Here is a 230,686-nt window from a genome sequence, read left to right as displayed (position 1 = left end):
GCCACTCGGGTTCTGATCGAAAAGGGAAGAAAGAAATTCGGCTATATCGGTGGCCCCGAGGCTTTCTCCTCTTCTAGCGGTCGCCGGGCTGGGGTACTGGACAGTTTGGCTGAGGCTGGGCTTTCGCTGGTTGCCGAAACCGACGGCGACTTCACTGTCGACGCCGGCCACAGGGCGGCCACCCGCCTGCTGACCATGCATTCGCTGGATGCATTGATTTGTGCCAATGATGCAACCGCGATTGGGGCTTTGACAGCGGCCCGAGACTTGGGAGTATCAGTTCCAGAAACCCTGTCAGTTGTGGGGTTCGATGATATTGAGATGGCTGGCTGGCCAACATTCGATCTGTCAACGGTTTGCAATCCGATCGACGAAGCCGTCGAGCACGTCATCCAACTTTTGGAGAAACGGCTTAAGAACCCTTTGAAAGCCAGCGAAACAATTCTGATTAAACCTCACTTCGTGCCCCGCGGCACGCATTGAGATTTTCAGTAATCGGCCACCAGCAGGAAATCGGGCGCGGCATCTTCCTCGATCGTGGCAAAGCGCGGAATTGGGTCCTCGAACACATTGTCGGTTCGGTCATCGTTGACGGTTGAGACTTCGCCTATCAGGCAATCGCCTTTCTCCGCCCAAAAGGCATGCCAGATACCCGGCATCAATGTCACGCTTTCACCGGGCTTCAGACGCAACAGTTCACCGGGTTGGATCGTGACCGGGCAGTTGTCGCTTGGCACAATGACCGGGTTGTCGCGGTCGATGCCGCCATCCGTGTCCGAGGCATAGATCTCCATCACCAGATCACCGCCGCCCCGGTTGATGATGTCTTCGGCCTTCACGATATGGCGGTGCATTGGTGAGAGTTGTTTGTCCCGCGAGACCAGCAGTTTTTCCGCATAAAGCATACCGCGCCCTTTGCTCAGGTCAGTGACATCGCCGTTGCGCAGTGTAAACAAGAACAATCCAAGCTCATCAAATCGGCCCTGACCGTAATCGGTGATATCCCAGCCCAATCCCCGCGCGCGAATGCCATCGGCCCGAGCGCTGCGCATCTGTTCAGGCGACCATGTTGCGAAAGGAGGCAGAACCGCACCAAAGGAATGAATGAACGCCTCGGCTGCGGATTTGATCTCGTTGATTTCGGAACGTTTCATCGGTTTGGCCTTCGTGGTCAGAGTTCGTGTGCCCAGGGCGGATTCGCCCCGGCGCGGGATACGGTGACGGCGGCAACCTCGGCCCCTTTGCTTAGAGCGGATCGTATGGCACTGACGTCCACCGAGCGTAGACCGGATTTGGTCAACAGTCCGTCCGCGTCAAGCTGGGCCAGAACGCCCGCATTGAACGTGTCGCCCGCTCCGACTGTGTCGACCACCTGCACCTGTTTGACCGGCACCGAGACCTCGGACCCGTCGTGTAGATAGGCCGAGGCGCCCTCGCTGCCCTTGGTAATAATGACAACAGACGGTCCGGCTTCCAGCAGGGCAGGGACTTTCTCGGTCAGGGATTCAGGTCCGGGGACGATCCAATTCAAGTCTTCGTCAGATACTTTTACGATGTCGGCCTGTTCGATCATGCGGTTCAGGCGGGTGCGGTACCGGGTCTCATCCGCGATAAAGCCGGGGCGGATATTGGGGTCGAGCATCACAGCGCACGCGTCGGCATGTTGGTCCAACAAGGCCGCATACGCATCCGCACAAGGTTCGCAGGCCAGGCTGATACCACCGAAATAGAGCGCTGTGGTGCCGGGCAACTGCGCGGGCATATCCTCGGGCCGCAGCATCCGCCCGGCCGAGTTTTCATCTAGAAAGCTGTAGCTGGCCTGTCCGTCCTTCAACTGCACAAAGGCCAGTGTCGATGGACGGTCCGAGCGGATGACATGAGTCTGATCCACGTGGCTGTCGGTCAGCGCGTCGGACAGTTGTGCCCCGAACATGTCGCTGGACAAGCCAGTCAGCATCCCAACCGACGCGCCCAGACGACCAAGCGCTATGGCGGTGTTGAAGATCGCTCCGCCTGAATGGGGGACAAAGCCCTGTGCCCCGTCGGTGGTTGGGGTGGGGATCATGTCGATCAGCGCTTCACCGCAGCACAGGATCATGCCGGGACCTTTCCAGTTTGGCCGCGTCAGGCCATCCGACGCGCGAGCGCACTTTTGCAGAAATTGTTAGCGCCAACAATGCCAAATTCATCCTGTTCCGAGACATAGAGGTTCATCGACCGGCGTAGCTCACTGAACCGACCCCCGGCGTTGAAAGCGTCGCGGAAGGTGTCCTTGAACAGCCAACGGTTCTTTTCGGCCACGCCGCCCACCAGAAAAACACCGCCCGCTGGCATCATGGTCACAGCCATATCGCCCATGACAGCCCCCAGATGAGTGGTGAACATATGGGCCGCGCGTACCGCATGAGGGTCGGTTTGGGCCAGCGCGTCTTGCAGGATATCCTTTGCGGGACGGGTTTCCGCGTTGGTTTGACCGGCTGCGAGTTGGATGGCTTGGTAGAGGATGGGCAGGCCGGTGCCGCTCAGGAACATCTCGGCCTCAAGGGTCAGCGAGTCGTCAAAGAAACACTCGGTCGCGACCTCGCGGGCGGCGCGAAATACTTCAACCTCGTCAGCGTGGCGCGGGGACAGGCCTACATGGCCGCCTTCGCCAGATGCCGTATGGTAGTGCCCCTCGGAATAGAGCAGCGACCCAACCCCAAGCCCGGTGCCCGGCCCAACGACCAAGCGAGTGCCGACCGGCGGGGTTTCCGCACCTTGCAAAACCTCGACGTCACCGGCCCTGATTTCAGCCACAGACCACGCGGCTGCGGTGAAGTCATTGATCACAAAAGTATGTTGCGCGCCGGTCGCGCGTCCGATGTCGTCCTCGGACAAATCAAGCTGCGCGTTGGTCAGTCGGATCGTACCATCCCGCACAGGGCCCGCCCCAGCGGCGACAACCGCGCGGGGGTCGGTGCCAACCTCGTCGCGCAGGCTGTGAAACGCCTCAAGCAGTTGCGGCAGCTGTCCCGTTGGGTATTTGCGCAGATCGGTTAGTCTCCCGTTTGAGATAACCCCCAAACGGGTGTTGGTCCCGCCGATATCGGCCACCAGATTCCAGTGTTCATGCATGGCTCCGGCGGGTTGTGCTAAGGGGACAGAGACTTGTGCACCGGCGAGGGCAGTTTTCACCGCCTCAAAGGACGCTTTGGGCGTCCGCCCCATCGTGTCGAAATCCACATCAACCAGACCAAAGCGCTTCTCGTAGCCAAGGGCCCATTCGTAGTTGTCCAGCAGCGACCAGATAAAATAGCCTTTGACGGGCACATCCTGATCCAACGCGTCTTTCACAGCGGCCCAATGCTGGTTGAGGTAGTCGATCCGGTCCTCATCTTGCTGGCGCTCAGAGCTGGCCATGCCATTTTCGGTCACATAGATCGGCAGATCGCCGGTATATTCACGAGCGGCCCGGGTCAGGAAACGTGTCAGGGCGGAAGGCTCAATTTCCCACCCCATTTGCGTTTTGGGCAGGGGGCCAGGGACCTCTTGCAGGCTGGGCCAGGCGGTGTCGGCGGGCGCGATCAGTTTGCGGGTGTAGTAGTTCAGCCCGCACCAGTCCACGGGCGCGCCGATCGTGTCGAAATCATCCTGCCAGCCAGCGGGTAGATAGGGTTCCAACCCGTCCAGAACATTTTGCGGATAGGCTTTGTTGAATACGCCGCCCAGAAAGAACCGGTTGTAGATACCGTCATACAAGTCAGCGGCTTTGCGCGCCTCGGCGCTGTCATCGGCGGGTTCGGCCCATTCCAGATTGAACACCGCTCCCAAGTTGGACATGCCCAGACCACGCATCGCCTCGATCGCGCGGCCATGCGCCAGCAGAACATGATGCATCGCGCGAGCCGTCGCGCGGATATCGCGCAGGCCCGGGGCGTGGTGACCGTCGAAGTGGCTCAGCCAGCTTACGCACCAGGGTTCGTTGATGGGGGCAACACTGAACATCCGGTCGCCGATGCGGCCCATAATGACCTCAGTGAAGTCGGCGAACCACCCAGCGATATCCCGATTTCGCCAGCCGCCCAGATCCGCTAGCGGCGAGGGCAGTTCCCAATGATAGAGCGTCGCACAGGGGCGAATGCCGCGTTCCAGCAGCGCATCGGCCAGTCGGTCGTAATAGTCCAATCCGGCTTGGTTCACGGCCCCTCGTCCTTCGGGCAGAACCCGGGCCCAGCTGGTTGAAAAGCGATAGCAATCAAACCCGGCATCGCGCACCAGATCAAAGTCCTGATCGAAACGGTTGAGGTGATCGCAAGCGAGATCTCCGTTTTCGCCCCGCACCACATTGCCGGGCGTGCGGGCAAAGGTGTCCCAATGGGTCTGACCTGCGCCACCCTGCGCGTGGCCTTCGATCTGATAGGCAGATGTTGCGACACCAAAGAGGAAATCTTTGGGGAAATCAGCGCGGGTATATTTCATGTTCAGAACCTGTCAGGAGCGGGGCCGGTCGAGCCGCCAACTACCAGTTCGGCCTCCAGCAATCTAGTTTTAACCGGGTCGTCCGGTGATTTGATCCGGTCGATCAACATTTCGGCGGCGATTTCCCCAGCCTGCCGGACCGAGGATCGCGTTGCCGTAAAGATCGGCACATCCTGTCCATTCTTGAGATAGGACAGGTCGTCATCATGTGCGATGACCGATACATCGCGACCCATTTTCAGCCCTGCTTCATTCAAAGCGCGCCGCACCCCGATGGCAGAAATCATTGACGAGACCAATATGGCCGTCGGGGGGTTGTCCAGGTGCAGCATGTCGCGGGCTTCGTGATGGCCGTAAACCTCGGTCATCTCGGCACTGCGCATCAGAGCGGGTTCGGGCGTCAGATTGGCTTCTTGCAGAGCCTGCAGATATCCTTCGCGCCGACGTTGGGCGAAGTCCATATCCTCTAACCCATTGATCAGCGCGATACGTTTGTGCCCCAGATCAATCAGAAACCGGGTTGCCCTCAGGAATGAGCTTTTGTTGTTCACATCGACCCAGTCATACGGCACCTCAATCCCGGTCGAGCGGCCATGTACAATGAACGGAACCGCCATGCGGGTCAAAACCTCGATCCGGTGTTCGTTGACCTTGGGGCCTTGCAGAACGACCCCATCGACTGCGCCGCGTTGGAAGAGGTCCCGATAGGTGCGTTCGATCGAGGTATCGTCGGCATTGGTGAACATCATGTCATAGCCATGCGCGCCATAGGTTCGAGCGGCCCCGGCGACAAAATCCCCGAAGATCGGGTTGACCATTTCATGTTGCGAGGAACTGGGGATCACGTGCCCGATCACCATAGAACGCCCCGTGGCCAGTCCCTTAGCGCGGCTGTTCGGGCGATAGCCGTGTTTGGTCGCCGCAGCCTGAACCCGCTCTCGCGTGGCCTCGTTCACCTCGGGGTATCCGTTCAGCGCGCGACTGACCGTTGTTTGCGAAAGACCGAGGATTTCTGAGAGCTGCTTTAGGTTCATTTCGCTTCAAAGCGCCTTCAAATTGGTGGCAAAACTGTTGTGAGTGGGTTTTCCTATTGGGTCAACCTGTTTCTACTCACCGTGTGTTTTATTAATTTTTAGGCGAATTTCAAACCTAATATTGACAGAACTTGAATGTTAGCGGATAAAACCCGTCATTCAAAGCGCTTTGAAAACTGAGTCTCATGGGCGCAACAGAGTTGGGAGGAGAATTCATGAAACACTCGCTTTACGCAGGCGCGGCAACGTTCGCCCTGATGGCGGGCGCGGCGCATGCCGACAAGGTCACGGTGTTTGGCCCCTGGTTGGGACCGGATCAGGAAAATGTCGAAAAGGTGCTGGACGGCTTTGCTGCCGCGACCGGGCATGAGTACGCCTATGTCGGCTCGGATAGTTTCGAACAGCAGATCCGCATCGATGCGGAAGCAGGATCTGCCCCTAACGTTGCGGTGTTCCCGCAGCCCGGTCTGGCGGCGGATATGGCCAAATCCGGCTTTCTGACGCCTTTGGCAGATGGCACATCCGATTGGATTCGCGACAATTACGCTGCGGGTCAATCCTGGGTCGATCTGGGGACTTACGCAGGTCCGGACGGCGCAGACAATCTTTACGGATTTTTCTACAAGGTCGATGTGAAATCGCTGGTCTGGTATGTTCCCGAGAACTTCGAAGACGCCGGGTACGAAGTGCCGACCACGATGGAAGAACTCAAAGCTCTGACGGACCAGATCGTGGCGGACGGCGAGACGCCTTGGTGTATCGGTCTGGGGTCTGGCGGAGCGACCGGCTGGCCCGCGACCGACTGGGTCGAGGACATGATGCTGCGCACACAATCGCCCGCGGATTATGACGCCTGGGTCGCAAATGAGATGAAGTTCAATGACCCAAAGGTCATCGCGGCCATCGAAGAATTCGGAGCCTTCGCCCGCAATGACGACTATGTCGCTGGTGGGGCAGGGGCCGTAGCCACAACCGATTTCCGCGACAGTCCCAAAGGCATGTTCAGCTCTCCGCCGCAATGCTATCTGCACCGTCAGGCATCGTTCATTCCGGCTTTCTTCCCGGAAGGCACGGTCGTGGGTGAGGATGCGGATTTCTTCTATTTCCCAGCCTATGAAAGCAAAGACTTGGGCAGCCCGGTTCTGGGTGCCGGCACACTTTGGGCAATCACCAATGACAGCCCCGGCGCTCATGCTTTGATCGAGTATCTGCAAACCCCCGAAGCGCACGAGACATGGATGCAGCTAACCGGGTTCCTGACACCGCATAAGGGCGTTGATACCTCGCTGTTCTCGGACCCGACGTTGAAGAAGATGAACGACATCCTTCTGGGTGCGACCACTTTCCGGTTTGACGGGTCTGACCTAATGCCCGGCGGTGTTGGCGCAGGGACGTTCTGGACCGGCATGGTCGACTATGCTGGCGGGGCCTCGGCGGAAGAGGTTGCCAACGAAATCCAATCCTCCTGGGACGCGCTGGACTAAGCGTTCCTGATAGGGCAACCCGCCAGTTCGGGTTGCCTGCCACCGTCGCAAGGGAGACGCGGCATGCATCCGGCATTACAGGGCCTGCTGACCATCGCCATCGGCGTGTCAGGGTGTGTGGGCTATTTCTACCTCTCCAACCAATTTCTGGACAAAGTGCTGTTCCCGGCGCGCGGCCCGAATGTAGGGCGCAATATCAACCGCGCCAACATGATCCGTCCGTGGTTGTTTCTGTTCCCGGCGTTGGCGGCGTTGGGTCTGTATCTGGCTTATCCGGTGGTCGAAACGCTGCGCTTGTCCCTTACGGATCGGGTACCCGGTGGGGGCTATGAATGGGTGGGCCTGGAAAACTACATCCAGATGGCGAATGAGCCCAAATTCTGGGAAGCCATGCGCAACAACATGTTCTGGTTGATCATCGTGCCGGCGATGTCCACCGCTTTGGGTCTTTTGGTTGCGCAACTGACCGACCACATTCGTTGGGGCAATATCGCCAAGTCGCTGATCTTCATGCCGATGGCGATTTCTTTTGTGGGTGCATCGGTGATCTGGAAGCTGGTCTATGACACTCGCCCGGCCGAACAGGATCAGATCGGGATGCTGAACGCCCTTTATATCTTCTTTGGCGGGACCGAGCCGCAAACTTGGCTGACCATCCCGTTCTGGAACAGTTTCTTCCTGATGGTCGTGCTGATTTGGATTCAGACCGGCTTTGCCATGGTGATCCTGTCCGCGGCCTTGCGTGGCATCCCCGAGGAAACCATCGAGGCCGCCATTCTGGACGGCGCCAACCCGTTCCAGATTTTCTTCCGCATCAAGGTGCCGCAGATCAAGACCACAATTCTAGTCGTATGGACCACGATCACGATCACCGTGCTCAAGGTCTTTGACATCGTCTTTGCCATGACCAACGGCCAGTGGGAGACACAGGTTCTGGCCAACTACATGTATGACAAGCTGTTCCGCGCCAATGACTGGGGTGTGGGGTCGGCTTCAGCCATGGTGATTATGCTGCTGGTAACACCGATCTTGATCTGGAACGTGCGCAACGCGCGCAAAGAGATGGAGTGAGGCGATGAGCGATATTGCAGGAACCAAACCGGCGCTGCGCTGGGTCGTCCATGCCTCGGTCATATTTCTGGTCGTGCTTTGGGTGGTGCCAACACTGGGGCTGTTGATCTCGTCTTTTCGCACGGCCGATCAGATTGCCACAAGCGGCTGGTGGAAATCTCTCTTCCCGTCCGAACAGAATCTGACTTTGCGGTCTGCAGCGCCGGACACACAGGTTCTGGAAAACGGGGTTTACGTGATCGAAGGCAACCTGTTTGACGCGGGCACGACGGCTACGATCTCTCAATGGGGTGTCAGCTCTCGGGCCGTGGATGCGTTTGTTCCGGGTGATACTGCTGAGCTGCGTCGGGGGGGTACGATCACTGTGGACGCGCAGGGCAACTACAGGATGGAGAATTCGGAAGAATTTACCGGCAGCCGAGGTGCCCGTGTATTCGCGACCGCAGAATTGCCGCCCGAGTTTACGTTGGCCAATTACCACAAGGTTTTGTTGGCTGAAGATTCCTCTGACAGCATGGGGCGGGCGTTCTTCAATACTTTGACTGTGACCATCCCGGCGACAATCATTCCGATCTTGGTGGCCGCCTTTGCGGCCTATGCGTTGGCGTGGATGGATTTCCCCGGCCGCGCCTTGCTGATCGCCGCCGTTGTTGGGTTGTTGGTGGTTCCCCTACAGTTGGCGCTGATCCCATTGCTGAAATTCCACCTCAATATCGGGATCGGGAAAGGCTATCTTGGCGTTTGGATGGCCCATACCGGGTTCGGGATGCCGCTGGCAATCTACCTGCTGCGCAACTACATGGCTGGCCTTCCCCGAGACCTGATCGAAAACGCGCGGGTCGACGGAGCGACCGAGTTTCAGATCTTCACCAAACTGATCCTGCCGCTAAGTTTCCCGGCGCTGGCCTCTTTCGCGATCTTCCAGTTCCTTTGGACTTGGAATGATCTGCTGGTTGCCAAGGTCTTTTTGATCGACGCGTCTGGTCAGACCACCGTCATGACCAACCAGATTGTCGAACTGCTGGGCACGCGGGGCGGCAACTGGGAAATTCTGGCCACGGCGGCGTTCGTATCGATCGCCGTACCGCTGATCGTTTTCTTCGCAATGCAAAAATATCTGGTCCGGGGCTTGCTGGCCGGATCCGTCAAATAGAGGCTTCTGATGAACGTGCAGAACACTGTGGACACAACCAAGGTAACCCAAGCAGCGTCCGATTGGTGGCGCGGCGGTGTGATCTATCAGATCTATCCCCGCAGCTTTCAGGACAGCAACGGCGACGGAATTGGCGACCTGAAAGGGATTACTCAACGTCTGGGCTATATCGCCTCGCTTGGGGTCGATGCGATCTGGATATCGCCGTTCTTCAAATCTCCGATGAAGGACTTCGGATATGATGTCAGCGATTACCGCGATGTCGATCCGATGTTCGGAACGATGGCGGATTTCAAAGAGCTTCTGGATCAGGCGCATGGGCTTGGGCTGAAAGTGATGATCGATCTTGTGTTGTCGCATACCTCGGATCAGCACCCGTGGTTTAGCGAGAGCAGGTCCAACCGCGAAAACGAAAAGTCCGATTGGTATGTCTGGGCGGACCCGAAACCGGACGGAACGCCGCCAAACAACTGGTTGTCGATCTTCGGAGGCTCGGCCTGGCAGTGGGATTCGCGCCGGTTGCAGTATTATCTGCACAACTTCCTGACTTCGCAGCCCGACTTGAATTTTCATTGCCCGGCGGTTCAGGACGCCTTGCTGGATGTGGCCCGATTCTGGTTGGATTTGGGTGTCGACGGATTCCGGTTGGATACGATCAACTTCTACTTCCATGACAAGCAGCTGCGCGACAACCCCGGCCTGCCGATGGAGCAGCGCAACGCCTCAATCGCGCCCATGGTGAACCCGTATAACCATCAAGATCACCTTTTCTCCAAGAGCCAGCCTGAGAATATCGCCTTCCTCGAACGGTTGCGTGCGTTGACCGACGAATACGAAGGCCGCGCCTGTCTGGGTGAGGTCGGCGACGCGCAGCGCGGGCTTGAGATCATGGGCGAATACACCACCGGCGATAAGCGGATGCACATGTGCTATGCTTTCGAGTTTCTGGAAAAACGCGCGCTAACGGCGACTTATGCCAAACAGGTTTTCGATCAGTTAGAGGACAAGGCCGGTGATGCGTGGCCTTGCTGGGCCTTCTCGAACCATGACGTATCGCGACACGCGACGCGTTGGGGATTAAGCGACGAGGCCGTTCGACAGCATGCGGTTCTGATGATGTGCCTTCGCGGCTCTGCCTGCCTGTATCAGGGTGAGGAACTGGGTCTGCCCGAGGCCGATGTGGCGTTCGAAGATCTGCAAGATCCCTACGGCATCGAATTCTGGCCCGAATTCAAAGGACGCGACGGGTGCCGCACACCGATGGTCTGGGCCGCGCAGGACGAGCAATCGGGTTTTAGTGCTGGCCGACCGTGGCTGCCCGTCAGCCCGCTGCAAGCCGAACGCGCCGTCGACAGGTTGGAACAGGACCCCAATTCGATGTTGCATCACTATCGCCGCGCGATTGCGCTGCGACATGCGCATCCGGCACTGATGTCCGGGGAGCAGAAGCAGATGGCCCAGACCGGCCCTGTTCTGACTTTCCTGCGGGACGCCCCGACCGAGCAGGTTTTCTGTGCCTTCAATCTGGGCTCGGATCCGACCCAAATCACTCTGCCGGAGGGGAACTGGTATGTAATCGGGGAGGAGTTGGGCAGTGTCGACGGGGAAGGGGCATTGTCCCTCGACGCTGCGCAATTCTGTCTGCTGGCGCGGGACAAGGGGTAGGTTATGTCTGAACTCAAACTCACGGACGTGGCCAAGACATATGGTCATGTAGATGTTCTGAAGAACATCAATCTGGACATTGACCGGGGCGAGCTGATCGTGTTCGTCGGTCCTTCGGGCTGCGGTAAATCCACCTTGCTACGTATGATTGCAGGGTTGGAGAAGATCTCGGGCGGAACGCTTGAGATCGAAGGGCAGGTGATGAACGATGTGCCCCCGGCGCAGCGCGGCATTGCGATGGTGTTCCAAAGCTATGCGCTTTATCCCCACATGACCGTGCGCGAGAATATGGCCTTTGCTCTCAAGATCGCAAAGATGCCTGCGGCGGATGTGGATGCCGCTGTCGAACGTGCCGCGCGTATCCTTCAGCTTGAACCATTTCTGGATCGGCTCCCCAAGGCACTTTCGGGCGGACAACGTCAGCGGGTTGCCATTGGGCGGGCCATTGTCCGCGATCCCAAGGTCTATCTGTTCGACGAACCGCTCTCGAATCTCGACGCCGCCCTGCGAGTTGCCACCCGGATCGAAATCGCGCGCCTGAAAGAGGCGATGCCTGACAGCACCATGATCTACGTGACCCATGATCAGGTCGAGGCGATGACTTTGGCCAGTCGCATCGTGGTGCTTGCCAATAAGGGGATCGCGCAAGTTGGGACTCCACTGGAATTGTACGAGACGCCGGATAACGAATTTGTCGCGCAATTCATCGGCTCGCCCTCGATGAACCTGCTGCCCGGTATCATCACACAAACGGGCGAAACGACAGTTGTCACGCTAGAGGCCGGTGGAACGATCACGAGCGCTATCGCGACCCAGGCGGAGGACATGGGCAAACAAGTGAATGTCGGCATCCGGCCAGAAGATTTTGTTCCAGCTGACGCGGACGCGGCCTTTCAAGGGGTGGTGGACTTCACCGAGGCACTAGGCGAAGTCACACTGCTGTACTTTGAAAACCGCACCGGGGCTGAATCTGTGATTGCCAAGTTGCAAGGTATCCAGCGCAATATGCGGGGACAAACTGTTGGTGTCTCAGCCCGTCCTGAAAAGGTGCATTTGTTTCACGACGGAAAATCTATGCGCAGCAGGTCCTGACTTTTCTGCGAATTGGTGAAGTCCAATTTAATCATCAGCGTTGATCATTTCGATTGTACCTGTCGGCCACGCCGCCAGGTATTCCAAAGTGCCTTAATCGGATAATGGAACGTGTTTTTTAGCTTGTGAACGCACCGGTTGGTTAAATCTTCCGACACGTCGACCAGCGGTGTTACGCGGTCGCAAAGGCGTCAAGTCAATTCAAACTGGACTTATGGAAACTGCCAACTGTCACTTTTGGACTGACAGCTGGATCGCAAAGGTCTAACCTGTATCCACAAAAACAAAAAAACGGATTTACAACGGGAGATCTAACAATGACTAAACTAACAAACCTGTCCAGGCGGACGGTGCTGAAAAGCGCAGGCGCCGCGGCTCTGGCGGCCCCTCTTTACAGCAAAAGCGCACTGGCCTCTTCAGGTGAGATCAACATTCTGATGTGGTCGGATTATCTGCCACCCAGTTTCCTGCAAGAGTTTGAAACTCTGACCGGAATCAAGGTCAACTATACCGGCATCGGGTCGAACGAAGAGATCATCAACAAGATGAAGGCGACCAAGGGTCAGGGCTTTGACATCGTCTCGCCCACCAACAACCGGTCGTTGCAGTGGGAACCTCTGGAGCTGTTGCAGCCCTTCGACATGAACAAGGTGCCGATTGATCTGGTGAACCCGGCGATGGCCGCAATTGGCACAGATGCGTGGAACTTTGGCGATGCGGGCGTGCACTGGCTGCCGCATATCTGGGGCACCGAGGGCATTGCCTATCGCACCGATCTATGGCTGCCCGAGGGCGATGCGCCGTCTTATGGCGATGTTTGGTCCGAGGAGAACGCGGGCAAAACCATGGGCCGCGCGCATTCGATGATGCTGGGCGCAGGTCTTTACATGGAACGTTCGGGGGAGATGGAGCCGGGCTCGGTCTGGGCCGCTTATGGTGACGAAGACACCATGCGCAAGGTTTGGGGTCAGATCACCGACTGGTGCATCGAACGCAAGAACCGGATCAAACTGATCTGGAACGACGCGGATACTCAGAAAAACGGCCTGCTGAACGAAGGAGTTGTTGTCGGCCAGACCTGGGATGGTCCGCCGCTAGCGCTGAAATCGGCCGGCGAGCCGGTGCACTACCAAGCTCCTGTCGAAGGTGCGATGGCCTGGGTTGACGGTATGTCGATTCCGACCGGTGCGGCAAATATCGACCAGATCTACGCCTTCATCGACTTCGCTTATCAGGCGAAGCCGGCTGGTGTGGCGATTGATAGCCATGGCTATAACTCGCCGGTTCTGGGTGCCGATCAATACTCGGGCGACACCTATAAGAAGAACTTTGCCGAGGCCTATCCGGGCGACTCGCTGGCCAACCTCAACCCGTGGCCGGCCGAAGCACCGTGGTACGCTGAAACCCGGACCGAATTCGTCAACAAGTTCAAAAGCGCCTGATCGCTTTGAAACGACGCCCTCCGCGATGTCGCGGGGGGCCATCCATCCGTGCGCTTTGGCGTGACGGACCCTATATCGGTGTGGTCCCCATCCGCACCAGACGGAGATACCTAAAATGAGTGCAGGGGTCGGTGTAGATCTGGAAAACCTGTGGATTCGGTTCGGCGATTTCGTCGCCGTGCGGGATGCCAATGTGAACATCAACGGGGGCGATTTCTTTTCGTTCCTTGGCCCTTCGGGCTGTGGCAAGACCACGATCCTGCGTGCGGTTTCGGGCTTTCTGGACCCCAGCGAGGGCAAGGTTCTGATCGGCGGCAACGACATGCGCGGGATTGGACCGAACAAACGCCCTACAGCTCTGATCTTCCAGAACCTCGCGCTGTTTCCACTGATGAAAGTGTGGGAGAACATCACCTTTTCCATGGAGATCAAGGGCGCCAGCGCCAAGGAACGCCGCAAGCGCGCCGATGAGCTTTTGGACATGATCGCGCTGCCGGGGCAGGGCGACAAACTGCCCAGCGAACTGTCGGGTGGTCAGCGCCAGCGGGTCGCCATTGCCCGTGCGCTTTGTGCCGAACCCGATGTGCTGTTGTTGGATGAGCCCCTGTCGGCACTGGACCTGAAGCTGCGCCAGCATATGCGCACCGAGCTGCGCGAGATTCAGCAGCGTGTTGGCATCACCTTCATCTACATCACCCACGACCAGGGCGAGGCGTTGACCATGTCCGACAACATCGCCGTGATGCGTGCGGGCGTGATCGACCAGATCGCCGATGGCAAGACCATCTACAATGATCCCAACACAGCCTTCGCGGCCTCATTCGTTGGGGAAAACAATGTGTTCCGGGGCAAGATCAAGCAGGTCATGGGCAATGAGGCGATGATCGCGACCAATCGCTCTGGTGATCTAGTGGCGCGAATTTCCACCGCCAACCAAGGCAAGTTGAAAGAGGGGGATGACGCCATGATGTTCATCCGCCCCGAGGCGTTTGCCATCGCCCCCGATGGGGCGACGGGCGACCATTTCGTCACCGCCCGCGTTAACCACGAGGAATTCGAGGGGAACGTCTTCAACATCTTCACTGAGGGTGAGGGCGGGAAAGAGATCAAGGTCTCGATCCCGAACCATGGTCAATCCTTCCAGGATCACACCGGACAGAACATCACGCTGGAATATGAGGCGCAGAATGCGGTTCTGGTTCCGGCGGGTGAACTGGCCGCGGAATAGGGGGAACTGAAATGCCCCGCTTCCTGAGAGAGTTCTTTAACCGCAACGGTACCGGTATGGGGCTAGCGATTCTAGGTCTGGTGATCTTCTGGACCATCGGCCTGATCATCCTGCCGCAGCTGTCGATGCTGGATTTCTCATTCCGGCCTAACCTGCCTCCGCCTGAGATTGGCGGGCCCAAGGATGTCTACACGCTGGAGAATTACAAATATCTGATCTACGGCCCCGAAGGCGGCAGTCAGGATTACAACGCGGTCGATCTGCGCGTGTTCTTCCGCACTCTGGTTGCGGCGGTCTGCGTAACGATCTTCAACCTAATCCTCTGCTACCCAATCGCTTACTATCTGGGCCAGTCCAAGGGCAGTCATATTCGCATCTTTGCGATCATGCTGATCATCCCTTACTGGATCAACGAAATCCTGCGCGCCTTTGCCTTGCGCATCATCTTCGGTGAGACAGGCGTGCTGAATACCCTGTTCGTCGGCCTTGGCGTCTTTGACACGCCGTTCGACTTCATCCGCAACGACATCGCGCTCTATGCAGGGCTTGGCTACGCCTACATCCTGCTGATGATTTTCCCGATGTATAACGTGATTGAAAGCCTCGACGGCAACCAGATCGAGGCCGCACGGGATCTGGGTGCCCCGTGGTGGCGGATTCACTGGCGGGTTGTAATCCCCTATGCCAAGCCGGGGATCAGTTCGGGCTGTACGATGGTGTTCATGCTGTCGGCAGGTGCGCTGGCTGCGCCGCAAATTCTGGGCGGGCCGTCCAGCTTGTGGTTCACGCAGCTGATCTATCAGCAATTCAACGACAACAATGACTGGCCGCAGGGGGCCGCTTACGCGATCGTGCTGCTGGTGACCTGTATCCTGTTTGTGTTGGCCGTAATGCGCCTGTTCAAGGTGAATATGGGGGATATCGGCAAATGAACCTGTCCTTCCTTCGTGTAAGTATCTGGGTCTATCTGGCAATCTTCTTCCTGTATCTGTTGGGCCCGCTGGTGATCATGTCGGTCACGGCCTTCAACTCGTCTGCCTTCCCGCGGATGACCCCGTGGGAATGCCTGACCTTCCAGTGGTTCGGAGAGCTGTTTCAGGATCAGCGCATCCTGAACGGCATCAAGAACTCGCTGATTATCGGGGCCGGTACGGTGGTTCTGTCGGTGGCGATGGGGCTGGCGGGGGCGCTGATGTTGACCCAGATCTGGCCCAAGCTGCGCGCGACCTATTACACAATCATCATCGCGCCTATCCTGATCCCCGGGGTTGTTCTGGGGATTTCAACCCTGGTGTTCTGGGACCGGATCAACCGGATGCTGGGGCTGGGCGCGGATAGTGTCCTGTCGAACGGCATTTTCCTGACGGTGATTGGCCAGTCCACCTTTATCGCCAGCTATTGCATGTTGGTTCTGGTGGCGCGGCTGCAGCGGTATGACGTGGCCTTGACCGAGGCCGCACTGGACCTTGGCGCGACCCATGCGCAGGCGTTCCGCAAAATCCTGCTGCCGTTTATGCGGCCCGCGATTGCAAGCGCCGCAGTGCTGGCGTTCCTCGCGTCGTTCGAAAACTACAACACGACCACCTTCACCTTCGGCGAATACCCGACACTGACCATCGAACTGGCACAGAAAGTACGCTATGGCATAACGCCGTCGATCTCGGCCCTGGCCTTTATCATCGTGGCGCTGACGGTGTTTTTTGCCCTGTTGAACGAGGCGAAGTTGAAGCGACAGGAACTGGTCGCCGCCGCGCGCAAGAATGCCACGGTCGAAGAACTGGCGGGCAAGATCAAACTGCCCAGTTTCTTTGCAGGCAATGCCGCCGCCATGCTCGTGGTTATCTTCGCGGCCGCTACGATCACAGTTGTGGGCACGGCAACCGCCTACAGCCCGGACCAATGCATCGCCAACGTGAAAGAGCAAAAGCAGCTTGAAGCCGACCAGCGTATCCAAGAGCTGCGTAAGCAGCGCGAAGAACGCCGCAAACAGCGCGAAGCTGACGAGGCAGAACAAGGCGAGGCGCAATCCGCTCCGAAACCGTCGAACAATAGCGGGTTTGGCAATGTCTTCGCGCCAAATGCTTTGAGTGGTGACGAAGATGAATCCAACGCCGAGCCGCAACCTTCGACCAATGGCGGGTTCGGCGGAGCGTTTGACCCCAACAGTTTGAAAACGGACGAATAGCGCAATCTGCGCCCGCCGGGATTACCCCTCGGCGGGCGCGCCTTTTTCAAGAACAAGCGCATCACAGGCATCAATCACATGCCCGTTCCACGTGACCGGCGCGGCGTTGTAGTTGATCAGGAATGTATGTTCGCCTGTCTCACGACGTCTGAGGCCGCTCAACATGGGATACACACTCAACCCCGTATGCTGAGCGGCCATCCGAACGACACGATCCCAAAGAGTGTCGTCCGGGAAACTGGCCAGGTACCACATGAATTCGGTGCCCGTCAGTGCTGGCGTTCCGTCTTCATGGGTCAACAGTGTTGGGGCGGTCCCAGATAAACGCTCGACCCAGTGACAGGCAGCTCCTCCGCCTGAGACATCGCGTTTGGACGTGGGCGGCAGGGTTTCGACCAGGTCAACATGGCTGTCCACACCGACCAGGCCCGGTCGACCAGCCTGAGGAATCTGAAAATCGCGGGTAATCGCCCCGCTGCGCGGTCCCAGAATGGCCAGATCACAGCCGTTTGAAATACTCCGCTCCAAGTCCTTATCGATCGTGGCCAGACCAGGTGCCAGTATGATTTTGTAGCCATCCGCCGGAATGCTGTCGGTCGACAGGAAGTCCACCGACAAGCCCGCCCGTCGCAACGCGCGATAGGTCGAGAAGACCAGCCGGAAATAGTCAAACCCGGCCCCCTGCGGTTGCGTCGCCCACGCCCAGTCCGAGGCGTAGTCGAACAGAATGGCGACATCCGTCTTGCGCTGCGTCACAGAACCGATTTGGGCAAGGGTATCCGCTGTTTCTCGCGCCTCGGCCAAGGCTGGGGTAGGGCGATTATTTGGTGTCAGTAGCCCTGCATGCATCTGTTCTTGCGCGAAGGGTGCTTGCCGCCAGCGGAAATAGCTCACCACCTCGGCCCCGTGGGCAACAGCCTCAAGTGACCAGAGGCGCACCATACCCGGCAGAGGTGCCGGATTGTAGGGCGCCCAGTTCACCGGACCCGGTTGCTGCTCCATCACCCACCAGCGACCCCGCCCCACGGCGCGGTAGAGGTCGTGGTGGAACGCCTGCATGTCAGGATCACCCTGTTGCAAAAAGGCGGCTTTATGCGCCTCTTCCACCTCAAGCCGGTCAGACAAGAAGCCGATCGGATAGCTGTCCCACGTCGCGATATCCAGGTCAGCGCCGACCTTGAAATGGTCGAATTCCAATACTCGGCCCATGTAGTTGTGCAGCAGCGGCGCGTCGGTCAGCTTGCGCAGCACATCCACTTGCGCCTTGTTGAACATCACCACCTGATCCGAGCTGAACCGGCGGAAAGCCAGAACATGGGCGGGGTTGGGTTCAGTCACGGTCAGGTTGGGCAGGTCAATCTGGTCGAACCCATCATATTCCATCGACCAGAACACATTCCCCCAAGCCGTATTCAATGCATCAATCGAGCCGTATTGATCCTCAAGCCAATTCTGAAACGCGGCAAGGGCGACAGGGCTATAGCTGATGGTGGTATCGTGGCAGCCATATTCATTGTCGATCTGCCACGCTGCAATGTGGGGGTTCCTTCCATATCGCTTACCCATGATCTGCGTGATCCGGGCGCATTCCTCAATATAGCCCTGATGGCTAAAGCAGTAATGCCGGCGCGATCCGAATTTGCGTGGGTTCCCGTCCGCGTCAACTGCCAGCATGTCCGGGTATTTCTCAAGCATCCAGCGCGGTGGCGTGGCGGTTGGTGTCCCCAGAACCACTTTCAAACCCGCCGCGCCCAAAGTGTCGATGGCCCGGTCAAGCCAGTCGAATTGCAGATCACCCGGAGTTGGTTCCATCCGGCTCCAAGCGAATTCGCCGATGCGCACCCAGGACAGGCCGTTTTCGACCATGCGTGCGGCATCTTCGGCCCATATCACTTCTGGCCAATGTTCAGGATAATAGCAGACGCCAAGTTCCGGTTTCATAGGATAACTCTGTATTCTGGCTGACCTTTTCCCGCGCTGTGTGCCGCAAAGGTCATGCCGTTTGAAGGCTGTTTTGCAAGGATATCCGCATCCAGCCCCTGCCGGGCCGAAGTACAGAACAAGGTTGTCAGATCGGCCCCGCCAAAGCAGGGACATGAGGTATGTGCCGCATCGAATTCCACCGACTGCAGGAACTGACCGTCCGGCGAATAGGCTGCAACACGATTTGCGCCCCATTGGGCAATCCAAATGTTGCCTTGGGCATCCACCACTGCACCATCAGGGTTCAGATCATCTGCGCGCAAATCAAGAAAGACGGTGCTGTCGCCCTCGGGCCAGCCATCCGATGAATTCAAAGTCCAGCGCATCACCTGCTGGGTCGCTGTATCGCTGAAATAGGCGCAGGATCGGTCGGGCGCGAAACAGATCGCGTTCGAGATCGTGACGTCAGGCACCAAACGGCGCAGTTCCCCGCGCCAAAACCGATAAATCGCGCCTGCTCCACGCTCAGCATTTTTCCCCATCGTTCCGATCCAGAACCCGCCCCACGGATCAGCCCGGCCATCATTCGAGCGTGTGACAGAGTTTTCTGCCTCAAGCGCAGTGATCAGCGTCTTTTCGCGGCTTTCAAGATTGAAGTGCCACAACCCGGTTTCAGACGCGATCAGCAGCGTCTCAGTGTCGATCCACCCGGCGGCCGAGACATGTTCGTCGAACTGCCATTCAACGGGCGCGCTATCGACCTGCGTCATCAAACGTTTGCCAAGAATGTCGAACCAGAAAAGCTGCTTCCGTTGGGGATGCCACAGCGGCCCCTCGCCCAATGCGCAAGGGCGGTCGTCAAAGACGGTGCTCATCCGGCGGCCTCGTTGTAGGCCGCGACGATTCCGCGTGCACGTTCCGAGATCTCGGCTACTGAAAAGCCGGGCTTGAAAAGGGCCGATCCAATGCCGAAACCGTCCGCCCCCGCATTGATCCACACATCGAAATTATCGGGCCCAGCACCACCAACGGCGTAGACCTTTGCCCCTTCCGGCAATACTGGGCGCATAGCGGCCAATCCAGTCGGTCCCGCCATCACACCGGGAAACAACTTGAGCCCCGTTGCGCCTGCCTTGAGGGCGGCAAATGCCTCGGTTGGGGTGTAGACGCCGGGCCAGCTTTGCATGTTCAGCGCGACCGTGCGCTCGATGACATCCGTGTCGCAATTGGGCGAAACGATCAGCTTGCCGCCAACCTTGGCCACGGCATCCACTTGTTCCACGGTCAACACCGTGCCCGCACCAATCAACGCCGTGTCACCAAATTTTTCGGCCAGTATGCCGATGCTTTTCAACGGCTCGGGCGAGTTCAGCGGCACTTCGATCTGGTCGATACCGGCATCAATCAGAGCCTGGCCAACATCGGCCGCTTCGGTCGGGTGAAGACCTCTGAGGATTGCAATAATGGGACGGCTCATGCGGTCTGCCTCGTCAGGTTTCGGGCCTGATGCAGACCCGCCAGAGTGGTGTTCGTACTATCGGCGATTTCAAAAAAAGCGCCTTGCTGTTTCAGGGCGTGACCATAGACATCCGACAGCCCCTCAGCCCCGATGATCGCGATCTGCTGACCTAGCCAATAGGGTCGCGTGGCAGCCAGTTCTGCCCCGATTAGAAATCCTGACAGACGGGCGCGGGCAACAGAAGCATCCTGCCCATTCAGCAAATCAGCTGCGCGCAGTCCAAACAGGCGCGCCGCCATCTGTTCAGGTTTGGACAAAGCATCTGCCGCGGCTTCAGCAAAAGCCGCATCGTCCCATCCTTCTCCGACCGAGTGACGCAGCACCGAATGCCCGCTGAGGAGGCTGAACATCTCACCGGTCATGAAGGTGCGAAAGCTGACCACTTCGCCCGCGCTGACTTGCACCCACTTAGTATGGGTCCCCGGCAAGCAGATCACGCCGTCCCAATTCTTGTATCCTGCCAGATAGCCTGCGATCTGAGTTTCCTCACCCCGCATGACGTCTGGCGGGTTGGCCTGTTTCAAACCGGGCACCACAAAAGCGCGGAAGCGCGGGTCCGTGCCCGGCACCCTGATCGGAGCGCGTGGCACTGGCGCTGAAGGCACGGCAGAGTAAGGGGCCTCGACCCAGCCCTGACGCGCGCCTACCATACCACAGGCGATGACATCGACCGGCTCGGCACCAAGCCAACCCTCGATCAATTCCAGCAATGCATCCTGAAACGCGCCCCGGGTCAGACTTCCCATACCCTTATCCGAGTCCGCCTGATCCAGAACATGGCTGCCCTGCATTGCCCAAACTCGTAAATGGGATGTTCCCCAATCTGCTGCGATCCATTCGATACTCATGGTCTCATCCCGTCACCACGACACCGCCATCGACCGCCATGCACTGACCAGTCATCGCTCGGCTGGCCTGCGAGGCCAGAAAAAGCGTAGGCGCAATCATGTCTTCTGGGGTCAGATGTTCCTTCAGGCATTGCCGGTGCAGATGCGAGGCCAGATCTTCGGGCGTGGCCCACATGTCCAGTTGTTTCTGCGTCAGCACCCAGCCGGGGGCCAGCGCGTTGACACGGATATTCCTGGGGCCAAGTTCACGTGCTAATGAGCGGGTCATGCCGGTTATCCCTGCATTCGAAGTGGTGTAGACCGGATAGCCGGCATTGCCCATCATGTAACTGATCGAACTGAAATTGATGATCGCGCCGCCTTCAGTCATCTGACGTGCGGCTTCCTGTGAGGCAAAGAAATACGCCTTGAGGTTCACCTCGATCATCCAATCCCAGAATTCGGGCGTTGTTTCTTCGAGTGAGTGGCGCTTGTCATTGGCTGCGTTGTTGACCAACACGTTGAGCGGTCCGTGCGCCTCGGCCGCTGTGGTCATCGTGGCGCGTAGCAGTTCGGTATCCGTCATATCCCCTTGCAGGAACAGCGGCGCACGACCGTGTTTTTCGCGCATCTCTTCAACAAAAGCACTGGCATCAGACCGGCCGATGAACGCGACATTGGCCCCCTGCGCCATGAACCCGTCGGTTAGCGCAGCGCCAACGCCTGAGCCTCCACCGGTGATATAAACCGAGGCACCGTTTAGGTCGTGGAATGTGGCGGGTTGGCTCATCAGCGGCTCTTTCTGCTTACGGGGCGCGTAGTTTGGCCCGTTTGGAAAAATAATTTGTCGGGCCTCTCACGCGGCCCTGGCAGGCTGACACCAATCGGGCAGCCATTCGGAATGCGCGGTCAGGAGATCGGTGACCAGATTGCGAATTTGCCGCAAGTCCAGTTCCGCAGCTGTATGCGGGTCCATCATCGCGGCGTGATAGATATATTCAGGGTTTTGGTCGACAAGCGCACGCACGGTCAACTCCTGCACATTGATCTGGCTGCGCATCAGCGCGATCAGTTGCGGAGGGATATCTGTCACGACCGAGGGCTGTACCCCGTTACTATCCACCAGACAGGGCGTTTCAACCGCCGCGCCCAAAGGCAATTGCGGGATTTGGCCGGTGTTGGGCAAGTTGCCATAAGCCACATAAGGCGTGTCGGTTACGATAGCATTCATCAGATCGGCCGCAAATTCGTGGCTGCGCGTCACTGCGATGTCGCGCCCATCCGTCAGGGTCTTTGCCTGTTCTTTCCAACTGACGATTTGTTCCTCGCAGCGGGTGGGATATTCATCCAGCGGAATCGAAAACTGCTCGATCAGGTCCTCACGACCGTCCTTGATGAACCATGGAACATACTCGGCCAGATGCTCGGAACTCTCGGTGCAAAAATAGCCAAGGTGGTCCATCACCTCGTACCGCACTTTGTTGGGACAGCGGGGCATCAACAAAGGCGGCTTCGGGAACCTCCCACCGGCATAGCCCTGACGCAGCGCGGGATAAAGATCGTGTCCTTCATGCTCCAACCGCAGGAAAAAGGCGACGTGGTTTACGCCCGCTACCTTGTAGCGAATATCGCTTTTTGGAAGGTCCAGATCATGGGCCAGTTCTTCGACGGTGTTCTGGACCGAGTGACACAGCCCGACATGTTTGAGCGTCGGGAAACGTTCGGCCAGAGCCCAGGTGTTGATCGCCATGGGGTTGACGTATTGCAACATCGTTGCATTTGGACAAAGCTTCAGCATTTCATGCGCGATATCCCAAAGAACCGGAACCGTGCGCAGGCCCCGCATGATGCCGCCGACGCCCAATGTATCGGCGATGGTCTGGCGCAGCCCGTATTGCTTGGGGATATCGAAATCCGTGACCGTGCAGGGTTTGTAGCCCCCCACCTGAAACGCTGTTATCACGAAATCCGCCCCATCAAGCGCCGCGCGGCGGTCTGAATGGGTCGTGACGGTTGCGCCGGTCCCGACCGAGCGGATCATGGCGCGGGCAACGGTTTCACTTTCTGCCAAGCGGTTCGCGTCTATATCCATCAACGCGAAATGGCTGTCTGCAAGTGCAGGGGTCAGCAGGGCATCGCCGACGATATTCTGCATGAAGATCGTGGAGCCCGCTCCGACGAAGGCAATCTTTGTCATTTTGCAAACCTTTGGTTTGACGTTATTTTACGGCACCGAGGGTCAGACCCGCGATGAAGTGTTTCTGCATCAGGAAGAACATCGCCACGGGCGGCAGTGCCGCGACGATGGAACCGGCACTCATCAGTTGATAAGCGGCGCGGAATTGGGCGTTAAAGCTGGTGATCCCGGCGGTAACAGGCTGGCTTTCAGCCCCTTGGGTCAACACCACCGCCCAGAAATAGTCGTTCCAGATGAAGGTGAAGATCAGCACGCTCAACGCAGCGATGGCCGGCTTCATCAGCGGCAGAACGACGTACCAAAAGATACGCACCTCGCTAATACCTTCTACCCGCGCGGCCTCGATCAGCTCAAACGGAAGCGCCCGGATGAAGTTGCGCATGAAGAGGGTGCAGAACCCAGTCTGGAAGGCAATGTGAAACAACACCAGCCCGGTTTTGGTGTTGTAGAGGCCCAATTCCAGCGTGAGATCGCGCACCGGCACCATCAGGATTTGGAAAGGCACGAAGTTGCCGGCCACGAAGAGGAAGAAAATCCACAGGTTCGACCTGAACTTGTAGATACCAAGGGCAAATCCAGTCATGCAGCTGAGCGCAACGGCACCAATCACAGTAGGAATGGTGATTAAGAACGAGTTCAACAGATATCGCGGCATGTCCGAGTTGAAGAACACCTGCCCATAGTTGAATGCTCCTTCAAAACTGGACGGCATACCCCAGTAGTTGGCGTTGGTGAAATCCGCCGCGGGTTTGACCGAGAACAGCGCCACCGCCAGCAATGGTCCCAACCACAGCAGCAGGGCAACGGGTAGCATGGCCTGATAGGTGATCTGCGCCGCGCGGGGCTGTTTTTCGATAGGTTTGGGAAACATCTCAATGTCCCCTTTCTTCGCGGTACATCGACCACAGGAAGTAGGCGATGAAGCACAGCATGATGAGGAACAGGATAACCGCAATGGCGGCACCGTAGCCCATGCGGAATCCATATTCGGACAGGGCAACTTCGAACATGTAGTAGGCCAGCACGCGAGACGAACCGAAAGGACCGCCCTGGGTCATGATCGAAATCAAGTCAAAGCTGCGCAAGGCGCCGATGATTGTAACGACGAAAGCAATGAATGTGGCAGGGCGCAGTTGCGGCAGGATGATGTGCCACAGCATCCGCCAGCCCTTTGCGCCATCCAAGCGGCCGGCTTCAATCTGTTCCGGGTCCACGGCGTTCAAACCTGTCAGATACAGGATCATACAATAAGCGGTTTGCGGCCAGAGACCGGCAACGATGATGCCATAGGTGACGAAGCGCTCGTCGCCCAGCACGTTGAGCGGGCCAAGACCGAAGAAGGCAAGGAATTCGTTCAGCAATCCAAAGGTCGGGTCGTAAAACCATGTGAAAACAAGGCCCACAACAACCTGTGAGATCACGAACGGAAAGAAAAACAGCGACTTGTAGAGGCGAATACCCCAAACGGTCTGGTTCAGGAACAGCGCGATGAAAAGTCCTGCAGGGATCGCGGCCAGATAAAGTATAAGCCAGATCAGGTTATTCTTGAGTGAGATGAAAAAGGCATCCCGGTCGACCCACTCCCAATAGAGGTCCTCATAGTTGCGAAAGCCTACATATTCCGCAGCACCCAGCCCATCCCACTCATAAAGAGAGAGGTTAAAGGACTGAAAAACTGGAATGATGACGTAGACCATGAAGAACAGCAGGCCAGGGGCAAGGAACAGCCACGGGGCGATGCGCTGCTGGTTGCGTTGAAACCAGCTTTCCTGTTCAGGAGCTTCGGCGGCAATGGTCATGGGGACACTCGGATTGGATCAAAGGAGCAAGGCTGGCTTTACCCGCCTTGCGCAGGTCTTGGTACAAACCGGGCCAGAGGCCCGGTCTGCCCGGATCAGTTGTCGTAGATGCGCTGACGCGCGCGTTCCAGCTTGGCCAGGATGCGGTCGGCATTGTCAGGCTTGACCATGAATTCCTGGAAGCCTTCCATCGACACTTTGGCCATTTCTGCCGGTGCGTCGCGGTCCCAGAACTGGGCGACACCGCCGGGGCTGTTGGACGACAGCATCTCGAAGCCCTGGTTCAGGAATTTGTCGTCATCCACGGCCGATTTTGCGTTGACAGGAAGCTGGCCCAGGTTTTTGCCGTTGTTAATTTCGGTCTGTTCGTCAGGCGAGACGACAAAGCGCAGGAATTCACGCGCAGCTTCCTTGTTCGAGGCGTTCGACGGGATGTGGAATGTATCCGTTGGCGCGTCCTCGGCAAGTTCGACATCGGGGTTGATCGACACAAACTGATAGAAATCCAGCTGATCATCGCTCAGACCGGCTTCGCGCAGCGGGGCCACGGCGAAGTTGCCCATCAGATAGGCTGCAGCTTCGCCATTGACCATGAAGGGCAGGGCTTCTTGCCAGCTATAGGTCTGGTGGTTGTCGATGAACGCGCCCATGTCGATCAGCTGTTTCCAATTGGCGAACGTCTGCTTGACGCGGTCGTCTTCCCAGCTCACTTCGCCATTGGCCAACTGCTGGTGGAAGTCGAAGCCGTTGGTACGCATGTTCAGATAGTCAAACCAGCCGCCTGCGGTCCACAAGAATTTGGTGCCGATCGTATAGCAGGCGCGGCCGGAATCGACGATCTTCTGACAGTTGGCCAGCTCTTCTTCCCATGTGGTCGGCTCGGTCAGACCCAACTCATCGAAGATGTCTTTGCGATAGTAAACACCCCACTGGTAATAAGTATAGGGCACGCCCCATTGCTTTCCGTCGATGGTCATCGCGCCTTTGGTCGAAGCCAGATTGTCGCCAATCTCGGCTTCGGCCCAAAGGTCCGACACGTCTTCGAACAGGCCAGCCTCCACATAGGGCTTCATCCGGTTGGCAGCATACCAGGTGGCAACATCCGGAGTATCAGCAGTCAGAAAGTTGCGGATCTGAGTCTTGTAGGCCTCACGGTCGATCACAGTGGTCTCGATCTCCAGACCAGGGTGTTGCGCCGCAAACCGGTCGATCATCGCTTCCATCGTTGCGCGAGGCGCCGGGTTCGATGTGTCCAGGAAAATGCGCAGCTCGCCGGTCAGTTCAGCTGCTACAGGCGCTGCAAGTGCCACACTCGCCGCCAAAGCTGCCGCAGTGCGCTTGAAGATGGAATTCATGGTGTCCTCCCTTAGATTCCATTTTTTTGGTTATTTTGGTTCCAAATAATGAAACCTTGTTTTACATATTGAAAACTACACATCGAATCGGTTAATCTTGTCAAGACCCTCGTGACGAAGACGGTGGATCAATGGGAGGATGGAAGGCGCTCGTGGCTGGCGACGGTACTATAGGAAAAGCGTGCGACGTATTGGAACAGGTGGCAGCGTTTGCCCGCCCGGTCCGATTCGCGGAACTTTTGGAAAGCAGCGATTTTCCAAAGGCGACCCTGTATCGCTTTCTTCAAAGCCTGACAAACCAGGGCATGCTGTCTTATGACCCGGACCGGCAGACATACGCGCCCGGGCTGCGCCTTGTCCGTTTGGCGCATGCGGCGTGGACCCAAAGTTCGCTTGCCCCGATTGCACGACCTTTTCTGGACGCGCTCAGCCGCGAAACGGGCGAGACTGTACACCTTGCCCAACTGGATTCAGGTCAGGTTCTGTATGTCGACAAGCGCAACGCAACCCAACCGGTAGAAATGTATTCGCAAGCGGGTAAAGTTGGCCCAGCTTATTGCACAGGCGTGGGAAAGGCCATGATGGCGTATCTGGACGCTGACGCGCTGGATAAAGCTCTGTCGCAGCAAAGCTTTCATCGGTTTACCGACAAGACCTTGGCGTCAGAACAACTCTTGCGGGCGGATCTCGATGTCATCCGTGCGCGGGGATACGCCGTGGATGATGAAGAACACGAACCGGGCATTATCTGCGTAGCCTGTCCCGTCCTGACCGAAGGGGGGCGGATTTTGGGTGCGATTTCGATCACCGGATCGACGGAACGAATGAGCTTTGATCAGTTGCAGGCATGGGTACCCCGTGTACGCCGCGTGGCTGATCAAATTGGAATTGAAGCGCAAGCGTGGCGGTTTCCCGAAAGCCGTCCAAACGGATCTAAGGACAGGATGCAAGCGACATGACAGGCGTCACTCTGAACAGTGCGATCAAGCGATATGGTGAGACGCAGGTTATTCACGGAATCGATTTACAGATCGAGGATGGCGAGTTTTGCGTCTTTGTGGGTCCATCTGGGTGCGGCAAATCCACTTTGCTTCGGATGATCGCGGGGCTTGAGGAAACGACAGAGGGTGAGATCCGGATCGGGTCGCGCGATGTGACCCATTTGGACCCGGCCAAACGGGGGGTTGCAATGGTGTTCCAGACCTACGCGCTCTACCCGCATATGACAGTGGCCGAGAATATGGGTTTTGGTCTTCGTATGAACGGCGTCGCCAAGACCGAAATCGACAAGAAGGTACAAGAAGCGTCGAGCATTCTGAAACTCGATCAGTATCTGAAGCGCAAGCCCAAAGCTCTGTCCGGTGGCCAGCGGCAACGTGTTGCTATCGGTCGAGCCATCGTGCGCGGCCCCGAGGTGTTTCTGTTCGATGAGCCTCTGTCCAACTTGGATGCCGAGTTGCGCGTCGAAATGCGGGTCGAGATCGCGCGCCTGCACAATGAAATCGGCGCGACCATGATCTATGTGACCCATGATCAGGTCGAAGCGATGACCATGGCGGACAAGATCGTGGTTCTGCGCGATGGCCGGATCGAACAAGTGGGCGCGCCGATGGACCTTTATCGCGACCCGGACAACCGGTTCGTCGCGGGCTTCATCGGTTCGCCTGCGATGAACTTTTTGGAGTGCGACGTGACAGATGGCCATGTGACGCATCCCGCGTTCAGCCAGCCAGTGCCGGTGACGTCTTCGGTTCCTGCTAACGCAACGAAAGTGACGCTGGGCGTTCGCCCCGAACACCTTCAGGTGGACCGTTCTGGCGACAGTTGCACCGTGGACCTGACCGAAGCTTTGGGGGGAGTCAGTTACTCGTATCTGCTGACCGCGAATGGCGACAAGCTGATCGTGGAAGAGCGGGACGATGAGCGCAGCAGGCAAGGCGCACGTATTGGCGTCACCTTCTCGCCCAACCGTGCAATGATGTTCGACGCCGAAACGGGTGAACGGTTGCGGTAAACGCAGACCAGTCCATCGCAGAAGGGCGTTGGCCACGAGACACGGCGCCTTTTGAAGCGCAATTTTGTTGTGGATTTTGTATCCAATATCCGATATCGCGGTTGAAACGGCGCATCTCTTGCGCCGCAACCTCAGATTTGTCGAAGGATCGCCGTATGACGACCAATGTTTTCACCGGCACAATGCCAGCGCTCATGACCCCCTGCACAGCGGACCGTCAACCAGATTTCGACGCGTTGGTGCGCAAGGGGCGACAGATGATCGACGCAGGCATGTCTGCGGTTGTCTATTGCGGGTCGATGGGGGATTGGCCTTTGCTGACCGATGCCCAGCGTATGGAAGGGGTTGAACGTCTGGTGGCCGCGGGGCTGCCCGTTGTCGTGGGCACCGGGGCGATCAATACCAAATCCGCTGTGGCCCATGCAGCGCATGCGCAAAAGGTGGGTGCCGTTGGGTTGATGGTGATCCCACGTGTTCTGTCGCGTGGCAGCTCGCCGACCGCGCAGAAGAACCACTTCAAGGCAATCCTGACCGCAGCACCGGATGTGCCTGCGATCATCTATAACAGCCCCTACTACGGGTTCGCCACGAGGGCCGATTTGTTTTTTGCACTGCGAGCCGAGCATCCCAACCTGATCGGCTTCAAAGAGTTCGGCGGCAAAGAAGACCTGCGCTATGCAGCGGAAAATATCACCAGCCAGGACGATCAGGTCACGCTGATGGTTGGCGTTGATACCGAGGTTTATCATGGGTTCGTCAATTGCGGCGCAACCGGCTCGATTACAGGCATCGGCACCGCATTGCCGCGCGAGGCGCTGTTGCTGGCCGAACTGTCCAAGAGGGCAGCCAAAGGTGATGCCGAAGCCCGCCAGCGCGCGCAGGAACTAACCGAGGCGATTCACGTTCTGTCCAGCTTTGACGAAGGGCCGGATCTGGTGCTTTACTACAAGCATCTTCTGGTGCTGGACGGGGACGAGGAATACCGGTTGCACTTCAACGAAACGGACGAGCTGACTGACGCGCAGCGTAACTATTGCGAACAGCAATATGCCTTGTTCGGCGCGTGGTTCGCCAATTGGTCGAAACAGGGCGGAGTGATCGCTGAATGCATGTGATCGACAGCCATACCGGAGGCGAGCCCACGCGGGTTATTCTGGATGGTGCACCCGATCTGGGTACTGGGTTGCTGGCCGACCGCGCCCGCAGGCTGGCAACCGATCACGAAGAATTCTACCGCTCGATCATGCTGGAGCCACGCGGTCAACCCGCCATGGTCGGGGCGTTGCTGGTTGAACCGGTCGACGCAACATGCGTAACCGGCGTAATCTATTTCGACGTTGACGCAGTGCTGGGTATGTGTGGCCACGGCACCATCGGGCTGGCGGTGACGCTGGCGCATCTGGGACGTATCGGCATCGGGGAACATCGCATCGAAACCCCCGCTGGTGTGGTGACGGTCACTTTGCACGACGCAAACACAGTGACCGTCCAGAATATCGAAAGCCGCCGGGTGCATCGCGACGTGACACTGGACGTGCCGGGTCATGGCCAGGTGACCGGCGATGTTGCATATGGCGGAAACTGGTTCTTTATAGTAGATCCCAGCCCGATTGCCGTTGAATCTGCCAATATTCGCAAGCTCACCGATATGACGGTCGCTATTCGCGAGGCCTCGATTGCGCAGGGGATAGGCGGCGAACAGGGTGAGCCGATAGACCATGTGATCTTTCAGGGCGCGGCGGATGATCCAGCCATTCACAGCCGCAATTTTGTGCTGTGCCCGGACGATAACTATGACCGCTCGCCCTGCGGCACCGGCTGTTCGGCCCGGTTGGCCTGTTTGGCCGCCGATGGCGCGCTGGCCCCCGGCGATGAGATCACGCAGCAGAGCGTTATCGGCAGCACCTATCGCCTGTCTTATCAGCCCGGCCTGGATGGCGGCGTGATCCCCTCCATCACCGGGCAGGCTTATGTCATGGCGGAAACCACGCTGATCTTCCCGGAATCTGACCCGTTCAGAACAGGGATACAAGTTTGAGCGAGCAGGTCGTCATCATCGGGGCTGGGGTAATTGGCATCACGACCGCGCTGGAACTGCAGCGCCGAGGGCATTCGGTTCTGGTGTTGGACAGGGACGGGGTCGCCTCTCAAACCTCGGCGGGGAATGCAGGGGCATTTGCTTTCCCCGAGGTCGAGCCGCTGGCTACGCCCGGTATCATGCGCAAAGCGCCAAAATGGCTGCTGGACCCGCTGGGTCCTTTGTCTATCCCGCCCTCATACGCGCCGAAGATCGCACCGTGGATGTACCGCTTTTGGCGGGCAAGTCGGCCTTCGCGCTATGCGGATCTGCTGGACGCGCAGGCCCGACTGATGCAGGTCTCAAGCTCTGCGTTAGAGCGTTTGATACCGGCCGTCGAGGGCGAGACGATGATGCAGCGCGATGGACAGATGCAACTTTACGAATCCGAAGCTGAGTTCCGCATCAGTTTGCCCGCTTGGGACCAGCGGCGCGCGCATGGGATTGAATTCGAACTGCTTGAAACGCGCGAAGCGATAGCCGAGAAACAACCGGGCCTCAGCCCCCGCTTCACCCATGCAGGGTTTACGCCGAACTGGATGAATACAATCGATCCAAAGACGTGGGTCCAACATCTGGCCAAAGCATTCAGCGACCGCCAAGGGCGGATCGAGACGCGCGGCGTCCGGGCCCTGACCCCGCTGGAACATGGGACACGCATCACCCTTGAGGATGGAACGTTGGATGCGGCAAAGGTCGTCGTCGCGGCGGGCGCGTGGTCGCACCATCTGGCACAAACGCTGGGCGATCACATCCCCCTTGAGACCGAGCGCGGCTACAATACGACCCTGCCGCCGGGCGCCTTCGATCTGCGGATGCATCTGACGTTTTCCGGCCACGGCTTTGTAGCCAGTCGGATCAACGGCGGCGTGCGCATCGGTGGTGCGGTCGAATTGGGAGGGCTCTCCCTGCCACCCAATTTCAAACGCGCCGAGACTCTGCTGAACAAGGCCGCGCAGTTCATGCCTGGACTGAACACGCAAGGGGGCACACAGTGGATGGGCTTTCGACCATCGCTGCCAGATAGTATCCCGGTCATCGGGCCGTCCCCCAACGCGCCCGATGTGATCTATTCGTTCGGACATGGCCATCTGGGGCTGACGCAATCCGCAGGCACCGCCGAATTGGTTGGTGCGTTGCTGGACGGGACACAGCCGCCCATCTCGATGAACCCCTATTCCGCCACTCGGTTTTAGGGAGGTCAGATGCGCAGCGTGAAAACCATCCACATCATCTCCGCCCACGCAGAAGGCGAGGTGGGCGATGTCATCGTCGGGGGCGTTTTGCCTCCGCCCGGTGAGACCCTCTGGGATCAGCGGTCCTTCATCGCGCGGGACCAGACGCTGCGCAACTTCGTGCTCAATGAGCCGCGCGGCGGCGTGTTTCGGCATGTGAACCTTCTGGTGCCGCCCAAACACCCCGAGGCGGATGCAGCGTTTATCATCATGGAGCCCGAGGATACGCCGCCTATGTCCGGGTCGAATTCCATCTGCGTAGCGACCGTGCTGCTGGATAGCGGGATGATCCCCATGCAGGAACCCGTCACGCATCTGACGCTCGAGGCCCCCGGCGGGCTGGTCCGCGTGCGGGCCGACTGTCGCAATGGCACGGCCGAGCGCATCTATGTGCAGAACCTACACAGCTTCGCCGACCGGATTGCGGCATCGTTGGAGGTTCCGGGGCTCGGGCACCTGACAGTGGACACCGCCTATGGCGGCGATAGTTTCGTCGTGGTCGACGCGACGCAGCTTGGCTTTGACATCGTCGAATCTGAGGCACGTGAACTGGCGCGTGTTGGCGTTGCAATCACCAATGCTGCGAATGAACAACTCGGTTTCCGGCACCCCGAAAACCCAGACTGGACCCATATCTCGTTTTGCGCATTCTGTGGCCCGGTTGAGAAGACAGAAACCGGGCTGCGGGGCAAATCCGCCGTCGCTATTCAACCGGGCAAGATCGACCGCTCGCCCACAGGAACTGCTGTATCGGCGCGCATGGCCCTGATGGCCGCCAAGGGTGAACTGGCCGTTGGGCAGACGTTCGAGGCCGTCTCGATCATCGGCTCTCGCTTTACCGGCAAAATTCTGGACACCGCAACAGTCGGGTCACACCCCGCCATCATCCCCGAAATCAGCGGTCGCGGCTGGATCACCGGCACTCATCAACACATGCTGGACCCCAGCGATCCCTGGCCGGGCGGCTACAAGCTGAGCGACACCTGGGGCGTCTGAAAATTGAGCGCGACGGGGTGATTGACGCGATTTTCCGCAAACCGTGTCAAAATGCGCGGTCAGATGTGATTGATCCCAAGCCAAACGTGATTTAAGGGAGGCCCTGTCAAATCAGAGTCACCGTTGGGGCACCAGGATAGCCGTGCCCCGCCTATGCCACTCGAAAGTGGCCAACTCTTGGAACGCACGCCCCGAAAGGCTTTAAAAAAGGTAAAAGAATATGGCAGATAAATCAGACTTCGACATATTGTATACCATTGTAGACGAAGCGCCCGAGCTGGCCAGCGCCTCGTTCCTGCCCATCATCCGCAAGTTCGCATCCGCCGCAGGCGTAAGCGTTGGGACCAAGGATATCTCGCTGGCCGGACGTATTCTGGCGACCTTCCCCGAGAACCTGACTGACGCGCAGCGCATCACCGATGATCTGGCCGCCCTGGGTGCACTGGTGAAGACACCCGAAGCGAATGTGATCAAGCTGCCCAACATCTCGGCCTCGGTCCCGCAATTGGTGGCCGCAGTCGAAGAACTGCAATCGCAGCGTTACAACATTCCGAACTATCCCGAAGAACCCTCGAGTGACGAAGAAAAGGCTATTCGCGCGCGCTATGACGCCATCAAGGGCTCGGCCGTGAACCCGGTTCTGCGCGAAGGCAACAGCGACCGTCGCGCGGCAAAGGCCGTGAAGAACTACGCCCAGAAGAACCCGCATTCGATGGGCGAATGGGTCTCGGACAGCAAAACCAAAGTGTCGTCCATGCCCGGCAACGATTTCTATGCAAATGAGAAATCGGCCACCATCTCCGCAGACCAAGCAGGCGACGCAAGGATTGAATTCGTCGGCAAAGATGGCAGCACCACCGTTTTGAAAGACGGCTGGCCGTTGGCGGAAGGCACCGTGGCCGACGCGACATTCATGTCGGTCAAAGCTCTGTCCGCGTTTCTGGCCGAGGCCATCGAGGACACCAAAGCAGACGGCACGATGTTCTCGCTGCACATGAAAGCCACCATGATGAAGGTCTCGGACCCAATCATTTTTGGCTATGCGGTAAAGACGTGGCTGGCCCCGGTGTTTGACAAATTCGGCGCGGAACTGGATGCGCTGGGTGTGAACCCGAACTCAGGGCTCGGCGACCTGTTGGAGCGCGTTCAGGGTAATGCAGATATCATGGCCGCCATCGACGCGATCAAGGGCGACCGCCCGTCCATGTATATGGTGGACAGCGATAAAGGCATCACCAACCTGCACGTGCCCTCGGACGTGATCATCGACGCTTCGATGCCTGCCGTGATCCGCGCGGGTGGTAAGGGCTGGGACGAGACCGGTGCCAAGGGCGACACCAATTGCGTGATTCCTGACCGTTGCTATGCGTCCGTCTATGACGAAACGATTAGCTTCTTCAAAGCCAATGGCGCTCTGAACCCGGCCACAGCCGGCGCGGTAGCCAATGTGGGCCTGATGGCGCAGAAGGCCGAAGAATACGGCAGCCACCCGACGACGTTCCAGGCACCCGCCGACGGCACCATTCGCATCGTTCTGGCCAATGGTGACGTGCTACATTCGCACGACGTCGAAAAGGGTGACATCTGGCGTTCTTGCACCGTCAAGAAAGCCCCAATCGAGAACTGGATTCAGCTGGCCATGGACCGTCAGCGCCTGACCGGGTCCGAGGCGATCTTCTGGCTGGACGCAAACCGCGCACATGACGCTGAGTTGATCAAATACGTCAAACCGGCGCTTGAGGCCGCAGGCGTGGCTGACAAGTTCATGATCCTGGCCCCGCGCGAAGCGACCCGTCAATCGCTGGAGACGATCACGGCCGGCAACGACTCGATTGCGATTACCGGCAACGTGCTGCGCGACTATCTGACCGATCTGTTCCCGATTCTCGAACTGGGCACCTCGGCCAAGATGCTGTCCATCGTCAAGCTGATGAATGGCGGTGGCCTGTTCGAAACCGGCGCGGGTGGTTCCGCCCCGAAGCACGTGCAGCAGCTGGTCGAGGAAAGCCATCTGCGATGGGATTCGATGGGGGAATTCTGCGCGTTGGGCGAGTCGCTGAACTTCCTGGCCGACAGCAAAGGTAATGCCAAGGCGGGCGTTCTGGGCGCGGCAGCCGAGGCTGCGACGCAGGGCATTCTGGACAACAACCGCTCGCCCAGCCGCAAGGTCGGTCAGCCCGATAACCGCGACAGCCACTATTGGTTTGCGCGCTACTGGGCCGAGGCTTTGGCGGCGCAATCGGACGATGCCGACCTGGCCGCCGAGTTCGCGCCTTTGGCCAAAGCGCTGGCCGATAGCGAAGAAGCGATCCTGTCCGAGCTGGCCTCGGCGCAGGGTGGGGCGGCAGATCTGGGCGGCTATTACCACACTGATCCGGCCAAGACCGCCAAGGTTATGCGCCCCAGCGCCACGCTGAATGCGTTGATCGACGCATAAAACACCGCGTTCGCGCACAGTATCAAAAAAAAGGGCCGACCCCCAAAGTCGGCCCTTTTTTTAGAGTGAGTAGGAAAGAACTGCGCCTTCCCGATCGAGGTTCTTGGTCTGCAACGCCTGCTATGCGGCGTCGTCGCAAAAAAGGGGCCGATCGTGTGACCGGCCCCAGTCTCTTAGTTCGATGCTGCGTTCAGCTTTTCATTCTGCTCGCGCAGCGTGTCCGAAATGATCGCATACCATTCGCCACTTTCGCGCATCTCGTTCAGGCCCTTGTTCATCATGGCGATGTATTCGCGTGCGAACGGGTTGGTGCGGTGCGCCAGGAAACTCATGGACGACAGGGTCGAAACATAGGGGTTTTCCACGATGTCAGCCGACGTAAGGCCCATGTCTTTCTTCGTGGCCGCAAACAATTCAACTTCGAACGCTGCGACATCGGCGGTACCAGTCAGAACCGCATCCAAGCATTCGCGGGCCGAGTTGGGTTGAACCACGGTGGTGTTGCTGCGGTTCAGGCCAACCTCTTCCAGAACGACCATGCTCCAACCGGCCATCCGGCAGATGGTTGCGCCTTCGAAATCCGAGAAGGAGGTTGCGTCGACATATTCGCTCTCGGGCAGGGTGAAAAAGCCGCCTACGACGTCATAGACCGGAACCGAAGCCACAAATTGCGAGCAGCGTGCTTCGGTTTCTTCGGACCATTCATAGGTGCGGTTGGTGCAATCCGGAACTGTCCAGGCGATCGAGATATCGAACGCGCCAAGCGGCAGTAGCGTATCCAGGTGCGATGCCCAATCATCCACAAAGCTGACCGAATATTCACGCTGGTTTCCTGCACGCTGGAGGCTGGTGGTCGCCAGACGGGTCATGATACCGCCGCCGCCCAGACCTTCGCTGGTGAAAGGTTCCCAGCCATTGCCGGCAACCATCTTGATCGGCGGAGCGTAGACATTCGAACGTTTGACACTGGCGGCGCGCTGCTCTTCGGCGGCGATGATGTCCTGCGCGCTCTGGCCGTTCGGCAGGCTGCCATCGTCACAGGGCAGTGCCAGAACCAGACCGGGCTCCAGCGCGTTGGGGTTGGTGATGTCATTGCGGTTCGCGTTGAAGATCGGCTGATAGTTTGAGGTGCCATAGGCCGCGATGGCAATGGTCGCCATCGTGTCGCCATCCTGCACGGTGTAGTTGGTACACGCTTCCTGAGCCGCTGCCGCACCAGCGCTTAGGGCAGTTACAGCCGTGGCCGACAATGCCACCTTCTTCAGATTGAAATTAAACATGTCTCGTCCTCCAGACTTTTGTTGTTTTCAGGCCAGTTGGGGCCTTATCCATTTTCCATTTGATAGCGCAGAGCGGTTGAGACGATGTCCCGCCACTCTCCGGATTGCTGCATGATCGACAGACCCTGGTTGAGCGTCTCAAGGATCGCTTCCCCATCCGGATTATCTTTGTGGGTCATGATGTTAAGCGACTTGATCGCCGCAAGGTTGGGGTTTTCTACAATGCGATGTTCATAGCCAAGGCGCGCAATTGCTTCGACTGCCAGATGCGCTTCGACCGCGACGATATCGGCCGTGCCGTCCATCAAGGCGTGGAAGCAGTCGTCGGGCGACACCGGGCGTAGCATCGAAATCGCTGGCTCATACAGACCCACCGCATCCATATGCGACAGTGACCAGCCTTCGGGGCGGCAGATCGTGGTACCCGCGAAATCGGCATAGGTCAGGGTCTGCTCATAGCCCGAGCCTTCACGGGCAAAGAAGGTATCCACAACCTCGTAGAACGGGTTCGAGAAGTTGTAGGTCTCGCACCGGTTCCGGTCAGTTTCAGACAGGGCGGCGGGTTCTTCGCAATTCGGGCGCGACCAAGGGAAGGTTGCGTCAAAGGCCAGCGTCGGCATCAACAGGTCCAGATGCGAGGACCAGTCATTCACGAACTGGATCTTGTACCCTTGCTCGGGCGCGGCGCGCAGCATCGCGGTCTCAACCAGATTGGTGTAAAGGCCACGGTGGGGCAGGGCCTCATCGGTGAAAGGCGCATAATTGCCGCCTGTGATCAACAGCAGCTGACGATCCTGAAACTCGGGACGGCCGCTTGTATCGGCGTCGCGGATCAGCGCAGCGGCTTCGGCGCGGGCAGCTTCGATTTCTGTCTTGGCGGCAGCTTTGGCCTCAAGCACCGCGTCTTCGCTGGCCTGTTTGGCCTCGGCCTCAGCGGCGGCCACGCGGGCTTCGGCCTCAGCTATGGCTTTTGCGGCACGTTCCTCAGCGGCTTTGACCAGTTCAGACGCCATCTCGGCGGCCATGGCTTCGGCCTCGGTCGCAGGTGGTTCCGGCGCGCGGCCCACGTCTTCCAGACAGGGCATTGTCAGAACGTCGCCCACGCGAATGATGTTGGGATTGTTCCCGATCACATCGCGGTTGGCGTCAAAGATGATGCTGAAGTCTTCGGTCGAATAGACCTGAATGGCCAGCTCGCGCAGGCTGTCGCCGCGCTTGATTTCGTAGGTCGAGCACGCCTCTTGCGCCGAGGCGGCACCTGTTGCCGCCGCAAGAGCCAGGCTGGAGATGATCAGTTGAGGTCTCATGTGTCCTGTCGCTTTGCCTTCATTCGTTTCTTGTCAATTTCACGACCGCAATGGACGCGTTGTCCTGATCGGGGTCGCCTTTATCCCGAAGCGCCTGCCAAAGCGCGTCGGCTATATCCTGTGCCAAGTCACCCGATTGGGCCTGAACTATGGCCTCGATCTCAGCATCGCTGAGATATTGCAGCCCATCGCTGCCCGCGATCAGAACATCCGACGCAGTCAAAGCGACGGGGTGTTCGGGACAATCCACTTTTGGGATCGCCGCGCCCATGATGACCGAGGTCAGTTGGTTGCGATCCGGGTGCGTATGCGCTTCGTCCTGCGTCAGCTTGCCCTCGGCGCATTGCGCGTCGATGATCGGCGCCATCGAATGATCTTCGTTGATCTGGCGCAGCGCTCCGTCGCGGAACAGGTACAAAGGGCTGTCCCCGATCGATATCCAATAGACGTCCGACCCCATCAGAAGAGTACCCAACAGGGTCGAGCCCATGTTGAAACCATCACCCTGTTCTTCGGAATGCTGCGCGATCAGCGCATTTGCCTGCATTGCCGCCAAGGGCAGGGCGTCGATCAGGGCGGGCTTCGATGGCGCACCCGTTTCCAGTTCAGGGTCCAGCGCACCCCGCCAGGCTTTGATCACAAGCTCGGATGCGATGTCACCTGCCGCATGCCCGCCCATGCCATCAGCAACCACGATATACCCAGCATTCGCCACATCGAACATGCGCGCGGCGACCGCGTCTTCTTGCGTGTCGCGCCGACCCTGATCGAGGATCAGCGCAATGTCATATGCCGGGGTCGCCAGCATCTATCAGGCATCCCGCCAGTCGAAATTGTCACCGCAGAATTCTGCAAACCGGATCGAGGTTTCGCTGATGCGGATCAAATCGCCGCTGGCCAGCGCCACGGTGCTGAGAACGGGTTTACCGTTCAGACGTACCAGATTGGCCTTGCCACCGTGACCCAGATAGCATTTGCGATCTTCAGGGTCATAGGCAATCACAGCGTGGTTGCTGCGCGAAATGCCGGTGTCGCCAAAATCAAGCTGGATCGCCTGATCGTCGTTGCGACCAATCTGCATCAGCCCTTCGGTCAGAGTAATGCACGCGCCGCGACCGGGGCCACCTGTTACAACCAGCCAACCGACCGGAAAGGTCTGCTGTGCAGTCTCGGTTTTGGCGACGGGCTCGGCGGTTTCCATCAGGTCCTGAACATGGGTGTCGGCTCGCTCAAACCCCAGGAAGGTGGTTTTGACACGACCACGACGATCCGACTGGGCCGGTTGCGCGGCGGACGGTGTTTCCGCCATCTGCGCCGCCGGAGCATTGGGCAGTGGTTCAGGTTGCAGGTCCACAGCCTCCACGATCTCGGCCACCGACTCGGGCGCAGGATCTTCCGCGACGACTTCGATCACAGGATCGGCCGGCGTCGTATCAAACAGGTTACTGTTTTCTTCTTCGGCCTCGTCAACCTCTTCGTCCGATGCAACGTGCAACGTCACAATCGGGTCTTCTTCGGCAATCTCGTCCTCGGCGGCGGGCTCTTCGGTCGGCTCAAGGACGTCCACAACATCCGCAAGGATTGCCGCATCATCGGTTTCAGCGCTGTCTTCGGCATCGGCCTCGGAGAAGTCCGGCATCTCGGCTTCGGGGATCAGGTCCTCAGCCTCATCGTAGCTGTCCGACGCTGGCATGTTGTTTCCAGCAAGCGCCACGCGCAGTGCGTTGAAGTCTGCAATCGGCTCGGGCTTGTCTTCGCTGGTTTCAGCGATGTCTTCCGCCTCGGCTTCTTTCGGTTTGCCGGCACCTTCGAGAAGCCGGCTGAGAGGGCTTTTATATTTGAACATGGTGACGACACCTTTGTTTCTTGGCACGAGGCAATGCCCCGCTGGGCTTCTACTCACCCCTTCGCAGATCACGCAGAGGCACTGATGATGGAAAACAAACGTCACTGGTACTTTCCGCGACGGGCCGGTTCCCGTCGGGGTCACTCCACTGTCGTGACCCTCAGCAAACACACACTGGCGGATTACAAACGAACCGGTCCGATTACTCCTGCGTCAACTGCATAGTGGCATCTGCTTCGGTACCGTTCCGTAGAACGTTCAACTGGGCTTCAGCTTGTCCTTCGGACACAAGATCAGCCAGCATGGCATCCAGGCTTTCCGGCCCGTCGATGGTCAGCTCCGTCTGCGCCTCTGAGATCAGGATATCGCCCGCCTGCAGGCCACCAGCGGTTGCGGCGGGAACGCTTTTGACCACGGTTTGCCATCCGGTACCGCCACTGTTGCGAACTGTGAAGCCATAGCCGTTGTCCAGCCCCACCATGCGCATGGTGGGCAGAGCCAACAGGCCGTTCTGCGCGCGGGTCTGACCCAGCGGGCGATAGCGCGCGGTGATGCGGGTATAGCCGTCAGGATCCACGTTGAGATCATTGAGAACCTGAGCCGCAAAGCTGGTGTCGGCCTCGATCGGTTCGCCATTCAGGGTGTAGATCGCGGCCCCACGCTGCACCCAATCTCCGATCACGGACATGTCCAGCGCCGGATCAACACCAGTCACAGCAATGACGCTGCCGGTCGATGCGCGCCGTTTCGAGGTCTGGAACGGAATTTCAACGTCCCAATGGGAAAACGCCACCTGTTGTTCGGCCAAAGTGACCGGAGTTGCAGGCTCAACCGGGTCTTCCGCGACAGTTTCGGTCACATCTTCTGCGGGAAGGTCGGCTGCCGGGGCTTCTAGCCCTTCTGTGGCAGCCGTTTCGGCCAGGGTCTGCTCGACAGGTTCTGGCAATGCTTCCGCCTGCTTGGGTGACGTCGGTTCGCCAGTGTCAACCTCGGGTGAGGTCAGCTCTGGCGCGATGTCTTGCGGTTCGGTGGCCGCGGTCAACTCAACAGGGGCCGTGTCTTGCAGCACGGCCAGCTCGGGTGGTTCGACCGGTTCAATCTCGGCAGGAGTTTCGTCAAGGGCTAGGTCCTGAGTTGCAGGCGCGTCCTGACCCGACATCACGAAAAACCCACCTGCGGCTGCGGCCGCGATGACGACTACGGCAGCAGCAATCAGTTTTCCACTACCACCCGAGCCGCTTTTGACCACGGTATCAACGGCGACCGGGGGTTCCTCAGGCGCGGTGAATGTGGCCAGTTCCTCTTCTTTCTTGTCCTCATGACCCAGAACGATATCCGGGTTGCCTGCCAGCAGTGCGGTCACCACTGCCTCGGCGTTTTCGCTTTCTGCTTTGATCCGGGCTTTCTCGGCCTCTTCATCCTTGCGATCCATCCCGACAATGACCGAGATGGGACGGTGAGCGAAGGTATCGAACATTACGCCAGGCCCACGGAACATCCGCAGCCAGTCCAGCGCGCTTTGCAGACGATCGGTTGCGTGCACCTCCATCGCCTTGTCAATCGCCTCAAGGAACCCATCGGGGTATCCATCATACCGACCTGTCAGAGGCTGATAGGGATCATCCTGCCCGTTATTGAAGGCAGTCAGCCGCGTCTGACCATCAATGGGGCGTTCGCCACTGATGGCATGGTAAAGCGTTGCCGCCAGAACATAGAGGTCGCTGCTTGGGCCTTGCTCGGCCCCCCGCACATAGAATTCATGCGGCGAATACCCGTCCTTGATCACACGCAGGGTCAACAGCGCCGCCGATTGATTGGCCGCCTGATCCCGCGCCGCACCGAAGTCAATCAGTTCGGGCTCACCATGTTCGTTGATCAGAATGTTATCGGGCGAGATATCCCGGTGCAGCATCCCGCTTTGATGGATGAAGGACACGGCCGACAGCATCTTTTCGGTGACCTGCACGATGAAATCGGGACCGGCATCATTCTCGGGGTTTTCAACATAATCCAGCAGGTCGCAGCCTTTGATGAAATCCATCGCGATATAGGCTGTGTCATTGTCCTCAAACACCTGATGAACGTCGACAATGTTGGGGTGCACCAGCCGCGCATGGTTGCGGGCTTCCAAAATAAACAGGTCAATGATCGAGCGCAGGTCGTCCTTGTAGGAAGGATCGATTGGTTCGACCGTATCGCCGTTGCGATGACACAGGGCGCCGGGGAAGCATTCCTTGATAACCACGTCGCGTTCCAGACTGTCGCGCGCCAAATAGGTGATGCCAAAACCGCCATTGCTGAGAAACCGCAGGATTTCATACTGCCCGCGCAACAACTTTGCACCGGGTGCCAGGCCTTCAATTTTGGGTTCGTCATGCGTCGTATCGACAGCCTGATTGTGGCTCATTTCTTTCCGCCCGTTCTAAACATTTTGCGGTTCGTGTTCGGGTAAACTGCCCGTCAACTCACGACCAAACACAACCGCAGGACACTTAAGAACGTTAGACGTTTCAAATTTGACTTTATTGGGGCCGCCTCATGGCTTCACTGAGAACCAAAACTTCGCGAATCGCATATATTGTTTCCCGAACGACTAGCGGCACAATATATAGCCCGACACCCGCAAGAAATTGCGGACTGAACGCAGGATTTAGGATGATTGTTGCGCGATTCCGAAACAATAAGCGCGCGATTCTTGACAACTCGAATCGCGCCCTGCGGCGCGATTCAAATGCGATATGACCTCAGGTTCCGGTTTTTGTGTGAGCGGACTCGGCGCGACTTCCGGCCCAGGCAAGGCAGTCACTCAGCTGTGTGAGGATACTGACGGCATCCCTAAGCGGCCCGGCCCCGGTTTCGAATTGCAGCAACAACAGCAGGTCGGTCGCCTTTTCAAACTCGGCTGGAATCCAATCGGCTGACGGATCAATCTCACCACCCTGTTCCAGACGCTCGGCAAAATCTTCGACAATCTCCTGACAGCTGCTCAGAAAACTGCCGGGCTCCATATCCGAGGATTCACGTAAGTCCTCATAGATGCTGGCGATAGCAGCCAACCAATCTTCGAGGATCGGGTTTTCCAACGGAGGCAACGCAGCCTCAAGCGGGGCTTGAACCGAGGACGACGCGACAGGTGCAGGCTGGTCGAGGGTCAAACTGTCGAGGAAGGGCAGAAACTCGCGTTCCAGCGCATCCCGCGCGGCCTTCAGATCTCCCAGCCGCCGGTCTGAGGCGATTTGCAATACTTGCTCAGCAAGGTTCTGACCACCACAGCTCTGCCACAGGGCAAAATCGGGCTCGGGCTCTTGCGCCATGGCTTTGACGGCAACCGGCGTTCCAATAGGCACGACCGCCCGGAACATATCGCCTTTTTCCTTGTTCAATCGGGCCAGGACCCGATCCAGCGCGTCATGAACCGGCGGAAGGTCCGTATGTGTGATGGCCAGCAGGCTGTTTGCACGCAATTCGGGTGGGACTTTGGACCACAAATGCCGCTCTGACTCGCGCCAGGCGCTGGTGCCATTGGTGCACCAGATGGCGCAATCGACATATTGCAACAAATCCAGCGTAGTTTTCGACGCGTCATCAAGCGACCCCGTACCAGGCAGGTCAAACAGGGAAATTTCCTTCAAAGCGGGGGTATTTAGCCCAACCGAGATGAAATCAGGCTTGTCTGCCGCTGCCTTTTCCAAAGCGATGCCAGAATAGACCTTGGGTTCCTTGTCCCACCAGCCCACCGTAGTTTCCGGCTCATCCGCATAGGCCACGATCACCAAGGGCAATTTAAGATGCTGTGGTCCGGTTGGCAGGATATCGGCCCCTGCCAACATATTGGCGAGGCTCGACTTGCCAGCTCCAAACTCCCCAACAAACCCAATGTTGATCGCATTCGACAGCCGCTCGGCATGGCTCAGTGCACGCGCGCGCATGTCATCCACAGAATCGTCGGATGGTAGTTTTTCAGTCGCGGTCAGGAAACGCTCGAGTTGGCGTACTTCCTTTTCGGTCCCTAGAAATTCGATCATTCCGCAGCCTTTGGTATTTCAATTTCTGATTGGCCCGGTCCGTAGACAGCACCCAGTTCATCCGCAATCCGTTGCGCGGTGTTAAAGGCAGTTTGCGCCTCGGTCCGTTCGTTGGTCTCACCACTTCCAGCGCGACGCTCAAGGTGTCCTGCCAGAAGGGCCAGATAGTGGTCGAGCACTGTATTCAAACGCCCCAGCAGGTTTTCACGGGCCGTATCGACAAGATCGTCGCCAATCATTTCGAATTCCTGAACGATCATGCGTTCCGCCCGATTGACCACGCTTTTGCGCGAAATCAGTCGCGATAACCATGTCACGCGCAGTTCCACGGTGATGCCACGGGTCAAGGCCGTCGTATCAGGGCGGAACCAGCGAACCGCGCTGGTGTTCATCCGGTTGTCCCCGGAGTCCTGCCAGCCTGGCAGGGATCGCAACGCCGCATTGCTTTGCATGTCAACCGCATAAAGCTCGCTCAGCATACGCTGGCGGACAACTTGGGTTGCGCCTTGCACCAGCTCTCTCATCCGATCACGCAAGGGGCCAAAGTTCAGCTCTGTCTCGCCCCCTTTGGCCAACAGCGGAGAATCTCCGTTCGGGCCACGCACCACGTCCGATACGGCCTCGGCCACGGTATCGTCCATGACACCACGCAGGTTGGCCAAAACGTCATCCATATCCTTGACGATCATCTCGGTCTTGTCTTGGACCAGCGCGCGCAGGTCGGCCAGAGTCTTGTCGTTTTCGCTGGGGTCATCCGCCCCGTCTGCGCCCTGATCCTCAATCGCGCGCAGTTGCGCCTTGGTGCGGTCAAGCTCACCCTGCGCAAAGCTGTTGAGGTGTTGCCACGCCATTTGCATCTGCTCGTTGCGAGGCCCATCTGCCAGGGCGCGGGTCACATGGCGACGCAAATCCGGCAGGCCCGAGGCGATCATGGCCGCAAAACGCAGAACGCCCTCGCGGCTAATCGGGCCGGGGCCTTGCTTGATCTCTTCGACACCGTCCAGATATTGCTTCATCTGCTCGGGGTGGGCACGTAGCCAGGCCAGAACATCGTCATGGTTCACGCCGGTTTCATCGCCGGTCAATGCGTAGTGCGCCCATTGCGCACTGCCCATGAGAACGTCGATATCCGAATTCCCAAGCGCTTTTTCCAACCCGTCCATTACATCAGCGCGGACTTTGGTCGCGTCATCTGCACCCCCGCCCAACTCATCGACACGGTTGATGAAAACCACAATCTGGCCCAGTTCCAACGCCTGCATCAGGCGGAACAGCTTGAGGTCTGCCCGCGACAGCGCCTGATGCGCCGACAGGACAACTACGAAGAAATCGCTTTCCTTGAGATACTGGCGTGAGATTTCCTCGCGGATCAGCAGCGGGTCATTGACGCCCGGTGTGTCCGTGACGGTGATCGGGAACGGGAAATGGCCAATGTCGAAATAGACCTCGGCTTTGCGGGTGATGTCGCTGTAAAGCCCTCGATCGGAACCGGGATCAAGCGTGCCATCCTCGGACGGCTCATCACCGGCGCAGACATAGCGCGCCAGATCGTCAGATGTCAGATGATCCAGATCGTGATGCTGGCCCAGAAGCTGCGTATAGCTTTCGCCCAAACGCAGCTTGGCGCGGGTTTTCATCGCCTCGACCTGTTCTTCGATCATCTCGCGCTTATAGCTGTCCTCGTCATCGGGGAACATGTTGCGCAGCTCTTCACCCTCGGCGATCAGGGCTTGCCACTGGCGATTGTCGAAAAAGTGGAACTCGGCGCCCTCTGTCCGTCCCGAAGGATGGCCGAAATGCATGTCAGTGATCACGGTCGTCCACGGGTTGACGTCCGACGGCAGATACTCGGCCTGACCGGTGAAACCATTGATCAGGCGCGATTTCCCGGCCTTGATCTGACCCACAAAGGCGATCGAGGGCTTGAGGTTCGACAGATCTCCCACGATGCGCGAGATAAACTGACGTGTTTCGTCATTGCTGACCTCGTTCAGGTCTTCGGCGATGCGGATCAACTCGCGGCGATTACTCTCACTCATAACACTTACCCTGGTCACACTTGTTCACTGATGGGATTCTTGGAAAATTTGAATGGTTGGGGCGCGATCATTCGTCCGTCCCCTTTAACGCAGCCCATACTCCCACAACAGCACCCAGCCTGCGCGCCTCGTGGGTCACGACCGAGACCATTTCACCGTCATGCAGAACGGCCAGCCCGGTGCCTTTGCCGCCTGAGGGACGCATGACGATTAGCTGCGGATAATCCAGATCTGCGTGGGTATCCTTGTCCCAACCCGCCAGATCACGCGCGAAACTCTGCATCAGGTCCTGACTTACATGCACGGAACCGTCGGCAGCACAATCGCCCGCGGTGGACATGAGGGTCCCGTCCTTGGCCGAAGCCAACACGCGACCCAATCCGAACCGGTCAGACCCGTCATAGAACAGATCGGCCAAGCCCTGCGTTTCCTCTGCCTTTGGCGCATCTGGCACCAGCGACACCACTGGTTCAGCAGACAATTCAATCGCTTTGCAGCATTTGGAAATCTCGCTGAACGTGATCCCGACATCATCTGCATCCAGCGTTGTATCAGGTTGCAAGGACACAAGCTCCAGCGGGGCAGGGGCAGTGGCAATGTCACTGACAAGCTGCGCCAGGCGGTCAGCCAACTCTTCCCTCGATGTTGTTTCAAAATTAGGGGCAACCCCGTCGCTCACGCAGAAAACATCTGTGACGCGCGAGCTGTTGACCTCAATCGCGAGGCAGTCACCATTGGCTGCCGTAAACTCCAACCTGCGGGGCAAAACGGTTCCGCGAATAGTGCGCAAAACCTGATCACGCCGATCCTGAGCCGTTGTTCCTGTCAAGGTTACCGCTGGATTCACCCGCGCGACAACGCTGCGCCCGATATTCTCGAGCATGTCGAGTATGTTCGCGTCGATCATGCCGTGACCCCCTCTGGTCCCGCTTATACCGCAGCCGCAACCGGCCCGCGGGTTAGGTGTGATTTCGTTAGCGCAAGGCCCAGATTGGCGCTGCTGCGGCAGATGTAGCAGAGCACATGGTCCGGATAGGCCTTGGTACGCAGGAAGATGTTCAAACGGTCTTTCGAGAACACCGCAATTTCACCAAATCCAGTCGGTTCATTCGCATCCTCGCCGGCCTCGCGCAGCAGTGCTTCGAACCCCTTTACACCACGCCCCTGAAACAGGTTGGCAACCGCGATCGCGAGCGTATCCAGAATCTCTGCATCGTTTGGGTCCGGCGTGACCGAGCCCAACAACATCCCCGTCTCCATATCGACATACCCGGCTGCGATGCATTCGGGTATTGTGCTCATGGCGGCATTCAAAGCGGCTTCGATAGGCATCTGAACGTCTACTTTCTACCTGCCGGTCGGTTACAGAACATGCCACTCGGCCCCGCCGGATTTGTTGCTTTTGGCAAGCGAAGACATGTCCTGCTTAGATTTGCGGGCGCTGTGTTCTGCCGCGATCTGGTCAAACTCGACCAGGAAGGACTGGAACATAGCTTTCAGGCCGTCCGCATCCTGAGGCAGGTCCTCGTCCTCGGTAATGTCGCGCCACATCGCGGCCGCACTCAGCGGTGATCCGGCGGGCACATTCAGCAGATCTTCCAGCTTTTCGGGCTGCGCGTCGCTGTCGGTCGGTTTGGCACCGGTGAGAGGAACAACCTGAATGTCGATCAGGCTGTTGCTTTCGGGCTCAGGCTCGAACTCGTCCTCGGCGCTTTCGGGTTGTTCGGCCATCAACGCGGCAATGGACGAAACGGAACCTTCTGCGCTAATTTCCGGAGCCGAAGTATCCTCAACCTCGGGCTGTTCTGGAGTTGAAGCCAGTTTTTCCTCAAGCGCATCGACAAATGTTTCCTCGTCCGAGTCAACTGGAGCTTCGAATGCAGCAACTTCCTGTTCGAACGCATCAACCTCGGTGTCGTCGCTCTCTGCTCCAGCGGACATTTCGGTCAACGTCACTTCGGGCTCTTCGGCGTCCCGGAAGAAGGATCGCAGGTCTTCCTCCTGTGCGTCCTCGGGCGAGTTCGTCATCTCCGCACGCATCCGTTCCGCTTCGTCCGCGTCGATCCGAGGCGCGCGATCCGCGTCGTCCTTGCGAAGCTCCACTCGGGCGGGGCGAACCGGGAAGGATGTCACAATATCCTCTGCATCCGAGACATCAACCGGGTCTACCAGCTTCAGTGGTGCGCGCTCACCGTTGGCATCGGGGCGCAAAGCGTTCATGTCAGGCGCGCCGGTCAGGCTGTCATCAATCTGGTATCTGGCCAACTGATGGGCCCGGTTGTCCATGATCTGTTCGGTGATCTCAAGAAAACTGTCCACCATCTTGCCACCGCCACTGCGCGCCCATTGCTCGGCATCTCCGCTTTTGTCACGAGCCATAATCGCATCGCGGGCCGAGAACAGAATGGAACGGTTGAACAGATGCCCAGCCTCACGGTTGACCCGGCGCAAAACTTTCTGGCGGTCCTTTGCGTCCAAAACATCTGCCCGCGTGACCAGCAACAGTGAATTGTGCTGCAACCGCTCTGGCAAAGACACCCATGTCGCGCGTTCAGTCTCGCGCCAGGCTTGCGTTGCATGGGTACACCACAACACGCCATTCGCCTGACCCGCAGCACGCCGCCAGACATCGTCCGAGATCTTCGGATCCGAGATACCGGGCGTGTCGATCAGATCGACAGCTTCCAGAATATCCGATTGCAGGAAAATCCGAACGAACTGAGCGTCGTTGACCCCGACCGATTCAAGCTGATCCAATCCGATTGTGTCCCGGGACCCATCCGGTCGTTGGACATAGGCGGACTGCTTACCCCAGCTAAACCACACGGGCGGAAGTTGGGTGGCGGTGACCTGCGTCGGCAAAGCGTCCGAGCGCAGCAGGAAGTTCATCAGCGTCGATTTGCCTGCGCTGAACTCTCCCATTAGCGCGAAAACGGGTTTGCGCCGGGACCAGTTTTCAATGCGCTCCCAAGCCTTGGTTGAAACGAAGCGGGTTTGTGAATCTTTTGCCATGTCGCTACTTATGCTGCCTCGTTGCTTAGATCTTTCAGGATGTCGCCCAGGATATCGTCGCGCGATTTCTGCGGGGCCATGCCCGCCATCAGCGCATTCCGGGATGCGTCGGTTTCGGCGGTGGCCGATATGTTCAGCAATGTCTCTTTCTGCTCGCGCAGGAAGTCAGACAGAACAGCACGCACGTTTTCCAACACCGCCGCGATCTGGTTTTCTTCGATATCCTTCGTGATCGAGCTTGCCTCGGACGCAATCAGGCGGGTGTAGTCTGCGGCGTAAGCCTCGAACCCTTTGCGGCGTTGCCACCAGCGGCGCCACCACGTGCTTTGCAAATCCAGCGCAATCGTGCGCCCAATGCCCAACGGGGGCGGGACACGCGGCACAATTGGTGCTTCGATTGCGAACTCGCCAAGATGATTACCCAGCAGCTTATGATAGAGGGCTTCAACATCCGCCGCAGCAGCACTGTAAAGCGCACCAGCCTCTTTACGCATCGCGCGGGCAAAGCTGAAATAGGCCGCCTTTTGCAAGGTCCGCAGTCCGGCGGGATCGTATTGCCAAGTGCCTTCTTCGCCATTCTCTTCCAGATGCGCAATCAAGGAATCCGTCGCGCGTTTGACAAAGTTCTTTTCGGCCGAGTTCAGACGCTCCAGCACTTTTTCCCGCAGGGATGTGGTCAGCACAGCGGCCTTTTTGTCATATTCCGCAATAACGGTCGCAATGGCCTGCTCAGGAGAGACACCGTCGAGGTCACGCACCACACCATCACCATCTGACAGTTTCTTGGCTACGGCAGTTGCGCGGATTTGGCTGGCAATGTTGCGCGCTTTGTGGCGCACACGGTCCAACAGGCGGGCGCCTGCGCCTTCGGCGATCCGTTCGTTCATCGCCAACAGCAGATCGGGCAGGCCTGAAAGCGCCCAGATCTTGTCCAGCGAGGGGGCCTGATCGCCAAACCCTGCAGCCAAATAGAAGGTGTTCAGCGCCTGCCGCGATTCCTCGTTCATGATGTCAGGATTACCGGTCAGTGCGGCCTCGGCCCAAAGCGCGCTGCCAAACACGACGCTGGTATTGCCGTCAATATTGTTCTGTTTCAGCGTGTCCTGAATACGGTCGCGGATTTCGGGTACCTGATTGACCGGATCGGCCAGTTCATCAATTCGGTTCACGAACAGGATGATTTGGCGGTTCTCGAACTGCGCGATGATGCGCATCAGTGCCATATCCATCGTGGTCAGCGCCTGACTTGCCGCCAGTACGACCACGCAAACCTCGGACCCGCGCAGACTGCGCAAGGTGATTTGCTCCCGCACCATGAAGGTATCGTTGACGCCGGGCGTGTCACACAGTCTGAGCGAAATCGGGTATTGCGGGATGTCCATGAACAGTTCCGCAGACTTCGTCACATCGGCAAATCGCCCAGTCTTTGGATTGATATCCGGGTCATCCTGATCCCCGAGGCAAACATAGCGCTGGATCAGTTCTTCGTCGAAATAATCGTATTGGTGGCTCTGGCCCAGGATCAGGTCGAAATGCTTGCCCAGACGATCTTCCGACTTGGCCTTCATCTCGCCGATTTGGCGGCGGATATCGTCCATCTCGTCATCGGCCCCGGCGCGATTGGCCAATTCGCCCAGCCGGCCACCGCCGACCATCAGGTTGTCCCATTCTTCCTGTTCAAAGAAAGTAAACTTGGCCTTTTTGTCACCCTCGGTCCGGGTGTTGATGTTCAGCGTTGTCACCACCGAGGTCCACGGGTTCACATCCGACGGCAACAGGGCAGGGCGCCCGGCCAGGATATTCACGATCGAGGATTTCCCTGCCTTGACCTGCCCCACAAGCGTGACGCTGGCGGTGAAGTTCTCCATCCGCGTTTTCAGCGTCGCAAGACGCGCCGAGGAGCGCGCATCAGCCACCTCTGTCAGCTGGTCGATCTGCGTGGTCAAAGCCTTCATGGCCGAGGTCATCGGCGTCAGAGCTTCGTTGCCAACGGACAAAAGGTGATCGTTACGCGCCATGGTTAACCTCCGGTTCCTGTAGCGGCGATGGGGTGGTCGATCTGGTCGTGCTGCACGCTGGTCAGCGTGTCGATCCGCGCGATCAGGTTCAGTGCATTGCCCAGAATGGCAGCCTCGGCCGAGGGCGAAATCTGTTCATAAGCACCGGAATCGGCCAGCACTTCGATCGAGCTGAAACTGTCACTGTTTTCCAAACAGGCCAGACGACGGCCCGTGGGGAAACCTGCGGCTTTGGTTTCGGGCAGCGGCATGCGGGAATTTGCCAACAGATAATGGCCCCCCGAATGTGTGCGCAACGAAATGCCAAAACCCGTATTAGGATGATCCCGGTTCAGGGATTTCAGTTCGCCCAGAAAACTTTCCCGTGCAAGGCCAACGGCATCTTGCTCGGTCACAGCTGAATTCATCATGTTGGTCACGTTTTCGACCCTTTTTCTGGAGTTGAGCAAAAGCTCTTCAACAACGCCCGGAGGCAAAAAGACTCATCTGGTCCCAGCGCCCATCAACCATCTGCAAGGGGGTCTTAATTTGACGCGAATAAGATTTTTTGGCGTTTGAAATGTGGCGCAAATATGTTTCTTGTTTATATACAATACCTTAGCGATAATTTTTGTGCGACCGCAGGCGACAATAATGCACTCAACCACCAAGCTGTCCACGCGAGCAAGCGGCGAACGCTGCAGGCCCGTGATTACGACGTGATCCGACCAGCCGAATTTATTGACCTGAGTCGAAATTTCCCTCTCGCACTTGGGTTCAAGCTTTGCTATTTGGCCCTCAGTCTGGCACGAGATGCCACGATGCGGGTGTGGCGAAATTGGTAGACGCACCAGATTTAGGTTCTGGCGCCGCAAGGCGTGGGGGTTCAAGTCCCTCCACCCGCACCATATTGAAATTTAATGACAATTTACCAATATCTGCTGATTGGTGGCAAGGTATCGCTTTAGAGTTTCCCAGTTAGTTGTACAGTTTCACATTTCGTTTTTGTTCTGTTCCGAGAATCTAGCCGTGCCGGTCCTGCTCCAGTTTTGACGATCGTTTTTGGTTCGCTTGACTGCGGTACTTCCTGACCGTTTCGAGGGTCTAGTGACCGATTGAAGTTCATGAAATCTGCCTTGCGCCACGACTTAAAGCAAAAGAAACTCGCGTCCATGACCTCAAATAAACCCCGCCCATTTATGGATATTGCAGAGCGCCTTAAATGGCACCGCGAAACTATCGTCGGCAAAATCCAACAGGATTACGCCGAAAGCATCGGCGTAAAACGTAGCGCTTACTCTCTATGGGAGGCCGGAACTCAGCGGCTCTCGCTGGATGGGGCCTTGGCCATTCGGAAGAAATACGACTTGTCTCTGGACTTCTTGTATGAGGGCAACGACGCCGCGTTGCCTATAACCTTGCGCAACGCTTGGCGTGATAGGCCCTGAGTTAAGTCATTCAGAAAGTCGATAGTAAATCCGGTGGCAGAGTGAGAAAGTGGGGGAGTAGAGTTTCCTGGTTTCTAACTTTGTTCCCGCAATGTTTTGGGAAACAGTGACAATTTCAGCTCGCTCAAAGGATTTCGAGCCTGCCTTTCATATGCGGATGAAACTCGCAAAAATAGAACTGTTCCATCCCTTCCGTGACTTCAATTTCACCGCTTGCGTCTTTCACAAGCTCAAACGTGTCCCAACTGCGATCAACTGCGGTCGCTGTATGGGGTGCGATATCCAGATTGACCCACTTGATCCTATCCCCCGGACGAACCTGTATTTGATCGGGCTCGAACTTGAAGCGACGGATTTGGATTTCATGCGTCATTGGGGCATTCTCTGCACTTCCCCGCGATACCAAAGCGGCTGCCGAAGCAGCCGCTCCGATCACGACGAATCGACGTGACACAGGTTTGGACATCAGTTCAGAGACTCGACCATCATTTCCGCATGACCTTCATGCGCCTTGAAAATCTCAAGGCCCTGCTCGAACAGCGCCTTAACCTCGGCATTGTCGATATTGGGGATCATGGTGTTCTCAACCAGCTCGTTGACGGCCTGATGATACGCCAGTTCATTGGCCGCATAGGCCTTGTCGAACTCGGCACCACGCAGCTGCGACAGATTGTTGATGATCTCTTCCGCGTTGGAATTCAATGTCTGGCTGAATGCATTGTCCTGCGCCGATGCACCCAACTTGTCCATCAGTCCCAGCGCCGCTGCGTTAACGGCGGTATGATCCCGGATCATCGTATTGGCAAACTCGTGGATGTCGGGATTTTCCGACAGCGCCAAGGCCAGATGCGCATAGCGAATGTCAATGTTGTCAGCAGTATAGGCGATATGCGCGTATTCCAGGTCGCTCATATCAGCAACGTCCTGCGCCGAAGCAGCGGTTACGACAGCCAGCGAAATGGCGAAAGTGGCGAGGAATCTTTTCATGACGGATCTCCGTTGGATTGGACTGATGCGCCCAGTATCCCCAACGATGATCAAGACCACATACTCAGCCGTTCAAAATCCAGCACAGATCGTTCAGATTTCGGAACGCGCGCGCAAATGTGAACCAGGATTGGCAAGTCAGACCGTCCAAACCCACAGAAAAGGGACTAAAACGCGCGGCGCTGTTTGGGATCAGGCAGCGCCGCGCGAGGCAAGCAGATCAAGCGGCTGCAATCTGCTTTGCTTTTTCGACCATGACTTCGGCCTGCCGGATCGAAGCATAGTCAATCAGGCGACCATCCAGCGATACGGCCCCTTTGCCGGCAGTCTCGGCCTCGGCCATGGCGACCAGAATGCGCTGTGCTTTGGTGACTTCAGCATCGCTGGGCGACATGACTTCGTTGGCCAGCGCGATCTGGCTGGGGTGGATGGCCCATTTACCCTCGCAGCCCAGAACGGCTGCGCGTTTGGCAGCCGCCTTATAGCCTTCGGGGTCCTGGAAATCGCCGAACGGGCCGTCAATCGGGCGCAGGCCGTTGGCGCGCGCGGCCACGACCATACGCGCCAGCGCATAGTGCCACATGTCGCCCCAATGGGTTGCGCGGGATGCGTCACCATCGGGATCGGTCAGTACGGAATAGTCCGGGTTCACACCACCAATGATCGTGGTGCGCGCGCGGGTCGAGGCCGCATAGTCAGCCACACCGAAATGAAGGCTTTCGTTTCGTTTCGAGGCCGCCGCGATCTCGCTGACGTTCTGCATGCCCAACGCGGTCTCGATAATGTGCTCGAACCCGATGCGTTTCTTGTACCCCATCGCGTCTTCGATCTGAGTGACCATCATGTCGACCGCATAAACATCTGCTGCGGTGCCGACCTTGGGGATCATGATCAGGTCCAGACGTTCACCCGCCTGTTCGACCACATCGACCACGTCGCGGTACATATAGTGGGTATCCAGACCATTGATCCGCACGGACATGGTCTTGTTGCCCCAGTCGATGTCATTCAAAGCCTGAATGATGTTCTTGCGGGCCTGTTCCTTTTCGTCGGGCGCGACCGCGTCTTCCAGATCAAGGAAGATCACATCGACATCCGACTGGGCCGCTTTTTCGAACATACTGGGCTGGCTGCCCGGCACGGCGAGTTCGCTGCGGTTCAGGCGCGCGGGTGCCTGTTCGATGGCATAAAAGCTCATGGGTTTGGTCCTTTGAAAGAAGTGTGCGTTAGATCACGCGGTCTCGGGGTGAGCGGCCTGCAAAGAAGTCGCCCAGATTGTCCAACACGCGAAAGCCCATGGCCTCGCGCGATTCACGGGTGGCGCTGCCCAGATGCGGCAGCATCACCAGATTGTCGCATTGCAGCAGGTCCGGGCTAATGCGCGGCTCGCCATCGAACACATCCAGCGCGGCCCCGCCGATGGTTTCGAACATCAGCGACTGCACCAGAGCATGCTCGTCTACCACCTCACCGCGCGCAGTGTTGATCAGGAAGGCATCAGGCTTCATCAGATCCAGCCTGCGCCCGTTGATCAGGTGACGGTTCGCGGCCCCACCGGGGCAGTGCAGCGAGACGAAGTCGCATTGCGGCAGCAAATCGTCCAGCGTGTCGACCTGCGTGGCGTTGAATTGCTTCAGTACGTCGGGCGAGACCGTGCTGCGGTTTTGTACCAGAATGTTCATACCGAACCCTTGATGCGCCCGGCGGGCCATTTCCTGACCGATGCGGCCAAAACCGATAATGCCCAACGTCTTGCCGCTGACCTTGGTGCCCACAAGATGGGTCGGGCGCCAGCCGGTCCAGCCACCAGCGCGCAGCTCGCGCTCACCTTCACCGGCGCGACGGGCGGCCATCAGCAACAGCGTCATGGCCAGATCGGCGGTGCATTCGGACAGGACGTCCGGCGTGTTGGTCACGGTCATGCCCAGATCACGGGCGGCCGGTTCGTTGATATGACTGTAGCCAACGCCATAATTGGCGAGGATTTTGGTTTGCGCGGCGGGCACGTCCAGCGCCTCGGCGCTGAGCGTATCGGTCACAGTGGGCAGAACCGCGTCGTATTTTTTCAGCGCGTCGCGGATCTCGGCCGGGGACATCGGAATGTCCCCGGTATTCAGCACGGTGTTATAGCTTTCGGCCAGTTGCGCCTCGACGGCGGCAGGCCAGCGACGGGTGACAAGGACCGAAGGTTTGACCATCACGCAGCCTTTCCCATGACACGAGCGATGGTTTCACCGATCACCGCCGGGTTTTCGGCCACGGTCACGCCCGCCGCCGACAGGATTTCCACCTTCTCGCTGGCGCTTTCGCCAAAGGCAGAGATGATTGCACCTGCGTGGCCCATCGTCCGGCCCTTGGGCGCGGTCAGACCCGCGACATAGGCCACAACGGGCTTGGTGATGTGATCGCGGATATATTCCGCCGCTTCGGCTTCCTGAGGGCCGCCAATCTCGCCGATCATAGCAATAACCTCAGTGTCTTCATCCTGTTCGAAACGCTCAAGAATATCGCGGAAGGACGAGCCGTTGATCGGGTCGCCGCCGATGCCGACGCTGGTCGAAACACCGATGCCGCGCTCTTTCAACTGCGCTGCGGCTTCATAGCCCAACGTGCCCGAGCGTCCGATGATGCCCACATTGCCAGGCAGGTAGATATGGCCCGGCATGATCCCCAACAGCGCCTTACCGGGGCTGATGGTTCCAGCGCAGTTCGGGCCGGTCAGCACCATGCGTTTGTCCTTGGGATAGCGGTACATGTAGCGTTTGACGCGGATCATATCCTGCGCCGGGATACCGTCGGTGATGCAGACGCAATAACGGATACCGGCATCTGCGGCCTCCATGATCGAGTCCGCCGCAAACGGGGGCGGCACGAAGACAAGGCTGGCATCGGCGCCGGTGGCCTCGACCGCTTGTTTGACGGTGTCAAAGACGGGCACACCTTCAACGGTTTCGCCACCCTTACCCGGGACAACGCCACCGACGACATTGGTGCCGTACTGCACCATATCCTTAGTGTGTAGGCGTGCCATGCGTCCGGTGATGCCCTGAACGATCACGCGGCTATCACGGTCCAGTAGAATGCTCATTGCACGGCCCTCATCTTGGTGTTTTGGGTCAAATCGTTGCGCCATGCGCCTACGGCGCGCTCGGCGGCTTCCATCAGTGTCGTCGCGCGGATGATCGGCAGGCCCGACTTGGCCAGGATTTTCTGACCTTCTTCAACATTCGTGCCCGCAAGGCGCACGATAACTGGCAGGTCAATCTCAAGCTCGCGCAGCGCCTGCACGACACCTTCGGCCACCCAGTCGCACCGGTTGATGCCGGCGAAAATATTGACCAGAACCGCCTGAACATTGTCATCTGACAGAACCAGCCGGAAGGCCTTGGCCACCCGCTCGGGCGAGGCACCTCCACCGATATCCAGAAAGTTCGCAGGCTCGCCACCGGCCAACTTGATCGTGTCCATCGTGGCCATAGCCAGACCGGCGCCGTTCACGATGCAGCCGATATTGCCATCCAGCCCGACATAAGACAGGCCCCGATCCGCCGCGCGGCTTTCGCGCGGGTCTTCCTGACTTTTGTCGCGCAGTTCAGCGATCTGAGGGCGACGGAACAGAGCGTTGTCGTCAAAGCTCATCTTCGCGTCCAGTGCCAACACACGGTCGTCGCCAGTGATGACCAGCGGGTTGATCTCGACCATAGTTGCGTCCAGCTCGCTGAAAGCGGCATAGCAACCCTGCAAGGTGCGGACCATGTGTTGGGTCAGCTTCGGCTCAAGCCCCAATTTAAACGCGATCTCGCGGGCCTGGAATTCCTGCAGGCCCACCGCCGGTTCAACGATCGAGCGCACGATGCTGTCGGGACGCTCGGCTGAAATTTCCTCGATCTCCATCCCGCCTTCAGACGAGGCAACAATCATCACCCGCTGGCTGGACCGATCCAGCACAAAACCCAGATAGATCTCACGATCAATCGGCACCGCGGATTCCACATAGACGCGGTAGATGCCTTTGCCTTCGGGCCCGGTCTGATGCGTGACCAGCTTACGGCCGAACATGTCGTCACAGGCCGCATGGATTTCGCTTTCCGAGCTGCACAGCTTGACGCCACCGGCCTTGCCACGCCCACCGGCATGGACCTGCGCCTTGACGATCCACTTGTCACCGCCCAGTTCGCGCGCGCGATAAGCGGCCTGTTCGGGGCTGTAGGCCAAGGCCCCCGAAGGGGTCTCGACACCAAATTTCGACAGCAATTCTTTCGCTTGATATTCATGGATATCCATCTGCATTCCTCCCGTTCATGCAGCGCGGTCAGGCCGCGATCGACGTGCCGTAGCGGCTTTCCAGCAGGGCCTCGACCGCCTCAAGATCAACGGAGCCGCCCATGTCCTGCACCGCTTGGCCGAACAGGCGCACGATGTGGCTGATGGCCTGGTGGTTCAGCTGGTTCAGGATGCCAATCCGGACCTGAACAGGCGCGCTGAGCGTCGGCCAGATACCAAATCCCTGTGCCCGACAATTCTGCACCAGCTCCATCTCACGACCGGCCAGTTCCGGCGGCAGGTTCAACACCACAAGGCTGGGCATATCCGACGTCACCTGGCATCCCATCGCAGTCACGGCATCGCGCAGCACGGCCTCGTGCGTTTTGTAGGATTGGGCACGTTTGGCCAACCCCTCGATCAGGGTCAGGCGCAGGGATTCATGGAAGGCGGCCACGGCATAGCCCGAATGGGTGCGGTGGTAAGTGCCTTTCTCGACATCTTGTCCATCGACGATGCCCCAGTGGCGTGCCTCGAAGATCGGGTTGTGAACGTAGGAATAAGCGCCCGACGTCTTCAATACCTCGATATAAGCGTCGGTAAAGCTGACTGGTGCATAGGTCAGCGGCAGGCAGCACAGGCCTTTTTGCGGACACGACGCCCATCCTGCGACGCCAGGGAAATCGTCAATGCGGAAATCCGACACACCGAGAGACGACACAGCGTCGATCAGGCCCATCGCGCCATGACGTTCGCACGCGTCCGAAAAGCCCTGAATATCGTTCACACGGCCCGAACCGGTTTCCCAGTGCGCCATGAAGGCCCATTTCGGTTTATGCTGCGCCAAAACCTCGTCGACCATCTCGCCGGTGACGGGTTGGCCATGGGGCACCTCAATCACGGTGACGCTTGCAGCTTGCGGGTCCAGCGGGTTTGCTGCGTGCTCGGTCGGGGTGGCGGCTTTGATCCGCAGGGTCAGCGCATCGATGCCCGAGAAGGTGCCGTTGGTAAAGGCGACAACCTTGTCACCCGTCATCACGGCCGAGAACATGGTGTCCAGCCCGCTCCAACCGGTTCCGGCGACAGCGAAAGTATAGGTGTTCTCAGTCCCCCAGATCTGACGCAGCATGTGCTTGCATTCGATCATACCGCGCAGAACGTCGCCCTGCATATGGTCGGCAACACCGGCACTGGCGAATGCCTGCAAAACACGGGCATCCGTATTGCCGGGGCCAGGACCCGCAGCAAGTGTTTCAGGGATTTCGAGGGTAGGGTAGATTTGAAATGTCACGTTCGATCCTCCAAAACGACCGGGGTTGGGGGTGCCCGGCCAGACGTGTTCAGGGTGAGGAAAATCGAATCTTGCCTCGTCACGCAACGTAACTTACTACTGCCTTTGGATATCTGTTGGGGTGGGCAAGAAACTACCCATTCTGGTAAATATGCCGTTGTATACGGATTTTGAGCCTACCCATACGGGTAGTTTTTGTAATTTTTCGGGGAAAATCAATGTCCGATGCCGCCTCACGCCCCATTGATGTCATGCTGGCCAACAACAACCCGCTGGTTCTGTCGGCCATGTCTGAAATATTCGAGCGTGACCCCCGATTCTCTCTGGTCGCTACGTCAGCAACGGCCGAAGGGTTTCTGGGTGCCATCATGCGGGTGCCGGTCAAAATCTGCGTGATCTCGTGGAATTTGCCCGTTCTTGGTGCTGCAAAGCTGATCGAGGTCCTGCGCGAACAAGAGAACCCGCCGCGTTTTGTCGTCTATGGCGATGACGGCGGAGAAATCCCCCGATTGGCGATGCAGGCGGGGGCGGCCGGGTTCGCCTCGCGCTCGGGCGAGGTCGAGGGGCTGCTGGAAACCTGCATCGACGTTGCGCGCGGCAAGATGGTGTTCCCATTTATCGACGTGCGCAAAATGCAAAGGGACCCGCTGCAAAGCCTGTCGCGCAAGGAAATTGTAATCCTTGAAGCCTTGGCCAAAGGCTTATCCAACCGTGATCTATCGAAAGAGCTGCAAATTTCGGCCAACACGGTGAAGTTTCACCTGTCCAACATCTACGAAAAGCTCTCGGTCAAGAACCGGGCCCAGGCAATTGCGTTCTACTATTCGTCCAAGACGGCGTCGGACTAGCTCTGCTCTTTCACCGGTTCGATCTGGGTGAAAATGGCCGTGCAAATCTGATCCATCTCAAGCGCAAAGAAGTTTTTCGCGGCCGCTTCGTTGGGATGGTAGGGATCCTTGACCAGCCCTTTCTTGTTCAGCCGGAAATACTCTTTGTTGCCCTGATTGGCCGCAACGGTTTCCGGCGTCGCCCCCGGCACGAAAGAACAGCGCAGGCCAGAGGTCTCAAACGCCTTCATCAGGTTTTCCTGCGCGCGCAGACGCAGGTCCACGATCTTTTTCTTATAGGCCGGTGCCGTCGTCATGAAGATACAGGGCAAATCCGGCGGCAGCTGGCTTTTCAGGCGCTGCACATCGCGGATCGCGGCCTCGGGGCTGTTGGCCCAACGTTTGGCCGAATTGCCCAGAAATGACATCAGTATCAGCTTTGGGTCATAGTAATCCTCGCGCAGCATCTGCTCCAAAGGCGAGGTCCCCGGCGCGCAGAACTGGTATTCGCGCCCTTGCCCGATCTGGACGAATTTCTTGTCGGAATTGTTGACAAAACCATAGGCACCCGCGTTCACCCGCCATTTCGGATCGACCTTGCAGATCGTGTCCTTTCCGGCCCCCGATCGCGCCGTCCACGCGCTGATCGAGCTGGAACGAACACCAATGACACCCACGCGCATCTTCCCCAAACGTTTCAGATGGCTTTTTTGCTGGGCGTTTGGTTTGCAATGGCTTTTTATGTCGCTGAAAAACTCCAGAAATGCCGGGCCTGACCCGAAAGATATCTGGCTGTCACCGATAATCAAAATCTCGGGCGAGTCGAAAGGTTCCGCCTGCGCTGCAGGCACCATCATCAACGCGCCTATGACAAGGCTCAGTGCTTTTGTCAGAAACTGCATGTTTCCCCCTTTATGCGGTCTCTTTATTCAAGGGCCGAGAATATGGCGTCGCAAAACTCGGTCGTGTTGATCTTTAAAAATTGGCGAATGGCGGCGTTGCTGGGATGATGCGGGTCTTTGACGCGACCGGCATCGTTGCGGCGAAAAAACTTGGGCTTCCCTTCGATTGCCGCACGTGTTTTCGCGTTGAACCCCTCAACCGCAATACACTGCGCATCGGCGCGGTCGAACGCGCGGGCGATGGCGGTTTGCGCTTTCATCCGCTTGTCATTCGTCTTTTTCAGGTAAACCGGCGCGCTGGAGATATAGATACATGCCGTATCTTCAGGCACCTGAGCTAAAGTCCGCCGCACGTCCTCTTCGGCCGCGTCGGGTGAGTTTGCCCATCTGTCCGCAGAATTGCCCAGAAAGGTCAGGATCAGCAGGTCGGGGTCATAGTAGCCATCTGCAAACATCGACTCGAAGGCGGTCTGTTTCGGCTTGCAGAACTGATAGGACTTGCCTTTGCCGATCTGGATGAACACCCGGTCCGGGTTGCCGTCTATGCCGTAGGCGCCTGCATTCACGCCGTATTTCTTGTCTACGTCACAAATCGCACCACGCGTCGGGCCGCTGGTCGAGGTCCAAGATTGTAGCGATGTCGACCGCACCCCGATGGCCGCCGTCTGGCGCGGGCCCAGCTTTTCCAGCAGCTTGGTGCGCTTTTGCGTCATCTCGCAGCGGTTCGGCAATTCCGCAAAGAACCGAACATATTCCTTGCCCGCCCCGAACGAGATCTGGCTATCCCCAAGCACCAGAATATCTGGCTGTGCCAAGGCCGAGTGGCCGCCCAACATCAACACCGAAACCAGCGCTGCGCTTAGAAATGAAACTATCTTTGTCGTCACGCAGTCACCTTGATCGTGCGGTCAAATTTCAACCCGTTTTCTTACTGATCGGTAAAAGATGGCGTATTGGGCAATGAAATACCAATCAACACCAGGTTACAAAAAGGGTTCGTTGCGCTGTTGCATCGGTGAGCACGACGGAGTCGATCTCACATCGTCAGGTGATCCGTTGAAAGTTTGGGCAGTTCGGCCAACAAACCCGAAACACGTTGATGGCATAGCGCAAGCGGGCCGTCTGGACATAGTGAGATATGGGCCCAGCTTGACCCTCGCAGCGCAATTTTGCGCCAATGGTGCAGAAGCAGAAGGCGTATCGTGGCTTGGGGCAGGGCGGGCAGGGTCAGAAAATCCATGCGTCCCGCCAGATCATGAAGACGCTGCACATGCGTTATGGTCTGCGGTGCAACAATCTTGCCGGCGAACCACATGGGCACGGGCTCGGGTTCAAACCGCAGCCGTGTCTGATCGCTGCGCGTAGCCTCGGATACCGGCACCAGAAACAATGCCCGGTCCAGACGGATCATCGCGCCGGTCGGCTCACAATCCTGTCGAGTCAAAGCCACACACCAACCATCGGGAAATTTAACATCCTGACGGTACACGTCCTCATAGACCGCGCGGGTTTCGGTCAAACCATGGCTGGACAGGCTATAGGTCACTTCGCGGCCGATTTTGGTGGATACGATCCAGCCGTCCTTGCGCAGCCTGTGCAGGGCAACGCGCATGGCTTCGGTCTTAATCCCGACCCGGCCCAGAATTGCACCCAGCTGCTTGCCGGTGACGGGCTGACCATTCAGGTCACCAAACAGCGTCACGATCAGGGACCAGGTCTTGATCGGCTCCAGCGCGCTAAGGTCTTCAATCAATGTCTCGGCAGGAGTCAAATGTAGGTCTTTCCAAGGGGGTACACTCTGTTGCGCCCCTTTAAGTACCATGCCGACGGGTCACGTGGCTACGCTTATCCCGCAGGATCAGGCTGCGCATAGGCGTTCATAGTCAGCAACTCGTATTCGGCGGTCAGCTCGTCCTCTTGGTTGCGGATCGAGACATGCCAGCGTACCTCACCATAGTCCTGGTTGCGCGGGGTCTTTTGCATGACCGTCAGGTGCACGCGGATACTATCGCCCGCCTGCACCGGTTTCAGGAACCGCAGATTGTCGAGGCCGGTATTGGCCAGTACCGGGCCTTCGTCCGGCTGTACAAACAGCCCCGCCGCAAAACTCAGCAGCAGGTATCCGTGGGCAACCCGCCCCGGAAAGAACGGATTTCGACTTGCCGCTACCTCGTCCATATGCGCGTAGAACGTGTCGCCCGTGAAATGGGCGAAGGTTTCAATATCATCCAGCGATATCTCGCGAGGGTCAGTCACCAGCGTCTCACCGACCTCCAATTCGTGGAACGTGCGGGTGAAGGGATGGGCGCGGTCCCTGGCCTCGGTCGCCCCCGGCACCCATTTCTTGCCGATCCGCGTCAACAGGTCCGGGCTGCCTTGTACGGCAGTTCGCTGCATATAGTGCATCACACCGCGTATGCCGCCCAGCTCTTCGCCGCCGCCTGCGCGACCAGGGCCGCCATGAACCATGTGGGGCAGGGGGGACCCATGGCCGGTGCTTTCTTTCATCGAGTCACGGTTGTTGAGGTAGAGCCGCCCATGAAACGCCCCGGCACCAATCACAAACTGGCGCGCGACCTCGGGGTCATGTGTGATGACCGAAGCCACAAGGCTGCCCTCGCCCTTGTTGGCCAGTTCAATCGCGTGATCCAAATCCCGATAGGGCATCACTGTAGAAACAGGACCAAAGGCTTCGACCGCGTGCAGAGTTTGGGCCGCATCCGGCGTATTACAGCGGAACAGCATCGGCGGGACAAATGCCCCTTTGTCTGCGTCGGCGCCGTGGACAGTAAAATCATCGGGGTCGCCGAAAATACGCTCGGCCTCTTGCCCGATCAGAGCCGCCTTTTCCAACACATCACGGCGTTGCGCTTGCGAAACCAGCGCTCCCATCTGAGTCTTCTCATCCGCCGGATTCCCGATCACGACCGAGCTCAACCGATCCCGCAGGGCATCTGACACCGCGTCGATATGCGCCTCAGGCACCATGATGCGGCGGATGGCGGTGCATTTCTGCCCGGCTTTCGCGGTCATCTCACGCTGGACCTCCTTGATAAACAAGTCAAACTCGGGCGTTCCGGGCACTGCGTCCGGACCAAGGACTGACGCGTTCAGGCTGTCCTGCTCGGCCACAAAGCGGGTGGCGTTGTCCAGAATACCGGGCGCACTGCGCAGCTTGCGGGCCGTCGCCGCCGAGCCTGTGAAGCTGACGACATCCTGCCCGCCCAGATGATCCAGTATCGGGCCCAGATTGCCGCTGATCAGCTGCACGGCCCCTTCGGGCAGCAGACCACTGTCCAGCATGATCCGAACGCACAGCTCAGTCACATAGCAGGTCGCGGTGGCCGGTTTCACAATCGCGGGCATACCGGCCAGCAGGGTCGGAGCCAGCTTTTCCAGCATCCCCCAGACAGGGAAGTTGAACGCGTTGATGTGAACGGCCACACCGGCCAGCGAGGTGCAGACATGCTGGCCCAAAAACGTACCCTGCCGCGACAGACGTTCAGCCGGGCCGTCCAGATAGATCGTGTCATCGGGCATCTCGCGCCGACCCTTGCTGGCGATGACCAAAACCGTGCCGATCCCGCCATCGACATCAATCATGTGATCCCTTTGAGTCGCCCCTGTCGCGAAAGAGGCGTCATAAAGCGCCTGTTTATGCTGACCCAGATGCAGCGCCAGCGCCTTGAGCATTCTGGCCCGGTCGTGAAAGCTCATCTTGCGCAGGGCAGGGCCGCCTTTAGTCTGCGCGTATACCAGCATCGCGCCCACATCCAAGTGACTGGTTCCGGCGCGCGCGATCAGCTCACCGGTAACGGCCGAATGGATCTCGCGTGCGGTGCTGTCGCTGCCGATCCATTGCCCGCAAACATAGCTGTGCACGTCCTGAATATTCATCTGGCGATCCCCGCGATAAGGACCGGCAAGGCGTCACTGATTAATTGACCTACCGGTCGGTTTATGGAATGTTTAGATTTAGGACGGGCAAAGATCAAGGAGAATATCGTGCTGGATAACGCGCCTGACAGACGTCCAAAGGTGCCATCATGACCCCGAGAGAGCGCGCCGAACGTGCAGCCCGGGTCATGTGGGCCTCGGACAATGCCAGCCCCTGGGCAGGTATGCAGATTGATATGGTGGATGAGGGGCAGGCGCAGCTGTCCCTGACCGTCGCAGAACACCACGTCAACGGGCACGGGATTTGCCACGGTGGGCTGATCTTCATGCTGGCCGACAGCGCCTTTGCCTTTGCCTGCAACAGCCGCAATCAATCCACTGTCGCCCAACACAACACGATTTCTTACATCACGCCCGGCCGCTTGGGCGACCGCCTGACGGCCCGCGCGCGCGAGGTCGCTCTGACCGGGCGTAGCGGCATTTATGACGTGACCGTCACCAACCAAAGCGACGCTGTGATCGCTGAATTCCGCGGCGGCTCTCGGGCCGTGCCCGGACAGTTGTTCGAAGAATAGGGAGGCGCCCATGAAAGACCTGACACCGGCCCGAGACACGCTCGACCCGATCGAAATTGCGTCTCTGGATGAAATCAGAGCGCTTCAGCTACAGCGGCTCAGATGGTCACTGAAACACGCCTATGACAATGTGCGCATGTATCGACAACGGTTCGATGCAGCAGGGGTTCACCCGGATGACCTGACGGACCTGAGCGACCTGTCCAGATTCCCATTTACCTACAAAAATGACCTGCGCGACAATTATCCGTTTGGGCTTTTCGCCGTGCCGCAGGATCAGATCCTGCGCCTTCATGCCTCATCCGGGACCACCGGAAAGCCAACCGTGGTCGGGTATACGCGCACGGATATCGACAACTGGGCCCATCTGGTCGCCCGATCAATGCGCGCCAGCGGCACCAAACCCGGTGATACTGTGCAAGTCGCTTATGGCTATGGCCTGTTCACCGGCGGCTTGGGTGCACACTACGGTGCGGAAAAGCTGAACTGCACTGTCGTCCCGGTCTCGGGCGGTATGACCGAGCGGCAAGTGATGCTGATTCAAGACTTCAGCCCCAGCACGATCATGGTGACGCCGTCCTATATGCTCAACATCCTGGAACAATTCCACGCGGCGGGGATCGACCCGCGTGACACCTCTTTGGAGGTCGGCATTTTTGGCGCAGAGCCATGGACCAATGCCATGCGTGCCGAGGTCGAAGAGGCGTTCGACATGCATGCGGTCGATATCTACGGCCTGTCCGAGATCATGGGGCCGGGTGTGGCCAATGAATGTGTCGAAACCAAGGACGGGCTGCATATTTGGGAAGATCACTTCTTTCCCGAAATTATCGACCCTGAAACCGGTGAAGTTCTGCCGGATGGCGAAATGGGCGAGTTGGTTTTCACCACCCTCACCAAAGAGGGCCTGCCCATGATCCGCTACCGGACCCGTGATCTGACACGGCTGTTGCCGGGCACGGCGCGGTCAATGCGGCGGATGGAGAAGATCACCGGGCGCTCGGACGACATGATCATTCTACGCGGCGTGAATGTGTTTCCCACTCAGGTCGAGGAACTGGTTCTCGCAACTCCTGATCTGGCCCCTTATTTCCAGATCGAACTGACCCGCGACGGGCGCATGGACGCGATGACAGTGCATGTTGAGGCTGCGGCAAGCGAGGACTCCAGACAGGCCCTGTCCGGGGTCTTGGCAAAAAAGATCAGGGACACGATCGGCGTCGGCGCGACCGTATCTGTCGGCACCCCCGGCAGTGTTGAACGCAGTCAGGGCAAAGCCCGCCGCGTGATCGACAACAGACCCAAGGGCTAAACCAGTGGCCCGCACCATCGCAAAGGATCACGACCAGAAACGTCAAAGCATCCTGTCGGTCGCCGCCAGCGTGTTCGCACGCGAAGGCATTGCGCGCGCCTCGATGAACCAAGTGGCTAAGGCTGCGGGGATTTCGAAGGCCAACATCTACCACTATTACGACGGCAAAGAGGCCTTGTTGTTCGATATTCTGGACACTTACCTCTCTGAATTGAATAACCGCGTCACGGCTCTCAATTTGGACGACATGCCCCCAGCGGATCGATTGCATCTGGTTCTGCGGGAATACCTGTTGGCCTATGAAGGCATGGATTTCGAACACAAAATCCAAAGCGAAGGCGTGTCGCTGCTGCCGCAAAACATGCAGAAGGTTCTGAAGGCCTACCAAAAAGACATGGTCGCGCAGATGAGCGCTATTCTCAACGCGATCAGTGACGGCAAGCTGGGAGATAACCAGCAGCTTTTGCGCGAAGTGACAATGTCAGTCTTCGGAATGCTGAACTGGTACTATATGTGGCAACCCAAAGCCACGCGGGCCGATCGCGAAGGCTATGCCAGAACCATCGCGCGCCTAACCGTTGCCGGGTTGCCCGGAGTGCAGAACGCGGGCTAGTGCCCCGCCTCGTCATAGTCCCAGACCACCTTGTCGGACAGTGCAAAGCACTGACAAGTCAGAACGAACCCTGCCTCAACCTCATAGTCTTCCAGCGCATGGTTGGCGACCATCTCGACCTCGCCCTCCAACACTTTCGCCTTGCAGGTCGAGCACACGCCCGCCTTGCAGGCATGGGGCGCATCCAGGTTTTCAGCCAGCGCGGCCTCGAGCAGGCTGGTATCCTTGGGAATGGTGAACTGCCGCGTTTCGCCGCCCAATGTGACGCGCCCCTTGATGCCATTCTCAGCCACCGACCGCGAGACAGCGCGGGTTCTGGCACGTCCCGGTTGGGATGAAGCAAACAGCTCGAACCGGATCTGATCCTTTGTCAGGCCGTGATCTTTCAACGATTGCGAAATCGCCAGCATCATCGGTTCTGGCCCACAAATATAGGCCAGAGAGACCGAGTTGATGTCGATCCAGTGCTGGAACAGGGCCGCGCATTTTTCGGCATCGACGCGGCCTTTGAACAGGTCAATCTCCTGACTGTCATCTTCCAGGATATGCACGATGTTCAACCGGTGCAGAAAGCGGTTCTTGAGGTCCTCCAACTCTTCCCGAAACATGATCGTATTGGGGGTACGGTTTGCGTAAACCAGTGTGAACCGGGCCGACGGGTCCTCGGTCAATGCGGTTTTCAGGATCGAAAGCACCGGCGTGATGCCAGAGCCCCCGGCGAAGCCCAGGTAGTGCGGCGCATCGGCATTGGCGGCCGCATGGAAATTGCCCATCGGCGGCATGGCGTCCATGACATCGCCCACTTGCAGCTCGGTATTGGCCCAGGTGGAAAAGGCACCGCCATCCACGCTTTTGATGCCAACCTGCAAGATACCTTCATGCGGGGCGGCGCAGATCGAATAGGACCGGCGCAACTCATCTCCATCGAAATCCCGTTTGAAGGTGAGATACTGGCCCGGCGCAAACGCAAAATGCTCGGGGTTTTCGGGTTTCAAGGTCACGACCACCGCGTCGCGGATGGTTTTGTGGATGTCCGTTACTTTAAGGGGATGAAACATAGCCATAACGGGACCTCAGATACATTTGAAATAGTCAAAGGGTTCAAGACAATCCATGCAGCGCCACTGGGCCTTGCAAGGGGTCGAGCCGAACTGGCTGATCTTTTCGACCTGCTTTGATTTGCAATGCGGGCACCGTTTGGGGCCACCTGCGGGTTGCGGCGGGGCGATGCCGAACTCCTCAAGCCGGGCGCGGCCTTTTGGGGACAGCCAGTCAGTTGTCCATGCCGGGGCTATACGGGTCTGGATGTCCAGATTGTCGATGCCGTTGCGCGACAATTCGGCTTCTATGTCCAACGCAATCACCGCCATGGCGGGACACCCGGAATAGGTCGGCGTGATCGTCACAGTCACACTGTCTTTCCTGACGTCCACCCCCCGGATCACGCCCAGATCAACGACCGAGATCACCGGAATCTCAGGGTCGGGCACGTTTTCAAGCCAATCCCAGACCTCCGCTTCGGTGACAGCCATCGTACCTACCACGTGGCCCCCGGATAGGAGCGCTGCAAGGTTTGCATCACCGCTAGCATATGGCCCAGGTGTTCTGTATGGCGGAACCCTGTACGCCCGCCTTTCTGCGCATAGTCGCTGTCAGGCAGGGTCAGACAGGCCTCTGCCGCAACAGCTTTGACCGTCTCCAACCACGGCGCGCGCAGCTCCGAGGGCAGGGGGGCAACGCCCGTATCGGCCATCGCCTGATCGGTTGCGTCATCAACAAACATCTCGCCGCTATAGGGCCACAGGAACATCAACGCCTCAACCATGCGCGCGTTGCTGTCCTCGGTTCCATCACCCAAAGCGATCACGGTCTGGGACGACCGTTCCAAATGATAAAGCGCCTCTTTCACGCATTTCGCCGCGATCTCGGCAATGCGGGTATCGCCGGAGTCTTGCAAGCGCGTCAGCCAAGGCACCTGAAACGCATCGAACAGGAATTGACGCATCTGGGTTCGGCCAAAGTCACCATTCGGGACCTCAAGCATCAACAGGTTGCGAAAATCGTAGACGTCGCGCAGATAGGCCAGATCATCGGCCGAGCGACCGGTCCCTTCGACCTCGCCCGCATAGCCCAGCCACATCTGCGTCTGACCGATCAGGTCCAGCGCCATATTGGCCAGCGCTATATCTTCTTCCAGAATTGGCGCAACCCCGCACCATTCCGACGTGCGATGCCCCAGCACAAGGGCATTGTCCCCTTGTCTGAGCAGGAATTCGAACAGGGGGTTTTCCAGAGCCATCACATTTTCCCAACTTCTTCCGGGATGTCGTAAAACGTCGGATGACGATAGACCTTGTCCCGCGCCGGATCGAACAGAGGCCCCTTATCCGAGGGGCTGGAGGCGGTGATCTTCGCGGCCTCGACCACCCAGATACTGACGCCCTCGTTCCGACGGGTATAGACATCACGCGCATTGCGGATCGCGTGTTCCGCATCGGCTGCGTGCAATGAGCCGACATGCCGGTGGCTCATACCGTGCTGGCCGCGAATAAAGACTTCCCACAGGGGCCATTCGTTTTCATGTGTCATTGCTTACTCCGCCGCTTGCGCGCGTTTTTGGGATTTGCGGGCATGGGCCAGCATGGCCTCTCGCACCCACGCGCCATCGTCCCAGGCCTTCCGCCGGGCGTTCAGACGCTCGACATTGCACGGGCCATTGCCCGAGATCACTTCGAAGAATTCGGACCAGTCGGGTTCGCTGAATTCATAGTGTCCGGTCTCATCGTTCCATCGCAGGTTCTCGTCGGGGATGGTCAGGCCAAGGAACTCGGCCTGCGGGACGGTTTCGTCCACGAATTTCTGCCGTAGCTCATCATTGGTGTTGATCTTGATTTTCCACGCCATCGACTGCGCCGAATGCACACTTTCCTTGTCGGACGGCCCAAACATCATCAGCGCGGGGTACCAGAACCGGTTCAGCGCATCCTGCGCCATGCGCTTTTGATCAGCGGTGCCCTCTTTCGCCATCTTGATCATGATGTGGTAGCCTTGGCGCTGGTGAAAGCTTTCTTCCTTGCAGATACGCACCATCGCCCGCGCGTAAGGACCAAAAGAGGTGCGCTGCAACGGCACCTGATTCATGATCGCAGCCCCATCAACCAGCCAACCAACCGCGCCCATATCGGCCCATGTGAGGGTGGGGTAGTTGAAGATGGACGAATACTTCATCCGCTCGGAGTGCAACATCTCGACCAGCTCATCCCGGCTGACCCCCAGCGTTTCGGCCGCGCAATAAAGATACAGCCCATGCCCCGCCTCGTCCTGCACCTTGGCCAGCAGATTGGCTTTGCGTTCTAGTGTCGGGGCGCGGGTGATCCAATTGCCTTCGGGCAGTTGCCCGACAATCTCGGAATGGGCGTGTTGGCCGATCTGGCGGATCAACGTCTTGCGATAGGCATCGGGCATGTAATCCTTGGGCTCGATCTTTTCGCCGCGATCAATGCGGTCTTGAAAGGCCTGATCCTCGGGGCTCATCTCCTTGCGGTCCTGAACACCTTTTCCGGTCGACTGTACCATCTGCGCGTACATGGCTGCGTCCTCCTTACACACCCTAGGGTGACTGATTCAGTCGTCCCACCCTCTATTATGTTACATTTTTTCCAATATTCAATATTTTTGTAACATATTTTCACCAACAAAAAACCGAACGTGAAATCAAAGCTTTCGGTAGATCAGATCATTCGAACCTGCTTCCGGCTCTTCCTGCAAAATGGCCGAGACCTGCGCATGCAAGGGCGACTTGCGACACACCGGATCGGTCGCAGCCGCATCCCCGGCCAAGGCCAAGGCCTGACAGCGGCAGCCGCCAAAGTCGATCTCTTTCCGCTCGCAACTCTGGCAGGGTTCCGGCAACCAATCCGTCCCGCGATAGGCGTTGAAGGCCGGACTGTTTTGCCAGATTTCCGCCAGCGTTTTATTTTGGACGTTGTCAAACTGCAGATTTTTGATGGTTTGCGCGGCGTGGCAGGGCAGAACAGTGCCATCTGGCGTCACGTTCAACCCGGTCGAGCCCCAGCCGCCCATGCAGGCCTTTGGAAAATCCGCATAGTAGTCTGGCGGAACAAAATCGAACGCCAGAACGCCTTGCAGACGCTGCGCGGCTTTGGCGACCGTGTCCTTCACGGCCAGAGTCTGCTCACGTGTCGGCAACAGTGCGGCACGATTTTTCAAAGCCCATCCATGGAATTGGACACAGGCAACCTCAAGCCTGCGTGCTCCCAATTCGACGGCCATTTCAATCGTGCGGTCCAGATCATCCAGATTTTGCCGATGCATCACGGCATTCAGGGTCAAGGGAATGCCCCGATCCCGGATCTCGCGCGCAACGATCATCTTACGGTCAAACCCGCCGCGATACCCGCCGATATGATCAGCCAAAGCGGCATTCGTCCCTTGCAGCGACAGTTGGACATGATCCAGCCCGACCTCTTCCAGCCGGTCCAGCCTTTTGGGGGTCAGCCCGATGCCCGAGGTGATCAGATTGGTGTAAAGCCCAATTTGTGATGCGTATTCTGTCAGTTCTTCCAGATCTCTCCGGGATGCGGGCTCCCCCCCGGAGAGATGCAGCTGCAAAACACCCAGCGCGCGGGCCTGTTTGAACACGTCTTTCCAAGTCTCAGTGTCCAGCTCGGTCTCTTTGCGTTCAAGTTCCACCGGATTGCTGCAATAGGGGCAGCTCAGCGGACAGCGATGCGTCAGCTCGGCCAGCATTGCGATGGGGGCAGGGGCACTCATTCCCGCACCATCAGATAGACGCGGCTGCGCAAGGTCTGCAAAAAGCGCTGAACATCCGTTTCAATCTGCTCGGCCGGGGCGTTGTAGGTAGCGGCAAGGTCCTGCACGATCTCGGAAAACCGGGCAGACCCATCGACGCGGGACAAAATAGCCATCCCGATCTGATCCAGCTCGATCACCTTCTCGGGCGCCATCAACACCGTGCGGTCGCGCACCTCATCGCGCTGCACCCGCACGCCGCGCGGCAGGTATGGACGGTCGCTCTGGCGCAGTTCCAGAGTCATAGCAAACCCTCGCCCGGTTGCCACGCACCCGGAGGGATCATCCCAGGTTCAACATAGGCCGACCACAGCGCATCCAACTGCGCCCACAACACATTGGTTTTGAAGATCAGAGCCTCGCAGGCCATGTCCTCTTTCTCGGACGTGTCGGCATGATCCAGAACCCAATTCAGGCCAAAAGCCACATCCTTGGGGGCCTGAGTCAGACGTTTGCGGAAATAGGACAGACTGTCGGCATTGGCAAAATCGTAATGCTCCAGCAGCCCTTCGATCCGCTGTTCATGAATCTTCGGCGCAAAAAGCTCGGTCAGCGAGGACGCGACTGCCTGCAACAGCGGCTTCTCACGCACATAATGCACATAAGCATCCACTGCGAATTGCGTGGCAGGCAAAATCCCACGCCCCGAGGCGACATAGTCAGGATCAAGCCCAACCGCCTCGGCCAGTTTCAACCAGCGCCGGATGCCACCGCCTTCGCCAATGTCGCCATCATGGTCCTCGATGCGCGAGCGCCATTCGCGGCGGATGTCCGGATCGGTGCAGCGCGACATGAAGGCCGCGTCTTTCATCGGGATCGCGGCCTGATAGGCCCAGCGGTTGATCACCCAGGCTCGCACCTGATCCGGGGTGCACTCACCGCTGTGCAGGCGGTGATGAAACGGGTGCTTGTCATGATAGCGCTCGGCCCCGATCTGACGCAGACGGGCTTCAAGGCTCTCTCGGCTCATATCGTGATCTCCTGCCCGTCATAGGCGATGGTCCAGCCTGCGGCCTCGACAAAGGCGCGCTCGGGTCCGTTTGGTTGCAGCATCGGGTTGGTGTTGTTGATATGGATATAGGTCTTGGCCGCCGCGATGCCCTTTAGCCCCTCGATCGAACCGTCCGCACCACTGACCGAGATATGACCCATGCGCTGACCCGTCTTTACTCCGGTGCCGGTGCGGATCATCTCATCATCATCCCAAAGTGTTCCGTCAAAGAACAACTGCTCCGCATCCACAAGCTGATCCAGCAGAGCAGGGGTGATTTGCGCACATCCGGGAATGTAATAGGCGACCTTTTCCCCTGTCGTCAGGCGTACCCCAACGGTTTGCTCCCCGATTAGATTGGTTTGAACACTGTCACCTTCCATGAACAAAGGCACTTTGCCCGGAACCGCAAACAGCCGCGCTTGCAAGCCGTCCTGCAAAGCAAAGTCCTGATCCAGAGAAATGCGTGTCCGTTCCACCTTTTCCCGGTTCACAGCATCGAAGATTCTGTTCTGGGCCAGAACATCCAGAATATCCCCCGTTGCAAACAACGAAAACGGCGTCTGTTCACGCAGGCTCAACAACCCGGCGATATGGTCGATATCCCCATTGGTCAGCAACACTGACGCCACAGGCGTGTCGCGCAGCGCACGAGGATGCATTTTCGGATTGTCCAGCATCTGCTGCCGGATGTCAGGTGATGCGTTCAGAATGCTCCACCGAACGCCGTCTGGCGAGACTGCCAACGATGATTGGCCGGAAGGCGGGATGAGGCCCTTGCGGGCGTCCTCGCAATTCCGGCAACCACAATTCCATTGCGGTAGACCACCGCCTGCAGAAGCCCCAAGAACCAGAAAATGCACCTCGGGCCTCCGCTAGAGTTCACGTAATCAGAACAGGTCGCGCTCGTGCTCGCGGCCTTCATCCTCGGACGGAGAATACATGTTGATCTCCATACCGCAGTTCACTTCTTTCAGTTTCGGTGTGCTCCAAGTCATCGCTACCTCCCATGAGTGACTGGCAATTTCAAAAAACCTACAACCCACATCATATTCGGAAAATGCTGCTTTGGTCGTAAGCTCCGGTCACAGTGTCCGAGCCGCGCCCCACCACGTCAACCGTCTTGGGGTCGTAGATAAGGCTTAGGACTTTTGTCGAATGTCGCGGCTTGGGGCGTAAATATAATGTTGCGTATATGCGCGTGATCGTTGCCCTGCTTTTGCTGATCCTAAGCGGTCTGACGGCCATGGCCGAGCCGTTGCCACGTGAGAAACTGGCGTCGTTCGTTCGCGCGCCCTTTTCGCTGGGCGAGGCCCTGAATGACGACGGCGTCTATTCCTTGCTCAACTCTGGCGGGATCGAGGCGGGTTATGTCTTTGAAACAGAGCCGTTAGCCCCGCTGCCCGGTTTCTCGGGCGCGCCTATCAACATGCTGGTCGTGCTCGATCTCGAAGGTCGTTTTCTGGACGTCCAACTGATCGAACATAATGAGCCGATCTTTGTGTCAGGTCTGGGCCAGGCACCGTTCCACAACTATTTCGAACAGTATGGAGGGCTGTCTATTTCAGACTCGATCGTCGTCGGCACGCCCTATGGGGATGCCGCCAGCGGCTCACAGCTTGTTTACCTCGACGGCGTCACCAAGGCCACGGCCAGCGTCCGAATTGCCCACGAATCTGTCATGGGGGCCGCCTTGGCGGTTGCCCGCGAAAAGATGCAGGGACTGGCCACCGCGCCCCCGGCCTATCCCGACCCCGACTATGACGAGGCGCTGACATGGGACGCTCTGGTTGATCAAGGCATCGCCACCCACAAGACCCTCAGTAATGCCGAGGTCGACGCGCTGTTTGCTGGAACATTGTGGGAGGATGACGACCCCGAAGCGCAGGACTACCCGGCCGAGCCGTTCCTGGACCTCTGGATTGTGGACCTCGGACCGAAATCCATCGCCCGCGCGGCCCTGTCTGAAGACAGTTTTGATGAGCTTCAACGCTTCATGGAAATCTCGGACAATGATGAGCCGATCCTGCTGATCGAAACCGCCCGTCACGGCTTGGTCAGCGACGAGTTTGTGCGCAACACCGCGCCCGATTGGATCTCGGCCGAACAGGATGGACTGCCTGTCGCGCTGCGCGATGCAGACCTGCTGGTCGAGCTTGCCGACGGAATGCCGGACGGCACCGCTATGATCCTGCGCACCGACCGGCGACTGGGCTTCGATCCATCGCGGGAATGGGTGCTTAAGGTACTGGCTGTGCGCGAACACGGGATGTTTCAACCCGAGATCGGCTCGGTCACCATGGACGTCCCCCATGTCACCCCTGCGCGGTTCTTTCAGCGCCCCGTGCAAATCAAGCCCGCGCCACCTTGGCTCGAAGCACTGCGCAATCGTCAAAACGATATGATTGTGCTTGGTGTCCTGCTGACCGTGCTTGTTGGCATCTTGAGCCTGCGCATGAATGCACTGGCCGCGCAACCTATGTTCACACCACTGCGCCTGACCATTCTGGCGGTGGTGGTTGGCTTTGTCGGATGGTGGGGACAGGGACAGCTTTCCATTGTCACCGTACTGGGCACGCTTAGAACAGCCCTCGACGGGGGCAGCTATGCTTTCCTTCTATACGACCCGTTTTCGCTGCTGATCTGGGCCGTGTCGATTGCAGGCCTCGTCGCGTGGGGCAGGGGACTGTTCTGTGGCTGGCTCTGCCCCTTTGGAGCATTGCAAGAGTTGGCACATCATATCGGAAAAGCCCTGCGCGTCCCGCAAATCGAACCCTCCCGCGCCTGGGACCAAAGGTTGAAGTGGTTGAAGTACATTGTGCTGGGCGGCCTGATCGTCACCGTCTTCGTTGCACCTGATCAGGTCGACAAAGCCGCCGAGGTCGAGCCCTTCAAAACCGCAATCACCACGTTCTTCATCCGTGAATGGTACTATGTGGCCTATGCCGTCTTCTGGCTGCTGCTGGGCATGGTCCTGTTCAAAGGCTTCTGTCGCTATGTCTGCCCCCTGGGCGCATTTCTGGCGATCGGTGGGCTTCTGCGCGGACGCGACTGGATCGATCGACGCGCCGAATGCGGCTCTCCCTGTCAGCTTTGCCGTGTGAAGTGCAAATACGGCGCGATCAAGAAAACAGGCCAGATTCAATATGACGAGTGCTTCCAATGCCTCGACTGCGTCGCCATCCACGATGACAAACAGCGCTGCGTACCACTGATCGTCGCGGCCCGACGTCAGGCCAGAAAGGTCGCCGCCGAATGATCGCCCGCCGCCGTTTCCTTACTATATCCGCCGCCGCACTGGCCACGCCTGCCGCGGCGAGGTCCATCCACTGGCAGGGATACGCCATGGGGGCCGAGGTCAGCCTGACCCTGGATGCCACCCCCGAAGATGCCCAAATCGCCATTTCCCGCGTTGAGAGGCTGCTCAAACGATGCGAGGAGATGTTCAGCCTCTATGATCCAAACTCGGTCCTATCTGAACTCAACAAGACCGGTTTTCTGAGGAACCCTCCGCGCGAAATGCTGGACCTGTTGCGCATCTGCGGGCAAGCACATCGAGTGACCAAAGGCCTGTTTGACCCAACGGTACAACCGCTCTGGGCCGCTTTGCGGCAGGGCGGGGATGTGAATGATGCGCGCTCCCTGATCGGTTGGGAACGCGTTAGCATCACAGCCGAACGGATCAGGCTGGACAATGGTCAGGCATTGACGCTGAATGGCATCGCGCAAGGATATGCGACCGATCTTGTGGCACATGCGCTGAAACAGGCCGGATGGTCCAGCGTTTTGGTCAACATAGGTGAATTCTACGCAGGGGGCCGCCCCTGGACTATGGGCATTGCTGATCCCCTACATGGCCTGGTAGAAACGGTCGCGCTCAAAAACCGTTCCGTCGCAACCTCCAGCCCTGGCGCGATGTACCTGGAAGGAACTCAATCCCACATCCTGAACCCCAACGGGCAAGATCCAGCCTTGTGGTCAACCGTCAGCGTCATCGCCAACACGGCCACTTGGGCAGACGCGCTTTCCACGGCTTTTTGCCATGCGAACGCTGCGGAAATCTCGCGCACTTTAACCCGATCGCCGGACAATCCGACCGCAATCTGTGTGCAAGACGACGGTACCATTCAATCTATTAAAACATAAAAAACCCCGCTTTTGTTGCGGGGCTTTTGGGTTCGTTTGTCTAGGCGGTTACGCGCAGGCTTGTACGGCGCGTTTGGTCATGACGCTGACCAGATGCGCGCGGTAGTCTTTGCTGCCATGCAGATCGCCGATCATGTTCATCGGGTTCACCTTGAGACCCATCAGCGCGTCGGCGCGGAACTCTTTTGTCAGGGCTTCCTCGGCCTCAGACCAGCGGAACACGCCGTCCTCGCTGGCACCGGTCACGGCCACGCGGACACTATCCGCAAACCGCGCCAGATAGACACCCACCAACGCAAAGCGCGAGGCCGGCTGCAGGAACTTCTGATAGCTCGCCGCCTGCGGCACCGGGAAGCGGATGGATGTGATGATCTCACCCTCGTCCAGCGCCGTGGTGAACATGCCCTGAAAGAAATCATCCGCCGCGATCTGCCGCGCATTGGTCACAATAGTTGCGCCCGAGCCCAACACACCCGCCGGATAACAGGCCGCCGGATCGTTATTGGCCACCGAGCCACCAATGGTGCCGCGATTGCGCACTGCCGGATCCCCGATTTGCCCCGCCAATGCTGCCAGCGCCGGATAGCTTGCCGCCGCCTCGCGCGCCACCGTGGCGTGGGTCGTCGCCCCACCGATAGCGACCGAGCCATCATCCTCGATGCAAACCCCTTGCATCTCGGCAATCCCGCTCAGCGACACCAGCGCCGAGGGCGCCGCCAACCGCTGCTTCAACGTCGGGATCAGCGTCTGACCACCCCCCAACGCCTGCGCATCCTCAGCCCCCAACGCAGCCACCGCATCGGCGATGCTCGAGGGCTTCTCAAACTCGAAATTATACATTCCGCTTTTCCTTTCCAAAATCAGGACACGGCACGCCCCGCCCTTCTTCTGTTCAAAAATACCTCGGGGGGTCCGGGGGCTGGCCCCCCGGTCCACCCTCTCAACTCAGCTGTTCATCGCCGCCCAGACGCGCGACGGGCTGACCGGCATGTCGATGTGATCCACCGCTTTGCCGCCCGAGTTCATCGCATCCAGAACCGCATTGACCACAGCCGGCGGCGAGCCAATGGCCCCAGCCTCACCACAGCCCTTCACACCCAGCGGGTTATGCGTGCATGGCGTCTGGCTGGAATGATCCACGCCGTAGAAGGGCACATCATCGGCGCGCGGCATGGCGTAATCCATGAAGGACGCGCTCAGCAGCTGGCCATTCTCGTCATAGGCGCAGTTCTCCAGCAGAGCCTGACCGATACCCTGACCGATACCGCCATGCACCTGACCATCCACGATCATCGGGTTGACGATATTGCCAAAGTCATCGGCGGCGGTGAAGGCCTCGATGCTGACCTTGCCGGTCTCGGGGTCCAGTTCGACCTCGCAGGCATAGGCGCCCGAGGGGAAGGTAAAGTTGGCCGGGTCGTAAAACGCGGTCTCCTCCAGCCCCGGCTCGACCTCCAGCGGGTAGTTATGCGGCACATAGGCCGTCAGGGTCACATCGCCCCAGGCCACCGATTTATCGGTGCCCGCCACGCTGAACTGACCATCCTTCAGCTCAATATCAGCCTCCGACGCCTCCAGCAGGTGAGCGGCGATCTTCTTGGCCTTGTCGATCACCTTCTCGGTGGCCTTGACCATGGCCGAGCCACAGACCGCCAGCGAACGCGAGCCATAGGTGCCCATCCCAAACGGGATCTTCGAGGTGTCGCCATGCACGATCTCGACCATCGACTCGTCGATGCCGATCATGTCGGCCACAACCTGCGGGAAGGCGGTCTCATGCCCTTGTCCATGGCTGTGTGCACCGACCATGACACTGATCGAGCCGGTGGCGTTCACCCGCACGGTCGCCGCGTCATAGAGACCCGCGCGCGCGCCCAGCATGCCCACGATGTTCGACGGCGCTATGCCGCAGGCCTCGATATAGCAGTTGATCCCAAGGCCCCGCAGCTTGCCCTTGGCCTCGCTTTCCGCGCGCCGCGCGGCAAAGCCGGCCAGATCGGCGGCGGCCTCCAGCTTGTCCATGGTCCCGTTGTAATCGCCAGTGTCATAGGTCAGCGCCACCGGCGTGTCATAGGGAACTGGGTGATGAAGTTCTGCCGGCGCAGCGCAATGGGATCGACCCCCAACTCGCGCGCGGCTTTGTCGACGACGCGCTCCAGCTGATAGGTCGCCTCGGGCCGGCCCGCGCCGCGATACGCATCCACCGGCACCGTGTTGGTGAACATCGCCTTCACGTTCACCTGAATGACCGGCGTCTTGTAATTGCCTGCCATCAGCGTGCCGTGCAGCCATGTGGGCACGGAACTTGAGAAGGTCGACAGATAGGCGCCAAGGTTCGCAAAGGTGTTGGTGCGCAGACCGACAAAGTTATTGTCCGCATCCAGCGCCAGTTCGATCGTGCTGACATGGTCGCGGCCATGAGCATCGGACATGAACGCCTCGGACCGGCTGGCCGACCACTTCACAGGCCGGTTGCAGGCCTTGGCCGCAAAGGTCACAAATGCCTCTTCCGCATAATGGAAGATCTTGGTGCCAAAACCACCGCCCACATCCGGGGCCACAACGCGCACCTTATGCTCCGGCAGGCCCAGCACAAAGGCGCACATCAGCAGACGGATCACATGCGGGTTCTGCGAGGTGGTATAGAGCGTATACTCCTCGGTCCCGCGGCTGTATTCCGCCACCGCCACGCGCGGCTCCATTGGGTTGGCAACCAGACGGTTGTTCACCAGATCCAGCGTGGTCACATGGGCCGCATTGGCAAAGACCTCATTGACCTTAGCGTCATCCGCCTCACCCAGCTGCCAGTCATAGCAGATGTTGTTCTTCAGATCGTCATGGACCAGCGTCGCGCCCTCCTGGGCGGCGGCTTTCATGTCGATCACGGCGGGCAGTTCTTCGATATCGAGATCGATCGCCTCGGCCGCGTCGCGCGCCTGTTCCAGGCTGTCAGCCACCACGGCCGCGATGGGATCGCCCACATGACGCACTTTACCTTGCGCCAGAATGGGGTGCGCCGGTTCCTGCATGGGCGCACCGTGCTTGTCGGTCACCTCCCAGCCGCAGGGGATGCCACCCACCCCTTCGAAATCCTTGCCGGTAAACACTTTGACCACACCAGGCATGGCCTCAGCGGCCGAGGTGTCGATGCTGGTGATCCGGCCATGCGCGATATCCGAGCGCAGGAAATACACATAGGCCTGTCCGGCCACGTTGATGTCGTCGGTATAATTGCCCGCTCCGGTCAGAAAGCGCACGTCCTCGCGCCGCTTGGAACTGGCTCCGATGCCACTGTCTTTGGGCATTGCTTGATCTCCTCCCTGGAAAAGAATTTTCGACGAAAATTCTTGCCCGCCGCCCTATTCGGCAGCGATGTTGCTCACGTCCTGACCCGATGCGGCCATGATCGCCTTGACGATGTTATGATAGCCCGTGCACCGGCACAGGTTGCCTTCCAGATAATGCCGGATCTCGGCCTCGGTCGGACGCGGATTGTCCTTCAGCAAGGCCGCCGCACTCATCACCATCCCCGGCGTGCAGAACCCGCACTGAAGACCGTGATGATCCTGAAACGCCTGCTGGATCACGTTCAAAGACCCATCCGCAGTCGCCTGACCTTCAATCGTGCCAACATCAGACCCGTCCGCCTCAAGCGCAAGCATGTTGCAAGACTTCACAGCCTGACCATCAACATGCACAACACACGCACCACATTGCGCCGTGTCACACCCAACATGCGTCCCCGTCATCCCCAAATGATCACGCAAAAAGCCAGACAATAACGTCCGTCCCTCAACTTCACCGCTCACAGCTACGCCGTTCACAGTCATCGAAATCTTCATCAGATTTTCCTCCCTTAAATTTTCGGGTCAACCACCGAACAGGCGCTTGAACCAACCTTTTTTCTCTTCCGGCGGCGCTGCCTGTGCTGGCTCAACCGACGTTTCTGGCTCAGCAGGGGCCGCGGCCGGTTCGGGCGCAGCCTCGGCAGGCGCGGGCCGAGGGTGTTCCTCGACCACATTCTGGAAATTCTCAAAGAACTGGTCGGCCATTTTCTTGGCCACGCCATCAATGACCCGCCCCCCTAGCTGAGCCAGCTTGCCGCCCACGCGCGCATCGACATTATAGGCCAGCAACGTCCCCTCCGGCGCATCCGACAAGGTGACATCTGCTGCACCCTTGGCAAATCCGGCGGCCCCGCCTTTGCCTTCCCCTGATAGCTTGACGCTTTCCTGATCCACCATGTCCGAAAGGGTCACTTCACCTTTGAAGGTCGCCTTTACGGGTCCGACCTTCTGCACCACTGTCGCGGCAAACCCATTTTCTGCTGTTCCCGACATTTCTTTGCAGCCGGGGACACATTCTTTCAGAATGTCGGCCGATAGCAGTGCCTCCCAGACTTTGGAACGTGGGGCCGCAATCACGCGGCTGTCATGTAGTTCCATGTCACTCCCTCCAGTATTTTCGGTTAAGCTACGCGGTGATCTGCCCGGTGCCTATAAGACCTTGGGTGTAGTCACCGCAGTTTCGGCGGTGCATGCGTCAGGCCGTGCGCGGCGAATATCTGCTCGATCCGGCCATCCTGAAGTGCTGCATAAATCGCATCGTCCACTGCATAGCTGAGGCCGCGATAGGCGAAATGAACCGCAACGCCACTGGTCCAACTGCTGACGGCAAAACCGGGCAAGGGCGGCGTGTGCAGATCCAATTCGGGCGTCAAACCGGCTTCGAGCTGAGCGCGTGGGCCCATGGCCGCCATGGTGTCACCTGCCGCCAAGGCCTCCATCGCAAGACCCGCTGTGGGAAAGCGGTGCACATTCTGCGCAAGCTGGCCGCCCGGAAAGGCCGACAGGTAGAAATCAGCAATCGAGTCATTTTCCACCGCGACCGTATCAAAGCGGAAATAGGCCGGAACGGGCGGGTCTTCGGGGTATTCATCCTTGCGATAGGCAATCGCGATTTCTTCATCGTGATACTGACCGGTGAAAACCACTTGTTCGACCCGACAGGCGAATTCACTGTCATAGGGGACGTGTAGCATCACATTGGCGACACGTCCGTTGATCAAAGGGCCTTTCCAGACCCAGTTGCGCAGGTCGGCTTCAAGATTTTCTCCTGCGGCGACCAGATTGAACCGAGCTTCGACACCCAGATCTTCGGCAATCAACTTGCCGATTTCTATATCGACGCCCTGAATCCTGCCGTCTTCCTCGAACGACCACGGGGCGAAATCCTCATAGGCTGCGAACTCAATATAACCACGCTCGATAATGGTATCGAGGTCGGCTCCCACGATGTCACGGCTGGCGTTTTGCGGTTTGGGTTGGGGCACATGATCTTCACACCTGGCCATTGCTTGCCCGGTGGTCAGGGCCGCAGCCAACAGGGAGAAAACAAAAAAGCGTCCGATCATGTGCCCCACTCTGCCGATCTATTGCGCGGCAGACAAGCCGATGGTCAGCTGTTCCGCTGCCTCGGCAAAGTTCGGGCTGTCCCCCGAAATTAATACAGCGGCGCGTAGGGCGACGCTATCGGCCACGGGCGCGCCCGAGCCGGTCTCAATCGTTCCCGCAATCTCGCTGAGTTCAGATTGTAGCGCGGCTGCGTCTCCGTCGCCGCCGTTGGCCATCGCGGCCAGCAGATCACGGATCTCCTTCAGCCGGTCGGAATGATCGTCCAAAGCCCCGTCATCGGGACGGGTTTCTATATATGTGCGGATGGCCCACGCGGCCTTCTGGCCCAAAAGCTCGCCAAAGGCGGGCATCTTGGTGATCCCGTTCTGAGTGTAACCTTCGCGGAACCGCTCGGCATACCATTCATCGCCATATTCTTCGGCCTCAAGATACCTCAGATCAGGGGCCAACCCGCCCGAGACAACACCCAAACCATGGCATCGCGCGCAGTTCTGGTTATAGCCGGAATCACCAATTTCAATCGCCGCCTGCCAGACCTCTTCTCCCTTGTCGCGGTAAGGGTTCTCGATCAGCCACTCATCGCCCACATCGGGCAGAGCGTCAGTATTGACGGGCTGCGGGGCGACATCGCCATGGGCCAGCGCCATGCCGCCAGCCATGACGGCGCCTAGCATTACGCTATAAAAACCTGGACGCATCTTATCCTCCTCTACGACGCTTTCCCCGGTCATAGCTTAGCAGAATTCAGCATGGAATTAGACCTTGGTTGCACATTGGGGGGTAGCTGCGACTAAGGTCTAATGGTCCCGAAAGGGATGAGCAGATTTTATCAAATTGCTAGGGAGGAGGCGTCGACATGAAAACCTATTTGCGCGCCTTGATCGCTTCGGTTCTGCTGCCGGTCGCAGCTTTTGCCGAGGTTGAGGTTTCGGTCACATATTTGCAGATGCAGGTACCGCGGCCTCCGGTTTTATCCAACCTTGATCCGATTCCGGACGATCTGGGCGTGGCAGGGGCCGAGCTGGCCTTGACCGATAATCTGACAACCGCGAAATTCCTGGGGCACAAATACAATCTGTCCGTCACATCCGTTCCCGAAAGTGGCGATTGGCTGACCGCAGCCCGTCAGGCTTTGGCGGATAGCCCTTTTCTAATCCTCGATGCGCCTGCACAAGCGCAACTGGACGTTGCTGACCTGCCTGAGGCGGCGAACGCTATTCTGCTAAACGCATCCGCGTCTGATCTGAATGTGCGAGACCAGAATTGCCGCGCCAATCTGCTGCATACTTTGCCGTCGAACATGATGCGCACCGATGCGCTGGTTCAATTTCTGGTCAAACGCCGCTGGGACGAGTTGGTGATGATCACCGGCGTCCATCCCGGTGATCAGGCCTTTGCACAGTCTCTCAAACGTTCGCTGGAAAAATTCCGTCTGGAGCTGAGCGCCGAAAAGACATGGGAATTCGACGCCGACCTGCGCCGCAACGCCGCCCAAGAGGTGCCGCTGTTTACACAGGAATTCGGTGACTATGACATCCTGCTGGTCGCCGATGAATTAGACGATTTCAGCCGGTATATCGAATTCAACACATGGAAGGCCCGCCCCGTGGCAGGGTCCGACGGACTGCAACCTGTAACGTGGTCGCGTGTGGTGGAACAATGGGGCGCGGTCCAGATGCAAAACCGGTTCACCGAACAGACCGGCCGCAGCATGATGCCAAAGGATTATGCCGCATGGGCCGCCTACCGGACTTTGGGCGAGGCAGTGACACGCACGCAATCCAGTGACCCGACCGTTTTGCTCGACTACATCCTGTCGGACGATTTCGAGCTGGCCGGGTTCAAGGGCAGGGCGATGAATTTCCGGTCCTGGAACGGGCAGTTGCGGCAACCGATCCCATTGGTCACCGACCGCGCCGTCGTTGCGATGGCGCCGCTGGAGGGGTTCTTGCACCAGCGCACGGAACTCGACACGTTGGGACTAGACGAGGGCGAAAGCCAGTGTCAGGCATTCAGGGAGTAACTGGGATGAGATTGACAGCACTTCTGGCGGCGACCGCCCTCTGCGCACCGGCGGCCGCGGACGAAATGTGGATCAGCAATGAAAAGGACGACACGCTGAGCGTGATCGACATCGAGACGCTCGAGGTGATCCGTACGATAGAAACCGGCGAACGCCCACGCGGGATCACCTTTTCCAAGGATTTCTCGGTGCTGTATATCTGCGCCTCGGACAGCGACGCGGTGCAGGTGATGGACCCGGAAACGGGCGAGATCCTACACGATCTGCCCTCGGGCGAGGACCCCGAGCAATTTGTGCTGCACCCCAATGATCGCCATCTTTATATCGCTAACGAAGACGACGCGATCACCACCGTAGTCGATACGGAATCGCGCACCGTAATTGCTCAGATCGACGTTGGGATTGAGCCCGAAGGGATGGCTGTGTCCCCCGATGGCAAGATCGCCATCACCACGTCCGAGACCACCAACATGGCCCATTGGATCGACACCGAAACGCAAGAGCTGTTCGCCAACACTCTGGTCGATTCCCGACCGCGCCACGCGGAATTCCTGAAGGATGGGACCGAGCTGTGGGTCAGCTCGGAAATCGGCGGTACCATCACGGTGTTCGACGTGGAAACACAGACCGAAAAGGCCAAGATCGAGTTCGAGGTCGAAGGTGTCCACCCCGACCGGGTGCAACCCGTGGGGTTTGAACTGTCCAACGGGGATGAAACCGCCTTTGTCGCGCTGGGACCGTCGAACCATGTGGCGGCCGTGAATGCCGAAACCTATGAGGTTGAAGACTACATCCTTGTGGGGCGTCGCGTCTGGCACATGGATTTCAACGCCGACAAATCGCTGCTGTTCACCACAAACGGCGTATCCGGCGATGTGACCGTGATCGACGTGGCGAAACGTGAACCCATCAAGACAATCAAGGTCGGACGCTTCCCCTGGGGCGCGGCCTTCCGTCCGACCAACTGAAAGAATTTCGAGGAGACTTAAGAGATGAAGCAATTGATATGCGTGGCCGCGATGATGGCTATGGCTTTGCCAGCTGCGGCTTTGGCCGATGATGACGATGACGGATTTGGTCTGGCCGGAATTTTGTCGGCGAAGAACAAAGAAGACCTGCCGCCGATCACTCTGTCCGCCGGTGTGCCTCTGGCCGAGGCCCCGTGGGTGCTGAAATCCGGCATGTACTACGAGTTCGAGATTCAGGGCGATGGCAGTCAGGAACTGGCTTTGGTGGGTCCTGAATTCTTCCGCGCGATCTGGGTTGATGAAATCGTCGTCGAAGGACTGGAAATCCGCCCTCTGGGGCTGGACTCGGTCGAATTCGATGAAGCTGGTGAGATGGAAATAGGCTTTGTCGCGATCAAGCCGGGCAGCTACTATCTGAAAGTGCCGGGCAGCACCGGCGAAACACAGCGGCTGGAGATTACCATTCAGTGACAGGGCTTTCAGTCCGAAATGTCAGCTACGCCTATGGCGAGAAACGCGCGCTTGATGATGTGAGCTTTCATGTCCCCCAGGGCGCGTTTTGTGCGTTGCTGGGACCGAACGGAGCAGGGAAGTCGACCCTGTTTTCTCTTCTGACACGGTTGTTTACCACGGCGCAGGGCGTGATCGAGGTTGCAGGGTTCGACATCTCAAAACAGCCCCGTCAGGCGCTGGCTCAGATTGGCGTGGTGTTTCAACAACCTACGTTGGACCTGGATCTGACGGTGCACCGCAACCTCAGTTATTTCGCCGCTTTGCACGGGTTGGCGGGGCGCGATGCCGAAACGCGGATCTCAGTCGCGCTTGACCGGCTGGACATGGCCGAACGCGCGGCCGAACGCACCCGCGACCTGAATGGCGGGCACCGTCGAAGGCTGGAGATCGCACGCAGCCTAATCCATTCCCCATCGGTTCTTCTGCTGGACGAGCCAACGGTTGGACTGGATGCGGCCGCCCGAAAAGCCATCACGCAGCATGTCCATGCGCTGTCGCAGCAGGACGGGCTGACCGTGCTCTGGGCGACGCATTTGACCGACGAGATCGAGCCGGATGACCACGTCGCCATCCTTCACCGTGGCAAGCTGCTGAAACAGGAACTGTGCAGCGACCTGACCAGCGGACAACCTTTGCAACACGTCTTTCTGTCCATGACAGGGGCCACGGCATGACCGGCGCGCTGATTGCCCTGCGCGCCATTCTGATACGCGAGGCACTACGCTTTGTTCGTCAGCGCAGCCGATTTGTCGCCGCGCTGGTGCGCCCTCTGGTCTGGCTGATTGTCTTTGCCGCCGGATTTCGCGCGGCATTGGGCCTGTCTATCACGCCACCCTATCAGACCTATATCACATATGAGATTTACATCGTGCCCGGCCTGTGCGGTATGATCATGCTGTTCAACGGGATGCAAAGCTCTCTCAGTCTTGTCTATGACCGCGAGATGGGCTCCATGCGCTTGCTGCTGACCAGCCCTTTGCCCCGCTGGTGGCTTTTGTTTTGCCGCTTGCTGGCCAGCACGACGATCTCGATCCTGCAGGTCTATACCTTTCTTGCGGTCGCCGCGGTTTACGGCATCGATATGCCAATCATTGGTTATCTGCTGGTGTTCCCGGCACTGATCGTGGCGGGGCTGATGCTCGGCGCGTTGGGGTTGGCGCTGTCCTCGGCCATCAAGCAGCTTGAAAATTTCGCGGGGGTAATGAACTTTGTCATCTTCCCGATGTTCTTCCTGTCCTCGGCGCTTTACCCGCTGTGGAAGATGGCCGAAAGCTCGGCCCTGTTGCGCGATATCTGCGCGTTCAACCCTTTCACCCACGCGGTCGAGTTGATCCGTTTTGCGCTCTACGGGCAATTCAACGCCGCAGCCCTCGGATGGACGATTCTGGCCGGGTTTATTTTCCTGGGACTTGCGCTTTGGGGATATGATCCGGCGCGGGGAGTGAAGAAACCCCGCGGGTAGAGCCTCTACGACCATGGCAGACGTGAAATCGCGCGAGTGTTGAGGTAGACTACCCCAAAACCAGAGGGCTCGACCATGATCCGTATCGCTGCACTGTCCCTGTTCATAGCGTCCGCCGCCTCGGCCCAAACGGTCGAGGATGAGTTCGGCACGCTCAACCCGCAGGACACAGGATGGGGCAAGGTCATGAGCAATATCGACAACGGTATCACCGACATGACCACCTGCGCGTCGGGCTACTACATGACCAAGTCAGGGCGGCATGATCTGGCGCGTACTTTGTTCAGAACCTGCGCCGAGGCGGGCTATACCGGAGCCATGACATGGATGGGTCAGTTGGACAATAACGGTCTAGCGGGTCCCTATGACCCGGACGCAGCCGCCGAATGGGACAAACGCGCCGCCGATCTGGGCGATCCGGTTGGAAAGTTCAACTATGGCCTCAACCTGCTGCGCGGGCACGGTGTGGCGCAGAATCAGGAACTGGGACGCGCCTATGTCGATGAAGCCGCGCGGGAAGGGCTTAAAATCGCCAAACGGCTGCAAGAATCGGGCTATGATCCGAACGAGGTCACACCCGACGCGGATGAATGGAAATACGCGCCCCTGTTCTGAAAAGCGCAATATCCCCACATTTCTACGACCAAAGGATGAGGGTGCGCCTTCAGTTTCTTGATGTACGTCAAGCCCTTGCCCCCAGCGGAATTCGTATCATTCGAAAAACGTTTGGAGGACCCTATGAAACACCTCGCCTTGTCACTTGGCCTCGTCGCTTACGCCATCTCGGCCCCACCCGCGCTGGCTCAATCCACCTTCGACCGCATCAAGGTTGACGCCGGTGAAGATCTGTTTTTCTCGGAATGTCGACGTTGTCACGCGCCGGATGCCACGGATCCAAGCTATGGGCCTCAGTTGGACGGGATCGTAGGGCGCAAGGCAGGAACCGTTGACGGCTATGACTATTCAGACGCGCTTGCAGGTTCCGGTATCGTCTGGACGCCCCCAGCACTGCGCGCATGGATGGAGGACAATGACGGTTTCATGCCCGGCACCAAGATGCGCCATGTGGGTATCGGAGACCGAACGATTCAGGATTTTATTCTGGCTTACCTGAGCAGCCTTTCCGCGCAATAACCCTATTCAATCACGATACCTGGCAACCAGTGGCTGTCAGGGTCGGATTCGTGGATGTCATCATGCTTTATCGGTCTGAGGTTCCCGGCCTCGGGCGGTGCCGACAACACGTCCATGTCCATTTCGTGCAATTGCCCAACAAGATGGTCGCCGTCCGCGTTCAAGCGGTAGTAAATGCCGTTCCACATGTTGATACCGTATTCGGTCGCGCCCTTATGGATGAACAAAAGATCATATTCTAGATCGGTCAGATCCTCTGCGGAAACATACCGCTGCAACTCGTAGGGGTAGGGGACATGGCACCAGTGTTTGTCCGGGCCTTCCAAGCACTTAAACGGGCGCATTGACAAGAAATGTTCGGAAAACACCTCGTCATTGAATTCGAGATCGTAGATCGTTGTGTCGCCATTTTGCGAGAATTTTACGTACCCTATCAGTATTCTATGCCCAGCATCATCAACGAGAAAAATCTCTTTCTGCCCGGTTAACGGTTTGGCCACCGAAGGTAGGGCCGAAGCAAGGCCAAGCAGCAAAATGCTTGAAAAAAGCCGTCGCATTGTATCCTCCCTTCAGAAAAAGTTGGGTCACACTAGTTGAAATCGTCCGCTCAAGCCCTACGACCATTGTGCAATTTCACCGAAGGACTCTCCCGCGAATAATACTCTCGCCAACAATCCCGACGTGTCGGAGATTCGGCACGGAGGAAAGACATAAGTCTAGGGAGGACACCGATGAGCCGGTTTATCATGGCGGCAGTTGCAAGTGTGATTGCAACGGGCGCGGCCTATGCAGAAGTTACCGAAGACGATCTGGCGAACGACCAAACGATCACCACGCAGATCGTGACCAATGGCATGGGGCGGCACTTGCAGCGCTACAGCCCGCTGGACATGCTGAACAAGGACAACGTCGATAACCTGCTGCCAGCCTGGGCTTTCAGCCTTGGCGGCGAAAAGCAGCGCGGTCAGGAAACCCAGCCGCTGATCTATGACGGTATGATGTATATCACCGGATCCTACTCGCGCCTCTATGCGATTGATCTGAAGACCGGTAAAGAAGTCTGGCAATACGACGCGCGTCTGCCCGAAGGCATTCTGCCCTGCTGTGACGTGGTCAACCGTGGTGCGGCCATCTATGGCGACATGGTCATCTTTGGCACGCTGGACGCACGGATCGTGGCGCTGAACAAGGACACGGGCGATGTTGTCTGGCGCGACAAGATCGCCGACTACAAAGCGGGCTATTCCTATACAGCGGCTCCACTGATCGTCGACGGGCTGGTGATCACCGGCAATTCGGGTGGTGAGTTCGGCATCGTTGGCGCGGTTCAGGCGCGGGACGTCAATACCGGCGACCTAGTCTGGGAACGGCCGGTGATCGAAGGCCATATGGGCACGCTGAACGGCGAAGAAAGCACCATGACAGGTGAGCTGAACGCAACCTGGCCTGGCGACATGTGGAAAACCGGCGGCGGCGCGACGTGGCTGGGCGGCTCGTACGATGCCGACACCGACACGTTGGTCTTCGGCGCGGGCAACCCGGCCCCCTGGAACAGCTGGTTGCGCAATGCAGGGACCCCGACCGAAGGCAACAAGGGCGACAACCTCTATGCCGCCAGCCGCATCGGGATCGACCCCAAAACTGGCGACATCAAGTGGCACTTCCAGACCACGCCGCGCGAAGGCTGGGATTATGACGGCGTAAACGAAGTCGTCGCCTATACCGACCGCGAGGGCAATCAGCGCTATGCAACCGCCGACCGCAACGGGTACTTCTATGTGCTGAACCGTGAAGATGGCGGGTTCGTATCTGCCACGCCCTTCGTCAAGGATATCACATGGTCCTCCGGGGTGGATGAAACCGGTCGTCCGATCTTTGTCGAAGATAACCGCCCCGGTGATCCTGCAGCGGCAGCCGATGGTAAGAAAGGTGAAGTGATCTTTGCTTCGCCCTCGTTCCTGGGTGGCAAGAACTGGATGCCGATGGCGTTTTCGCAGAAAACCGGCAATTTCTATGTGCCTTCCAACGAATGGGGCATGGATATCTGGAACGAGCCGATCACCTACAAGAAAGGTGCCGCCTATCTGGGCGCGGGCTTTACCATCAAGCCGAACTACGAAGACCATATCGGCTCGCTCAAGGCCATTGACCCGGATACCGGCGAATGGAAGTGGGAATACAAGAACGACGCGCCGCTTTGGTCGGGCGTGATGACCACTGCTGGTGGTCTGGTGTTCTTCGGCACACCCGAGGGCGAGTTCATTGCTTTGGATGATGAAACCGGCGAAAAGCTATGGTCGTTCCAGACCGGTTCGGGCATCGTCGGTCAGCCTGTAACTTGGGAACAGGATGGCGAGCAATATGTCTCGGTCATCTCGGGTTGGGGCGGCGCGGTTCCGCTTTGGGGTGGTGAAGTGGCCAAAAAGGTCAACTACCTGAACCAGGGTGGCACTTTGTGGACCTTCCGTCTGCCGAAAGAGCTGGCCTCGGCAAACTGATACAAGGGTCTTTCGATCCAAGCGCGCGCCCCAAACGGGCGCGCGTTTTCTTATACGACTTTTCGCCAGTTTGCGGCATTCCATTCCCTTGCTACGCTTGGTTAAATTGGGCAACCCATTGCAAAGGCCAAGACCCATGCTTGCAAACCCTCAAGGGCAAAATGATTTCGAAAACGTCCTGATCGTCGATGATCACCCACTGTTTTGTGATGCGCTTTCGATGACGCTGCAAAGCGTTGCACATATTGGCGAGATCCACACCGCCGACCGGCTGGAAGACGCTCTGACCATGATTGCCGAAGGTCTGAAACCGGACGCGGTTATGCTTGACCTGAACCTGCCTGACGTGGATGGGTTGGACGGTCTGGTGCGCTTGAAAGCGGCAGCCAAAGCACCTGTGATCGTTGTGTCCTCTATGACGGACAATCGGGTCATCAGCCAAGTTATCCACGGGGGAGCCTCAGGCTACGTCCCAAAGCACAGCCAGCGCGATGTGTTCCGCACGGCCTTTGAAACGGTCCATTCCGGTGGTGTATTCCTGCCCGAAGGATGCGTGCTGATCGACGAAGAACAAGATGACGAACAAAGCGATGCAGTTGGGCGGCTGGCCACCTTGACCAATCAGCAATCCCGTATCCTGCAATTGATCTGCGAGGGCAAATTGAACAAGCAGATTGCGTATGACCTGTCCATCGCAGAGACGACCGTAAAAGCCCATGTGACTGCAATCATGCGGAAACTGGGGGTTCAAAGCCGGACACAGGCCGTTCTGATCGCCAAGAAAGCCTCGTTCGCCAGCGTCTTGCAAGAACAAGGCTAACCGTATTACGTTCGACTCTCGTCGCGCTTTAGGGAGGAGGCCCGATGGACCAAGCAGTCGGGTGGGCACCGGCCCGAACCCGTGCGCCAGGCATCGTCAAAACCGCATTTGTACACCGTGACACGCAAGACGCTGTTGCGCAGCTTACGGCTGCGTTAGGGCCGGACACCCTGTCGCTTGTTGTCCTGTTTGTCAGCGGCAACGCGAATGCGACGCAGATCATTGCGCGGGCAGCGGACAGATTTGCACCGACACCGGTCGTAGGCTGCACAACCGCGGGCGAATTGGCAGGGGACGGCTATACCGAAGATCAGATCGTTGCCATCGGCCTGCCCGCAACGCATTTCGAGACGCGCACTATTCTAGTGCCCGATCTGAATGATTTTTCGGCCCCCGATATCATTCACGAGATGATCCGAAACCGTACAGAAATGGGCGAGGCCCGGCCAGAGTGGCCGCACGAGTTCACTTTCCTTCTGATCGACGGGCTATCAACCAAAGAGGACGCGCTGACTTCGGAACTGGCCCTTGGTTTGGGGCCTGTCCCCCTGTTTGGCGGATCCGCAGGGGATGGAACTCGGTTCGGTCATACGTACGTTCTGCATCAGGGCAGGGCGCATGAAAATGCCGCGATTCTGACCCAGGTACGCACGCGCTGTCCGATCAAAGTGTTCAAGACCGACCATCTTGTACCCACATCCCAACGCATGGTTGTGACTGATGCCGACCCTTCCAAGAGGATTGTACGAGAAATCAACGCCGAACCTGCCGCCCGCGAGTATGCCAGAGTGCTGGGGAAGGACCCTGAACAGCTTGATACCTTTACCTTTGCAGCCCATCCGGTCGTTGTTCAAATCGGCGGCCAACATCACGTGCGCGCCATCCAACGTGTGGACGAAAATGGCGATCTGGTCTTTTTCTCGGCCATCGACGAAGGACTGGTTCTGACCCTTGCAGAACCGATGGACATGATCAGCCATCTTGGACAGGAAATTGGCGCCCTGACCCAATCCGCCCAGCCCGATGCGATTTTGGGCTGCGACTGCATCTTGCGCAGGCTGGAAGCACAGCAGAAACAGATGACCGGCGCGTTGTCGGAAATCCTGTCAGACAACAACGTGGTCGGCTTTTCAACCTATGGCGAACAATTCAACTCGATCCATGTCAACCAGACCCTGACCGGGGTTGCGATCTATCCGCCCGAGGATGACGGCCATGATTGAATCGCTGATCGACCCACTTGACCCTCTGGAACGCCAAAACCAGAAACTGCTGAAGATTGCCGAAGCCCTGATGCGCCGGGTCGAGGAATCGACTGATGCCAGCGGGGCGGCCTATGCGCAATTCCAGCGCGCCGCCGTGCTGGAACAAGAAGTTCGCGCCCGCACGCTGGATCTGGAACGCGCGCTGCAACTGCTCAACGAGTCGAACGCGCAGCTTGCACAGGCCAATCAGGAAACCGAGGCCGCGCGCGCCGACCTCGCCAACGCAATTGAGACGGTTCAAGAAGGGTTTGCACTGTTCAACCTCGAAGAAGAGCTGGTGCTATGCAACAGCCGCTTCGGGATGCACATGCCCGATATTCAGGCGCAATTGGTGCCGGGTCTCAGCTTTACCGAATATGTCGAGCTTGTCAGTCAATCCAGGTTCCTGTCCCTGCCCGAAACGCTTACGCCACAAGATTGGGCCAAACGGCGTATGTCGCGTCATACGGACGATCATGTAGTATTTAACGTCCGGCTTAACGGCAATCGGTGGACGCAGGTTTCGGAACATCGGACCCCCGATGGCGGCACGGTCATCCTGCAAACTGACGTCACCGATATCATGCGCATCGAACGGCAAGAGAGAGACCGTATCCTTGACGACAAGGCCCGCCTGATCCGCGCCACGCTGGAGCATATCGACCAAGGCGTTTGCATCTTCGACAGCAAATTGCGCCTGATCGGATGGAACAATCGCGCCAGTGAACTGCTGGCCATCCCAAATGCGCAGTTTCAGATGGGCGTCCAGTTCAAAACCGTATTCGACCGCCTTAGCGCGACCATCCGGTTTGAAGGCGGCGTCAGCGATGCCGATCTGCTGGATTGGGTCAATCGAACTGCGGAACGGGCACCGCTGAAGTTTCAGATGCGCAGCGGGCGGTTCAAGATCCTTTCCGTGTTCGCGCAAGAGATGCCGGATCGGGGGTTCGTGATTTCCTTTACCGATGTCACGGCCGAGCACCAGTCGGCGCAAGCCCTGCACGAAGCCAAGACCCTGCTAGAGCACCGCGTCGCCGCGCGAACCGGGGAATTGGCCCACGCCTTGAAAGCGGCTGAGCGCGCTAATTCTTCAAAATCACGTTTTGTTGCTGCAGCGAGCCACGATCTGCTGCAACCGCTTTCAGCTGCCAAACTCTATGTCGCCACATTGGGCAGCGGGTTAAACGAAGACGACGCACGCAACGTGGCCGGAAAGGCCGAAAGCGCGCTCAACAGTGTCGAACATATCCTCGAGGCGCTTCTGGATATCTCGAAACTGGATTCCGGTCGTGCCACGGTGCACCAGACCACCTTCTCAATTAGCAATCTGCTGTCTCAGCTCGAAGACTCATTTCGTCCTGTCGCCCAAGCCAAAGGGCTTGAATTGCGGTTCGTACATAGCAACGCTTTGATCCGCAGTGACGCAAGCTACCTGCGGCGCATCCTGCAAAACCTGCTGTCCAACGCGATCCGCTACACAGATGCAGGAAAGGTTCTAGTTGGATTGCGTAAACAGCAGGGCTCGGTTCGGATCGAGGTCTGGGACACAGGCGTCGGAATCGCATCCGACCAGCAAGAGATCGTCTTTCAGGAGTTCCAACGGCTCCATTCCGATGCCAGCGCAGCCGAGGGGATGGGCCTGGGGCTCGCCATAGTCGAGCGCGCCTGCGGACTGTTGAATCACCCCATTCAGTTACGATCCGAGCTGGGGCTGGGAACGATGTTCTCGGTTGAGGTTCCTTTGGCGGATACCGCACCTCTAAAACCGCATGGCCATGTACTGCAACAGGTCGATGACTCGGTGACACTAACCAGCACTGTGGCTTTGTTGATCGAAAACGACGAGAACCTGCGCTCTGCACTGACCATGACGATGGAAACCTGGGGCATCCAAGTTCTGGAGTGCAGCAGCGAGGAACAAGCAGTTGGCCTGCTGCGCGAGATTGAAATTGTGCCCGACATCGTCATTGCCGACTATCAACTGGACCACGGTAAAAAGGGAACGGATGCGGTCGTAGCTTTACGGCACGAATTCGGTAACCTGCCAGCCTGTATCATTTCGGCCAACAGATCTTCTGAACTGACCGGATATTGCAAACGCGCAGGCGTCCCCTTGTTGCATAAACCGATCGACGTCCAACGGTTGAAATCTGTATTAGAGACCTTGTTGAAGAAAATAGAACCAGAGTAGATTACCTGTAAGACATCTTATGTTAAATTTATGATCCCCCATAAAGCCAACAAGCAAGCCGTTGTTCAAATCTCCAACGGGACACTTACAGCGACCCTCGGTTCGATTGGTGCCTCGCTGATTGATTTACGTCTGGACGGCGTCGACCACCCCTTGGTTTTAGGTTGGAAAGCGCCGAGCGAATATCTGCGCAATGACCCATATCTTGGTTGCATTGTTGGGCGCTGCGCAAACCGGATATCCAACGGGCAATACGCTCTGAATGGAAAAACCTATTCAGTGGAACGCAATTTTCTGGGCAAACATTGCCTTCATGGCGGAAGTAAAGGCGCTGCCCGACAGAACTGGCGGCGGACCAACCAGACAGAGAATGCGGTGTCTTTCGAACTGGAAATACCTGAGGGAGACATGGGTTTTGGGGGCGCTTTGTCCGTCAAAGCTCACTATTCCATTACGTCACCCGCGACGTTGAACTTGGACATCCGGGCCATAGCAACGGGCGACACGATCTGCAATTTCACGCCGCATTGGTATTTCAACCTGAATGGCGACGGGGATATCGGGGACCATCTGTTGCGTGTCCGGGCACACGACTATTTGCCGGTCGATGACGAACTGATCCCCTTGGGTTCGGTCGAACCTGTCCGCAACACCCCTTACGACTTTCAAACACTCCGGCCCGTCGGAGACGCTCCCTTGGACCATAATTTTTGCATAGCGCGCGAACGTATTAGACTAAAACATATCGCCCAACTGCACGGGCTTCGGTCTGGTGTCGCTTTGGACCTGCATTCAACCGAACCGGGGCTTCAGATCTATTCCGGTGACTTTCTAGACAGCGCGGATCTGCCAACCGTTTTCGGCGCGCCCTATTCTACACGCAGCGGCCTAGCACTAGAGCCGCAAGGCTGGCCGGACGCGATCAACAACCCTTCCTTCCCCAGCGTCGTCTTCATGGACGGGCAAGAATATCACCACCAATCTCAGTATATGTTTAGCCGCCTGTCCGACCGTCACAGTTGACCCAACGACGATCCTCTATCATCCTGATCCGAAATTGGTTTCCGCTTCGTTGTCTGTTTCGAATTGAATTGGTTAAGGTTCCCTGATGCCCGGTGTTTCACAAAAACAATACGTTCTTGATACGCACCGGTTGCGAGACCCCGAACAAACGCTGGAGATCGTCAAACCCCATCTCAAGGACATGGGCATCACGCGCGTTGCAAACCTGACCGGGCTGGACCGGATCGGATTGCCAACCGTGATGGTGGCGCGCCCGAACTCTCGTTCGGTGGCGGTGTCTTTGGGCAAGGGTCTGTCACTGAGCGCGGCACAAGCCTCGGGCGTGATGGAGGCGATCGAGTCCTGGCACGCCGAACGTGTCCACCTGCCCCAGCGGCTGGCCCGGTATTCCGATCTTGTGGCCGATGACGCAGTTATCGATGTGACCCGCCTGCCCCGTGTGACCGGCGGGCAATTTGATCCTCATGCGGCGATGCTGTGGGTTCAGGGATGTGATCTGAATGCCAACCAAGCCTGCTGGGTGCCGCTTGAGATGGTGGACACAGACTACACCGCCGCCCCAAGCGCCAGCCAGGGGGCCTTCCCCCGAACAACCAACGGGCTGGCCTCCGGCAACAATGTCACCGAGGCCAGTTGCCACGCGATTTGTGAGTTGATCGAGCGGGATGCCACAACCCTGTGGCATCATCATACACCGCAGGTTCGGGTTGATCCGGACACGGTCGATGATCCCAGATGCCGCAGCGCGATGGCCATGATTGACGCCGCCGGTCTGGATTGCGGGATATGGCAGACCACCTCGGATATCGGCATCGCCTGTTTTCGTTGCGTGATTGCCGAGGCCGGGGGTCAGCCCGGCCATATCGGGATCGGGGATGGCTGCCATGTGGACCGCTCCATCGCCTTGTTGCGCGCTTTGACCGAGGCCGCTCAGACCCGTCTGACCTATATCTCGGGCGCGCGTGACGATCTTGATCCTGCCGAATTCACCGATCAAGCGCAATCCGAACGATGCCAGTACGTCCGCGACCTGATTGACGCGGCCCAACCGATCCAGAGTTTCACCGATTGCCCCACCCACGCCAGCGCATCTTTCGAACAGGACCGCGATCTGCTTTTGGAGTGTTTGGACCGGCAAGGCATGTCACAAGTGGTAATCGTTGACCTGTCACAACCGCACATAGACATCGGCGTGGTGCGCGCGGTCATACCCGGTTTGGAGGCACCGCATGACGACCCGGATTTCATCCCAGGCGTACGGGTCGCCCGAGTGCAGGAGCAGCACACATGACTGCCGTGGTCTTTGCAGGTCCGACCCTGTCGGCCAAGGCCGTCGCAGCGCATTTGGACGCCACGGTTCTGCCGCCCGTCCGGCAGGGTGACGTCTATCGTGTCACCCGCGATAAACCCAGTGCGATCGGGATAATTGACGGGTATTTCGAAGGGGTGCCCTCGGTTTGGCACAAAGAAATCCTGTGGGCGATGGAACAGGGTATTCCCGTCTATGGCAGCGCCAGCATGGGCGCGCTACGCGCCGCCGAACTGGCCGATTTCGGAATGATTGGCGTCGGGCGCATCTTTGACGACTACCATTCAGGCGTATTGCAGGATGATGATGAAGTGGCGGTTCTGCATGGACCTGCCGAACTGGGCTATCCGTCTCTCAGCGTGCCAATGGTTTCGATCCGGACCACTGTGGAACGCGCGCGGGCTGACGGTGTTTTGTCAGACGAAGGTGCCCAAACTCTTTTGCGCGTGTCCAAGGAGACCCAGTACAAGAAACGCCAGTGGGAGGGTATCGTAAAGGCGTTAACGGGCGGCTCTGAGATCACCAGCTTCATGGCTTGGTTGCCCAACGGTTATGTAGATGCCAAAGCAGAGGATGCCCTCGCCATGCTCGTCCAAATGGCCCAAGGTATTGGGGATGACACAAGTCATTCACACAGAACAGAACGGACCTTGATGTGGAATTCTCTGCGCCGCCGCGTTGAGGCCGAAACACCCTCCGACCCCGCAGTAATAAACGAATTGCGTCTGCAACCCGCGCTTTTTGCCGAAGTGAGAGATCGCGCCCTGCTCCATGTGTTGGCACGGGATGAGGCGCACAGACGCGGCCAAACGCCAGACCGCGACGCGCTGGTTCAACAAATGACAGCGCACCGGGATCGTGCCAACCTAACCCGCCACGCAGACCTGATGCGCTGGCTGGACGCGAACGACCTGAGCCCAAACACCTATGAAGACATGCTGGCCGACGCGGCCCGTCTGTCAGCCGTATCGCAAGACCGAGGCGCGGATATTGAAGCCCCGCTCTTGAACGAGTTGCGCCGTGCGGGGATCTATTCCCAACTTCGGGACCGGGCTACTGCGAAAGCAGAGTTGCAAGCGACCGCGCCCCTCACGACTGGATCGGACCGTTTGCGCATGGTGCTGTGGTATTTTGAAACACATCTTGACCAAGAGGTGCCCGATGATCTTGAATCCTATGCAAGGTCGCTTGGGTTGTCTGGGCGGGATGCGTTTTATGAGCTTATAGAAATAGAGTATTTGTATTGCCAAAAAGCCGTCACAACGGACGACTCCAATCACGAATAGGGGCGCCGGACGGGCACGGGAGGGCACCGGATGACTTCACCCGAACAGACACCTGATGACGAACCCGGAACCCGGTTCCTATTGTTCCCACAATCGCCTTTCCTGGAACCCGACGCGGAACTGGAGCTGGTCGAAATCTCGGCCCCGCAGGGCAGCATTGGGCCGGGCCCCTCGGGGCCGCGCATGTATACTGTCAACCCGGTTGGCAAAACCACGCCCTATGGGGCGATAGTTCCCGGCCCCGACGGTCCGGGCATGTATCTGCCACCTTGGAACGGCTATATCCAGCCTCCGGCCATGCCGGACGAGTTCGGCAATTTCATTCATATCGACCCCACAGACCCTTCTTTTGAAGCCGCACATCTGTTTGGGTCTGCACATTTCACCATGGATGTGTGGCAAGGCTATTTTGATCACCCAATCTCTTGGCACTTTGCCCGTGATTTCGACCGGCTGGAACTGTCGCTGCTGCCTAGCCTAGACAATGCGCACATCGGGTGGGGGTTTCTGGAAACCGGCGGCACCCATGACCATGGCGACGAATACCGCCCCTACAGTCTGAACTTTGATGTCGTCGCCCATGAGATCGGCCACGCAATCATTTACAGCGTGATCGGGTTGCCCTCGAACGGGGACGCCTCCGGCGAATACTACGGCTTTCACGAGTCTGCCGCGGATATGGTGGCGCTATTGGCCTCGCTCCATTTCGGATCAGTGGTCGAGAGCCTGCTGCAAAACACGCGTGGAAATCTTTATACCTACAACCGCCTGAACCGGTTTGCCGAACTGTCCGAGAACGCTCAGATCCGAATTGCCGCCAACAACAAAACGCTGTCCGAGTTTTCCCATGGTTGGTCCAGTGAACATGCACTGTCTGAACCGCTGACCGGCGCGATGTTCGATATCTTTGTCGATATCTATCACGAACGGCTGCTGCTGCACGGGCTGATCTCGCCCGAGGAAGAAGACCTGTCGGACCAACTGGAAGGCTCTCCAGACTACAGCACTGTCATGCAGGAGATTTTCGACAAACGCTACGCCGAAAATCCCGATGGGTTCCGTATCGCCTTGCTTGAAGCGCGAGACTATCTGGGTACCTATCTGGCCGATACCTGGTCGCGCCTGGATGCGGACATGCTCAGCTATTTCGGCGTGGAAAAAGCACTGCTTGCCGTGGATCAGGAGATCACCGGCGGCGCGTTCCACCAGATCATCGAGGGCAACTTCAGAATGCGCGATATCGGGCTGACAACGGCCGGTCCCCGCCTGCCTGACCCGGAAGAAGACAGCCATTCAAATTCAGTCCGTACGATGGTCCCGGATTGACCAATCGCAAAATTCTTTTTTTTGAAGCCGATTTATGGCATGGAATAGAGGGGTGATTTTTTTGGATTTTCTGGCACGGGGCATCTCGGGCCGTGGTGAAAAGGGTGAACGGTCAAACCCGCGACCCCACAATTGGGAGATGAGTTTATGGGTGAAACATTGCTCAGTTTTTCGGAAGTGCTAATTTACGGAAGAGTCCTGACTGACATTAAGCTGGAAAACAAGAAAAAGGGCGGCAAAGGCAACAACAAGCATCTTTCCGACCAGCTTGAAGATGAAAAAGTTCAGGGCGGAAACGACTTAAAAGCGCAGTTCGCCAAGATTTATGGTTTTGCCTATGAAGGCACTTATTACGACCTGCCAGAACCGGCAATTTTTCTGGTTCATGGCGACGGAGACCCCGTGAATGGTAACCCGAATGAACCTCCAAACAATGCATCACGCGCTCCAAGGGATCCTTCGATCGGCGGCGTCGCGGCGGCTGATTACCAAGTAGCAAACGACATCATGGTTTGGCGCTACGAAAAGGCCGATCAGACCATGCGTATGGATGTCACAACCGGTCAGTTCGAACAGGTTCTACTGGACATTTATTTCGGCTTCGACAGCCCGGCGATCAGTGGAGCAAAGGTGTCGGGTGCCAAGGTTAGCGGTGCGAAAGTCTCGGGCGCCAAGGTTTCCGGTGCCAAAGTCAGTGGCGCGAAAGTCAGCGGTGCGAAAGTGCGGGGCGGCGACTAAGCCCCCTTCCCTTTCCCGGTTCAAACAGGGCGCGCAGGGTCGCGCCCTTTTTTATGCTCAGAACCCGGCCTTTTTCAGACCTTCTACAAAGTGTTGGGTGTCATCCTCCAGCCGGTCGGGCAGAACCTTGGCCCACCGTGACAGAGAGAAGTTGGGATGCGCTTCGCGGTGCTTGTCCGCGATCAGACGCGCCATATCCGTGTTCCCCAATTGCGCATGGCTCGCGGCCAGCATCCGTTGCCCCTCGGTTGGATTGTTCATCTTGTTGACCGTCTCTATCACGTCCTCATAGCGTCTGAGATTGTAATAGGCGCCGCCCAGATGCCACAGGTACTGATCGGGGAAATAAGGGTTCAGCCGCATGGCCTGTTGCAGATGCGTAATCGCCGTTTCGTTATCACCCGAATGGGCCAGAGCGTCCGCGTAATCCGAATGCATATCGGCGTCATTGGGGTTCAGGGCCAATGCACGTTGATAGGACTGAATAGCGGCGTCATGTTCCTTGCGATACAGATGCACATACCCCAATTCACCAAAGCCGCGCGCATCCGTCGGGTCCAGCTCAATCGCCTGTTGGGCAAAGGTCAGCGCCTGTTCAAACGCCTTGGACGGGTCATCACTCCAGGAATAGCGCCAGTCGATGTTCAGCGTCCGTGACAACGCCGCCGCTGCGCGTGCATAGCCGCCGTCGCGTTCCAGCGCGGATTGGTAAAAGTTCTGCGCTTTACGATTGTCGTTGCGCGTGTATTTGAAGATATGGTGTTGGCCCTGAAGAACCGACCCATAAGCCTCAAGATCAGAGGGGATCGCCTGGATCATCCGCTGCTTTTCATGCGACTCGATCATGACGGCGGTCGCAGCGACGATACATTCGGTGACTTCGTCCAGAATGTCGAAAATATCGTCGATATTGCGGTCGAACCGTTCCGCCCAGATCGTGCGTTCACTACTGGCATCCACCAACTCGGCCGAGATCCGGATCCGACTGGCTGATCGGCGTACGCTGCCCCGCGCGATATAGCGCACGTTTAACCGCTGTGCGGCGTCTTTCGGCGGCATGGATTGCGCTTTGAAGAAAAAGGACGAGTTGCGCGCGATGATGAACAGGTTCCTGAACTTGGACAGGTTCATGATGATGTCGTCTGTCAGACCTTCGGCCACCCAATTATCGGACTCGTCCCCGTGGCTGGCAAAAGGCAGCACGGCAACCGATGGTGTATCAGGACGTTCGAGAATATCCCCCAACACTTCGGGTCGCATCGTTCCCGCCATGGTTGCGCCTGCAACCTCGCTGCGGACGCAATAGGTCGACACCGGGTTCATGATATTCTTGAGCTGCTTGGGCCCCAAAAACTCATAGCCATAGCGCAGGCGGTTGCAGACCTGATCATAGACAGCCGAACTAACATAGACACGCTCGGGCTCGGCGATCTCTTGCAGCCGTGCGGCGATATTGACGTTATCGCCATGAATGCCGCGATCGTCGATCAGGATTTCCCCAAGATGAACGCCCGCACGGAATTTGATTCGCTGGTCTTCGGGACCGGCACTGTTATGCGCGCTGGCGATACGATGCAATTCGACACCGAACTCGACCGCGCTTGTTGCTGTTTCAAATAATGCCAGAATGCCGTCGCCGCGCACCTCAACCACCCTGCCCTGATGTTTTGCGCAGGAAGATTCGAGATCAGAAATCAATGATTTCAGCGCGTTATAAGTATCTAACTCATTTTGACTCATCAATCGCGAATACCCGACGACATCGGCGAACAGAACAGCGCCAAGCTTTTGAGTCATCGTAAAATTCGGATTGGTCGTATTCACTGTTTATTCTCGTTTATTTGGCACCGAACAGGTCCGTGGATCAGCATAAAGCAAATTTCGAAATTTAACGACTACTTGCGGTATTAACGACTTTCACTCAACCACTCTTGCACTTCGGCGGCCATGTCCAGGCCGCAGACGCATTCGGTCCCAACGAGACCTGTGTATCGTCAGACAGTTCCGCCGCCAAAGCGTCGCGCCGTTTCGCCCAATCGCCTTTGAGAACACCCACAACAACCATGTCATGAAACTGCCCGTCTGCAAACCAGGCCTCACGCATGGTGCCTTCGACCTGACATCCTATCCTTGCGACCAGATCGCGGCTGCTGGTGTTGTCCGCCCGATAATAAGAGGTCAAACGGTTCAACCCCAGTTGCCGAAAAGCAAAATCTACCACCAAAGCCGTCGCTCGGATACCAACGCCGGTGCGTCGCGCGGATTTGTCGACAAACATTGCGACCACCGCATCCCGGTTTACCAGCGACACGCTTTCGATCCCGGCCAGGCCAACCGCTTCACCAGAGCTGTTTTCCACCACGAACCAACATTTGCAACCCGCTCCTTCGGCGGTGAACACGGCCTTCCAACTTTCTTCTGTCTGAAACTGGTTCAACGGAACCCGCGATGTCCGATCAAAAAGCGCAACGTCTTCAGGGTCTTGGAACCAATGGGAGATGACCTCAAGATCTGCTTTCTCCATCGGGCGCAATCTAAACTTATTACTCAAGTTGTCTGACACTTAAATCAACCTTTAAACAAAATCTTAACGATCCGCCGATAGACACTAGCACACTAGATGTGGAAATACGAATTCAGAAACCTCAATTCGGCGCATAGTTGCCCTCGCCTTAAAGTTTCATCTTAATACTTCCTGATCGAGTAGCGCAAACAAAACCGGCCCGCCGCAGAACGACGGGCCGGTAAACCGTGAGTGGGCTTGATCTTAGTCGTACAGAACCGCCGCGATTTTTGGATCGTCCATGTTCGAGGCGTCATAGTAGTAGAAACCGGTGTCGATCAGTGCCGGAACCTCTTCACCTTTCAGTGCGGAAACAGCGGCCTTGACGGTCTCGTAACCGATCCCAACTGGGTTCTGAGTGATCGCACCAGCCATCAGTCCGCTTTTGATTGCGTCCTTCTGCGCTTTGCCGCTGTCATAGCCGATGATCACCAGACCTTCGGTGCCCAGTTCCTGAACACCGTTCACAACACCGATGGCCGAGCCTTCGTTGGTGCCGAAGATGCCGTCCAGATCAGGGTTAGCCGTCAGGATCGCCTTGGTAACTTCGGTCGATTTCAAGTGGTCGCCCTGGCCGTACTGAACCGTGACAACTTCGATGTCAGGATATTTTTCTTCGATACGGTTCACAAAGCCATCGCGGCGGTCGATGCCGGTGCGGCTGGTCTGGTCGTGGGCCACAACAGCAACCTTACCTTTACCGCCCAGCTTCTCGGCCATCTTGTCGGCAGCCAGACCCGCAGCGGCCAGGTTGTCGGTGGTTGCGGTCGAAACAGGGATGTCGCTGTCGACACCACTGTCGAACGCGATGATCGGGATACCCTTATCATTCGCCTGACGCAGCAGCGGGATAGCCGCCTGGCTGTCCAGCGCAGCAAAGCCGATGGCTTTGGGGTTGTTGGCAAGTGCAGCGGCCAGCATGTCGATTTGGCGGTCGACCATTGTTTCGTTGTCGGGGCCTTCAAAGGTGATGGTTACGTTGTACTCGTCAGCTGCCTGCTCGGCGCCGGATTTCACCGCCTGCCAGAACTGGTGTTGGAAGCCCTTCGATACCAGCGGAATATAGATTTCTTCCGCTGCGGCCATCGAGGCCGGACCTGCAATCGTGGCTGCGCTCAGCGCACCCAGAATGAAACGACGTGAAAACATGTTTTTCTCCTCCACAGTTGGTCGTTTTATAGTTGGTTTCTTCAGCCGGACTTCTTGCGCCGTGCCATGTCGGCATAGACCGCCAGAATGATGATTGCGCCGGTGACAACGGTTTGCCATTCCTGCGCCACGGACAGCACGCGCAGCCCGTTGGTCAGGACCGCCATGATCAGCGCGCCGATCAGCGTGCCCAGAATGGTACCGCGTCCGCCCGAAAGCGACGTGCCACCGATTACCACGGCTGCGATCGCCTCAAGCTCGTATCCCAGACCCAGCGCAGGTTGCGCCGAGTTCAGGCGCGAAGCGATCAGGATGCCGCCGATGCCGCAGATTGCACCCGCCAGAGCGTAGATGCGCATCTTCCAAGCGTCGGTGTTCACACCCGACAGGCGCACGGCCTCTTCGTTCGAACCCAAGGCGAAAGTGTAGCGGCCCAGAACCGTACGGCTCAGGATGTACGACGCTGCAATCGCCACCAGGAACAGGATCAGCACGCCGTTCGGGATGGGCAGCGCCGGGAAAATCTCTCCGATCAGCGACCCGCGCGAGATCTGGTCAAACCCCGGCGTGTCGTTGAAATAGATCGGCCGCGTGCCCGAGATGACCAGCGACAGGCCTTTCAGGATCAGCATCATTCCAAGCGTGGCGATGAAAGGCGGGATCTTCATCTTGGCAACGAAAGTGCCCGAGCAAAGCCCACAGAACGCGCCTGCCGCGATGGCCGCCGCCACGCCCAGCAGCAGGGGCATCCCCAGATAAGTTAGCACCACGCCCGCGATCACGGCGCAGAAGGTCATCAAAGTGCCCACCGAAAGGTCGATCCCACCTGTGATGATCACCAGCGTTGCCGCCACAGCCAGCACCCCGTTCACCGAGGTCGCCTGCAAAATGGCGATCATGTTCGAGGTCTGCATAAAGTTCGGCGACGCAATCGAGAAGCCGATCAGCAGCGCGATCAAACTGGCAAAAGCCAGCAGCTTTTGATACGCGCCGCTGTCGGACAGTCCCGCGAGTGGTTTTTTCTTTTCAACGTCTGTTGCCGTGGTCATTGTGGTGTCCCCGTTACCTGCATCGCCGCCGCGCGTTGGGTGGCCAGATGCATGATGTCTTCCTGAGTAGTGTCTTTTCCGCCGGGCAGAATGCCGGTCAGCCGGCCCTCGCACATCACCGCGATACGATGGCTCAGGCGCATGATTTCGGGCAGTTCCGACGAGATCACGATGATGGTCTTACCCTGCTCGGCGAGTTCTTCGAGCAATTTGTAAATCTCGGACTTGGCACCAACGTCGATGCCCCGCGTGGGTTCGTCAAAGATCAGGATATCGCAATCACGCAGCAGCCATTTTGCAATGACGACCTTTTGCTGATTGCCCCCTGACAGCAGTCGGACCTCTTGCACGTCCGAGGGCGTTCGAATGCCCAACTGCGCGATATATCCCTTGGCCGTAGTACTGATTTCATTGTCATTCAACACCCCTCCGGTTCCGGTGAACAGATCCATCGAAGCCAGCGCAATGTTGTCGCGCACGTTCATGCCGGTGGCCAATCCGAAATGCTTGCGGTCTTCGGACAAATAACCGATGCCCGCCCGCACCGCATCCTTGGGCGACTTGATCGAGACCTCGTGCCCGTGCACGCGGATCGTTCCGCTGTCCTTCACATCGGCGCCGAAAATCGCGCGCGCAACCTCGGTTCTTCCGGCCCCCATCAGGCCCGCGAACCCCAGAATCTCGCCCTTCTGGACCGAGAAGCTGACATCCTTGATCTCTTTGCCGCGATTCAGACCAGAAACCTCAAGCGAAACTTCGGCATCGCCAAGATCCGGCACGTCCAGAGGTTTCTCGTTCACCTCACGCCCAACCATCATGGCGATGATTTGGCTGATTGGTGTCTCGGCAGCGCCCACGGTGCCCACATATTCGCCATCGCGCATCACGGTGACGCGGTCGGCGATTTGCTTCAGCTCGTCCATTTTGTGGCTGATATAGACGATGCCCACGCCCTCGGCCTTGAGACGGCGTATGATCACGAACAGTTCGGCGATCTCGGCATCGTTCAGAGCCGCTGTGGGTTCATCCATGATCAGAACCTTGGACCGGTACGACAGTGCTTTGGCAATCTCGACCATCTGCTGTTTCGCGATGGTCAGGCTGCCCACCAATGTCTTGGGGTCCAGCGACAGGTTCATCGAGGCGAAAATCTCGGCCGTTTGTGCGTTCAGCGCGGCCTCATCCAGACGACCGAAGCTTTTGCGCGGTTCGCGACCGATAAAGATGTTCTGCGCAACGGTCAGGTCGTTCATCAGGCTCAGCTCCTGATGGATGATGCCAATGCCCAGATCCTGCGCCTCGCCGGGCGTGGTCGGGCTGACCGACTTTCCTTCGATCACCAGATCACCACCGTCGCGCTGATAAATCCCCGACAGGATCTTCATCAGCGTGCTTTTCCCGGCGCCGTTCTCGCCCATAAGTGCGTGAACCTCGCCCGAAAACAGATCGAACTGCACTGTTTTCAGCGCGTGCACGCCGGGGAAATACTTTTCGATCCCCGTCATGTCGACCAGTTTTGTCATGTTCCCTCCCATTATACCCTCATCCCCTAGGGTGTGTGATTACATTACGGCGCCGATCTGCCAGGGGACGAATTCGACCCTCCCAAATCCCAGCTCCTCGCTTTTGGTTTTCTCGCCCGAGGCAACGCGGATTAGAATTTCGAACAATTCCTCTCCTTTCGCTTCGATGCTGACCCCATCGGTGACGATGTCACCGCAATTCAGGTCCATATCGTCGGCCATCCGCGCGTACATTTCAGAGTTCGTTGCCAGCTTGACGCAAGGGGTCGGCTGATAGCCCGAGACCGAGCCCCGCCCGGTAGTGAAAACGATCAGGTTCGCCCCTGAGGCTACCTGCCCCGTGACCGAGCATGGATCGAAACCGGGGCTGTCCATGAAAACAAAGCCCTTTTTGTCGACAATCTCGCCGAACTTGTAGACATCCCGCATCGGCGCTGTCCCGCCCTTGGCAACAGCGCCGAGCGATTTTTCCAGAATGGTCGTCAACCCGCCACGCTTGTTACCCGGGCTTGGGTTGTTGTCCATCTCGCCGCCATTGCGTTCGGTATAGTCCTCCCACCAATGAATGCGCTCAATCAACTTGGCGCCCACTTCAGGCGTTTCAGCGCGGCGGGTCAGTAGGTGCTCGGCCCCGTATACTTCCGAGGTTTCCGACAGGATTGTCGTACCACCGTGGCGCACCAGAAGGTCGGATGCATATCCCAGTGCAGGGTTTGCAGTGATGCCCGAATACCCGTCCGAGCCGCCGCATTGCATTCCAACCGTAATCTCGCTGATCGGCGCGGGTTCGCGCGTCACTTGGTTGGCAAGTTCGGCGATTCCCTTGATCTCGGCCAAACCTCGTTCAATCGTACGCCGCGTGCCGCCCTCGTTCTGAATGGTCATGTAGCGCAGCGCACCATCGGGGCGGATCGGACGACCCCCCACCAGGTCGGATACCTGCATCACCTCACAACCCAGTCCGATCAACAGAATACCGGCAAAATTGGGATGCTGCGCATAGCCCGCAAGGGTGCGGAACAAAGTGGCATAGCCCTCATCCTTGCCGGACATGCCGCAGCCGGTGCCATGCACAATCGGCACCACGCCGTCCACGTTCGGATAAGCTTCCAACAGCCCTGATTTCTCGGCTGCTTCCGCAATGAATCGCGCGACTGAACCCGAACAGTTCACTGTGGTCAGAATGCCGATATAATTCCGCGTCCCCACCTTGCCGTCTGCACGGTGATAGCCCTGAAAAGTTCGTTCTTCTGCGATCTTCGGCAACGGGTCATTGGCCGACGCATATGCATAGTCCTGCTGATGCGCCCCCATGCCCAGATTGTGTACATGAATATGCTCACCTGGCGCGATGTCGGATTTTGCCTGCCCGATGATCTGACCGTAGCGGATGACATTTTCACCAGCCCGAATCGGCTCCACTGCGATTTTGTGGCCCCGCCCAATCTGTGACGTCAGCGGAGCCGAAACATCCGCCAGCTGCTCCCCCGCCTGCAAGTCGCGCAGAGCGATCACAATATTGTCATCCGGGTTCAACTTCACGACGTCTCGCGCCGCCTTCTCCAGAACATCTATGCCGCCGTTTGCTTGCATCACTTCCCCGCTTGCTTGGTCATGTTGCTAAGTGGAAAATCTGTACTTGTCAACTAACATGTTAGAATGCTAAATCACAAACCATGAACAAACCTCAGGACATTGACGCCGCTTTGCTGCCCGTGATCTCGTCGACGGAAGGGTCGCTGACCCAACGGGTTCATCAATCTTTGAAGCAAGCGATTCTGGCGCTGGATTTTCCACCCGGCGCAAACCTGCGAAAAGCTCCGGTGTGCGAGCGTCTGGGTGTGTCACGGGCACCTGTCGCTGACGCAATCGCGCGGCTAGCGTCCGAGGGACTGGTGGATGTGGTCCCGCAATCGGGCACCCGTGTGTCCTATTTCTCGATGGACGAAATCCGCGAAGGTGTTTTTCTGCGCGAAGCGCTGGAGCTGGCCACTGTCGCCAAGGTCGCGCGGGATCTGACCGAGGATCAGCGTAAACGGCTGAGCCGCAACATGCGCTTGCAAGAGCTTTTGATCGAGGACGAGGACATCCCCGGATTCTATCAGGCAGATGAAGAGTTCCACAGCATGCTGATGGATTTCACCGGGTTTCATCGCCTTGCGGATGTGGCGCAGACGGTGTCGCTTCAGGTCAGCCGAGCCCGTATGCTTCTGTTGCCGACACCTGGCCGGGTGGTCGAAACTTTGGCCGAACACCGGGCCATCTTCGATGCAATCGCCAATCGGGACGAACGCGCCGCACAAGACGCGATGCATATCCATTTGGGGCAGTTGATGCCACGCCTAGAAGAACTCGAACGGCAAAAGCCCCATTTGTTCAACCTCACACAAAAGTCGAATTGCGAGACCGAATGACCGTTTCCAAGACAGAACTACTGAACAACCGCACAGCACGCCCTGTCCCTTTAACCCGCATGGGCTTTGGCGGTGCGCCGCTGGGGAATCTATACCGCAAGGTTTCGGATGCTGACGCGCAAGCGGCTCTGCAGGCGGCTTATGATTCAGGCATCCGCTTTTTTGATACCGCACCGCAATATGGCCTTGGTCGATCCGAGCAACGTTTTGGCGAAGCAATCGCCCGATTTGGGCGCGAGAACATCCAACTGTCGACCAAGATCGGGCGGCTTCTGCTGGATTGCGAACCCCACGAAGTGACACCCGAAGCCTTTGTCGACGTACCACAGAAACGGATCGTGTTCGACTACACCTATGACGGTGTAATGCGGTCATACGAGGCCAGCCGTGAACGGATTGGTGTGGCTAACGCCGATATCCTTCTGGTCCATGACGTCTGCGTTTTCAGTCAGGGCAGCCAAGAGATGTCCGACGCCAAAGTGCGCGAGCTGTTTGACGGTGGCGGGTACAAGGCGCTGGTTGAATTGCGTGAAGCGGGTGAAATCGCGGCAATCGGCGCAGGCGTGAACGAATGGCAGGTTTGTGAAAAACTGTTAGGACTTGGCGATTTCGACGGGTTCCTGCTGGCCGGTCGCTACACTTTGCTGGAGCAAGAGGCTTTGGACAGTTTCCTGCCGCTTTGCGAAAAACGCGATGTCGGGATCATTCTGGGCGGCCCCTACAATTCGGGCATTCTGGCCACGGGCGCGGTTCCGGGTGCTAAATACAACTACGCCGACGCGTCCGAAGACATTCTGGACCGCGTGCGCAAGATCGAGGCAGTCTGCGCCGCGCATAACACACCGCTGATCGCTGCAGCACTTCAATTCGTCCTGGGCCATCCCTGCGTCAAGACTGTCGTCCCCGGCGCGGTCAGTGCCAAGGAAGTTCAGGCAAATGTTGCGTTGTTGGATCGCGAAATTCCAGCCGGTCTCTGGTCGGATCTGCGCGGTGAAGGCTTGATCCGGCCCGATGCACCCCTGCCAGCGGAGCTTGCCGATGCTACGTAATATTGATCCAATCCTATCCCCGGACTTGCTGCACACTTTGCGGGCAATGGGCCACGGCGACGAGATCGTTATCGCCGACGCAAATTTCCCAGGCACAAGCACCGGACCAGACTGTATCCGCGCCGACGGGTCATCCGCCAGCGATGTCCTGCGCGCTGTCCTGTCGGTTATGCCGCTGGACAATTTCGTCTCCGATCCCGCTTTGACCATGCAGGTAGTTGGCAATCCGGATGCGGTGCCTGATGCCGTGGCGGATTTTCAGCGCATCATCAACGAAACCGCTGACAACCCGGCTGACGTGAAGGGGCTAGAGCGATTTGCATTCTATGACCGCGCAGCGACGGCCTATGCCGTCGTACAGACGGGTGAGCGCAGGCTCTATGGCAATATCATCCTGAAAAAAGGGGTGATCGGTTGAAAATCGACGCGCATCAGCATTTCTGGTCAGTCGCGCGCAACGACTATGGCTGGCTGACCCCCGATCTGGCAGCGATCTATAGGGATTTTCTGCCGCATGATCTGTCCCCCATGTTGGAGCAGGCAGGCATCGGTGGCACGGTGCTGGTACAAGCAGCTCCGACTGTAGCTGAGACAGAATATATGTTGTCGCTGGCTGATCAGGCTGCCTTTATCAAGGGCGTCGTAGGTTGGGTTGACTTCGAAGCGTCGGCTTCACCAGCACAGATCGCTGCTCTGGCACAACACCCCGCTTTGGTCGGTTTGCGCCCGATGATCCAAGACATTGAAGATCCCGACTGGATGCTGGGCGACGCACTGACACCTGCCTTCGCAGCGCTGCAATCCCATGATCTGACATTCGATGCGCTGACCTTGCCGCAGCATCTTGGACCTTTGCGGCAGTTGCTGGCTCGGCATAAGAACATGCGTGTGGTAATCGACCACGGCTCCAAACCCTTAATCCGCGACGGTGTGATCGAGAGTTGGGCCGAGGATATGGCAGCGCTGTCCCGCGACACCGATGCGTTCTGCAAGCTATCCGGACTGGTGACCGAAGCAGCATCGGATTGGCAGATCGACGATTTGCGCCCTTATGTTCAGCACCTTCTGGATACGTTTGGCCCATCGCGCCTGATTTGGGGCAGCGACTGGCCAGTCTGCACGTTGGCCAGCTCTTATGAACGCTGGCTGGAAACCACCGACGCGCTTCTCAGCGCGCTGACTCAATCCGAACGCGATGCGATCCTCGGTGGGAACGCCGCGCGCGCTTACAATCTCAGGACCTGACATGACAACACTCAATCTGGATTCTGCCGGGCTTTGGCTTGGCCGTGTGGAACGGCCGGGTATCGGCCCGTGCGTGGTAACATTGCGTGAGGGTCAGGTGGTGGATATCACCACCAAGAAAGCTCCTACCGTTCGCGACATTCTGGAACGCGACGACGCCGCGGATTACGTACGATCGGCCCCCGGCGAGGCGATCGGCCCGGTCGAAAGCGAGCATGAATGGCTGGCCCCCTGCGATCTGCAATCGGTCAAGGCCTGCGGTGTCACCTTTGCAGGTTCCATGGTCGAACGCGTGATCGAAGAACAGGCCGCTGGCGATCCGGCCAAGGCCGAAGCCATCCGCGCCCGCATCGGCGCGCGTATCGGCGACAGCCTTTCCAACATTACCCCCGGCTCCGACGAAGCCGCACAAGTCAAGCAGGCGCTAATCGACGAAGGCCTCTGGAGCCCGTATCTTGAGGTCGGTATTGGACCGGATGCTGAGGTGTTCTCGAAAGCGCAGGTGTTGTCATCCGTGGGCTTCGGTGCCGAGATAGGCCTGCACCCGATCTCAACCTGGAACAACCCTGAACCCGAGGTGGTCCTGGCGGTGAATTCGCAAGGTCAGATCAAGGGCGCGACACTGGGCAATGACGTCAACTTGCGCGATGTCGAAGGCCGCTCGGCCCTGCTGCTCAGCAAGGCCAAGGACAACAACGCATCCTGTTCGATCGGACCAATGATCCGCCTGTTTGATGACAGCTATACACTGGACGATGTGCGGCAGGCCGAACTGACCCTGACCGTAAACGGGCCGGATGGGTTTGTCCTGAACGGCGCGTCTTCGATGTCTCAGATCAGCCGCGACCCGGCGGATCTGGTGAAACAGACTATCGGGCGGCACCACCAGTATCCCGACGGGTTTATGCTGTTTCTGGGAACGCTCTTTGCACCCACACAGGACCGGGACACACCCGGCGGTGGTTTCACCCACAAGCTGGGTGATGTCGTCACAATTGCCAATGACCAACTCGGCGCATTAACCAATACGGTGCGCCTGTCGACCGAATGTCCCGAATGGCGGTTCGGGGCGTCTCATCTGATGCGAAACCTGGCCGAACGCGGCCTGTTGTAGGAATTTAGAAACATGTTGATCGGAAAACACCTGATTGCCGGCGAATGGCTTGGATCAGACGCCACCTTTAGCTCGGAGCCTGCTCACGGCCCAAGCCATGATTTCCCGGTTGGAACGCCCGCTCTGGTAGACGCTGCGGTTGAAGCCGCGGAGGAGGCCTTCGCTAGTTTCGGCTGGTCCACCCGCGCCGAACGTGCCGCCCTGCTGCGCAAAATTGCCGATGAGATCGACGCGCGCGGCGACGCCATCACCGAAATCGGCACACAGGAAACCGGCCTGCCCGAAGCCCGTCTGCAGGGCGAGCGTGGCCGCACCGTGGGACAGCTGCGCCTGTTCGCTGATCATATCGAAAAGGGTGACTATCTGGACATGCGCCACGACCAGGCCATGCCGGACCGCGCGCCCCTGCCCCGCCCCGACCTGCGGATGATCCAACGCCCGCTTGGCCCCGTGGCCGTGTTCGGCGCGTCAAACTTCCCACTGGCTTTCTCGGTCGCGGGCGGCGATACAGCCGCGGCCTTGGCCGCAGGGTGCCCGGTTGTGGTTAAAGGCCACTCGGCCCATCCCGGCACTGGTGAGATTGTGGCTCAGGCCATCGACGCCGCGATCAAGGCTACTGGGGTGCACCCCGGTGTCTTTTCGCTGGTGCAGGGGGGCAAGCGTGACGTGGGCACTCGTCTGGTGCAGCATCCGCTGATCCGGGCCGTGGGCTTTACCGGCAGTCTGGGTGGCGGTCGCGCCCTGTTTGATCTATGCGCTCAACGCGATGAACCCATCCCGTTCTTTGGAGAGCTGGGCTCGGTCAATCCGATGTTCATCCTGCCTCAGGCCGCTGCCGCACGCGGGGCTGGGATCGGGACCGGCTGGGCCGGATCGCTGACCATGGGCGCGGGGCAGTTCTGCACCAATCCCGGCATCGCCGTTGTAGTCGACGGGCCCGAGGCCGACGCCTTCCAAGCCGCTGCCGAGGCAGGGCTGAACGCAACCGCCAACCAGACCATGCTGACCGATGGCATCGCCGACGCGTATCGCGATGGCGTGGCACGGGTGGCCGCTGGCACCGGTGTGACGCAGGTCATGGGCACAAGCTGCGCCGCCCGCGACGCGGCCCCATATCTGTTCGCTGTGTCAGGCGACGACTGGCTATCTGATCACAAACTGCAAGAAGAGGTGTTTGGCCCGCTCGGTATAGTGGTTCGCGTTCGCGATACCGCTCAGATGCTGCAGGTCGCCCGCGCAATAGAGGGTCAGTTGACCTGTACCTTGCATCTTGACGACAGCGACACTGCTGACGCAAAGGCCCTGCTGCCGCTGCTGGAACGCAAAGCGGGCCGATTGCTGGCCAACAGCTTCCCCACCGGGGTTGAGGTCTGCGACAGCATGGTCCATGGCGGCCCCTACCCCGCCTCGACCAATTTCGGTGCCACGTCGGTTGGCACCCTGTCGATCCGTCGCTTTCTGCGCCCGGTCTGTTACCAGGACATCCCAACCGGCCTTTTGCCCGAAGACATGTGAGAGTAAAGACTGGGATGCATAACCCCTCGGACCGATTGGCAGGTAAAACGGCCCTGATCACAGCGGCGGGTCAGGGCATCGGCCGCGCTACGGCCGAGCTGTTCGCGGCAGAGGGCGCGCAAGTCATTGCCAGCGACATCAATGATGTGTCGCTGGCTGAACTGGCCGAAGTTGCAGGGATCACGACCCTGAAGCTGGATGTCACGGATGCCGCTGCGGTCAAGGCGGCTGTAGCAGACCTGCCTGCATTGGATGTGTTGTTCAACTGTGCCGGATATGTTGCCGGCGGAACCATCCTTGATTGCAATGAGAGTAACTGGGACTTCAGTTTCGATCTGAATGTCAAAGCCATGTATCGACTTATTCGTGTGACCTTGCCCGGAATGCTAGGCAAGGACGGCGGATCGATCATCAACATGTCTTCGGTTGCATCGTCAATAAAAGGCGTGCCAAACCGATTTGCATATTGCGCCTCGAAGGCTGCGGTGATCGGATTGACTAAGGCCGTTGCCGCGGATTTTGTCCAGCAAGGCATCCGGTGCAACGCAATCTGCCCCGGTACCGTGGACAGCCCCAGCCTGCACGACCGTTTGCGGGCGACCGGTGACTATGAAACGGCAATGTCCGGCTTTATAGCCCGCCAACCGATGGGGCGCATCGGCTCGGCGGACGAAATCGCAGAGCTCGCGCTTTATCTCGCAAGCGACGCCAGCAAATACACCACCGGCCAGCCATTCGCCATCGATGGCGGCTGGACGATCTGAAGATAGTGAGGATTTTACGATGAAGTTGCTACGCCACGGCCCTGCCGGACAGGAAAAGCCCGGTATTCTGGATCAGGACGGTACGATCCGCGACCTATCTGGGGTGGTTGATGATATCGCAGGCGCAACGCTTGACGATGAAAGCCTGGCGCGCCTAAACGCGCTGGATCTTGCCAGCCTGCCCGCCGTCGATGCCAATACCCGCATCGGGGCCTGTGTGGGCCAGGTGGGTAAGTTCATCTGCATCGGCCTGAACTATGCCGACCACGCCGCCGAAAGCGGCATGGAGCTGCCCGCCGAACCAGTCATCTTCTTCAAAGCCACATCCGCAATCATCGGTCCCAATGACACGGTCGAAATCCCCCGCAACTCGGTCAAAAGCGACTGGGAGGTCGAGCTGGGCGTGGTGATCGGGAAAGAGGCGAAATACGTCTCGGAAGAGGACGCGCTGGATCATGTCGCGGGCTATTGCGTAGTCAATGATCTGTCCGAGCGAGACTTTCAGCTGCACCGCTCGGGCCAGTGGGTCAAGGGCAAGTCTGCCGACACGTTTGGCCCAATCGGCCCCTGGCTGGTTACGCGCGATGAGGTGCCGGATCCACAAAACCTGCCGATGTATCTTGAGGTCAACGGGCATCGCTATCAGGACGGCTCGACCAAGACGATGCATTTCGGCGTTGCCACGGTGATCTCGCACCTGTCGCAATTCATGTCGCTGCAGCCGGGGGATGTGATCTCGACCGGGACGCCTCCGGGTGTTGGGATGGGACAGAACCCGCAAACCTATCTGAAGCCCGGCGACAAGATGGAGTTGGGGATCGAAGGACTGGGCGTGCAACGGCAGGATGTTGTTCAGGGCTAACCCTGGCACCAAATCACTTACCAATGGACCCCAGATCGCATCAGCAGTCTGGGGTTTTATTTTAATGGCTGCATCAACCGAATGTCAGGTCAGCTTGGGTGCGCAAAATACCCATTCGCTAAGGCCTTGGAAATCTCGCCTCCAGTTTGTACTTTGGATACAAAATGCACTGCCCGAGATGAACACAATGCCAAGCACCCGCGCGATCCCACGGCAAAGCCTGCCAGATGTCATTACCAATGACTTGCGCGAGCGAATCCTCAGCGGCGAGATGGCCGAGGGTGAGACCATCCGCCAAGAAGCGCTGGCCGAGGACTATGATGTCTCGCGCATGCCGATCCGCGAGGCACTCAAGCGGTTGGATGCCGAAGGGCTGGTACAATTGACCAACAATCGCGGCGCTGCCGTGACCACGCACTCGCTGGACGAAATCGCCGAGATATTCGACCTACGCGTGTTGCTCGAAGTTGACCTGTTCCGCCGCGCGATCCCACTTATGACCGAAGCCGATTTCGCCATATGCGAAAGGTTGCTGGATGAGATGGAGAAATCCTACGAAGCCTACGATGTCGGGCGCTGGGGCGGTCTGAACTATGAGTATCATAAGGCGCTTTATGCAGCGGCAGGGCGCGGGCTTACCAATGACATTCTGCAACGGGTCAATGTGCAATCGGATCGCTATGTCCGTATGCATCTAAGCGTCATGGAACAGCGCGAACCCGCCAAGCGTGATCATGGCGAGTTGCTGGCCCTTGCCCGCGCGCGCGATGTGGAAGCTGGGTGCGATCTGCTAACCCGGCACATCCAACGCACCAAAGACCAGTTGCTGGCCATGGTCACGGCAACGCGAAACCCCGAAGACTAGGGTCAGTCCAGCGGATGCAAACAGGCCACGCGATGGGCTTCGCCCGACAGCTCGGGCGGGGCTGCGCGGCATTCATCTGTTGCGAGCCAACATCTTTGCGCAAAAGCGCAGCCTTTGGGGATGTTCATGGGTGAGGGCAACTCGCCCTCCAGCTTGATCCGTTCCTTGCGCGCCTCAGGGTCCGCGCGCGGCGTGGTCGATAACAGCGCCTTAGAATAGGGATGACGGGGGGCGGCGAACAGTTGGCCTTTCGTGGCGTGCTCGACCGCGCGGCCCAGATACATAACGATCACATCATCGGCGAAGTGTTTAACTACCGACAGGTCATGCGAGATGAACAGATAGGCAAGGTTCAGGCGCTCTTGCAATTCGACCAGAAGGTTCAGGATTTGCGACTGTATCGACACGTCCAAGGCCGAGACCGGCTCGTCCAGCACCAGCACTTTGGGGTTCAGCATCAGCGCGCGTGCAATTGCGATCCGCTGACGTTGACCGCCCGAGAACATGTGCGGATAGCGGTCATAGTGTTCCGACCGCAGCCCGACCAGATCAATCATCTCGCGCGCCCGTGCTTCGCGGTCGGCGGCAGACATGTCAGGGCGGTTGATGATCAGCGGCTCCTGCAGAATTTGCCCAATCCGCTGGCGTGGGTTCAATGAGCCATAGGGGTCTTGAAACACGATCTGCACCGTATCGCGCATCTGCGCCCATTTCGACGGGGTGATATCGACCCCGTCAATGGACAACGTGCCCGAGGTCGGCTCTTCGATCATTGTGACGACGCGCGCTAGCGTGGACTTACCGCAGCCCGACTCGCCGACAATCGCCAGTGTCTTGCCCGGTTGCATCGCGAAATCGACGCCGGACAAGGCCTTGACCGTGGCCGATTTAGACAACAGCCCGCCCTTGACCTCATAGTGTCGCGCCAGCGCGTTTGCCTGAACGATAGGAGCTGTCATGCCATTTCTCCGGCTGCAATTCTTTCGACATGGTGACACCGCGCCTTGCCGAACAAATCGCTATGCGGTGTGGGCGGGATGGCCTGACAGGTGACATCGGCGAACTGACAGCGTGGGCTGAACAGACAGCCTTTGGGGCGGTCGAACTGCCCCGGCACCACACCCGGAATCGTCGGCAACATTTTAGAGGTCGCCCGTTCCGGCAGCGCGCTGAGCAGCGCCGAGGTATAGGGGTGGCGCGGGGTGCGGAACAGGTCTTTGACCGGTTGTTCCTCGACCTTCTGACCGGCATATTGTACCTGCACCCGTTCGGCGGTTTCGGCCACAACGCCCATATCGTGGGTGATCAAAACCAGACCCATCCCCTGTTCATCGCGCAGCCGCACCAGCAGATCGAGAATTTGCGCCTGAATGGTGACGTCCAGCGCTGTTGTCGGCTCATCAGCGATCAGCAGCTTGGGGTTGCAGGCAATCGCCATGGCGATCATGACCCGCTGGTTCATCCCCCCTGACATCTGGTGCGGAAAAGTGTTCAACCGGCTTTCCGGCGCGGGAATGCCGACCTGATCAAACAACTCGATCGCACGTTGGTGGCGGTCTTTGCGGTTCAGGCCCAGATGGATGCGCAGCGCTTCTTTGATCTGGAAGCCCACGGTGAAACAGGGGTTGAGCGACGACATCGGCTCCTGAAAGATCATGGCGATGTCCTTGCCGATGATCTTACGCCGGTCGCGGGCCGAAATTTTGGTCAGGTCTATGCCCTCGAAACTCAGCTGGTCGGCAGTGATCGTAGCGGTCCACGGCAACAGGCCCATCAACGCCAGCATCGACACGGATTTGCCCGAGCCGCTTTCGCCGACGATGGCCATCAGTTCGCCCCTATCGACGGTCAAGTCCACCCCGTCCACGGCGCGGAATTTGCCCGAGGCGGTGGCGAATTCGACAGTGAGGTTTCGGATATCCAACAAACTCATATCGTCAGCTCCGCTTCAGTTTCGGGTCCAGTGCGTCGCGCAGGCCGTCGCCCATCAGGTTGATCGCCAGCACCGTGACCAGAATGGCAAGGCCGGGGAAGGTGACGACCCACCAAGCGCGCAGAATGAACTCACGCGCCTCGGCCAGCATGGTGCCCCATTCCGGCGTGGGTGGCTGCGCGCCCATCCCCAGAAATCCAAGCGCGGCGGCGTCCAGAATGGCGGTCGAGAAGGACAGCGCCGCCTGCACGATGATCGGGGCCAGACAGTTGGGCAGCACAGTCTTGAACATCAGCCGCGCCTTGCCCGCGCCCGCCACACGGGCCGAGGTCACATAGTCTTTCTGTCGCTCAGACAGAACCGAGGCTCGGGTCAGGCGCACGTAATGCGGCTGAAAAACGATGGCGATAGCGATCATCGCATTGGTCAGCGACGGCCCAAGAATAGCCACCAGCACCAGCGCCAACAGCAGCGAGGGGAAGGACAGGATGATATCCATCACCCGCATGATCAGCGTATCGACCCATTTCGGCGCAAAGCCGGACAAAAGCCCGATGATCACGCCGCCCGTCACGGCCACACAGACAACAACGATGCCCACAAAGAAGGAATAGCGTGATCCCATGATCAGCCGCGACAGCATATCCCGCCCCAACGGATCGGTGCCCAGCGGAAAGGCCCAGCTGCCGCCCTCTTGCCACGCGGGGGGTTGCAGGATGTGGTCGCGGAACTGCTCTGTCGGGTCGTAGGGCGCCAGCAAAGGCGCAAAGGCCGCGCAGATTACGAAGACCATGAACACATACAACCCGATCACCGCGCCGCGGTTTTCGCTGAAATAGAACCAGAATTCGCGCAGGGCGCTTGGGCGGTCCTCGGTCTTGGGGGTGGTTGCGGAAAGCTCGGCCATCACCGCCTCCGGATTTTGGGATTGATGATGCCGTAAAGGACATCGACCAGCAGGTTCACCAGCATCACGATCACAGCGATCATCAGCAGCCCGCCCTGCACCACCGGGTAGTCGCGGCGGAAAATACTGTCGACCATCCACTTGCCGATTCCCGGCCAGCTAAAGATTGTCTCGGTCAGGATCGCACCGGCCAGCAGCGTGCCGACCGACAGGCCGATCACTGTTATCACCGGGATCAGAGCGTTGCGCAGCGCATGCAGCCCGTTGATCCGCGTGGGTGAAAGGCCCTTGGCGCGGGCGGTGCGAATGTAATCCTCGCCCAAAACTTCCAACATGGCCGAGCGAGTCTGGCGCGCGATCACCGCCAGCGGGATGGTGCCCAGTACGATGGTCGGCAGGATCAAGTGACGCACGGCTGACGTAAACGCCCCCTCCTGCCCTGATAGCAGGCTGTCGATCAGCATGAACCCGGTCACGCTGGGGAAGTAATACAGCAGGTCGATCCGCCCCGATACCGGCGTCCAACCCAGATTGCCCGAGAACACGATGATCAGCAGCAGGGCCCACCAGAAGATCGGCATCGAATAGCCAACCAAAGCCGAGGACATCAACGCGCGGTCAAAGAACCTGCCTCGGTTCACGGCTGCAATCACACCCGCAGGTAAGCCCAGAGCCACCGCAAAGATCATTGCGCAGATCGACAGTTCCAGCGTGGCTGGGAACAGGGCAAAGAACTCATCCCAGACCGGTTTCTTAGTGACAAAGCTTTCGCCCAAGTCGCCATGCATAACGCCGACCAGATAGTCCCAGTATTGCTGCAGCACCGGTTTGTCAAAGCCCAGCTTGACCACCATCTCTTGATAGCGTTCTTCAGTCATACCGCGTTCTCCGGCCATGACGATGATGGGATCGCCGGGCAGCACCCGGATGAACATGAAGGAAATCAGCGTCACGCCCAGAAATGTCGGAACGAACATTCCAAGGCGCGAAAGGAAGTAGCCAAACATCAGCGACCTATGATTGTGAGATCTTTGGGAAAGCGGGTCAGTGACCGGCAGCCATCCTGCGTCACCAGAACATCATCTTCGATTCGAACACCAAAATTTCCGAGGTCATAAAGCCCCGGCTCATTGGTCCAGACCATGCCGGGAAGGATGTCCTGATGATTTCCACGCATGATATAGGGCGCTTCATGCACATCGCGGCCCAACCCGTGCCCGGTTTTGGTGCGTATACGGTCAGCATAAGGCGATGCCTCAAGCACGCGGGTGACGGCATCGTCGATGTCATGCGCCGTAGCACCGGGGCGGCAGGCGTTGAACCCTTCGAGGTTAGCACGCAGGACGGTGTCGTAGACATCCCTGCCCTCGTCTGAAACTTCGGCCACAAAGAAAGTGCGGGTGATATCGGCGGCAAAGCCGTGTTTGCGCGCGCCAAAATCGAACAACAACGCGTCGCCGGGTTTGATCTGATAGTCCGCACGCGCCTTGCCATGCGGTTGGGCCGAATTGTCACCAGCCGCCACAATCGGCGCGAACGCCAATGAGGCCGCACCCTCGGCGAACAGTGCCTGAATCAGCGCCTGTTCGATCTGTTTTTCCGTCTGTCCGACGCGCACATCGGCTATCACACGCTCCAGCGCGCGTTCCGAGATATCAATTGCCGCTTGCAGTGCCGCGATATCGTCATCGGTCTTTATGATCCGCAAGCCCGAGATTTCGCGTTCGGCATCCACAATGCGCAGATCGGGCAGCGCGTTGGTGAAAGCCTTCGACACAAAGACCCGCATCACTTGCCCTTCGACGGCCAGCGATGTCAGCGGCATGTGCGCGGCCAAGCCGGCAAAAGCGCTGTCATAGCCCGCCTGGTCCATCCAATCGAACACGGCACCGTCAAAGCCGACCAGCGCCCAGGTGCCAAGCTCCAGATTGGGGACAATCGCGGCGGGACTACCTTGGGCCGGGATAACGACCACAAAGGGTCGCTCGTGGCTCATGAAGGGTTTCCCCAACGCGCGGGTGAAATTGGGACCGGGCACGAGGGCCACGGCATCGACTGACATGTCCGTTGCCAGTTGACGGTACTCGGACAAATCCGGCATGAGGGCCGACCTCCAAAAAAGAAAACCGGAGCCGCCACGCGGGCGGCTCCGATCCGTGAGTGATAATTTATTCGACGCTGACGCCGTAGAAGATGTGGCCGCCCAGCGGGTGGACCTTGTAGCCCTGCACTTCGTTGCGCATCGGCATGTAAACGACCGAGTGTGCGATGGTGGCCCATGGGGCTTGCTCTTTGAAGATGACCTGCGCCTCTTCATACAGCTTGGTGCGCTCGGCCTGATCGGTGGTCTGCTTGGCCTTCAGGATCAGATCTTCGAAAGGCTCGTGGCACCATTGTGCACGGTTCGAGGCTTCGCGGCCGTCACAGCCCAGCAGCACGGCCAGGAAGTTATCTGGATCGCCATTGTCACCGGTCCAACCCAGCAGAACAGCACCGTCGCGGTTCAGTTCTTTAGAGCGTGACAGGTACTCGCCCCATTCATAGGAGACGATCTCGACATCCACACCGACCTTGGCGAAATCTGCCTGGATCAGCTCGGCCATGCGGCGGGCGTTCGGGTTATAGGGGCGTTGAACCGGCATCGCCCAGACTTTCATCGACAGATCGCTGACGCCTTCGGCTTCCAGCATCGCCTTGGCCGCTTCGGGATCATAGGCATCGTCGGTGATGGCCTCGTTGTAACCCCACATGGTCGGCGGAATCGGGTTCTTGGCCGCTTGCCCCGAGCCCTGGAACACCACATCGATGATCGCCTGCTTGTCGATCGCCATGTTCAGCGCTTTGCGCACCTTCGGGTTGTCGAACGGCTCCATCGTGGTGTTGTAAGCCAGATAACCCACGTTCAGGCCTTCTTGCTCCATCATGTTGATGTCCGCGTCATCCTGCATCGCCTGAATGTCGGCGGGGTTCGGATAAGGCATGATGTGGCATTCACCCGCCTTCAGCTTTTGATAACGGACCGACGCATCAGGCGTAATCGCAAAGATCAGATTGCTCACATCCGCCGGTGCTTTCCAGTAATCAGCGTTCTGCGCATAGCGGATCACGGCGTCTTTCTGATAGGCCACGAATGAGAACGGGCCGGTGCCGATAGGCGCGGTGTTCAGCTTTTCAGGTGTGCCCGCTTCCATCATCGCATCGGCATATTCAGCCGACAGGATCGAGGCAAAATCCATCGCCATGTTTGCGACAAAAGGCGCCTCGGGTTTGGACAGCGTGAATTTCACCGTGTAGTCGTCGATCTTTTCTATGGACTCGACCAGATCGGGCATACCCATGCCCTGGAAATATTCCCACGTACCGCCAGACACCTGATTATATGGGTGGCCTTCATCCTTCTGGCGCATGAACGAGAAGATCACGTCATCGGCGTTAAAGTCGCGGGTTGGGGTGAATTCGTCATTCGAGTGGAATTTGACGCCCTGACGCAGCTTGAACGTATATTCCAGACCGTCATCGCTGGCCTCGACGCTTTCGGCCAAGCCTGGGATCACATTGGTGGTGCCGGTCTCAAATTCCAGCAAGCGGTTGTAGATCGGGTGCGAGGACGCATCAAAGGTGGTGCCAGCGGTGAACAGCGCCGGGTCAAAACCTTCGGGCGAGCCTTCCGAGCAATAGACCAACGTATTTGCCTGTGCCGCAGCGCTGGACAACGCAATCGCTGCGGTTGCGGCCAAAAACTTAAGTTTCATGAGTTTCTCCCAAAAATGTCGTTCGTTTGGTTTTCGCTTAGTGCTTTTTTGTCAGAACACTCTTTGGCAACGCTTGCCGCCGCGAAATCACTGCTCAATGTATCCAAAATACAAAATCCATTGTCAACAAAGTTAACGAGTCCGCGAGCGCGTGCATACGCAAAGACAGCCATCCGGCGTGGAACGGCCCGGTTCTGTTCCTAGCTTTGAGGGGAATCAATCGCGCCGACTTTGATACAGCGCAAGTTTTCGGTTTTCCGCGATCACGTCTGGAATGTTGGGGCTACACCGACCGGAGGCTGTTCCAGAACGAACGCCCCGATCCGATCCAAAAGCGGCCGTCTTGGACAGCCCGGACGGGTCGCCGCGCCCAGATCACGCAGGTTGCCCGGTGCGTCGAAGGGGATAAAGCACAAAGGCCAGCGGTCGCGTTTGAATTGCTCGGCTGCCAAGGCCGACACGATTGTGCAATCATCGGAATGACAAATATGCCGACAGATCGTCTCGAACCGCAGGGCGGTCAGATCGAACCGTTTGCTGGCGCGATTTACCGGGTCGATCTTGGGCAGCCTGTTTTCCAGCTCATAGCCGAAACTATGCGGCAGGCGGATGAAATCGTGACGCGGCACGTCTTCGGGGGCAATTGATGGAAGGGTGCAAAGCGGATGCCCCTCGCGCACCGCAAGAAACAACGGCTCGGACCAGATCGAGGTGAACTCCAGCGTCTCGGTGTTGTTGACCTTGGCGACCAGTGCAAGATCCAATGTGTGATCTTCTACCATGCGCAACATGTTATGCGGCAGATCCTCGATCATCGTCACGCGCATGTTCGGGAACAGGGCGCTGAACAGGTCCGAGAAATACTGCGTCAGATAAGGGGCCAGCGTCGGCGTCATCCCTATAGTGTAGGGAACCGCCTCGGGGTCGCGGAACTGAGTCGCCGTATCGCGGATCTTTTGCGCATCGTTCAGAACACGTTCGGCAATGCGCAGAACTTGTAGACCACAGGCTGTCGGACGCACTTCGTTATTGAGGCGCAGAAACAGTTCAGCTCCCAACTCTTGCTCAAGTTTCTTGACCTGATTGGACAATGCGGGTTGCGAGACATTGCAGGCCGCGGCGGCCTGACTGAACTGGCCATGTTTGGCGATGGCCAAGACATATTCCAAATCTCTGAAATTCATTTTCGCAAACTATAAAAACCGAGTCGCACCCCTGCGGGCCGACCAATTCTTACCCCAATGCTACCCCTCGTGTATGAAAACACGATCACGTCTGGTCACATAAGTGTCAACTGTCGCAACCGAATAGTTTACCGAAGTGATCTGATTTCGGCTAAGTCATTGTTTTTACGCCAAGCGACGCTCAAAATCTTCACGAATAACGTGAGTATTTGCGTTGGTTATACCCCCAATTCGAAGGATGAATTTTAGCTGACCGGCACGGCTGGCTACCCCTTTGATACGCGGAACGCCCATCGCAGCGAGCGATCTGCAAAACGAAACAATTTTTGACGGAGTATCCAATGCTGTCCCAACTTCTGAGCAGCCTTCGCGCACGTCTCTTGACGACGTCCACGCTGGCGCAAGAGACCTCTCGTGATGGTCAGACTCTAATTAACAACTTCGCGCAAAGCACCGTGGTTGATGACACCCCGGCTTTTGTACTGGCAAACGACTTTTCGCGTCTGCTGAACTTTGGTGAAATCATCACCAACAACGCAGTTGCCGCTGTTCAAGCCCAAGGCCAGGACGTCGACATCTTCAACTTCGCCACCGGCCGTATCGAAGCCAACAACGGCCCTGACGCGCTGGCAACCGGTGTTCAGGTCACAGGCAGCGCCTCAATCCGCAATTTTGGCGAGATCGTGGGCGAATTCAACGGCGTACAATTTGCTGGCGCCGAAAGCTCGGGCAGCCTTGACAACTTTGCAGGCGGCGTGATCAGCTCGGACAGCCGGGCTGTGGACATTCAGGGCCAGGGAATCGACGTTCGCAACTTTGGTGACATCATCGGCACCGGCGATCAGCGCAACGGCACCATCTACACCAACTCGACCGCCGAGGACGTCTCGATCTCGAACTTCACGGGCGGCACCGTTGACGCAGGTGAAGGCAACCAGGGCGCAGGTGTATCGCTGCAGGTGGGTGACGAGGTCGGCGATCGTGTCGAAACCGACATCTTCAACGGCTTTGGCGCAACCATTCAGGGTCGCGGTCAGGCAGCATCGAACACATCGCTGGCCGGCGACGGCATCCGCGTCGACAACGGCGCCGAGGGCACCATCCTAGAAACCGAAATCGTCAACAGCGGCCTGATTACGTCGGAAAGCACCCAAGGCACTGCCGGTGGTATCCGCATCGCCGACGGCGCCAACACCGAAGGCGAAATCCTGAACACCTCGACCGGGGTGATCGAAGGTGCCGCGAACGGTCTGTATATCGGCCAGGGTGAACATGATCTTGACGTTCTGAACTTTGGCACCATCCAATCCGACAGCCGCGCCGTAAACATCGACGGCACAGGCGTTAACTTGATCAACGGTGGCGACATTCTGGGCACCGACGATCAGCGCAACGGCACTGTCTATGCCGATGGCACCGCCGATGATTTCTCGGTCAACAACCTCGTAACCGGGACCATCGACGCGGGCGAGCACAACCAAGGCTCGGGCTTTGGTGTTGAAATCGGTGACGCACCAGACGGCGTGACCTCGTTCACGCTGGACAACGCCGGTACGATCCAGGGCCGCGGCAACGCCGCAGCGGGCACAAACGCAGCCGGTGACGGCGTGCGGATCGGCAACGTCGGCAACATCGGCACCACCGATGCGGTCATCAACAACACCGGCACCATCGACTCGGAAGGCGCAAACGGTACCGTTGCTGGCGTACGCTTCGTAAACGGCGTTTCGTTCCAGGGTGAGTTCAACAACTCGGGCGATATCTCGGGCGTGCAGAACGGTGTCTATTTCGGCAACCCGGTCAACGGTGAGGGCGCAGATCACACCAGTGGTGTGTTCAACAACCTGGAAGGCGGGACCATCTCGTCCGACAGCCGCGCGTTCAACATTGATGGCATCGGTCTGGAAGTGAACAACGCCGGTGACATCCTTGGCACCGACAATCAGCGCAACGGAACAGTCTATGCCGATGGCACCGCGCAGGACTTTACCTTCAACAACCTCTCGACCGGTGTGGTCGATGCGGGCGAAGGCAATGAAGGTTCGGGCTTTGGCGCTGAGATTGCAGGCGAGAACAGCTTTGAGCTGAACAACGAAGGCACCATCCAGGGTCGCGGCAACGCGGCGGCAGGCACCAACGGCGCCGGAGACGGCATCCGTATTGGCAATGTCGGCAACACGGGCACGTTCTCGGGCACCATCACCAACTCGGGCACCGTTGCATCCGAAGGTGCAAACGGCACCGTCGGTGCGTTCCGTGCGGTGAACAACGTCAACTTCCAAGGTCAGCTGATCAACGAAGAAGGCGGTCTGTTCGAAGGCGGCCAGAACGGTGTGTACTTTGGCGCCGGTGATCACACAGGCGGCTCGTTCGTCAACCGCGGCACTGTGACATCGGACAGCCGTGCGGTGAACATCGACGGGATCGGTCTGGATGTTGTCAACGAAGGCGAAATCCTTGGCACTGGCGATCAGCGCAACGGCACCGTCTATGCCGATGGCACTGCTGACAACTACAGCTTCACCAACTCGGGTCTGGTCGATGCAGGCGAAGGGAATAACGGTTCCGCCGTTTCGTTGCAAACCGGCGACGAGTCGGGGGACATCGTGTCCGCTGCAGTCATCAACGAAGGTACGCTGCAAGGTCGTGGAGATGCGCTGGAAGGCAACCAGGTCGGTGACGGTCTGCGCCTGTTCACCAGCCAGGACGACGCCTCTTTCGCGGGTGTTGTGGTCAACGAAGGCCTGATCGCCGGTTCCGAGGACTCGGACGCCGCAGCAGGTATCCGCGTTGATGGCGGCCTGAACCTGGTTGGCGCGATCCTGAACGAAGGCGAAATCCGCGGCACGGTCAATGCGATCGACGCATCGGATGCAGGCTTCGTGACCATCGTCAACGACGACGAAGGCGTGATCAACGGCAACGTTCTGCTGAGCGACGGCGACGACATCTTTGTCGACCTGGGCACCACCAACGGTGATATCTCGGGCGGCGCAGGAGATGACGTTCTGATCGCAGGCGACGCAGACAACGTCATCACCGGCGGTCTTGGCAATGACTTCATCGACGGTGGCGAAGGCATCGACACAGCCGATTTCTCGGATCTGGATGTCGCGGTCGAAGTCAGCCTGGATGCAAACGGCAATGGCACTGCCACACGTGACACAGGCTTTAACGTCACCGTCACCGACGCGGTTGTTGCAGCACCGGATCAGTTCGGATCGTCCATCACCAACGGCGCCGAGTTCGTGGAGCAGGCAGTCCAGGGCAACCTGTACTACAACATCCACACATCGGACTTCCCGGCTGGTGAAATTCGCGGGCAACTGCTGGTTGACAGCGACGTGACCGAGAATGGCATCCGTACTGTCACGCTGAGCGGCGGTCTGGACGCCTCGCAGGAGCCTGGTCCTACATCCGACAGCGAAGCGACCGGTCAGGCGACCCTCGTCGTCACTCAAAACCTGGAAACCGGTGAAGTCACCTATTCCAGCGAGTTGAGCGTGACGGGCCTGAACGAAGCTGATCTGTTGACGCCGATCCCGGGTGTTGTCTCGGCTGTGCACTTGCACAATGCACCTGCTGGTCAGAACGGCCCGGTCGTGCAGGACACGCTGGTAGATGCTGGTGCAACGCTGGATACCGAAGCCACTGGTGGCACAGGTGTCATCGGCGAGGACGTCATCGACAACCAGATCGAAGTGGACATCCTGCGCTCGATCGAGCGGGTTGTCGGCTCGGATGACAGCGACACGATCGACGTCTCCAGCTTTGACGGTGTAACCGTTGATCTGGACCTCAGCGGTCCTTCGCCGAACCCTGCTGGCAGCGGTGATGAAGGTCCGCAGGACGGTGCCATCATCCAGAATGGCCAGATCGTCGCCGAAGTTGATGACTTCGAAAACGTTGTAGGCTCGGACGGGGATGACCTGATCCTTGGCAACAACGAGTTCAACATCCTCGACGGTGGTGCCGGCAATGACGCGATCCATTCCTTCGGAGGTGCCGACGTGATCATCGGTGGCGAAGGGATCGACACCGCGCTGTTCACTGCAGGGCCGGGCGTTGTTCTGGATCTGGATGAAGAAGGCAACGGCGTTGCACAGGTCAATGCACCCGATGGTGCAATCCTGGATCAGGTGTTTGGGTTCGAAAACATCAACGGCTCGAACAACGCTGGCAGCCCGAATGGTGGCGACGACATCCTGTCGGGCAACTCGGGGTCCAACACCCTGAACGGTCAGGCCGGTGACGATGTGCTGAACGGTGAGGGTGGCGATGACATCCTGATCGGTGGCGCAGGCAACGACACCTTCGTCTTCGAAGGCAACTTCGGCAATGACGTCATTCAGGACTTCGAAGTCGGTCTGGACCAGCTCCAGTTCGGCGAATTCGGACCCGACTTCGACGGCAGTGTCAGCGTTGCACAAGATGGCGACGACGCGGTCATCACCTTCGGCAGTGAAGGGTCCGTCCGCCTCGCCGGTGTCAACAGCACCGACCTGAGCGACGACGACTTTGTCGCGTAACTGACCAACTGCGGGGCGGCCTTGGGTCGCCCCGTTCTTCAAACCGGAAAGGGTCAAAGAAATGTTCAAGCAAGCCAATCCCGTCAAAATTGCCTGGGGGTCACTGCGCAAGGGTTTTGTTGCGGTCGCCTTCTTCAGCCTGTTTCTGAACCTGCTTATGCTGGCCGGGCCGCTTTACATGCTACAGGTCTATGACCGTGTTCTGACCAGCCAGAACGTCGACACACTGATCGCTCTGTCCGTTCTTCTGGTTGGTGTTTTCATTGTAATCGCCTGCCTTGACCTGATGCGGATGCGCATCCTGGGCCGTCTGGCCGCCCGGTTCGAGCTGACCGTGGGTGCCCCCGTCCTCAGCGCTGCGATGCGCCGCCGGGTGCAGGGCGAAAGCGACGCCGGCGAGCATCTGGTCGAGGATGTCAACGGCTTCCGCGAGTTCATCTCGGGCACGACCCTGATCGCCTTTTTCGACGCCCCTTGGATCCCGATCTATTTGATGGTGCTGTATGTTCTGCACCCACTGCTGGGCCTGCTGGGTCTGGTCGGCGCGCTGACCTTGACCATCATGGCATTGATCAACAACTCGCGCGCCCGCGGCCCAATGGAGCAAGCCTCGCAGGCGCGTGGACGTTCTGACGCGCTGTTCAACACCAGCGACAAGAACGCCGAACTTGTGCATGCGCTGGGAATGAAGTCAGACCTGATGCGCCGTTGGACCGCCTTGCAAGCCGATGCGCACCAGTACAAGACGCGCGCCTCGGACCGTGTGGCCAGCTTCTCGGTACTGTCCAAAACAATCCGTATGGGCCTGCAATCAGCCATACTGGGTCTGGGTGCCGCACTGGCCATCACCGGGGAATCCACCGCCGGTGTGATGATCGCTGCAACCATCGTTCTGGCCCGCGCTTTGTCGCCTATCGACCAGTTGATCGGCCAGTGGCGCACCTTCCTGGCCGCGCGCGGTTCCTATGCCAAGATCAAGAAACTGACCGAGGATTATGCGGAAGCGCCGACCAATCTGAACCTGCCACGCGCATTCAAATCTCTGGACGTCAAAATCGCGCAGGCTGGTCCGCCGCGTGCGATGAACGCCACGGTCCGCGGTATCGATTTCAGCCTGCAACCGGGTGACGTGCTGGCTGTGATCGGACATAGCGGATCAGGGAAGACCACGCTGGGCAAGATGCTGGCCGGGATCTGGTTCCCGCAGCGCGGCGAGGTTCTGCTGGATGGAAGCCCTTTATCGAAATGGAACAACGAAGACCTCGGCAAACAGATCGGCTATCTGCCGCAGGATGTCGAGCTGTTCGACGGAACGATCCGCGAAAACATCGGCCGCTTCTCGATCGCCATCGACGACGCCGAAGTTCTGCGTGCCGCCCGCGAGGCCGGTGTGCACGAGCTGATAAGCTCGCTGCCCGACGGCTATGAAACGCGCATCGGCAAGGGCTTTTTCCTGTCGGGTGGTCAACGCCAGCGTCTGGCCCTGGCCCGCGCGCTCTATGGTGATCCGTTCGTTCTGGTTCTGGACGAACCGAACTCGGACTTGGATGCCGAAGGCGAACAGGCTCTGCGTGACGCTATTCTGGCCGCGCAAGCCCGCCGAGCGATCTCGATCGTGATGACGCACCGTCCGGCCACCCTGCAAGCGGCCAACAAGGTCATGGTGCTGCGCGACGGTAACCAGACCCAATTCGGCGACAAAGACGACGTGCTGAAGGTTAACCGGCGCAACGTTCTTGATACCCCCAATCAACCCGGCGCTGCGACCCCGTCGCCACGCCCTGCAAATGAAATTCAGATCAGCGGAGCAGCCCAATGACAAACTTGGTTCCCCACTCCCAATCCTACGGTGCAGTTGCCTTTCACGAGGCGCAGCTGAAGGAAATCAACGACACCACATCAAATATCGGACGCTATATCCTGTTCGGCGTCTTCACCCTGATGGCCTTTGTCGGCGGCAGCGCCTATTGGGCCCTGGCCTCGAAACTGGACGGCGCAGTAGTTGCCCCTGCCTCGTTCGTGGTCGAAGGCGACCGCAAAACGGTCGAGCATCTGGATGGCGGCATCATTCACGCAATCCTCGTCACGGATGGCGAGTTTGTGCAGGCCGGGCAACCCCTCGTGCGGCTCGACAGCACCGAGATCGACGTGGATCTTAGCGTGCAGGGCAGCCAGTTGGGCGAGCTTTCAGTACGCCGCGCCCGTCTGCTGGCACAGATGAGCGGCCAAGGTCACTTCGACGAAGCTGCCGCATTTGCGGGTTTTCAGGAAGGCATGGAGCGCCTGCATTGGGTCTCGCCCTATCTGACGCAGAAACAACTCTTCGATGCCGAGGCCCGCGCCCGCAACACCGAAGCCCAAATCAACGCGCAGCGCGTGTCGGGTCTGCGTGCCCAGATCGCGGGTTTGAATGAGCAACGCCAAAGCACTCAAAACCAGATCGATATCACCAAAGGTGAGCTGACCAACCTGGAATCTTTGTTGGCCAAAGGTCTGGTTGCCATCACTCGCGTCAGCGCCCGCCGGATCGAGTTGGAGCGTCTTAATGGTGTCGATGCCTCGCTGCGCACGCAAATCGCGCAAGCCGAAAACCAGGTGCAGGAACTGGAATTGTCGCTGATCAGCCAGCAAAAACTGCGTGATGAGGTCATCGCCGGAGAACTGGCCGTAGTCGAAGCCCAGCTTGATCTGGTCCGTCCGCAATTTGCAGGAACGCTGGCCCGTCTGAACCGCACGCAGGTTCTGGCCCCGACCAGCGGCCGTGTGGTGAACCTGGCGGTATCAACGACCGGTGGTGTGATCCGACCCGGTGAGCCGATCATGGACATCGTGCCCGCCGATCAGGCCCTGATCGTCGAAGCTCGCGTCAAGACCGGTGACATCGACAAGCTGCATATCGGGCAAACCACGCGTATCCGCCTGTCCGCTTTCGCGCAGGCCGATGTCCCCGAAGCCAATGGTCAGATCTTCGACATTTCAGCCGACGCGCTGGAAGACGACCGCACAGGCGAGGCTTACTACAAAGCCCGCGTCAAATTGGACGCCGATCAGCCGCAGGCGATCGCGGCACTGGATCTGGTGCCGGGAATGCCCGCCGATCTGTTTGTGAATACCGGCGAACGGGCAGTCTTTACCTACCTGTCGCAACCTATCAGCGACCGGTTGGCCAAAACGTTTATCGAGTGACCTGGGTACCCCCGCGCCTATTTTTTAGGCGCGGGTTGTTCTTTTGGCGCATTTATCACCGCTATTCATTTACTTCGCTGGGGCATGGTTTTCTAATTTCACGATATGAAACTCTGCACGACCCCTCCCCGGCCATGACGCGCGCGCCTGATTTATTGGTTTTTTCCGATCTCGACGGGACGCTGCTGGATCATCACGACTATAGCTGGGCAGCCGCCAAACCCGGGCTTCAGCGCCTGTCTTATCTGAAGGCCGGTCTGGTCTTGGCCAGCAGCAAAACCGCGGCTGAAATTCTGCCTCTGCAACAGGAACTCGGGCTTGTCGGGATGCCCGCCATCGTTGAAAACGGCTCGGGCGTTCTATGGCCGGACCAGCCCAATAGCGGCGAAACCTGTTATGCCAAGCTGCGCGCAAGTCTCGCAGAACTGCCCAAGGGATTTGAAGGCTTCGGGGATATGTCCGATAGCGAGATCGCCAATTTGACGGGCCTCGACCCCCAGCAGGCGTCGCTTGCCCGACAGCGTCGGTTTAGCGAGCCGGGCCTGTGGACTGGCTCCACTTCAGGCCTTGAAGCATTCCTTGCTGCCGCGCAGGAACACGGATTGCACGCGCGTCAGGGTGGGCGATTTCTGACCTTGTCGTTTGGCTCGACCAAAGCGGACGCGATGCGCGAGGTTATCAGCCACTTTACCCCTCGTCTGACAATCGCTTTGGGGGATGCTCCGAATGACCGTGAGATGCTGGAGCTGGCCGATCACGGCGTGGTCGTGCACAACCCCCACAGCGTTGGGATATCGCAGTTTCCGTCCGATACCGAAGCCCGCATTCTCAGAACAAAACAGGCAGGTCCACAAGGGTGGTCGGACGCGATTTTGGCGCTGACCCGGGATCTTTGACAAAACGAGGCGCACGACATGGCCGATTTTCACCAGAACGGAAACATTACCACTCTGCACAACCTGCGCAGCAGACCCGCTGGCCAGTTGGCCCATGAAATCTCGGTCTTTGCCGAGACGCGCAAGATCACTCTGATCCTGCCCTGCCTCTATTCAGAGTTGGCAGGTCCCGCATTGACCGGGATTTTGCACGAACTGGCGCAAGTGCCCTATCTGCACCGCGTCATTATTGGGTTGGATCAAGCGGATGAGACGCAATATCGCCACGCGCGGGCGTTCTTTGCCGATCTGCCGCAAAACCATGCCGTCATCTGGAATGACAGCCCCCGCCTGACTGCGTTGCAGGCGCATCTGCAAGAACTGGGACTGGCGCCGCAAGAGCCGGGCAAGGGCAAGAATGTTTGGTCCTGCATAGGGTATCTGCTGGCTTGCGCCGACAGTTCGGTGATGGCGATCCATGATTGCGATATCGTGACCTATGATCGCCAAATGCTGGATCGTCTGGTCTATCCGGTGGTGAACCCAACCTTTCCGTTCCAGATGGCCAAGGGCTTTTACCCGCGCATCGGGAACGGAAAGCTGAACGGCCGCGTCACTCGCCTGCTGGTTAGCCCGCTGCTGATCGCGCTTAAAAAGGTGATCGGGGATCGCGACTACCTCGATTACCTGCGCAGTTTCCGCTATCCGCTGTCGGGCGAGTTCGCCATCCGCACCCCCACCCTGCCCGACCTGCGCATTCCATCCGATTGGGGGCTAGAGATCGGCGTATTGTCTGAAGCATGGCGTAATCTGGCCCCGAAATCCGTCTGTCAGGTCGAGATTGCCGACAATTACGACCACAAACATCAAGACCTTTCGCCCGAGGACGCAAATCGCGGCCTGTCGCGTATGTCCACCGATATCTGCAAGGCGATCTTCCGCAAACTGGCCGCCGATGGCACCGTGTTTACGCCCAATACGTTCCGCACGCTCAAGGCGACCTACTATCGCTCGGCGCTGGATCTGCTCGAGGGTTACTATACCGATGCCAAGATGAACGGGCTGGAACTGGACCGCCACAAGGAAGAGAAGTCCATCGAGCTGTTCGCCGAAAACATCATTCGCGCCGGGCAGGTGTTTCTGGACAACCCGCATGAGACGCCGTTCATCCCTACATGGAACCGAGTGCATTCGGCCGACCCCGAGTTTCTGCTGCGTCTCAAGGCCGCCGTATCCGACGATCTGGACGAATTCAGCCCGCGTTCGTGATCCAGCGGCACTGATACGGAGCCAGAACAATATCCGGGCCGTTGGTGGCTAGGATTTCGCCGGTCAATGCGTCGGTCCAGACCTCTTCGGCGATCATATTGATCTCGGCGGGGCTGAAATGGACCAATTCAGCCGAGACATTGTGCAGCGCAAAGATCGACTGGCTTCGATCCAGACTCTGCCGCCAGATGCCAAAGACGCGATCATCCAGCCGCAGGGTAAACTGCGTGGCGTTGGGGTGAAAGGCCGGTTGCTGCGACCGCAGGCGCAGACGTTTGGACAGCTCTGACAAAACCAGCGCTTGATTTGATCCCGGATCGGCCAGACGTGCCAACAGATCGGGATAGTGCCAGCGGTGCCGGTTGATCGCCCGGTTCATGCCGCGCCGTTCGACGGCCTCGTGATCATTGGGCGTGGCCAGAAGGGAATGGATGAAAAAGGCTGGTATCCCCTCCAAAGACATTACGATGGTCTGCGAACAGATGAACCGTGCCAGATGATATTGATCGGGGCCGTGGAACGTCTCGGACATGGCATCGAAATACCCGCAGTTAAGCTCATAGGGTTCCTCGCGCCCGTCGGGCAGCGCGCGCATCGAAACCAATCCGCCGATCCGGCGCACCGTGTCGATCATTCGGTCCTTTTCCTCGGGCGGCAAAACGCCCTCGGCGGGGCGCATCCCGATGCCGTCATGGCTGGCGGTGAAATTCAGATAGGCGCAGCCCAGCTGCGCGGGTGGCATCGCGGCCTGCCATTCACGCAGATATTGCGCCGTACCTGATTGCATCGCATGCAGGATCAAAGGCGGCAGAGGGAAGTTATAAACCGCGTGCGCCTCGTTCCGGTTGCCGAAATAGCTGAGGTTTTCAGTCCGCGGCACGTTGGTTTCCGTAAGCAGAACCAGCGTTTCGGTGGCATAGTCGCACAACAACCGCAACAATTGCACGATAGCGTGCGTTTGCGGCAGGTGGATGCAATTCGTTCCGATCTCTTTCCACACGAACGCCACCGCATCCAGGCGCAGAATACGCACGCCCTTGTCGATGTGCAGGCGGATGATCCGCAGCATCTCGATCAGAACCTCGGGGTTCGAGAAATCCAGATCGACCTGATCGTGGCTGAAAGTGCACCAAACGTATTTCTCGCCCTCGCTGGTATCGACTTGCCGCAACAACGGCGTGGTGCGAGGACGGACAACCGCAGACAGATCATCCTCGGGTGAAGCTTCGAAAAAGAACCGGTTATGTGGCGGTTTACCCTGCAGATAATTTGTGAACCACATACCCTGACTTGAGACATGGTTCAGCACAAGATCGGACATCAGGTGGAAATCACTGGCAATCCGAGTGATGTCCGGCCAACCTCCCAGCTGCGTACTGACGCTGTAATAATCCGATACGGCGAACCCATCATCGGAGGTGAATGGAAAGAACGGCAGGATATGAACGCCGTTGACCACCCCGTTCAGGTGACGGATCAGAAAATCATGCAGCAGATCAAGCGGCTTGTGCACTTGATCTTCGATCGAATTGCCGTACGTGATCAGAACGCTGTCTTTCTCGGACCAAAGACCATTGCCCGGCTTGCGTCCTTGTTTGCGACGATGTGTGCCGGTTGGCCAGAACGCCTCGGACACGCGCTTCGCAATGTCCGGCACGTCCTTGTCAGGGTAGATCTGCGCGACAAGCTCAGCCAGCCGGCGCGAGAAACTGGAATTCACACTGGTCAAAAGTTCCGGGCCTTTGGTTTCATACACCCGATGGTTCGCTATTATTCCGGCGTAGTCAAACCCAGCCTTGAGGCGACGCGCAGAGCCACGTCCCAATGCCTAAAGTTTAACCAAATCCCGACCTATCGAACCCCGTAATTTGCCATGAACATGTCGACCGCCTGCAAGGCGACCGCATCTATTTCGTCCTGCGAAAACTGGTTCTGAATTCCAAAAACGGCCCGCGCCCAGATCCGCACCTTACACAACTCCGAGAACTGCTCGGCCGCGAGTTGCACATCCTCAATCGCCAATTCGCCATTTTTGACTGCCAGTTGCAGATACTCCGCAATGTGGCCGGTACCGCGTTTCGGCCCGGCCTCAAAAAACGCGCGGCCCAGTTCCGGGAACCTGTCGCGCTCGGCCACGCAAATACGAAAAACCTGTTGCGCAAAATCAGATACAAGAAATGCGGTCAACTGTTTGGCCGTGATCAACAGAACGTCGCGCACCGGCAGCGTATCGTCCACCATCGACACGACGTGTTCGGCCATGAGGGTACATTCTGTCTGCGCAACTTCCATGAATAACAGACGTTTATCAGGGAAATAGCTGTAAAGCGTCGCCTTTGACACCCCGGCCGCGCGCGCGATGTCGTCAACACTTGCGCCTTCGAACCCATCCGCCATGAACACCTCGCGCGCACCGCGCAATACCTGATCGAACTTGCGTCCGGTGCGCAAAATGGCGGCTGGTTCTGACATGCTCACTCCGTTGATGAAGAGGTTAAAGTTTATAAACCGTTTAGTTCAGACACAACGATTCGCACAAAATGATGCCGCCGAAACCCTACAAAACCGGTAATTTTGTCTAGACGTATCCAACGTGGTCTTTGATCCCCATGACCATACATACGCGGCCTTGTCGTTCTGCCAAACCGTGCTAACACTTCGGCCATGGTCGATATCTTTTTGCGCACCCTGCCTTTTTTCGCGATCATCGGCCTGGGATACTGGGCCGGTCGCACCCGCTTTTTTACCGAAGAGGCGACGGCCTATCTGACAAAATTCGTGTTCTATTTCGCCCTGTCGGCGATGCTGTTTCGGTTTGCCGCCACTCTGCCTTTCGCCGAGATTTTCAACGCGCGCCTTGTCATCGGCTATCTTATTGGCACGGTGGCCGTCTACGGACTGGCCACTTGCGTCGCTTGGCTGCGCGGGCTCGACATTCCAACCGCCGCGGTCGAGGCACAGTGCGCGGCTATCGGCAACGTGGGGTTTCTGGGCCTTCCGATGCTCGCGCTTCTGTTCACCGAGGCCGCGATCGGCCCCGTCATGCTGGTGCTGACCGTTGATCTGGTGGTGTTCTCGTCGCTGATCGTGATCCTGATCAATGCAGGTCGCGACGGGCGGTTGGCCCCGGCCACGTTCAAACTAATCGGACTGGGTCTGGTAAAAAACCCGATGATCGTGTCCATCTCGGCCGGAATGCTGTGGTCCGCCATGCAGTTTCCTGTCCCAGCGCCATTGAATGACTTTCTGACCATTCTTGGCGGTGCAGCCACACCCGGCGCGCTTTTCGCCATCGGGGCGTCGCTGGCCTCCAAATCCGCCGAACGGGTTCAGGTCGCCGGGTGGTTGAGTTTTTGCAAACTGGTGGTTCATCCCGCCTGTGTGGCGGTGGCCTTGCTGTGGATCATGCCAATTGCCGCCTTTCCGGCCTCGGTGGCCATTGCCGCCGCTGCGCTGCCGGTCGCCGGAAATGTCTATATGCTGGCCGCGCATTATAACGTCGCCCCTCATCGGGCATCGGCGGCTATCCTTCTGTCGACCGCCGCAAGTATCCTGACCGTTCCACTGGTCATCGCGTGGGTCAGCACGCCCTGATCATCACCTTTCCGAAAAATGCGCGCACCCAGTGTCCACCGCACTTTACGTGCGGCTTTTGGGCGGTTAGCCATGGCGCAACCCCAATGTAAGGACACAAGCCAGATGGAAACCGTTTCGGAAAACACCTGCTTCGGAGGCGTACAGGGCGTCTACCGCCATGCCTCGACCGCTTGCCAATGCGACATGACCTTTGGCCTGTTTCTGCCTGCCGAGGCCAAGGACGGCCCAGTTCCAGTCCTGTGGTATCTTTCGGGCCTGACCTGCACCCATGAAAACGCGATGACCAAAGCGGGCGCGCAGGCGTGGGCGGCAGAACAAGGGATTGCGGTTGTGTTTCCCGACACCTCTCCGCGTGGTGAGGGCGTGGCCGATCACGAGGACTACGATCTGGGCCAAGGTGCGGGCTTTTACGTGAACGCGACCCAAACCCCTTGGGCCCCACATTTCAACACGTGGGATTACGTGGCCGAGGAACTACCCGCCCTGCTGGCTGAAAACTTTGCCATCGACATGGAGCGTCAGGCCATCTCCGGCCATTCGATGGGCGGTCATGGCGCGCTGACGCTGGCAATGAACCTGCCGGGGCGCTATCGCTCAGTCTCGGCTTTTGCGCCGATCTCGAACCCGACGGGGGCCGATTGGGGTCGCAAGCAGTTGAGCGCCTATCTGGGTGATGATGAGGCCGCATGGACCAAACATGACGCCTCGCTGATGATGAAGGAAAAAGGCTTTGACGGCCCCATCCTGATCGACACCGGGGCCAGCGATCAATTCATGGACCTGCTGCGCCCTGAGGCGTTGGCGCAGGCGATTGCAGAGCGTCGCCAACAGGCAACCTATCGCTTGCAGCCGGGCTATGACCATTCGTATTTCTTTGTGTCGACCTTCATGGAAGATCATATCACCTTCCACGCCGAGGCGCTGTACGGAGACTAACGCATGAGCGATTTCGACTACGACCTGATCATCATCGGGTCTGGCCCTTCGGGGCGGGCGGCTGCGATTCAGGCAGGCAAACTGCAACGCCGGGTGCTGGTGATCGACCGCAAAGACCGCTTGGGCGGCGTTTCGGTTCACACCGGTACGATCCCGTCGAAAACCCTGCGGGAAACCGTGCTGAACCTCTCGGGCTGGCGCGAGCGCAGTTTCTATGGGCGGTCCTATCGGGTGAAAGACCAAATCCGGGCCGAGGACCTCAAGGCCCGGTTGCACATGACGCTGGATCACGAGGTCGATGTTCTGGAACACCAGTTCAACCGCAACCACGTGGAAACGCTGAACGGTCTGGCGAAATTCGTCGGCCCGCATGAGATCGAGGTTGCAACGGATGCGGGCAAGACGACCAGGCTGACAGCCGCCAAGTTCCTGATCGCCACCGGAACCAAGACCTACCGGCCCGATTATGTGCCCTTCAACGGCAAGACCGTGGTGGACGGCGACGATTTTCTTGAAATGGACGAGATCCCCCGGTCGCTCTGCGTGATCGGCGCGGGCGTGATCGGGGTGGAATATGCCACCATGTTCTCGGCGCTGGATGTGCGGGTCACGTTGATCGAGCCGCGCGAGACCTTTCTGGACTTCATCGACAGCCGGTTGATCCACGATTTCACCCATCAGATCCGCGAAAACGGCGTGGACTTGCGGTTGGGTTCGGCGGTCGAAAAGATTGAGGATGCCGGCGGCCATGTGGAAGTCACGCTGGACAATGGCCGCCACGTGCGGGCAGAGATGCTGTTGTTCGCCGCCGGGCGCATGGGCGCGACATCGGCCCTGAACCTGTCGGCGGTGGGTCTGGAGACAGATCACCGCAACCGGATCACGGTAGATCGCAAGACTTATCAAACCGCTGTGCCGCATATATATGCGACAGGCGACGTGATCGGGCATCCCTCTCTGGCATCCACATCCCTACAACAAGGTCGCGTCGCGGCCTGTCATGCGCTGGAGACCCCAACCCTGCCGGAAAGCCCGTGGTACCCCTACGGCATCTACTCCGTCCCCGAGATTTCCACCTGCGGCATGTCCGAAGAAGAGCTTCAAGAACGCGGTATCCCCTATGAGGTCGGCGTGGCGCGGTTCCGCGAAACCTCGCGCGGGCACATCATGGGACTGGAGCACGGGATGCTGAAGATGCTGTTCTCGCTGAAGACCCGCCGGGTGCTGGGGGTGCAGATCGTTGGTGAAGGCGCAACCGAGCTGATCCACATCGCGCAGGCCGTGCTGAACCTGAAGGGCACCGTGGACTATTTTGTGCAGAACACGTTCAACTATCCGACACTGGCCGAAGCCTATAAAATCGCCGGGCTGGATGCGTTCAACCGAATGCCCATTCCCGAAGAGTTCAAGGTCAAGAAAAAACCCGCAGCGAAACAGGCGAAAAAGGCGTGACCACGCTTTATATCGATGCCGATGCCTGCCCGGTAAAAGCCGAGGCCGAACGTGTGGCGACCCGGCACAAGGTACCGATGGCACTGGTGTCAAACGGGGGTTTGCGCCCCTCGGCCAATCCTTTGGTACAGGTTGTGGTCGTATCTGAGGGCGCGGACGAGGCGGACAAGTGGATAGCCGAGCGCTGCGGTGTCGGCGATGTGGTGGTGACGTCCGACATCCCGCTGGCCGCGAAATGCGTCGAAGCCGGTGCTCGGGTTCTCCGCCCCAATGGCGAGGCCTTCACCGCCGCCAATATCGGCCAGCAACTGGCGATGCGTGATCTGATGGCCGACCTGCGCGCGGCCAATCCGCTGGGCGCGGGTGGCGGAGGGAAACCGTTCAACAGGGCCGACCGATCCCGGTTTCTGGACGCTTTGGAACGGGAGTTACGCGCGGCACAAAGGGCGTAACGCTCCCGCCCGTCAAAGCCGCATCAAAGATGCGTCACCTCCGGTTGGGCCGGGCAGCGCGTGCCGCGCGGCGGTTTTTAAGGCCATGGTCACGCTGGAACAGGGGTACGGTTTTCGCGGATGGGCAAGTGAACGATTGCGCTGAAAGCACCGATGGCAACGCCGATCCACCAGACCATCGTGTAGTCGCCATAAGCGTCATACATGCGGCCCCCCAACCAAATGCCCAGAAAACTACCAATCTGGTGACTGAAAAAGATGATCCCGTAGAGCGTACCCATATACCGCAACCCATAAAGATGGGCGACCAGCCCTGATGTCAGCGGGATTGTGGCCAGCCATAGCGACCCCATGGCCAGAGAAAAGACGATGACAGAGATCGGTGTAATCGGAAAGACGATGAAGACAGCGGCCGCAAGTGTCCGCGCCGTGTAGACCCCGGCCAACAGATATTTCTTGGGAAAGCGGCTACCCGCCCAACCCGCTACCAGTGTGCCGCCTATATTAGCCAGACCGATCAGAGAAATCGATACAGCCCCCAGCGCCGATGTTGTCGTGATCCCGACGGCGTGCAGTACTCCTCCTGGTTGGATCGGCCCACACATCTCAGTCACGAAGGCGGGGAAATGGGCGGTGATGAAACCCAATTGGTAGCCACAGCTAAAAAAGCCTAGAAAGATCAGCGCGTAAGATGGGTCTCGGAAAGCGCGCGCCAGGATTTCACCCATGCTGTCCTGCAACTCGGCCTTGGTGGCCGCTTGCGGCGCGCGCATGAAAGGCAATGTCAGGACAAGGGCCAGAATAAGCAGCGCGAAGATGATGAAAACCTGCTGCCAGGGCAGAAAGCTCAGCATCCATTCGGCTGCGGGGGCGCCAAGGACCTGTCCAAAGCTGCCCGCTGCCGTCACGATAGCCAGAGACATCGAGCGGTTCTTATCCGACGACGCCCGCCCGACAACAGCCAAGATTACACCAAACCCGGTTCCGGCAATGCCAAAACCTACAAGCCAAGCGTATAGTTGATGTTCGAACGGTGTCACCGACCATGCGGTCAGGACCATGCCCGCGGCATAAGTCAGCGCTCCAAGAACAATCGCGCGCCTGTCACCAATTTTTTCCGCAAGCGCACCAAAGATCGGCTGGCCAATCCCCCAGGCCAGGTTCTGAATCGCAATCGCCATCGAGAAGTCGATGCGCAGCCAGCCGAATTCGTCGGCGATCGGAATCTGGAACACCCCGAACGACGCGCGTACGGCAAAGCTAACCGTGATGATGATGCAGCCAACGATCAGGATCGGGTTCAGCAGGCGTTCGTATTGCGGCATTGGGCCCTCGGACGGTTCGGTCCAAGGACGGTAGAGGAAATCTTGACGTGGTCAATTCAGGAGTTTTGGGACTTCGGATCAGCAAAATTGATGCGTCGCGGGAATGGCCGCTTTTCAACGGGCTGCGCGGCGGGTATGCCTCGGAATATGACGGATTTGATTTCGCTTTACGAGGCACGCATTGCCGATGGCAGCCTGACCCGAGACGATGCGCAAGAGGCTGTTCTTCCTCATTTCGAACGTATCCGTCAGGCTCTGGCCGCCCCGGTTAAACGCGGATTTTTCCGCAAGGCCCCACCTGCACCGCAGGGGTTGTATCTGTGGGGCGGCGTTGGGCGCGGCAAGTCGATGCTGATGGACATGTTTGTTGATGCGCTGGAGGATATTCCCGCACGACGCGTTCATTTTCATGCCTTCATGCAGGAAATCCATGCCGGGATGCACAAAGCCCGCGCCGATGGCGTCGAGGATGCGTTGGCCCCGGTGGCCGATGCGGTTGTGAAATCCGTCCGCCTGCTGGCTTTTGATGAGATGCAGATCACCGATATCACCGATGCAATGATTGTGGGACGTCTGTTCGACCTGCTGCATGCGGGCAGGGTGGCGGTGATCACGACCTCGAACAGGCACCCGGACGATTTGTATAAGGATGGCCTGAACCGGCAGCTGTTCCTGCCGTTCATCGCGCATATCAAGGAACAGCTTCAGGTGTGGGAGTTGGTCTCGCCCACCGACTATCGCCAGAACCGTTTGGAAGGAGCGCCGGTCTATTTCACCCCGATTGGACCTGAGGCGCGGCAGAGCGTTCGGGCTGTGTGGCAGGACTTGTCCGGGGGTCAGGCTGATCCCTTGGTTTTGCAGGTCAATGGTCGCGCGGTCGAGCTACCGGCGTTTCGGAATGGGGTGGCGCGCGCCAGCTTCTACGATCTATGTGGGCGGATGTTGGGGCCTGCGGATTATCTGGCCATTGCAGAAGCCATCAAAGTGCTTGTGTTGGAGGACATTCCCCGCCTGTCGCGCAACAATTTTAACGAGGCGAAACGCTTTGTGACGTTGATTGACGCGCTTTACGAAGCGAAGGTGCGATTGATTTGCTCGGCGGCCGCGGAACCTGAGATGTTGTATGTCGAGGGTGAAGGGACGTTTGAATTTGAACGGACTGCCTCGCGTCTACGTGAGATGCAAGCACAAGATTGGGGGACATAGGGGGCTCTGCCCCCGACGCGCCTTGCGCGCCTCCCCCGGGATATTTTTGGCCAGATGAAGCGGCACGGATCGGGAGTTAGCCGTTTTCGCGTAGGATGTGACCAGCCAGATAGAGCGAGCCGCAGATCAGGACGCGGGCTTGCGGGTCATCCGTGACGATGGCGGTTAAAGCATCCATGACACTGTTTGCAGTAGTGGCCGGCAGATTGACTTTGGCGGCCGCGGATGCGGTGTCTTCGGCGCTAAGCGTGGCGGCTTCTCCCGGTATGGAAACGGCAGTCAGGCCTTGGGCCTGTGCGGCCAGTGGAGCCAGGTATCCGGTGACGTCCTTGGTGTTGAGCATCCCGCAGATCATATGGGTGGGGCATTTAGGCAGTTTCGCCAGCACATCGGCCAAGGCGATCCCGGCGGCGGCGTTGTGGCCTCCGTCCAGCCATAGCTCTGCTTGGGGAGCGGCATCAACGAGCGGGCCGGTTTTCAGGCGCTGCATCCGGGCTGGCCATTCGGCGCGGGTGACGGCGGCCTCATAGGCGTCATCGCCCAGGTTCAGGTGGCGCAGGACCGCCAGCGCGGCACCTGCGTTCTGGATCTGGTGCGCGCCCAACAGGTTTGGCAGAGGCAGGTCGCGCAGACCCGTTTCGTCCTGATAGATCAGGCGTCCGTTTTCCTCGTGTACATGCCAGTGCTGGCCGTAAACCAGCAGCGGCGCGCCAAGACGGGCGGCGGTGTATTCTATGACCTCGAGCGCTTCATCGGGTTGGGGTCCGACGATGCAGGGCACGCCGGGTTTGATGATCCCGGCCTTTTCCGCCGCGATCTTGCCCAGCGTATTGCCAAGGAACTGTTCGTGGTCGATGGACACGGGCGTGATCACCGTAACTGCGGGTTCGTGGATCACATTGGTGGCGTCTAGACGCCCGCCAAGACCCACTTCGAGCAGAGTGTAATGGGCCCGTGTGCGCGCAAAAGCCAGAAGGGCGGCGCAGGTCGTGATCTCGAAATAAGTGATGTTTTCGCCGTTATTGGCGGCGTAACATTCGTCGAGCACCTCGGTCAGGGCCGGTTCCGAGATCAGCTCTCCGGCCAAGCGGATACGTTCGTGGAACCGGGCCAGATGCGGCGAGGTATAGGCATGGGCCGACAGCCCTGCCCCTTCGAGCCCTGCGCGGATCATCGCCTGGGTTGAGCCTTTGCCGTTGGTCCCGGCGATATGGATCACCGGGGGCAGCATCTCTTGCGGGTTATCCAGCGCGGCCAGCAAACGCCATACCCGATCCAAGGTCAGGTCAATGATCTTGGGATGCAGTGCCATCATCCGGTCGAGGATGACGTCAGAAGACGGTGAGGTCATTTTTCGTCCGCAGGTTCAGCCAGTGCTTCGGGCTGTGCTTCTTCCGGAGCTGGCGCGGGCAGATCGCCTTTCACTGCCGGCGGCTGGTTCAGCAGCATCCGGGTGATGGTGATCAACTCGTCCCGCATTTCGGTGCGCTTGGTGACGCGGTCCAGCATACCGTGATCCAGCAGATACTCAGCGCGCTGAAAGCCTTCTGGCAGTTTTTCACGGATGGTTTGTTCGATCACGCGCGGCCCGGCAAAACAGATCAGCGCGTTGGGTTCGGAAATGTGCACGTCACCCAACATTGCATAGGACGCGGTGACGCCACCGGTGGTCGGGTGAGTTAGGACGACGATATAAGGCAGACCCGCCTCTTTCAGCATCTCGACCGCCACAGTCGTGCGCGGCATTTGCATCAGGCTGAGGATGCCTTCCTGCATCCGCGCGCCACCTGCGGCGGAAAACAGGATCAGCGGGCGCTTCAGCTTAACCGCCTCTTGCGCGGCGGCAATGATGGCGTTGCCAACATACATGCCCATCGAACCGCCCATGAAGGAAAAGTCCTGCGCCGCAGCGATGATCGGAGTACGGCCGATTTCACCAGCAGCGACCAGCATCGCCTCTTTCTCGCCGGTCTTTTTCTGCGCCGCCTTCATGCGGTCGGGGTATTTCTTCTGATCGCGGAACTGCAGCGGGTCGTCTTTGGGCGCAGGGACTTCTACCTCGGTAAAGATACCGCCGTCGAACAGGTGAGCAAAGCGTTCCCGTGGGGTGATCGCCATGTGATGATCGCATTGGGTGCAAACATTCTGGTTTGCCGCCAGTTCGCGGTGAAACAACATCGTTCCGCATTCATCGCATTTGTGCCAAAGGTTTTCGGGAACCTCGCGGCGCGAAAAGATCGAGTTGATCCGGGGGCGGACGTAGTTTGTGATCCAGTTCATGTCGGAACCTTGCTAATGCGGCTTTGACGTCAAATAAGACGCAACGGAAAGAAATGCAATCAACGCCTGAGCGCAAGGCGCGCGGTCAGCCAACTGACGGTCATGATGGCGAAATCCACGTAGAGCCATTGCCGCAATATACCGGTATCGGACATGTCGTAAGGCAGGTGGAAAAGGGCAAGGCCGCTTAGGCTGTCAGGCAACGAGATGAACAGCAACGCCACGGTATTGTTGAAGAAATGGAGTGCTATCGCAGGGCCCAACGTGCCTGAGCGCGCGGTGAGATCAGCCGCGAAAACGCCAAACATGATAGACCAAAGCGCAATCAGCCCGGCGTTCCCTTCGGCGGTACCGGGGGCGTAGTGGCCTATTCCGAACAGCAAAGATGGGACGAGTATCCACACCGCAGGCGACCGGAATCGCGCAGCGAGGGCTTGTTGCATATAGCCGCGAAACAAAAACTCTTCTGCGCTGGTTTGAATCAGAACTGCACCTAAAGACAGGGGCAGAAACAACAGCCATGTCGACAAGGCCAGATTCGGAACGAAAGCGGCCCCCATATCATATGGCGGCAACACCGTGATGACGACACCAAGCACCACCAATGCGCGCAAGACGACCCAGAACTGTGCAACACTTTGACCTAGTGGGCCCAAAACAGACGCGAGCGACCTTTGGTGAAGACGGCGGACCGCCTGTCGAACGCCCAATGTCACAAAGGCGAAACTGCTCAGCAGAACCAACATGGACAACGGTGAGGAACCGGACAAAAAAGCCTCGGCCCATTCGTAGGACCCTATAGCTGAAATGACGATCAGAAGCGCCAGATTCAGGGCAATGACAACGGCTGCGACGATGCCCAACCCCGCCAACAGACGCCAAATCTCAGCGCGCGCCCGAGCCGGGGCCACAAGCTGTTCATGCGACCCGTAGCGGGGCGAGCTGATCTCAGGCACGTTCATTTACGCTCTCGGGCTGGCCGGGATCTTCCAGGAAGATGGTTGGGTCCTTGGTCTCGTTCACCCGGTTGGCCAGTGAGGTCAGATACCCGGCAACAGTTTCAAGCAACTGAACGGCAACACCCGCGTCGCTGTCGACCACGGCGCGGAACTCTTCGGCACCAATGCGCAGGAAGGAACACTCCTCCAGCGCCACAAGGTCCAACTGACGGGGGTCCCGAGTGATGATGGACAAATCCCCGATCAGACGGCCCGGTTCAATAACCGAAACCTGCCGCGAGGTGCCGCCCTCGATAGGCCATTCCAGGCTGGCTCGGCCCGAGATGCAAAGATAGGCCGCATCCGGTGCCTGACCGCATGAAAAGATGACCTGACCAGCCGTGGCATGGTACCATTGCGCCGAAAAAGCCAGCAGGCGCTGGTTGCGGCCATCCATGCCGGCGAACAGCTCGGTCGAGGATATGATCTTGAGCTTGCGGCTGAGATCCTCAGTCGTGTCCACCTCGTCCAGGGTTCGCGTCTTGGAGACGCCGTCGATACGGCCATCCTTGATCTCGACAAACAGGTCGTAAGCCTCGGGATGGGCAAAGTGATCTTCCATGAAGATCATGATCGAGTCGGGCAACAGCTCTCGCAGTTTCAACCGCGTCCGCAGTCGGCTTTCGGAATCGTGGCTGGCCAGCGCCTTGTCCAGGATCAGGACATCGGGCCGCTTGATTCCAGCGCGCGAAAAGGCAGCGCGCTCTTGAAACACCGTCGGCAGGTTGTTTCCGCCCAGCCCCGAGGGCAAGTCATAGATGATCGCCGCCGCACGACGGCGCAGACCGGCCTCGTTCAAGATATCGGCCACCACATCCTCGATCTCATCCGCATGCGCGCCCGCCATCAACGAGATACGGCCAAAGAGCGCATTCTCAATAACCGTCATACGCTCGATATAGGTGTCAGGCGTGACGGGGATGAACATGCCCTTCAGATGCGCGCGCAGACGGTCCGCCTGTCCGCTGCGGATGGCTAGAATTTTCTCTTTGTATTCGTCGGGGAAATCGGGGCCAATCTGTTCCGCTGTCAACAGGAAAGGAACGGTCAACAGCAGCGCGCGCTCCTGATCGGTGATCCCGGCCTCACCCTTCAGCTTGCGCCGTTCCTCGATATCCAGCAGGCGGTAATACATGTCCTTGGTCATGCCCAACCGCAGGAATAGCGGGTGATCGGTGCCATCCCGTCCGAAAGTGCGGTTCAGCGTCTTCAGCACCGCGCTGGAGATCCCCATCGCGTCGTCATCCAGATCATGAGCCCGCAACATCGACATGAACCGCCGGTCGCCCGCCAGAATATCGGGCGAAATATCATGCGACGGCGCGGCGTAAAGCAGGTTGCCCCCCAATGGAACCGCCGGGTTGAACAGATCCGGGTCAAAGCGGTAAACATACCGGTCCAGCCCCTTTTCCTGTAACCGCTCGGCCACGCGGCCGCGCAGATCGACAATTTCACGCGCCAACGACGGGTGCTGCACCGGATCGAACTGAGACCGCAAAGTCCGGCGGAACATGAACTCGTCAATGCCCATGGATTCGACCAGCTGGAACCACCAGTCCCGGATGTCGTCGATATCCTCCAACCCGGCCAGCGCGGGATCGATCCACTCGTCCGACAGGGAATCCACCGGGTTTCCGGCGCGCTCCGCTTCGATCTGCCAACGTGTCGGCGCTTTTTTGGCCTCTTCTGCATGTTTCGGACGGGTGCGCAGGGGCATCAGCAGATTGTCCCCCAAGGTCCCGTCGAACAGATAGGGCCGCGAATAGGCATAGCCTATCCGGGCCGCGATCACCGCCTGATGCAACCCTTGCAGATTGTGCCCGCCAATGGTCACATCGCCTTGCACCGGAAGCAACTCGCGCGTGAGGACCTGAGCCAACGCACTGCGCTCGGCCGCGTTCGAAGATTGGATCGCAACCCGCGCGCCCTTGGGGATCATCAGGTCGATATCTTCAAGGATCGTTTTGCCGTCATCGTCGCGGACTGTCACGTTGCGCAACTGAATTACGCCCGTAAGGTGTGGAATCGTCTCTGGCTCGCCCACGAACAGGTTTTCTGGAATCATATTGTCCGGCGCGAACCGCTCGGTCACGATTTCCCAGCGCAGAGACATATCCTGCACCTGATTGTAATAAGTCAGCAAATCCTTCCACGGGCCGCTCAGATCCTTGTAGGCTCCCAGCGCCGCAACCAGCGCGCCCACCGTAACCTCTCCTTTGATCGCCAGATAGCCGCCAACCGAATAGAACAGGAACGGCGTCATCTGAGTGATCAGATTGTTGAGAAATTTCATGAAGAATTTCTTGTTGTAGATCTTGAACCGGATCTCGAACAAGGTGCCCAACCGATGACTGAACAGCGCCAGACGATATCGCCAGCCCCCATTGGTGCGTAGATCACTGATGCCCGCGGCACTTTCGCCGATTTCCGAACTCAGATGACGCACCTCCTGGATGCGGTCCTTATTCAGCAGGTTGATCTGCCGTTGCAGCTTGGGAATGATCCACGCTTGAAGCGGGATCAATGCGATGCTGGCCAATCCGAACCAAACGCTTTGCATGAATAGAAAGGTGACGATGGTCATCATCTGCCCGAACTGGAACACCGGCTGGGCAATCGCATCGCCCATCAACCCTCCCATCGGCTCTGCCTCGGAGGTGATCATCGACACCAGCTCACCCTGGCTGGTGGTCTGGAAATAGGATTTTGGGAAGCGCATGGTACGGTGGATCAGTGTGAACCGCAGCCGACGCAGCATCCGTTCGGCCAGAACGCCCTTCATCGTGTTGATGCGCATCTTCATCAGCCCGCTGATGATCACCGTCAGCAAGAACGCGCAGCACAGAATCAAGAGATACTGGACCTGTGTGAACGAGATCCCCAGCACCGTCACCGTATCGCTGGGCGCACCGATGGCATCGTTGATGATCTGCTTGGGCAACTCCAACGAGGCGTAGAGAAACGGGAAGGACAGAACCGTCAGCACCAACAGCACAATCTGTTGCTTCTTCGAATACTTCCAAATGAACGAAAAAAGAGTGGGTTCCATACCCCGGCCTTGCCTCAAGTTTTTTGATACGCGCTTTTTCGGATGATCTACAGCAATCAGGTGCCGGACGGTACGCATTGGTCCACGCGATTGCAAGAACGGCCCTGCGGGTATCAGATCGCAACCCGCCTGCCCAGCCGAAACCCGGCTGTTCCGCCGGAATTAACGCGATATTTCCGGGTTTCGGCTTTATCCTAACCACCGTCATTGACTAAACAGTGGTCAACAAAAGATGACGGGGACCATGGGCAAATTTCTGGACCGCTATATTTTCCGCAAGGTGCAGGCCCGTTGGCGGCAGGCCGCACAGATGGCCGGGCACACACCCCCCGCCCAGTTGCGCCACCAGCGAGACGAAGCGCGCAAGCTGCGCGCCGATCTGGACCGGTTGATCCATGCGGCGGATGGCCGTTTGACGCGGCCCCTGATCGGATCAAACCAATTCGCCAAACCCCTTGGCACAGATTGGAGCTGGCGCCCCGACCTCTGGCGCGAACCGCTGTCGCGCAGCGGGCTGGCCTCGGCCCCGCGCAGAACACCGTTGGACGGTCAGACTACCTTGTTTCACGACTGCTCGCTGTCGGAAATCAGCCTGCGCCAGACGCGCAACCGGCGCGACAATGATCTGGCACCCTTTGGGCTCAGTCTCGAGGTGTTCGAATTCGCAGGCTCCTTTCTGTCCCTGTCCGTCGCGTTGCCCGCAGATGCCGCGCAGGGTCTGACCAAGCAGCACCTGATACGGGTCGATGCGCAGATCGAGGCGGAACGCGATACACACGGAATGGCCCGTTTGAACATCCAGCACGGCCCCAATACCGAACAGGTTCTCAGGGAGTTAGACCCAAACCGAACAGGCGGGGTCGATTTCGATTTGGCCCACCTCCCCCTGAACGAGCGGCGGATCGACAAGATCTGGCTAGATCTCATCTTTGACGCCCCGACGATGAACCGCATTTTTGTGCGCGAACTGACCTTCTGCCGCCACCATCGCGCCGATTTATGAGGCCCATATCATGACGCACCCCATCCTGACGCCGCTCAGACTGGAAAACGGAATCTGGCAAGGGCTGATCACATCCTCAGCCGAGCCGCACGTCTCAGTTCACTACCGGGATGAGGTGTTGGACGGCGTAACTCTGACCGCCTCGCCCGATGGCTGGGCGCTGGCTATTCCCGTCCCGAACTCGGCTCTGTCGGACGGGGTGCACAGCTTTGTCATCCTAGATCGGGACAGTTCGGAAAAACTGGGCGATTTCACCATCATTGCAGGGGTTCCTGCGGCGGACGATCTGCGGGCCGAGATTGACCTGCTGCGCGCGGAACTGGACCTTCTGAAACGCGCCTTTCGCCGGTCGCAACAGTCCGATACCTGACGCCTGCGACCCAAGCCCCTATCTTTCCAGCGTTTTCCGTGCATCATGAACCGATAGGCGATTGGTGGAGTATTGGTATGGACCGGACGAGTATTATCAAGGTCATCGCCCTGATGGTGACAGGGTTTGGCATCGGGATCGACTTTACCGGCGCCTTGATACTGGTCCCCGCGATCGAAAACAGCTTTGACGCGGACATCACCTCGACCCAATGGGTGTTAAACATCTACGCCCTGTTCTTTGCCATGACCATGGTGGCCGGAGGCCGGATGGGGGATATGTTCGGCCACCGCAAAATGATGCTGATCGGGCTGTCGATCTTTCTGTTTTCTTCGGTCATGTGTTTTCTGTCCCCCAGCCTCGATTTCCTGATCCTCTCGCGCGCCTTGCAAGGTATCGGCGCAGGTTGTGTTTGGCCTTGCGCGCTGGCCTTTGGCGCCACCAAGATCGCCAAGCCTGAACAGCGGGCCTTGGTCATGGGCATGATCTTGGCGGGTGTCACCAGTGGCAATGTGTTTGGTCCCTTGATCAGCGGCGCAGCGGTCAGTTTCGGTGATTGGAGGCTGTTCTTCCTGGCCAATGTCATATTCTCGACCATCTCGATGATTACGGCACTGATCCTGATGGAGCGTGAAAAACAGCACAAACAGGGTGAGCATCTGGACATCGCCGGAATGGTTCTATTGTCCTTGGCGGTCCTGCTGCTGCTTTACGGACTGGATGTGGGCGCGGATTGGGGTTGGGCCTCGCCGCCACTGCTGATGGTGTTCTTCGTCAGCGCCGTGCTGTTCCTGTCTTTCCCCATAATCGAAAAGCGTGTGAAAGAGCCGCTGCTGCTGCCCCAAATGATGCAGAACCGAGAGTTTCTGATCACGCTGGGTCTGAACATGTTCAATGTCTCAGCCGCCTTTGTCGGGCTGCTGTATTTCCCGCAATATATGCAGAAGGTTCTGGGCTGGTCGGTCTTTCATTCAGCGCTTGGGCTGGCCCCGCTGACTTTACTGTTGGCGATCGGGTCGATCGTTTCTGGGACGCTTTATAACGACTTCGGGCCGAAGCGGCTGTTGTTCTGGGGCTATCTCATTGCCACAGTAGGGGCGCTCAGCATCGTGGTGATGCCTGCAGGGCTGGGCTATTTCCAGATCCTGCCCGGCATGGCCATGATCGGGCTGGGCGCAACGCTGACAGTGGGGCCATCGGGTACGGCTGCGGTCAGTGCGGTCAAACCCGAACGCGCCGGGCTTGTTGGCGGGTTAAGCTTCATGACCCATCTCGTCTATGGTGCCATCTCAGTCGCGTTCGCCACCGCGATCATGTATGCCACCAGCCTCTCCAGCCTTGGCAAACAGCTTGCGGTGGATGGCATCAAAATGTCCGATGCGGATCAAAGGGCCATCAACGGCGGCACGCTGACTACCGATTCCGCCAAAACCGTGATGGCCAAGCTGACCCCGACAGAGGCCGAACAGGTGAAAACCGCTATCGCATCGGCGTTTGACAGCGGCATGAACATGGCCTTTGTCTTCGCCGCCATCTCGGTCTCGGTCGGTATGATCCTCGCGACGATGCTGGATGAAGAGAAGCTGCGGAAGGTCGAAAGCTAAGTTCATAAGAAAAGGGCCGCCCTGGAGCGGCCCTTCGATTTACTGGGACGGGCCGTTGGGCCGGAAGGCCGACAGACCTTTGAGGATGTCGATGGCATAGGCCAATTGGTAATCCTCTTCCCGCAACTCGGCGGTTTCTTCAGCCTTGGCGCGGTCTTCCTCGATCTGACGGATCTCATCCTCGCTGAGGCTGTCATTGTTCAGGCTGCCACGCAGATCGGCCTCGGACCGGGTGCGGGGGTTTGTTTCCTCTTCCTCGGTATCCGCAGCGCGACGCGGTTGTTCCACAATAATGTCCGGGCTGACCCCAAGCGCCTGGATCGAGCGTCCCGACGGCGTGTAATAGCGTGACGTCGTCAGACGCATCGCACCATCCCCGCGCAGCGGCATGACCGTCTGGACCGAGCCTTTGCCAAAACTCTTCGTGCCCACGACAATCGCCCGGCGATGGTCTTGCAGAGCACCCGCCACGATTTCCGAGGCTGAGGCCGACCCGCCATTGATCAGCACCACGATCGGCTTGCCTTCGGCCAGATCGCCGGCGGTGGCGTTGAACCGCTCACCCTCGCCCGGGTCACGACCACGGGTTGAAACGATTTCGCCCTCGTTCAGGAATGCGTCTGAAACCTTGATCGCCTGCGTCAGCAGACCACCGGGGTTGTTGCGCAGGTCCAGAACAACGCCGTTGACCTTGTCGATGCCGCCGATCTCTTCGATCTGCTCGTTCAGGCCCTCTTGCAGATTGGGGAAGGTTTGGTCGTTGAACGTAGTCACACGCAGAACGACACTGGTACCTTCGGTCCGGGCGCGCACGGCAGTCAGCTTGATCGTGTCGCGGACAATGGTGATGTCAAAAGGCTCCTGCTCGCCCTCACGAACTACGGTGATCACGATTTCCGAGCCCACCGGCCCGCGCATCAGATCGACCGCCTTGTCCAGCGTCAGGCCCAGAATGCTTTCGCCATCCACATGGGTGATGAAATCGCCCGCTTCGATCCCGGCCTCATCAGCCGGAGTGTCGTCGATGGGTGAGACCACTTTGACATAGCCTTCTTCCTGCGTAACCTCGATCCCCAGCCCGCCAAACTCACCGCGCGTCTGAACACGCATCTGCTCTGCATCGCTAGGCGAAAGGTAGCTGGAATGGGGATCAAGCGAGGTCAGCATTCCGTCAATCGCCGCTTCGATCAGATCTTCGGGCTCAACCTCTTCGACATATTGCGAACGGATACGCTCGAAAATGTCCCCAAAAAGGTCAAGCTGCTGATAAACGCTCGCCTTGTTCTCGGCCTCTTGCGCCAGCAAGGGGCCTGCAATCTGAGTGGTTGCGATAATGCCTGCCACGGTTCCGGCCAAACCGGCCATCACAAATTTCTTCATACTCGGTTATCCATCCTTGTCGGTCCGAAACCACGATTCCGGGTCCACGGGGCTGTTTTCTTGTCTTACCTCTATATAGAGCGTTTCTGAGCGGTCAGTTCCAGTGCCATCACTGCTTGTTGACAAAATAGCGCCGATTTCCGGCGTTTCACCTGGCATCAACCCAACGGGTGAGCCTTGCGGGATCACCTGACCCGTCTCTCCATACACCTCTTGTAAGCCGGAAAAGACGAACAAAAGACCCGGTTGCGGCTCCAATATCACTAGATTGCCCAAATCCAGCAGCGGCCCGCGATAGCGGATCGTCGCGGCCGTGGGCGATGTAACAATCGCGCGGGGCCGGGTGCCCATCACAATGCCGGGGCGGGTCACGCCTGCGGCATCGGTCTCGCCCGCGCGATGCAGGATGATCCCCTGCGTCGGCAGGTCAATCTGACCCTTGCGGTCGGATACATCGGCATTGGTGGCGGCAATCTCACCCTCGGAAATCTCGGACAGACCGCTTGCGAAGCCTTCCAAAGTCTCGGTCGAGGAAATTAGGATGGCGGTGCGAATTGGGTCTTCGACAAAGCGGCGCGGCAGGTCTGTACGGTCGGCAATCGCGGCGCTTAGTTGGGTTCGGGCGGTTTGCACACCCACCAGACCTTCGGTCAGGGTTTCGGTCGCACTTTGCTGCAATTGGCGCAGCGTCTGAACCTCTCGCAGATCACTGGCCAGCGCCTGAGCGCGGGCATTCAGGCCCGGCGTGACCTCGGACAACATCATGCCCGCCCTCGCGGACCCCAACGGGCCCGAAGGGTGCAGCATCAAAACCGGCGGCGCTGTGGTCTCGATCGTTTGCAACACACCCAACAGTTGCGCCACATCCTTTTCCCGCGCGTGCAGTTCGGCGGTCAGCTGCGCCTCGCGCGTAGCGGCCTTGCGCAAGCCTTCGCGCATCGCCGTCAACCCGGCCTCATAAGCCTGCACCGTGGTGGTCAACGCCCGCACCCGATCCCGCGCGCTGTCGGCTTCGGTCAGCGCGATCGAGGCCGCCTCGAGCTGGCGTGCCGCGTTCAGCGCCGCAGTGGACGGGTCCGTCTGCGCGTAAAGCGGGGCTGCCAGAAGGGCTGCGAGCAGAACAGGAAGCGCCCTCATGACAGCAAGCTGCGCCCGGTCATTTCCTGAGGCTGCTCCAGTCCCATCAGGTCCAACAGTGTCGGTGCCAGATCCGACAGCCGCCCCTCGCGCAGCGTAGCGCCCTCGGGTCCGCCGACCAAAGCCACGGGCACCGGGTTCAGCGTATGCGCTGTATGCGGCCCACCGGTTTCAGGGTCGACCATCACCTCGCAGTTGCCGTGATCCGCCGTCACGATCATCGCGCCCCCTGCTTTGGTCAGCGCAGAAACGACCTGTGCCAAGCCCTGATCCACCGCCTCGCACGCCTTGATGGCTGCTTGAAGGTCGCCGGTATGGCCGACCATATCGGGGTTGGCATAGTTGGTGACGATCAGGTCATAGCCCTCTTCAATCGCCTCAACGAATTTGGCCGTCACCTCGGCCGACGACATCTCGGGCTGCAAATCATAGGTCGCTACTTTTGGCGATTTGGGCATATAGCGGTCTTCGCCCACCTCGGGGGTTTCCTTGCCACCGTTGAGGAAGAAGGTGACATGGGGGTATTTCTCGGTCTCGGCCAAACGGAACTGACGCAGACCTTGTTTGGCCACCCATTCACCGAGGGTGTTCACGATGTCTCGCTTGGGGAATACAGTGGTCATATAGGCGTTGTGGCCGTCTGAGTATTCCACCATTCCCAGCAAAGCCGACAGATGCGGACGCGGCCCGGTGTCGAAATCGGCAAAACCCGGCTCGCCAATCGCGCGCAGGATTTCGCGGGCGCGGTCGGCGCGGAAGTTCAGACAGAAGAACCCGTCGCCATCCGTCACCCCATCGAAACCGCCCAGCACCGTGGGCACGATGAATTCATCGGTTTCCGACTGGTTGTAAGCGTGGTCGATGGCCCCATGCGCCGTGCTAGCCGCCCGCCCCTGCCCGTTGATCATGGCAGCATAGGCCTGACTGACCCTTTCCCACCGATTGTCGCGGTCCATGGCATAGTAGCGCCCGCTAACAGTGACGATCTGCGCGCCGTCAGGTAGTCGCTCTTCCAGTTCAGCAACAAAGGGCGCGGCTGATTTCGGGGCCACGTCCCGCCCATCCGTCACCGCGTGCAACGCCACCGATACGCCCGCATCCGTGATCGCCTTGGCCGACGCCACGATGTGGTTCAGGTGACCATGCACGCCGCCATCCGAAACCAGACCCATCAGATGCGCCGTGCCGCCCGCCGCCTTCACCTTCGCGATGAAAGCCTGCAACGCCTGATTTTCGAAAAATGACCCATCCTCGATCGCCAGATCAATCTGGCCTAGATCCATCGCCACCACGCGGCCTGCGCCAATATTGGTATGGCCAACCTCAGAATTGCCCATCTGTCCGCTGGGCAGACCCACGTCAGGGCCGTGTGTGATCAGCTGCGCGTGCGGCCCCTGCGCCATAATCGCGTCAAATATCGGAGTCTGCGCCAGATAGGGCGCGTTGGCCTTGGTGTCCTCGGACAGACCCCAACCATCAAGAATGCACAGGACGACAGGTTTGGGGGCGGTCATTCGGACTCTCCGGGATTGCTGCTCTTGCCTGACCTTTTACCCCTTGGCCGACGCCGGGTGAACCGCCTTTTGGCGCAGACGCGGTGAATTTAATCCTTGCCAACAATCTCCCGATACGGGCGCGTTTTGCGGCCTCGGTATTTCACCGTCAACTCCAACGGCATGTCGTTTTCATCATAGATGCCAACAACAACCCCCCGGCCCCGGCTTTTGGTCCGCATCTCGATCAGTTGCGCCTCGGACCGCGTGGTGCGCTGAGACTGCCTACGGGTCCACGAAAACAGATGCTCATACATCTGCGCGATGATGTCGGCGTGGTCGGCGCTGTCGCCCAGATCGGTCAATTCCTGCGGATCGTTTTCCAGATCAAACAGCAAAGGACGATGGCCACCCTCGCAATGGATCAGCTTCCACTTCCTGTCGGCGACCATGAACATCACCGCATCGCGGACCGAGGCATTCAGTTTCTCCGCCAGCGGTGAGGCCGAATAATCATATTCGCAAATCACCACATCTCGCGGAGTTTCCGCCTGCGTCCCATGCAGGATCGGCAACAGGGAATGCCCTTCAAGAATATGTGAGGCATCTGCGCCGCCCGCCACATCAAGAAAGGTCGGGGCAAGATCAATGGATTCCACCAGCGCATCAGAGGCCGTGCCGCGCGTGGCGTCAGCGGCGGACGATGGATCATAGATGATCAGCGGCACTTTGGTCGAAGCGTCGTGGAAGAACGTCTTCTCCCCCATCCAGTGATCGCCCAGAAAATCGCCGTGATCCGAGGTCAGCACGATCATCGTGTCCTCCATCCGGCCGGTTTTTTCCATCCAGTCGAACAGGTGGCCCATCTGGTCATCCGCCTGTTTGATCAAACCCATATAGGCGGGGATCACCGCCTTGCGCACATCCTGCCGCGAGAATGTCTGGCCGATCTTTGTATCCATGAAAGCGCGCAGAACGGGATGCGCGTTGTCACGCTCAGCCTCGGACCGGTTTACCGGCAGCACGTCATCGGGGCCGTACATCGAGGCATAGGGCTCGGGCACGATATAAGGCCAATGGGGCTTGATGAAGCTCAGATGGCAACACCAGGGGCCGTCATGAGTATCCATGAACTCGATCCCGCGCCCGGTCAGGTATGGGGTTTCGCTGTCTTCCTCGGCGATATTTGCCGCCTCGGTCGAATGCTTCAGGAACCAGCCAGACAGTACGTTGCCATCTGCGTCCAGACCAGAATTGGCAAAATCGTGCCACGGGTTGTCACTCTCATACCCTTTGGCAGTGAGGTACTTGTTGTACTCTTTCGCGCCGTCCGGATCGTAATAACCATCCGGCCCCTCGGGCAGCATCCCGTCATCGCGTTCGAATACGTCAAAACCGCATTCGGCCACACGGGCCCCAATCAGGCTGTCAGGCTCCAGACCCAGCCGGGCCATCCCTTCGGCATCCGCGCGCATATGAGTTTTGCCGACCAGCCAGCACTCCATTCCGGCCCTGCGCAGGTGATCGCCCATCGTCATCTCCCCAACCTTCAGCGGGATGCCGTTCCAGGATGCGCCGTGCGAATGCACATAGCGCCCCGTATAGGTCGACATGCGAGAGCTGCCGCAAATGGGTGATTGGATATAAGCCCTGTCAAATCGCACACCCCTCGCCGCCAACCGGTCGATATTCGGAGTATGCAGATGCGGATGGCCGTAGCAGCTCAGGTAATCCCAGCGCAGCTGGTCGAACATGATGAACAGGATGTTTTTGGCTTTTGCCACGGATACGCCCCTTTGATCGTCCGGGGCTTAGGCTAACCAATTCGGCGTCAGCGGCGAAGCGGAATTTACACCTGCGCTTCGCGTTCCATCTGTTCCAGCATCTTCTTGGCGCGCTTGCACTGCAACTGATCACGCAGCGGGCTGTTCGGGTCGACATCTTTCTGACAGACCACGCATTTATCCGCACCCGAGATCGCGTTCAGACCGCCACAGCTGCCCTTGATGGTCTTGCCCATCAGCATCACGCCCAACGACATGCCCACCATCACAAGAGCCAGCAGTATGAAAGCCAGAATAAAGGTGCTCATGATCCGTATCCGTCAGTTGCTGCCCAAGGCGTCTTTGAACGCGCTGCTATGAACCGTGATATAGGCATCTTCGCCCCCTGTCACATCCCGCGAGATGAAATACACGGCAAGTTTATGCTTTTCGGCCAGTTCCAGCCCTTTTTCCTGCCCCAGCGCCAACATGGCCGTGGCCCAGGCATCGGCCATCATCGCGTTTTCCGCCAGCACCGTGACCGAGGTGGTCCGATGCGTGATCGGGCGGCCTGTCACCGGGTCGATAATATGCGAATAGCGCACGCCGTCCTGTTCGAAGAAGTTCTTGTAATCGCCCGAGGTCGCCATCCCCAGATCGTCAAGCTGAACGATCAACTGAATGGCCTGCACGCCAGTTTCAGGTTTTTCGATCCCGATCCGCCATGCCTCACCCTTGTCATTCTGACCCATAGTGACCAGATCGCCGCCGATCTCGACCATGTAGTTCTCAATCCCAGCTTCGCGCAGCGTTTCGGCCACCGCATCAATGCCATAGCCTTTGGCGATGGCCGACAAGTTGATGCCTACATCCGCATCCGATTTGGCCAACGTCCCGGCCTCGCGGTCCAGCGTCAACAGGCGGGACTGACCGACGCTGTCCAGCGCGGCCTGAATTTCGGCATCCGATGGCACAGGATCTTCGGGTTTGCGCGGGCCAAAGCCCCACAGCTCAATCAGCGGGCCAAGGGTGACGTCAAACGTGCCGCCCGTTTTCTCGTGCACGTCATTTGCCGCATCAATCACCAACGCAAATTCGTCAGATACTGCCACGGCATCGGTGCTGTCCGACGCAGAAAAGGTGGACACCTCGGAATTCGGATCCCAGTTGGACATCTTGGCGTTGACCTCGGCCAGAGTCTGATCGACTGCACCTGCCAGCGCCTCTTCGTCAAGGTCCACGCCGATGGCGGTGATGTTGAAGGTCGTCCCCATGGTTTCGCCAGACAGGCGCACGACCTCTGGTTCTTTGTCGAACAAACAGCCAGACACCAGCGCGGCAACAGCCAAAACGGGGACAAGACGCATCACAGCACCCTCTTAGGAAAACGTGCCCGGCATATGCCAGCGCCCCGGATCAGAGTCAAACCTGCGTCAGAGTTTCAGCGGCATGAAGCCCAAAACCAGCAGACCAATTCCGGCAGGCACCCCAAACAGCCACGCCTTTTTCTGCCACCCCGGCGCTTGTTGTTTCCATGCCATGCGAAAATTGTGCCCGCATACAACCACGGCGAAAAAGATCAGCGCTGCAACAGGCGGGGTCAGAGAAAGGTCGGACAAAAGTTCGGATATCCTTGGTTTTCGGCAGTTTTCCCCGGAACGGGCAATTGCACCCTATACAGGTCGTTTGGCTGCGCTAAGGTAAATAACAAAGCAGAAGGAGATTGCCCATGGCCCCAAGCTCTTACCAGCCACCGACCCGCGGCGACAAGGCCGAGACCAGCACGCGCAGCCAGTCGGTCGACTCGAACCTGTCACACTCGCAGACGACCGTGGCGAAACTGCTTGAGGGCAAGGGAAATGCGGTGTTCTCGGTGCGTCCAAACGACACGATTCACTCGGTGGTGAACACGCTGAAGGAAAAGAAAATCGGGGCGGTTCTGGTGACAGATCAAAACGGCGCACTGCAGGGCATTCTGTCGGAACGCGATATCGTGCGCCGCATGGCCGACACCCCCGGTCAGACGCTTCCCCAATCGGTCGAGGACCTGATGACGCGTGAGGTCAAAACCTGCGCACCTGATGACCCGCTGAACGACGTTCTGAAAACCATGACCGAGGGGCGGTTCCGCCATATGCCGGTTCTCGCCGACGGCGCCCTGCGCGGCGTGATCACCATTGGCGACGTCGTGCATTTCCGCCTGAAAGAGCTGGAATACGAAGCCCTTCGCATGAAACAGATGATCGTCGGTTGACGCTACAAAGTGCGAAAACCGCTTGACCTCGGGCCGGTGACAGTATCCCTGATGCAGCATCAAACGGCGATGAAACAGAGGGTTGCATGAAACGGGTTCTTGTCACCGGAACGGCCGGGTTCATCGGGTTCCATCTGGCCAAGCTTTTGCTGGCCGAAGGCTTTCGTTTGCACGGCTATGACGGGATGACCGACTATTACGACGTCACCCTCAAGCAGCGCCGCCACCAGATGTTGCTGCAAAACCCGGGCTTTTCCGCAACCGAGGACTTGCTGGAAAATCACGACCGCCTGAAACAGATCGCCGATGACTTCAAGCCCGAGGTCATCGTTCACCTCGCCGCACAAGCCGGGGTGCGTTACAGCCTGGAAGACCCGCGCAGCTATATCAACTCAAACGTCGTGGGCACATTCAATGTCATGGAGATTGCCCGAGAACATGAAGTTGCGCATCTGCTGATGGCATCGACCTCATCCGTTTACGGTGCGAACGAAGAGATGCCGTTTACCGAGGTCGAAAAGGCCGACACCCCTCTGACGATCTACGCAGCCACGAAGAAAGCAAATGAGGCGATGGGCCATTCCTACGCTCATCTGTGGAACCTGCCGACGACGATGTTCCGCTTTTTCACTGTTTACGGCAGTTGGGGGCGTCCCGATCTGGCGCTCTACAAATTTGTGGACGCCATTCTGGATGACCGACCGATCGACATCTACAACCACGGCGACATGTACCGCGACTTCACCTATGTCGAGGATCTGGTGCGGGGTATCCGCCTGCTGATCGACGTGCCGCCCGTGCGCCCGGACAGCGCGGATCAGATTGCCGAGGGCGACAGCCTATCTCCGGCAGCGCCGTGGCGGGTGGTGAATATCGGCAATGGAGACAAGGTGCGGCTGATGGACTTCATCGAGGCCATTGAGGATGCCTTGGGCAAAAAGGCTATCCGAAACTACATGCCTATGCAGATGGGCGATGTGCCTGCGACATGGGCCGATAATGACCTGCTGCAATCCCTGACAGGGTACCGCCCGCAAACCGATTTCAAAGAGGGCATTGCCCGGTTCGTCGCGTGGTTCCGCGACTATCATGGTAAATGACGGCGATGTTTGAAACAGACCCCAACGCCCGCAAGATCGCTGTGATCGGACTGGGCTATGTCGGCCTGCCGCTGGCCGTGGCCTTCGGCAAAATCGGCCCTGTGACCGGCTTTGACATCAACACAGCCCGGATAACCGCCCTGCGCGCCGGTCAGGACGCAACCCATGAGGTCGAGCCAGAGGACCTGCGCGCCGCAACCGGCCTGTCCTTCACCACCGATGCGGCAGAAATCGCGGAATGTGACACCTATATCGTCACCGTCCCCACCCCGATCACAGCGGGCAAGCAGCCTGACTTAACACCTTTGCTCAGCGCGTCTGAAACCGTTGGACGCGTGCTGAAACCCGGCGATCTTGTGGTCTACGAATCCACCGTCTACCCCGGCGCGACCGAGGAAGACTGTGTGCCAGTGTTGGAACGCGCCTCGGGCCTAGTGTTCAACCACGATTTCTTTGCAGGCTACAGCCCCGAGCGGATCAACCCCGGTGACAAGACGCATCGGATCGCGGATATCTGCAAGGTTACGTCCGGCTCGACGCCCGAGGTGGCCGATCTGGTGGATGCGCTTTACGCGCGGATCATCACGGTAGGCACCCACAAGGCGGAAAGCATCCGTGTGGCCGAGGCCGCAAAGGTGATCGAGAACACCCAACGCGACCTGAATATCGCATTGGTGAACGAGCTGGCGATGATCTTTGGACGGATGGATATCGACACCGATGCAGTTCTGCGCGCCGCGGGGACCAAGTGGAACTTTCTACCCTTCCGCCCCGGTCTGGTGGGCGGGCATTGCATCGGCGTAGACCCCTATTACCTGACCCACAAGGCCGAAGCTGTGGGCCATCACCCGCAGATCATTCTGGCCGGGCGTCGGTTGAATGACAGTATGGGCGGCTATGTGGTTTCGCAACTGGTCAAGCGGATGATGCGCGACGGGATCAATGTAGCCGCCGCCCGCGTGCTGGTGATGGGTCTGACCTTCAAGGAAAACTGCCCCGACCTGCGCAACACGCGCGTTGTCGATATCATTGACGAGTTGCAAGACTATGGCGTCACAGTCGATGTCCACGACCCCCATGCGGATGCAGTTGCCGCGCAGAAGGAATACGGGATTTCATTGACTTCGCAGCCTGAAACCGGTGCCTATGACGGTATCGTTCTGGCAGTTGCGCATCAGGAATTTCTGGCGCTCGCCCCAGCCGAGATACGCGCCTTTGGCAAGGATCAAAGCGTGTTGTTCGACGTCAAATCCTGTCTGCCGCCAGAGGCCAGCGACCTCCGGTTGTAAAAAAAACCGGCGCTGTGCTGCGCCGGTTTATCCTGTCTTATCCGCCGAAATCGTCCAGCATGATGTCTTCGCGGTCCACGCCCAAGTCCAGCAGCATGTTGATGACCGACTGGTTCATGATCGGCGGTCCACACATGTAGAACTCGCAATCCTCGGGCGCGGGGTGGTTCTTGAGGTATTCTTCGAACAGAACGTTGTGGATGAAGCCGGTATAGCCTTTCCAATCGTCCTCGGGCTGCGCATCCGACAGGGCGACATGCCATTCGAAATTGTCGAACTCTTCGGCCAGTTGGTCGAAATCCTCGACAAAGAACATCTCTTTCTTCGACCGCGCGCCGTACCAGAAGCTGATCTTGCGATCGCGGTTTTCCAGACGCTTGAGCTGATCGAAGATGTGGCTGCGCATAGGGGCCATGCCCGCACCACCACCGATAAAGACCATCTCTTTCTGCGTGTCGCGGGCAAAAAACTCACCAAACGGACCCGAAATCGTGACTTTGTCACCCGGTTTCAGGTTGAAGATATACGACGACATCTGACCCGGGGGGATACCATCCGAACCCGGAGGCGGCGAAGCCACTCGGACGTTCAGCATGATCATGCCTTTTTCGTCCGGATAGTTGGCCATGGAATAAGCCCGCTCAATCGGTTCGGCCACGACGGATTCGTATTGCCACAGATTGAACTTGTCCCAATCTTCGCGATATTCCTCTTCCACGTCGAAATCGGTATATTTCAACGCGTGCGCGGGGGCCTCGATCTGGATATAGCCACCGGCGCGGAAGTTCACGTCCTCGCCTTCAGGCAGGTCCAGGGTCAGGGCCTTGATGAAGGTCGCCACGTTTTCATTCGAGCGAACGGTGCATTCCCATTTCTTGACGCCAAAGACCTCTTCGGGGACTTCGATGTCCATGTCCTGCTTGACAGCGACCTGACAGGACAGACGGTCACCGCACGAAGCCTCACGCTTGGTGATATGGCTTTCCTCGGTTGGCAGGATCGAGCCACCGCCCGAATGCACCCGCACCCGGCATTGCGCACAGGTGCCACCGCCGCCACAAGCGGAGGGGACGAACAGCTTCTCGGCCGCCAGCGTTTGCAGCAGTTTGCCACCTGCTGGGACCGAGATGGTTTTCTCACCGTTGATGGTGATGTTCACGTTCCCGGTCGACACCAGCTTGGACCGCGCAGCCATGATGATGGCCACCAGCCCCAACACGATCAGGGTAAAAAGAACGACGCCTAAGCTAAAAGTTTCCATGCGCCCTTCCTTACAGTTTCACGCCTGAGAAGGACATGAAGGCCATCGCCATCAGACCCGCGGTGATGAAGGTGATCCCAAGCCCTTGCAGGCCGTCGGGGATATCCGAATATTTCAGCTTTTCGCGCACACCCGCCATCGCAGTGATCGCCAAAGCCCAGCCAAAACCGGAAGACAGACCATAAGTCGCGGCCTCGGCAAAGTTATAGTCGCGCTCCACCATGAACAGCGAACCACCCAGAATGGCGCAGTTCACCGTGATCAGCGGCAGGAAGATCCCCAGCGCGTTGTAGAGCGGCGGGAAATACTTATCCAAAACCATCTCAAGGATCTGAACCATCGCCGCGATCACACCGATATACGAGATCAGGCCAAGGAAAGTCAGGTCCACATCCGGGAACCCGGCCCAGGCCAATGCGCCGGGCTTCAGCAGGTAGTTCAGCAACAGGTTGTTGGCCGGCACGGTGATGGCCTGCACCACCATGACCGAGATACCCAGACCCAGCGCGGTCGAAATCTTCTTGGACACGGCGATGAAGGTACACATGCCAAGAAAGAAGCTGAGCGCAAGGTTTTCGACAAAGATGGCCTTTACGGCCAGTGAAATTAGACCTTCCATCAGTGGGCCTCTACCTGCTGAATTTTGTATTCACGCTCTTCCACCTGGTTCGGCTTCCATGTGCGGAAGGCCCAGATGATCAGACCGATGATGAAGAATGCCGACGGCGGCAGCAGCAGCATGCCGTTGGGCACGTACCAGCCACCGTTGTTGACGGTCTCCAGAATGGTGATACCGAACAGCGACCCGGCACCGAACAGTTCGCGGATGAAACCCACCAACAGCAGGATCAGGCCATAGCCCATACCGTTGCCCATGCCGTCGATGAACGACGCGACGGGCGGGTTCTTCATCGCAAACGCCTCAGCCCGGCCCATCACGATACAGTTGGTGATGATCAGGCCGACAAAAACCGACAGGGTTTTCGAGATCTCAAACGCATAGGCCTTAAGGATCTGGTCCACCAGGATCACCAGCGAGGCGATGATCACCATCTGCACGATGATCCGGATCGAGCCGGGTATCTGGTTGCGCAGGCACGAGATAAAGAAGGACGAGAACGAGGTCACGAAGATCACCGCCAGCGCCATCACCATCGAGACCTGCAGTGACGAGGTCACCGCCAGCGCCGAACAGATGCCCAGCACCTGCAGAGTGATCGGGTTATTGTCGACAAGCGGGTCGACCAGCATCTCTTTCTTAGTCTGAGACATCAGAATTCTCCTGCTTGCAGTTTGGCCAGAAACGGAGCGTAACCCGCATCTCCCATCCAGAACCGTACAAGGTTATCGACACCTACCGAGGTCAGCGTCGCCCCGGCCAGCGCATCGACGTAAAAGTCCGGGCCAGCGGCGGGCTGCGATTTGGCGACGGTGATCTGAAGCTCACCCGCGTCATCACGCAGACGTTTTCCATTCCACAGTGCCTTCCAGCGTGGGTTGTCCACCTCGGCCCCAAGGCCCGGCGTCTCACCATGCTGATAGAATTGCAGGCCGAAGATATCGTTGCCGTTGTTCTCCAGTGCGATAAAGCCATAGAGCGTGGACCACAGGCCATAGCCATGCAGCGGTAGGATCACCTTGTCCAACTCGCCCGCATCGTCGCGCAACAGGTAGATCACGCGATACTTAGACTGACGCCCAATACCTGCCGGGTCATTGTCCAGCGCAACGCTCAGGTCGGGATCGCTGGCCGCAGCGATGTCATCAAACGTGGCAGCGTCGAACTGATCGTCGACGAAAGCGCCCGTCGACAGTTCAAGTACATGCGGTTCGAACGCAGCGAACGCTTCGGAGACATCGACGCCCGGCTCATAGACACCGGCGACTTGCAGAACGTTGACCTGCTTGTCCTTCAGCGCGTTGGCTTCTTGCACCGGGCGCAGGCTGACCGCTGCGGCGGATACGACCATCGAGGCCACAAGGCAGACAGCGACCGCGACGACTATCGTTTTACCGACAGAATCCGGCGAGGCGGCCAGAAATTTTGCAATCGCGCCCTTTGGTTCTTGGGACTGCGTATCAGACATGGCGACGCGCCCTCCGTTTGATGTTGGCTTGCACGACGAAATAGTCGATCAGCGGCGCAAAGACGTTTCCGAAGAGGATAGCCAGCATCATGCCTTCGGGGAAAGCAGGGTTAATGACGCGGATCATCACAACCATGACACCGATCAACGCACCGTAGATATAGCGGCCCATGTTAGTGTGGCTGGCGGAAACCGGCTCGGTGACCATGAAAGCCAGACCAAAGGCGTAGCCGCCCAGAACGATGTGCCAGTACCAAGGCATCGCAAACATCGGGTTGGTGTCCGACCCGATCAGGTTCAGCAACAGGCTAAAGCCGATGGTCCCCGCCAAACAGCCCAGGATCAGGCGGTAGTTGGCAATTTTCGTTGTCAGCAGGAAGGCCAGGCCGATCATACAGGCCAGGGTCGATGTCTCGCCAAAACTGCCCTGAATGGTGCCGAAGAACGCATTGGCCCAAGTGATACCGTCGGCCGCCAGCGCCTGAACGCCCTCGGCTGCGGTGATCCCCAACGCGGTCGCGCCCGAGAACCCATCCACAGGAGTCCAGACCGAGTCCCCCGACATTTGCGCGGGATAAGCGAAATACAAGAACGCCCGCCCCACCAATGCCGGGTTGAGGAAGTTCTTGCCGGTGCCGCCAAATACTTCTTTGCCGATGACAACGCCAAAGATGATGCCCAAAGCGACCTGCCACAGCGGTGTCGATGCGGGCAGGATCAGCGTGTAGAGCATCGATGTGACAAGGAAGCCCTCGTTCACCTCATGCCCACGCACGGTGGCAAAGATGACCTCGAAAATACCACCCGCAACCAGCGTCGTGATGTAGATCGGCAGGAAATAAAGCAACCCGTGCAACACATTGGCTAACAGGCTGGACGGATCCAGCGAGATACCGAACATCTGCAGCAAAGCAATACGCCAACCGGTCGCGGCATCCGGACCAAGCGTCGCAATGGCCGAGTTCGCCTGATAGCCCGTATTCCACATCCCCCACAGGATACAGGGGATCGTGGCGATCACGACATAGGTCATGATCCGCTTCATATCCACGTAGGACCGCGCATGCGGGGCCACGGTGGTTACGGTTTTCGGAGTGTAGATAAAGCTTTCGACCATCTCGTAGATGGGGAAATACTTCTCGTACTTGCCGCCCTTGGTAAAGTTCGGCTCAATCCGATCGAAGAAGCTGCGCAAACCCATGTGGATCAGCCCTCCTTTTCAATCTTGGTCAGGCAGTCGCGCAGCGCCAGCCCGTATTCATATTTTGCCGGACAGGCAAAGCCCACAAGGCCCAAATCCTCTTCATCCAGCTCCAACGCACCCAACGCCTGCGCCGTGTCCGTGTCCATGACAAGCAATGCGCGCAGCAGTTGCGTTGGCAAATAGTCCTGCGGCATCAGCTCTTCGAACACGCCCGTCGGCACCATCGCACGACGGCCGCCGTTCAGGTTTGAAGTGAACGCATACAGCTTTTTCGCAAAGGCCGAGCCCAACACGGGCTGTACGGCGAATTTCGACGGCATCGGAAGAATCCAACCCATCGTGTGTTGATCGTGATCTTCACGGATGATCGAAACCTGCCGCGCAAAGCGGCCCAGATAAGCGGTCGGGCCTTCAGCCTGTGCACCTGACAGGATCGAACCCGAGATAATCCGGGGCGTCCCGTCCACATCGACCTCGTCACGGGTCAGATCGTCGGTCGATGCGCCCATGACCGTGCGGATCAAGCGCGGCTGACGCGCGCCCGGACCGGTCAGAGCGATCACGATATTGGGGTCCAGATGGCCGGTCTGCATCAGGCGACCAATGGCGATGACGTCCTGATACCCGATGGTCCAGACCTGCTTGTCCCCTGCCAGCGGCTCGAGGAAATGGATATGCGTCCCCGCCAGCCCCGACGGGTGCGGCCCTGCGAATGCGGCGGCTTCAATTCCTGGCACATCGGCGCCCGGTACCGAGTCACCCTCTTTGTGGCACAGATAGGTCTTGCCTTCGGTCAGGTTCGCGACCGCCGCCAGACCCGCAGCGAAAGCATCCCCTGCGTCAGCGATGATCACGGCTGCATCACCCGCCAGAGGCTCACTGTCCATCGCCGTCACGAAAATCGCTGCAGGTGTGGTGCCGGGTGTCGGCATTTTGGAATAGGGCCGCGTTCGGAAGGCCGTCCAAATACCCGCAGCACACAGCTTGGCCGTCACGCCCTCGGCGCTGTCGGCATTCCCGGTGCCCGAGAAATCAACCCCGGTGTCATTGGGGTCTGACACCTCGATCACGACGCTTTGCAGCACGCGCCGAGCACCGCGATTGACTGCGACGACCTTGCCGGTCATTGGCGCTACCATCATCGCATCGGACGCGTCTTTGTGACTAAACAGCGGCGTGCCGCGCTGGACGTCGTCACCCTCTTGTACCAGCATCTTGGGTTTCAGGCCAATATAGTCGCCGCCCAGAACCCCGACGGTCGAAAACTCGGGTCCAGGATGAATCGTCTGATCCGGCGCACCCAGCACCGGCAGCTCGAACCCTTTTTTCAGTTTGAAAGTTTGCATGTCGCTACGGTCTTCCAAGCCTCTTTGTCTGCGCCAACTCTGCCGACGTCCTTTCGGAATCCTGCAATAGCACGGTTTTTCGGGATCTCCGTCGCAAAAGCGCCGAAAACGGTCCAAAATCCGCAGGCATATTTTCGATCATGGACCCTTTACGCGGGGATGGTCATAAACGCAAACCTGTTACCGCTCAAAGCCGCAAGTAATTGTCACATTCCTATCACGTTGCGCAGTTTCGATGCGTGGAAAATGCATGTCGCACCCGGATCGCATCCGGTGTAAGCACCCAAAATGGAACACAGCGACAAATTCGAGATATTTCTGGTGGCTACGCCCGGCCTCGAGGCCCCCTTGCTGGCCGAGACTGTCGAAAACGGATTCGAAAACGCCAGAATCGTACCCGGTGGTGTCAGCCTGCGCGGCGGATGGACCGATGTCTGGCGCGCCAATCTGTGTCTGCGGGGTGCCAACAAGGTCTTGCTGCGCATCGGTAGCTTTCCTGCCGTTCACCTGGCCCAGCTCGACAAACGTGCCCGCAAGTTTCCATGGTCAGATTTTCTGCGCCCCGATGTGCCGGTCAAAGTCGAGGCGACCAGCCGCAAATCCCGTATCTACCATGCAGGCGCCGCAAAGCAGCGGGTCGAGCACGCAATTACCGAAACTCTCGGCGCGCCAATCTCGGGCGGTGCCACCCTGCGGGTCCTGCTACGCATTGAAAAGGATATCTGCACTTTTTCAGTCGATACATCCGGCGAGCCGCTGCACAAACGCGGCCATAAACCGGCAGTTGCCAAAGCCCCCATGCGCGAGACCATGGCCGCCATGTTCCTGCGCGAGTGCGGATACACCGGATCCGAACCGGTCCTGGACCCGATGTGTGGCTCCGGCACCTTCGTCATCGAAGCCGCCGAGATCGCCTTGGGGCTGAACCCCGGTCGCGGCCGCAGCTTTGCCTTCGAAGACCTTGCCGGGTTCGACCCTGCCGCTTGGGGCGATCTACGCGCCAACGGGGATATGTCCGAAACCGATCTTGTTTTCTCGGGCTCCGACCGCAATTCGGGCGCGGTTGAAGCCGCCCAAGCCAATGCGACGCAGGCCGGAGTGAGTGAGGTCACAAAGTTCCAAACCCGCGCCGTCAGCGACATCAAGCCCCCACCCGGCGACGCCGGTCTTGTCATCGTCAACCCGCCCTATGGTGCACGAATCGGTGATGAAAAACGCCTGCGCTCTCTCTACGGGGCGTTGGGCAAGGTGCTTGCCTCTCGATTCAGCGGCTGGCGCGCGGGGATCGTGACCAGCAATGCGGGGCTTGCCCGCGCAACTCGCCTGCCTTTGCTGCCGCCCGGACCGGTGGTTGACCACGGCGGCACCAAAATCCGCCTCTACCGCACGGATGCCTTGCCCTGACACCAATCGCGACAATGAGCGCGGGGTTTGAAACCGCAAAATCCCTCTTGCACATCCAAATTGCCGGGTATAGACCCGCCGCCACGGTCGGAGTGTAGCTCAGCCTGGTAGAGCACTGTCTTCGGGAGGCAGGGGTCGGAGGTTCGAATCCTCTCACTCCGACCAGATCAACTGCTTGATGTGTAACGCATCTTCTGCTGTTGACGAGGTGGCGACGCGTAGTCGCCAGTCTGATCGCTGCACTTCCGCTGCACTCAGCACAATATCTTCTGCACCAAGCGCGTCCCTCATCGCACAAGGAGAGATGCGAGATGGCAACGATCAACAAGCGACCAAGCGGTAAGTGGCAAGCGACAGTTCGACGTGCAGGCCGCAGCGCGAGTAAGACTTTCACGAAACGAGCCGACGCTGTGAAGTGGGCCAGAGATGCCGAGACTAAGGCCGAGCGCTCAGGCGTCTTCGGTCAGCGCAAGTTGGCGGGTGCCGGTGCAGTACCAGGGTTAACTTTGGCCGATGCCCTGCATCAGTTGGCAGGCGAGCAGGCTGGCGAACGGTGGCGGTTGCACGCACTGGCGCGGACGAGGATGGCAAAGTTACGCATCGACGTGCTGACGGCTGATGACATCGTGCAGTGGCGTGACCTGCGTATGCGAGATGCTAGACCATCGACGGTGGTGCGCGAGTTGTCACTGATGCAGACGGCCATCGACAGACAGTTAGGCGACGACGCCAACGCCAGCGCAAACCCGGTACGGCACGTAAAGCGACCGCGCATAGACGCCAGGCGCGAGCGAAGACTGACGGACCGCGAGTGGCCGTGGAATGCCTCATCTGACTAGGTCCACCGTTATGTATAGTGAACGGAGGACAGAGAATGGCAAACAAGCGGCACAAGCCCGAGGAGATAGTTCAGAAGTTACGGCAGGTTGATGTGCTTGTCGGCCAGGGTATGCAGCGCGTGGATGCGATCCGCGAAGTGCGCATTACCGAGCAGACCTATTACCGATGGCGCAAGCAGTATGGCGGTATGGGAACCGACCAACTTAAGGAACTCAAACGGCTCCAGAAAGAGAATGAACGGCTTCGGAAAGCCGTGTCGGATCTGACCCTGGACAAGCTAATCCTTAAGGAAGCAGCCCGGGAAACTTCTGAGCCCCGCCCGCCGGCGTGCCTGCATCGACCTGATCCGAAGTAGGATGAAGGTTTCAGAACGCAGGATCTGCCGGGTGCTGGGGCAGCATCGATCGACGCAAAGGTACTCTCCCCGAGGCCGGGAAAACGAAGACCGGCTTGTCGCGGACATGATTGAACTGGCCCGGCAATACGGCAGCTACGGTTACCGCCGCGTCGCCGTTCTGCTGAGAGATGCGGGCTGGCAGGTCAGCGTCGGCCGTGTTGAGCGGCTATGGAAGCGGGAGGGGCTGAAGGTGCCACGCAAGCAACCAAAGAAGAGCCGTCTCTGGCTGAACGACGGATCATGCATCCGCCTGAAGCCTGAGCACCGCAACCATGTCTGGAGCTACGACTTCGTGCATTGCCGCACTGACGACGGCAAGGCGTTCCGTACCTTGAACATCCTCGATGAGTTCAGCCGGGAATGCCTGTCAATCACAGTGAAGCGGAAGCTAAACTCGACCGACGTGATCGACGCTCTCACCGATCTCTTCATCCTGAGAGGGCCGCCGGCATTTGTGCGCAGCGACAATGGCCCCGAGTTCGTTGCCAAAGACGTCCGAGCATGGATCGAAGCCGTGGGAGCCAGGACGGCCTTCATCGAACCGGGCAGCCCTTGGGAGAACGGCTATGTGGAGAGCTTCAATGCCAGGTTCCGCGATGAACTTCTGAACCGAGAGATCTTCTACTCGCTGAGGGAGGCTCAGATTATCATCGAAGGCTGGCGGAAACACTACAACACTAAGCGGCCCCACAGCGCTCTCGGCTATCGGCCACCAGCTCCTGAAACCATCGTCCAGATGGACCCGAGGCCAGTCATGCACTAACAATCAAGTCGGACCAGTCAAATCAGGCCATCCATCAGCGAGTGCGCACTAGCACATCGCCTTGATTTCAGTTTTTGGTGGAACCGCTGTGATCGAAATCGTCACATGCTGGTCTCGCAGTTTCCTGCGGTCATGGCCTCCGAGCAAAGCCCGGGAGGCGTCTCGCGCTCAGCCCGCGCGGTCAGGGCAACTCGATAGATAGAGATGTCATGACGATCCATGATGATCAATCTTAAGTCAAGTGAAAAAGTATTGTGGGACAATGGCTTACATTTCTTGCTGTGCTGTACAGTTACATGCAAATGGCCCCTTCTTAAATCCAACATATCCGACATCGCCGACATATCCACCAGGCTGCGTGTGCCGTATGACCACAGAAACAACCGCACCAAATTAACTAACTTTGAATTGAAGTTGGACAGGTTGGATATGTCGGATCACTGGTAGTCAAGCATGGCAATCCAACCCTCAGATGGTATCATAAAATCCACTAATAAGGATCCAGCCAGAGCCTACGAAGACGGGAGGGCGAGATGCCGAGATCAGATAATGTCATCGATGAAACGACCAGTAACGCGGCGGATTCACTGAGGCAATCCGGTGCTTCGATCGCTCCTGTCCCAACCCTGACCCAGATGATCCGGTACGACGGCACAATCTTTGCCCACGAATTCTGCCAAATTACGGGTATTAAGCCAAATACACTTCGAATGTCTCGAGCCAGAGGTAAGGGACCGCCTTCGAAGCGTATATCCAACAATAGAGTTGTTCTCTCGCTAAGGGACGCTGCAGCTTGGTTGCAATCAACGGGCCGTTATGGGGCTGCCCTGCATCTAGCGGAGTGGCTGGATCAACAGTGGAGAGAAGCCGAACGTGATCATCGACAAGTCCATTTGCCTCCGGTTCACTGGGCTACGCAACCTCTTGATTGATCCAACGAAGTGTCTGTGTTGTGTTAGTTATACCTCGAGAGAAAGGAGCATATTCTTGATGGCTTAGTGACGCTTGGTGACGGGTAGGGGAGTTTCTTGGCTGGAAGGCTGTCAATGCAATTGTCTCAAATGGCTAACCACTGATCAAAATAGTTGAATATTGGGTTCGACTAATGCGATTCTTGACGGCTCGTATCCTCAACGAAACGGCACTCAAAAAACATGACTGGCGTTACACCGATCAGCATAGTCCAACAATCGGTGGCAATTGTCCAACAGGAACATGTTAAAAATGCGCTTAGAGAAGTCCTCTATCACTCAGCTGTCGATAACCCACTTGGATCCGCCAGATAGCCGTATCAGCAATATTGATGAATAATAGTTCGTGGAAGCGGCTTGTGCCAAATTAGGTGATCTAGATTTGGGATTTCGGCTTGGCCTTGAATTGCCCGTAACGACTACCTTCGACAAATATCCGCACTTCAAAAAAGTATCATTCATTCTATCGACACGAACTTTTATCGGTTGCTCTCAGCGCCAAGATGTGATGCTACTACGTGACTAGCAAGCCGGATACTGCCATGAAATCCCGTGAATTACTCGATCAGGTGTACCGGCTGGTGCCGGAGCATGATCGCAAACGAAAAACCGTGATCGAAGCAGCACTGTTGAGACTTGCGTTAAAGGTGCCTGTTCTGTCGTCAAGGGCAAAGTACAGATTTGCGCGTTCGTTGGCGAAGCACCGAGTCGGTTTGCTGGTCTCATCCCTTCGAAATTTAAACGATCTTCCAAGGGAAAATTTGCTGGTCTCATCCCTTCGAAATTTAAACGATCTTCCAAGGGAAAATATGTCGAGCAGACTGGCTAAAGCCGGCGGCATTGACACATTTCAGGATGTAGCCGGGACGTCAACGGAAATTGAATTCCACGAAACCGATTTCGACATCAAAATCACACCGGTTCCGAAACGCATGCTGTGCCAGAGTTTGGACTTAGGCATCATGAGTGCCGAGTCCCGTCGCGCATGGCTCGCGAAACATCAAACAACTATACTCGACACGCTGTGGGCACGCCTTTCGGAGTATGAAGTACTATCACTGGACGTATTTGACACGTTTCTTTTGCGAGGCGGCGAATCTGAGGCAGCGCGCTTTCTGGAATTCTCCGACATGGTGCTGAATGAGCTAAAGGACTCGGAGTTTGCAACTCTGCTCAAAAACAGTTCGGCAGAAAGCCTGACGCTTGCTCGTGCGCGAGGAATGCAGCACACGTACCGCTTCAGACCGCAAAAGAAGGGGTGCAACGAGGGGTCGATTATCGAAGTTGCACAATTTGTTTCGGGCAGCCTTGGCGGAAACGAACTATTGACCGACCGTTTGCTCGACCTCGAAGTGCAATTTGAAGCCGGGAAGCTCTACCGCAACCCGGTACTCAGTCCGCTCATGCAACGTTTCAAAGAGGCAGGTAAAAAGGTCATTCTGATAAGTGACATGTATCTGCACGCAGATCACATTGAACGTATTAGCAAACTGGTCGACCCATCCGGTTTTGAAACTGTCGATAAACTCTACAGCAGCGCCGATACCATTCTGAACAAGCGCAGCGGAAAGCTGTTTGGCTTTGTGGAAAAGGACTTTGGTTTGCGGCCTGAAACAACGATACATGCAGGCGATTCACACCGATCCGACGTCGAACGCGCCAGAGAGGCTGGTTGGAACGCAATGTACTTCCCAATCTCTAGGCCGGAGATCGCCAGTCGGCAGGCGTCGCTGGTCGAGACAATTTCGCATTTTGATGAAAGAGGCATCGATGTACGTGACTGGGCCAAGGTTTAAATCTGGTCAGGCCAGTATCGACATAGACTAAAAGCGATGGATACTATGGCGGAAACCTCGAGTTTCACCGAATTGGACGATGAGAAGCGCTTCGTTTTTGGACGCGATGACTTGGGGCCGGTGATAGCAAGCTATCTCCAGCGGCTCTGGGAAACCTGCCATTATTTCGAACAGACGAAATCTGCGAAAATCCTGTTCTGTGCCCGGGCCGGCGTTCGTATCCGTCAGGCTCTGGAAGTTTACATGGGGCGTTTGGACCTTGAGGTTCCCGACGACTGGGAATTGTTCTGGGTGTCCAGAATGATGATTGCGAAGGGCATTTGGCGACAAGCCCCGAGCGCCAGCAGGGACACCTTCAACAAAGAATTTAAGTATACCAAACTGAAAGTAGCAGCGGACTGTATTCTTGGAGAAAAACCGTCTAAGGCAGCACTCTCCAAAGCATACACGACGACGCCGCCGGACTTTGGTTCGATAAAGCGCTCAACATCCAAGAAACTCGCATCTCTGAAATCTCATTTGGAAGACCAATCTTCGCTTTTTGAGGAAATGACGACCGATGTGCTTGACGGCAAAGACTGCGCGCTGCTGATCGATACAGGCTGGCTGGCGACGTCGCAACGGTTGCTGACCAAAGGCATTCCAGACATCGACTGGTGGGGCGCATACTTCGGTTTGTCAGCAATCGAGCAAGAGAACGAGCGACGCGAGCACTGGAACCAGGCAATCGGCCTGATGTTTACCTCAAACGCAGTGAATCGCGACGTTCCGGAAACTTCAATTCTTGAATGCCGTCACATTGTCGAAAGCCTCTTTGAGCCAAGAGCGCCAAGTATCGAGAGCTACTATCGCGCCAGTGACGGGTCGATTGTTGCCGAGGGAGCTGCTGAAAACCTTGCTGACCGTGACAGCGTGCCGGAAGACCCAATTTTTTGCGGCGTTCTAGAAGCTCTCGCAGAAGCCCCCAAAGATCCAGCCGAAGTCGCTGCAAATGCGCAATCCGCCTGGCACAGGTTGCAGAAGTTCATACTTTTGCCGACGCGGTCAGAGACCGAAATTTATCAGACTACGGAACGCAGTGTGGATTTTGGTAGAGATATGTCGGCAAAGGTTTTGCTGCCAAAAGACGAGCGCAGCTCGGACGAGCGGGTTCGAGATTCACTTTGGACCGCTGGGCAAATTGCTTTGGAAAACGAAGATGGCATGGCAGATGCTATTTTGCGAAAGCGCTTTGGCCTCCCACATGTGATGAAGCAAGAAAGAAAGATGCCAAGATTAATGCGGGCGGACCGACCGGCCGTTGCCGTCATTACACGCACAATGGATCGCCCAATGCTTTTACGCCGCGCACTACTTAGCGTGCACGATCAAACGTTTCGTGATTACGTACAGGTGGTTGTTTGTGACGGAGGCGACATAGAGTTTGTACGAGCAGCGATCAGAGATGCCAACATCGATCACAGTAAAGTTGTTTTGGTTGACAATATCGATAACCGAGGGATGGAAGCTGCGTCAAATATTGCCATCGCTGCGGCAGATTCAGAGTACATCGTTATCCACGACGACGACGATACATGGCACCCAGACTTTCTTGCAGAAACAGTGAGCTATTTGGATGCTGAAGAAGGCGCTCACTTCGGGGGTGTATTGACAAAGAGCATATATGTATCCGAGGAGATAACAGCCGAGGGGATCAAAGTACACGGGACGTGGTCTTATCGACCGGATCTTACCCCCCCAACGTTCCATCAAATAATGAAAATGAACACCTTTGCTCCGATTTCGTTCGTGTTTAGGCGCGCTTGTTTTGACTTAATAGGCCCATTTCGCGAAGACTATCCGGTCTTAGGTGACTGGGAATTCAACTTGAGGTTTCTTGAGAAGTTCGACATTGGGGTGATCGATAAGGAGTTGGCATTCTACCACCACCGCGATGTTGGCGATGTGGAATCTTTTGGCAATTCGGTGATAGCCGGACAGGACAAACATGCAAAGCAACTCTCGATCATGCGAAACGAGTTTTTTAGACGTGCAGAGCAAAGCGGCAAATCGATTGCTGCTGCAAGCGCGTTGAGCCTAACAGTAGATACCCATTTTCGATAAGGAGGAGAGATGCTCTTCTCATAAATCACTAGAACTGGTTCATTGTTTTTATGAAATTCTTTGTGCACATCGGCCTTCCCAAGGCAGCATCGACCGCCATTCAGGAATTCATCGTTACTCTGGACGGCAATCAAAAGTGGGCACCGGTCGGTGTTCAGGATCAGGGCAATCATCGATTGGCTGGTGCGGTTATGGCGCAGAATAATCTTGAATGGATTGAACCCTGCACTGTCGACCAAATTGAAAATGAGTTCTCTCAACTTTCGGAGGGTCGAACCTACCACCTTTCGTCCGAGGTGTTCTCTCATCCTAGATTTCTCGCCGCTGGGGGACCAGAATTCCTCAAAAACCTGCTACCGCGCGTGACATTTGTTTTGTCAGTGCGAGAACAGGTGTCGCTCATCAATTCGACCTACCTTCAAATTCTGAAGCGCGGCCTTTACAGTAAGTCACCCGAGACATTCGTACGGGAAGCTTCGTTATCCCAAAGCAGCGATGTGTTTGAAATCGCATCACGTTATGCCGATTCCGCACCAATCGAAGTCATTGATTGTCACCAAAACCGCGTCTTAGAGGATTATGCCCGCATTACAGGATGCGGCGTTGAAAGGATCAGTGCCCTCCAGCGTGATCGTCACAATGTGTCGGGGTCATTTCTTTCTGCAGCGGCCGTCAATCGCCTGATTTATCCTGCAAATCCGTTGGAGGATGGCCCGTGGGAGACCAACGATCTGGTTTCCCTGGCCGAAGAAATGTTCCCGGGCGAGAAAATGGCGCTGACGGATGAACTCGTAGAGCTGCTTCAAAACAGATACCGGGACGGCAACCAAGCATTCAAGGAGGCATTCGGAATCGATCTGAACGCACACATGGAAAAGGCGTCGGGTAGGAAAACACCGGTCGCGCAGGAGGAAGTTGATGGTGCAGCGCGGGCTCTGGCGGTACGGATCAACCGCGACCGCAGCCACCTTAACCTGCGGGTACAAAATCTAGAACGGGAACTTCAGACCCAGAACGATGTGGTGCAAAACAGTACGGCAGCGAAGAGCAAGAAACGCAAGGGCCTGAGAAGACTAAAGCGAAGGATATTAGGCAGCCGGACTTAACCCAGAGCCCCGCCGACGTGCAATGGGTCAGAACCCATAACCGGCGAGTTCATCTTCAACATACTTTTCCCACAGCTGAACGCGTTGGCGTGTCTCGTCGCTATCTTCGTCTATGCGATGCTCTTGCAAGCTTTCAAAAGCCCAGGATATCTCGGATACGTAATCCGCATTCTGCATTTTTTCGTGCCGGTCCTCTCGCACGAAAATCGTGGTTATATGTTTTGATTTCTGGATGTGTTCATCTGGCTTGTCTAAACTTCCTGCCACAAAGTCAAATCGCACAAAGCCCTGCGGTGGATGTTTCTCATACCAATAAGCGGGAAAGTCGAACTCAGTGTTGTCTATGATCAGAACTTCGTAATCCGAGAGGCGCCCAAGCCGATGGAACAGTATGTAGAGATGGCTGCGCAGCCCACCATCGATCACGAGAACCGTGGCGTCCTTCGGTGACGTCGCCGACTGCAAATACCTTTGTTCCAGGCGCCGAGCCGCTTCTTTTGTCAGTACACTCGGGTATTGGCCCCAAAATCCTTGCTGCGATTCCCGCCAGGTGGGTGACCAGTCCACCGGTATCACTTCCAGTTGCCAGGCGCGCATCGCAGCTGGCAGCCTAGCTAATTTTTCGAGCAGCAAGCTGGCCCAAGCGGGGGATGTTTCCAGTGTGTGTGTGAACTGTGCACGCGCGGTGAAGTAGAGACTGCTCCGTCCGCCTCCAATCTCAAAAACGCGATCTGATGGTAGGATATTGGCATCAAGCCAAGCCAGAGCATCGCTTGTTAGCCATGGCGTCGCCAAGTCAAGAAGCTTCTGGAAGTCTTGATCGTCGTCTCTCATGGTTTCAATTCCTCAGGCAATGCCGACTGGCCTAAACTTCGTCCACGTCTCTTCTCGGCATAACGATGAGCGTATCCTGATAAGACCGTGCCGATGGTTTTTCTGCCCAAGTGCCACGTTCCACGGCGACGATTTCCAAATCGTAATCTGCGACCATCTCACGCCACTTGTTCAGCGTGTATGCACCGAAAAAGTCTTGTCCTTCGTAGGCTTGATAATAGCCAGGAGCCTTTTGTTCCACGGCAGTATGATTGCCTGTCCGCGCGACATAATCCAAGAAGAACTTATCGATGATAAAACAAGTGATGTAAGCGCAACCGCCCGGCTTAAGTACACGCCGAAACTCCTTCAAATATGCGCGTGTATCTTCTTCGATCAAATGCGTAAAGACGGATATCGCGAAGGCTACGTCCAATGCGTTGTCTGGCAAAAAGTCCAGTTTGAAGTTGTTTTGCTTTGCGCCATCAAAATCGTCAAAATAGTAGTTGTTTGCAGCTGGCAAAAGGTGAAATTTGACGTTGTCCCGTCCCAGTATCCGCTTGCAGATTGCTATACCTTCGGGCCAAACATCGGCCCCCCAGTAGTTGCCGCCTTCGCCAATCAGCTTTGCAAATGGGAAAGCAAGACGTCCACAACCGCAGCCCAGATCGAATACACTACTGTCGGGTGTCAAGTCGAACCTAACATAAATCTCAGCGAAATGATCAGCCATGATATGCTTGAAATGATCAGCCGTGTCGCTGCCAATTTTGTTCTGTGCCCAAATCGGTGGCAGATCATCTTCAGTCAATCGGTGGCAGTATGTTTTTATTTCTGATAGCTTGGTATAGAAGTCGGCTTGTCTTTGTCGTTCAGCCTCCAAGCTTTTGATAAAATCCGATGGTTCTTGGCGGGTTGTTTCTTTCATTGCATATACCTTCACTCCGTTGATCTTGAGGAAGCCACTTTTTTTGAATGAATTCAAATGGAAATTCCTTTGCCTGACCTTCCCCTGCCACTAGGGCCGGTGTGATCTAGAATCCTCCGGTTGGGTTTGACCCTAAGGCGACAGCGTGGAGACCACAAGAGTCTCAAGCGCCGGCAAGTTGGTTTTCGTCAGGAGCTCCGTTGGGGATAGATATCCGAGCGCTGAATGCGGGCGCTTGGTGTTGTAGTGGCTGCGCCATCGTCCGATCTCTTCGCGGGCATGGCGAAGGGAGCGGAACCAGTGAAGGTTCAGACATTCGTCTCTGAACTTGCCATTGAAACTCTCCGCGAAGGCGTTTTGCAACGGTTTGCCTGGCTCCATTAATCGCAGGCGCACGCCGGTCCGCTCGGACCAATCGAACACTGCTTTGCTGGTGCCCTCGGATCCGTTGTCGAGGATAATCTCCTCTGGGAGGCCTCTGCGAAGGGCGAGATCATCAAGGAACCGTGCCAAGCGTGCCCAGGAGATCGATACATCGACAATCTGGCCCGGACAGTACTGGCTGTGGTCGTCGACGATGTTGAGCAGCCGAAACCTTCGAAATTCCGCAAATTGGACGCTGACAAAGTCCAGGGACCAGCGCTGCATTGCTCTTTCCGACATCTGCGGCGCGACGTGATCGCGCCTTGGCAGCTTGCGCCGTTTCTCGGTGCGCACCTGCAAGCTATGCTCGGTGTAAAGCCGATATGTGCGCTTTTGGTTCACGACCAGACCTTCCTGCCGAAGCATGGCATGCAGGCGCAGGTAGCCGTAGCGCCGATTCTCTGACGCCAGCTCTTGCGTGCTTTTGATCGCAGCCTCGTCGTCCTTGGGCGGCTGTCGGTATTGCTGCACCGACCGCGCAAGTCCAAAGATCCGGCGGGCGCGTGTCTCGCTGAACCCACACTCGGTCATCAGAAAGCTCACGGCTCGTCGCTTCGCCATGGGCTTACCAGTGTATTTGCAGCAGATTCTTTATCGCGGGCATATCCAGGATTTGGTCTGCAAGGATCCGCTTCAGTTTGGAGTTTTTAGCTTCAAGAGCCCGAAGCCGCTTTGCATCGCCAGCCTCCATTCCGCCGTACTTCTTGCGCCAACTGTAGAAAGTGGCCGAGCTGATACCATGACGCCGAAAAACGTCATCTGTTTTGGCACCCGCCCCGCTCATCTTCAGCACGCCGCTGATCTATCCGTCAGTGAAACGCTTCCGCTTCATGAATCTTCCTCCTGCGTCCATTAAAAGGTGAGAAATTCCGGTTCGCAATGGCTCGGATATCGGGGGGAAGGTCATGAGTCCTTGGCAATCCGGGTGAAGCGCAAACTGAACTCAACCGATGTGATCGAAGCCCTAACTGACCTGTTCAACTTGCGCGGACCACCTGCCTGCTTATGTGTGCAGCGACAACGGCCGCGAGTTCGTCGCTCAGACAGTCAGAGACTGGAAATCACCTGTCGGTGCCAGGACGGGCTACATCGAGCCGGGATCGCTTCGGGAGAACGGCTATGTCGAGAGCTTCAACGCGCGGTTTCGAGACGTGCCGTTGAACCGGGAAGCCTTCTACTCGCTCAGAGAAGAACAAAAAATCATCGCGGGCTGGCGGAAGCAATACTACACCGGACGTTCCGACAGTACATTGAGCTATCGGCCACCCGCACCGGAAACCATCGTTCCGATGGACCAGAGGCCAGTCATGCACTAACAATCACATCGGACCAGCCAGATCAGGCTAGCCACTGCGACAATCCTGATCCAACATCTCCAACCTCGGAAACATATCTTTCGAGCCTTTGATTTTGCCGGAGGGGAAGAGTTCTCAATTAAAGCGCCCGATCAAAAACAAAGAACATAAGAATGTTGGACAGGGTGGATAGGTTGGATCAGATAACAGCCTTACAGGGGGGACGTCCGACATTACCGCAGCAGGGCCACCGCCTTGGGAACGGGGTTTTGGATTTGGGCGGGGGAGTATCACACCAGAGAGGGCTGTTGGCGCACTTGGCTACGCGATGCAGCGCTGCGCCTCCGCTGCAGTTCCGGCAAGATTCGCTGCAACGTTGCGGTCTTCATAGGCGAACAAGCGCCACGATGCTTATTGCATCGCACATCATGGATGTGCGAAACTAAGCTACTGACAACAAGGACGTTCTTGAGCAGACCGTTGCTTACAAGTGTAGTGCTGTGCGTGTCAGCGACAGACAGTAGGCCGCCCAAGCACTGTCTTCGGGAGGCAGGGGTCGGAGGTTCGAATCCTCTCACTCCGACCAAAAAACAAGGCCCCTGAGGGGCCTTTGTTGTATATTAGACAGCAATCCGCGGTCCATTGAACCTGAGCGTTATTCGAACTCTAACGCACTGGCAGCTCTGCGCAGAATGTCAGGCTATGAATGTTCAACTCTAATGCAGCAAGCTTCAAACAGGCACAAAAACCGCGTAGTTCTCATCGATAACGTAGTCGACGCGTCTTTGATGTCCGGTTAACGGAGTTTGCAGCAATTCTACCGGGGGAGCAATAAGCGGCTTGGGAAAGTCTTCCTCCCTCAAGGTCTCGCCTTTGATTTCGGCCTCCTTCTTCGCTTTCTCAAGCATTTTGTCAGCGTATTCTAAACTCTGTTGAAGTAGTTGATCTGGATCACCGCGCTGAAAGTCATTTTGCTCAAATTAGGAGGTTGTTCTGTGTATACGGTCGAGACTTATTTCGTGCTTCAATCACGCGAAGAGGGATCAGTTCTTCTGACTCAGACGAGGTTCCTCGGGATGTCGGCCTACCACAAGCATATGGTCCCTGTAGGCAACCATAAGCGTACATTGCAACTGCAACGTCACAGTCATCCTGATCTAAAATCCAAGTTACAACATCGATGTAACCTTTGATGTCAGGATTTAGAGACCTAATCAATCCGATCCACAACCATTGGTCTCTCTGCCCCTCCAGGAAAGGTATCATATCCACCAATTCGACAAACACAGCATCATCGGGAGTTTCCCATCGGGCTTCGTAGAGTTCTGCTGCGGTAAATGGTCTAAATTTTAACGGGTTATACTTCATAACAAAAACTCGTGTCCAAGTAACACACAGAGCAGCCTTATCTGACTGATCCAATACGATTGCTAGTTCGTCATTGATAAATTTCCCAGACCCGCTCTCAATTGTTTTTTGCAAGTTGCCTAGAGCTTCAGCTAATTGTCCATCCCTATCGCCGCGCACAGGGAGAGTACGGCGCAGCAGACTGCGGCTGCCTCGGAACCGAGGCACGACCTCTGCAAAGGGGCTTCGCAGCGCGATTAACGCCCCAGTTTACGTCCGGCGTTTCGGAACCGCATTGCCGCCCTTGGCCGCAGCGGCCCGCGCGCGGTTCTTCTTGCTGTTGGGCTTGCCTTTTGGCGGCGGAGGACCTTTGGGGCGGCGATCCGGTGTCTTGCCTGCCCAGGCGTCCCCGGCCTTGCTGCGCTTAGGTTTGGGATCGGCTTTTCCCTTGTCCGCAGGTTTGGGTGTGTCCTTCTTCCGTGTCTTTGCCGGTTGCGGTTCGACCAGACGCTCCGGACGCTCAGTTTTTCCCCGTTTCTTGTCCTTCATCCCACGTTTGGGGCCCGGCTTTGCGGGTCGCGACAGGTCTGGGGCCGTGTCCAGTCGAACGATCTCTTTCGCTCCTTCGACCTTCATCTCGGGCCCAATGGCTTCGATAAAACCGGGCACGCTGCTTTCGCGGATTTCGATATAGGTCACATCGTCGGCAATGCGGATCGCGCCTATATCGGATTTCGTGATGTTCCCGGCCTTGCAGATCATCGGCAGAACATAGCGCGGCGAGGCGTGCTGATTGCGCCCCTCAGACAGGGAAAACCAAACGCTGGGACCAAAGGGAGCGCTGGGTTTGGCTGCCGCGTTGACCTCGCTCAGTTCTTCGGGCGCGGAATGTTGGCGCGTGTATTGGCGAACGTAAGCCGCGGCCAGCTGTTCTGACGAGAACCGCGCGACCAGTTGCTCGACCGAGGCGCGCTCGGTCTCGGGAACCTCGGACTGCCAGTCGTCGGACGCAAACATTCGTTGCAAGTCCTGCGCGTTGACCTCTTCAGCCGAGGGCGCAGACCCCCACTCGGCGGTGAGTTTGGCAAATTTCAAAAGGCGCTGTGCCTTTTTGAACGCCGCCGGGGGCACGATCAGCGCACTGACCCCTTTGCGGCCTGCCCGCCCGGTACGGCCCGAGCGGTGCAGCAGGGTTTCATGGCTGTTGGGCAGTTCGGCGTGAACAACCAGATCCAGGTTCGGCAGGTCGATCCCCCGCGCCGCGACATCGGTGGCCACACAAACACGGGCGCGGCCATCGCGCATCGCTTGCAGCGCGTTAGAGCGTTCGCTTTGCGTCAACTCACCCGACAGAGCGACAACCGGGAACCCCCGGTTGGACAAGCGTGCCGTCAAACGGCTGACCATGGCGCGTGTGTTGCAAAAGACGATGGCGTTCGGGGCTTCGTAATAGCGCAACACGTTGATGATCGCGTTCTCGCCATCGCGCGGCGCCACATTCAGTGCACGGTATTCGATATCCGCGTGCTGCGTGCGTTCGCTGACCGTGCTGACCCGTTCAGCATCCTGTTGATAGCGCGCCGCAAGGCTGACAATCGCGCGCGGCACCGTGGCCGAAAACAGCAGCGTCTGACGCGTCTCGGGCGTTTGTTCCAAAATGAACTCCAGATCCTCGCGGAAGCCCAGATCCAGCATCTCGTCAGCTTCGTCCAGCACCACCGCCCGCACATCAGTCAGATCGATCGAACCGCGCATGATATGATCGCGCAACCGGCCCGGCGTTGCGACAACGATATGCGCGCCTCGGGCCAAGGCGCGGCGTTCGTCGCGCATATCCATTCCGCCCACGCAAGAGGCAAGAAACGCCCCCGCATCAGCATAAAGCCACGCCAGCTCGCGCTTTACCTGCATCGCCAGCTCGCGCGTAGGTGCAATCACCAGCGCCAAAGGTGCTGCGGCCGCGTCAAAGACATCGCCCTCACCCAAAAGCGTCGGCGCGATGGCCAGCCCAAACCCGATGGTCTTACCCGAACCCGTTTGCGCGGAAACCAACAGGTCGCGCCCCTGCAATTCGGGCGCGGTCACGGCCTGCTGTACCGGGGTCAGCGTTTCATATCCTTTGCGCGTGAGCGCATCCTGCAATGTCTGTTTCATAGATCGGCTCGCTCTGGTGATGCTGTCACCCTCAGAGCGTCCAACACACGGATCATCGTCGAAGCGCCGCTCATAGCGAGAGACGACGGGGATGTATAGAGCGGAAATGAGGCACGCATACCTGCCGCGCGCAGGAAGCAAACCGACCAGAATGCCCTATCCCGTCTTGGGCAGACGGTCAGGAAAAGCTGGGCCGAAACCACCTGGCCCAGCCATTAGGCATCAGCTGCCACGATTGCGGAAGCTCTCTTCGAAGTCCTGAGTTTGATTTTCAGCGCTGCCGCCACTTGGGCCGCTGTCGCAGGCGGCGATGAGTAGCAAGCTGGCGGAGATGAGGACGGCTCTGATCATTTGGGGACCTTTGTGTTCGGAAGATTCAGGTGGAAACACGCGCGCCTGTCCTGCCTAGCACGGAGGCGCGTAACCAACGGGTCAATCCTGTGTGACAGTGCTGTGATCCCGGTCGATTGCTCAGATCGGCTTGCGGGCGATGATCCAGATCGGGTGATAGGTCAGCGGCACAGTGTCGCCGCAGCCATGGCGCGCGACATACGCGTCCGAGAACCGCCGCAAATCCGAGCGTGTCCAAACCCCGCGGGCACGGCCGTTCACCCCGGTGCTGCGCAAATGGCGCAACAGGTCGTGGGGTGAGGCGAACCGAATGGTCCGAATATCCTCGTCTGCCACCATCACTTCCAACTCATCGCAAATGGCCGCGCTCAGATCCTCGGGGCGACACAGGCCCGGCGCTTCGGCGGATGACCCGATCTGCGTCAACTCGTGAAACTGCCGTTGCCCAAAGCCCGAAACTGCCAGCCAACCACCGGGTGCCAGCGCACGCGAAATGCGTCGCATCAGGGCCGCCGGATCGTGCAACCACTGGATCATCGACGCCGAGCAGATCAGATCGGGCCGCTGCGGCCAAGCAATCCGTTCCGCATCGCCACATACAAACCGCGCCTTTGCAGCGGTCGCGGTTGCTGCGGCCTCGGGCGCAAGGTCATTGAGCGTCAGAGCCTGAAACCGGAACCTGGCCTGTAACTCATGGGTCAGATGTCCGGTACCGCAGCCCAACTCCAGCCCATGGTCAAACTGCGCAGGCGCGTCGTGGGCGTGCAACGCGTCGGCCAAGTCTGCGGCGATCTGCGCTTGCAGACCCGCCGCCGCATGATAGCTGCCAAAACTGCGGCTAAAACTGCGTTGTACCCGGTCTGTGATCAATGTGTTCATGCCAACCACTCTGCCCAGCTTTGACCCGCTCGAAACGGAACATGCGGGCCGTCAATGCGCCGAATGGTTGAGGTCTGCCACGCCGCCTCTTGCGCCTTGGTGGGGATGATCCGGTCTTGGTGCGGAATCCACACTCGGTCAAACCGACGCGCCAGAGCGGGGCCGCGCTGAAGGATCGCACGCAGTTCCGCTTGCGCCGCATGGATGTCAATCTGCGGTGCTGGTCCTTCGAACCCGGCGCGGCGGCAGAACTTGGCAAAGCTAGCCGCGCTCAGATTGTCGGCAGTGGCGTTGATCATGTCCGGCGCGATGCCTTTTTCCACATCCGCAGGAAACAAGGTGCCGCTGACCGCAACCAGACGATCCGGGTTGACCCCCGCCCCCTCTAACCAGTGCACAGCCGAGGCGACACCGAAGGAAAACGCCAGCACATCGAGCCGATCATAATCGGCCAGTTCGGGCAGTTCAGCATCAAGCTGGGTATAGTCGTCGACAAACAGGACGTCCCCGCCGCCCTCCAGCCCGGCAAACGGGGCGGGCCCCAGCGCCCAACCACCGAACACTAGTGTCAGGTTTTCAACACCAGAGCGGGACAGCCAAACCGCCTTCATGCCTCGCCCCGCGCCAGATTAACCATCGCCGCCGTCACCCGGCTCAACTCATCGCCCGAGATCACGAAAGGCGGCATACAATAGATATTGCGCGCGAAGGGCCGCAGCCAGACACCAGTTTCGGGTGCTTGCGCATGCGCGATCCGAGGGTCAACCGGTTGCTCCATCTCGATCACGCCGATTGCGCCCAGAACCCGTACATCAGCCACGCCCGGTATGTCGCACGCGGGCGCAAGCTCATGCTCCATCTGCTTGGCAATTGCGCTGACCTCATGATGCCAGTCACGCTGTTTCAGTTGGTCGAGGCTGGCGATGGCCGCCGCGCACGCCAGCGGGTTGGCCATATAGGTCGGCCCGTGCATCAACACGCTGGCCTCGCTTTCACCAATCCCGCGCGCAACGGCTTCGGTCGCAATTGTAGCGGCCAGAGTGATATGACCGCCGGTCAGCGCCTTGCCCACGCATAGGATATCCGACACCACATCCGCATGCTGCATGGCAAAAAGCTGACCCGTCCGCCCAAACCCGGTGGCGATCTCATCAAAGATCAGCAACACCCCATGGGCCGAACACAGCTCGCGCGCGCTTTTCAGCCAGGACGGGTGATAGAAATACATCCCGCCCGCACCCTGTACCACCGGCTCAAGGATCAACGCGGCGATCCGGTCGCCCTGACGGTCCAGCATCTCTTCCAGAGCGCCAAGCCCATTCAACGCCGGATCCTCCGGCCAGTCCTGTCCCAACGCCACAGAGGGCCGGGGCAGGAAATGCTGGATCGACATCGCCCCCCGGAACAGCCCATGCATTCCATTGACTGGATCGCAGACGCTCATCGCTTTCCATGTATCGCCGTGATACCCGCCCCGGATCGTGGCAAATTCTGTCCGGCCCGAATGACCCCTGGCCATCTGGTACTGCACAGCCATCTTCAACGCGACCTCGATCGCGACCGAGCCGCTGTCGCTGTAGAAAATCCGGTCCAATCCATCGGGCAGCATGTCGATCAGCCGCTTGCCCAGCTCAATCGCGGGCGTATGCGTCAAGCCGCCGAACATGACATGGGGCAAGTGATCCAACTGCGTCTGCATCGCTGCGATGATGGCCGGGTGACGATGGCCGTGCACCGCACACCACCAAGATGACATGGCGTCGATCATCTTACCGCCGTCCTCGCGCGTCAGCCAGACGCCCTCAGCCGAAGAGATCAGGTGCATAGGCCCCGGATCCAGCACGTTGGTATAAGGATGCCACAGGTGGCGCGCGTCAAAATCCAATGGGGTCAAAGCGCACCCCGTATCGTGGTCAGGTCCATCCCCGCCATCGCATCAGCCACAGAGGCACGCGTCACGGTGTTAAGAACCGGCAGCCGTCCCAGATGGCGCGTCTCGCACATCTCGACAATAGTCTGTTCGACATCCGGCTCGGCGTCTCCGATGAATGCCACGCCGACCACGTCGACACCCGCGCCGCGCAAGGCGCGCAAGGACAGCGCGGTGTGGTTGATTGTGCCCAAAGCCGTGCGCGCCGCCAGAACGACCGGCGCCTGCCAACGGGCAAACAGGTCCAGAAAGAAATGCTGCCGGGTCAGAGGCACCATCACGCCACCCGCCCCTTCCACAACCAACGGGCCGGGAACCTGAGGCAAAGTCAGTCGCTCAAGGTCGATCTCAACCCCCATATCCTCGGCCGACAGATGCGGCGAGGCGGGCAGGTTCAGCCGATACGCCTCGGGCAAGACCGGCGCGCCAGACAGGGCCTGCACGGTTTCGGTATCCGTCGCCTCTTCCAACCCGGACTGGACCGGCTTCCAATAGCTGGCCCCAAGGGCAGCGGCCAGCCCGGCGGACAGGACGGTCTTGCCCACACCGGTATCGGTGCCGGTGACGACCAGAGTGCTCATGCGGCCTCCTTCCGGTAGCGCGACAGTGTTTCGAACAAGGCGCTGATCTCGGATTTGGTGACATTCCCGGTGATCGAGATTCGCAAACGCGACGTGCCCTTCGGCACGGTCGGCGGGCGGATGCCGCGGATATCAAAACCTTGTTCCTGCAAGCGCGCCGCCATTGCCATGGTGCTGGCGTCATCACCCAGAATGACGGGGATAATCTGACTGGTCAGAGCTTGCGGCGCGATCCCAGCACTATGCGCCACCGAATGGGCATGCGCGATCCGGTCCTGCGCCTGCTGCGTCCAAATCGGGTCGTTGCTCAGCAGCTCAAGCGCGGCCCGCACGAGGCCTGCATTAAAGGGCGACGGGGCGGTGGCAAAAATGAACGGGCGCGTGCGATTTATCAAAGTGTCGATCATCACACGCGGACCGCAGATCAATCCGCCCGCAACACCTAGACCCTTGCCGCAGGTGTGCAAGGTCAGCACATCCGCGTCCAGCCCATGCGCCAGCCCCCGGCCCTGTGGACCAAAGACGCCCGTTGCGTGGGCCTCATCGACCACCAGCACCGCATCGTGGTCCCGCGCCAGCGTTGCGAAATCGACCAACGGGGCCAGATCGCCTTCCATCGAATAGACACTTTCGACCGCAACCCAAACTTGACCCGAACCACCCTTGGTGCGCCATTGCGTCAGAACCCGGCGCGCATCGGCCAAGTCATTATGAGCAAAGCCCCGTGTGTCGGCACGCCCGGTGCGCATCCCTTCGAACGCGCTGGCATGGACCAAAGCGTCATGCAGGATCAGATCCCCGGCGGCGGGGAGGCTGGAAAAGATGGCCTGATTGGCCTGAAACCCGCCACCCATGAACAGCGCGGCCTCGGCCCCAAAAAAACTGGCAGCGAACTGCTCCAAAGCCTCGTGCTCGGGATGGTTGCCACGCAACAGGCGCGACCCGCCCGACCCCAACGGCACCCCGCGCGACAGCGCGTGCTGCGCGGACTCGGCCAATTCGGGTGACTGAGCCAGCCCCAGATAGTCGTTCGACGCGAAATCCAACCCCCGGCGCGGTGACAACACCCGCCGACGATGCCGGTTGTCCAGCACCTCAAGCATCGAGGACAAGCGCGCCGTAACCGTCATTCGGCCGCGTCAGCCCGGCTGTCCTGCGCCGCGACCTCGGCCTGAAGCCCCAGCTTGGCAAAAAGAACCGCGTCGGTGTCTTCCTCAGGGTTTTCCGCCGTCAGCAGCGTTTCGCCCACAAAGATCGAGTTCGCACCGGCAAAGAAACACATCGCCTGCAGCTCATCGCTCATGTCGCTGCGCCCGGCAGACAGGCGGACATAGGATTGCGGCATCATGATCCGCGCCACAGCGATCACCCGCACAAAGTCAATCGGATCAATCGGCTTGGCATCGGCCAGCGGTGTATCCTGCTGCGGCATAAGCATGTTGATCGGAACCGAATCCGGCGCAGGCGCCATGTTGGCCAGCGTCACCAGCATGTCCATGCGGTCCTGAACGCCCTCGCCCATGCCCAGAATGCCACCTGAACACACCTTGATCCCCGCCTCTTGCACCCGGTTCATCGTGTCGATCCGGTCGGCAAAGGTCCGGGTGGTGATCACTTCGGAATAATAACGCTCGGACGTGTCGATATTGTGGTTGTAGTAATCCAGCCCCGCATCACGCAGTTGCACCACCTGCGTGTCACTCAGCATGCCAAGCGTCATGCAGGATTCCATCCCCATGTCGCGCACGCCTTCGACCATGGCAACCAGCGCAGCCATGTCGCGGTCTTTGGGCTCGCGCCACGCGGCCCCCATGCAGAACCGGGTCGCGCCGCCCTCTTTCGCCTTACGGGCCTCGGACAGAACCCGCTCGACCTCGATCAGTTTCGAGGCCGACAGCTTGGACCCATTGCGCGCCGATTGCGAGCAATAGGCGCAGTCCTCGGCGCAGCCTCCGGTCTTGATCGACAGCAGTTTCGAGGTCTGGACCTTATTGGGATCGAAATTGGCGCGATGCACTGTCTGGGCGCGAAACAGAAGATCCATCAGCGGCAGATCATACAGCGCCTGAGCCGCGTCACGTGTCCACGAGTTTGGTTGGGTCTGCATTTTATCTATAATCTTTCGTGTAACCCGAGATTTCGGTCATTTTTTATCGATAAATTTTGTGGTTGCAATATTTTTCACTCAAACCAAGTCAGGGCAAATGGACGCGGGCATCGTAAAAATGCGAGCGCCCAATATGCGCACGGGCAGTCAAATCACCGATGTTTTTGCTGATAAGCTCGTGAGGCTGAACGATCTGCACCTTTTTCCGAATGATACGCAATTTGACGCCGGGCCGGCTTGGATAGGCTGGTGTCACATAAACCCGCCCCAAATTTCCGGGCGACGTAGATTTCCAAGCAAGAGGACATCAGCCATGAGAGTATTGAAAATCCTAACATTGGGCGCAGCGATGGGTGTTGCAGCGCTTGGGATCAGTCAGTTCAGCACATCGGTCAACGCGCAAGTGTCCGACGACTGGCAGCCTCAATGGACCGAGGATGGTCAACTGGTTCTACCGACAGGCTACAGGGAATGGGTGTTCCTGGGCTCACCCCTGACGCCGAACGCACTAAACGGCGGGCAGGCCGGGTTCCCGGAATACCACAATGTTTACATGCATCCGACGGCCTATGCTCAGTACAAGGAAACCGGGGAATTTCCCGAAGGCACTATCTTGTTGAAAGAGCTGCAACTGACCCAACCCGGCGAGGAAGCGGACGGATCGCGGCTTGAGGTGTCGGGACAGGGTTATTTCCCGGCCGGGTTCAACGGCATCGACATCGCGGTCAAGGATTCCTCGCGCTTTGCGGAAAGTAACAACTGGGGCTATTTCAACTTTGGCCACTATGCCGAAACCGCCGCCTCCGCCCCAATCGAGGCCTGCGCCTCGTGCCATATCGTCAATGCGGACGAGGATATGGTTTTCACCCGCTTTTACGCGATCCTCAGCGCGAACTAAGCGGATCGACCTCTGAATGCCATCGCGTCAGGTCGGCGCGGTGGCCAATAGGTGGCCAAAACATTCGCACCCCAAAAACCTCTCTGGACTTTCACGTGTCACATAAGCTCATTCTCGTCGCCTGTTTTGCCGCCTGCCCCGCTCTGGCGCAGATGGGCGCTGTCGTCGATCACTGCGATGCCGAACCAGCGCCGCGAGTGGATTGGCACGGCTGTGATTTTGCGCATCAGGATTTCTCGGGCTTGGATCTCAGCCACGCCAACCTCAGCGGCGCAAAACTGACTGCAGCCAAGCTGCGCGGGACCAACCTGTCCCATGCCGATCTGACCGGCACCATCCTGATTGGCGCGGATTTGCAACAAGTCAATTTCGCGGGCGCGGACCTGCGCGGGGCCTTCATGACCAAAGCCCAATTGGGGGGCAACAATTTCGAAGGCACCAGATTTGACGGGGCCTATTTCAACGACGCGCGACAATGCGCCGTTGGGTCCGTTGGCAGTTGCAAGTAAACAGCCCGCCATGATCTCGCGCCGTCAATGGATGCGGGTTGCGGGCTGTGCCATGATGTCGTTACTGGCCCGTCCGGCGCAGGCCGATGAGCCGCAACTCGACCGTCACCCGGCCCCAGAGGCCGGCTTTTTCGCCAATGCCTATCTGATCGAAGGCCCTCAGAGCTGTGTGTTGGTCGACGCACATCTGAACCTGAGCGAGGCGCAGGATCTGGCGCGTCTGGTCCGCGAAACCGGCAAACCTTTGACCCATATCGTGATCACGCACCCGCATCCCGACCACTATCTGGGCCTGCAATTTCTGGGGCCACAGTTTCCACAAGCAATTGTCGCAAGCGCAGCACAGTCTTTGACATTCATTGAAACCGCGGCCTTGGACTGGCCCAACAGGGGATGGCCAAATCCGAGCGGATTGCTGGCATGTTGACCCGCTACCCCGATCACGTCTTCCCTTTGGCTCTGCATAACAGCATCCTTGCCAGCTGATCCTGACGCTATGGCAAAAGGCAAACGCGCAGGGACCGATAATGGTTTACTTGCGAGGCGGATGTGACAAAGGTCCGACATGACACCATCAGCCCCAACAGATTCGCACGACCAGGCCACAACTCATTCATATCTGTCTGCGCTTAGGGCGACGCTGGGCGAAGCCGCCGTCCTGACCGGTTCAGATATTTCCGAGACCTACACCCGAGACTGGACCCGAGACCGGCACGGACAATGCCTGGCCGTTGTCAAACCCGCCACTTCAGCCGAGGTGTCGCAGGTCTGTGCCCTCAGCCACGCCACAGGCATCGGTATCATCCCACAAGGGGGGCATACCGGTCTGGTCGGAGGCGCGCAGCGCAATCGGGGCGATTGCATTCTGATTTCCACCCAACGCATGACCGCAATCGAAGAGATCGACGCCGACGGCATGACATGCACGGTGCAGGCGGGCGCCGTCCTTGAAACAGTGCAAACGACCCTAGGCGAGCAGGGTTTCCAGTTCGGTGTTGCCATCGGCTCTCAGGGCAGCGCTCAGATCGGGGGGCTGATATCCACGAATGCGGGCGGAGTGAATGTCCTGCGCCACGGCATGATGGGTGCTCAGGTTCTGGGGTTGGAAATGGTGCTGCCCCAAGGGCAGATCCTGTCGTCGATCACAGGATTGCACAAAGACAACCGGGGGCCGGACCCGTTGCGGCTTGCTATCGGCGCCGAAGGGGTATTTGGCGTGGTCACCCGTGCCTGCCTGCGCATTCTTCCCCGCCAGACACATAGCGCCACCGCATATGCCGGCTGCGCCTCGATGCAGGGCGCGCTGGATCTGCTGCGGCATATTCGCAGCAACGGGCACGAGGTCCTGTCGGCCTTTGAAGTGATGTCCCAAAGCTGTATGCCATTGGCCCAATCCGTTGACCCCTCGATGATCCTGCCGGTCGATGCGCCCGTCCATGTGCTGATCGCGTTTTCATCCGCGATGGACCTACCGCTGCAAGACCATCTGGAGGCACTTCTGGCCTCAGCATTTGAGCAAGGGGTGGTGCAGGACGCCGTCATCGCTCAATCGCAATCTCAGGCCGCCCGGTTCTGGTCCATCCGCGAAGGCCTGGTCGAAGGACAGATCAAGCGCGGCTACCACGTGCGCAGCGATGTGTCGGTTCGCTTGGGGCATGTGCCCCAAGCCGCGGTCGCGCTCGAAACCATGCTGGCTGAGGAGTTTCCGGGCTGGATACCGCAGACCTACGGCCATTTGGGCGACGGCAACCTTCACTTTAATGCCCTACCCCCGGAGTCCAAGTCCGAGGAAGAGGCGCGCGCCGTCGGAAAGACCATCGAAGCGCGCATATTCGACATTGTCACAGAGCTCGGCGGCTCATTTTCAGCAGAGCACGGAATTGGCCGCACCAAGGCCGGGTGGTTCCGAAAAACTCTTCCTGCACGTCATGATCTGTTGGCTCAGTTGAAATTCACGCTCGACCCTAAAGGCATCATGAACCCTGGATGCCTTCTCGTCGAAAACCTGACGCATCCGCCCGACCGGGAAGATCCTAAAACAACCGGCGCAGGCAGTCCTGCAACAAGGTGAGGCCCTCTTGGGCCTCACCTGAGATAAGCACGCGATTGCGCTTTCGTTATTTCAACAGACCCTGCTCGCGGTAATATTTGAGTGCTCCGGGATGAATGGGCGCGGACAGGCCCGCTGAAACCATTTCTTCTTTGGTCAGATTTGCGAATGCCGGGTGGAACGTACGGAAATCGTCGAAATTCTCAAAGATCGACGACACCAGCGCATAGACCGCCTCGTCCGAGACCTTGGCCGAGGTCACAAGCGTCGCACCGACCCCGAACGTGTCCACATCCCCGTCGGTGCCGCGATACATGCCTCCGGGAATGGTCGCTGCCCGGTAATAGGCGTTGTTGTCGATCAACCCGGTCACGGCGTCACCGGTCACCGGAACCAGTTTGGCATCGCAGGTCGTCGCGGCTTCGGTCAGGTTGCCGGACGGGTGGCCCGCAGTGATGATGAACGCGTCAATCTGGTTGTCGCACAGGGCGCTGGACTGTTCCGCCGATTTTAGCTCGGCCGCCAGTGCAAACGTATCCTTTGTCCACCCTTTGGCGTCCATCAGCACCTCCATCGTGCCGCGCTGGCCCGATCCCGGATTGCCGATATTAACCCGCTTGCCTGCCAGATCATCGAAATGCTCAATCCCGGAATCGGCGCGAACCATCACGTTGAACGGCTTGGCATGGACCGAGAATACCGCGCGCAACTCTTCGAATGGCCCGGCCTCTTCAAATTTTGAGGTGCCGTTCAACGCGTGGAACTGCCAGTCGGACTGGGCCACGCCAAATTCCAGTTCGCCCTCGCGGATCGTATTGATGTTATAGACCGAGCCACCGGTGGATTCGACCGTGCAACGCACCCCGGTTTCCTTGCGATTCTTGTTCATCAGACGGCAGATTGAGCCACCGGTCGGATAGTACACACCGGTCACGCCGCCAGTTCCAATGGTCACGAACTCTTCGGCCAAAGCGGCCACGGTGCCAAGCGCAAGCGTCAGGGTCGACGCCAAAATCAGTTTCTTATTCATAATTTCCTCCCTTTGAGATTGTCTTGAGTGTCGTTTGGTCAGGTTGGTTCAAGCTGGTCCTGATAGCCGAACAGCGCGGGCAAACCGCCCGTGTGCAGCATCACGACCTTCTGGCCCTTGCGGATCGCGCCGCTGTCCAGAAGCCCCAAAAGCCCTGCAAAGGTCTTGGCGGTGTAGACCGGGTCCAGAAATATGCCTTCGGTCTGGGCCATAAGCTCCAATGCCGTGCGGGTCCGGTCCCCAATTTGACCATAGCCGGGGGCAAGCGCACCGTCCCAGACGTGGATGTCTTCCTTCACCAAAGCCGGGTCAAAACCCATCAACGCTGCCAGCTTGCCAAGAACTTTCTCCATCCGGGCCTTCTGCTGGGTTTGGTCACGGCGGACGCAGATGCCGTAGACTTGCGCGCCATGACCTGACAGGCGCAGCCCGGTCAGGAACCCTCCATGGGTCGCGCCACTGCCGGAAGGCACCACCGCCACATCAAATTCCGCCATCTGATCGGCCAGCTCCGCGCCGCCCTGCACATAGCCCAAGGCCCCCAGCGGTGGGTGATCGACGCCAAGATGAATGACATAAGGTGTTCGCCCTTCGGCCCTCAGGCGCGCGGCGCGATCGTGCAACGCATTGTCCGCTCCGACCTCGTCCTCGCCCACCGGAAAGTGCATATGCTCGGCCCCCAGAATCTGCGCCAGCAGAACATTGCCCGAGCGGTAATAGGCCGGCCCCATCCCCGGTACGCGTTCTTCCAGTTGCAGCACCGACGTCATACCCAACCGCGCCGCAGCGGCGGCGGCAGTGCGCACAAAATTGGACTGCACCGCGCCCGTGATCAAAACCGTGTCAGCCTTCTGATGCAGGGCTTCGCCAAAGTAGAATTCAAGCTGCCGGGTCTTGTTGCCGCCAAAACTCAACCCGGTCAGGTCGTCGCGCTTTAACCACAGGTCGATGCCCAACCGGTCCGACATCCGGTTCAGCCGCTCGACCGGAGTGACCTCGGTCATCAACCGGACGCGGGGAAATTCGGTCAGTTTTCGGTCAATCTGCATGTGCATGGTCATCCTGTGTCATCCCATCATCCAGGCCCGTCGAATGAGGGCCACGCAGGCCAGAACCGAGATCACCCGAATCGCCTGCCCAATTACGCGTTGCGGTAACTTCGGGCCAATCAAACGACCCAAAACGCTGCCCAATACCGTCGCGGCGGCAAAAGGCACCAACCACGGCGCACCAGCAAAGGCCGTCCAATCCAGCGCCAAATGCAGCGCAAAGGCGCTGCCATAGGCAACCAGAGCAACGGGTTGCACCAGTTTGCGGGCAGCTTGCGGCGACCGGCCCACCGCCAGCAGACCAAGCACCATCAACGGCCCCGGCGTGGCCGCCCAGACAGTTGCCAGGCCGGACAGACCCGAAATGGTGCGGAATCCTGATGGTCCGATGTTCTGCCCGAATGGGATCAACGAAGTTGCAACCCCAATCAGCAGCAGCGCGGCGGTCAAAAACAGAACCGCGCGTTCGGACAAAAGCGGATAGATCAGCAGCCCCAGCGCGATCCCAGCCAGGCAGGCCAGAACCGCGTCCCGCACAAGCCCCCGGTCGCGCCGCCAGACCTGCGGGTCGGTGGCCACAAGCGACACAAGCGTGTTCAGCATCAACAGCACCGGCACCGCCGTCGCCGTGCCCAGCAACACCATCATCACCGGGGCCACCACGATGCTGAAACCGATCCCGACCCCAACCTGAAGCCCGGCCCCTAAAACGATGGCAATCAGCAAGATCAGCAAATCAGCCGACACGGGGCAAGGTCCTTTCTGCGGTTCGCAGCGATGACCCTATCGCTCATCTACTATGATGAAAAATCATCTTATTGTATTTATTGATGCTCAAATGTTATCAACTTGCATGCGCATTACCGCCCGCCAGATTGAGCTGTTTCAGATGGCCTACCGCCACAGGTCCACCCGAAAAGCCGCCGACGCCCTGCACATCTCGCAACCTGCAATCAGCCGCGTTGTGGCCGAGCTCGAGGTTGAGATGGGCGTGGCCCTGTTTGACCGCGCCGGACGAAAATTCGAACCCACCGCCGCAGCGCATAGTTTGCAGCAGGCGGTTCAGAAACACTATCAAGGGCTGGATCGCATCCGCGACACCGCCACCCAGATCGCCCTTGGGACCGGAGGGCATTTGCGCGTGGCAACAGTTCCGGCCGTGGCCGATACGCGGGTGGCCATTGCAGCCGGACGGTTGATGGCCGAGTTTCCGGCCTTGCGCGTGGATGTGGTCGTTCTGAATGAAAGGGCTGGTCTTGCGGCCCTACGAGAAGGACGGGTGGATTGTGCGGTCGTCTCCTCGGACCCCGGAGACCCCAACCTCGCCTGCACCCGCCTGACCGATCTGGACCCGGTCGCAATCGTGCCGCGCACCGATGCGCTGGCCGACAGAACCGAGGTTTCGGCGGCTGAACTGGCGACAAGACCGCTGATCACGCTGACCCCGCACAGCCCATTTCGACGCGCGGTCGAGATGATGTTCGACCGCGCCGGCACATCGTTTCAGGTCCGGGCCGAGGCCGAGACACAGACCGCTCTGGTCCATATGGTGGCGCAAGGGGCCGGGTGCGCCATTGTCGATGCAAATATCCTGGGCAGCTCGGATACCGCGGCCGTTGCGACGTTGCGCCTAACATCGCCCCTAAGCTGGCCGACCCGAATTGCGACCTTGTCCGCGTCACAAGACATCCCCGGCCTGCGCCGGTTCACCGCAGCGGTTCTGGACACCCAAGCACCCGGATCGTCACCCTAGATTCCGATCATAGCGGGCTCGTCTTCGACGACGATAAAGTGGTTCGCATCCAGATCGGCAACATCGACCCCCTCCAGCAACAGGCTGGAATCATCGGCATATTGCAAAAGCGCACCCTCGCTGGTCTGGATTAAATCGACCATGGGGTCGTAGGTGTCTTGGTACCCCACATTGATCACTACGGCGTCAAAGTTGAAGTCGAAATCATCCACCACATCATGACCAAATCCGCTGACCCCGTCCGCTGAGGCATCACGCGCAACACCAACCATATCGTTACCTTCACCGGTACTGATCGTGTCATTGCCCATATAGCCAGCAATCAAATCGTCCCCGGCGCCGCCCTCAAGGATATCATCCCCGGCGCTTCCAAAGATCAGATCGTTGCCAGCGCCAGCTTTGACCGTGGCCGCCGCGCCAGCGGACAGATCAATATGGTCGTCCTGCGCGGTCAATATGAGGGTTTCAAAATTGATGTATTGCGCCTCGGTCGCGCCCTGTTCGACCAGATACTGAGGGTCCTCGGGATCGAAAACGAAATCATAAGCCAATTGCACGCCTTGTGCCCTGCCCGAGAAGTCCAGCGTATCGACCCCGTCGCCACCATCTACCGTGTCCAGCCCGCTCCCGGCAAACGCGATATCGTCGCCGCCCAGCAGATCAACACTATCCCCGCCCGCAGTGCCGACCCAAACGTCATTTCCTTCGGTGCCCACGGCGGACCCTCCGATCAGGGTGACGTCTGCGGTGCCACTATTGTTAGACGAGTCCACCTCATTCTGGGCATCCGCCACCAGAATGACCTGATAGTCCCCGGCGGAAAGACCCGCATCCAAACTGGCCGATCCCGTGAGAGTCGCCGAACCTCCAGCCGTCAGAGTGGCCGAACCGCTCCAGATCACAATATCGTCGCCTGACACAGTACCATCCGTCGACAGATAGGCCGTGAAGCCCGTATTGATTGCCGGGTCAGAGCCCAAGTTCGAGACGTCAAAGCTGAAATCAAGCTGCCCGCCTGTCGGGCCAGACAAATATCCCTCGGGTCCCAGATCCAGATCCGAGGACGCGGCGATGCTGAGCATTCCCACCGACAGGTCCACCACGGGCGCGGGCGGAGGGGTCAGGGTGACGGTATGCACAATGGTGTTGTTGTCAGGCTGCGTATCGGTCGATCTGTCATCCCATTCGACGACGCTTATCAGGTGATAGGTGCCCGGCGCGAAGCCTTCGGGCAGCCAATGCGTTCCAGTCACATTTGTCGTCATCTCGGGATCGGTGCCGCCAGTGATCACTGAAATACGCTGATCATCTTCGGAAATCGTTGCATCGGTCGAGATATAGGTGGCGACCGTATACCCCGACACATCCATGTTCGAGGCGTCCTGAATGACATAGTCGATCTCGATCCGCGCGCCGCCGTCCAAATCAAGGTCCGATCCGTCGCCAACCGAGGCCGAAAGCAGTTGCAAATCGGTGCTGGGAGCCTCGACTGTGATCTGAACCCACTCTGTCAGGTTGTCGGTCTCATCCTCTTCGGTCAGGGCATCGCCACTGTCCACGCGTACCGCAACCCAATAGGTGCCGGGCTGCAACGCGCCGGGATCAAGCGTGAAGGAAACCGAGCCGCTGCTGCCGGTCGCCAAAGCACCCAGTTGCGCCGTGTCAATTGTGTCGATGATCGCCCCTTCGTCCGGAGCGGTGGCAATCACAAGGTCAACACTGGACGCGGTAGCGTCGATCACACCGTCGGAAGCGATCGAAACGCTCACATCCGTCACCTCACCCGGCGACAGCACGGTGTCCTCGACTTGCACCGCCTGCGCGCTCAGATTGGCAAGACGCGGCAATATCACATCGGCGGCTGTTTGGGTCATATCCGCAAACTCGAACAGCTCGACATCAGACAGGGTGTCTGTCCCCTCGGGTCCCGAAATCTGAATGCGCCCGTCACCCAGCAGCGTGACCTCATAAGCATCGCGCCCATAGGCATAAACCGCCGTGTCGGTCCCGCTGCCACCCAGGATCGTATCATCGCCACCGCCGCCTGTCAGACGGTCGTTACCGCCTTTGCCGTCCAGCACCTCATCCGCGCTGGTTCCGGTCAGAGTGTTGTCGCGCTTGTTCCCCGAAATGACATTGCTGCCACCCTTGTTTGGCTTCGGCATCGAAAATCTCCTGCACAAATCACTTTGAGATTTTAGGTGCCAAGGAATTGCGTCAACAATTTGACGTTGTGTGATATGTAGATATGATTAATCTTAGATTGTATTTTGACATGCTAATGTCTGTGCTTTTTGGGCCTTCCCCGACCCAAACAGTTTCTCTCATTCTCGGAAAACGCCTTGTTTTGTGCATGCATTTCCTTTGAACTGCTGAATAGACAGGCGACCAATATGACGGCTTCCCGGTTTTCTGGTCTCGCCACGTGGGAGAGCACATAAATGACCCGATCCGAGATCTTGCAGGTTTTGGCAGATTTAACGGCCCGGATGCAGGACGCCGACGATCTGACCACACGTCTGCAAGCCGCCGGGTTCAGCGAAGATGAGATCGCGCTGACCCAACAGCTTACCACCCAATGCGCGGGTATTAGCCCCAGCTCCGAAAATGGCGCGGCAGAACAGACGCTGGCCCGTCTGGTGGATGCGATCAACACCATCCCCGAGGGGTTCGCCCTTTACGATGCGGATGACAGGTTGGTGCTGGCCAATCAAACATACCGCCAGATGCTGTATCCGGGCCATGAAGATGTAATAAAACCGGGAATGAAGTTTGAGCAGGTCGTCCGCAAAGCCCTTTCGCTGGGCGTGATACAGGACGCAGCCGGTCGTGAAGAGGAATGGCTGACCAAGCGGCTCAAGCGCCACTTCAACCCTGAAGGCACCCAGATGCAAAGCCGCGCCTCGGGCGGGTGGATCAAGATCAGCGAGCGCAAGACAAGCGACAACGGGATTGTCGCTATCTACAGCGATGTCTCGGACCTGAAGAAGGTCGAGGCCCGTAACGCCGAACTGGCGCAGATCCCCGAGGAAAACCCCAACCCGGTCATGTGCATCAGCAATGACGGGGTGCTGATCTATGCCAACCGCTCCAGCGACCCGCTGCTGGATGCGCTGGACCTAAAAGTCGGCCAGCGGGTCGGCCCCGACTGGCTAAAGCGGGTCGAGACAGGCCTGCGCCAGAACGAACGACAGGATTTCGAATGTCAGGCGGGCGGGATGGTCTATGCCCTGCTGCTCTGGCCCCTGCCCGATGCCAAACATGTCAACCTCTACGGCCGCGATGTCACCCAGTTGAAACAGGCCGAGAACAGGATGCGTGAACTGTCCCGCATCCCCGAGGAAAATCCCAACCCCGTTATGCGCATCAGCGCCGACGGCAAACTGATCTACGCCAACCGCGCCAGTGCGGCGCTGATCTCGGCGCTTCAGCTCAAGGTGGGCGACCGGGTCGGCACCGGATGGCGCAGGCGCGTTGCCAAGGGCTTGCAAGAAGATCAACGCCAGGATTTCGAGTACGAGGCCGGCGGCTTGATTTACGCCCTGCTTCTGTGGCCCGTGCCCGATGGTGGCTATGCCAATATCTACGGGCGCGACATCACCACTCAGAAACAGGTGGAAAGCGAATTGCGCGTAGCCCGCGACATCGCCGAGACGGCGAACAAGACCAAAAGCACCTTCCTCGCCAATATGAGCCACGAGCTGCGCACGCCCCTGAACGCGATCATCGGCTACAGCGAGTTGATGCTGGAAGACGCCATTGACCAGAATGATGAGGCCAACCTCAGCGATCTGACCAAGATCCAATCCGCCGGGAAGCACCTGTTGGCCCTGATCAACGACGTTCTGGACCTGTCCAAGATCGAAGCGGGCAAGATGGAGTTCAATCTGGAATCCTTTGACATCTGCCAGATGGTCATGGATGTGAGCACGACGGTGCAACCCCTGGCCGAGAAAAACGCCAATGCGCTGGAAATCTCGTGTCCCGAGGATATCGGCGAGATGGTATGCGATCTGACCAAGGTCCGGCAGGCCCTGCTGAACCTTCTGTCCAATGCCTGTAAATTCACCGAAGACGCAAGGATCACTCTGACCGTGCAGCGCACGGATGATCCCGATCTGATCGAATTCGCCGTCACCGATCAGGGCATCGGTATGACGCCCGAGCAAGTCGAGAAGGTTTTCGAGGCTTTCACCCAAGCCGATTCCTCGACCACCCGGAATTACGGCGGCACCGGGCTGGGGCTGTCGATCACCAAGGTGTTCTGCGAACAGTTGGGCGGCGATATCGGCTGCACCAGCACACTAGGCGAAGGCTCGACTTTCACTATCCGCCTGCCGGGTGTCTGCCGCGATCCCGCAGCCAATCTGCTGCACGAGCCGGGCTATACCGGGGGCGATCCGAACAGTGATCCGACTGCGCCGCTGATATTGCTGGTCGACGATGATCCTACCGTGCATGATCTGCTTGGGCGGCGTCTGCGCCGCGAAGGATACCGGGTGCTAGCCTCGACCAGGGGTGAGGATGCGCTGGAATTGGCGCGCAAGACCCGGCCTGACGCGATCACGCTGGACGTGTTCATGCCCGAAATCGACGGTTGGGCAGTGCTGTCCAAACTCAAGGACGATCCCGAACTGGCCGAAATTCCGGTGATCATGCTGACCTTCGCTGATGACCGGTCCCGCGGGTTGTCGCTGGGCGCAAGCGAGTATCTGGGCAAGCCGATTGACACGGTCGAATTGCTGAACGCCCTGAAACAGCATTGCTCCGCCCAACCCTCCACCCGCGTACTGGTGGTCGAGGACGAAGCCGCCACGCGCGAGATGATCTGCCGTGTTCTGGGCAAAGAGGGCTGGCAGATTGATCAGGCCATAAACGGGCTGGACGCGCTGAACCAGATGTCGAAATCCACCCCGGATGTGATCCTGCTGGACCTGATGATGCCCGAGATGGACGGGTTCGAATTTCTGGCCGGAATGCGCAAGAACCCCGATTGGGGTGAAATTCCAGTCATCGTGGTGACTGCAAAAACCCTGTCGAACGAGGACCGCGCCCGGCTGAATGGTTCGGTCCAGACGCTGATCAGCAAGGACGGGGACGAGGTTGAAACCATCTTGTCCCAGTTGAACGCCATCCTGCCCAACGCGCGAACCGGGAACCGCTAGATCATGCGCCCCGAGCCCGACAATGAAACCCAGCGCGCCAAGGCGGCGTGGTTGGCCAATCTGCGCCAGAGCCTGATCTCACCGGTCAGCGCCATCGTGGGATTCAGCGAGCTGCTTCAATCCGAGGTCGACCGGCAGGCGCTGTCGGACGTGGCCTCGGATCTCGACCGGATCTCGAAGGCCACCGCCGATCTGAACACACAGGTGGATCAGCTTTTGCATCCCGAAACGGCGCTGAAACTGACCGTAGGTGGCGATGAAAGCGTGCAGCGTTTGCGCCACGACCTGCGCACGCCCATGAACGCGATCAAAGGCTACAGTGAAATGCTGCTCGAGGATCTGGACGATCTGGACGCAAGCCATCTTCAGGGTGACCTGGTAGGCCTTTTGGACCATACCGACGCGCTTTTGCAGCAGATCGACCATCTTGCCGCCCTGTCCGATGATCCGGCAGGCAATTCGGCGGACATCCCCAACGCGCCGCAGGACACTGCCGCGATGTTCGCCAACTTGGCCGACAGCATGCGCTCGATCGACCCGATTGCCGAGACCGAGCTTTTAACTGGCAACATCCTTGTGGTTGATGACGTCGAGGCCAACCGGGCGCTGCTGGCCCGACGGCTTCAGCGCGATGGTCATCAGGTCTGGACCGCCGATGGCGGTTATTCGGCGCTGCAAATGGCGTCCATGCAACCCTTCGATCTGGTCCTGTTGGACCTGATGATGCCTGACATCAACGGGTTTGACGTGCTGGCCCGATTGAAAGAGGATGACGCTCTGCACGACATCCCGGTCATCATGATCTCGGCGCTGGACGAAATAGAAAGCGTCGCCCGCTGTATCGAAGCCGGGGCCGAGGACTATCTGCCCAAACCCTTCAACCCTGTTCTGCTGCAAGCGCGTATCAACGCCGCGCTGGAGAAGAAACGCTGGCGCGTACGCGAACGTCACTATCTGGATCAGATGGAGGCGGAAAAGCAGAAATACAAAGACCTTCTGCACAGCATCCTACCCCAGAAAATCGTGACGCGCCTGAACCAAGGCGAAGCGACCATCGCCGACCGACACAGCGATGTCACTGTCCTGTTTTCCGACATCGTGGGCTTTACCGAGATGTCGGCCAAACTGCCCCCGGCCCATGTGGTGTCTTACCTGAACCGCATCTTCTCGGGCTTTGACCGGACCGCGACGGAACTGGGCGTCGAGAAGATCAAGACTATCGGAGATGCCTATATGGTCGCCGCCGGTGTCCCGGATCACCGCGATGACCACGCCGAGGTGATTGTCGAGATGGCCCACAGGATGCTGGCGCAAGTCGAGGCGCTGAATCGCGAGGTCGATCATCCAATGCATATCAGGATCGGCATCCACAGCGGGCCGGTGGTTGCGGGCATTATCGGCTCGCACCGGTTTCTCTATGACATCTGGGGCGACACGGTGAATGTCGCCAGCCGTCTGGAATCAACCGGTGCGCCCGGTCAGGTGCAGGTGTCTGAAGACACCGCGTGGCGGATCGCACACAGGTTTCAAGTCTCGGACCCGATCGAGACCCGCATCAAGGGCAAGGGTCAGGTCAGAACGCACTTCGTCACCGGGCGCAAACCGCCAGCGAAATAGCCGGACTTGTCAGAAGGCAGGCACCAGCTTGTCCATTTTTTCCAGCAGTCGGCTTAGCTCGACCGGTTTGGTGTCGAAATCATCGCACCCGGCCTCCAGCGCCTTTTCCCGGTCGCTGGCCATAGCATGCGCCGTCAAGGCAACAACCGGAATCGCCGCCGTCTCGGGCGTGGCCTTGATGCGGCGCGTCGCTTCCCAGCCGTCGATCTCGGGCAAGCTCATATCCATCAGGATGATGTCAGGGTTTTCCGAACCCGCCATTGACACACCCTCTAACCCGTCTTTTGCAACCACGACCTCATAGCCCTTGCGCTGCAAACGGCGCGACAGCATATCGCGGTTCATCTCGTTGTCTTCCACCAAAAGAACTTTAGTCAAAATTTCCCCCCGCGCAGCCGCGCTTTTTGACTGTGAATGATGCCGGCCAGGCACAAAGCCCCCGTTCAGTCGCCTCCCCCGCGGCTCAACCACCCTAACCTTGCCGGTGACTACATTGTCTCATCAATTTATTTTCGTGCAACGGGTATTTCGGAGGAGATATTCAATCCTTAGCGACTATTGCTTTCGCAACGCGGACTTCGTCCACCAAAGGTCACATGCCTTCGCTGATAATTTGGTCGCCAGACCGATCCCGACCAACTGGCTTTGCGCCGGTTGTTCGATATCGCCAATGTCAATGTCGCGCCCGGCCACCTGCACCAAAAGACCCGACCCATCCAGGCCCCTCACCTGCCCTTTGACCCGGAATAGCCCCTCGGGGCGGGCACGCAGGGCGGCTTGCAACGCCGTCCGATCAACCGGATCCGGGCCGGTGAACGACCACTTGGTATAGGCCGGGTGCGGGGTCTGCGGCAGATCAATCGGACCCCGCGGTGCGATCAGCACTTGCGCGATGTCCAGATCCTGCGTCCGGGTCAGCACCGCTGTGGTATTCAGGCCCGACAGGGTTTGGCGCAACGCAGGGGACAGGTCACATTTGCTGACGGCAATAATATCGCCGCAGGCGATCTGCCCTAGAACCTGAGGCGCAATCAAAGGATCAGCGCACAGCGCCTGCACCTGCTGACCGTCCACAACCGTCACGATCCCAGCATAGTCCAGATCAGGCTCCGCCTGCGCCACGTTTGCAATCCGCGCGGGGTCGGCGATGCCGCTGGCCTCGATGATCAGATGATCGGGCCTTGGGCGACGGTCCAGCACATCGCCAACCGCCAGAAACAGATCAGCGCCCATGGTGCAGCACACACAGCCATTGGCCAGCTCTATCGTGTCCTCTTTGGCCGAAACCAGCAGGTCGGCATCAATGTTGATCGCACCAAAATCATTGACCAGCACAAGAATGCGCAACCCGTGATCGCCTGACAGAATCCGGTTGATCAGCGTTGTCTTGCCCGCTCCCAGATACCCTCCGATCACCGTCATGGGCAGCGGCGTCATAGCCGATGCACCTCACCGCCCAGCACCGTGCCCAAGACGGTAATATCCATCAACGCGTCCGGATCCACTGCGGTCGGGTCCGCGTCCAACAGTACGAAATCAGCGCGCTTTCCGGTTTGGATCGAGCCGATCTCGGCATCCATTTTCAACGTCTGCGCCGCGCCCAGAGTGATGGCATAAAGCGCCTCCTCGACCGAGATACACTGCGCCGGGCCCAACGTCTGGCCGCTCATGGTGCGGCGGTTCACGGCGCACCACGCGGTAAACAGCGGCCCCATAGGCGTCACCGGCGCATCCGAGTGAATGGCGGTGATCACCCCCGCATCCAGACAATCACGCACCGCATCCATCGACTGCGCCCGATCCGGGCCGATGGTCAGAGCCGTGTGCTGATCGCCGAAATACCACAGGTGATTGGCGAAGATGTTGCAGGCAACGCCCAGCTCAGCCGCGCGGCGAAACAGGGCGACATCCATCATCTGGCAATGCTGCAACACGTGGCGCGCACCCGGCCACGGATGTTTGCGCGCCGCCGCCTCCAACGCGTCCAGCGTCACCTCGGCCGCCTCATCCCCGTTGACATGAATATGCATTTGCAGCCCCTGGCGCTGCATCTCTTCGCACAGCTGGAAAATCTGGTCGGGCGCGGTGTTCCACAGCCCGTTCGGCTGCCCGCCCACGTAACCCGGCGCCCGCACACGCGCTGTCCACCCCTGAATGGACCCATCCGTCATCAGCTTAACCGCGCCTAGCCGCAGCTTCTCGGTCGAGCGGTCACGCATCGCCCGCGCCTGTGCCGCAATCTCGGCCGGGGTGCCGCCCATCGCCCCCAGCGCAGGGACAAGACGCACGGGGAAATCCGACCGCGCAGTCGCAGCGGCCAAACGCGCGACATCCTCATCGCCCAGCGTGGCAAACAGATCGGTCACGGTGGTGACGCCCGCGCGCTTGCAGACCTCACCATAAGACCGCAGCGCCGCATCGGTCTGCGTCAGGTCGCGAAAGTCGATCCCCGTCCGGCGCATGACTGGAAACATCGCGGCCATTTCCTGCAACTCTCCGGTCGGCTGACCGTCCGACCCCTTGATGACGCCCTCGACATTGGTGGCAGCGTCATAGCCCGCCAGCGCAAGCGCTGCGCTGTTGCCGCAGAGCAGGTGAAAATTCGAAAAGATGATAACGATGGGACGCGTGGTGCTGACTTGATCCAGATGGTGGCGGCTGAGCCGCTCCGAGGTCAGGAAAATCGGATCGAACCCCCAGCCGATCAGCGGCTGATCCAGAGCCAGGGTCGCCTCGAACTCTGACAGCCGCGCAATGACCTGATCAATCTGCGTCATACCGTTGTGCATCTGACCCTGCGGGTCGATCCGGTCGTGATAGCCGCAATAGGCATAGTCCCACATGGCCCCAGCCATCATATGCGCATGGCCTTCGACAAAACCCGGCATCAACACCGTGTCAGACAGATCGACATGGGCCTCGGCCCCGCCCCACGGGTCTGCGCAATCCGGTCCGCCTACCGCCAGAACCCGCCCGTCGCGCACCGCCACATGGCCGGCGCGCGGCTGGTTTCTGTCCATCGTGACCACGGATTTCGCATGGAAAAGAAGCGTTTTGCCCATGTCCCCCTCCTCTCGGGTCTCCTACAGCTAGCCAAGCTTGGTCACTTGGAAAAATAGAATTAGTATCAGAGTATCACACAAAAAATACAGGAATTACCCGTGCGCTTTACCCTCAAACAGCTTCAGTATTTCGATGCGGCCCTGCGCACCGGTTCGATCGCGCGGGCCTCGGTCGAGATGAATATCTCGCAATCCTCGATCACGGCCGCCATCGACATGATCGAAAGCACGACCCAGGCCGAACTGTTGCGGCGGATGCCTGCCAAAGGCATTGTCCCCACCGACAAAGGCATCGAGATCGGTGCTCGTATCCGCACCTTTCTGGAACAGGCACGCATCTTCGAATCCGATCTGCTGACCCTAACCGGAGATCCAGCTGGCACTCTGCGTCTGGGCTGCTATGCCCCCACCGCGCCTTATGTTCTGCCACCGATCCTCAAGCGCATTTCGCAGGATTTCCCCCAGATCAGGGTCGAGATTAAAGAGGGCGACATGCTCAGCATTGCCGAAATGCTCAACAGCGGCGTGGTCGATCTGGCCCTGACCTACCGTCGCGCCGCGCCCAAGGCGCAGCCCTTCTTGCCCATGTTCAAGGCGGCACCAATTGCGATGATCCCCGATGTCTCTCCCTTGGCCCAAAAGGACCAGGTGGCGCTGTCCGATCTGGCCGACCTGCCGATGATCCTGCTGGATCTGCCTGGCGCCCCGGATTATTTCGAGGCACTGTTCACCACCGAAGGGCTGCGCCCGCGTATTGCCCACACCACCAAAAGCTCCTCGGTTCTGCGCGGGATGGTCGCGGCGGATCTGGGCTATGCCATTCTGAACATCTGCGGGCCGCTGGACCGCAAAGGTCAGAACGGCTATGTCGCGCGGCCGATTTCAGGGGATCAGGATGCGCCTTTTTACGGGGTAGCCTATACCGGCGCGGGCAAACGCTCGGCCCTGGTGCGCAAGGTGCTGGAAACCTGCCGCGAGATCTCGGATCAGGGCGGGTTTGATCACCTCCTGACGCAGCCTACGCCGTACGCGGCGCAATAAACCCAAAAAATGCAATAATACCCCCAGAAAACAACTGTTTTCTGCATCAATGAGGATTGGGTAGCGTTTCCCTGTCCCACTCACAGATCCGAGGGATCAGGCTTTAGCTGCCTGACACTCTTTGGCGCGCTGGGATTTGCAGAATTCTACCGCCCCGTAATAGGCTTACGGAATATCAACAAAATCGGGGCGGCAAACGGCAAGATCAAACAACAAGAACGCACCAACCAGGAGGACTTCATGAAACTTTGGAACTTGAAAACGGTGACGATGCCGGTACTGGCACTCGCACTCTCCGCCACATCCGCACTGGCCGCTGACATCACGATGAATGTCGGCTTTGGCGCGCCAGAGGAATCGCTCTATGGCCGGTTCGGCAAGATTTTTCAGGAAAAAGTGGCCGAGCACTCGGACGGTGCAATCGAAGTCAAACTGCGCTGCTGCAACCAGATCTCCAGCGAGGATGAGGCGTTCAAGGCCATGCAGCTTGGCACGGTTGATGGGTTCTTTATCACCGCCAACAACGTCTCGCCCCATTGGCCGCTGATGGATGTCACGGTGCTGCCCTATATCTTCCAGAACGCCGAACATCTGGACCGGGTGCTGAACGGCGAAGTCGGACAGCAGATGAAAGATCAGTTGCAAGCCGATACCAGCGTCCACCTGCTGGCCTTTGGTCCGGCGCTTTATCGGGATTTCTACAACTCTGTTCGCCCCGTGAACACCATGGCGGATATGGAAGGTCTGAAAATCCGCGTCCCCAAGAACGAGGTGATGATTGCCACCTTCGAAGCCTTTGGCGCAAACCCAGTGCCGCTTTCGTGGTCCGAGACCCCCACCGCGCTGCAAACTGGCACCGTGGATGGTGGCGACAACGGAACATCCTTCATTCGCGACATGAAGTTCTTCGAGTTCGAGCCGCATCTGGTCATCCTCGAGCATTTCGTGGCCTTCGCACCTCTGTTCGCGTCGGACAATTTCATGAAGAAGTTGAACGATGAACAGCGTGCCCAGATCATGGCCGCCGCTGCCGAGGCCGGGGCCGAATTTGCCGCTCAGGTCGCGACCGAAACCGAAGAGGTCCGCCAGTGGCTGGTTGACGAAGGCGGCATGGCCCGCACCGACCCGGATCGCACTGACTTTATTGCCGCGGCCCAAGGCGTGCAGCAGGAGTTCGCGGAAAAACGCGGTGATGATTTCATCGCCTTGGTGAACGCCATTCAGGCCGCCGCCCAATAAAAAAAACCGGGGCGCCACAAGGCGCCCTTTTTTCGGCCCGGCAAGCGGACGAGGGACAAAATGGCTGCACTCAAGTGGCTCGAACGGCATTTCGAGGAACTGATCTGCTGCACCTGTTTGGCGGTGATCGCCGTGGCAGTCTTTGCGCAGGTGGTGGCGCGCTACGTGTTTCAGGTGGCGCTGCACTGGACCGAGGAAACCGCCGCCATGTGCATGGTCTGGGCGGTCTATATGGGCGCATCGCTATGTGTGCGCGAGCGGTTCCACATCCGCATTATGGTCGCGGTACAGGCGCTACCCACCGGCTTCGGCAAGATCGTCATCTTCATCGCAGATATCTTCTGGGCCTTCTTCTGCCTCTTCATGCTGCGGATCAGTTGGGATTATCTGACCGTCTTCTGGCGCTTTCCCGAAACCAGCCCCAGTCTAGGCATCAACCAGTTCTACCCGCAAACCATTCTGGTAATCGGCTACGCGCTGATGCTGATCCGTCTGGCACAAACCTATGTCAACTGGTGGCGCGACGGGCGCAACGGCCTGCCCGGAATGCTGGATGAGGAATGGGAAGCAACCACCAAGGATCAGGAGCATCAGATATGAGCGCCCTGATGATCCTGGCCATCGCCTTTGTGGTGCTGACCGTCATGGGCGTGCCGCTCTTTGTGTCGGTCGGTCTGACCACGGCGCTGGCGCTGTATCTGATCGACATCCCATATACGCTGATGGCGCAGACCGGCTATGGCAGCCTGACCCCCTTCCCGCTGCTGACCATTCCGCTGTTTGTGCTGGCTGGACGGTTGATGGAAGTGGGCGGCATGGCCACCCGCATGATTTCGATCGCGACCAATCTGGTGGGGGCCTATCGCGGCTCGATGGGGCTGGTGACAGTGTTTGCCTGCATGTTGTTTGCCGCACTTTCGGGCTCAGGCCCTGCCACCACGGCGGCGATTGGGTCTGTAACCGTGCCTGCAATGAAACGCGAAGGCTATGACGTGCCCTTCGCTGCCGCCATCACCGCCAGCGCAGGCGCCTTGGGCAGTCTTATCCCGCCTTCGAACCTGCTGATCATTTACGGGCTGGTGTCTGAAACCTCGATTCCGCGCCTGTTTCTGGCGGGGCTCATCCCCGGTGTCATGGTCACGATCCTGCTGATGATCACCACCTATATCGTCGCCCGTAGGCGCGGATATGGCGGCGACGGCGAGAGGTTCTCATGGGGTCCATTCCTGCGCGCGGCTTGGGACGGGAAATGGTCCATCGGCGCGCCGGTTCTGATCCTGGGCGGCATCTATGGCGGGGCCTTCACGCCGACCGAAGCTGCAGGCGTGGCGGTTTTCTATTCACTGTTCGTGGGCTTCTTCATCTACCGCGAACTGACCCTGAAGAAGCTGATCGAAGCGCTGCGATTTACCTCGCTGCTGACCGGCATCCTGATCCTGCTGACGCCCACGCTGGCCTTCGGGCAACTGACCGCGTTCTATGACGTGCCCACGGCCGTGCAAGACGGCATCACCTCGATCACCGAGAACAAATTCCTCGTCCTGCTGCTGATCGGCGTGTTCTACATCTTCATCGGCACTTTCATGGAGTCGCTGGCTCAGATCGTCCTCTTCACCGCTGTGTTCCTGCCTTTGGTCAGCTCTCTGGGCGTTGATCCGGTGATGTTCGGTATCTTCACCGTCATCACTTGCGAAATCGGGTTCCTGACACCTCCCCTTGGCGCCAACCTGACGGTTGCGGCGCGGATCTCCGGGATATCCATCGAACGCATATCCGTCGCCGTCCTGCCGTTCATCCTCGCCTATATCATCGGCATGGTGATCCTGATATTCTTCCCCGACCTCACCACCTTCCTGCCCGACTGGCTGTACGGAGAAGCGAAATAGGAGGCACCCATGTTCGATCTTGTTCTCAAAGGCGGCACCATTGTCGATGGTACGGGACAGGACGGCTATTTGGGCGACGTGGCAGTCACAGGCGAGACCATCAGCGCCGTCCTGCCCGCCGGTGAGTTGACCGGGCAGAAGTCCGCGCAAGAGATCGACGTCTCGGGCCTGGTCGTCGCGCCGGGTTTCATCGACATGCACACTCATTCCGATTTCACGCTGATCGCTGATGGACGCGCGGAAAGTCAGGTGCATCAGGGCGTTACGACCGAGGTGATCGGCCAATGTGGTATCAGCTGCGCGCCCGTTAACAGCCCAGGCGATATCAGCCGCGTGGCCCCGTGGTACACCGATCAGGCCAAGCATGACACGTGGCTGGGTTTCGGCGACTATTTGGATGTGCTGGATCGCACCGAACTCGGCGTGAATGTCATGGCCTTTGTCGGCCACGGCACCGTGCATCGCGCGGTTCTGGGCGATCAGCTTCATCCGGGCGAGGCCGAAGACGTCACCGAAATGGCCCGGTTGGTCGATCAATGCCTGGACGAAGGCGCAGGTGGGTTCTCCTCGGGTCTGGAATATTTCCCCGGCAGCCTCGCCTCGCCGGAACATCTGGTGCCGATGTGTGAGGTCGCGGCCAAATACAAACGCCTCTACGCCACCCATGTGCGCAACCGCGATACGCATTACGATCTGGGCTTTGCCGAAGCTATCGCCACGGCACGCCAATCCGGCTCCAAGCTGCAGATCAGCCATATCCAGCCCAAATTCGGCGCGCCGGACTATGCCATGGACCACACACTGGAAATGATCGACCTGGCTCGCCGCCACGACGTGGACATCGCCTTTGACGTAATCCCGCATGACTGGAACCATACCCTCATGGCGGCGATCCTGCCGAAATGGGCGCAGGCAGGGTCCGTGGACGATGTGCTTGCGCGACTGGCCGACCCTGAATCCCGTGCGCGGATCAAGGCCAACCCCCAACCCATGTGGTTGATCGTCAAGGCCGAGAAATGGTCGGACATCGTCTTGCTGAACGCCACCGTCAACAAGGACATCGTCGGCGCCGACTTCGCCGAGATCGGCCGAATGCGGAATTGCCACCCCTATGACGCAGTGCTCGATATCCTGATGGAGGAAGGCGAGAACCTGATGGCCTGCATGTGGTCGTCCAAATCCTTCCGCAACTCGGATGTGGAACTCTGTCTGGAACAACCCGAATGCGCCGTGATCTCGGACACTGTCGCTATCGCCAATGAGGGCGTCCTGAAGGACCACATTGGCTCGCTATCGGGTTACGGCTGGGCCGCTCGGTTCCTGCAATACTACGTGCGGGACAAGTCGACGCTGTCTCTGGAACAGGGGGTGGCCAAGCTGACCTCGATCCCCGCCAATCGGTTGGGGCTCAAGAACCGCGGGGTTTTGGCCGCAGGGCAACAGGCCGATATCTGCGTGTTCGATCAGGTCAATATTGCCAGCAACGCAACCGCGAAACACCCCCGCCGCTATGCCTCGGGCATTGCACATGTGCTCGTGAACGGGGCATTGGCGATGCGGAACGGCCTGCGCACATCCAGCAATTCCGGTCAGGTTCTGCGTGATTTCAGTGCTTCTGGTTAACCCTCCTGTCTAGCCGCTGGATTCGATCCGCACTTTTCTGATCTCGGGCGCGATGCGGCTATAGGCGGCCAGCAGACGCTCGGACCAGTTGCGATGGATATAGTCCGCCTCGAACCGCGAGGGGGCGACAAGGGTAACGGTCCCCCCTGCCCTCTCGGCCTCGATCAAATGGCGAAACCAGCTGGCCCAAAGCTCGGGATCGCGCCCGTGCAAAATGGCCTGAACCTGCGTCCAGATATCTCCATCGCTTTCCTCGGGCGCCGGAGGTTTCACTTTAAACGGCACCACATTTGTGCTGGGCTCGGGCGAGTCTGACATCCGCGCGACAAAATCCGCGCCAATCGTCGGCCAAACCTCGGACGTGTCGATCAACACCTGTTTGAGGTCCAGCTCATACACCGCCACCCTGCCCCGCGCGGCGGGGCGTTTGACCGCAATCCAACCCATAGACCGCAGCTTGGACATCTCACGTTTGACTGTGCGTTCATTCACCGACCATAGCCGCGCAATCTCTTCCCGCCCGATCGACAACTCATTCGCGCGCCAGTTATACCGCGTGGTGATCAACGCAATGATGCGTAGAATACTGCGCTGCCGATGCTTGTCGCCTGACAAAGCGTGCACCGTCATCGCGGACAGGATATCATATTTTATGGCGGGCGCGTTTAGCCCAACCGGTTTTGCAACCTGCATTCCAATCTTACCGCTCTGTCTGCCTCGGGCGGAGTTTCCACCCCTGTTGCGCTGTTTGCCAACGCTTTTCGTCTTGATGCCCTGATTAGCGTCCAAAGCGACGATTCTGTCAAGAGAAGTTTGATTTGACCCGGTTTTTCAGCAACTCAAATCCAATTTCAAAAAAGAAAAATGGTGAAGTATTGGTGATGGGGGACATTCTGGTTGTCCCCTTAAGTAGCATATTTGTCCCCCCAAATCGACCGATAGAGAGTCTAACGCCCCCCTAAATATAGCGTCCTGCCCTATTTTCCAGAGGCACTGCGAATCACCGCGATTCGGGTCCTGAAGGACGTTGATTTCCCTTGTTTATGTTACCCATGGGTAAGATCGTGATCTGAGTATATTTTCTTTTGCTTAAAGTGCAAATAGGGCGTAAATAGTGAAATCATAAAAAATAGCGTCCATAGTAGTGAGACCCGAGGCATGTATACGCACGAAGACCTGAACGCATTGCGGAACCAGTCCCTTAAGTTGCAGGGCTGGATTCGGCAGCAAACCTTTAGTCCTGAGATGGAGAAGACTCTTCGTCGTTTTTCCAGCTGGGAAGTGTCCGAGCTGATCTTTCGCATTAACCAGTCGACCTTTCGGGGCAAGCTGGCTGCGGATCCCTCGCTGCCGGGTGGTGAGGTGGAACCAGACGGCCGGCAACGCTGGTTCAGCCTGGAAGAGGTGAATGAGCTCCGCCGGCGGCTCAAGGTGAACCGCAAATCTCTTATGCCGCCCCGCCCCGTTGGTAAGCGCGCGATACGTGCAGCGGTGGCAAACTTCAAAGGCGGCGCTGGTAAGTCGACCGTTGCGCTTCACTTGGCTCATGCGGCGGCGCTGGATGGCTACCGCGTGTTGGTGGTGGATTTCGATCCGCAAGCCACTTTAAGCCATTCCATGGGCCTGACCGATGTGGCCGAAGATTTCACGGTCTGGGGTATTATGGCCCGCGATCTGATCCGCGAAACCGAGCGTATGAACAACCGCCCCGTCGCTGCTGAATCAGGCACCGCCCTGCCCCGCCGCGAATTGCCGCCGTCGATCACGGATATGGGCCTGGGCGATCTTCGGATTGGGGATTTCATCAAGCAAAGCTCGTGGTCGACCATTGACGTTGTCCCCTCCTGCGCCAACGCCGCCTTTGTCGAGTTCGCCTCGGCCCAGTATCGTCACTTGAACCCAGAGTGGTCATTCTTCGCGGCCGTGTCGCGTTATCTGGATCAGATCCCCGATGATGCCTATGACCTGATCCTGTTCGATTGCCCGCCTGCGATTGGGTATCAATCCATGAACGCGGTGTTCGCGGCAGACATGCTCTATATTCCCTCAGGGCCCGGCTATTGGGAATACGACTCGACAACCTCTTTCATTGGCCAGCTGGCCGAAGCGCTGGAAGACCTTGCCTACGGTTTCGACAAGACCTTACCCACGGGTAAGATTGGCTTGCCCAAGACATTCTGTGAAATGCGCTTTCTGCTGACCCGGTACGAGCCGGGCAACGCGTTGCATTCGGCTATGTTCGAAGCGTTCAAGAAAGTGTTTGGCGAACATGTGGCCGAGCATCCGGTTGAAATGACCCGTGCGGTCGAACAGTCCGGCCGATTTCTGAGTTCGGTCTATGAAATGGACTACCGCGAAATGACGCGCGAGACATGGCGCCGGGCGCGGTCTACATTTGATAACGTGTACGAGGAATTCCGGGGCGTGATGCTTTCGGCCTGGGACCAGTTGGAGGATGACGCATGAGCCGCAAACGCAGAATGTTCGACATCGACATGCCATCCATGGAGGATATCCCGGTTGGCAAAGTTTCTGACAAGGTCTTGGAAAAACGCCGCGGCCCGATGGCCGCCGCGATCTCGGAAAACGCCGAAGCGTTGCGCGGGCAACAATCGACAGAGGACACCATACGCGCCGAAAACGATCGCCTGGCCCATGAGCTTGTTCGTCTGCGGTCCGAAGGTCTGGTGACTGAGCATGTACTTCTGGCTGATGTGGTAACTGAAAAGCTGACCCGGGATCGCAAGGACGGCCCGGATCCTGAATTGGACGAGTTGAAGGATTCGATCCGCGAAATCGGATTGTCGAACCCAATCCGGTTGGAGCGTCGGGCTGATGGTCGGTACGAGCTCATTCAAGGGATGCGGAGATTGTCTGCCTATCGAGCTCTGTATCAGGAAACCGGCAATGAAGTGTATGCGGCTATCCCGGCGGGCATTTCGGAAGGCGCGGATCTGAATGACAGCTACCGTCGCATGGTAGATGAAAACCTGATCCGCAAGGATATCTCATTTGCGGAAATGGGTGCATTGGCGCGGGCCTTTGCCGAGAACCCTGCGAATGAATGCCCGGACGTGGACAAGGCCGTTGCGCTTTTGTTCAAGTCCGCCAGCTATACCAAACGCAGCTATATCCGATCTTTCGCCAGCCTGCTGATGATGCTGGACAAGGTGCTGATGCATCCTAACGATATTCCGCGCAATGTCGGCGTTGAGCTGAAACGTAAGTTGGATGCCGATCCCGGTTTGGCGCGTCATGTGAGCACCAGTTTGATGAACGAACCGGATCGCGACGGCGCGCGTGAAGTTGCTATTCTCCGCTCGTTTTTAGAGCCGACAGCTGACAACCCCAAGAAAGTGCCAGGTGCAAGCGGTGGAAAGACGCGGCGAGCGAAGACTACGTTTCAAGTTTCGGGCAGGGCAGGGGTGGCGAAGTGCTCGGCCTCAAGCGGGCGAATTGAACTGCGCTATAATCTGGACTTCACACGGGTGAACCGTGCCAAGCTGGAGCAAGCGATCGCCTCATTGCTGGACGAGTTGCAGGAAGACGACGACCTTACCCACGGGTAAGATCAGCAACATGCTAACAAACAGAAACGCCGGGCTAGTGTCTGGCGTTTTTCGTGCGCCATTTTTAGGGCGGGTTTTCCCATAAGCTGTTTTGGACTTGATGGTAGTTGGCAGAGAAGCTTGTGGCCGAGCTCAGGCATATGATGCGAGCTTGGGATTGGATGCTTGGAACGCAATGACTGGGTCTGTCTACAAAGGAGGGGTTGGTGGACCCAGTAAGCACAGCGGTCGGTAGGGCAACGGTGCAACATGTAAGGGCAGGGGGGACTGCAGGAGGTGGACACAAGGGGATGTATTGGAGTCAAATCCTTATTTAGTAGGCTTGAATGCCGCTTTGGCTGTCTAGTTCGTGACGAGGATAGATTATGTGCTCAATCATGTAGTGCGCAAAAAGTCTTTATTATGATCATTACAAGACTGGTTGGCTGACGCAAAACACAAACTCGATCAGGAGTATCAGGTGCATACTAATGGGTCTTGACGCTCATAAGAGCTACGAGTGCCAATCGCTGGGATCAGTTTCTCGTTGGCAAAAAGATTGCTATCAAATGAGAACGACTTAACGGTTCCGATCATCCGAATGTGGGAATAAATGCGCTTAGCTCTTTTCATTCTCTTTCCGATTATGTTTGTCGGTTTGGTTGTTTTTCTGATCTTTGGTTTGAAACCGCCCAACAATATTAAGCTGGCTGCTGGCATAAACGGCGGCGGATACTGGCAAGTTGGACAACTCTATAAAGCGGAACTTGCACGTGACGGCATTCAGGTAATTCTGGTTGAAACCGAGGGGTCCGTTGAGAACATTCAAAAACTTGTTTCCGGCGAAGTGGACGCCGCTTTTGTTCAAGGCGGTCTCGAACTACCTCAGGACGAAAACTTACAGTCCCTGGGTGCCATTTTTCTTGAACCCATGGTGGTGTTCCGTGGAACGTCTAGTTCAGTTGGGGCCAATGCAGGCGAATGGGGAGACATACGTTTAGCAGCAGGAACCAAGGCGTCTGGTACTCGCGCCGCTGCTTTATCGCTAATTGAGGCCGCAGGTTTGCAAAATGTCGGCATAACCCTAGTCGATGCCGGGGGAAACGATGCAATAGAGGCGTTGTATTCCAACGATGCGGATGCAGCGTTGTTTGTCGCACCCCTCGATGCGCCTTATCTTATGGACGCAATTTTTGATCCAGAAATCGTTTTCGTTCCCATGGCTTTGGTCGATGCTCTGGCATTGAAACTTTCAGGCGCAAATTCGGTAACTGTACCGGCAGGATCAATCACACTGGACCCTCCGAGGCCGCCGGAGGATGTCAAAATCTTAGCGTTGAGGGCTTCACTTATCGCCGCTTCCGATCTTCATCCTGCAGTAACCGATAGGTTGGTGAATGCAGCGAAGAACATTCATAGCGAAGCCACTATTTTGCAAAGTGCGCGCGAGTATCCAAACACAGCTTCACCGCCTGTGCCACTAAACAAAATTGCGACAGAACTCATAAATTCTGGGCCAAACTTTTTGCATGGCGTCTTGCCATATTGGATCGCAGCGCAATTTGGCAGTGTATTGCTGTTGTTATTGCCTTTGTTGTTCTTAGTTCCTTTTCTGCGGATCGTCCCGTCTGGCTACGTTTGGTTTCAAAAGCGTAGGGTCTGGCGTTTTTACCAGCGCATCGCTGCGCTTGAGGAAGAACTCAGCAAGGCACAGACTTTGGCTGGGGTGGAAGAAGTCGCCAATAAATTCGAAGAAGTGGACACCGCACTTGCAAATCTGAACCTGCCGCTCGCATATCGCCAAGGCGCATATGATGCACGTTTGCACATAGACCTAATTCGACAGGAGATTGCGCGCCGTCGAAACGCGAAATTGATGGGCCCTCAGCAATAGCAGGCAATGCGCTAAAATTTCTTTTTGATTTGAGCTTTCGATACGGTCTTGCGCTTTAGTTAGTGCGGATATGGTTGCTTTGGGCTCACAGCTAGTACCCGAGCAAACGCGGCAATCCAGGAAAACCCCTTCGCACTCCGCTGAGGTACAGAGCCGAAGTTTAGAGCGTCGTTTCCGTTTGATTTCATCTCAACACTCGTGGCCGGACAAGGCAGGGGCGTATACTATCGTCTACTGCGCGAATTGCTGAAACGGAAAAAGCCCGGACATAATTCGCCCGTTTTTGAGCAAACTGGTGCGTGTTCATCGTTCTGTGACGCAGCGTAGGCAGAATTGCACCGCAATCGTCTTTCCCGAATCGAGGAAAAGGCGCTATGCTGCACTGCAGAAAAAGGCATGCTATGTTTCGATTGGACGGATACAAAGCAGTTGTTATCGGTGTCGCAAACGATCAGTCGATTGCGTGGGGATGCGCGCGTGCGCTTCATGCACAATGCGCAGATATCTCGCTGACTTATGTAAACGAAAAGGCCAAACCATACGTCGTCCCGCTGGCTGAAGAGGTTGATGCAAAAATCTGTCTGCCGCTGGATGTGCGGGATGCAGACCAGACAAACGCCTTGTTTGATGCAATTCGGGCGCAATGGGGCCGGATTGACACTCTTGTGCATTCTATTGCCTTTGCGCCACGCGATGATCTGCACGGAAGGGTTATCGATACCTCGGCCGAAGGGTTTGGGGTGGCCATGGATATTTCTGTTCATTCGTTTCTGCGCATGATCCGCATGGCCGAACCGCTGATGGCGCGTGGCGGAACATGTATGACGGTCTCGTTTCTTGGGGCGACTCGGGTTGTTGAAAACTACAATATCATGGGGCCGGTGAAGGCCGCTTTGGAAGCCTCGGTGCGCTATGCCGCTGCAGAACTGGGGACCAAAGGCATTTCGGTGCACGCTCTGTCGCCTGGCCCTCTGAAAACCCGCGCGGCCACCGGGCTGTCCGATTTTGATGCACTGCTGAGCGCCGCTGCCGAGCGTGCACCCACCCATCAGTTGGCGACCATCGAAGATGTCGGTGCCTATGCCGCGTTTCTTGCAAGCCGCGAGGCGTTCAACGTGACTGGCGGCGTACACCCCATCGACGGTGGGTACAGCATCGTCTGAGGAAGGATTGACCTATGGCCCGGAATTCAATTGCGAAAGAAAATGCGTCGCACCCTTCAACCGGTGAAAAAACCACAGCGACCGTAAACAGCAACGTGCTTGATGCGATTTCTGGTGTGCTTGATCAATCTGGTATGCAGTACCAAATTTTGTCGCAAGCCGCTACTAATCAGGCACAGAAAATAACTGAGCACCATTCAAACCGGTCTACGAAATGGTCAAACGAACTGCGAGATCTTGCGGTGCAATTCGCGCAGACGAAATCCGTAGGTTCGGCATGGACGGACTATATCAAGGATGCAGGTCAGCGCGTCGCCCTGACGATAGACGTCTTGCGCGAGCGCGGAGACGTTTTCCTCGAACATGAAGCGGCCGGTTGCCCGCCAGTGCTTGTCTATGACTACGAAGTGATGGTTGACGGGAGGGAGCTCGACCGGCCCTGCAACTATCAGCTTTTGCGCATTGTTCCCCCGCAAGGGATCAACGTAGACGATCACAAACGCCCCTACATCATTATTGATCCTCGTGCTGGACATGGCGGTGGTATTGGTGGGTTCAAGTCCGACAGCCAGGTCGGCGTGGCGCTGGCGAAGGGCCACCCGGTATACTTTGTGAGTTTTGGCCGTGACCCGGTCGAAGGACAGACACTGGCGGATGTGATGCATGCCGAAGCTGGATTTGTTCGCACCGTCAGCGCGCGTCACCCAAAAAGCCCGCAACCTGTTGTGACAGGAAACTGCCAGGGCGGCTGGGCGACCTTGCTGATGGCGGCCTGCAACCCCGATCTGACCGGGCCTCTGGTGCTCAATGGTGCGCCGGTCGCACCTTGGTCGGGTGAAGTTGGTGAAAATCCAATGCGCTACAATGGTGGGATGCTTGGCGGTACATGGCAGCCGATGCTCTGGTCAGATTTGGGGAACGGCAAATTTGACGGTGCCAATCTGGTGATGAATTTCGAGCAGCTAAATCCCAGCCGCAACTACTTTGGCAAGTATTTCGACCTGTACCGCGATCCCGAAGCTGGCCGTCAGCGTTTCATCGATTTTGAGCGTTGGTGGGGCGGTTTCTTTCTTCTGAACGAGGCCGAAATTCGATGGATTGTCGAACAACTGTTCGTTGGAAACCGGCTCGTCAAGAATACCGCACAACTGGAACCCGGAGTTCCTGTAGATCTCAAGGCGATCAAAGCGCCGATTTTTGTCTTTGCAAGTCATGGCGACAATATCACGCCGCCGCAACAGGCTTTGAACTGGATCGCTGAAACGTATGCGGACGAAGAAGAGATACGAGTACGCGGCCAGCGCATTATTTACATGCTTCATGATGAAGTGGGGCATCTGGGCATTTTTGTTTCCTCCAAGATTGCGCGCAAAGAGCACACAGGCCTTGCCTCTACACTTGAAACAGTCGAGGCAATGGCACCCGGTCTTTATGAAATGGTCATTGATAACATCGAAGGGGACGGGGTCGAAAAATCCTTCGAAGTTCGGTTCGTCGATCGAACGCTTTCAGATGTCGCTGCATTGGATGACGGTCGCCAGGATGAAACCAGCTTTGCCGCCGTGGCGCATATGTCGGAAGTGCAAGCGGGTGCCTATGAAACCTTTGGTCGCCCAGTCGTGCAAACAATGTCGACACCGGTGACAGCGCAGGCTTTGCGCGATGCGCATCCGCTGCGCGTACAGCGTTCTTCGATGTCTTCGAACACAGTTATGGGGAAAGGGATCGAGAAACTGGCGCAGGACGCCAGAGCGCAGCGCGCGCCAGCCGATGCTGACAACCTGTTTCTAAAATGGGAAAAACTCACCGGTGAATGGATCGAGCAATCGATGGATTTGGGCCGTGATTTGCGCGACGCATGGTATGAGGCAACCTTCTTCGCCACTTGGGGCGGGCCGTTCGCAACTTGGTTCGGGCAAGAGTATTCCAAGCGCCGAACCCTGCCAGACCCAGCGTCTTTGCGCAATTTGCCAGAGGTCAACACGGTGCTTGCGCATATGCGGCAAGGAGGTCTGCCCGAGGCGGTCATTCGAATGCTGATCTTATTGGCCGACAGTCACAAAGGCTTTCGCGCTGAGATTCTGCACCGCTGGGCGCATATCTTTCGGCACGAAGCGCCGTTCAAATCCATTTCGGTTGTAGAACGTCAACGTATGTTGCACGAGCAGACTCTGGTCGCCACTTTCGATCCGAAGGGTGCAGTCGAGACGTTGCCTTATCTGTTGCCTGACGAGGAGCAGCGCACTGAAGCCGTTGATCTGGTCAAACGCATCATAGGGGAAGTCAAAACACCTTCCAAAGAACTTGAAGAGATGGCCAACTTGCTTGTGCGCGTTTTGGACTATCGTCCCGATGCTGAAACGGGGCCAAAGGCGGCGTCGCAGACGTCAATGGCAAAGTCTTGAAATCGAATGGCGACACAAAATCCAGTCAGAATTGAACTGATTCCATTGCTTTAGGCCTGCAATCTCTATTAGCTTGGAGGCAACCGGATTTACCAAATCAATATTAAACCCTCCGAGCGCACTGGTTCGGTGGGCAGTTTTAAGGTGGAAAGAAAAATAAACTCTTAATCATGCGACTTAGGGTAGGCGATGTCTCAGAGTCTCTTAAAATATACTCGTGTTCTGGAAATCGTTGGGGATACGATCAAAGTTAGGGTTCCGTTGGACGGATCGGCTGAAGCAACCGTTAGGTTCAACGATCTGGCAGTGATCGAAACCATCGACGGACACAAAACGCTGGCGCAGGCGATTTTCATCGACCGGGATGTGGTGACGCTGCAGGTGTTCTCGGGCACCAAGGGTATCTCGACCGAGGCGACAGCCACTTTTCTGGGTCATCCTATGCAGACGCCCTATTCGGCCAATATTCTTGGCCGCGTCTTTGACGGGGCAGGGGTGGCAATCGACGGTGGGCCGGATCTGTCATCCGAGCCGCGGATCGAGATTGGCGGGCCGACCGTAAACCCTTCGGAACGTGCAGTGCCCAACAAGATGATCCGCACGGACGTGCCGATGATCGACGTGTTCAATACTCTGGTCGAAAGCCAGAAAATCCCGATCTTTTCGGTCTCGGGCGAACCGTTCAATGCCTTTCTCAGCCGGATCGGCATTCAGGCGGATGCGGATATCGTAGTCTTTGGCGGGCTGGGGCTGATCTTTGACGACTATCACACGTTCCGGACTTCGTTCGAGGATGCGGGCGTGTTCTCGCGAACGGTGATGTTCGTCAATCAGGCTATGGACCCGCTGGTTGAACGGCTGCTGGTGCCCGATATGGCGCTGGCGGTGGCCGAGAAATTCGCGGTCGAGGAAGGTAAGCGGGTATTGGTGCTACTGACCGACATGACCGCCTATGCCGACGCGATGAAAGAAGTGGGGATCAGTCAGGAACGCGTGCCCTCGCAGCGCGGCTATATGGGCGATCTCTATTCCCAACTGGCGCGGCGGTACGAGAAGGCATGTGACTATGCCAAAGGCGGTTCGGTCACTGTACTGACTGTCACGACGATGCCCGGCAATGATGTGACCCATCCGGTGCCGGACAACACGGGCTATATCACCGAGGGGCAGTTTTACCTGCACTCGGGGGTGATTGATCCGTTTGGCAGCCTGTCACGCCTCAAGCAGAACGTGATCGGAAAAACCACGCGTGAAGATCACGGGCAGATCATGAACACGATGATCCGGTTTTACTCCGAAAGCCGCGATGCAGCGCAGAAACAGGCGATGGCCTTTGATCTGTCGGATTACGATCATCAGTTGCTGAAATTCGGCGCGCTGTTCCGGGCGCGGTTTATGGATATCAACGTCTCGATCCCGCTTGAGGACGCGCTGGATCTGGGGTGGAAGACGCTGGCCGAATGTTTCCAGCCTGAACAGTTGCTGATGAAGCAGGCTTTGGTCGACAAGTATTTCCCAAAGGATACCGATGGCGCGGTTGCAGCTGAATAAATCGTCGCTGGCCCGCCAGCAGACCCAGCTAAAAAGCTATGAGCGGTTCCTGCCGTCGCTGGACCTCAAGCGCCAGCAGTTGATGGCGGAACGTGCCAAAGCCCGCGAGGATGTGCAGCGGCTGCAGCAAGAGGTTCATGATCTGGCGCGGCAGGTCGGGGAAAAACTGCCGATGCTGGCGCAGCAGGGGGTCGATCTTGACGGGTTGGTCGAGTTGAAGGATTACAAGTTGAAAGAGGTCAACGTGGTCGGCGTCAAGATGCCCGATCTGGACCGGATCGAAGTTGCTGTACGGCCTTATTCGTTGCTGGCCAAACCACATTGGGTCGATGCCGCCGCCAACCTGTTGCATGACATGATCGAGGCGCGGTTGCGCGTCAAAGTCGCCGAGGAACGGGTGCGTATTTTCGACAAGGCCGTGGCCACGATCACCCAACGCGTCAACCTGTTCGAAAAGGTTCTGATCCCGCGCGCCAAGGCCAATATCAAGAAGATCCGCATCTATCTGAGCGATGAACAGATGCAATCGGTTGTGCGCTCGAAAATCTCCAAACGCAAACATGCGCAGGAGGCGCTGACATGAGCGTCGCGCGGCTGAAGAAACTGTCCCTCGTCGGACCCGCCGCGCATAAGGGCGACACGTTAGAGGCGCTGCAAGGGCTGGGCTGTATGCATGTACTGCCGCTGGCGCCTCCACCCGCCGAGCCGGAAAAGATCAGCGAACGGGGTGCGCATGATGCCTATAAGGCGCTGCGCTTTTTGACCGACGTGGCCGACCCGCGCCGCCAGATACAGCGCGATCCGGCCTTCGACATGGACCAGTTCGTGCGCGACGTGCTGGACCTGATGCAACGCAGCCGCGCGGCGACGGATCGGCGGGATTTTCTGGCGCACCGGATCGCGCAGGTGCGCCCGTGGGGTGATCTGGATTTTCCACCCAATGATGTGCTGGCGGGCAATCGGCTGTGGTTCTACCAACTGCCGGTGAAACACCGCGAGGCGTTGTCCGAGGTCAAACTGCCCTGGGCCATTCTGGAACAGGATCACCGCTATATTTACGCGGTGCTGATCGCGCCCGAGGATCCGGGTGATGATATTCTGCCAGTGCCGCGCACTCATACCGGGTCGCTGCCGATCCATGAGCTTGAGGCGCAGCTGGAAGAGGCCGAGATCGCCATTGAGGCGCTTGAGGCGGAACGCATCGCCCAGACCCGTTACCTGACCCTGATGCGCCGAAACCTGTCGGCGGCGGAAAGCGCGGCGGAACTGGCCCACGCCACACAGAAGGTCCGCGACGAGGGCGCGATGTTTGCCCTGCAGGGCTGGGTGCCTGAAGATCGTGTGGATGCGGTGCTGGAGATGGCGCAGGCGCGAGACGCCGCTGTTCTGATCGAGGAACCGGGGCCGGATGATGCCCCTCCGACGTTACTGGAGCAGCCTGAAAACCGCAGCGCGGCGGTCGATCTGGCGCTGTTTTATCAAATACCGGGCTACAAGGATTGGGACCCCAGCATCATAGTTGCGGCCTCATTTGCGATTTTCTTTGCGATGATCGTGGCGGATGCGGGCTATGGCGCGGTGATCCTGCTGGGCCTGCTGGCCTTCTGGAGGAAGATGGACAAGACCCCGGCGCAGCGGTCGTGGCGGCTCTATGGTGTGATCATCGCGGGTGCGACGGTGATTTATGGGGTCATGGTCGGCAGCTATTTCGGCGCGTCCCCCTCGGAGGGGTCGATCTGGGCGCGGCTCAAGATATTGGATCTGAACAACTTCAACGCGATGATGATGATCTCGATCGTGGTGGGGGTGTTCCATCTGGTGCTGGCCAACGCACTGGCCGCACGCGCGGCGTGGGGACGTCGCAGAGCTTTTGCCAATCTGGGCTGGATCGGAGTGCTGATCGGCGGATTTGTCCTGTGGCTGGCCTACATGAACGAAGGCCCGACCCTGCCCGGAGCGGTCCTGATGGTTGCAGGCTTTGGGGCGATCCTGCTGTTCACCAGCGAGCGACAGATCACCAAACCAACCGACTGGCTGTGGCGTCTGATCGAAGGGCTGCAGGGGCTGGCGGGTGCGATGGGGGCGTTTGGCGACGTTCTGAGTTACATGCGCCTGTTTGCGCTGGGGCTGGCCTCGGCCTCGCTGGCGATCACGTTCAACGATCTGGCCGTATCAGTGATGCAGGCGCTGAAAGGGCCGGGCATTCTGTTCGGGCTGCTGATCCTGATCGCCGGGCATCTCCTCAATTTCGCCCTCGCGATGATGAGTGGCGTCGTCCACGGGTTACGTCTGAATTACATCGAATTCTTTAAATGGGGTCTGCCGGATGAAGGCATCGTCTTTCGCCCGTTCGCCCGCAAGGAGGTTCAGGAATGAATGAGCTTGTATTGACATTGGGTTGGCTGGGAATCTACGCGCCCATGGCTTTGGGTGCGGCGTCCAGCGCCATTGGTTGTGCCATCGCGGGCCAGGCCAGCATCGGCGCGATGACCGAGACCGAGGGCGGCTATGGCCGGTTCATCGGTGTCTCGGCCTTTCCGTCGACCATGGTGATCTATGGCATCGTGATCATGTTTACGCTGAACCGCGATGTGACGCCGGAAAACGCGGGCGGGCTGTTCGGCATCGGCATCCTGTCGGGGATTGCGCTGATGTATTGCGGCATCTGGCAGGGCCGCGCCTGTGCGGCGGCGATCAATGCCACGAAGGAGAAACCTGAGATCTTCGGCCTGTCGCTGGCCCCTGCGGCGATCATAGAAGGCTTTGGCGTTTTTGCCTTTGTCTTTGCCTTGGTCATTAGCGCGGGGATCAGCTGATGGCACAGGACGGAATGATCTCGCACGGGGTCGATGCGCTGATCGACAAGCTGCGCAGCGACGGTGTCGCGGCGGGGCAGGCGGATGCGGAAAAGTTGCGTTCTGAAGCCAAGGCCGAGGCGGCGAAGATTCTCGCCGCTGCCAAGCGCGAAGCGGATGAGTATCAGAAAAAGGCGCGCACCGAATCCGACAATTACCGCGCCGCCGGGGAAGAGGCGTTGAACACCGCCATGCGCGATGCGGTGCTGACGATGAAAGCCGGTCTCACTGATCGGTTCCGCGAAGATGTCGAACGCCTTGTCACCAAGGAAATGGCTGATCCCGAGATGCTGAAACAGATGATCCTTGAGGTCGTCGGGCGCGCTGCAGACGGGGCCAAACTGGACGGTAAGGTGCAGGTGATCCTGCCTGCTAAGGTGGCCACGCAAGAGGATATCAAGCAGAACGCTGACGATATCCAGTCGGGCAAGCTGACGAAATACGTGCTGGGCCTGACCGCCGACATGCTACGCGAACAGGTGGAACTGCACGCTGCAGACAGCACGCAGGATGGCATCCGGGTGCGGGCCGAGGATCAGGGCGTGGTGCTGGACCTGACGGACAAGGCTGTTGCCTCTTTGCTGATGGAGCATCTTCAGCCCCGGTTCCGTGCCGTGCTGGAAGGGGTGATCCGCTGACATGTCGGACCCCGACGCCTATATCGCGCTAATCAGCAGCCTCCCGGGCTCGGAGCGGTTGTTCGTCGCCAAGCAGCCCCCGATCTCGCGCCTTCGCCTGGACCGTCGGTTGCGCGCGCTGGCGCGTGAGGATGCGCAGGTGCTGCGGGTGTTGGAGCACGCTCTGAATTGGGGTGACTACGATATGGACGTGACAGACGTGCAGGCCGTCGAACGGTGCAAGGCCGCGCTGGCTGATATCCCGCAGCCGACCCTACAGAAGCTGTTTCTGGAGCGGATGGACTTGCGTACCGCCGTAGCCGCTTTGCGCCTGCGCAAACAGGGCGGAAGCCCGCCTACCGGAACCTTCGGCATGGGCCGCTGGGCCCGCCACATCCCGGCCAACTGGAGCGATCCGACCTTCAAGCTTGAGACCTCGATGCCGTGGCTCAAGGAAGCGCAGCAACTGCTGGAGGCCGAGGACCCGCTGGGTCTGGAGCGGCTTCTGCTGTCGGTTAGCCATAAACAGCTGAAACGCCACGCCGCCCGCCATCTGTTCGATTTCGAGGCCGTAGCGATTTACGTTCTGATCTGGAATATTTTCAACCGCTGGGCGCAAAGCAATGCGCAGGATGCGGCAACGCGATTTGAAAAACTGGCGCAACAGGCAATGGCCGACGTCGCCGATATCGACTTTGAGGGAGCCTACGCATGACCGCCGCAACCCCCGTCACGCAAACCGCCACTGCCCGCGTTGTCTCGGTGCAAGAGGGGCTGGTGCAAATTCAGGCCAACGCAGATGCCTCGGGCGCGCCGGGGCAATTGGTCAAGAACGAGGTGGTCTTCATCCTGCCCACGCGCCCAGGCCCCGGTGGTCGTCAGGAACGTCTCAAGGCCGAAGTGCTGCGCGTGCGCGGGGATACAGCGGATGTGCAGGTCTATGAAAGCACCGACGGCGTGGCCGTGGGCGACCCGGTGGAGCAATCTGGCCAGTTGTTATCGGTCGAACTGGGTCCGGGTCTGCTGGGTCAGGTGTTTGACGGGCTGCAATCGCCCTTGCCCAAGGTCGCCGCTGAGTTTGGCACTTTCCTGCCGCGCGGCGCGGACGTGGCCCCGCTGGATACGCTGGCGAAATGGTCGTTTACACCTTCGGTAAAGGTGGGCGACACGGTGACAGCGGGCGACAGCATCGGTACGGTGCCCGAGGGGCGGTTCGAGCATAAGATCATGCTGCCGTTTAACTGGGTTGGCGATTACAAGGTCGTCTGGGTCCAGAAAGGGGCTGCCATGATCCACGACATCGTGGCCCGGCTTGAGGATGCGCAGGGCGGCGAACACACGCTGACCCTGTCACAGAAATGGCCCGTCCGGAGGGCGTTGCCGGAAAACATCCTGAAGCGCGCCTTGTCTGAACGTCTTTACCCGACCGAGCCGGTTCTGACCTCGCAACGCCTGATCGACACGTTCTTCCCTATCGCGCGCGGCGGGACGGCCTGTATTCCCGGCCCGTTCGGTGCAGGCAAGACCGTGCTGCAGAACCTGATCGCACGGAATTCCAAGGTCGATATCGTGATCGTTGTCGCCTGCGGCGAGCGCGCGGGCGAGGTGGTGGAAACTATCGCGGAATTCCCCAAGATGACCGACCCGACCTCGGGCGGCAGCCTGATGGACCGGACAATCATCATCTGTAACACCTCGTCCATGCCGGTCGCTGCGCGCGAGGCGTCGATCTTTACAGGCATCACACTGGGCGAATATTACCGCCAGATGGGCTATGACGTGCTGCTGATTGCCGACAGCACCAGCCGCTGGGCGCAGGCCATGCGCGAGACTTCGGGCAAGCTTGAGGAAATTCCGGGTGAGGAGGGCTTCCCGGCCTACCTGGAAAGCTCGATCAAGGGTCTGTACGAGCGCGCAGGCGCGATGAAGACCAATGACGGCGCGTTGGGCAGCCTGACCCTGATCGGCACGGTCTCACCCGCCGGGGGCAATTTTGACGAGCCGGTCACGCAGTCGACCCTGTCTACGGTCAAGTGTTTCCTCGGCCTGTCGTCCGAGCGCGCTTACAAGCGGTTTTACCCGGCGGTGGACCCGATGCTCAGCTGGTCACGATATCTGGATCAGCTGTCCGACTGGTATGACAAGAATGCCGAAGCTGGCTGGACCGGCAAGGTCCGCGATCTGCTGGCGCTTATCGAAAAGGGCGAACAGGTCGATCAAATGATGCAGGTGACGGGCGAAGAGGGCGTCACGATCGAGGACTTTGTCACCCAGCAAAAAGCACTGTTTGTGGACATGGTTTATCTGCAGCAGGACGCCTTTGATCAGGTGGACGCAACCGTCCCGCTGGAGCGGCAGAAGATGACCTTCAAGCTGGTCTATGGCGTGACCCAATCCACCGCCGATTTCGCCGATAAAGCCGAAGTACGTCAGGTGTTTACGCAGCTGACAGGCTTGATGAAGAACTTCCACTACGCGG

The 230,686-nt window shown here is 58.2% G+C and carries 199 protein-coding genes, 2 tRNA genes and 3 pseudogenes (2 of these 204 only partly in view); 98 read left to right on the top strand and 106 right to left on the bottom strand.

Features of this window, described 5'->3' with window-relative positions; translation table 11 throughout:
• Positions 1–483: the end of a LacI family DNA-binding transcriptional regulator gene (locus ACR3E7_RS22510; protein WP_480503771.1), read on the top strand. Its footprint begins 531 nt before the window's first position; 483 of the gene's 1,014 nt are visible here — the last part of the coding sequence; its start codon lies beyond the left edge, outside the window; it ends in the stop codon at positions 481–483.
• 5 nt (positions 484–488) lie between these two features.
• Here the strand turns inward: ACR3E7_RS22510 and ACR3E7_RS22505 are convergent, their stop codons facing one another.
• From ACR3E7_RS22505 to ACR3E7_RS22485, 5 genes and pseudogenes are all read right to left on the bottom strand, one after another.
• Complete coding sequence (locus ACR3E7_RS22505) at positions 489–1,154, bottom strand: D-lyxose/D-mannose family sugar isomerase (protein ID WP_170785901.1); 666 nt, start codon at positions 1,152–1,154, stop codon at positions 489–491.
• A 17-nt stretch (positions 1,155–1,171) separates the two neighbouring features.
• Entirely contained in the window at positions 1,172–2,098 is a 927-nt protein-coding gene (locus ACR3E7_RS22500; protein WP_480503772.1) for a carbohydrate kinase family protein, read from the bottom strand.
• 26 nt (positions 2,099–2,124) lie between these two features.
• The gene (locus tag ACR3E7_RS22495) at positions 2,125–3,114 is read right to left on the bottom strand and encodes a glucokinase (RefSeq protein WP_237215877.1); all 990 of its coding nucleotides are present in this window, start codon (positions 3,112–3,114) and stop codon (positions 2,125–2,127) included.
• A gap of 42 nt (positions 3,115–3,156) precedes the next feature.
• Positions 3,157–4,458: pseudogene (locus tag ACR3E7_RS22490) on the bottom strand (GH1 family beta-glucosidase); the annotation flags it as partial.
• A 2-nt stretch (positions 4,459–4,460) separates the two neighbouring features.
• A complete protein-coding gene (locus ACR3E7_RS22485) occupies positions 4,461–5,492 on the bottom strand; it encodes a LacI family DNA-binding transcriptional regulator (RefSeq protein WP_480503774.1) in 1,032 nt (343 codons plus the stop codon).
• 215 nt (positions 5,493–5,707) lie between these two features.
• On the opposite strand from ACR3E7_RS22485, the gene ACR3E7_RS22480 reads away from it, so the two are divergent.
• From ACR3E7_RS22480 to ACR3E7_RS22440, 9 genes are all read left to right on the top strand, one after another.
• Entirely contained in the window at positions 5,708–6,976 is a 1,269-nt protein-coding gene (locus tag ACR3E7_RS22480) for an ABC transporter substrate-binding protein (RefSeq protein WP_170355129.1), read from the top strand.
• A 63-nt stretch (positions 6,977–7,039) separates the two neighbouring features.
• Positions 7,040–8,047: a carbohydrate ABC transporter permease gene (locus ACR3E7_RS22475; protein ID WP_480503775.1), complete on the top strand. Its 1,008-nt coding sequence runs from the start codon at positions 7,040–7,042 to the stop codon at positions 8,045–8,047.
• 4 nt (positions 8,048–8,051) lie between these two features.
• Positions 8,052–9,200, top strand: coding sequence for a carbohydrate ABC transporter permease (locus tag ACR3E7_RS22470; RefSeq protein WP_480503776.1), 1,149 nt, complete (start codon positions 8,052–8,054; stop codon positions 9,198–9,200).
• Positions 9,201–9,209: 9 nt separating this feature from the next.
• Positions 9,210–10,865, top strand: a complete 1,656-nt coding sequence (locus ACR3E7_RS22465) for an alpha-amylase family glycosyl hydrolase (RefSeq protein ID WP_480503777.1) — start codon at positions 9,210–9,212, stop codon at positions 10,863–10,865.
• A 3-nt stretch (positions 10,866–10,868) separates the two neighbouring features.
• Entirely contained in the window at positions 10,869–11,957 is a 1,089-nt protein-coding gene (locus tag ACR3E7_RS22460; protein ID WP_480503778.1) for an ABC transporter ATP-binding protein, read from the top strand.
• 317 nt (positions 11,958–12,274) lie between these two features.
• The gene (locus ACR3E7_RS22455; protein WP_170773495.1) at positions 12,275–13,399 is read left to right on the top strand and encodes an extracellular solute-binding protein; all 1,125 of its coding nucleotides are present in this window, start codon (positions 12,275–12,277) and stop codon (positions 13,397–13,399) included.
• A 115-nt stretch (positions 13,400–13,514) separates the two neighbouring features.
• Positions 13,515–14,627 carry an ABC transporter ATP-binding protein gene (locus tag ACR3E7_RS22450; RefSeq protein ID WP_170785917.1) on the top strand — a complete coding sequence of 371 codons (1,113 nt, stop codon included), beginning with the start codon at positions 13,515–13,517 and terminating at the stop codon, positions 14,625–14,627.
• An 11-nt stretch (positions 14,628–14,638) separates the two neighbouring features.
• Positions 14,639–15,559, top strand: coding sequence for an ABC transporter permease (locus ACR3E7_RS22445; RefSeq protein ID WP_480503779.1), 921 nt, complete (start codon positions 14,639–14,641; stop codon positions 15,557–15,559).
• Entirely contained in the window at positions 15,556–16,812 is a 1,257-nt protein-coding gene (locus tag ACR3E7_RS22440) for an ABC transporter permease (RefSeq protein ID WP_480503780.1), read from the top strand. Before ACR3E7_RS22445 ends, ACR3E7_RS22440 begins: the two co-directional genes overlap by 4 nt.
• Positions 16,813–16,833: 21 nt before the next feature.
• Here ACR3E7_RS22440 and ACR3E7_RS22435 read toward each other — a convergent pair whose 3' ends face one another.
• The 9 genes from ACR3E7_RS22435 to ACR3E7_RS22395 all read right to left on the bottom strand — a co-directional run bounded on the left by ACR3E7_RS22435 (position 16,834) and on the right by ACR3E7_RS22395 (position 26,432).
• Positions 16,834–18,753 carry a beta-galactosidase gene (locus tag ACR3E7_RS22435; protein WP_480503781.1) on the bottom strand — a complete coding sequence of 640 codons (1,920 nt, stop codon included), beginning with the start codon at positions 18,751–18,753 and terminating at the stop codon, positions 16,834–16,836.
• A complete protein-coding gene (locus tag ACR3E7_RS22430) occupies positions 18,750–19,610 on the bottom strand; it encodes an SMP-30/gluconolactonase/LRE family protein (protein WP_480503782.1) in 861 nt (286 codons plus the stop codon). Before ACR3E7_RS22430 ends, ACR3E7_RS22435 begins: the two co-directional genes overlap by 4 nt.
• Positions 19,607–20,212 (bottom strand): 2-dehydro-3-deoxy-6-phosphogalactonate aldolase, encoded by a 606-nt coding sequence (locus ACR3E7_RS22425; RefSeq protein ID WP_480503783.1) that lies wholly within the window; start codon positions 20,210–20,212, stop codon positions 19,607–19,609. The genes ACR3E7_RS22430 and ACR3E7_RS22425 overlap by 4 nt, the downstream gene beginning before the upstream one ends.
• Positions 20,209–21,102: a 2-dehydro-3-deoxygalactonokinase gene (locus tag ACR3E7_RS22420; RefSeq protein ID WP_480503785.1), complete on the bottom strand. Its 894-nt coding sequence runs from the start codon at positions 21,100–21,102 to the stop codon at positions 20,209–20,211. Before ACR3E7_RS22420 ends, ACR3E7_RS22425 begins: the two co-directional genes overlap by 4 nt.
• A 4-nt stretch (positions 21,103–21,106) precedes the next feature.
• A complete protein-coding gene (locus tag ACR3E7_RS22415) occupies positions 21,107–21,871 on the bottom strand; it encodes an SDR family NAD(P)-dependent oxidoreductase (RefSeq protein ID WP_480503786.1) in 765 nt (254 codons plus the stop codon).
• 66 nt (positions 21,872–21,937) lie between these two features.
• On the bottom strand, positions 21,938–23,278 hold the full coding sequence (gene melA, locus ACR3E7_RS22410) for an alpha-galactosidase (RefSeq protein WP_480503787.1): 1,341 nt from the start codon (positions 23,276–23,278) through the stop codon (positions 21,938–21,940).
• Positions 23,279–23,300: 22 nt separating this feature from the next.
• On the bottom strand, positions 23,301–24,149 hold the full coding sequence (locus ACR3E7_RS22405) for a carbohydrate ABC transporter permease (protein WP_170773509.1): 849 nt from the start codon (positions 24,147–24,149) through the stop codon (positions 23,301–23,303).
• Position 24,150: 1 nt separating this feature from the next.
• The gene (locus ACR3E7_RS22400) at positions 24,151–25,077 is read right to left on the bottom strand and encodes a carbohydrate ABC transporter permease (protein WP_480503788.1); all 927 of its coding nucleotides are present in this window, start codon (positions 25,075–25,077) and stop codon (positions 24,151–24,153) included.
• 95 nt (positions 25,078–25,172) lie between these two features.
• Entirely contained in the window at positions 25,173–26,432 is a 1,260-nt protein-coding gene (locus ACR3E7_RS22395; RefSeq protein ID WP_170773513.1) for an ABC transporter substrate-binding protein, read from the bottom strand.
• A 152-nt stretch (positions 26,433–26,584) separates the two neighbouring features.
• Between ACR3E7_RS22395 and ACR3E7_RS22390 the strand changes: the two genes are divergently transcribed.
• From ACR3E7_RS22390 to ACR3E7_RS22360, 7 genes are all read left to right on the top strand, one after another.
• Complete coding sequence (locus tag ACR3E7_RS22390) at positions 26,585–27,391, top strand: IclR family transcriptional regulator (protein ID WP_170773516.1); 807 nt, start codon at positions 26,585–26,587, stop codon at positions 27,389–27,391.
• Positions 27,388–28,446 (top strand): ABC transporter ATP-binding protein, encoded by a 1,059-nt coding sequence (locus tag ACR3E7_RS22385; RefSeq protein ID WP_480503789.1) that lies wholly within the window; start codon positions 27,388–27,390, stop codon positions 28,444–28,446. Before ACR3E7_RS22390 ends, ACR3E7_RS22385 begins: the two co-directional genes overlap by 4 nt.
• A 155-nt stretch (positions 28,447–28,601) precedes the next feature.
• Positions 28,602–29,561: a dihydrodipicolinate synthase family protein gene (locus tag ACR3E7_RS22380; protein WP_480503790.1), complete on the top strand. Its 960-nt coding sequence runs from the start codon at positions 28,602–28,604 to the stop codon at positions 29,559–29,561.
• Positions 29,552–30,484 (top strand): 4-hydroxyproline epimerase, encoded by a 933-nt coding sequence (locus ACR3E7_RS22375; RefSeq protein ID WP_480503791.1) that lies wholly within the window; start codon positions 29,552–29,554, stop codon positions 30,482–30,484. The genes ACR3E7_RS22380 and ACR3E7_RS22375 overlap by 10 nt, the downstream gene beginning before the upstream one ends.
• The gene (locus tag ACR3E7_RS22370) at positions 30,481–31,719 is read left to right on the top strand and encodes an NAD(P)/FAD-dependent oxidoreductase (protein ID WP_170773522.1); all 1,239 of its coding nucleotides are present in this window, start codon (positions 30,481–30,483) and stop codon (positions 31,717–31,719) included. Before ACR3E7_RS22375 ends, ACR3E7_RS22370 begins: the two co-directional genes overlap by 4 nt.
• A gap of 9 nt (positions 31,720–31,728) precedes the next feature.
• Complete coding sequence (locus tag ACR3E7_RS22365; protein ID WP_480503792.1) at positions 31,729–32,754, top strand: trans-3-hydroxy-L-proline dehydratase; 1,026 nt, start codon at positions 31,729–31,731, stop codon at positions 32,752–32,754.
• A gap of 220 nt (positions 32,755–32,974) precedes the next feature.
• The gene (locus tag ACR3E7_RS22360) at positions 32,975–35,191 is read left to right on the top strand and encodes an NADP-dependent isocitrate dehydrogenase (RefSeq protein ID WP_480503794.1); all 2,217 of its coding nucleotides are present in this window, start codon (positions 32,975–32,977) and stop codon (positions 35,189–35,191) included.
• Positions 35,192–35,364: 173 nt separating this feature from the next.
• On the opposite strand, the gene ACR3E7_RS22355 is transcribed toward ACR3E7_RS22360, so the two are convergent.
• The 12 genes from ACR3E7_RS22355 to ACR3E7_RS22300 form a co-directional block, all read right to left on the bottom strand.
• Positions 35,365–36,471, bottom strand: a complete 1,107-nt coding sequence (locus ACR3E7_RS22355) for a LysM peptidoglycan-binding domain-containing protein (RefSeq protein ID WP_170773525.1) — start codon at positions 36,469–36,471, stop codon at positions 35,365–35,367.
• A gap of 44 nt (positions 36,472–36,515) precedes the next feature.
• Positions 36,516–37,778, bottom strand: a complete 1,263-nt coding sequence (locus ACR3E7_RS22350; RefSeq protein ID WP_170790013.1) for a transporter substrate-binding domain-containing protein — start codon at positions 37,776–37,778, stop codon at positions 36,516–36,518.
• 19 nt (positions 37,779–37,797) lie between these two features.
• Positions 37,798–38,586 (bottom strand): PP2C family protein-serine/threonine phosphatase, encoded by a 789-nt coding sequence (locus ACR3E7_RS22345; protein ID WP_170790014.1) that lies wholly within the window; start codon positions 38,584–38,586, stop codon positions 37,798–37,800.
• A 3-nt stretch (positions 38,587–38,589) separates the two neighbouring features.
• Entirely contained in the window at positions 38,590–39,624 is a 1,035-nt protein-coding gene (locus ACR3E7_RS22340) for an FHA domain-containing protein (RefSeq protein WP_480503796.1), read from the bottom strand.
• A gap of 202 nt (positions 39,625–39,826) precedes the next feature.
• Positions 39,827–42,031 carry a serine/threonine protein kinase gene (locus ACR3E7_RS22335; RefSeq protein WP_480503797.1) on the bottom strand — a complete coding sequence of 735 codons (2,205 nt, stop codon included), beginning with the start codon at positions 42,029–42,031 and terminating at the stop codon, positions 39,827–39,829.
• Between the two features lie 337 nt (positions 42,032–42,368).
• Complete coding sequence (locus ACR3E7_RS22330) at positions 42,369–43,649, bottom strand: dynamin family protein (RefSeq protein WP_480503798.1); 1,281 nt, start codon at positions 43,647–43,649, stop codon at positions 42,369–42,371.
• Positions 43,646–45,688 (bottom strand): dynamin family protein, encoded by a 2,043-nt coding sequence (locus ACR3E7_RS22325; RefSeq protein WP_480503799.1) that lies wholly within the window; start codon positions 45,686–45,688, stop codon positions 43,646–43,648. The genes ACR3E7_RS22330 and ACR3E7_RS22325 overlap by 4 nt, the downstream gene beginning before the upstream one ends.
• A gap of 67 nt (positions 45,689–45,755) precedes the next feature.
• On the bottom strand, positions 45,756–46,595 hold the full coding sequence (locus tag ACR3E7_RS22320; RefSeq protein WP_480503801.1) for a hypothetical protein: 840 nt from the start codon (positions 46,593–46,595) through the stop codon (positions 45,756–45,758).
• 23 nt (positions 46,596–46,618) lie between these two features.
• Positions 46,619–47,020, bottom strand: a complete 402-nt coding sequence (locus ACR3E7_RS22315; RefSeq protein ID WP_480503802.1) for a hypothetical protein — start codon at positions 47,018–47,020, stop codon at positions 46,619–46,621.
• Positions 47,021–47,050: 30 nt separating this feature from the next.
• Positions 47,051–48,700, bottom strand: a complete 1,650-nt coding sequence (locus tag ACR3E7_RS22310; RefSeq protein ID WP_480503803.1) for a dynamin family protein — start codon at positions 48,698–48,700, stop codon at positions 47,051–47,053.
• Positions 48,701–48,708: 8 nt separating this feature from the next.
• Positions 48,709–50,718: a dynamin family protein gene (locus ACR3E7_RS22305; protein ID WP_480503804.1), complete on the bottom strand. Its 2,010-nt coding sequence runs from the start codon at positions 50,716–50,718 to the stop codon at positions 48,709–48,711.
• A gap of 2 nt (positions 50,719–50,720) precedes the next feature.
• Positions 50,721–51,128, bottom strand: coding sequence for a hypothetical protein (locus ACR3E7_RS22300; RefSeq protein ID WP_480503805.1), 408 nt, complete (start codon positions 51,126–51,128; stop codon positions 50,721–50,723).
• Between the two features lie 392 nt (positions 51,129–51,520).
• Between ACR3E7_RS22300 and ACR3E7_RS22295 the strand changes: the two genes are divergently transcribed.
• Both ACR3E7_RS22295 and ACR3E7_RS22290 read left to right on the top strand, forming a co-directional pair.
• Positions 51,521–51,605, top strand: a tRNA-Leu gene (locus ACR3E7_RS22295).
• A 216-nt stretch (positions 51,606–51,821) separates the two neighbouring features.
• Entirely contained in the window at positions 51,822–52,145 is a 324-nt protein-coding gene (locus ACR3E7_RS22290; RefSeq protein WP_480503806.1) for a helix-turn-helix domain-containing protein, read from the top strand.
• Positions 52,146–52,269: 124 nt separating this feature from the next.
• Here ACR3E7_RS22290 and ACR3E7_RS22285 read toward each other — a convergent pair whose 3' ends face one another.
• The 7 genes from ACR3E7_RS22285 to ACR3E7_RS22255 all read right to left on the bottom strand — a co-directional run bounded on the left by ACR3E7_RS22285 (position 52,270) and on the right by ACR3E7_RS22255 (position 58,686).
• Complete coding sequence (locus ACR3E7_RS22285) at positions 52,270–52,518, bottom strand: plastocyanin/azurin family copper-binding protein (RefSeq protein WP_480503807.1); 249 nt, start codon at positions 52,516–52,518, stop codon at positions 52,270–52,272.
• Positions 52,519–52,610: 92 nt separating this feature from the next.
• On the bottom strand, positions 52,611–53,132 hold the full coding sequence (locus ACR3E7_RS22280) for a DUF4142 domain-containing protein (protein WP_480503808.1): 522 nt from the start codon (positions 53,130–53,132) through the stop codon (positions 52,611–52,613).
• A gap of 220 nt (positions 53,133–53,352) precedes the next feature.
• The gene (locus ACR3E7_RS22275; protein ID WP_480503809.1) at positions 53,353–54,330 is read right to left on the bottom strand and encodes an HpcH/HpaI aldolase/citrate lyase family protein; all 978 of its coding nucleotides are present in this window, start codon (positions 54,328–54,330) and stop codon (positions 53,353–53,355) included.
• A gap of 28 nt (positions 54,331–54,358) precedes the next feature.
• Positions 54,359–55,330, bottom strand: coding sequence for a 2-hydroxyacid dehydrogenase (locus tag ACR3E7_RS22270; RefSeq protein ID WP_480503829.1), 972 nt, complete (start codon positions 55,328–55,330; stop codon positions 54,359–54,361).
• Positions 55,330–56,220, bottom strand: a complete 891-nt coding sequence (gene sucD, locus ACR3E7_RS22265) for a succinate--CoA ligase subunit alpha (RefSeq protein ID WP_170773545.1) — start codon at positions 56,218–56,220, stop codon at positions 55,330–55,332. Before sucD ends, ACR3E7_RS22270 begins: the two co-directional genes overlap by 1 nt.
• On the bottom strand, positions 56,217–57,416 hold the full coding sequence (locus tag ACR3E7_RS22260; RefSeq protein WP_170790024.1) for a malate--CoA ligase subunit beta: 1,200 nt from the start codon (positions 57,414–57,416) through the stop codon (positions 56,217–56,219). Before ACR3E7_RS22260 ends, sucD begins: the two co-directional genes overlap by 4 nt.
• 28 nt (positions 57,417–57,444) lie before the next feature.
• Positions 57,445–58,686 carry a pyridoxal-phosphate-dependent aminotransferase family protein gene (locus ACR3E7_RS22255; protein WP_480503810.1) on the bottom strand — a complete coding sequence of 414 codons (1,242 nt, stop codon included), beginning with the start codon at positions 58,684–58,686 and terminating at the stop codon, positions 57,445–57,447.
• 218 nt (positions 58,687–58,904) lie between these two features.
• On the opposite strand from ACR3E7_RS22255, the gene ACR3E7_RS22250 reads away from it, so the two are divergent.
• Positions 58,905–59,534 (top strand): response regulator transcription factor, encoded by a 630-nt coding sequence (locus ACR3E7_RS22250; protein WP_170773551.1) that lies wholly within the window; start codon positions 58,905–58,907, stop codon positions 59,532–59,534.
• Here ACR3E7_RS22250 and ACR3E7_RS22245 read toward each other — a convergent pair.
• The 4 genes from ACR3E7_RS22245 to paaZ form a co-directional block, all read right to left on the bottom strand.
• The gene (locus ACR3E7_RS22245) at positions 59,531–60,415 is read right to left on the bottom strand and encodes an SGNH/GDSL hydrolase family protein (RefSeq protein ID WP_170773553.1); all 885 of its coding nucleotides are present in this window, start codon (positions 60,413–60,415) and stop codon (positions 59,531–59,533) included. The two genes, ACR3E7_RS22250 and ACR3E7_RS22245, sit on opposite strands and share 4 nt — an antisense overlap.
• Before the next feature lie 23 nt (positions 60,416–60,438).
• Positions 60,439–61,302, bottom strand: a complete 864-nt coding sequence (locus ACR3E7_RS22240) for an SGNH/GDSL hydrolase family protein (RefSeq protein WP_480503811.1) — start codon at positions 61,300–61,302, stop codon at positions 60,439–60,441.
• A gap of 149 nt (positions 61,303–61,451) precedes the next feature.
• Positions 61,452–62,186: a hypothetical protein gene (locus ACR3E7_RS22235; RefSeq protein WP_480503812.1), complete on the bottom strand. Its 735-nt coding sequence runs from the start codon at positions 62,184–62,186 to the stop codon at positions 61,452–61,454.
• A 74-nt stretch (positions 62,187–62,260) separates the two neighbouring features.
• Complete coding sequence (gene paaZ, locus ACR3E7_RS22230) at positions 62,261–64,312, bottom strand: phenylacetic acid degradation bifunctional protein PaaZ (RefSeq protein ID WP_480503813.1); 2,052 nt, start codon at positions 64,310–64,312, stop codon at positions 62,261–62,263.
• A gap of 149 nt (positions 64,313–64,461) precedes the next feature.
• Here paaZ and paaI point away from each other — a divergent pair, with 149 nt between their 5' ends.
• From paaI to ACR3E7_RS22215, 3 genes are read left to right on the top strand one after another with little or no spacing between them, the layout of a single operon-like run.
• On the top strand, positions 64,462–64,887 hold the full coding sequence (paaI, locus tag ACR3E7_RS22225; protein WP_480503814.1) for a hydroxyphenylacetyl-CoA thioesterase PaaI: 426 nt from the start codon (positions 64,462–64,464) through the stop codon (positions 64,885–64,887).
• Positions 64,888–64,897: 10 nt separating this feature from the next.
• Positions 64,898–66,199, top strand: a complete 1,302-nt coding sequence (gene paaK, locus ACR3E7_RS22220) for a phenylacetate--CoA ligase PaaK (RefSeq protein ID WP_480503815.1) — start codon at positions 64,898–64,900, stop codon at positions 66,197–66,199.
• A 4-nt stretch (positions 66,200–66,203) separates the two neighbouring features.
• Positions 66,204–66,812, top strand: a complete 609-nt coding sequence (locus ACR3E7_RS22215; RefSeq protein WP_170773565.1) for a TetR/AcrR family transcriptional regulator — start codon at positions 66,204–66,206, stop codon at positions 66,810–66,812.
• Here the strand turns inward: ACR3E7_RS22215 and ACR3E7_RS22210 are convergent.
• The 10 genes from ACR3E7_RS22210 to pqqA form a co-directional block, all read right to left on the bottom strand.
• Positions 66,809–67,876: a 2Fe-2S iron-sulfur cluster-binding protein gene (locus tag ACR3E7_RS22210; protein WP_480503816.1), complete on the bottom strand. Its 1,068-nt coding sequence runs from the start codon at positions 67,874–67,876 to the stop codon at positions 66,809–66,811. The two genes, ACR3E7_RS22215 and ACR3E7_RS22210, sit on opposite strands and share 4 nt — an antisense overlap.
• 9 nt (positions 67,877–67,885) lie before the next feature.
• A complete protein-coding gene (gene paaD / locus ACR3E7_RS22205; RefSeq protein ID WP_480503817.1) occupies positions 67,886–68,344 on the bottom strand; it encodes a 1,2-phenylacetyl-CoA epoxidase subunit PaaD in 459 nt (152 codons plus the stop codon).
• Between the two features lie 5 nt (positions 68,345–68,349).
• Positions 68,350–69,111: a 1,2-phenylacetyl-CoA epoxidase subunit PaaC gene (gene paaC, locus ACR3E7_RS22200; protein ID WP_480503819.1), complete on the bottom strand. Its 762-nt coding sequence runs from the start codon at positions 69,109–69,111 to the stop codon at positions 68,350–68,352.
• Positions 69,111–69,401, bottom strand: a complete 291-nt coding sequence (paaB, locus tag ACR3E7_RS22195; RefSeq protein WP_170785990.1) for a 1,2-phenylacetyl-CoA epoxidase subunit PaaB — start codon at positions 69,399–69,401, stop codon at positions 69,111–69,113. Before paaB ends, paaC begins: the two co-directional genes overlap by 1 nt.
• 3 nt (positions 69,402–69,404) lie before the next feature.
• Positions 69,405–70,400 carry a 1,2-phenylacetyl-CoA epoxidase subunit PaaA gene (paaA, locus tag ACR3E7_RS22190; protein WP_170790034.1) on the bottom strand — a complete coding sequence of 332 codons (996 nt, stop codon included), beginning with the start codon at positions 70,398–70,400 and terminating at the stop codon, positions 69,405–69,407.
• Between the two features lie 126 nt (positions 70,401–70,526).
• Positions 70,527–71,606 (bottom strand): pyrroloquinoline quinone biosynthesis protein PqqE, encoded by a 1,080-nt coding sequence (gene pqqE, locus ACR3E7_RS22185; protein ID WP_480503820.1) that lies wholly within the window; start codon positions 71,604–71,606, stop codon positions 70,527–70,529.
• Entirely contained in the window at positions 71,603–71,890 is a 288-nt protein-coding gene (gene pqqD, locus ACR3E7_RS22180) for a pyrroloquinoline quinone biosynthesis peptide chaperone PqqD (RefSeq protein WP_170790036.1), read from the bottom strand. The genes pqqE and pqqD overlap by 4 nt, the downstream gene beginning before the upstream one ends.
• Positions 71,887–72,615: a pyrroloquinoline-quinone synthase PqqC gene (pqqC, locus tag ACR3E7_RS22175; RefSeq protein WP_480503821.1), complete on the bottom strand. Its 729-nt coding sequence runs from the start codon at positions 72,613–72,615 to the stop codon at positions 71,887–71,889. Before pqqC ends, pqqD begins: the two co-directional genes overlap by 4 nt.
• Positions 72,612–73,499, bottom strand: a complete 888-nt coding sequence (pqqB, locus tag ACR3E7_RS22170) for a pyrroloquinoline quinone biosynthesis protein PqqB (RefSeq protein WP_480503822.1) — start codon at positions 73,497–73,499, stop codon at positions 72,612–72,614. Before pqqB ends, pqqC begins: the two co-directional genes overlap by 4 nt.
• A gap of 27 nt (positions 73,500–73,526) precedes the next feature.
• Positions 73,527–73,634, bottom strand: coding sequence for a pyrroloquinoline quinone precursor peptide PqqA (pqqA, locus tag ACR3E7_RS22165; RefSeq protein WP_170537497.1), 108 nt, complete (start codon positions 73,632–73,634; stop codon positions 73,527–73,529).
• Between the two features lie 197 nt (positions 73,635–73,831).
• On the opposite strand from pqqA, the gene ACR3E7_RS22160 reads away from it, so the two are divergent.
• Both ACR3E7_RS22160 and ACR3E7_RS22155 read left to right on the top strand, forming a co-directional pair.
• Positions 73,832–75,895, top strand: a complete 2,064-nt coding sequence (locus tag ACR3E7_RS22160; RefSeq protein ID WP_480503823.1) for a 4Fe-4S binding protein — start codon at positions 73,832–73,834, stop codon at positions 75,893–75,895.
• Positions 75,892–76,782: an FAD:protein FMN transferase gene (locus ACR3E7_RS22155; RefSeq protein ID WP_480503824.1), complete on the top strand. Its 891-nt coding sequence runs from the start codon at positions 75,892–75,894 to the stop codon at positions 76,780–76,782. The genes ACR3E7_RS22160 and ACR3E7_RS22155 overlap by 4 nt, the downstream gene beginning before the upstream one ends.
• Positions 76,783–76,830: 48 nt before the next feature.
• Here the strand turns inward: ACR3E7_RS22155 and ACR3E7_RS22150 are convergent, their stop codons facing one another.
• The 6 genes and pseudogenes from ACR3E7_RS22150 to pedF all read right to left on the bottom strand — a co-directional run bounded on the left by ACR3E7_RS22150 (position 76,831) and on the right by pedF (position 82,894).
• Complete coding sequence (locus ACR3E7_RS22150) at positions 76,831–77,622, bottom strand: FAD binding domain-containing protein (RefSeq protein WP_170791791.1); 792 nt, start codon at positions 77,620–77,622, stop codon at positions 76,831–76,833.
• A 105-nt stretch (positions 77,623–77,727) separates the two neighbouring features.
• Positions 77,728–80,087, bottom strand: a pseudogene (locus ACR3E7_RS22145) (xanthine dehydrogenase family protein molybdopterin-binding subunit).
• 54 nt (positions 80,088–80,141) lie between these two features.
• On the bottom strand, positions 80,142–80,627 hold the full coding sequence (locus ACR3E7_RS22140; RefSeq protein WP_480719563.1) for a (2Fe-2S)-binding protein: 486 nt from the start codon (positions 80,625–80,627) through the stop codon (positions 80,142–80,144).
• Between the two features lie 24 nt (positions 80,628–80,651).
• Positions 80,652–81,227 (bottom strand): SRPBCC family protein, encoded by a 576-nt coding sequence (locus ACR3E7_RS22135; RefSeq protein ID WP_480506047.1) that lies wholly within the window; start codon positions 81,225–81,227, stop codon positions 80,652–80,654.
• A 71-nt stretch (positions 81,228–81,298) separates the two neighbouring features.
• Complete coding sequence (locus tag ACR3E7_RS22130; RefSeq protein ID WP_480506045.1) at positions 81,299–82,195, bottom strand: substrate-binding periplasmic protein; 897 nt, start codon at positions 82,193–82,195, stop codon at positions 81,299–81,301.
• An 18-nt stretch (positions 82,196–82,213) separates the two neighbouring features.
• The gene (gene pedF / locus ACR3E7_RS22125) at positions 82,214–82,894 is read right to left on the bottom strand and encodes a cytochrome c-550 PedF (protein ID WP_170791700.1); all 681 of its coding nucleotides are present in this window, start codon (positions 82,892–82,894) and stop codon (positions 82,214–82,216) included.
• A gap of 158 nt (positions 82,895–83,052) precedes the next feature.
• On the opposite strand from pedF, the gene ACR3E7_RS22120 reads away from it, so the two are divergent.
• The 7 genes from ACR3E7_RS22120 to ACR3E7_RS22090 all read left to right on the top strand — a co-directional run bounded on the left by ACR3E7_RS22120 (position 83,053) and on the right by ACR3E7_RS22090 (position 88,296).
• A complete protein-coding gene (locus ACR3E7_RS22120; RefSeq protein WP_480506042.1) occupies positions 83,053–84,219 on the top strand; it encodes an ABC transporter substrate-binding protein in 1,167 nt (388 codons plus the stop codon).
• 5 nt (positions 84,220–84,224) lie between these two features.
• Positions 84,225–85,187: a YVTN family beta-propeller repeat protein gene (locus ACR3E7_RS22115; RefSeq protein ID WP_170785523.1), complete on the top strand. Its 963-nt coding sequence runs from the start codon at positions 84,225–84,227 to the stop codon at positions 85,185–85,187.
• Between the two features lie 24 nt (positions 85,188–85,211).
• Positions 85,212–85,658 carry a hypothetical protein gene (locus tag ACR3E7_RS22110; protein WP_170775735.1) on the top strand — a complete coding sequence of 149 codons (447 nt, stop codon included), beginning with the start codon at positions 85,212–85,214 and terminating at the stop codon, positions 85,656–85,658.
• Positions 85,655–86,374, top strand: coding sequence for an ABC transporter ATP-binding protein (locus ACR3E7_RS22105; RefSeq protein ID WP_170791698.1), 720 nt, complete (start codon positions 85,655–85,657; stop codon positions 86,372–86,374). Before ACR3E7_RS22110 ends, ACR3E7_RS22105 begins: the two co-directional genes overlap by 4 nt.
• On the top strand, positions 86,371–87,162 hold the full coding sequence (locus ACR3E7_RS22100) for an ABC transporter permease (protein ID WP_170775731.1): 792 nt from the start codon (positions 86,371–86,373) through the stop codon (positions 87,160–87,162). Before ACR3E7_RS22105 ends, ACR3E7_RS22100 begins: the two co-directional genes overlap by 4 nt.
• A gap of 75 nt (positions 87,163–87,237) precedes the next feature.
• A complete protein-coding gene (locus ACR3E7_RS22095) occupies positions 87,238–87,777 on the top strand; it encodes a tetratricopeptide repeat protein (protein ID WP_480506039.1) in 540 nt (179 codons plus the stop codon).
• Positions 87,778–87,900: 123 nt separating this feature from the next.
• Positions 87,901–88,296, top strand: a complete 396-nt coding sequence (locus tag ACR3E7_RS22090) for a c-type cytochrome (RefSeq protein WP_170791696.1) — start codon at positions 87,901–87,903, stop codon at positions 88,294–88,296.
• A gap of 2 nt (positions 88,297–88,298) precedes the next feature.
• On the opposite strand, the gene ACR3E7_RS22085 is transcribed toward ACR3E7_RS22090, so the two are convergent.
• A complete protein-coding gene (locus tag ACR3E7_RS22085) occupies positions 88,299–88,853 on the bottom strand; it encodes a hypothetical protein (protein ID WP_480506037.1) in 555 nt (184 codons plus the stop codon).
• A gap of 174 nt (positions 88,854–89,027) precedes the next feature.
• Here ACR3E7_RS22085 and ACR3E7_RS22080 point away from each other — a divergent pair, with 174 nt between their 5' ends.
• From ACR3E7_RS22080 to ACR3E7_RS22040, 9 genes are all read left to right on the top strand, one after another.
• Entirely contained in the window at positions 89,028–90,794 is a 1,767-nt protein-coding gene (locus tag ACR3E7_RS22080) for a PQQ-dependent methanol/ethanol family dehydrogenase (protein WP_170775724.1), read from the top strand.
• Positions 90,795–90,930: 136 nt separating this feature from the next.
• Positions 90,931–91,614, top strand: coding sequence for a response regulator (locus tag ACR3E7_RS22075; RefSeq protein WP_170791694.1), 684 nt, complete (start codon positions 90,931–90,933; stop codon positions 91,612–91,614).
• Positions 91,615–91,658: 44 nt separating this feature from the next.
• On the top strand, positions 91,659–92,837 hold the full coding sequence (locus ACR3E7_RS22070) for an FIST N-terminal domain-containing protein (RefSeq protein WP_480506035.1): 1,179 nt from the start codon (positions 91,659–91,661) through the stop codon (positions 92,835–92,837).
• Positions 92,830–95,049: a hybrid sensor histidine kinase/response regulator gene (locus ACR3E7_RS22065; protein WP_480506033.1), complete on the top strand. Its 2,220-nt coding sequence runs from the start codon at positions 92,830–92,832 to the stop codon at positions 95,047–95,049. Before ACR3E7_RS22070 ends, ACR3E7_RS22065 begins: the two co-directional genes overlap by 8 nt.
• A 30-nt stretch (positions 95,050–95,079) precedes the next feature.
• Positions 95,080–96,072 carry an aldose epimerase family protein gene (locus ACR3E7_RS22060; RefSeq protein ID WP_480506031.1) on the top strand — a complete coding sequence of 331 codons (993 nt, stop codon included), beginning with the start codon at positions 95,080–95,082 and terminating at the stop codon, positions 96,070–96,072.
• Between the two features lie 85 nt (positions 96,073–96,157).
• Entirely contained in the window at positions 96,158–97,363 is a 1,206-nt protein-coding gene (locus ACR3E7_RS22055; RefSeq protein WP_480506029.1) for a YcaO-like family protein, read from the top strand.
• The gene (locus ACR3E7_RS22050) at positions 97,360–98,667 is read left to right on the top strand and encodes a TfuA-like protein (protein ID WP_480506027.1); all 1,308 of its coding nucleotides are present in this window, start codon (positions 97,360–97,362) and stop codon (positions 98,665–98,667) included. Before ACR3E7_RS22055 ends, ACR3E7_RS22050 begins: the two co-directional genes overlap by 4 nt.
• Positions 98,668–98,697: 30 nt before the next feature.
• Positions 98,698–99,993 (top strand): gluzincin family metallopeptidase, encoded by a 1,296-nt coding sequence (locus ACR3E7_RS22045; RefSeq protein ID WP_480506025.1) that lies wholly within the window; start codon positions 98,698–98,700, stop codon positions 99,991–99,993.
• Positions 99,994–100,140: 147 nt separating this feature from the next.
• A complete protein-coding gene (locus ACR3E7_RS22040) occupies positions 100,141–100,731 on the top strand; it encodes a pentapeptide repeat-containing protein (protein WP_170775708.1) in 591 nt (196 codons plus the stop codon).
• A 57-nt stretch (positions 100,732–100,788) separates the two neighbouring features.
• On the opposite strand, the gene ACR3E7_RS22035 is transcribed toward ACR3E7_RS22040, so the two are convergent.
• The 6 genes from ACR3E7_RS22035 to ACR3E7_RS22010 form a co-directional block, all read right to left on the bottom strand.
• Complete coding sequence (locus ACR3E7_RS22035) at positions 100,789–102,528, bottom strand: tetratricopeptide repeat protein (protein WP_170775706.1); 1,740 nt, start codon at positions 102,526–102,528, stop codon at positions 100,789–100,791.
• 124 nt (positions 102,529–102,652) lie between these two features.
• Positions 102,653–103,294: a GNAT family N-acetyltransferase gene (locus ACR3E7_RS22030; RefSeq protein ID WP_331252154.1), complete on the bottom strand. Its 642-nt coding sequence runs from the start codon at positions 103,292–103,294 to the stop codon at positions 102,653–102,655.
• Between the two features lie 204 nt (positions 103,295–103,498).
• The gene (locus ACR3E7_RS22025; protein ID WP_170791686.1) at positions 103,499–104,443 is read right to left on the bottom strand and encodes an ABC transporter substrate-binding protein; all 945 of its coding nucleotides are present in this window, start codon (positions 104,441–104,443) and stop codon (positions 103,499–103,501) included.
• Between the two features lie 41 nt (positions 104,444–104,484).
• The gene (locus ACR3E7_RS22020) at positions 104,485–105,492 is read right to left on the bottom strand and encodes an ABC transporter permease (protein WP_170355083.1); all 1,008 of its coding nucleotides are present in this window, start codon (positions 105,490–105,492) and stop codon (positions 104,485–104,487) included.
• On the bottom strand, positions 105,489–107,015 hold the full coding sequence (locus ACR3E7_RS22015) for a sugar ABC transporter ATP-binding protein (RefSeq protein ID WP_480506022.1): 1,527 nt from the start codon (positions 107,013–107,015) through the stop codon (positions 105,489–105,491). The genes ACR3E7_RS22020 and ACR3E7_RS22015 overlap by 4 nt, the downstream gene beginning before the upstream one ends.
• A 39-nt stretch (positions 107,016–107,054) precedes the next feature.
• Entirely contained in the window at positions 107,055–108,608 is a 1,554-nt protein-coding gene (locus ACR3E7_RS22010; RefSeq protein WP_480506020.1) for a UxaA family hydrolase, read from the bottom strand.
• An 83-nt stretch (positions 108,609–108,691) separates the two neighbouring features.
• Here ACR3E7_RS22010 and ACR3E7_RS22005 point away from each other — a divergent pair, with 83 nt between their 5' ends.
• The 9 genes from ACR3E7_RS22005 to ACR3E7_RS21965 all read left to right on the top strand — a co-directional run bounded on the left by ACR3E7_RS22005 (position 108,692) and on the right by ACR3E7_RS21965 (position 116,843).
• A complete protein-coding gene (locus ACR3E7_RS22005) occupies positions 108,692–109,429 on the top strand; it encodes a GntR family transcriptional regulator (protein WP_170775696.1) in 738 nt (245 codons plus the stop codon).
• Positions 109,426–110,478, top strand: coding sequence for an aldo/keto reductase (locus ACR3E7_RS22000; RefSeq protein WP_480506018.1), 1,053 nt, complete (start codon positions 109,426–109,428; stop codon positions 110,476–110,478). The genes ACR3E7_RS22005 and ACR3E7_RS22000 overlap by 4 nt, the downstream gene beginning before the upstream one ends.
• Entirely contained in the window at positions 110,468–110,896 is a 429-nt protein-coding gene (locus ACR3E7_RS21995; protein ID WP_480506016.1) for an RbsD/FucU family protein, read from the top strand. Before ACR3E7_RS22000 ends, ACR3E7_RS21995 begins: the two co-directional genes overlap by 11 nt.
• Positions 110,893–111,723, top strand: a complete 831-nt coding sequence (locus tag ACR3E7_RS21990; RefSeq protein WP_480506014.1) for an amidohydrolase family protein — start codon at positions 110,893–110,895, stop codon at positions 111,721–111,723. The genes ACR3E7_RS21995 and ACR3E7_RS21990 overlap by 4 nt, the downstream gene beginning before the upstream one ends.
• 1 nt (position 111,724) lies before the next feature.
• Positions 111,725–112,837: a fumarylacetoacetate hydrolase family protein gene (locus tag ACR3E7_RS21985; protein WP_480506012.1), complete on the top strand. Its 1,113-nt coding sequence runs from the start codon at positions 111,725–111,727 to the stop codon at positions 112,835–112,837.
• Positions 112,838–112,849: 12 nt separating this feature from the next.
• On the top strand, positions 112,850–114,352 hold the full coding sequence (locus ACR3E7_RS21980; RefSeq protein WP_480506011.1) for an aldehyde dehydrogenase (NADP(+)): 1,503 nt from the start codon (positions 112,850–112,852) through the stop codon (positions 114,350–114,352).
• Positions 114,353–114,366: 14 nt separating this feature from the next.
• Positions 114,367–115,116 carry an SDR family oxidoreductase gene (locus ACR3E7_RS21975; RefSeq protein WP_480506009.1) on the top strand — a complete coding sequence of 250 codons (750 nt, stop codon included), beginning with the start codon at positions 114,367–114,369 and terminating at the stop codon, positions 115,114–115,116.
• A 19-nt stretch (positions 115,117–115,135) separates the two neighbouring features.
• Entirely contained in the window at positions 115,136–115,978 is an 843-nt protein-coding gene (locus ACR3E7_RS21970) for a fumarylacetoacetate hydrolase family protein (protein ID WP_480719548.1), read from the top strand.
• 187 nt (positions 115,979–116,165) lie between these two features.
• Positions 116,166–116,843: a GntR family transcriptional regulator gene (locus tag ACR3E7_RS21965; protein WP_170773079.1), complete on the top strand. Its 678-nt coding sequence runs from the start codon at positions 116,166–116,168 to the stop codon at positions 116,841–116,843.
• A gap of 2 nt (positions 116,844–116,845) precedes the next feature.
• Here ACR3E7_RS21965 and ACR3E7_RS21960 read toward each other — a convergent pair whose 3' ends face one another.
• The 7 genes from ACR3E7_RS21960 to ACR3E7_RS21930 form a co-directional block, all read right to left on the bottom strand.
• Positions 116,846–117,802, bottom strand: a complete 957-nt coding sequence (locus ACR3E7_RS21960; RefSeq protein ID WP_480505904.1) for an ABC transporter ATP-binding protein — start codon at positions 117,800–117,802, stop codon at positions 116,846–116,848.
• Positions 117,799–118,776: an ABC transporter ATP-binding protein gene (locus ACR3E7_RS21955; protein ID WP_170789826.1), complete on the bottom strand. Its 978-nt coding sequence runs from the start codon at positions 118,774–118,776 to the stop codon at positions 117,799–117,801. The genes ACR3E7_RS21960 and ACR3E7_RS21955 overlap by 4 nt, the downstream gene beginning before the upstream one ends.
• A 4-nt stretch (positions 118,777–118,780) precedes the next feature.
• On the bottom strand, positions 118,781–119,683 hold the full coding sequence (locus ACR3E7_RS21950; RefSeq protein ID WP_480505902.1) for an ABC transporter permease subunit: 903 nt from the start codon (positions 119,681–119,683) through the stop codon (positions 118,781–118,783).
• On the bottom strand, positions 119,683–120,690 hold the full coding sequence (locus ACR3E7_RS21945) for an ABC transporter permease subunit (protein WP_170789827.1): 1,008 nt from the start codon (positions 120,688–120,690) through the stop codon (positions 119,683–119,685). Before ACR3E7_RS21945 ends, ACR3E7_RS21950 begins: the two co-directional genes overlap by 1 nt.
• Positions 120,690–121,784: a M24 family metallopeptidase gene (locus tag ACR3E7_RS21940; protein WP_480505900.1), complete on the bottom strand. Its 1,095-nt coding sequence runs from the start codon at positions 121,782–121,784 to the stop codon at positions 120,690–120,692. The genes ACR3E7_RS21945 and ACR3E7_RS21940 overlap by 1 nt, the downstream gene beginning before the upstream one ends.
• Positions 121,785–121,851: 67 nt before the next feature.
• Positions 121,852–123,435, bottom strand: a complete 1,584-nt coding sequence (locus ACR3E7_RS21935; RefSeq protein WP_170773089.1) for an ABC transporter substrate-binding protein — start codon at positions 123,433–123,435, stop codon at positions 121,852–121,854.
• Positions 123,436–123,698: 263 nt separating this feature from the next.
• A complete protein-coding gene (locus ACR3E7_RS21930; RefSeq protein ID WP_480505898.1) occupies positions 123,699–124,619 on the bottom strand; it encodes a LysR family transcriptional regulator in 921 nt (306 codons plus the stop codon).
• A 341-nt stretch (positions 124,620–124,960) separates the two neighbouring features.
• Between ACR3E7_RS21930 and ACR3E7_RS21925 the strand changes: the two genes are divergently transcribed.
• The 5 genes from ACR3E7_RS21925 to ACR3E7_RS21905 all read left to right on the top strand — a co-directional run bounded on the left by ACR3E7_RS21925 (position 124,961) and on the right by ACR3E7_RS21905 (position 134,478).
• Complete coding sequence (locus ACR3E7_RS21925; protein WP_480505896.1) at positions 124,961–129,148, top strand: beta strand repeat-containing protein; 4,188 nt, start codon at positions 124,961–124,963, stop codon at positions 129,146–129,148.
• A gap of 61 nt (positions 129,149–129,209) precedes the next feature.
• Complete coding sequence (locus tag ACR3E7_RS21920) at positions 129,210–130,967, top strand: type I secretion system permease/ATPase (protein ID WP_480505894.1); 1,758 nt, start codon at positions 129,210–129,212, stop codon at positions 130,965–130,967.
• Positions 130,964–132,334, top strand: a complete 1,371-nt coding sequence (locus ACR3E7_RS21915; protein WP_480505892.1) for an HlyD family type I secretion periplasmic adaptor subunit — start codon at positions 130,964–130,966, stop codon at positions 132,332–132,334. The genes ACR3E7_RS21920 and ACR3E7_RS21915 overlap by 4 nt, the downstream gene beginning before the upstream one ends.
• 134 nt (positions 132,335–132,468) lie before the next feature.
• The gene (locus ACR3E7_RS21910; RefSeq protein WP_480505890.1) at positions 132,469–133,230 is read left to right on the top strand and encodes an HAD-IIB family hydrolase; all 762 of its coding nucleotides are present in this window, start codon (positions 132,469–132,471) and stop codon (positions 133,228–133,230) included.
• A gap of 18 nt (positions 133,231–133,248) precedes the next feature.
• The gene (locus ACR3E7_RS21905; protein WP_480505888.1) at positions 133,249–134,478 is read left to right on the top strand and encodes a glycosyltransferase family protein; all 1,230 of its coding nucleotides are present in this window, start codon (positions 133,249–133,251) and stop codon (positions 134,476–134,478) included.
• Here ACR3E7_RS21905 and ACR3E7_RS21900 read toward each other — a convergent pair.
• Together ACR3E7_RS21900 and ACR3E7_RS21895 are read right to left on the bottom strand one after the other, a co-directional pair.
• On the bottom strand, positions 134,462–136,234 hold the full coding sequence (locus ACR3E7_RS21900; protein ID WP_480505886.1) for a sugar phosphorylase: 1,773 nt from the start codon (positions 136,232–136,234) through the stop codon (positions 134,462–134,464). The two genes, ACR3E7_RS21905 and ACR3E7_RS21900, sit on opposite strands and share 17 nt — an antisense overlap.
• A gap of 95 nt (positions 136,235–136,329) precedes the next feature.
• Positions 136,330–136,950, bottom strand: coding sequence for a TetR/AcrR family transcriptional regulator (locus ACR3E7_RS21895; RefSeq protein ID WP_170773104.1), 621 nt, complete (start codon positions 136,948–136,950; stop codon positions 136,330–136,332).
• A 192-nt stretch (positions 136,951–137,142) separates the two neighbouring features.
• On the opposite strand from ACR3E7_RS21895, the gene ACR3E7_RS21890 reads away from it, so the two are divergent.
• The 4 genes from ACR3E7_RS21890 (at position 137,143) to ACR3E7_RS21875 (ending at position 140,915) form a co-directional block, all read left to right on the top strand.
• Entirely contained in the window at positions 137,143–138,072 is a 930-nt protein-coding gene (locus ACR3E7_RS21890) for an AEC family transporter (RefSeq protein WP_170789836.1), read from the top strand.
• Between the two features lie 105 nt (positions 138,073–138,177).
• Positions 138,178–139,011, top strand: coding sequence for an S-formylglutathione hydrolase (gene fghA, locus ACR3E7_RS21885; protein WP_480505884.1), 834 nt, complete (start codon positions 138,178–138,180; stop codon positions 139,009–139,011).
• 3 nt (positions 139,012–139,014) lie between these two features.
• On the top strand, positions 139,015–140,463 hold the full coding sequence (gene sthA, locus ACR3E7_RS21880; protein ID WP_170785590.1) for a Si-specific NAD(P)(+) transhydrogenase: 1,449 nt from the start codon (positions 139,015–139,017) through the stop codon (positions 140,461–140,463).
• Complete coding sequence (locus ACR3E7_RS21875; RefSeq protein WP_170789838.1) at positions 140,460–140,915, top strand: YaiI/YqxD family protein; 456 nt, start codon at positions 140,460–140,462, stop codon at positions 140,913–140,915. The genes sthA and ACR3E7_RS21875 overlap by 4 nt, the downstream gene beginning before the upstream one ends.
• Before the next feature lie 89 nt (positions 140,916–141,004).
• Here the strand turns inward: ACR3E7_RS21875 and ACR3E7_RS21870 are convergent, their stop codons facing one another.
• Positions 141,005–142,240 (bottom strand): MFS transporter, encoded by a 1,236-nt coding sequence (locus ACR3E7_RS21870; protein ID WP_480505881.1) that lies wholly within the window; start codon positions 142,238–142,240, stop codon positions 141,005–141,007.
• A gap of 147 nt (positions 142,241–142,387) precedes the next feature.
• Between ACR3E7_RS21870 and zapE the strand changes: the two genes are divergently transcribed.
• Positions 142,388–143,446 carry a cell division protein ZapE gene (gene zapE / locus ACR3E7_RS21865; RefSeq protein WP_480505879.1) on the top strand — a complete coding sequence of 353 codons (1,059 nt, stop codon included), beginning with the start codon at positions 142,388–142,390 and terminating at the stop codon, positions 143,444–143,446.
• Between the two features lie 76 nt (positions 143,447–143,522).
• Here the strand turns inward: zapE and ACR3E7_RS21860 are convergent, their stop codons facing one another.
• From ACR3E7_RS21860 to ACR3E7_RS21845, 4 genes are read right to left on the bottom strand one after another with little or no spacing between them, the layout of a single operon-like run.
• On the bottom strand, positions 143,523–144,797 hold the full coding sequence (locus ACR3E7_RS21860) for a bifunctional folylpolyglutamate synthase/dihydrofolate synthase (RefSeq protein ID WP_480505877.1): 1,275 nt from the start codon (positions 144,795–144,797) through the stop codon (positions 143,523–143,525).
• A complete protein-coding gene (accD, locus tag ACR3E7_RS21855; RefSeq protein ID WP_170773120.1) occupies positions 144,794–145,726 on the bottom strand; it encodes an acetyl-CoA carboxylase, carboxyltransferase subunit beta in 933 nt (310 codons plus the stop codon). The genes ACR3E7_RS21860 and accD overlap by 4 nt, the downstream gene beginning before the upstream one ends.
• Positions 145,727–145,785: 59 nt before the next feature.
• Positions 145,786–146,688 carry a CPBP family intramembrane glutamic endopeptidase gene (locus ACR3E7_RS21850; protein WP_480505875.1) on the bottom strand — a complete coding sequence of 301 codons (903 nt, stop codon included), beginning with the start codon at positions 146,686–146,688 and terminating at the stop codon, positions 145,786–145,788.
• Positions 146,675–149,773, bottom strand: coding sequence for an ABC transporter transmembrane domain-containing protein (locus ACR3E7_RS21845; RefSeq protein ID WP_480505873.1), 3,099 nt, complete (start codon positions 149,771–149,773; stop codon positions 146,675–146,677). The genes ACR3E7_RS21850 and ACR3E7_RS21845 overlap by 14 nt, the downstream gene beginning before the upstream one ends.
• A 244-nt stretch (positions 149,774–150,017) precedes the next feature.
• Between ACR3E7_RS21845 and ACR3E7_RS21840 the strand changes: the two genes are divergently transcribed.
• The 3 genes from ACR3E7_RS21840 to ACR3E7_RS21830 all read left to right on the top strand — a co-directional run bounded on the left by ACR3E7_RS21840 (position 150,018) and on the right by ACR3E7_RS21830 (position 152,750).
• Entirely contained in the window at positions 150,018–150,776 is a 759-nt protein-coding gene (locus ACR3E7_RS21840; RefSeq protein WP_480505871.1) for a DUF6478 family protein, read from the top strand.
• A 10-nt stretch (positions 150,777–150,786) separates the two neighbouring features.
• A complete protein-coding gene (locus ACR3E7_RS21835; protein WP_170785606.1) occupies positions 150,787–151,146 on the top strand; it encodes a hypothetical protein in 360 nt (119 codons plus the stop codon).
• A gap of 77 nt (positions 151,147–151,223) precedes the next feature.
• On the top strand, positions 151,224–152,750 hold the full coding sequence (locus tag ACR3E7_RS21830; RefSeq protein ID WP_480505869.1) for an MFS transporter: 1,527 nt from the start codon (positions 151,224–151,226) through the stop codon (positions 152,748–152,750).
• 39 nt (positions 152,751–152,789) lie between these two features.
• Here the strand turns inward: ACR3E7_RS21830 and ACR3E7_RS21825 are convergent, their stop codons facing one another.
• From ACR3E7_RS21825 to ACR3E7_RS21795, 7 genes are all read right to left on the bottom strand, one after another.
• Positions 152,790–154,130: a S41 family peptidase gene (locus tag ACR3E7_RS21825; protein ID WP_170789846.1), complete on the bottom strand. Its 1,341-nt coding sequence runs from the start codon at positions 154,128–154,130 to the stop codon at positions 152,790–152,792.
• A gap of 6 nt (positions 154,131–154,136) precedes the next feature.
• Positions 154,137–155,267: a murein hydrolase activator EnvC family protein gene (locus ACR3E7_RS21820; protein WP_170789847.1), complete on the bottom strand. Its 1,131-nt coding sequence runs from the start codon at positions 155,265–155,267 to the stop codon at positions 154,137–154,139.
• Positions 155,264–156,781: a 2,3-bisphosphoglycerate-independent phosphoglycerate mutase gene (gene gpmI / locus ACR3E7_RS21815; protein ID WP_480505867.1), complete on the bottom strand. Its 1,518-nt coding sequence runs from the start codon at positions 156,779–156,781 to the stop codon at positions 155,264–155,266. Before gpmI ends, ACR3E7_RS21820 begins: the two co-directional genes overlap by 4 nt.
• Before the next feature lie 89 nt (positions 156,782–156,870).
• A complete protein-coding gene (locus ACR3E7_RS21810) occupies positions 156,871–158,544 on the bottom strand; it encodes a sulfatase-like hydrolase/transferase (RefSeq protein ID WP_480505865.1) in 1,674 nt (557 codons plus the stop codon).
• A gap of 65 nt (positions 158,545–158,609) precedes the next feature.
• Complete coding sequence (gene nqrM, locus ACR3E7_RS21805; RefSeq protein WP_170356551.1) at positions 158,610–158,852, bottom strand: (Na+)-NQR maturation NqrM; 243 nt, start codon at positions 158,850–158,852, stop codon at positions 158,610–158,612.
• A 12-nt stretch (positions 158,853–158,864) separates the two neighbouring features.
• Positions 158,865–159,890, bottom strand: a complete 1,026-nt coding sequence (locus ACR3E7_RS21800) for an FAD:protein FMN transferase (protein WP_480505863.1) — start codon at positions 159,888–159,890, stop codon at positions 158,865–158,867.
• A gap of 66 nt (positions 159,891–159,956) precedes the next feature.
• Positions 159,957–160,142: a hypothetical protein gene (locus ACR3E7_RS21795; RefSeq protein ID WP_170773143.1), complete on the bottom strand. Its 186-nt coding sequence runs from the start codon at positions 160,140–160,142 to the stop codon at positions 159,957–159,959.
• 110 nt (positions 160,143–160,252) lie between these two features.
• On the opposite strand from ACR3E7_RS21795, the gene ACR3E7_RS21790 reads away from it, so the two are divergent.
• From ACR3E7_RS21790 to tviB, 3 genes are all read left to right on the top strand, one after another.
• Positions 160,253–160,777 (top strand): CBS domain-containing protein, encoded by a 525-nt coding sequence (locus ACR3E7_RS21790; RefSeq protein WP_170773146.1) that lies wholly within the window; start codon positions 160,253–160,255, stop codon positions 160,775–160,777.
• 86 nt (positions 160,778–160,863) lie between these two features.
• A complete protein-coding gene (locus ACR3E7_RS21785; protein WP_480505861.1) occupies positions 160,864–161,877 on the top strand; it encodes a GDP-mannose 4,6-dehydratase in 1,014 nt (337 codons plus the stop codon).
• A gap of 5 nt (positions 161,878–161,882) precedes the next feature.
• Entirely contained in the window at positions 161,883–163,166 is a 1,284-nt protein-coding gene (gene tviB, locus ACR3E7_RS21780; protein ID WP_480505859.1) for a Vi polysaccharide biosynthesis UDP-N-acetylglucosamine C-6 dehydrogenase TviB, read from the top strand.
• 37 nt (positions 163,167–163,203) lie between these two features.
• On the opposite strand, the gene nqrF is transcribed toward tviB, so the two are convergent.
• The 6 genes from nqrF to ACR3E7_RS21750 are packed head-to-tail and all read right to left on the bottom strand — an operon-like array spanning position 163,204 to position 169,064.
• A complete protein-coding gene (gene nqrF / locus ACR3E7_RS21775; protein ID WP_170789852.1) occupies positions 163,204–164,427 on the bottom strand; it encodes an NADH:ubiquinone reductase (Na(+)-transporting) subunit F in 1,224 nt (407 codons plus the stop codon).
• A 10-nt stretch (positions 164,428–164,437) separates the two neighbouring features.
• A complete protein-coding gene (gene nqrE, locus ACR3E7_RS21770) occupies positions 164,438–165,046 on the bottom strand; it encodes an NADH:ubiquinone reductase (Na(+)-transporting) subunit E (RefSeq protein ID WP_050603817.1) in 609 nt (202 codons plus the stop codon).
• On the bottom strand, positions 165,046–165,699 hold the full coding sequence (locus ACR3E7_RS21765; RefSeq protein ID WP_117873115.1) for an NADH:ubiquinone reductase (Na(+)-transporting) subunit D: 654 nt from the start codon (positions 165,697–165,699) through the stop codon (positions 165,046–165,048). The genes nqrE and ACR3E7_RS21765 overlap by 1 nt, the downstream gene beginning before the upstream one ends.
• A complete protein-coding gene (locus tag ACR3E7_RS21760) occupies positions 165,699–166,514 on the bottom strand; it encodes a Na(+)-translocating NADH-quinone reductase subunit C (RefSeq protein ID WP_170789853.1) in 816 nt (271 codons plus the stop codon). The genes ACR3E7_RS21765 and ACR3E7_RS21760 overlap by 1 nt, the downstream gene beginning before the upstream one ends.
• Positions 166,507–167,715 (bottom strand): NADH:ubiquinone reductase (Na(+)-transporting) subunit B, encoded by a 1,209-nt coding sequence (locus ACR3E7_RS21755; protein WP_480505856.1) that lies wholly within the window; start codon positions 167,713–167,715, stop codon positions 166,507–166,509. Before ACR3E7_RS21755 ends, ACR3E7_RS21760 begins: the two co-directional genes overlap by 8 nt.
• Before the next feature lie 5 nt (positions 167,716–167,720).
• Positions 167,721–169,064: a Na(+)-translocating NADH-quinone reductase subunit A gene (locus ACR3E7_RS21750; protein WP_480505854.1), complete on the bottom strand. Its 1,344-nt coding sequence runs from the start codon at positions 169,062–169,064 to the stop codon at positions 167,721–167,723.
• 288 nt (positions 169,065–169,352) lie between these two features.
• Between ACR3E7_RS21750 and ACR3E7_RS21745 the strand changes: the two genes are divergently transcribed.
• The 7 genes from ACR3E7_RS21745 (at position 169,353) to ACR3E7_RS21715 (ending at position 178,444) form a co-directional block, all read left to right on the top strand.
• Positions 169,353–170,468 (top strand): THUMP domain-containing class I SAM-dependent RNA methyltransferase, encoded by a 1,116-nt coding sequence (locus ACR3E7_RS21745; protein ID WP_480505852.1) that lies wholly within the window; start codon positions 169,353–169,355, stop codon positions 170,466–170,468.
• 88 nt (positions 170,469–170,556) lie between these two features.
• A tRNA-Pro gene (locus ACR3E7_RS21740) sits at positions 170,557–170,633 on the top strand.
• A gap of 245 nt (positions 170,634–170,878) precedes the next feature.
• Positions 170,879–171,307 carry a hypothetical protein gene (locus ACR3E7_RS21735; protein WP_480505850.1) on the top strand — a complete coding sequence of 143 codons (429 nt, stop codon included), beginning with the start codon at positions 170,879–170,881 and terminating at the stop codon, positions 171,305–171,307.
• A gap of 35 nt (positions 171,308–171,342) precedes the next feature.
• Positions 171,343–172,468, top strand: a protein-coding gene (locus ACR3E7_RS21730; RefSeq protein WP_480719546.1) for an IS3 family transposase whose coding sequence is annotated in 2 segments (ribosomal slippage) — positions 171,343–171,608 and positions 171,607–172,468 — 1,128 coding nt in all. Because the reading frame shifts where the segments join, the coding sequence is not laid out codon by codon here.
• 1,513 nt (positions 172,469–173,981) lie between these two features.
• Complete coding sequence (locus ACR3E7_RS21725; protein WP_480503616.1) at positions 173,982–175,235, top strand: hypothetical protein; 1,254 nt, start codon at positions 173,982–173,984, stop codon at positions 175,233–175,235.
• A gap of 45 nt (positions 175,236–175,280) precedes the next feature.
• Positions 175,281–177,338 carry a glycosyltransferase gene (locus ACR3E7_RS21720; RefSeq protein WP_480503617.1) on the top strand — a complete coding sequence of 686 codons (2,058 nt, stop codon included), beginning with the start codon at positions 175,281–175,283 and terminating at the stop codon, positions 177,336–177,338.
• A 50-nt stretch (positions 177,339–177,388) separates the two neighbouring features.
• Positions 177,389–178,444: a hypothetical protein gene (locus ACR3E7_RS21715; RefSeq protein ID WP_480503618.1), complete on the top strand. Its 1,056-nt coding sequence runs from the start codon at positions 177,389–177,391 to the stop codon at positions 178,442–178,444.
• A 27-nt stretch (positions 178,445–178,471) separates the two neighbouring features.
• On the opposite strand, the gene ACR3E7_RS21710 is transcribed toward ACR3E7_RS21715, so the two are convergent.
• The 3 genes from ACR3E7_RS21710 to ACR3E7_RS21700 all read right to left on the bottom strand — a co-directional run bounded on the left by ACR3E7_RS21710 (position 178,472) and on the right by ACR3E7_RS21700 (position 181,392).
• Positions 178,472–179,278: a hypothetical protein gene (locus ACR3E7_RS21710; protein WP_480503619.1), complete on the bottom strand. Its 807-nt coding sequence runs from the start codon at positions 179,276–179,278 to the stop codon at positions 178,472–178,474.
• Positions 179,279–179,309: 31 nt separating this feature from the next.
• Complete coding sequence (locus ACR3E7_RS21705; protein WP_480503620.1) at positions 179,310–180,242, bottom strand: class I SAM-dependent methyltransferase; 933 nt, start codon at positions 180,240–180,242, stop codon at positions 179,310–179,312.
• 75 nt (positions 180,243–180,317) lie between these two features.
• A protein-coding gene (locus ACR3E7_RS21700) for an IS3 family transposase (protein ID WP_480503826.1) occupies positions 180,318–181,392 on the bottom strand; the annotation gives its coding sequence in 2 pieces (ribosomal slippage) (positions 180,318–181,188 and positions 181,187–181,392; 1,077 coding nt in all).
• A gap of 123 nt (positions 181,393–181,515) precedes the next feature.
• On the opposite strand from ACR3E7_RS21700, the pseudogene ACR3E7_RS21695 reads away from it, so the two are divergent.
• Positions 181,516–181,924, top strand: a pseudogene (locus ACR3E7_RS21695) (integrase core domain-containing protein); the annotation flags it as partial.
• A gap of 710 nt (positions 181,925–182,634) precedes the next feature.
• Here the strand turns inward: ACR3E7_RS21695 and ACR3E7_RS21690 are convergent.
• From ACR3E7_RS21690 to bioB, 8 genes are all read right to left on the bottom strand, one after another.
• The gene (locus ACR3E7_RS21690) at positions 182,635–182,811 is read right to left on the bottom strand and encodes a hypothetical protein (RefSeq protein WP_480503621.1); all 177 of its coding nucleotides are present in this window, start codon (positions 182,809–182,811) and stop codon (positions 182,635–182,637) included.
• Between the two features lie 709 nt (positions 182,812–183,520).
• Complete coding sequence (locus tag ACR3E7_RS21685; protein WP_480503622.1) at positions 183,521–185,404, bottom strand: DEAD/DEAH box helicase; 1,884 nt, start codon at positions 185,402–185,404, stop codon at positions 183,521–183,523.
• Positions 185,405–185,875: 471 nt separating this feature from the next.
• The gene (locus tag ACR3E7_RS21680; RefSeq protein WP_480503623.1) at positions 185,876–186,634 is read right to left on the bottom strand and encodes a methyltransferase domain-containing protein; all 759 of its coding nucleotides are present in this window, start codon (positions 186,632–186,634) and stop codon (positions 185,876–185,878) included.
• Entirely contained in the window at positions 186,631–187,245 is a 615-nt protein-coding gene (locus ACR3E7_RS21675; RefSeq protein WP_170789867.1) for a pimeloyl-ACP methyl esterase BioG family protein, read from the bottom strand. The genes ACR3E7_RS21680 and ACR3E7_RS21675 overlap by 4 nt, the downstream gene beginning before the upstream one ends.
• Positions 187,242–188,528: an adenosylmethionine--8-amino-7-oxononanoate transaminase gene (bioA, locus tag ACR3E7_RS21670; RefSeq protein WP_480503624.1), complete on the bottom strand. Its 1,287-nt coding sequence runs from the start codon at positions 188,526–188,528 to the stop codon at positions 187,242–187,244. The genes ACR3E7_RS21675 and bioA overlap by 4 nt, the downstream gene beginning before the upstream one ends.
• Positions 188,525–189,145, bottom strand: a complete 621-nt coding sequence (bioD, locus tag ACR3E7_RS21665) for a dethiobiotin synthase (protein WP_170789869.1) — start codon at positions 189,143–189,145, stop codon at positions 188,525–188,527. Before bioD ends, bioA begins: the two co-directional genes overlap by 4 nt.
• A complete protein-coding gene (locus ACR3E7_RS21660; RefSeq protein WP_480503625.1) occupies positions 189,142–190,275 on the bottom strand; it encodes an 8-amino-7-oxononanoate synthase in 1,134 nt (377 codons plus the stop codon). Before ACR3E7_RS21660 ends, bioD begins: the two co-directional genes overlap by 4 nt.
• On the bottom strand, positions 190,272–191,252 hold the full coding sequence (gene bioB / locus ACR3E7_RS21655; RefSeq protein ID WP_170789871.1) for a biotin synthase BioB: 981 nt from the start codon (positions 191,250–191,252) through the stop codon (positions 190,272–190,274). Before bioB ends, ACR3E7_RS21660 begins: the two co-directional genes overlap by 4 nt.
• A gap of 313 nt (positions 191,253–191,565) precedes the next feature.
• On the opposite strand from bioB, the gene ACR3E7_RS21650 reads away from it, so the two are divergent.
• From ACR3E7_RS21650 to ACR3E7_RS21635, 4 genes are all read left to right on the top strand, one after another.
• A complete protein-coding gene (locus tag ACR3E7_RS21650; protein ID WP_480503626.1) occupies positions 191,566–192,150 on the top strand; it encodes a cytochrome P460 family protein in 585 nt (194 codons plus the stop codon).
• Positions 192,151–192,245: 95 nt separating this feature from the next.
• Positions 192,246–192,659: a pentapeptide repeat-containing protein gene (locus ACR3E7_RS21645; protein WP_480503627.1), complete on the top strand. Its 414-nt coding sequence runs from the start codon at positions 192,246–192,248 to the stop codon at positions 192,657–192,659.
• Between the two features lie 10 nt (positions 192,660–192,669).
• Entirely contained in the window at positions 192,670–193,086 is a 417-nt protein-coding gene (locus ACR3E7_RS21640) for an MBL fold metallo-hydrolase (RefSeq protein ID WP_480503628.1), read from the top strand.
• 138 nt (positions 193,087–193,224) lie between these two features.
• Positions 193,225–194,730: an FAD-binding oxidoreductase gene (locus ACR3E7_RS21635; RefSeq protein ID WP_480503629.1), complete on the top strand. Its 1,506-nt coding sequence runs from the start codon at positions 193,225–193,227 to the stop codon at positions 194,728–194,730.
• Between the two features lie 46 nt (positions 194,731–194,776).
• On the opposite strand, the gene ACR3E7_RS21630 is transcribed toward ACR3E7_RS21635, so the two are convergent.
• Genes ACR3E7_RS21630 through ACR3E7_RS21620 form a run of 3 tightly spaced genes read right to left on the bottom strand, consistent with a single transcriptional unit; the run spans position 194,777 to position 197,535 of the window.
• Complete coding sequence (locus tag ACR3E7_RS21630) at positions 194,777–195,739, bottom strand: TAXI family TRAP transporter solute-binding subunit (RefSeq protein ID WP_480503630.1); 963 nt, start codon at positions 195,737–195,739, stop codon at positions 194,777–194,779.
• Positions 195,740–195,777: 38 nt separating this feature from the next.
• Positions 195,778–196,800, bottom strand: a complete 1,023-nt coding sequence (locus tag ACR3E7_RS21625) for a D-cysteine desulfhydrase family protein (RefSeq protein WP_480503631.1) — start codon at positions 196,798–196,800, stop codon at positions 195,778–195,780.
• Between the two features lie 6 nt (positions 196,801–196,806).
• A complete protein-coding gene (locus ACR3E7_RS21620) occupies positions 196,807–197,535 on the bottom strand; it encodes a TSUP family transporter (protein ID WP_170773190.1) in 729 nt (242 codons plus the stop codon).
• 106 nt (positions 197,536–197,641) lie between these two features.
• On the opposite strand from ACR3E7_RS21620, the gene ACR3E7_RS21615 reads away from it, so the two are divergent.
• The gene (locus tag ACR3E7_RS21615) at positions 197,642–198,541 is read left to right on the top strand and encodes a LysR family transcriptional regulator (protein ID WP_480503633.1); all 900 of its coding nucleotides are present in this window, start codon (positions 197,642–197,644) and stop codon (positions 198,539–198,541) included.
• Here ACR3E7_RS21615 and ACR3E7_RS21610 read toward each other — a convergent pair.
• Positions 198,538–200,706, bottom strand: coding sequence for a CARDB domain-containing protein (locus ACR3E7_RS21610; RefSeq protein WP_480503634.1), 2,169 nt, complete (start codon positions 200,704–200,706; stop codon positions 198,538–198,540). The genes ACR3E7_RS21615 and ACR3E7_RS21610 overlap by 4 nt on opposite strands.
• Before the next feature lie 276 nt (positions 200,707–200,982).
• On the opposite strand from ACR3E7_RS21610, the gene ACR3E7_RS21605 reads away from it, so the two are divergent.
• Entirely contained in the window at positions 200,983–203,706 is a 2,724-nt protein-coding gene (locus ACR3E7_RS21605) for a response regulator (RefSeq protein ID WP_480503635.1), read from the top strand.
• A 3-nt stretch (positions 203,707–203,709) separates the two neighbouring features.
• Complete coding sequence (locus ACR3E7_RS21600) at positions 203,710–205,323, top strand: adenylate/guanylate cyclase domain-containing protein (RefSeq protein ID WP_480503636.1); 1,614 nt, start codon at positions 203,710–203,712, stop codon at positions 205,321–205,323.
• 9 nt (positions 205,324–205,332) lie between these two features.
• Here the strand turns inward: ACR3E7_RS21600 and ACR3E7_RS21595 are convergent, their stop codons facing one another.
• The 3 genes from ACR3E7_RS21595 to ACR3E7_RS21585 all read right to left on the bottom strand — a co-directional run bounded on the left by ACR3E7_RS21595 (position 205,333) and on the right by ACR3E7_RS21585 (position 208,385).
• Positions 205,333–205,701, bottom strand: coding sequence for a response regulator (locus tag ACR3E7_RS21595; protein ID WP_480503637.1), 369 nt, complete (start codon positions 205,699–205,701; stop codon positions 205,333–205,335).
• 177 nt (positions 205,702–205,878) lie between these two features.
• Positions 205,879–206,760, bottom strand: a complete 882-nt coding sequence (locus ACR3E7_RS21590) for a CobW family GTP-binding protein (protein ID WP_480503639.1) — start codon at positions 206,758–206,760, stop codon at positions 205,879–205,881.
• Complete coding sequence (locus tag ACR3E7_RS21585; protein ID WP_480503641.1) at positions 206,757–208,385, bottom strand: amidohydrolase; 1,629 nt, start codon at positions 208,383–208,385, stop codon at positions 206,757–206,759. Before ACR3E7_RS21585 ends, ACR3E7_RS21590 begins: the two co-directional genes overlap by 4 nt.
• Before the next feature lie 99 nt (positions 208,386–208,484).
• Between ACR3E7_RS21585 and ACR3E7_RS21580 the strand changes: the two genes are divergently transcribed.
• The 5 genes from ACR3E7_RS21580 to ACR3E7_RS21560 all read left to right on the top strand — a co-directional run bounded on the left by ACR3E7_RS21580 (position 208,485) and on the right by ACR3E7_RS21560 (position 214,174).
• Positions 208,485–209,426 carry a LysR substrate-binding domain-containing protein gene (locus tag ACR3E7_RS21580; protein WP_170773203.1) on the top strand — a complete coding sequence of 314 codons (942 nt, stop codon included), beginning with the start codon at positions 208,485–208,487 and terminating at the stop codon, positions 209,424–209,426.
• Positions 209,427–209,666: 240 nt separating this feature from the next.
• Complete coding sequence (locus ACR3E7_RS21575) at positions 209,667–210,665, top strand: TRAP transporter substrate-binding protein (protein WP_480503643.1); 999 nt, start codon at positions 209,667–209,669, stop codon at positions 210,663–210,665.
• Positions 210,666–210,725: 60 nt separating this feature from the next.
• Positions 210,726–211,265, top strand: a complete 540-nt coding sequence (locus ACR3E7_RS21570; protein WP_170789883.1) for a TRAP transporter small permease — start codon at positions 210,726–210,728, stop codon at positions 211,263–211,265.
• Entirely contained in the window at positions 211,262–212,551 is a 1,290-nt protein-coding gene (locus ACR3E7_RS21565) for a TRAP transporter large permease (RefSeq protein ID WP_170785678.1), read from the top strand. Before ACR3E7_RS21570 ends, ACR3E7_RS21565 begins: the two co-directional genes overlap by 4 nt.
• Before the next feature lie 9 nt (positions 212,552–212,560).
• Positions 212,561–214,174 (top strand): N-acyl-D-amino-acid deacylase family protein, encoded by a 1,614-nt coding sequence (locus ACR3E7_RS21560; protein WP_480503645.1) that lies wholly within the window; start codon positions 212,561–212,563, stop codon positions 214,172–214,174.
• 9 nt (positions 214,175–214,183) lie between these two features.
• On the opposite strand, the gene ACR3E7_RS21555 is transcribed toward ACR3E7_RS21560, so the two are convergent.
• The gene (locus ACR3E7_RS21555) at positions 214,184–214,867 is read right to left on the bottom strand and encodes a DnaA N-terminal domain-containing protein (protein ID WP_480503646.1); all 684 of its coding nucleotides are present in this window, start codon (positions 214,865–214,867) and stop codon (positions 214,184–214,186) included.
• Positions 214,868–215,332: 465 nt separating this feature from the next.
• Here ACR3E7_RS21555 and ACR3E7_RS21550 point away from each other — a divergent pair, with 465 nt between their 5' ends.
• The 12 genes from ACR3E7_RS21550 to ACR3E7_RS21495 form a co-directional block, all read left to right on the top strand.
• Positions 215,333–216,640: an AAA family ATPase gene (locus ACR3E7_RS21550; protein ID WP_170773215.1), complete on the top strand. Its 1,308-nt coding sequence runs from the start codon at positions 215,333–215,335 to the stop codon at positions 216,638–216,640.
• Positions 216,637–217,743 (top strand): ParB/RepB/Spo0J family partition protein, encoded by a 1,107-nt coding sequence (locus ACR3E7_RS21545; RefSeq protein WP_480503647.1) that lies wholly within the window; start codon positions 216,637–216,639, stop codon positions 217,741–217,743. The genes ACR3E7_RS21550 and ACR3E7_RS21545 overlap by 4 nt, the downstream gene beginning before the upstream one ends.
• A gap of 592 nt (positions 217,744–218,335) precedes the next feature.
• Complete coding sequence (locus ACR3E7_RS21540) at positions 218,336–219,616, top strand: TAXI family TRAP transporter solute-binding subunit (protein WP_480503649.1); 1,281 nt, start codon at positions 218,336–218,338, stop codon at positions 219,614–219,616.
• A gap of 401 nt (positions 219,617–220,017) precedes the next feature.
• Entirely contained in the window at positions 220,018–220,779 is a 762-nt protein-coding gene (fabI, locus tag ACR3E7_RS21535; RefSeq protein WP_480503651.1) for an enoyl-ACP reductase FabI, read from the top strand.
• Positions 220,780–221,021: 242 nt separating this feature from the next.
• Entirely contained in the window at positions 221,022–223,184 is a 2,163-nt protein-coding gene (locus ACR3E7_RS21530; RefSeq protein WP_480503652.1) for a DUF3141 domain-containing protein, read from the top strand.
• A 189-nt stretch (positions 223,185–223,373) separates the two neighbouring features.
• Positions 223,374–224,735, top strand: a complete 1,362-nt coding sequence (locus ACR3E7_RS21525) for a V-type ATP synthase subunit B (RefSeq protein ID WP_480503653.1) — start codon at positions 223,374–223,376, stop codon at positions 224,733–224,735.
• The gene (locus ACR3E7_RS21520; protein ID WP_480503654.1) at positions 224,713–225,318 is read left to right on the top strand and encodes a V-type ATP synthase subunit D; all 606 of its coding nucleotides are present in this window, start codon (positions 224,713–224,715) and stop codon (positions 225,316–225,318) included. Before ACR3E7_RS21525 ends, ACR3E7_RS21520 begins: the two co-directional genes overlap by 23 nt.
• The gene (locus ACR3E7_RS21515) at positions 225,315–227,111 is read left to right on the top strand and encodes a V-type ATP synthase subunit I (RefSeq protein WP_480503656.1); all 1,797 of its coding nucleotides are present in this window, start codon (positions 225,315–225,317) and stop codon (positions 227,109–227,111) included. Before ACR3E7_RS21520 ends, ACR3E7_RS21515 begins: the two co-directional genes overlap by 4 nt.
• Positions 227,108–227,551, top strand: a complete 444-nt coding sequence (locus ACR3E7_RS21510) for an ATP synthase subunit C (protein WP_170352721.1) — start codon at positions 227,108–227,110, stop codon at positions 227,549–227,551. Before ACR3E7_RS21515 ends, ACR3E7_RS21510 begins: the two co-directional genes overlap by 4 nt.
• Entirely contained in the window at positions 227,551–228,228 is a 678-nt protein-coding gene (locus tag ACR3E7_RS21505) for a hypothetical protein (RefSeq protein WP_480503657.1), read from the top strand. The genes ACR3E7_RS21510 and ACR3E7_RS21505 overlap by 1 nt, the downstream gene beginning before the upstream one ends.
• A gap of 1 nt (position 228,229) precedes the next feature.
• Positions 228,230–228,922, top strand: a complete 693-nt coding sequence (locus tag ACR3E7_RS21500; protein ID WP_480503658.1) for a hypothetical protein — start codon at positions 228,230–228,232, stop codon at positions 228,920–228,922.
• On the top strand, positions 228,919–230,686 hold the 5' portion of the coding sequence (locus ACR3E7_RS21495; RefSeq protein WP_170789894.1) for a V-type ATP synthase subunit A. 74 nt of this gene lie beyond the right edge of the window; 1,768 of the gene's 1,842 nt are visible here — the first part of the coding sequence; it begins with the start codon at positions 228,919–228,921; its stop codon lies beyond the right edge, outside the window. Before ACR3E7_RS21500 ends, ACR3E7_RS21495 begins: the two co-directional genes overlap by 4 nt.

This window comes from Ruegeria sp. BK1 (genome assembly GCF_056535645.1).
This window is presented reverse-complemented; position numbering and strand designations above follow the sequence as displayed.

What these genes read in the sequence shown, in the direction of transcription:
- ACR3E7_RS22000 (WP_480506018.1), top strand. Translation starts at nt 109,426, where the DNA reads ATGACCGTTTCCAAGACAGAACTACTGAACAACCGCACAGCACGCCCT.
- gpmI (WP_480505867.1), bottom strand. Translation starts at nt 156,781, where the DNA reads ATGACCGCCCCCAAACCTGTCGTCCTGTGCATTCTTGATGGTTGGGGT.
- ACR3E7_RS21715 (WP_480503618.1), top strand. Translation starts at nt 177,389, where the DNA reads ATGAAATTCTTTGTGCACATCGGCCTTCCCAAGGCAGCATCGACCGCC.
- ACR3E7_RS21710 (WP_480503619.1), bottom strand. Translation starts at nt 179,278, where the DNA reads ATGAGAGACGACGATCAAGACTTCCAGAAGCTTCTTGACTTGGCGACG.
- nqrF (WP_170789852.1), bottom strand. Translation starts at nt 164,427, where the DNA reads ATGGAAACTTTTAGCTTAGGCGTCGTTCTTTTTACCCTGATCGTGTTG.
- ACR3E7_RS22325 (WP_480503799.1), bottom strand. Translation starts at nt 45,688, where the DNA reads ATGAGTGAGAGTAATCGCCGCGAGTTGATCCGCATCGCCGAAGACCTG.
- ACR3E7_RS22100 (WP_170775731.1), top strand. Translation starts at nt 86,371, where the DNA reads ATGACCGGCGCGCTGATTGCCCTGCGCGCCATTCTGATACGCGAGGCA.
- ACR3E7_RS21635 (WP_480503629.1), top strand. Translation starts at nt 193,225, where the DNA reads ATGACACCATCAGCCCCAACAGATTCGCACGACCAGGCCACAACTCAT.
- paaD (WP_480503817.1), bottom strand. Translation starts at nt 68,344, where the DNA reads ATGGCTGTCACCGAAGCGGAGGTCTGGGATTGGCTTGAAAACGTGCCC.
- ACR3E7_RS21960 (WP_480505904.1), bottom strand. Translation starts at nt 117,802, where the DNA reads ATGACAGCTCCTATCGTTCAGGCAAACGCGCTGGCGCGACACTATGAG.
- ACR3E7_RS21955 (WP_170789826.1), bottom strand. Translation starts at nt 118,776, where the DNA reads ATGAGTTTGTTGGATATCCGAAACCTCACTGTCGAATTCGCCACCGCC.
- ACR3E7_RS22360 (WP_480503794.1), top strand. Translation starts at nt 32,975, where the DNA reads ATGGCAGATAAATCAGACTTCGACATATTGTATACCATTGTAGACGAA.
- ACR3E7_RS21985 (WP_480506012.1), top strand. Translation starts at nt 111,725, where the DNA reads ATGACAACACTCAATCTGGATTCTGCCGGGCTTTGGCTTGGCCGTGTG.
- ACR3E7_RS21590 (WP_480503639.1), bottom strand. Translation starts at nt 206,760, where the DNA reads ATGACGCCGCTGCCCATGACGGTGATCGGAGGGTATCTGGGAGCGGGC.
- ACR3E7_RS22340 (WP_480503796.1), bottom strand. Translation starts at nt 39,624, where the DNA reads ATGTTCAAATATAAAAGCCCTCTCAGCCGGCTTCTCGAAGGTGCCGGC.
- ACR3E7_RS21910 (WP_480505890.1), top strand. Translation starts at nt 132,469, where the DNA reads ATGACGCGCGCGCCTGATTTATTGGTTTTTTCCGATCTCGACGGGACG.
- ACR3E7_RS22090 (WP_170791696.1), top strand. Translation starts at nt 87,901, where the DNA reads ATGAAACACCTCGCCTTGTCACTTGGCCTCGTCGCTTACGCCATCTCG.
- paaK (WP_480503815.1), top strand. Translation starts at nt 64,898, where the DNA reads ATGAAAGACCTGACACCGGCCCGAGACACGCTCGACCCGATCGAAATT.
- ACR3E7_RS21995 (WP_480506016.1), top strand. Translation starts at nt 110,468, where the DNA reads ATGCTACGTAATATTGATCCAATCCTATCCCCGGACTTGCTGCACACT.
- ACR3E7_RS22305 (WP_480503804.1), bottom strand. Translation starts at nt 50,718, where the DNA reads ATGGCGCGTAACGATCACCTTTTGTCCGTTGGCAACGAAGCTCTGACG.
- ACR3E7_RS21675 (WP_170789867.1), bottom strand. Translation starts at nt 187,245, where the DNA reads ATGAAGGCGGTTTGGCTGTCCCGCTCTGGTGTTGAAAACCTGACACTA.
- ACR3E7_RS21625 (WP_480503631.1), bottom strand. Translation starts at nt 196,800, where the DNA reads ATGACCATGCACATGCAGATTGACCGAAAACTGACCGAATTTCCCCGC.
- bioD (WP_170789869.1), bottom strand. Translation starts at nt 189,145, where the DNA reads ATGAGCACTCTGGTCGTCACCGGCACCGATACCGGTGTGGGCAAGACC.
- melA (WP_480503787.1), bottom strand. Translation starts at nt 23,278, where the DNA reads ATGACAAAGATTGCCTTCGTCGGAGCGGGCTCCACGATCTTCATGCAG.
- ACR3E7_RS21800 (WP_480505863.1), bottom strand. Translation starts at nt 159,890, where the DNA reads ATGCGTCTTGTCCCCGTTTTGGCTGTTGCCGCGCTGGTGTCTGGCTGT.
- zapE (WP_480505879.1), top strand. Translation starts at nt 142,388, where the DNA reads ATGACGGATTTGATTTCGCTTTACGAGGCACGCATTGCCGATGGCAGC.
- ACR3E7_RS21640 (WP_480503628.1), top strand. Translation starts at nt 192,670, where the DNA reads ATGATCTCGCGCCGTCAATGGATGCGGGTTGCGGGCTGTGCCATGATG.
- ACR3E7_RS22020 (WP_170355083.1), bottom strand. Translation starts at nt 105,492, where the DNA reads ATGACCACGGCAACAGACGTTGAAAAGAAAAAACCACTCGCGGGACTG.
- ACR3E7_RS21515 (WP_480503656.1), top strand. Translation starts at nt 225,315, where the DNA reads ATGAGCGTCGCGCGGCTGAAGAAACTGTCCCTCGTCGGACCCGCCGCG.
- ACR3E7_RS22505 (WP_170785901.1), bottom strand. Translation starts at nt 1,154, where the DNA reads ATGAAACGTTCCGAAATCAACGAGATCAAATCCGCAGCCGAGGCGTTC.
- ACR3E7_RS22420 (WP_480503785.1), bottom strand. Translation starts at nt 21,102, where the DNA reads ATGAGTATCGAATGGATCGCAGCAGATTGGGGAACATCCCATTTACGA.
- ACR3E7_RS22210 (WP_480503816.1), bottom strand. Translation starts at nt 67,876, where the DNA reads ATGGCTATGTTTCATCCCCTTAAAGTAACGGACATCCACAAAACCATC.
- ACR3E7_RS21500 (WP_480503658.1), top strand. Translation starts at nt 228,230, where the DNA reads ATGTCGGACCCCGACGCCTATATCGCGCTAATCAGCAGCCTCCCGGGC.
- ACR3E7_RS21765 (WP_117873115.1), bottom strand. Translation starts at nt 165,699, where the DNA reads ATGTCTCAGACTAAGAAAGAGATGCTGGTCGACCCGCTTGTCGACAAT.
- ACR3E7_RS22400 (WP_480503788.1), bottom strand. Translation starts at nt 25,077, where the DNA reads ATGACCATTGCCGCCGAAGCTCCTGAACAGGAAAGCTGGTTTCAACGC.
- ACR3E7_RS22250 (WP_170773551.1), top strand. Translation starts at nt 58,905, where the DNA reads ATGTCCGATGCCGCCTCACGCCCCATTGATGTCATGCTGGCCAACAAC.
- ACR3E7_RS22460 (WP_480503778.1), top strand. Translation starts at nt 10,869, where the DNA reads ATGTCTGAACTCAAACTCACGGACGTGGCCAAGACATATGGTCATGTA.
- ACR3E7_RS21850 (WP_480505875.1), bottom strand. Translation starts at nt 146,688, where the DNA reads ATGAACGTGCCTGAGATCAGCTCGCCCCGCTACGGGTCGCATGAACAG.
- ACR3E7_RS21980 (WP_480506011.1), top strand. Translation starts at nt 112,850, where the DNA reads ATGTTGATCGGAAAACACCTGATTGCCGGCGAATGGCTTGGATCAGAC.
- nqrE (WP_050603817.1), bottom strand. Translation starts at nt 165,046, where the DNA reads ATGGAAGGTCTAATTTCACTGGCCGTAAAGGCCATCTTTGTCGAAAAC.
- ACR3E7_RS21755 (WP_480505856.1), bottom strand. Translation starts at nt 167,715, where the DNA reads ATGGGTTTGCGCAGCTTCTTCGATCGGATTGAGCCGAACTTTACCAAG.
- ACR3E7_RS22115 (WP_170785523.1), top strand. Translation starts at nt 84,225, where the DNA reads ATGAGATTGACAGCACTTCTGGCGGCGACCGCCCTCTGCGCACCGGCG.
- ACR3E7_RS21685 (WP_480503622.1), bottom strand. Translation starts at nt 185,404, where the DNA reads ATGAAACAGACATTGCAGGATGCGCTCACGCGCAAAGGATATGAAACG.
- tviB (WP_480505859.1), top strand. Translation starts at nt 161,883, where the DNA reads ATGTTTGAAACAGACCCCAACGCCCGCAAGATCGCTGTGATCGGACTG.
- ACR3E7_RS21860 (WP_480505877.1), bottom strand. Translation starts at nt 144,797, where the DNA reads ATGACCTCACCGTCTTCTGACGTCATCCTCGACCGGATGATGGCACTG.
- ACR3E7_RS22395 (WP_170773513.1), bottom strand. Translation starts at nt 26,432, where the DNA reads ATGAATTCCATCTTCAAGCGCACTGCGGCAGCTTTGGCGGCGAGTGTG.
- ACR3E7_RS22120 (WP_480506042.1), top strand. Translation starts at nt 83,053, where the DNA reads ATGAAAACCTATTTGCGCGCCTTGATCGCTTCGGTTCTGCTGCCGGTC.
- ACR3E7_RS21555 (WP_480503646.1), bottom strand. Translation starts at nt 214,867, where the DNA reads ATGCAGGTTGCAAAACCGGTTGGGCTAAACGCGCCCGCCATAAAATAT.
- ACR3E7_RS21905 (WP_480505888.1), top strand. Translation starts at nt 133,249, where the DNA reads ATGGCCGATTTTCACCAGAACGGAAACATTACCACTCTGCACAACCTG.
- ACR3E7_RS22300 (WP_480503805.1), bottom strand. Translation starts at nt 51,128, where the DNA reads ATGATGAATTCAGCTGTGACCGAGCAAGATGCCGTTGGCCTTGCACGG.
- bioB (WP_170789871.1), bottom strand. Translation starts at nt 191,252, where the DNA reads ATGCAGACCCAACCAAACTCGTGGACACGTGACGCGGCTCAGGCGCTG.
- ACR3E7_RS22470 (WP_480503776.1), top strand. Translation starts at nt 8,052, where the DNA reads ATGAGCGATATTGCAGGAACCAAACCGGCGCTGCGCTGGGTCGTCCAT.
- ACR3E7_RS22450 (WP_170785917.1), top strand. Translation starts at nt 13,515, where the DNA reads ATGAGTGCAGGGGTCGGTGTAGATCTGGAAAACCTGTGGATTCGGTTC.
- fghA (WP_480505884.1), top strand. Translation starts at nt 138,178, where the DNA reads ATGGAAACCGTTTCGGAAAACACCTGCTTCGGAGGCGTACAGGGCGTC.
- ACR3E7_RS21920 (WP_480505894.1), top strand. Translation starts at nt 129,210, where the DNA reads ATGTTCAAGCAAGCCAATCCCGTCAAAATTGCCTGGGGGTCACTGCGC.
- ACR3E7_RS22285 (WP_480503807.1), bottom strand. Translation starts at nt 52,518, where the DNA reads ATGACGCATGAAATCCAAATCCGTCGCTTCAAGTTCGAGCCCGATCAA.
- ACR3E7_RS22155 (WP_480503824.1), top strand. Translation starts at nt 75,892, where the DNA reads ATGATCGCCCGCCGCCGTTTCCTTACTATATCCGCCGCCGCACTGGCC.
- ACR3E7_RS21935 (WP_170773089.1), bottom strand. Translation starts at nt 123,435, where the DNA reads ATGAAACTTAAGTTTTTGGCCGCAACCGCAGCGATTGCGTTGTCCAGC.
- ACR3E7_RS21945 (WP_170789827.1), bottom strand. Translation starts at nt 120,690, where the DNA reads ATGTTTGGCTACTTCCTTTCGCGCCTTGGAATGTTCGTTCCGACATTT.
- ACR3E7_RS22080 (WP_170775724.1), top strand. Translation starts at nt 89,028, where the DNA reads ATGAGCCGGTTTATCATGGCGGCAGTTGCAAGTGTGATTGCAACGGGC.
- ACR3E7_RS22050 (WP_480506027.1), top strand. Translation starts at nt 97,360, where the DNA reads ATGACTGCCGTGGTCTTTGCAGGTCCGACCCTGTCGGCCAAGGCCGTC.
- ACR3E7_RS21820 (WP_170789847.1), bottom strand. Translation starts at nt 155,267, where the DNA reads ATGAGGGCGCTTCCTGTTCTGCTCGCAGCCCTTCTGGCAGCCCCGCTT.
- ACR3E7_RS22355 (WP_170773525.1), bottom strand. Translation starts at nt 36,471, where the DNA reads ATGTTTAATTTCAATCTGAAGAAGGTGGCATTGTCGGCCACGGCTGTA.
- ACR3E7_RS21505 (WP_480503657.1), top strand. Translation starts at nt 227,551, where the DNA reads ATGGCACAGGACGGAATGATCTCGCACGGGGTCGATGCGCTGATCGAC.
- ACR3E7_RS22290 (WP_480503806.1), top strand. Translation starts at nt 51,822, where the DNA reads ATGAAATCTGCCTTGCGCCACGACTTAAAGCAAAAGAAACTCGCGTCC.
- ACR3E7_RS21930 (WP_480505898.1), bottom strand. Translation starts at nt 124,619, where the DNA reads ATGAATTTCAGAGATTTGGAATATGTCTTGGCCATCGCCAAACATGGC.
- ACR3E7_RS22035 (WP_170775706.1), bottom strand. Translation starts at nt 102,528, where the DNA reads ATGACTCAAAAGCTTGGCGCTGTTCTGTTCGCCGATGTCGTCGGGTAT.
- ACR3E7_RS21570 (WP_170789883.1), top strand. Translation starts at nt 210,726, where the DNA reads ATGGCTGCACTCAAGTGGCTCGAACGGCATTTCGAGGAACTGATCTGC.
- ACR3E7_RS22345 (WP_170790014.1), bottom strand. Translation starts at nt 38,586, where the DNA reads ATGCTGGCGACCCCGGCATATGACATTGCGCTGATCCTCGATCAGGGT.
- ACR3E7_RS22280 (WP_480503808.1), bottom strand. Translation starts at nt 53,132, where the DNA reads ATGAAAAGATTCCTCGCCACTTTCGCCATTTCGCTGGCTGTCGTAACC.
- ACR3E7_RS21950 (WP_480505902.1), bottom strand. Translation starts at nt 119,683, where the DNA reads ATGGCCGAGCTTTCCGCAACCACCCCCAAGACCGAGGACCGCCCAAGC.
- ACR3E7_RS22005 (WP_170775696.1), top strand. Translation starts at nt 108,692, where the DNA reads ATGAACAAACCTCAGGACATTGACGCCGCTTTGCTGCCCGTGATCTCG.
- ACR3E7_RS22110 (WP_170775735.1), top strand. Translation starts at nt 85,212, where the DNA reads ATGAAGCAATTGATATGCGTGGCCGCGATGATGGCTATGGCTTTGCCA.
- ACR3E7_RS21545 (WP_480503647.1), top strand. Translation starts at nt 216,637, where the DNA reads ATGAGCCGCAAACGCAGAATGTTCGACATCGACATGCCATCCATGGAG.
- ACR3E7_RS21975 (WP_480506009.1), top strand. Translation starts at nt 114,367, where the DNA reads ATGCATAACCCCTCGGACCGATTGGCAGGTAAAACGGCCCTGATCACA.
- ACR3E7_RS21680 (WP_480503623.1), bottom strand. Translation starts at nt 186,634, where the DNA reads ATGAACACATTGATCACAGACCGGGTACAACGCAGTTTTAGCCGCAGT.
- ACR3E7_RS22045 (WP_480506025.1), top strand. Translation starts at nt 98,698, where the DNA reads ATGACTTCACCCGAACAGACACCTGATGACGAACCCGGAACCCGGTTC.
- ACR3E7_RS21610 (WP_480503634.1), bottom strand. Translation starts at nt 200,706, where the DNA reads ATGCCGAAGCCAAACAAGGGTGGCAGCAATGTCATTTCGGGGAACAAG.
- ACR3E7_RS21895 (WP_170773104.1), bottom strand. Translation starts at nt 136,950, where the DNA reads ATGTCAGAACCAGCCGCCATTTTGCGCACCGGACGCAAGTTCGATCAG.
- ACR3E7_RS21540 (WP_480503649.1), top strand. Translation starts at nt 218,336, where the DNA reads ATGCGCTTAGCTCTTTTCATTCTCTTTCCGATTATGTTTGTCGGTTTG.
- ACR3E7_RS21690 (WP_480503621.1), bottom strand. Translation starts at nt 182,811, where the DNA reads ATGCTTGAGAAAGCGAAGAAGGAGGCCGAAATCAAAGGCGAGACCTTG.
- ACR3E7_RS21970 (WP_480719548.1), top strand. Translation starts at nt 115,136, where the DNA reads ATGAAGTTGCTACGCCACGGCCCTGCCGGACAGGAAAAGCCCGGTATT.
- ACR3E7_RS21825 (WP_170789846.1), bottom strand. Translation starts at nt 154,130, where the DNA reads ATGAAGAAATTTGTGATGGCCGGTTTGGCCGGAACCGTGGCAGGCATT.
- paaC (WP_480503819.1), bottom strand. Translation starts at nt 69,111, where the DNA reads ATGGCTCTGGAAAACCCCCTGTTCGAATTCCTGCTCAGACAAGGGGAC.
- ACR3E7_RS22335 (WP_480503797.1), bottom strand. Translation starts at nt 42,031, where the DNA reads ATGAGCCACAATCAGGCTGTCGATACGACGCATGACGAACCCAAAATT.
- ACR3E7_RS21940 (WP_480505900.1), bottom strand. Translation starts at nt 121,784, where the DNA reads ATGCCGGATTTGTCCGAGTACCGTCAACTGGCAACGGACATGTCAGTC.
- ACR3E7_RS22085 (WP_480506037.1), bottom strand. Translation starts at nt 88,853, where the DNA reads ATGCGACGGCTTTTTTCAAGCATTTTGCTGCTTGGCCTTGCTTCGGCC.
- ACR3E7_RS21525 (WP_480503653.1), top strand. Translation starts at nt 223,374, where the DNA reads ATGTCTCAGAGTCTCTTAAAATATACTCGTGTTCTGGAAATCGTTGGG.
- ACR3E7_RS22330 (WP_480503798.1), bottom strand. Translation starts at nt 43,649, where the DNA reads ATGATCGAATTTCTAGGGACCGAAAAGGAAGTACGCCAACTCGAGCGT.
- ACR3E7_RS21790 (WP_170773146.1), top strand. Translation starts at nt 160,253, where the DNA reads ATGGCCCCAAGCTCTTACCAGCCACCGACCCGCGGCGACAAGGCCGAG.
- ACR3E7_RS22160 (WP_480503823.1), top strand. Translation starts at nt 73,832, where the DNA reads ATGCGCGTGATCGTTGCCCTGCTTTTGCTGATCCTAAGCGGTCTGACG.
- ACR3E7_RS22405 (WP_170773509.1), bottom strand. Translation starts at nt 24,149, where the DNA reads ATGTTTCCCAAACCTATCGAAAAACAGCCCCGCGCGGCGCAGATCACC.
- paaA (WP_170790034.1), bottom strand. Translation starts at nt 70,400, where the DNA reads ATGTACGCGCAGATGGTACAGTCGACCGGAAAAGGTGTTCAGGACCGC.
- pqqA (WP_170537497.1), bottom strand. Translation starts at nt 73,634, where the DNA reads ATGACTTGGAGCACACCGAAACTGAAAGAAGTGAACTGCGGTATGGAG.
- ACR3E7_RS21650 (WP_480503626.1), top strand. Translation starts at nt 191,566, where the DNA reads ATGAGAGTATTGAAAATCCTAACATTGGGCGCAGCGATGGGTGTTGCA.
- ACR3E7_RS21725 (WP_480503616.1), top strand. Translation starts at nt 173,982, where the DNA reads ATGAAATCCCGTGAATTACTCGATCAGGTGTACCGGCTGGTGCCGGAG.
- ACR3E7_RS21925 (WP_480505896.1), top strand. Translation starts at nt 124,961, where the DNA reads ATGCTGTCCCAACTTCTGAGCAGCCTTCGCGCACGTCTCTTGACGACG.
- ACR3E7_RS21845 (WP_480505873.1), bottom strand. Translation starts at nt 149,773, where the DNA reads ATGGAACCCACTCTTTTTTCGTTCATTTGGAAGTATTCGAAGAAGCAA.
- accD (WP_170773120.1), bottom strand. Translation starts at nt 145,726, where the DNA reads ATGAACTGGATCACAAACTACGTCCGCCCCCGGATCAACTCGATCTTT.
- ACR3E7_RS22350 (WP_170790013.1), bottom strand. Translation starts at nt 37,778, where the DNA reads ATGAGACCTCAACTGATCATCTCCAGCCTGGCTCTTGCGGCGGCAACA.
- ACR3E7_RS21550 (WP_170773215.1), top strand. Translation starts at nt 215,333, where the DNA reads ATGTATACGCACGAAGACCTGAACGCATTGCGGAACCAGTCCCTTAAG.
- ACR3E7_RS22440 (WP_480503780.1), top strand. Translation starts at nt 15,556, where the DNA reads ATGAACCTGTCCTTCCTTCGTGTAAGTATCTGGGTCTATCTGGCAATC.
- paaI (WP_480503814.1), top strand. Translation starts at nt 64,462, where the DNA reads ATGACCCCGAGAGAGCGCGCCGAACGTGCAGCCCGGGTCATGTGGGCC.
- ACR3E7_RS21750 (WP_480505854.1), bottom strand. Translation starts at nt 169,064, where the DNA reads ATGCAAACTTTCAAACTGAAAAAAGGGTTCGAGCTGCCGGTGCTGGGT.
- ACR3E7_RS21745 (WP_480505852.1), top strand. Translation starts at nt 169,353, where the DNA reads ATGGAACACAGCGACAAATTCGAGATATTTCTGGTGGCTACGCCCGGC.
- paaB (WP_170785990.1), bottom strand. Translation starts at nt 69,401, where the DNA reads ATGACACATGAAAACGAATGGCCCCTGTGGGAAGTCTTTATTCGCGGC.
- ACR3E7_RS22475 (WP_480503775.1), top strand. Translation starts at nt 7,040, where the DNA reads ATGCATCCGGCATTACAGGGCCTGCTGACCATCGCCATCGGCGTGTCA.
- ACR3E7_RS22130 (WP_480506045.1), bottom strand. Translation starts at nt 82,195, where the DNA reads ATGATCGGACGCTTTTTTGTTTTCTCCCTGTTGGCTGCGGCCCTGACC.
- ACR3E7_RS22065 (WP_480506033.1), top strand. Translation starts at nt 92,830, where the DNA reads ATGATTGAATCGCTGATCGACCCACTTGACCCTCTGGAACGCCAAAAC.
- ACR3E7_RS21520 (WP_480503654.1), top strand. Translation starts at nt 224,713, where the DNA reads ATGGCGCGGTTGCAGCTGAATAAATCGTCGCTGGCCCGCCAGCAGACC.
- ACR3E7_RS22245 (WP_170773553.1), bottom strand. Translation starts at nt 60,415, where the DNA reads ATGCAGTTTCTGACAAAAGCACTGAGCCTTGTCATAGGCGCGTTGATG.
- ACR3E7_RS21615 (WP_480503633.1), top strand. Translation starts at nt 197,642, where the DNA reads ATGCGCATTACCGCCCGCCAGATTGAGCTGTTTCAGATGGCCTACCGC.
- ACR3E7_RS22010 (WP_480506020.1), bottom strand. Translation starts at nt 108,608, where the DNA reads ATGCAAGCAAACGGCGGCATAGATGTTCTGGAGAAGGCGGCGCGAGAC.
- ACR3E7_RS22455 (WP_170773495.1), top strand. Translation starts at nt 12,275, where the DNA reads ATGACTAAACTAACAAACCTGTCCAGGCGGACGGTGCTGAAAAGCGCA.
- ACR3E7_RS22150 (WP_170791791.1), bottom strand. Translation starts at nt 77,622, where the DNA reads ATGTATAATTTCGAGTTTGAGAAGCCCTCGAGCATCGCCGATGCGGTG.
- ACR3E7_RS21785 (WP_480505861.1), top strand. Translation starts at nt 160,864, where the DNA reads ATGAAACGGGTTCTTGTCACCGGAACGGCCGGGTTCATCGGGTTCCAT.
- ACR3E7_RS21565 (WP_170785678.1), top strand. Translation starts at nt 211,262, where the DNA reads ATGAGCGCCCTGATGATCCTGGCCATCGCCTTTGTGGTGCTGACCGTC.
- pqqD (WP_170790036.1), bottom strand. Translation starts at nt 71,890, where the DNA reads ATGACTCTGGAACTGCGCCAGAGCGACCGTCCATACCTGCCGCGCGGC.
- ACR3E7_RS22055 (WP_480506029.1), top strand. Translation starts at nt 96,158, where the DNA reads ATGCCCGGTGTTTCACAAAAACAATACGTTCTTGATACGCACCGGTTG.
- ACR3E7_RS22500 (WP_480503772.1), bottom strand. Translation starts at nt 2,098, where the DNA reads ATGATCCTGTGCTGCGGTGAAGCGCTGATCGACATGATCCCCACCCCA.
- ACR3E7_RS21760 (WP_170789853.1), bottom strand. Translation starts at nt 166,514, where the DNA reads ATGTCTGATACGCAGTCCCAAGAACCAAAGGGCGCGATTGCAAAATTT.
- ACR3E7_RS22015 (WP_480506022.1), bottom strand. Translation starts at nt 107,015, where the DNA reads ATGACAAAACTGGTCGACATGACGGGGATCGAAAAGTATTTCCCCGGC.
- ACR3E7_RS21630 (WP_480503630.1), bottom strand. Translation starts at nt 195,739, where the DNA reads ATGAATAAGAAACTGATTTTGGCGTCGACCCTGACGCTTGCGCTTGGC.
- ACR3E7_RS21835 (WP_170785606.1), top strand. Translation starts at nt 150,787, where the DNA reads ATGACGCACCCCATCCTGACGCCGCTCAGACTGGAAAACGGAATCTGG.
- ACR3E7_RS22435 (WP_480503781.1), bottom strand. Translation starts at nt 18,753, where the DNA reads ATGAAACCGGAACTTGGCGTCTGCTATTATCCTGAACATTGGCCAGAA.
- ACR3E7_RS22445 (WP_480503779.1), top strand. Translation starts at nt 14,639, where the DNA reads ATGCCCCGCTTCCTGAGAGAGTTCTTTAACCGCAACGGTACCGGTATG.
- ACR3E7_RS21720 (WP_480503617.1), top strand. Translation starts at nt 175,281, where the DNA reads ATGGCGGAAACCTCGAGTTTCACCGAATTGGACGATGAGAAGCGCTTC.
- ACR3E7_RS22375 (WP_480503791.1), top strand. Translation starts at nt 29,552, where the DNA reads ATGCATGTGATCGACAGCCATACCGGAGGCGAGCCCACGCGGGTTATT.
- pqqC (WP_480503821.1), bottom strand. Translation starts at nt 72,615, where the DNA reads ATGAGCCGAGAGAGCCTTGAAGCCCGTCTGCGTCAGATCGGGGCCGAG.
- pedF (WP_170791700.1), bottom strand. Translation starts at nt 82,894, where the DNA reads ATGCGTCCAGGTTTTTATAGCGTAATGCTAGGCGCCGTCATGGCTGGC.
- nqrM (WP_170356551.1), bottom strand. Translation starts at nt 158,852, where the DNA reads ATGAGCACCTTTATTCTGGCTTTCATACTGCTGGCTCTTGTGATGGTG.
- ACR3E7_RS22465 (WP_480503777.1), top strand. Translation starts at nt 9,210, where the DNA reads ATGAACGTGCAGAACACTGTGGACACAACCAAGGTAACCCAAGCAGCG.
- ACR3E7_RS22495 (WP_237215877.1), bottom strand. Translation starts at nt 3,114, where the DNA reads ATGCATGAACACTGGAATCTGGTGGCCGATATCGGCGGGACCAACACC.
- ACR3E7_RS22425 (WP_480503783.1), bottom strand. Translation starts at nt 20,212, where the DNA reads ATGAGCCGTCCCATTATTGCAATCCTCAGAGGTCTTCACCCGACCGAA.
- ACR3E7_RS22365 (WP_480503792.1), top strand. Translation starts at nt 31,729, where the DNA reads ATGCGCAGCGTGAAAACCATCCACATCATCTCCGCCCACGCAGAAGGC.
- ACR3E7_RS22270 (WP_480503829.1), bottom strand. Translation starts at nt 55,330, where the DNA reads ATGGTCAAACCTTCGGTCCTTGTCACCCGTCGCTGGCCTGCCGCCGTC.
- ACR3E7_RS22060 (WP_480506031.1), top strand. Translation starts at nt 95,080, where the DNA reads ATGATCCCCCATAAAGCCAACAAGCAAGCCGTTGTTCAAATCTCCAAC.
- ACR3E7_RS22040 (WP_170775708.1), top strand. Translation starts at nt 100,141, where the DNA reads ATGGGTGAAACATTGCTCAGTTTTTCGGAAGTGCTAATTTACGGAAGA.
- ACR3E7_RS22480 (WP_170355129.1), top strand. Translation starts at nt 5,708, where the DNA reads ATGAAACACTCGCTTTACGCAGGCGCGGCAACGTTCGCCCTGATGGCG.
- ACR3E7_RS21660 (WP_480503625.1), bottom strand. Translation starts at nt 190,275, where the DNA reads ATGACGGTTACGGCGCGCTTGTCCTCGATGCTTGAGGTGCTGGACAAC.
- pqqE (WP_480503820.1), bottom strand. Translation starts at nt 71,606, where the DNA reads ATGAGTGCCCCTGCCCCCATCGCAATGCTGGCCGAGCTGACGCATCGC.
- ACR3E7_RS21605 (WP_480503635.1), top strand. Translation starts at nt 200,983, where the DNA reads ATGACCCGATCCGAGATCTTGCAGGTTTTGGCAGATTTAACGGCCCGG.
- ACR3E7_RS21965 (WP_170773079.1), top strand. Translation starts at nt 116,166, where the DNA reads ATGCCAAGCACCCGCGCGATCCCACGGCAAAGCCTGCCAGATGTCATT.
- ACR3E7_RS21890 (WP_170789836.1), top strand. Translation starts at nt 137,143, where the DNA reads ATGGTCGATATCTTTTTGCGCACCCTGCCTTTTTTCGCGATCATCGGC.
- ACR3E7_RS22135 (WP_480506047.1), bottom strand. Translation starts at nt 81,227, where the DNA reads ATGGAACTACATGACAGCCGCGTGATTGCGGCCCCACGTTCCAAAGTC.
- ACR3E7_RS22315 (WP_480503802.1), bottom strand. Translation starts at nt 47,020, where the DNA reads ATGCCTATCGAAGCCGCTTTGAATGCCGCCATGAGCACAATACCCGAA.
- ACR3E7_RS22025 (WP_170791686.1), bottom strand. Translation starts at nt 104,443, where the DNA reads ATGTTTTCACGTCGTTTCATTCTGGGTGCGCTGAGCGCAGCCACGATT.
- paaZ (WP_480503813.1), bottom strand. Translation starts at nt 64,312, where the DNA reads ATGAATATTCAGGACGTGCACAGCTATGTTTGCGGGCAATGGATCGGC.
- ACR3E7_RS21510 (WP_170352721.1), top strand. Translation starts at nt 227,108, where the DNA reads ATGAATGAGCTTGTATTGACATTGGGTTGGCTGGGAATCTACGCGCCC.
- sthA (WP_170785590.1), top strand. Translation starts at nt 139,015, where the DNA reads ATGAGCGATTTCGACTACGACCTGATCATCATCGGGTCTGGCCCTTCG.
- ACR3E7_RS21870 (WP_480505881.1), bottom strand. Translation starts at nt 142,240, where the DNA reads ATGCCGCAATACGAACGCCTGCTGAACCCGATCCTGATCGTTGGCTGC.
- ACR3E7_RS22385 (WP_480503789.1), top strand. Translation starts at nt 27,388, where the DNA reads ATGACAGGCGTCACTCTGAACAGTGCGATCAAGCGATATGGTGAGACG.
- ACR3E7_RS22095 (WP_480506039.1), top strand. Translation starts at nt 87,238, where the DNA reads ATGATCCGTATCGCTGCACTGTCCCTGTTCATAGCGTCCGCCGCCTCG.
- fabI (WP_480503651.1), top strand. Translation starts at nt 220,018, where the DNA reads ATGTTTCGATTGGACGGATACAAAGCAGTTGTTATCGGTGTCGCAAAC.
- ACR3E7_RS22485 (WP_480503774.1), bottom strand. Translation starts at nt 5,492, where the DNA reads ATGAACCTAAAGCAGCTCTCAGAAATCCTCGGTCTTTCGCAAACAACG.
- sucD (WP_170773545.1), bottom strand. Translation starts at nt 56,220, where the DNA reads ATGAGCATTCTACTGGACCGTGATAGCCGCGTGATCGTTCAGGGCATC.
- ACR3E7_RS22430 (WP_480503782.1), bottom strand. Translation starts at nt 19,610, where the DNA reads ATGAGCACCGTCTTTGACGACCGCCCTTGCGCATTGGGCGAGGGGCCG.
- ACR3E7_RS22260 (WP_170790024.1), bottom strand. Translation starts at nt 57,416, where the DNA reads ATGGATATCCATGAATATCAAGCGAAAGAATTGCTGTCGAAATTTGGT.
- ACR3E7_RS22380 (WP_480503790.1), top strand. Translation starts at nt 28,602, where the DNA reads ATGACGACCAATGTTTTCACCGGCACAATGCCAGCGCTCATGACCCCC.
- ACR3E7_RS21600 (WP_480503636.1), top strand. Translation starts at nt 203,710, where the DNA reads ATGCGCCCCGAGCCCGACAATGAAACCCAGCGCGCCAAGGCGGCGTGG.
- ACR3E7_RS21560 (WP_480503645.1), top strand. Translation starts at nt 212,561, where the DNA reads ATGTTCGATCTTGTTCTCAAAGGCGGCACCATTGTCGATGGTACGGGA.
- ACR3E7_RS21830 (WP_480505869.1), top strand. Translation starts at nt 151,224, where the DNA reads ATGGACCGGACGAGTATTATCAAGGTCATCGCCCTGATGGTGACAGGG.
- ACR3E7_RS22275 (WP_480503809.1), bottom strand. Translation starts at nt 54,330, where the DNA reads ATGAGCTTTTATGCCATCGAACAGGCACCCGCGCGCCTGAACCGCAGC.
- ACR3E7_RS21585 (WP_480503641.1), bottom strand. Translation starts at nt 208,385, where the DNA reads ATGGGCAAAACGCTTCTTTTCCATGCGAAATCCGTGGTCACGATGGAC.
- ACR3E7_RS21840 (WP_480505871.1), top strand. Translation starts at nt 150,018, where the DNA reads ATGGGCAAATTTCTGGACCGCTATATTTTCCGCAAGGTGCAGGCCCGT.
- ACR3E7_RS21915 (WP_480505892.1), top strand. Translation starts at nt 130,964, where the DNA reads ATGACAAACTTGGTTCCCCACTCCCAATCCTACGGTGCAGTTGCCTTT.
- ACR3E7_RS22320 (WP_480503801.1), bottom strand. Translation starts at nt 46,595, where the DNA reads ATGATCGACGCGAACATACTCGACATGCTCGAGAATATCGGGCGCAGC.
- ACR3E7_RS22415 (WP_480503786.1), bottom strand. Translation starts at nt 21,871, where the DNA reads ATGAGCCAACCCGCCACATTCCACGACCTAAACGGTGCCTCGGTTTAT.
- ACR3E7_RS21575 (WP_480503643.1), top strand. Translation starts at nt 209,667, where the DNA reads ATGAAACTTTGGAACTTGAAAACGGTGACGATGCCGGTACTGGCACTC.
- ACR3E7_RS22070 (WP_480506035.1), top strand. Translation starts at nt 91,659, where the DNA reads ATGGACCAAGCAGTCGGGTGGGCACCGGCCCGAACCCGTGCGCCAGGC.
- ACR3E7_RS22075 (WP_170791694.1), top strand. Translation starts at nt 90,931, where the DNA reads ATGCTTGCAAACCCTCAAGGGCAAAATGATTTCGAAAACGTCCTGATC.
- ACR3E7_RS22310 (WP_480503803.1), bottom strand. Translation starts at nt 48,700, where the DNA reads ATGGCAAAAGATTCACAAACCCGCTTCGTTTCAACCAAGGCTTGGGAG.